The sequence below is a fragment of the Enterobacter cloacae complex sp. P40C2 genome, from assembly GCF_014930695.1.
GTDB lineage: Bacteria > Pseudomonadota > Gammaproteobacteria > Enterobacterales > Enterobacteriaceae > Enterobacter > Enterobacter pasteurii.
Genome location: NZ_JADBRP010000005.1, coordinates 57,672 through 287,446, shown reverse-complemented (window position 1 = coordinate 287,446; position 229,775 = coordinate 57,672). Strand labels below are relative to the sequence as shown.

Below are 229,775 nucleotides of genomic sequence, written 5' to 3'. Positions count from 1 at the left end.
ATGTTGATATTGAGGCAGGAGTTTAGCCATGGCTGAAAAGTATTACAGCATTCTGACCAACCGGGGCAAGGAGCTGGAGGCGCAGTCCTCTGTGACCGGGAAGCCAGTCATTATTAAAGATTTTGTGGTGGGCGACGGGAACGGGCAGGCCGTCATGCCGGATCCGGCACAGACGAAACTGGTACGTGAAGTGTATCGCAACGCGATTTCTGCGCTGCAGGTTTCGCCGGACCAGGCGAATCAGTTTTTTGCTCAGCTGGTTCTGCCTGTTGGCATAGGTGGATTCGTTGTCAGAGAAGTCGGCCTGCTGACCGATGCGGGGGAGTTGTATTCCGTTGCGAACAGTGCCGCTATTGAGAAGCCGGAAAACGGTGTCAGCGTAAATCTGCAATACCGACTTGCGGTATCGGAGACGGCAAATATCGAGCTTAAAGTGGCAACCGGCGATGGCCTGTTTCTGCGGATTGATAAAAATCTTTCTGAGATAGCGGCGAAAGGCGAGGCAGCACAAAAAAGCTCGCGTGAAGCCATTGGCGTTCTGGATGCAACAACCTCACGTAAAGGACTTGTCCAGCTCAGTAGTGTTACCAACAGTTCGTCGGAGGCGCTGGCGGCCACGCCGAAAGCAGTTAAGGAGGCCTACGACCTTGCGAACGGTAAATATACGGCTCAGAACGCCACTACAGCGCAAAAGGGTATCGTCCAGCTAAGTAGCGCTATCGACAGTACCTCTGAGACACTCGCAGCGACACCAAAAGCCGTCAAAGCTGCCAATGACAATGCTAACGGGCGCGTGCCTGCCGGGCGCAAGATTAATGGTCACGCGCTTACAAGTGATACCAACGTTACCTCTCAGGATATCTTCAACGGTCAGGCCTTCGGACTTTCGACAGAGGATCTGGATACGCTAAAAACGCCGGGAATTTATTACCAGCCAGCGAACGCAAATGCGTCAGTCGCAAGGCACTACCCCGAAACTAACGCCGGGACGCTATTGGTTTATAAAAATGCCGGTGTGACGCAGGTGTATCTGGTTTACAACAGTTCTCGTACTTACACGCGTAGCCAGTATTCCACGGGGGCATGGACTGCCTGGGCTAAACAATATGACACCGCCAATAAACCCACTGCGGGTGATGTTGGGGCGTTACCACTAACAGGCGGAACGCTAAACGGCAACTTAACTGTTAAAAATACTATTCAAATCGGCTCTGTGGGTTCTGCTGTATTAAATATTGGTGATAACGACTCAGGTCTTCGTAGCTCTAAAGATGGGCAGGTTGATTTTTGGGCTAATAGCAAAGTGATGGGATACTGGAATGGAACCACATTTTCATTCACTGGCCAGATCATACCTACCAATTACTCAAATTTTGATGGGCGTTACTATACCAAAGCGCAGAGTGACGGCCGTTATCAGCCCAAGGGGAGCTACACTCCGGCAGGGCAGGCTTATACGAAAGCTGAGTCGGATGCACGATTTCAACGGGATACTCGATTGGGGGCTCGAAACTATCAATCAATGACGAGAGGTAAAATGTTTGAAATAGCCGGCAACGTCATCACAGGGCTTCAGATTGAAGGTCAGGTTGATGGTGATGGCGATTACATTGTGATGCGCCCACTACAAAAACAAGTTAACGGAACATGGTATACGGTGGCTCAGGCATGAAAACATTCAATAACTTTACCCCTTATGAGCCTGAAGGAAGCGACTTGCCTTCTAATGTATTATTTTTGCAGTCTGATACAGGGGTTGACTGGTACGAAGCACAGAAGGAATTTAAAAAAGATACTCTAAAGGTGATGTTTGATTCCGCTGGCGTTATCTGCTGTGCTGAAACTGACGTTTCAAGCTTGTGGCCAATAAATTGCTCTGTAGCTGAAGTAAAGCCTGAAGATATTCCTTCAGATTTCTTTATATCAGGTCGGTGGGTTTTCAATGGAATAACTATTGAGCAATATCAATATACGAGAGAAGACCTTATCGCGAAAGCAGAAGAGCAAAAACAATCGCTCATGTCTGCAGCTGCGGATGCAATAGCACCTCTGCAGGATGCGGAGGAACTCGGCATGGCAACTGAGGTTGAATTAACCGCACTTACCCTATGGAAGCATTACCGTGTGATGCTAAACCGCTTGGACATCAGCGCTGCACCAGACATTAAATGGCCTGAGCAACCAACGGGCTAACTATTAGAGCTGTATAAAGGATATCCTGGGCATCCATTCTGGAAACTTAGGTTATAAATAGTGCCCAGCGATTTGAATTTTTGAGCTTCAACCTAAACTGATCGCCATAAGGCGCAAATAAATTTCCTTCTTTTATATGAACTGAGTTTACTCTCTCTTTGCAATAACCTTCTGCTATGCGTGGTTAATATTGCATTCAGCGATCATAAGCGCGCCGTGCTATGGATATTATTCCATTTAGATTTTGGTGCGTCGAAACTGGACTAATTTTGTTCAAACAGGGTGACGTCGCGAAAATTTACAATAGCCATAATTTTAAGTGCAATAGAAGCTTACAAACGAAACGGTTAATCTTTACTCGGTCGTTGGGACTGAGGTGCCTTGCGTGCGTACTCAAACGAAACTACTGTATATAAAAACAGTATTCGAGGTATGCGTAATGGAATTTATCAGGCCTACAGAACTGCGAGAAATTATCGCACTTCCACTATATAGCGATTTGGTGCAATGTGGTTTTCCCAGCCCCGCAGCTGATTATGTAGAGCAGCGTATTGATCTTAATGAGTTGCTTGTTTCCCATCCCAGCTCAACGTATTTCGTTAAAGCCGCAGGGGATTCGATGATAGAAGCGGGGATCAGCGACGGCGATCTGCTGGTGGTGGACAGCGCCAGGACTGCTGAGCACGGTGACATTGTCATCGCCGCGGTAGAAGGGGAGTTCACTGTTAAACGTCTGCAGCTACGCCCAACCGTCCAGCTCATACCCATGAACAGCGCTTACTCGCCGATTGTAGTTGGGAGTGAGGACACGCTCGATGTGTTCGGTGTCGTGACTTTCATCGTTAAATCGGCCAGCTAATATGTTTGCGCTCTGTGATGTGAATTCGTTCTACGCATCATGCGAGACGGTGTTTCGGCCCGATTTGAAAGGGCGGCCAGTGGTTGTTCTGTCGAACAATGACGGCTGTGTAATCGCGCGCAGCGCCGAGGCCAAGGCCGCTGGTATTACCATGGGAGAACCATTCTTCAAGCAAAAGGAGCTTTTCCGGCGGGCTGGCGTTGTTTGCTTCAGCAGCAACTATGAGCTGTATGCTGATATGTCGAACCGGGTAATGACGACGCTTGAGGAAATGAGCCCCCGCGTCGAAATTTACAGCATCGACGAAGCTTTTTGCGACCTGACAGGTGTTCGCAACTGCCGGGACCTGACGGAGTTCGGCAAAGAAATCCGCGCTACGGTTCTGAAGCGTACGCACCTGACTGTCGGGGTTGGCATTGCGCAAACAAAAACACTGGCAAAGCTGGCAAACCACGCCGCCAAGAAATGGCAGCGCCAGACGGGCGGGGTAGTAGACCTGTCCAATATCGATCGCCAGCGCCGGCTCCTTGCCCTGGTACCCGTTGAGGACGTCTGGGGCGTCGGCAGGCGCATCAGTAAGAAGCTGAACGCCATGGGCATCAAAACGGCTCTCGACCTCTCAGAGCAGAGTACGTGGATTATTCGAAAGCACTTCAATGTCGTCCTGGAGCGAACTGTCCGCGAGCTACGCGGCGAACCATGTCTGGAGCTGGAGGAGTTTGCACCAGCTAAGCAGGAAATCGTCTGCAGCCGGTCATTCGGCGAACGCGTTACTGAGTATGAACAGATGCGCCAAGCTATCTGCAGCTATGCCGCCCGTGGTGCTGAAAAACTTCGGGGTGAACATCAGTACTGCCGCTTTATCTCTGCGTTCGTGAAAACCTCTCCCTTTGCGCTTAACGAGCCGTATTACGGTAACAGTGCTTCAATGAAGCTTCTCACCCCTACACAGGATTCCCGCGATATAATCAACGCCGCGGTAAAGTGCCTGGACAAAATCTGGAAAGATGGTCACCGGTACCAGAAAGCCGGAATCATGCTCGGGGATTTTTTCAGCCAGGGTGTGGCCCAGCTCAACCTGTTCGACGAGAACGCGCCACGGGTCGGTAGCGAAAGGTTGATGGAAGTGCTCGATCACCTAAACGCGAAAGACGGGAAAGGAACGCTCTACTTTGCCGGGCAGGGCATTCAACAGCAGTGGCAGATGAAGCGGGAAATGTTGTCTCCACGGTATACTACAAGGTTCACAGATTTACCTATCGTTAGTTGAAATGTTAAAGCTAAATGATATATTTTTAAAGTATTTCAATTGTTTATGTTGAGGTGGGTAATGAATGAGTGGTTGTTAAAGGATGAACTGTGGAAAACTATCGTTGCTGCGTTGCCTGTGATTGCCGCATTGTGGAAAACTTGCGAGTATATTTATCAATTTTTTCGAAGCGGAAAAATACTAAAACTTCGAAATTATTATAAAGAATATGGCGAGCATTTGGAAAGTGAAGATAAAAAATTCATCACTAATCTCTTAAGAAAAAAAATAATGACGCAATTGATTGGCGTATCGAATGATAGCACGAGAAATAAACTGCTATATATCGCAAATAGGTGTGATTTGAATTTGACAAAAAGAAGGTTGGTGAACTTGAGCCGATATTTGAAATTCAACGGGAAATACTTTTACTTTTCAATTGATAAAAGTTATAAGAAAAAGCGTGTTATGGCTTGGGTAGCTTCGGTAGGTTATCTTGCATATGCGCTGGCTCCGGTGAAAATTTATTATGATGGTGCGCTAACTCTACCACAAGTCCTGTTAGTTATTTTCTTCTCGGTTGTTTGTGTTTTTCTGTCATTTTTCTTAATGGGAGCATATCCCAGTGCGAAAACGATTCAAGGACTGAATGGAAAGATGTTAAAAGTTGAGGGTTCAAAATACAGTGATCGATAGTAAGTTCTTTATATAAAATATCTACCGAGCATTTTGATAAATTAACTCACAGCCTTGATTTTATGGATTTCCAACGGCGCGCGACACTGCGTGCCATATAAACTTGTCGGCTGGCAATGAGCCGTCTAAAGCTAATTCTTCCGCTTCTTTCCCGCCTATATCCAGTCGCATCCACTCGCGTGCTGCTTCTGGTGACAGAACCAGAGGCCTGCGGTCGTGGATATCGACCAGTCCTTTGTCCGCTGCCGATGTCACGATGAGAAAACCTTCTGCTTCATCACCGCGTTCGAACGGCGTGCTTCCGATCGCCGCCATGAATATGGGCTTCCCGTCAGTGCGGTGAATGAAGTAAGGCTGTTTTTTGTCGCCTTCTTTCTTCCATTCGAACCAGCCATCTGCAAAACAGATTGCCCGGCCATGCTGCCATAGCGGTTTAAACATTCTGCTGGTGGCCGCCGTCTCGACACGCGCGTTAATGAGTGGCGGTTTATCCCACCACCCCGGCGCGTAGGACCACAGAACCGGATCGAGATGCAGCTGCTCGTCTCGTTCGCTGAGCAGCAGAACTTTTGTTCCGGGCGCGACGTTGTACCGGCCAATAGGTTCAGGGTCGTATGCGATGTCGCGATCGGCTTCATCGGACAGGTAAGCCAGGTATTCTTCACGCGTTTGAGCTTGTGCAAAACGCCCACACATAGAAACCTCCAGCAAGATGTCAGACTTAAAGTATAGGGCAGGCAGAAGAAGGGGGCTAAAGTTAAGGGCAAATTTAGGGGCAAAAATGCGAAATAGGGGCAAAAAAAGGGCAAAAAAAATGTAGTTCAGGGTAGCTTTAGGGAGAAGTTATTATGCTATAACTAATTGAATTAAATGATAAAATAAATTATATCAATGAGTTGACAAAATCAGCGTAGCTTATTCAGGTTGTATTGCTCTTTTTTGTTAATTTCTTGATTCTGTTGCATTTATTACTACCTTCGGAGCCAGTAGGGGCAAAAAATTTAAGCGTGCCAGCTTATCGTTAAGCATCGGCACCTATTCGCCATTCATTTCTTCAATCCACGCACCGTAGACTTTATAGACCATTTGCGCGTTTTCATGCCCCATCTGGCTGGCTATGAAAGACGGGTTAGCGCCGGCAGATAACAGCCAGCAGGCAAAAGTATGCCGCGTATGGTACGGATTCCGGCGACGAATGCCAGCACGTTTTACAGCGGCGTTAGATCCGGCGCCGATGCTCGTTAAAGCGTAACAGGTTTCCAGCACCGGGAGTCACCGAGAAAGCGGCCGAGGCTATCAAAGAAACGCGGTTACCGGTCGTGATTAAAAGTGGCTGGTTCAGATAATTTTGATGACGGTTCCGGCTTCTTTTAACTTTGTGTAAGTAAAACCTACGGCTCCGTAAAAAGAGATGCAAAGGAATATTAAAGCAAAGAGCATTACGTAGAAACTGACATCTCCTTTTACGGAGAATTGATAAATTGCATAAAAGCAAAGTAAGACGAAGGCTGCCAGGGGGGAGAGTGTAATAGAGGAATAAAGAAAAATCATGAGCAGGTCGTCCTGACGTTAACTTATGTCAAACCATTCTATCTTCAGCCAGGCGTAATACCAACCTCCAGCATTGCTACACGCTTCTGAAATATTGCATTTACATCGCGTTAGAGCTGCCTGTTTACCTCCCGTTTAAATGGCACTGCTAAGCGCTAAACTGACCGCAGACACATCGTTACCTTATGTCAGGATGAAAGCAGCATTCCCTTACGCCACGTGAAGTTTGGGGATAACGTATGGAGTGTCTACACTTAAGGTTTATGCGGTAGAAATGGAGGTGAACATGACTGACCGGCCAGTAAATGGCGACCATCCTGATTTTAGCCCCGTCCCGGATAGCCACGATAAGGATGGAAGCAAGCCAAAAGACGACCCTGGCTCAGCGCCCGAATCGGGCGATAAAGAACCAGAGTGATAAGAAGCCGCCTTCGGGCGGTTTTTTTTGCATCGTCCAGGGGCTGCGATCTCATGAGTAGAGACGCGGAGGAATCTAAAACGATGGTCGTTTTTCCAGCATAAACTGACAAGCTTTTAAGGTGTAAGCACCGATTGATGCTTATACCGATGAGGCGATTTTCTCACGAAACCACATATGGGCGCGATCGCGATGGACCCGCTCAGGCCAGAGCATAACCATTTCAAATCCGGGCACCTCAACTGGTGGTTCAACAGTTTGCAGCGCATTGTTTTCACACACCAGCCGCCATGGGGCCATGGCGACCATATCTGAACTCTCCAGCACCGCACAGAGAAGCAGAAAACCTGGCACAGACATTGAGACACGACGCGTCATACCTCGTTCGGCCAATACGGTATCTGTCGCACCATGAAAGCCTCCGCCTTCTGGTGAGACAATGACGTGTTCAAGCTGACAGAATTTCTCAAGCGACAGGGGTTTTTGCAGGTGGGGGTTTCCCGCACGACCAACAAGTACATAGCGCTCAGTGAACAGTGTTCGACTATAAAAATTTTGCGGAGCTTCGGCCCTGGTCATAAAGGCCAGGTCAATTTCTCCCCGATCGGCTTTCCTGGACGCTTGCGAGGGAAGCATATGTACTACTGCAATACGTGTAGCTGGCGCAGCAGCGCGTAATGCTTTCAGGGCTGGACGCAGGATAGTTAAGACACCGTAATCAAAGGCGGCGACGTGCCAGTGTTGAGTTGCCTGCGCTGGGTTGAAGACACCCGTTGGGGAGATTACCTCTTCGAGTGCTGCTAATGCATGTCGAAGTGGTTCACGAAGCTCATCCGCCCGAAGGGTTGGGCGCATCCCCCGTGGACCCGGTATGAGTAACGGATCCTCGAATACCTTCCGAAGTCGGGCGAGTTGCACGCTTACGGTGGGTTGAGAAAGATGTAAACGCTCGGCAGCACGGGTGACATTATGTTCGGTCAGAAGCGCGTTAAGCGTAACCAGCAGGTTTAAATCAAGATTCCTTAAGGTATTAACCATCATAATGCCAGCCATTTTATAAATTCATTTTAACTATATCAGATGCGGAATTAGTGTGTTGCTTCCAACTGATTGGGAGCGAAAAAATGAATGTACTTCTTGTCTACGCCCAGCCCGAAACCACCTCTTTAACACGTCATCTTGTCCACATAGCGACGCAGGTATTAACCGCGCAGGGCCACTGTGTCGTGCATTCGGATCTCCACAAGATGGGATGGAAAGCTGTATTTGATTCCCAGGACTTCCCTGAACGAATTAATCCTGAACGTTTTTCCTATATTCAGGAGTCTGCGCATGCTTTTGCCCATGGACGCCAGACGTCAGATGTTGAACATGAGCAGCGTAAAGTTTTGGCCTCAGATGCGGTTATCTTCCTTTTCCCATTATGGTGGTTCAGTATGCCTGCCATTATGAAAGGCTGGATAGAGCGGGTGTGGGCCTACGGTCTTGCATATGGCTATCAGAATAAGGGCAACGCGTATCGTTATGGTGAAGGCGGTTTTAAAGGCAAGCGGGCATTGCTTGCTGTTTCGATTGGCGGGCCAGAACGTGATTATTCACCCAGAGGCATCAATGGCGATTTAGCGCAATTATTATTTCCGATCACCCATGGCACGCTCTTTTATACCGGAATGGAGGTATTACCCACGTTTGCTGTTTACGGTAGTGGCCAGCTTAACGTTGACGCTATACGTGAACTGGAGACCAGCTGGCGAAGTCGTCTGGAGAATCTCTTTAACGATGCGCCGATCCCTTTTCGTTCACAAAATTCAGGGGAGTACCCGGACCGGCATGTACTGGCGGAACACATTGCACCGGGTATGTCTGGACTTGTCGTTCATCTTGAGGATGACTGACTGGCGAGCCCCAAAGGCAAACCCTATTTTTTTCAGGCAAGTCGAAAATCTCTGACAGTTATGGCATGGATCCCATTAACGATAGCCAGCACGCTTTATTTTACTCCTGCTACTCTTTTGAAGGGTACAAGGGAGCGCTTCAATGAAGAATAAAGACGAACAAACAGGGTTGGTTGGGCTGGCTATTGGCGCCGCCGTTATTGGTCTGGTTTCATCCCAGAAGATCATCAACCGGGAAAGTATTGTCGACGAGCTGGTAAGGCTCGGCAGGCAGAAGGGAGATGGCGTTGAGGATGAAGTCTTTTTGAAAGCTGCTGAATTAGTGAGAAAAGGGGTATAAGCGATGGCTGAAATTCGTCATGCACGGTGCCATTGTGGTGCGGTGCAGTTTACGGTTGAGCTGACGGACGGCCTGAAAACCGCGCGTCGCTGTAGCTGCTCTTTTTGCCGGATGCGGGGTGCGGTGGTGGTCTCTGCACCGTTAACGGGTATTACGGTGACTCAGGGCGAAGACAGGCTCACGGAATACCGCTTCAACACCGGCACGGCGCGCCATTTCTTCTGTGCGGTGTGCGGAATTTATACGTTCCATCAAAGACGTTCCAACCCTAACGAGTATGGCGTGAATGTCGCATGTCTTGAAAACGTCACGCCATTTGATTTCCCGGAAGTGGTGGTGATGGATGGGGTAAATCATCCGATGGACGGTGATAGCGGGGTGTTTGGCTATCTCTCTTTTCGCAAAGAAGAAACTCAACATAAATAAACGTTAGCCCGCAGATTTCTGCGGGCTAATGCCATTAGAACTGGTAAACCAGGCCTAACGCTACGACGTCATCAGTACCGATGCCGTTGTTTTTGTAGAATGCGTCATCTTCATCCAGCAGGTTGATTTTATAATCAACATAGGTGGACATGTTTTTGTTGAAATAGTAGGTAGCACCAACGTCAGCGTATTTAACCAGGTCTTTGTCGTCCTGGCCATTGCCCAGGTCTTTACCTTTGGACTGTAAATAGGAAATAGCCGGACGCAGACCGAAATCGAACTGATATTGTGCGGTCACTTCAAAGTTCTGGGTTTTGTTTGCAATACCGCCGCCATCTTGGCTATCGGTCGAACCATAAGGGGTCATATTGCGGGTTTCGGAATACATTGCCGCCAGGTAAATATTATTAGCGTCATATTTCAGGCCAGCAGTCCATGCATCCGCCTTATCGCCACCTGCATACTGAGATGCTGCGCCAGTCCCAGCACTAACCTGATCGTTGGTACGGTCAGATGACGCATATGCCGCACCCGCGCTGAAGCCCATGCCAAAATCATAGGTCGCAGAAATACCGTAACCGTCGCCGTTCTCATGGCGAATATCGCGGCCGTTGTTGGTGCCTTCCTGATTATTGCTGGCGTCTTCGTTATTACCCTGATACTGAACCGCAAAGTTCAGACCCTGCACCAGACCGTAGAAGTCGGTGTTGCGGTAGGTCGCCACGCCGTTTGCACGACCGGTCATAAAGTTGTCGGCGTAGGTATATGAGTCGCCACCAAATTCAGGCAGCATGTCGGTCCAGCCTTCCACATCGTACAGTACGCCATAGTTGCGGCCGTAATCGAACGAGCCATAGTCGCCCACCTTCACACCGGCGAAGGCCAGACGCGTCCAGGACTGGTTATCAGATCCTTCGGTGTTGTTCGCCTGAATATTGTATTCCCACTGCGCATAGCCGGTCATCATGTCGTTGATTTGGGTTTCACCTTTGAAGCCCAGACGCATGTAGGTTTGATCACCGTCCTTAGACGTATCGTCGGAGAAATAGTGCAGGCCATCTACTTTTCCATATAGATCAAGCTTATTACCATCTTTATTATAAATTTCAGCCGCATGAGTTGCGCCAGCCATTAACAGAGCGGGGATCATCAGTGCCAGTACTTTTCTTTGCATTTTGATTATTCCTGTGTCGTTATTTTTTTAATTGCTTAGTGAACTTTCCGGGCTGGAAAGATGTCCCATGCTAAATCACTCCGATAATGAATAATAAAATATAATTGTTACTGGGTAAGTAAAATCTAAACTAAATGATGCTATTGAAATGGCGATTCACTCCATGAATGCTTTTAGTTGAATAATACAAAATAAAAATTATTAATTGCTGAGTAAACAGGGTAATCTCCACGCCGTTATATGCCTTTAAGATTTCTTTTCCATAATTCACGTGAATATTGTTTAAATCGTATACGCAATTTTCACCGATTGTCTGGATGAGCCCGATGTACCTGCATCGGGCTTTTTTTTAGGCAAAAAAATGCCCGGACAGGCCGGGCAAGTTTATTATTCGCTGGTTGATTTTTCCGCTTTCCCCGCCATCTGCGCCAGGAAGTCATAACGCTTCTGGAGATCTGCTGCCGCATCCTTCCACAGCTGTTCAGCCACCTCTGGCTGTTGAGCGTTCAGCCTGCGGAAGCGCTGCTCCTGGAGCAACGTCTCAGCAAGGGCGTCTGACGGCGGACGTGAATCCAGCGCCAGCGGCAATTTACCTTCATCTGCACGGCGTGGATCAAAGCGGTACAGCGGCCAGAATCCCGTTGCGGTGAGCTGGCGCATCTGGTCATGGCTGAGTGCCAAATCGTAGCCGTGCTCTTCGCATGGGCTGTACGCGATAATCAGCGACGGGCCAGGATAAGCTTCCGCTTCCTGAATGGCTTTTACCGTCTGGTTAAGCTGTGCGCCTAGCGAAATCTGCGCCACGTAAACATGGCCATACATCATCATGCTGACGCCCAGATCCTTACGCGCCTTGCGCTTGCCGTGCTCGCCGAATTTCGTGACGGCACCCAGCGGCGTCGCTTTTGAGGCCTGTCCGCCAGTGTTTGAATAGCACTGGGTGTCGAGCACCAGAATATTGACGTTTTCGGTCAGGCTCAGCACATGATCCAGGCCGCCAAAGCCAATATCGTAGGCCCACCCGTCGCCGCCAATCAGCCAGATCGATTTTTCCACCAGCGCGTCGGCATCGTTCAGCAGCTGTTCTGCCCCCTCAACGCCCTGAAGCGCCTTGCGCAGTTCAGCAACCTGTTCGCGCCGAACCTCAGGCGTGGCCTCCGCATGCAGCGCGTCGTTTAGTTCAGCCGGTATGTTATCGGCAAACTGCGCCAGAAGACGCATTACGCGGGCACGGTGCTGATCGACCGTCAGGCGGAACCCCAGCCCAAATTCGGCGTTATCCTCGAAAAGGGAGTTTGCCCACGCCGGACCGCGACCGTTCGCGTCCGTGGTATAAGGGGTGGACGGCAGGTTCCCCCCGTAGATTGACGAACAGCCGGTCGCGTTGGCTATCAGCATACGGTCGCCGTAAAGCTGCGTGAGCAGTTTGATATACGGTGTTTCACCGCAGCCGGAACACGCTCCGGAGTACTCAAAGAGCGGCGTAATAAGCTGAGAGGTACGAATATCAATGCGCTCCAGCTTGCTGCGATCGATCTCAGGCAGGTTGAGGAAGAAGTCATAGTTCACTTTCTCCTCCTCAACGTGCTCCAGGCGCGACATCATATTGATGGCTTTGATTTCCGGGTTCTGACGATCCTTTGCCGGACACACTTCCACGCACAGGTTACAGCCGGTGCAGTCTTCCGGCGCAACCTGAAGAACATATTTCTGACCACGCATGTCGCGGGATTTTACATCCAGCGAGTGCAGGCTTTCCGGTGCGGCGGACATCGCTTCTGGTGGTACCACCTTGGCGCGAATGGCCGAGTGCGGGCAGGCGGCCACGCAGTGGTTGCACTGCGTGCACAGCTCTTCTTTCCAGATGGGAATCGCTTCGGCGATATTGCGTTTCTCCCAGCGGGTCGTGCCCATCGGCCAGGTGCCGTCCGGCGGCAGCGCGGACACGGGGAGGGCATCGCCGAGCCCCGCGAGCATCGCCGCGGTAACGGTTTTGACGAAGTCCGGCGCGGCGTCTGACACCACCGGCGGCCGGTTCGGGCTGCTGGCGTCGACCGGCTGCAACGGCACCTCGAACAGCGACTCGCGGGCCAGCGCCAGCGCCTGCCAGTTGCGCTCAACCAGCTCCTGGCCTTTACTGCTGTAGCTTTTAGCAATCGCCCCCTGCAGCGCCGTAAGCGCGCTGTCGCTCGGCAAAATATTGGTCAGGTGGAAGAAGGCCATCTGCATTACGGTATTAATACGCGCGGCCAGACCACACTCGCGTGCAATTTTTGCCGCGTTAATCACATACAGACGCGCCTGTTTCTGGTTCAGCACCGCCTGAACCTCCTGCGGCAGACGTCCCCAGACCTCATCGGCGCTGTACGGGGTGTTAATCAGGAAAATACCGCCGGGCTTCAGGCGCTCGGCCATCTGGTATTTATCGATGAACTGAAGCTGGTGGCAGCCAACAAAATCCGCCTGAGAGATAAGGTAGGCCGAGCGAATCGGATGCTCGCTGACGCGCAGGTGGGATACGGTGAGACCGCCCGCTTTTTTGGAGTCGTATACAAAATACCCCTGCGCATACCACGGCGTGGCGTTACCGATAATTTTAATGTTGTTCTTGGTGGCCGAGACGCTGCCGTCACTGCCGAGGCCGTAAAACAGCGCTTCCAGCTTTGCAGTCGAGGGCAGGGTGTTTTCCGGCAACGCAAGGGAGAGGTTGGTCACGTCATCATAAATGCCGACCGTAAAACGCGGCTTCGGTTTTGCTTCGTTCAGTTCAGCAAACACGGCCAGCACGCATTCAGGCCCGAACTCTTTGGAAGACAAACCGTATCGGCCGCCGATTACGCGGGGCAACGTTTCACGCTCGCCGCCGTTAAACGCCTCTGCAAGGGCGGTCATCACATCAAGATAGAGCGGCTCAGCCTGTGCGCCAGGCTCTTTGGTGCGATCGAGTACCGCCACGGCGCGCGCGCTGTCCGGCAGGGCGGAGAGCAGGTGTTTTGCCGAGAACGGACGATAAAGGCGAACTTTTAGCACGCCAACCTTTTCGCCACGCGTCAGCAGCTCATCGACCACCTCTTCGCAGGTGCCGATGGCCGAGCCCATCAGAACGACCACGCGTTCAGCCTGCGGATGTCCGTAATATTCAAACGGCTTATATTCGCGCCCCGTCGCAGCGGCAAAATCGTCCATCGCACGTTCAACGTGGTCATACACCGCGTTGTACCACGGGTTTGTCGCCTCGCGGGACTGGAAATAGGTATCAGGATTCGCAGAGGTACCACGGATCACCGGATGTTCAGGGTTGAGGGCACGGGCGCGATGGGCGTCAATGTCCGCCTGCGGCAGCAGGTTGAGGATGGTGTCATCCGGCAGCGGAACGATTTTATTGATTTCGTGGGAGGTGCGGAAACCGTCAAAGAAATGAATGAACGGCACGCGGCTTTTCAGCGTAGCGATATGGGAAATCAGCGCAAAGTCCTGGGCTTCCTGCACGCTGCTGGCGCAGAGCATGGCGCAGCCGGTTTGACGTACGGCCATCACGTCCGAGTGATCGCCAAAAATTGAGAGGGCGTGAGTGGCTACGGTGCGTGCGGCCACGTGCAGTACAAACGGCGTTAATTGTCCTGCCAGCTTGTAAAGCGTGGGGATCATCAGCAGCAGTCCCTGCGATGACGTAAAGGAGGTCGACAGCGCACCGGTCTGCAGCGCGCCGTGCACGGTGGCAATCGCGCCGGCTTCAGACTGCATCTCCACGACGCGCGGGACATCGCCCCAGACGTTTTTTAATCCATTGCCAGCCCAGGCGTCCGCCTGTTCAGCCATCGTTGAGCTTGGCGTGATGGGATAGATGGCGATAACTTCGCTGGTACGAAACGCAACAGACGCGACTGCACCATTGCCGTCAATAGTTTGCATAGGACAACACCCTTACATTGCGCAAAAAAAGAGGGGCCCGTAAAACGACAACAGACCCTGAATATTATCTGTGTATTTTAGCAAACCCGGGGTTTTACGATTTTCGCTTTTGTGTCCTGGTTATTCGCCGTACCAATGAGTAGATCAAGATTTGGGCTAAAAAATTGCGAGAAATTGTTTCAGAGGCGCATAAATACGCACATCCGCTCTCGACGATGCGGCGCCTGATGCCTATTATGCATAGGTTTCGCTTAAATGATGGGGAGGAAGATATGCGTTCAGCATTTTGGGTAGGGTGTGCCGCGTTACTGTTATCGGCATGCAGCAGTGAACCTGTACAGCAGGCGACAGCGGCACACGTTACGCCGGGTATGAGAGCGGCCATGTCCAGCTCCGGGCAGGCCAACTGCGCCATGATCGGCGGTTCGCTATCCGTCGCCCGCCAGCTCGACGGTTCCGCCATCGGGATGTGCGCGTTGCCTAACGGCAAACGCTGTAGCGAACAGTCGCTTGCCGTTGGTTCGTGCGGAAGCTACTGAGTTATTCTACTCGCTTAAACATCAGTGATTTATCGGCTGTCGCCAGCGTTAGCTGGTCTTCGGTCAGGTCTACCTGCGCGCCTTTACGCAGCATATCGGCGAGGGTCTTATCGAGCTCATTAAGCTGCGGCTCGGTGCAGAGTTTACGGGTCATCGCCAGCGTTTTGACCTTCAGCTCGCCTTCGGACAATTTCCCCTGTCCGTTGAAGCCGTTGCACATGGTGCCGGAGACGACAATGTTGTTAATCAGGCTGATGTTGGGCTGCGCGCTGAAGCGAATTTCAGGCTGCATTTTCCCGACGTTTACCGCTTTGCCATCAACATTTTCCAGCACGAAACGGTGATTCTCTAACCGATCGGCCTGAACGGAGGCTTTGCCGGGATTAACGCATCCAGCCAGTGCAAGGCTGAGTAAACTTATTGCCGCGAGCTTTTTCATTTTTCTTCTCGAACTATCAATGCTGTAAATATTATTCGAGTGTAACGATACCCCCTGCGGCGTTAATGGGTTTTATCTGAAAGTGCGAGAAGGGACCGGGCGGCGGCGTACCCGGTCAGTGAATTAGTGAGATTTAAATCCTGCCGCTGCCATCAGCATTTTGAAGATCATACTTACGCAGGCCAGCGCCAGCACGCTGCCTCCCCAGATGATGGCAAGCCACATCAAACGTTTCCATACAGGTTGTTGCATCAGTGATAACCCTCCCCATGCTGTACTTTTCCGCGAAAAACGTAATAGCTCCAGAAGGTGTAGACCAGAATAACGGGAATGATCAACAGTGCGCCCACCAGCATAAAGCCCTGGCTTTGAGGTGGCGCGGCGGCTTCCCACAGGGTGATGGACGGCGGAATGATATGCGGCCAGATGCTGATCCCAAGCCCGCTGAACCCGAGAAAAACCAGACCTAACGTCGTGATAAACGGCAGATTATGGCTGGCAGGATTATTCAGGCAGCGCCACTGTAGCAGGCTCAGGATCGCAACCAGCGCGGGGACCGGCAGAAGGTAAAACAGGTTTGGCAGCGTGAACCAGCGCGCGGCAATGGCCGGCTGCGCCAGAGGCGTCCAGAGGCTGATCGCAGCAATAAATACCAGAAGGAGGAGCAAAAGCCCTTTTGATATCCGGCGCATCCGCCGTTGCAGGGCATGCTCGCTTTTCATCACCAGCCAGGTGGATCCTAACAGCGCATAAGCCACCACAAGACCCGCGCCGCAGAAGAGATTAAACGGCGTTAACCAGTCAAACGGGCCGCCACCGTAAGCGCGACCGGTTACGCTGAACCCCTGGATAACAGCGCCAACGGTGATGCCCTGGGTGAAGGTCGCGAGAATGGAGCCGCCGATAAAGGCCTTATCCCAGAACGGACGGTGTGCCGGGGTTGCCTTGAAGCGAAATTCAAAGGCGACACCGCGAAATATAAGTCCGATCAGCATTAACGTCAGCGGAATGGTCAGCGCGTCGATGATAACCGCATAGGCGAGGGGAAATGCGCCAAAGAGCGCCGCACCGCCAAGCACCAGCCAGGTTTCGTTTCCGTCCCAGACCGGGGCGACGCTGTTGACCATCACATCGCGATCGTCGGCATTTTGCTTAGCGGGAAACAGGATGCCTATCCCCAGGTCAAAGCCATCCATCACGATATACATCAGCGTGGCGAAAACGATGATAACGAACCAGATAATGGAAAGATCGATACCCATTACGGTTACTCCTTAAATTCAGTGGTGACGGCGGAAAGCGGACGGGCAGGGCGGCCATCGGACTCGGTGGCAAAAGATTCGTGGGGCTGCGGCCCTTTTTTTATCAGACGCACCATATAGCTGTAGCCCACGCCGAACACCGAGGTATAAACCACGAAGAAGGCCAGTAAACTGACGCTCATATGCAGATCTCCATGCGCGGAGACCGCATCCTGCGTGCGCTGTAGCCCGTAGACGACCCACGGCTGACGGCCAACCTCCGTTGTCACCCATCCGGCGAGGATTGCGATCAGCCCCGACGGCCCCATCAGCAGTGCAAACCTCAGGAAAGGACGAGAGGTATACAGGCGTTGCTTATAGCGCAGCCAGACCGCCATCACGCCCAGGAGCAGCATCAACATGCCCAAGCCGGCCATAATGCGAAAAGACCAGAAAACGATAGTGGAGTTGGGACGATCCTCTTTCGCAAAATCTTTTAAGGCCGGTACCTGTTTATCGAGGCTGTGGGTCAGGATCAGGCTACCGAGAGCGGGGATCTCCAGTCCAAAGCGGGTACGCTCCTGCTCCATATCCGGCCAGCCAAACAGCAGCAGCGGAGTGGGTTCACCCGGGGGATTCTCCCAGTGTCCCTCGATGGCGGCTATTTTTGCAGGCTGATGCTTTAAGGTATTCAAACCGTGCATATCGCCCACCAGTGCCTGTACGGGCGCCACAATCAGCGTCATCCACAATGCCATGGAGAACATGGCACGAATGGCGGGGGCGTTGTTTCCACGCAGCAGATGCCAGGCCGCAGACGCGCCGACAAACAGCGCGCTGCTGAGGAAGGCAGCAATCGACATGTGCAGCAGGCGGTAGGGGAAGGAGGGGTTAAAGACAACGCCAAACCAGTCCACCGGAACGACCTGACCGTTAATAATTTCGTATCCCTGGGGCGTCTGCATCCAGCTGTTCGAGGCGAGGATCCAGAAGGTCGAAATGATAGTTCCCAGCGCAACCATGCAGGTTGAGAAAAAGTGCAGACCTGGCCCTACCTTATTCCAGCCAAACAGCATCACGCCGAGGAACCCGGCTTCGAGGAAGAAGGCGGTAAGTACTTCATAGGTCAGCAGGGGGCCGGTAATACTGCCCGCGAACTGCGAAAATCCGCTCCAGTTGGTGCCGAACTGATAAGCCATCACCAGGCCGGAGACCACGCCCATGCCGAAGTTAACGGCGAAGATCTTCGACCAAAAATGGTACAGCGAACGCCAGACGGGATTTTTTGTTTTCAGCCACAGCCCTTCCAGCACGGCAAGATAGCTCGCCAGGCCGATGGTGATGGCCGGAAAAATAATATGAAAGGATACGGTAAAGGCGAACTGTATTCGCGCAAGATGAAACGCATCTAAACCAAACATGCAAAACTCCGCAGTGCAATTAATTCGATGCAATTCTAAGCCGCGCTGGACAGGGGTTGCAGAGACAGAGTGCTGTTATTTATCCATAACAGTTAACATGCCTGCCTTTGCGTAAATACGAGACAGGCGGGAATAGTCCCGCCCATTTAAACGTTCACTTCCGTATCGCCCAAGCGTAAATCAACACGGCATTGAGCAGAAAAGAAAGAATGAAAAGTAAGGTTGTATAGTTTTCGCTCCATTCCAGTTCAGTCACAAATCCAAAATAGCTGGTGTAGAGTTGATAGAGCTTTACATCAGGCATGATGTAACAAAACAGAGAGTAAATAACGAACAGCATTAACGTTTCGACTATCCACGTCAGGACATGCTTTTTTGCATTCATTAATATACCTGTATTGTTCCGAGCGCATTTAATCCAGGAGCTATTTTTACAGTGCCAGACGCCAGCAAACCATGCATCAATATTCTGTAGTGGTCATGATTTGGTAACGTTATGCATCCATTGCTGATACCGGACTGTCCTGCCGGGTGTAAACGAAAAGAGCCACGTTCGACATTGCTGACAAAAGTAGTGTCGTCAATGTGATTATCGTGACGATAAAGGGCAAACCAAAAGTCACGGTTTGATCCGCTTTCAAGGCCTTTGATAGTGTCATGCCAGTGGGTCGCTAAACCACCTCGGGGACGTGTCACAATATAATATAGTCCTGGAGGTAATGGTCCCGCCCCGGGAGTGGCAACGGCATTGGGATTATTTCTGTTATGCCCTGAATTTCCCGAATACGCAGGGAAAAAGCCCAGGCCGGGACAGCTCAACGTTGAAAGTTGTCCCCCATTCAAATGAAAAGAGCACCGAATCATCTGTCTTTCCATTCATCCGAGAAGATGATATTACCGTCGCAATGTTTCCACGCGATCTTTTCGTAGCGAAGCGCAATACTTTCCAGGTGGTTGTGTTTTTCCGTGGCGGGGTTTTTAACGTCATGCATTAGTGGGCAAATGGATACCACTTTTACATTCTCAAGCAACATGTTGAAGTATTCAACTTCCTGCCCTGCATCATTAATACGGTACCACTTAAACTCAGCGCTTTTTAAGGTTTGACCCCTTGCAACCGCTTTGTACAGATAAGGGCTCGAGCTGTCGAACTCCTTCTCAAAATTAAGCGGACTATGTATACGTGTACCGGTAATTTTACCCGTCATGTTATCGGTCGGGAGATGAAGGCCGTGCCCGAAACCCAGTATTTCAATACTTCCTTCACGATCTATCACGTCGACGGAACCGTTAATATTGGCTCCGCCATCATCTTTTAGCCACAGGTAGGCTGGTATTGCCATCTTAAAACTCCTTTTCACTGATTAAATTTTAATAAGTTAATACCTCTTCTGTATTCGCAATGTAGGCAAAAAGTGTTATAGGTAACGGTTATATTTCAATAGGTTATGGGTTTTCTTGCCAGAATTTAACTCTTGAATACTCATTGGTATCGGATTACGTATGCATAAAAAATTTCTTTTTATGATTTTTACGCATTAAACCGCTTGCTTTGTCGTCAGCAACATGCGTTAATGGCCTTCTGGTTTTGCATCCAAATAAATATCTGACGTAGTTTTATAAAGCAGTTCTCATCACGTTGTGCCTCTCCGCAGCCTCTCTTGGGTCTTTATCTACTTTCCGATTCGTTTTGTATCGAACCACTATTGCCCGTTCGGCTCATGTGTAATTTACGTTTTTACGTTTACAGGAGAATCCTATGACTTCTTATATCCATTTTCGCTGCCCTTGCTGTCATGGCTCGCAGTACCGCACCTCAGCTTTTGACGTGTCTGATAAAAATCCTTTCGGCGCGAAGTGCATTTTCTGCAAATCGTCGATGATCACGCTCGACCATCTGGCCGCAGCGCGTTCCGCGCAGAATCACGTTACCGAGTACCGCAAGTAATTATCCGCATTTCCCATAACAGTTAGCAAAATCTTCTCTTTTTCTCCTGCTGATATACACTGTCAGCAATAAGGAGAATCTGATGAAAAAATACCAGCGTCTGGCGCAACAAATTATCTCGCAGATTGAACTTGGCGTATGGTTGCCGGGCGATAAGCTGCCTTCACTGCGAGAGCAGGTGGCAAGCAGCGGCATGAGCTTTATGACCGTTGGCCACGCGTATCAGATGCTGGAAAGTCAGGGGCGCATTGTCGCCAGACCGCAGTCGGGCTACTACGTTGCCGCGCGCCCGACCTCCCACCAGCCTGCACCGCCCGCACAGGTGATGCGCGACGAAGTGGTAGACATTAATACCTACATCTTCGACGTGTTACAGGCCAGCCGCGATCCCTCGGTAGTCCCGTTTGCCTCTGCGTTTCCCGATCCGCGTCTTTTCCCGCTTCAGCAGCTCAACCGATCGCTGGCCAGCGTCAGTAAAACGGCCACCGCCATGAGCGTGATTGAAAACCTGCCGCCGGGTAACGTTGACTTACGCCATGCTATCGCCCGCCGCTACGCCCAGCAGGGGATGAACATCTCCCCGGATGAGATCGTGATCACCGCCGGGGCGCTCGAGGCGCTCAACCTCAGCCTGCAGGCCGTCACCGAGCCGGGAGACTGGGTCATCGTTGAAAACCCCTGTTTTTATGGCGCGCTTCAGGCCCTTGAACGCCTGAAGCTGAAAGCCTTGTCCATCGCCACTGACGTGCGTGAAGGTATCGATCTTAACGCGCTAGAGCAGGCGTTAAGCGATTATCCGGTTAAAGCCTGCTGGCTGATGACTAACAGCCAGAATCCGCTGGGCTTCACCCTGAGCGCAGAAAAGAAGGCCCGGCTGGTGGCCTTATTAACGCGGCATAACGTCACGCTGATTGAAGACGATGTTTACAGCGAACTCTACTTTGGTCGTGAAAAACCTTTGCCTGCGAAGGCCTGGGACAAGCAGGACATGACGCTGCACTGCTCATCCTTCTCCAAGTGCCTGGTGGCCGGTTTTCGCATCGGCTGGGTGGCGGCAGGAAAACATGCCGGGCGTATTCAGCAGCTACAGCTGATGAGTACCTTATCCACCAGCTCCCCTATGCAGCTGGCGCTGGTGGACTATCTGTCCACCAAACGTTACGACGCCCACCTCCGCCGCCTGCGGCGCACGCTCGCCGAGCGCAAGCAGCATGCCTGGCAGACGCTTCTGCGCCATATGCCTGCCGGTGTTAAAATCCATCATAACGACAGCGGCTACTTTTTATGGCTGGAGCTCCCGGAACGGCTCGATGCAGGACGGCTCAGCGAAAAGGCGTTAGCCCATCAAATCAGCATTGCCCCCGGCAAAATGTTTTCCACCTCCGATGCCTGGGCGCCGTTTTTCCGCTTTAACACCTCGTGGGGCTGGGGGGAGCGGGAGGAACAGGCTGTCGCCCGGCTGGGTGAAGTCATTCGCGAAATGATGCTGGCTCCAGTCACACCCTGATGAAAATTCCTGAAGCGGCAGGGTACGCGGTCTACCTTTAGTTAGGGAGCGCCGACTTGATGCGTGACGTTGTCACGCATCAGACCGGCAATACGCGTGCTGACAGCGAAAATAATGTCGACTTCAACAGGACAATGCTATGCAAAATCTACTGCTGATTAATGGTGAACTGGTGGCCGGCGAGGGCGAGGCGCAGGCGGTTTACAATCCTGCCACGGGTGAGGTGTTGCTGGAGATTACTGAAGCGTCGGCCGCTCAGGTGGATGCTGCCGTCCAGGCTGCCGATCGTGCTTTCGCTGAGTGGGGCCAGACGACGCCGAAAACGCGCGCCGAATGCCTGCTGAAGCTGGCGGATGTAATCGAAGCCAATGCCGACGCGTTCGCGCAGCTGGAATCACTTAACTGCGGGAAACCGCTGCATTGTGCCCGGGGGGATGAAATTCCGGCCGTCGTCGATGTGTTTCGCTTCTTTGCCGGGGCCGCCCGCTGCCTGAATGGCCTGGCCGCGGGTGAATACCTTGAGGGACATACCTCAATGATCCGTCGCGATCCGGTAGGCGTTGTCGCCTCCATTGCCCCGTGGAACTATCCGCTGATGATGGCGGCGTGGAAGCTGGCGCCCGCGCTGGCCGCCGGAAACTGCGTGGTGATCAAACCTTCGGAAATCACGCCGCTGACGGCGCTGAAGCTGGCGGAACTGGCGAAGGACATCTTCCCGGCAGGGGTGCTGAACGTGCTGTTTGGTCGCGGTAAAAGCGTGGGAGATCCGCTGACCGGTCACGAAAAAGTGCGCATGGTTTCGCTTACCGGCTCTATCGCCACCGGGGAACATATCATCGGCCATACCGCTTCCTCTATCAAACGGACCCATATGGAGCTGGGCGGCAAAGCGCCGGTCATCGTCTTTGACGATGCGGATCTGGATGCGGTGGTTGAGGGCGTGCGCACGTTTGGCTTCTACAATGCCGGTCAGGATTGTACCGCTGCCTGTCGTATATACGCCCAGAAGGGGATTTACCCCGCGCTGGTCGAAAAGCTGGGCGCCGCCGTCGCCACGCTGAAGATGGGTGCGCCGGAGGATACGTCTACGGAGCTTGGCCCGCTCAGCTCAGCAGCGCATCTTGCGCGCGTGTGTGCCGCGGTGGACGACGCCAAAGCGCTGAGCCATATCCGCGTGGTCACCGGGGGCGGCAAGGGAGAGGGCGCAGGATATTACTTCCAGCCAACGCTGCTGGCCGGGGCGAGGCAGGATGACGCTATCGTCCAGCGGGAGGTGTTCGGGCCGGTGGTCAGCGTGACGGAATTTGAGGATGAAGCGCAGGTGCTGGAATGGGCTAACGATTCCCGGTACGGCCTGGCATCCTCCGTCTGGACAAAAGACACAGGGCGTGCGCATCGGCTCAGCGCGCGGTTGCAGTATGGCTGCACCTGGGTCAATACCCATTTTATGCTGGTGAGCGAAATGCCGCACGGCGGTATGAAGTTATCAGGCTACGGCAAGGATATGTCGGTCTACGGGCTTGAGGACTATACGGTTGTGCGACATGTCATGATAAAGCACTAAGCCGTCTTGCCCGGCGCAAACGCCGGGCAGATCTGCCTACCAGCCACACACCTCGTGCTCATTCTCCGTATCGTAGGCGCGAACGGTATTCACCAGGTCCTTTACCACGTCAGCCGCAACGTCGGGGATTAACAGCTCCATCGGCGCTTCTGTCTCATAATCTACCGACACGCCGTTACTGTTGTTCGTAACGGTCACGGTATAGGTTGCCTTACCCATCACTTACTCCTTATGCGTATTAACTACTTTACCAATGCCCGCACCGCTGAGCGTGACGGCAGGATCGGCGAAAAAGTCGATATTAAAATAGGTATCGTCGGTCAACAGCTCAATGCGGTGCCATTTTTGCGACGGGGAAATCCCGAAGGAACCGGCTTCAATCACCACTTCCAGGTCCGGTTCGGCAGCATCGCTATCGGCGAAGCCATAGTAACGCACCGCGCCCTGCATGACGGACAGACGACCGTAGACGCCAGCTTTCGTGTTGTGATGGGTGAAGAGCGCTTTTGGGGCGGTCTCTTTATTCCAGAACGGCGTCGATCGGGTGTGAACAAAGTTTTCAGGAATACGTAACATAATAGTTTCCTTCATGTTGTCAGGCGATTAAAGGGACTTAAGCACCTCTGGTTCAACAAAGAACTCAATATTGAACAACGTGTCGTCGGTCATCACCTCAATATGGTGCCATCTCTCAGGGGGGAAAACGCCGAAATGACCGGCTTCAATGACGAGTTCGCTGTCAGGCTCGGGCGTGAACTGATCGGCATAGCCCAGATAACGCACCGCGCCACGCATCACCGAGAGGCGAGGGTAAACGCCCGGGCGCGTGCCCGTATCGAGGTGACGCTTAAAAATACCGGCGGGTGCCGTCTCTTTGTTCCAGAAAGGTGTGGAACGGGTGTGAATACAACTCTGCGGAATGCGTAGCATGTTTCCTCCCTTAATAGCCTGCGCTAATTAGAACGCGTTCCGCCGGAGTAAATTTATCAAAAAGTGCATTTTTAATGCATGTTATCACCAATAACCGTTTTGCTTCCCCCCGCGTTGTTACACAAGGTACTCAGTTGTTATTATCCATAATATTTAAGTGGTTATGATGTAACGAAAAAACTTGATCTGCGTCAACATATGCCGCATATTGCGTGCGGTTATTTTTTCGGCTCAGGTAAACAGAATGACGTTGTATCAAAAGATGTTGGTGTTTTACGCAATCATGGCCTTCATCTGCGCATTAATCACCTGGTTCCTGTCAAAAGATCGTAAGCGCATTCGCCTGCTGAGCGCCTTTCTGGTGGGTTCCACCTGGCCGATGAGCTTTCCGGTAGCCTTGCTTATCTCCCTTTTCTGACGCGATATTCACGCATATCACCAACGCAGGCGCTAAAGCCCACATAGCCGTGGGCTGAATAGCATTAACCTGTAATCGCGAGCAGTGCTTTACGCGCAGCAGGCTGCACGTCGTGAGGACACTGGTAATCCACGTTCTCAATGGCGCGGGTGTAGAGCGCAACCAGCCAGTCATACACATAGGCCGTTGCCGCATGAACGGGCTGCTCGCCCAGACGGGTGAGGCGTGGAGAAGCGCAGCTGACCACCGGGGTCACAAAGATTGGCTGTCCTTTGCGGATCCGGCTTGCCGGACGCTCAGAGACCGCGGTCAGATCGTATCCCAGCCAGCCGATGAAATTGCCTGTGGCGGCGTGCAGCTGCGCAGCGCTGCTTTTATCCGTTTCCACAATACGTTGCAGCTGCTGCGGCAGGTTCAGGCGGTAGCTGGTGACGATAAGCACATCGGCAATGTGCTGTAAAACCGCAGGCTCCAGGCCCAGACGGGCCGCTGCCGCGTCGTTGCGGCTCCACTGACGCAGATGGTTAACCCAGACGCTATGCGCCAGCAGCGCCCTGTCTTTGGTCTGAGTCGCACCCGTGCTTTCGTGCGTCTCTTCTGCGAACAGGTCGATAACATCATTAAACAGGCCGTTGACCCGCTCCTCGCGCGGCTGGTGCACCGTCAGCAGGGTTTCAAATGCCTTTAACGGCGGAAGAAGGCCGTCAAGCAGCTCACCGTGGCGGGCAGCGCTGCCTTGCAGCGTTCGCACCATTTTTTCGGCCTGAGAGCGTCTTTGATCCGGCGTCTGCGTAAGAGGCGCGAGGTACGGCTGCATCAGCGCAGACAGCTCCTGTCGCAGCAGCGCTTTCAGCGCATGGAGTCGCTTCTGCCGCTGCGCCGGCAGGGTAGCCTGCGATAGCCATTCAATCACTCTTTGCATGCTGTGGTTATCCAGCGCCTGCAGCGTCCCCCAGCGCAGTCCCGGCTGACCCAGCAGCTGCTGAACGGCTTCGTCAAGATTCTGCTTTGTGGTGAATCGCGCATCGTGAGGGGTAATGGCCCACACCAGGCCCGGCAGCGCGGACTCCTCGCCAGGCTGCGTCTCTTTTACCCAGTTATGCAGGATCCTGGCCGTCTTCGCCGTCTGCTGATGGCGCGCCGTCGCGTTGCAGATAACCAGGACGTCCGGCTGGAGCTGCTGGCGATAATGCTCCAGCAGCCACAGGGATTTAGCCTGGTGCATCAGCGGCGTGTTGTCGTCAGAAATGGCCGGGATATCAATAATATCCACGCCGTCCAGCACGGTACCCTCAACGGGCAGCACCAGTTCGCGGGTGAGAAACGCCAGCACGTCGACAGGAAGGCTGATGGCATTGAGCATCTCGCCATTTTCCAGCGGGTGAAGGAGCGTTTCCTGCGCTTCCGGTGCGCTAAACGCCCCAGGGGTCAGGAATCCTTCACACGGCAGACCGAAGCTGTCCATCAGCAGACTCAACGGCGCAGCAAGCGTGCCGGCATGGCTGGTTTGATGAAGCACATGGGCGAGCTTAAGCCACTGCTGGGTTAGCTCCTGTTGCTCACCCCACAGCAGAGACCAGACGCTGGCGCGGGTGCTGAGATCGAGCGACGGCACGAGCAGCGCAAACTGATACCACAGGGCATCGTCAACGTGCTGTTTTGCACCCGGTACCATGCTCTGCCAGAAACGGGCGACGGCCGCGACGTCCTGCGCCGTCATTCCCGGCACGCTCTGCGGCTGGCGCAGGGCACGCCACTGTTCAAGGCGGGCTTCGATAACGGATTTTTCAACCGGGCGGATCTGCGGGTGCAGGGTGGTTCGCGCAATGAAAAGCTGTACCAGCTCGGCTTCCGTCACCAGTGCGATCCGCAGCGGAAACGCCTCATCGACGATCTCACTGGCCGTTCTGCTGAAACGAACGGCCATATTGGTCGGCGCGTTTCCGGGATTAATATGCGAGAAGTAGTCAAACGTGCGTTGACCCGGCATAACGTTCAGCCGTTCGTTGCCGCTGCCGCACAGGGACGCGAGCAGGTGCGCTTTCGCCGCCTGAGAGTGACCGTATAAGCCCACGGTGCTCTGGCTGATAAGCGCGCGATCGAGCGCCTTCTCACGCGCGCGCGCTGCGTTGAGACGCGCAAGCAGGGCATCGGCTTCGTTATCCAGCATCGGGGCGTGCTGTCGCGTCTCGTTGATCCACCCGATTAAGGCCTGAGTGGTGGCAGTCGTCGCAGTCATTTCAGGTATACGCTCCCGCTGTCGATCCAGTAGTGGCTGCCGCTGTGTCGGCGGTCGGCCAGAGTATTTAGTTTAAAGGTCAGAGCATCCGGCGGCACCGGCGTACCGTCCTGTAGCCAGGCTTCGCTCAGCTCGAAGGATTCCGGACCTTCCTGCCTGTTACCGCCCCGCAGCTTCAGGCGCACGTTCAGCACGCCGTCACCCGCAATGGTTTTCGCCAGCTCGGCCGAGTTAATGCTCAGGGTATAGAGCGGCGTCGCGGGCCAGCGGGCGTTTGCCAGCTGCCGGAAGCCGAGCGTGACGTTGCCGCGCAGCGGGAAGTGCAGGCGGGCATCCAGTTTCGCGCCGGGCTTATCGAGGTCGATATCGTGATACCAGACATTCTCTTCCCGCAGGGTATTAACGCTGTTATCCAGCACCCCCAGATAGCGCACCGTGGAGTACGCGCCGATATCCGCCGCCTTAAAGTTAAAGCGCGGCAGGCGCAGATCCAGCGCAAGGCTACAGAGCATCGCGCCGACGGCGGCAGTCGATTTCGGGTTGCCGATCCGTCCCTGCTGACTGAACGGATACCATTCATGAACCTGATACTTATCCAGCCAGACGATGCGGTTGACCGGCACTGGCTGCAGGTGGCGAATCAGTGCCTGAACGCCCGGCAGGCAGCCCGGACGCCCGGTGATCAGCAAAATATCGCAACCGTAATGCGAGATGGCCTCACATACCGCATGAAGCGGGGCGGCAAGCGTAAACTGGCCCGCCAGCATGGCGTCCTGCATCTCACGGAAGTTGACGTGCAGCGGCACGCTGAACAGGTCGAATGCTTCCGAGCCAGCCGGCAACGCGTGGTCGATGGCCTGCTGGAGATAATTCATCACGTTACGCGTTGGTTTTTGCGTAAGCAGATCACCAAAGGTGGCATGCAGCCCGGCCAGCGGATCGTCAACGTCGCTCGATTCCCACGCCGCAAGGATCGCGTGACCTATCGGCATAAAGAGCTGAAGCGCGGTTTGCTGACGCAGTACCGCCTGAGTATCGATCCGACCGGAGTCACCGAACAGGGATGCCATCAGCAGAGAGGCGTCGGCTAAGCCGGATTTCTGAAGCTGGGTTTGCAAGGCGGGCAGCACGTAGCGCTGGATCACGTCGAGCAGGGTATCGTCACCGGCAACCTTGAACCCTTCGCGGAACAACAGCTGCGGGGTAATTTTGACGTTATTCCCGGAGCCATCGTCCAGCTGATAGTGCGTGATGGCCATATCCGTCGTGCCGCCGCCGATATCAATCGAGGCTACGCGCAGCGCTCGTCCCGGCTGGACCCCCGGCTCTGGCGCGCGGTCCGGACGGGCGAGGGAGGCAAAAAACGCCTCGGTCTGGCCGCCGAAGCGGGAAATGGCTTCGTTATACAGCCACACCAGCTGGCCGCAGCTGGCCTCGTCCCACTCCATCTGGATCTCAGGTACCGGAACCACGCTTTTTTCCTGCTGCCTGCGGCTGGCAAAATCTTCATCCTGCGGATGCCAGCCCATCGCTTTCCAGACGATGGCGATGGCTTCGAACATGCGGCGGCGGAAGATCTCGCGCTCCTGTTTCGGCATCGCCGAAGGCAGGGTAAGGATCAGCGTGCGCAGCTGGCGGGGTGACGCCGGAAAACCGAGCCGCAAACGCGTAGCCACGCTGTTAATCTGCCCCAGCGCCTGAGCCAGCAGCTCGCAGAGCATGTGCGTCATCAGGGTGCTGCGGCTGTACTGCGGCGAGAAGACCGGCAGGCGCTCATCCGGCGGCAGGGTAAAAAGCGGTTCCCCGTCATCGTTCATCAGGTTCATCAGCGGGAACGCGGTGGCCAGCGGTTCGCGCTGGGTTTTGCCGTTCATCTGGCTGAAGCGCCAGTCCTGCACCACCGGGGTCTCATCCCACAGATAACGACGCGGGCTGGAAATTCCGCTGTTGCCTTCGGTGCCCAGACGCTGCATTGCCAGCTTACGCGCCTCATCACCCACGCGGACAATCGACGGCCAGACGAACGCATCCTCCCGGCCGCTTTCCACGGAGAAGTGCTGCTTGCCAAAACGCGCCTCCGAAAATTCGAGGCGGCTGGTAAACAGCGGCTCGTTCAGGAACTGCGGCTCGCTCAGGGAACGTACCTGGAGTTCAGCCGTCTGACGCAGGCCGTCGTTAGCGTCTCCGTGATCTTCAATAATCACGCCGCAGGTATGGGTGTTACCCACGTCGAGGATCAGATCGACAGGAATGGCCGGGGTGCTCAGGGTGTGCGTGACAAACTTCACCTCCGGCACGGTGAGCTGTTCACCGAGCATGGAGAGCAGGTTGAGCCAGTGCGCCTGATACTCGAAGCTGCGCATGGCCTGATGCAGCTCGCGCTCGGCGCGTTTTTCAACCCCGTCAGCATACTGTGTGAAGGCTTCACGCAGCCAGCCGTCAATCCAGGTCTGGTCCAGGAAACTCTCAACTTCACTATCGCGCCAGGCGAGGGCGAAACGCGTGCCGTTCAGGATATCGTTTTCAACCGGCGACAGGGCGGAGGTTGCATGTTCTGCGATCTGGCTGTCGAGCGCGACGGTGACGCGGTGCGTATTGCCTGCGGCATCGGGCGCGGACAGTTTGCGCACCTGCACGCGGGCCCAGTTATCCGGGCCATCTACAAACGTTCTCGGCGGGTTAAAGCGCAGGAAAGGGAGCGGCAGCCAGACGCCGTCCAGCACGGTCAGGGAGTCATGCAGCGGAATCGTGCTTTCAGGCTTAACCACTTCCGGCTGTCCGCCATCGGCGGCGGGCAGGGTGTAACGGCCATTTACCAGATCAAAATTCAGGCGCAGCAGCGGGCCATTTGCCGTTTTACGCACGAACCGCCCGTTGCTGGCGGTGTCCTGCGGGGTCAGGCCAAAATCAAGAAACTGCACGCCGCTGTTAGCGATAAGCGTAACGCTCTGTTTGTAGTCGCAAAGATTAACCAGCATAGGATCAGGCACCTGCTTTCTTAAACGTCAAAGGAACGACGGTGTTGGCGTCATAACGTGCCGTGCATTCCGCCACGTCGCTGGTCCCCGCCTTGCAGGTCACTTCCGGCATCGGATAACGCGAGCCGTCGGTGCAGCGTGCGTTACCGCGCGTTTTGATCAGCAGCTCGCCGTTGCTGTGTAAACCGGAGAAGACCTCTACGCGGCACACGATGTTGTCGCCATGCACCACCCGGGCGAACCCTTTGTTGTTCTGGATCTGGTAGCGCAGCGACGGCGGCTTACCGGTGAGCGGATCCTGCACATCCAGGAACGCGCGCCAGGTGCCGTTCAGGAAGCGCGTTAACCCGGCCTTGACCTGGTTTGCCTCCATTACCATGGCATCTTTCGGGATAGCGGTAATCACCACCGGTTCCGCAGCGGGAGCCGGGGTTTTAACCTTTGGCTCCACCACCTCGGCCTGGTGCAGCGGGAGCGTCAGCTCAAGCGGCTTCACCGTTTTCACGGGCGCTGGCGCAATGGCGACCGGGGCTGGCGCGGGCGCTGCGGTCGGGGCCTGTTTCGGCCAGAGCAGCGGGGCGGCAATGGCCGCGATAGCGACGGCAGCAACCGGAAGCAGCCAGAGGGGGGAGCGACGTTTTTTTTGCGCGAGAGCAGGGGCTGGCTCTGTTGGCTCAACGTTCACGCGGGCAGGCTCTGGCGTATACAGATCATCTTCGGTGATACGTACAGCGGTGGTATGCGCGATAAGCGGCGCATCGGCCTGCTCAAAGGTGACTACCGGCGCAGGCTCGGGTTCCGGCTCCGGCTCCGGTTCCTCGATTATCACCGGTGCAGGTTCAGGGATAAGCGATTCGCGCAGGCAGCCAAGCACGTCGTCTCGGGCGCTCTCGTTGAGGTTCACAAAGCCCCAGAAGCAGATCACCGGCCTGCCGTTCACCAGAAACACGAAGTTTTCACCGGGGAACTGGAAGGCTTTTGAAAGCAGAGAGCCAAACAGCTGCTGGGCGGTTTTAGGCGACTGGAGGCATTTTTTACTCAGCGATTCCACGATGGCGAGCGTATTTTCAAGGTAGCGCAGGGCGCGATAGCGGTCATCTTCGTCCGCCGCCTTCCAGCCTGAGACGGTTCCCTCTATCGGCGAGTACCAGTCAACGCGGTCGCCGCCGTCATTGACCTGCGGGATAGCCAGGCAGTCAACGATGGCCTGCTGTTTGCGTAACCGGAGCGCTTCGCGGATTTGCAGCGCTGATTCAAAAACGGCCTGTCCGCCGCCGCCAACGGCCTGAAAATCATCCAGATTACCGCTGCGTAAAAGTGTTTTTGCCACGATTTGGTCCTGTAGACTTCTTCACGCCGTTACTTTAGCTAAACGGGAAAGCAAACAAACGGCTGAGGAGACGGCAAAAGGGACGATTTCTTGCGGCATTGATCGTGGCGGTTGTGCTTGACGAATAACGAACCTTAAGGCAAATCGCTTTCGTCATGCTGGTGCTAAAACCGGCGAAATGTGCGCCTTTAGAATAACCTGATAGTGATTCGTTATTTGTCAGGTTAAAACGGCTGTGCTGTTATTACGGTTCACTATAATAAAACCGAAAGGGTAATAACTATGTCTACAGGGAAAACATTGCTCGCGCTGGCGCTGAGCGCGCTGCTGCCGGCAAGCGCCGCATGGGCTGCAAATAATGACACCATTATCTACTGCTCCGAGGCGTCGCCGGAGTCGTTTAACCCGCAGATCGCCAGCTCTGGCCCGTCGTTTGTCGCCAGCTCGCAAACGCTTTATAACCGCCTGATAAACTTCGATCCGGTGAAAAATACGCCGGTTCCCTCGCTGGCAGAATCATGGACTATTTCACCTGACGGCAAAATCTATACCTTTACGCTGCGTAAAGGGGTGAAGTTCAACAGCAATAAGTACTTTAAGCCTACGCGTGATTTTAATGCTGATGACGTTATTTTCTCCGTTATGCGTCAGAAGGACCCTAAGCATCCGTATCACAATGTTTCGCAGGGCAATTACGAATACTTTAACGACGTGGGCCTCGACAAGCTGATTCAGGATGTGAAAAAGCTCGATGATTATCACGTCCAGTTCACGCTGAGCGAACCCAATGCGGCTTTCCTGGCCGACTGGGGGATGGACTTCGCCTCGATCCTCTCCGCCGAATACGCGGACGCCATGCTGAAAAAGGGCACGCCTGAAAACGTAGACACCTGGCCAATCGGCACCGGGCCGTACGTGCTTCAGCAATACAAGGTGGACTCGCTGATCCGCTACGTTGCCAACCCGAACTACTGGGACGGTGAGGTGCCGACTAAACACCTTATCTTCTCCATTACCCCTAACGTCGAAACGCGCCTGGCGAAGCTGCAGACTAACGAATGTCAGATTATCCCCGCGCCGTCGCCGGTGCAGTTTGATGTGATTAAGAAAAATAAAGACCTGGCGCTGCACTCGGTGGAGGCGCTGAACGTGGGATACCTGGCGTTTAATACCGGGAAAAAGCCGTTTGATAACGTGCTGGTGCGCCAGGCGCTGAACTACGCGACCGATAAAAAAGCCATCGTCAATGCGGTCTTTATGGGGTCTGGCACGGTAGCCAAATCACCGATCCCGCCGAACATGCTCGGCTTCAATAAAGACCTTCAGGATTACGGCTACGATCCCGAGAAAGCAAAAGCGCTGCTGAAGCAGGCTGGGCTTGAAAAGGGCGCAGAAGTGACCCTGTGGTCCATGCCGGTTCAGCGCCCGTATAACCCAAATTCCCGACGCATTGCGGAGATGATCCAGGCCGACTGGGCGAAGGTGGGGGTGAAGGCAAAAATTGTGTCATACGAGTGGGGGGAATACCTCTCCGGCATGCGTAAAGGCGAGCATGACTCCGCGCTGTTCGGCTGGATGTCTGACAACGGCGATCCGGACAACTTCGCCGACGTGCTGCTGGGCTGCAACAGCATAAAAACCGGATCCAACGCCGCACGCTGGTGTGATAAGGGGTATGATGATCTGGTGCAAAAGGCCAAACTGACGAGCTCCGCGGACGAGCGCGCGAAGCTGTACGGTCAGGCCCAGGAAATTTTCTACCAGCAGGCGCCGTGGATCGCGTTAGCTAACGGCAAAACTTTCTACGCGACCCGCAGCAACGTCACGGGCTACAGCGTGAGCCTGATGGGCAGTGATTTCTCAAAGGCGAAGATAAACTGAGGTCTTGCCCGGTGGCGCTACGCTTGCCGGGCATTAACGGAGGAGTGACAATGTCACATTTAAGCGACGTGATGGCCCGCGTTGATGCTGCCATCGAAGAGAGCGTTATCGCGCACATGAATGAACTGCTGATTGAACTCAGCGACGATACCGCGCTTAGCCGTGAAGAACGTTACACCCAGCAGCAGCGCCTGCGCACCGCAATTGCGCATCATGGCAGGCAGCATAAAGAAGAGGCGGAAGCGCGCCTTGCTCACCTCACGCAGGGCGGTACCATTCTGTAGGGTTAAAACTGGCGCCGCGCCACCAGCCAGGCGCCGACCACCAGCATCACCGCGCCGCACGCCGGGCCAACCAGCGCCCGCAGCGGTACGCCGCTGCTTCTGAGGACGTCCAGCACCAGGCCGCCTATCAGCTGGCTTGCCACCAGCACGGCGATTGTCGTCGCCGCGCCCACGTTCTGGTAGCCGCTAATGCTGGCAAAGACAAAGAACGACCCGAGCAGGCCGGGGATCAGCGTCCACCAGCGCACCGTCGACGCCAGTTCGCTAAACCCCGCCATGCCATTCTTAATCAGCAGAATGCTGACAAACAGCACAATCCCCACCAGCGAGTTAAGCAGCATGGCGATAAGAATGGTGGAGGAGGACTGCGTAATGCGCACCATTAAGGTGTTTTGCACGACCAGCCCGATGCCGGCAGCCACCAGGAACGCCAGGGTAAGCGACTGGTTCATGGGAGCACATCCGGATCGCTGCGCTCGTCGAGCTGAAGCTGCATAAAGGTTAAATCCAGCCAGCGGCCAAATTTGGTGCCTACCTGCGGCATCCTTCCGGTGGTGACGAAGCCCAGGGTTTCATGCAGATGAATCGACGCCTGATTTTGCGCCTCAATACCGGCCACCATCACATGCTTGCCGATCTGACGGGCTTCGTCGATCAGGGCCTTCATCAGCAGCCGCCCAATGCCTTTGCCCTGATGGTCGGGGTGAACGTACACCGAGTGCTCAACCGTATGGCGAAAACCGTCGAACGCCCGCCAGTCGCCGAAAGAGGCATAACCCGTCACCACGCCGTCTTCTTCACTGACCAGCACCGGATAGCCCATCAGCTTGCGCGCTTCGAACCAGGCGATACGGTTATCGGTATCGACGGTCGTATCGTTCCAGATGGCGGCAGTATGCAGCACCGCATGGTTGTAAATCTCTCCGATAGCGGCGCAATCTTCTTTTAGGGCATGACGAACGATCATGGCGGGTCCTCTGGCTGTGTTGTTCACTATAGTAGTATGCATTAATTACAATATTACACATTTACCGGATTGCATCGCCATGGCTAAGTCCCTATTTTTTTGTCATTAAAACTGCACCGGAAAACCATTCATACACTATAGTATGACGTCATGAACACGATGACAGACACTATGAATCAACGGATTAGCGCCCGGCTTCGCATTGAGCGTGAATCGCGAGGCTGGTCTTTGAGCGAGCTGGCCGAGCGGGCAGGTATTTCGCGCGCCATGATCCACAAGATTGAACGGGGCGACAGCAGCCCAACCGCAACACTGCTTGCGCGCTTTTCGGGTGCCTTTGGTATCAGCATGTCGACGCTGATTGCGCGTGCGGAAATGCAGGAGGGGAAACTGCTGCGCCTGGCTAACCAGCCCGTCTGGCGCGATCCGCAAACGCACTATCTGCGCCGGCACGTATCGCCGCGCACCGACCTGCCCATCGATCTCGTTCAGGTGGAGCTGCCCGCGGGCAGCGATGTGCCAATGCCCGCCTCCTCTTATGCCCTGGCGCGCCAGCTTATCTGGCTACAGTCCGGCGAGCTGGTGTTTCAGGAAGGGGATACCCGCCATGAAATGAAGGCCGGAGATTGCCTGGAGCTGGGGCCACCGAATGACTGCCGCTTTATCAACGAAACGGATCGGCCGTGCCTTTACCTGGTCGTACGGCTGAATCAGTCTGCCTCATAATGGTAAGGCGATCCGCAGGATAAAGTGCCAGGCTTGAATGACATTTTCAGCAGTAAGGAGCGATTAATGAGTCAATCTACCACGCAAAACCGACGCTGGGTTCTGGCTTCCCGCCCGCACGGCGCACCGGTCGCCGATAATTTCCGCCTGGAAGAACAGCCGATCCCGACGCCCGCAAACGGGCAGGTATTGTTACGCACGGTATGGCTTTCGCTGGATCCGTACATGCGGGGGCGTATGAGCGATGCGCCGTCCTACTCTCCACCGGTTGAGATTGGCGCGGTGATGGTAGGCGGTACGGTAAGCCGCGTTGAGACGTCCCGTCATCCTGATCATAAAGAGGGTGAATGGGTTCTGGGCTACAGCGGCTGGCAGGAGTATGCGCTGTCCGACGGACAAGGACTGGTGAAGCTGGGCGATAGCCCGTCGCATCCGTCCTGGGCGCTGGGCGTTCTGGGTATGCCTGGCTTTACCGCCTACATGGGGCTGCTCGATATCGGCCAGCCACGTGAGGGGGAAACGCTGGTGGTGGCCGCCGCTACCGGGCCGGTCGGCGCAACGGTCGGGCAAATCGGTAAAATCAAAGGCTGCCGGGTCGTTGGCGTGGCCGGTGGTGAAGAGAAATGCCGTCATGCGGTCGAGGTACTGGGTTTCGACGCCTGTATCGATCACCATGCGGATGATTTTGCTGAACAGCTGGCAAGCGCCTGCCCGCAGGGCATTGACGTCTATTATGAAAACGTCGGCGGCAAGGTTTTTGACGCCGTGCTGCCGCTGCTGAATACCTCCGCACGCGTGCCGGTATGCGGTCTGGTGAGCGGCTACAACGCAACCAACCTGCCGGACGGCCCGGATCGGCTGCCGCTGTTGATGGGCACCATTCTGAAAAAACGCATCCGCATGCAGGGCTTTATCATCGCGCAGGACTACGGCCATCGTATTGACGAGTTCCAGCAGGAGATGGGGCGCTGGGTGAAGGAAGGCAAAATTCACTATCGCGAACAGGTCATCGAAGGGCTGGAAGCGGCTCCGGACGCGCTGATCGGCCTGCTTGAAGGGAAAAACTTCGGCAAGGTCGTGATACGCGTAGCGGCAGACTAAACGGTGCGTCGGTTATGGCGGGCGTGGCCCGCCATAATTATTTGTGAAGATACGATATATTGTCTTTAATTAACCCATAAGCTTTGCGCGCCATCGGCCCAGCTGAGCCAGAAGTGATAAACGCAATTTTAATTGTCCTATTTATATTTTAACGCGCGCCCCTAATACCAGGCATGACGATACAGGATATATCGAACCGGTGCTGTTTTTTTAAACAGGTACTGAGAATGGCATTTTGTTTTGGCTACGGGAATTAAACATGCTTGATTTGGATTATTTAGAAAAAGCACAAAGAATCAGTCTGACTATGCAAGTTGAGATCAGTTTAAAAGGAGCGTTAATCACGGGGTCTTTAAAGCCCGGGGCTCGGCTGATCACCAAAGAGATTGCGGATAAATTAGGTACCAGCATCACACCGGTACGTGAAGCGCTGCTGCGACTGGTTTCTGCAGGAGCGTTGCAGGCCACGCCGGCGCAGGCTTTTCTGGTGCCGGAAGTCACGCTGGAACGCTATAACGAAATTAATGCCATTCGAAAACAGCTTGAACCGATGGCGGTTGCGGCGGCGTGCCAGAATATGACCGAGGCTAAGCTTGACACGCTGCGCGCGCTCTCGGATAACTTCAGCACCGCGATGCATCAGGGTAACGTCCAGAAGGCGCTGCATGCTAACCGCATCTTCCGCTTTACGCTCTATCAGTATGCCGAGATGCCGACCTTAAATTCGCTGATCGAGCAGCTCTGGGTGCGGATTGGCCCGTGCATAAACTATCTGCATGGAGAGATGAAGGAGATGCCGGCTGAGACCTATCATTACGCCGATCTGCTTTTGGCGCTTGAGAACAGGGACGTGGAGGCCAGCCGGGAAGCCATTGACCGGGCAATTGATGAAGCCAACGTCCTGCTGCAACGGCAATACTTTAGTTAAGGATCCCCGCGCGCACTTATTTCTTTATTCGAGCAGTAATATGACAAATAAATTCCCGGCGCATCAGGCAACCGGGAATAGCGTTATTCAGCGCGTTTATTACCGGCAACGCCCGTTGCCGGATAAAGTTTTACTCAAAGCGATAAGAAACTGACAGCCCTACGCCGTAATTACGGCCTGGCGCGGGCTCGTAATAGCGGTCGCGGCTGGCATTAACGATTTCGGACCCCGAGTACGTTTTATCGAACAGGTTATCGACGCGGCCAAAGATATCCATTCCCCATTTGCCATAGTTAAGCTTATAGCCGGTGTTCAGGCCGACCACGGTATAGGAGGGCGCTTTTGCGGTATTGGCATCGTTCGCCATCACATCGCTCATGTAGCGTGCATCCGCGCCGGCATACCAGCCTTCCTCCGGCTCCCAGCCAAGCGACGCGTATCCCATGTTTCGGGCAATGCCCGGCATCCGGTTGCCGCTACAGTCTGCATTGCTACAGACGTTGGTACGGTAGGTCGCGTCAAGGTAGGTCCAGGCCATCTTTAGCTTCCAGTTCTCTGCAAACTGCTGGTCGAGCGCGATCTCCACGCCCTGACGGCGCGTTTTACCGGCGTTTTTATAGCTGGTACGGCCATCATTGTTGGTATCCACCACAATTTCGTTATCGGTATCCGTGCGGAACAGCGCCGCCGTCAGAATACCGTTGCCGATGCGGGTTTTACTGCCAACCTCGTACGTATTGTTGGTTGACGGTTGTAGGTTAATGTTGAGCCCGCCTTTGCCGTCAGGGCGGTAGGAAAGTTCATTGATCGTCGGGGTCTCGAACCCGCGTCCCGCCGCAGCGTACAGATTCCATGCATCGGTCACGGCGTATTTCACCGCACCCGCCGGAAGCCATTTGTGGTAGCTGGCATCGCCGCTGTCATCGCCATTCTGCGGGGTAATGTAGCGATCGTTAGAATCGAACCAGACGGAGCTGTAACGCACGCCTGCCTCCACGGACAGCTTTTGCGTAAGCTGCCACTGGGTTTGCAGGTAAGGATCGAAGTTCCACATCAGGTTACGCTCGTCACGGCGCTTGTCGCCCTTGACGCCGTAGTCCGGCGCGCCGTTGTTCATTACAAAGTTTTCATACCCGCGGCGATTTTCACTCATGTTTTCGTAGTTCAGGCCGGTGGTGAACGTCACCGGCACCAGCAGCTCGCCGCGGTGGGTCCAGCGCGTATCGATGCCCTGATAGTGGCGCTGCATGTCAATTACACCGCCAGAATGTGCACGATTTACAGTTTGCGCGGTATCAGGAATAGACTGGTACTGGGTCATTTCACGCTCGCCGGCGTACATCATTACGCTGAGGTCGTCCTGCGCACTCAGCTGACGGTCGTAGCGGATACCGGCCTGGGTCTGCTTAATGGTTTTACGCGTGTTGTACTGATCCCCGCGCGGGGACTGGCGCGGGTTGTTCTGCCACTCCTGATAGCTCAGCCCGCCCGGATCGTTGGCTTTCATGTCCACGCTGTTAAAAATCAGCGTCAGCTTGCTGACATCATCAATGCGAACGCCTAACTTCGCGTTGGCGAGGTTTTTTCTCGCGCCGCTGTGGTCGCGATAGCCATGGGTGGTGAAGCGGGTGGTGGATACCGCATAGTCAACATCTCCCGCCTGCGTACCGTCGCCGACCGCGCCGGTGGCCTTCATGCCGTAACGCCAGGTGCCGTAGCTGCCGTAATAGCTGCTGGCTTCGACGACGGGCGGCTGTTGGCCGGTCTGGGTATTGATGTTAATCACGCCGCCGGAGGCATTGCCGTACAGGGCGGAGAAGGGACCACGCAGCACGTCGATGCTCTCTACGCTGCTGAGGTCGATGTTTGACGTCTGCCCCTGGCCGTCGGGCATGGTCGCCGGAATGCCGTCCACGTACATGCGGATCCCGCGTACGCCAAAGGTCGAGCGCGCGCCAAAGCCGCGCATCGACAGCTGCAGATCCTGCGCATAGTTCTGGCGGTTCTGGATTTGCAGGCCAGGCACGCTGCCGAGCGATTCAGAGAGATTGATGCGCGGGGCGGCATGGCGCAGATCCTCGCCCCTTACCACGCTGACCGCGGCTGGCGTATCCAGCTCGGAGACGGCCTGCGGCGTAGCGCTGACGATCAGCGTTTGTTCTTCTGCGGCCATCGCGCTCAGCGGGCCAAATACGACGGGAACGAACAGCAGCGGTAGCGATGCCCTGCGGGCAGAAATGATTTTCATGAAGTAACCGATTAAGAAAAGATTCGAACCAAATCAACTGGAACCTGTGTATATATGTTAAATCCTTTGTAAATGTTATGAAAACTATAACCGCACATTTCGTGAATGTAAGGGTCGGAAGGAAAGAAAAACTCCACATTCAACTCATTAATGATTACTATTCTCATTAAAATAACGGCAAAGCGATGACTTTGCCCGCCGGAAGCGATGTCAGCGGTAAATCTCCTCATTTAAAAAGGAATTGTTATGTCTTTACGTCATCTGTGCTCGCCGCGCCTGCGTGGGTCTCTGCTGTTGGGTTCTTTACTGATTGCCGGTACGTTCCAGGCTCATGCTGCTGAAGAGATGCTGCGCAAAGCGGTAGGCAAGGGCGCGTATGAAATGGCCGTCAGCCAGCAGGAAAACGCGCTGTGGGTTGCGACGACTCAAAGCCGCAAAACCGATAAAGGCGGCGTGGTATATCGCCTGGATCCGGTCACGCTGGACGTGACGCAGGCGATTCATAACGATCTCAAGCCGTTTGGCGCAACGATCGATAATGCCACCCAGACGCTGTGGTTTGGAAACACCGTCAACAGCGCGGTAACGGCCATTGACGCCAAAACGGGCGAGGTGAAAGGGCGCCTGGTGCTGGACGATCGCAAGCGTAGCGACACGGTGAAGCCCCTCCAGCCGCGCCAGCTGGTGGCCGATGACGCCACCAATACCGTCTACATTACCGGCATCGGCAAAGAGAGCGTGATTTGGGTGGTTGACGGCGCAACGCTGAAGCTGAAAGACACCATCACAAACACCGGCACGTTCAGTACCGGCCTGGCGCTGGATGCGCAGGCAAAACGCCTGTACACCACCAATGCGGACGGCGAGCTGGTAACCATTGATACCGCAACCAATAAAATCCTCAGCCGTAAGAAGGTGCAGGACGACGGAAAAGAGCACTTCTACCTGAACCTGAGCCTGGACACTGCCGGTCAGCGCGCGTTCCTGACGGATTCTAAACAGCCAGAGGTGCTGGTGGTGAGCCTGAAAGACGGCAGCGTAATCGGCAACGTTTCTGCGCCGGAATCGCTGGCGGTGCTGTTTAATCCGGCACGCAATGAAGCCTACGTGACGCACCGCGAGGCGGGTAAGGTGAGCGTGATTGACGCCAAAACCTACAAAGTGACCAAAACCTACGATACGCCGGTTTATCCGAACAGCCTGGCGCTGTCAGCGGATGGCAAGACGCTGTACGTGACGGTGAAGCAGAAATCTACCCGTCAGCAGGAAGCGACCCAGCCTGACGACGTCATTCGTATCGCGCTGTAATGTCGTAGCGTGAGCGGCAGGCTGCCGTCCTACGATACAAAATAAAAAGGGAAGGCTTAATGCCTTCCCTTTTTTTGACGCCGTATTAGCGCGACGTCTCTTCAACCAGCGGAGCGTCCTTTTTTTCATCGTCAGGATGAACCGGCGCGGTGCTGTGAATTTCATACACGCGTTTACGTACGCCAAACCAGCCGGCAATCAGCAACACCGCCAGCAGCGGAATAGTCGCGATGGTGTAGGTACCGTTCGGGTAGTCAAACGCCATCAGCACCAGCACGCTCAGCAGGAACAGCAGGGTGAGCCAGGAGGTCACCGGCGCGCCCGGCAGCTTAAAGCTGACGTCAGCCGCCTTACCTTCTTTAATCGCTTTGCGCAGACGCATCTGGCACACCACGATGAAGGCCCAGGAGGCGATGATGCCCAGCGCCGCCACGTTCAGTACAATCTCAAACACCTGAGACGGCACCAGATAGTTCAGGAATACCCCGAAGACGTACACCACCAGCGTGGCCAGAATACCCGCGTAAGGTACCTGCTGCTTGCTCATCTTCGACATAAACTTCGGTGCCGAGCCGCCCATGGACATGGAGCGCAGAATACGGCCCGTCGAGTACAGGCCAGAGTTCAGGCTGGAGAGCGCGGCGGTCAATACCACGATGTTCATGATGCTGCCCACGTAAGGCACGCCCAGCTTAGAGAAGAAGGTGACAAACGGGCTTTGACCCGCCTGATAGGCGTTCCACGGCAGCAGCAGCACCAGGAGCACTACGGAGCCCACGTAGAACAGGCCGATACGCCAGATCACGCTGTTAATGGCTTTAGGCACCATGGTCTGCGGATCTTTACATTCACCCGCCGCCGTACCTACCAGTTCGATGGAGGCAAAGGCAAACACCACCCCCTGAACCAGCACCAGCGCTGGCAGCAGGCCGTGCGGGAAGAAGCCGCCGTTATCGGTAATCAGATGGAAGCCCGTCGCATTGCCGTCCAGCGGTTTACCGCTGCCGAGGAAGACGGTACCGACGACCAGGAAGATGACAATGGCCAGCACTTTTACCAGCGCGAACCAGAACTCCATCTCGGCGAACCATTTCACGCCGATCATGTTCATGGTGCCGACGATCGCCAGCGCGCCAAGGGCGAACACCCACTGTGGCACATCGCCAAACGCGCCCCAGTAGTGCATGTACAGCGCGACGGCGGTGATATCAACGATACCGGTCATTGCCCAGTTAACGAAGTACATCCAGCCGGCGACGTAAGCGGCTTTTTCACCGAGAAATTCACGGGCGTAAGAGACAAAGCTGCCGCTGGAGGGACGATGGAGAACCAGCTCGCCCAGGGCACGAAGGATGAAGAAAGAGAAGATCCCGCACACCAGATAGACCAGGGCGAGGGCGGGGCCTGCCATCTGCAGACGCGCGCCTGCACCTAAAAACAGACCAGTACCGATAGCGCCGCCGATGGCGATCATCTGCACCTGACGGTTGCCCATCGCCTTGTGATAGCCCTCTTCGTGAGAGTTCAACCAGCGACGTTTCGCAGCATGATGATCGGCTGCGCTTTTATTGCTTGTTTTCATTGAGTTACCTGTTTGCCTGTCTGAACCATTAACGTGATAGTCCTGCCTGCCCGTCGCCCGACCAAACGATTGCTTCCGGGCAGGCACATGCTGCCTTTCCAGTCATTCTGTGTATGGATAAGGCAAAACATGGCGAGGCATCCTACCCGCAATTGATAAGCGACGCAAAATATAACCGTGCCGAAAGTGATGCGCGTCGAAGGAAATCGTGTGGTCAGAGCAGGCGGGGATCGCAACGCGCTGAATCGTGGCGTTTTTTTAGGCAAAAAGGCCGCCAAATGCCAGTTTATACATCAGGTTTATTTGATAATTACACCCAGGTAGAGATTATGAATGCCAGCAGGGCTGCAATGAGTAATGCAGACGCGGTAGTATGCTGGTGGCGTGGCTGGAGAAGGTCACCGACGAGCAGTATCCGGACGCGTAGCCTGGCGTTTCGTAAACAAACTTTTAACGTTATGATTCGATCCGTTTACTTCAGCATTTGCAGGTGGAACGGTGAAAATCAATATCATAGGCACCAGCGGAAGTGGGAAAAGTACGCTTGGCAGGCGAATCGCTGAGGCGCTGGCCATCCCTTACATTGAGATGGACAGGCTTTACTGGCGAGCGAACTGGCAGGGAACCCCGGATGATGAGTTTCTCGCAACGCTGGAAAAGGCGCTCGCCGCCTCGCCTGACTGGGTCCTGGACGGGAATTACAACCGCACGCGCGACGTAAAGTGGCGCGACGTTGATCTGGTGGTGTGGATAGATCGTGGGTTTAGCCGCACGCTCTGGCAGGCGGTGACGCGCGCGTTCAGACGCGCCTGGCACAAACAGGAGCTCTGGCCCGGCACGGGGAACCGTGAAAGCTTTCGTCGATCGTTCTTCAGCAAGGACTCGATTATCATCTGGACGATCAAAACCTGGCGCAGTAACCGCAAACGCTATGAAGCGGATATGCAAAACCCGCAGTACGCGCACATTCGCTTTCTCCGCATTACCCGACGGCGGGAAGCGGAAGCACTCATTACTTCGCTCCTGTCAGGCCGATGACGGATCGGCTATTCCCGTTTTCCGGCAATTCAAATGTAAATTAATTGTTTCTCAGAGGTGAAATCCGCCTTTAATAATGACGACATGTTAAGTCAAACGAGAACGCAACATGTCATGGCGAATCAGCATTCTGGATAAAAGCCCCGTCGCAGAACACGAAACCGCCGCCGATGCGCTGGCGCGTACCTTAACGCTGGCGCAGCTGGCGGAGACTCTGGGCTACCACCGCTTCTGGATTGCCGAACACCACAATACCCCGGCGCTTGCCAGCCCCTCGCCGGAGCTGCTGATTGCCTGGATCCTCGGGCAAACAAAGCGTATTCGCGTGGGCTCAGGCGGCGTCATGCTGCAACATTACAGCCCCTATAAAGTCGCCGAAAATTTTAACGTACTGGCCGCCCTTGCGCCGGGCCGGGTTGATCTGGGGGTTGGTAAAGCGCCCGGCGGTCTGCCGCTCTCAACCCGCGCCTTGCAGCACGGCCTTAATCCGCAGGAGAAAGGCAGCTTCGCGGAACAACTGACGCAGCTCGAACGGTGGATCCGCCCTGAAAATCAGTCAGCGGAGGAGACGGTTCGCGCCACGCCTCTGCCTCCGGTGCCTGCGCAAGGCTTTCTGCTGGGCGCCAGCACCGAAAGCGCGCTGCTGGCGGCCTCGCTCGACTGGCATTTTGTCTTTGCCGCCCACCTGAACGGTGACCCGGAACTGCTGCGCGAGGTCGTCACGGCCTGGCGTCAACACAGCGTCCGGGAGGTGATGGTGGCCGTGCAGGTCATTGTTGCCCCAACCCAGTCAGAGGCCGACGCTCTGGCGCAGAAGGTTGAAGTGTGGGGCGTGGAGCTGGCAAACGGGCAACGCGTCACCGTGGCCAGCGAAGAACAGGCCTACGCCTTTGCGCGGCAGGCGGGCAGCGAACCGGTGCGCATCGCGCGTCGGGCGCAGTCTCTGCTGGCCGGAACGGCGGCGTCGGTGCTTGAACGGCTCAACGCGCTGCACCAGCAGTGGGGGATTGACGAATTTATCATCGACACGCCGGTAGCTGATGGCGCAACGCGCGTGCAGTCCCTGCGGCTGCTGGCCGAGGCGCGTCTTAACAGGGAGGTTACCGTATGAGCTTTTGCGAACAGCTGATTGCCTGGCGCCGTGAGCTGCACCAGAACCCTGAACTGTCCGGTCAGGAGGTCGAAACAACGGCTCGCCTGCGCGAGTGGCTGACGGCGGCCGGGATTGCCCCGCTGGATTACGATCTTCAGACCGGGCTGGTTGCGGAGATCGGCACGGGCAATGCACTGGTTGCGCTGCGCGCCGATATCGACGCGTTACCCATCGATGAGCGCAGCGGGGTGCCGTTTACCTCCAGGCGTGCGGGAGTGATGCACGCCTGCGGTCACGACGTTCACACCAGCGTGATCCTCGGCGCCGCGTTAAAGCTGAAGGAGCGGGAAACCTCGCTCAACGGCCGCGTGCGGATCCTGTTCCAGCCTGCGGAAGAAAATTTCGGCGGAGCGAAAAGCATGGTGCGTGCCGGGGCATTACGCGACGTGCGCGCAATTTTCGGGATGCATAACGAGCCTTCACTGCCGGTTGGTGAATTTGCCACGCGCGGCGGTCCGTTTTATGCCAACGTCGATCGCTTCGTTATTCATATTACCGGTAAAGGCGCGCATGCCGCTCGCCCCCATGAAGGCAACGACGCCATCGTGCTGGCAAGCCAGCTGGTGACCGCGCTGCAAAGCGTGGCCAGCCGTAACGTCAACACGCTGGATTCGGTCGTACTAAGCGTGACGCGTATCGCCGGCGGGAATACCTGGAACGTGCTGCCGGAAAGCGTTGAGCTGGAGGGCACGTTGCGCACGCACCGCACGGAAGTGCAGCAGAACGTGAAGGCGCGCGTCGGTGAAATCGCCGCCGGATTTGCCAGCGCCTTTAGCGCGCAGATCAACATCACCTGGTACGCCGGGCCAGCCGCGCTGGTTAACGACGAGCGCTGGGCCACGTTTGCCGCCTCGGTCGCGCGCGAGGCGGGGTATGAAACCCGGCATGCTGAACTGCACATGGGTGGAGAAGATTTTGCGGTCTATCTGCAAAACATTCCCGGCGCGTTTGTCAGCATTGGCAGCAACAGCCCGTTTGGTTTACATCACCCGGCATTTAACCCGGACGAAGCACTAATCGAACCCGCTGCCCGCTATTTTGCACAGCTCGCGGAAAAAGCCCTGCAACACGTTTAATTTATTTGAGGTGAATATGTCTGCAAATCGTCAATTGCGGCTGGGTACCATTTTGCATGGTGCATCCGGAAATATGTCGGCCTGGCGTCATCCGGCGGCGGTCGCGGATGCCAGCATTAATTTTGATTTCGTTAAAGAAACGGCATTAAAAGCGGAAGAGGGCAAGCTCGACTTTATTTTTGTGGCCGACGGTCTTTATATTAACGAGAAATCCATTCCGCATTTTTTAAACCGCTTTGAGCCGCTGACGGTTTTGTCCGCCCTGGCAAGCGTTACCTCGCGCCTGGGGCTGGTCGGCACGTTGTCCACCTCCTACAGCGAGCCTTTCACCGTGGCGCGCCAGTTTGCCAGCCTCGATCACCTGAGCAACGGCCGCGCGGGCTGGAACGTTGTGACCTCACCGCTGGAAGGATCAGCGAAAAACTTCTCCCGCGACAAACATCCTGAGCATGCGCTGCGCTACCGCATTGCCGATGAGTATCTCGACGTGGTCAAAGGGTTATGGGATTCCTGGGAAGGGGATGCCTTTATCCGCAATAAGGAGAGCGGACAGTTTTTCGACGCGTCAAAACTGCATACCCTGGATCACCACGGGGATTTCTTCCGGGTTTCCGGCCCGCTGAACATTGGCCGCACGCCGCAGGGGCGTCCGATTGTCTTTCAGGCCGGCGCGTCGGATGACGGTAAAAAGCTGGCGGCGAAACACGCCGACGCCATCTTTACCCACCATGAAACGCTGGAAGACGCCCGGGCCTTTTACCGCGATGTCAAACAGCAGCTGGAAAGTCACGGACGCCGCGCAGAGGATTTACATATATTCCAGGGCGTCAGCGTGATTGTCGGAAAAGACGCCGATGACGCAGAAAACCAGTATCAAACCACGGCGGCGCTGGTCTCCATTCATGATGCGCTGAACTATCTCGGACGTTATTTCGAGCATCACGACTTCAGCCAGTATCCCCTCGACGCGCCGTTCCCGGATATTGGCGATTTAGGCAAAAACAGCTTCCGCAGCACCACCGATGAAATCAAGCGTAACGCCCGTGAGCGCAACTTAACTCTGCGTCAGGTTGCGCTGGAAGCCGCATCGCCGCGCCCGCGTTTTTCCGGCACGCCGGAGCAGGTGGCCGATGGATTACAGGCCTGGTTCGAGGAGAAGGCGGCAGACGGCTTCATTATTCAGGGCGGTACGCCGGATACCTTTGCGCGCTTTGTCGACCAGGTGGTGCCCGTTTTACAGGCGCGCGGCCTTTTCCGCAGCGAGTATCCCGGCACCACGCTGCGCGAAAGTCTGGGCTTAGACGAACCCAAAAATCAGTTCACACAACAATAAAAGAGAAAAACGCTATGCAGAAATCATCGCTTATTCTGGCGCTTGCGCTGGCCTTTACTCCTGCCGTCTGGGCAGAGAACGTCAATATTAACGGCACCGGCGTGAGCATTGAGGTGAATAAAACGCCGATCCATACCGCTAAAAACAGCGATGCGATCGCGCAGTTGCCGAAAGACTACCGCTTTGCCGTGCCGGGGAAATTTACCGTGGCGGTGGCGGGACTGAATCAGCCGCCGCTGACGGTCTTTTCCGACGACAACAAAACTCTGCTTGGGAGTGAGGTCGACATTGCGCGCCTGGTGGCGGACAGCCTCGGGCTCGAGCTCAACGTCGTGCCCACCTCCTGGGAGGACTGGCCGCTGGGGGTTGCATCCGGGAAATACGACGCGGCGATCAGCAATATCACCGTCACCAAAGCGCGCAAGGAGAAGTTCGACTTCGCCACCTACCGCAAGGATTCCCTTGGCTTTTACGTGAAATCCACCAGCCCGATCGCGTCGCTGCAGAAGGCGGAAGATATCGCCGGGCTGCGCATCATCGTCGGCTCCGGCACCAACCAGGAGGCGATCCTGCTGGCGTGGAACGAAGCGAACCTGAAAAAAGGGCTTAAGCCGTTTATCCCGGTCTACACCAAAGACGATGCGGCGCAAACCCTCGCGCTACAGTCAGGCCGCGCTGACGCCTATTTTGGCCCGAACGTGATCGGCGCCTGGAAAGCGGCGCTGAACGGTAAAACCAGGCTGGTCGGCAGCGTCGACGGCGGCTGGCCGAAGGCGGCGCATATCGCGGTGACGCTGAAAAAAGGGAGCGGCCTGGTTGAACCGGTTCAAACGGCGCTTAACGGCGTAATTAAGAACGGAGATTACGACAACGTGCTGAACCGCTGGGGGGAAGGCGTTGAGCGTATCCCCCATTCCGAAGTTAACCCGGCTGGTCTGGGCGATTAAGGAGGCGCTATGCGGGAACAATTTCGTGACGTTTCGCCGGAAGACGCCGATCTTCAGCCCATTATCGTCGGGCTGTTCGGTGAATACGCCGCTCGTTACGGCGACTACTTTTCAAAAGATGCAGAAGTCGAGCTGACGGAGTGGTACCTGGCGCCGCAGGGGCTGTTTATCGTGCTGGAGCGCGATGGCGAAATCATCGCTACCGGCGCTTATAAACCCTTCGACGAACGCACGGCAGAAATCAAGCGTATCTGGACGAATAAAACGCTGCGCCAGCAGGGGCTGGCCGCGCGCGTGGTACAGGAGCTGGAGCGCAGGGCGATACTGGCGGGCTACAGCCACATTTACCTGACTACCGGGTTTCGTCAGCCGGAGGCGGTACGGCTTTATCTGAGTCAGGGGTATCAGCCGCAGTTCGATCTCAACCGCGATCCGGAAGAGTACAGCCAGCCGCCGTTCGATGGTCGGCTGCGCTTCACCAAGACGCTGATCCGCGAAGCGCTCAGCAAAACCGCATAAGGAGCGACGATGAGCAAGGTAGAAACCATAAAAGTGGTCCCGGCACGTTATCCGCTGCGCACGGTCGGCGCTGCGGTGGCGCTGTTTGTGCTGGCGGTCGTGATTCAGTCCGTGGCCTTTAATCCACGCTGGGAGTGGGCGGTATTTGCCCGCTGGTTCTTTGATCCGGTGATCCTTGAAGGTGTCGGTCAGACGCTGCTGCTCACGCTGATAGGCACCGTGCTGAGCGTGGTGATTGGCGGCATGCTGGCGCTGGCGCGGCTCTCGTCATCCTGGCTGTTGGGCAGCCTGGCGTGGGGATATATCTGGCTTTTTCGCTCTCTGCCGCTGATCGTGGTGCTGATCGTTCTTTATAACTTTTCCTATCTCTACGACACGCTCTCTCTCGGCGTGCCTTTTACCGGCATTACCTGGGGCAGCTTTGAAACCATCAACGTTCTCGGGCAATTTTCTACCGCCGTTGTGGGACTGACGCTGGTGCAGAGCGCCTATACCGCGGAAATTATCCGCGGAGGCTTCCTTGGGGTCGATCATGGTCAGTATGAGGCGGCGGCTGCGCTGGGTCTGCCGGCGTGGCGCCGCACCGTGCGGATTATTCTTCCGCAGGCGCTGCGCACCATTTTGCCGTCCGGGTTCAATGAAATCATCAGCCTCGCCAAAGGTACGGCGATGGTTTACGTGCTGGCGATGCCGGAGCTTTTCTACACGATTCAGATGATCTACAACCGAACGCAGGAGGTCATTCCGCTGTTGATGGTGGGTGCCGTCTGGTACCTGGTGATTACCACCGTCCTGTCTGCCATCCAGCACGTCGTTGAGCGCGGGCTCGCCCGCAGCGAGCGCCGCTCCGCCGTAAACCACAACCGGACTGCCAGCCGGACGCGTTCCGTTACCACCTCGCCAGCACAGGAGCCTGTTCATGCAAGCCTCTCCTGAAGGACACATTGCTATTACCGGCGTCAGCAAGTTTTTTGGCCGTCATAAAGCGCTCGATAACGTTACGCTTGAGATCCCGCCGGGTTCCGTCACGGTGATCCTCGGTCCATCCGGCTCGGGAAAATCGACGCTGCTGCGCACCATTAACCATCTGGAACGCGTAGATGAAGGCTTTATTCAGATTGACGGAGAGTACATTGGCTACCGCCGCCAGGGCGACAAACTTTACGAGCTAAAGGAGAAAGAGATCCTCAAACAGCGCGTTAACGTGGGCTACGTGTTTCAGAACTTCAACCTTTTTCCGCATCTCACGGTGCTGGAAAACCTGATTGAGGCGCCCATCGCGCACAAGAAGCTCACCAGAAAGGCGGCTATAGCGCGCGCATACGGCCTGCTGGATGTAGTAGGGCTGCGCGATAAGGCCGATGCCTGGTCGCGTCACCTCTCCGGCGGACAGCAGCAGCGCATTGCCATTGCCCGCGCGCTGGCGTTACGCCCCCGCGTGTTGCTGTTTGATGAGCCCACCTCGGCGCTTGACCCGGAACTGGTTGGCGAAGTGCTGGACGTGATTAAAAAGCTGGCCCGCTCCGGCACTACGCTGGTGGTGGTCACCCATGAGATCGGCTTCGCCCGGGAAGTGGCGGATCAGGTGGTGTTTATGGTCGACGGAAAAATTGTGGAGCAGGGCAGCAGCGACGACGTCTTAAACTGTCCGTCGCATCCGCGAACGCGCCAGTTTCTCTCAAAAGTGCTGTAAGGAGCGCAGATGAAATATGGACTTCTGGCGGGGCTGATCTTTACGACGGCGAGCCATGCCAGCATTGATGTAAAAGCCAATGAACAACCGCTGCCGGTGGCGGTTGATCCGCAGGCGGTGGCGAAAATTCCGGCGAACTATAAATTTGTTGAGCCAGGTACCCTCACGGTGGCAATTTCCGCCCTGAATTCACCGCCGCTGGCGCTGTTGGCCAGCGATAACCGCACCCGTATTGGCAGCGACCCGGATATCGCCCGGTTGCTGGCGGGCAGCCTGGGGCTGAAACTGAAGCTGGTGCCAACGGCGTGGGAAGACTGGCCGCTGGGGATCGCCTCCGGGCGCTATGACGTGGCGTTGGTGAATATCGCCGTCACCGAACAGCGCAAGGAGAAGTTCGATTTTGCTACCTATCGCGTCGATTCGCTGGCTTTTTCGGTGAAATCCACCAGTAACGTACGGTCGATTTCCAGTGCGAAAGATCTGGCCGGTAAAAAGGTGATTGTCGGATCGGGCACCAATCAGGAACGTATTCTGCTCGGCTGGAACGAGGAGAATAAAAAGGCCGGACGCGAGCCTGCATTACCGGTTTATCTGACCGACGATGCCTCAGGCAATCTCTATATTCAGTCCGGCAGGGCGGACGTGTTCTTTGGACCACAATCCGTATCGGCCTACAAGGCGGCGTTAACCGGCAAAACCCGCGTCGTGGGATTAGGGCCGAAGAAAGCCTACGTCGCCACCACCACCAAAAAAGGGACCGGGCTGGTGTACGCGCTGCAGGCTGCGCTGGACGGTGCGATTAAGCGCGGGGACTATCAAAACGTGCTGGCGCGCTGGGGGGAGGCGGGCGAAGCGGTGACCAGCTCGGAGGTTAACCCGCCCGGGATAACCTACTAATGGTGCTCTATACCCTAAATAATTCGAGTTGCAGGAAGGCGGCAAGGGAACGAATCCCCGGGAGCGTACATAAGTACGTGACTGGGGTGAGTGAATGCAGCCAACGCACCTGCAACTTGAAGTATGGCGGGTATACACTTAGGGTTTTCATCCCTGAGGAGGCAACATGATTAAACTCTATGGCGTACCCGGCTGGGGCTCGGCAATCAGTGAAGTGATGCTGACCCTGGCAGACATCCCTTATCAGTTTATCAACGTGGACGGGTTTGACCGGCCCGGCCCGCAGCGCGAGCTGCTGATAAAACTCAACCCGCTGTGCCAGGTGCCGACGCTGGAGCTGGAAAACGGTACGATCGTGACGGAAACCGCGGCGATCGCCCTGATGGTGCTCGACCGATGCCCCGACCTGGCGCCGCCCGTGGGGCAGGCCGAGCGCCAGCAGTTTCAGCGCCTGCTTATCTGGTTTGTTGCCAACGTCTATCCAACGTTTACCTACGCAGATTATCCGGAGCGCTGGGTGCCTGACGCGCCGGAACAGCTGAAGAAAAACTGCATCGAGTACCGCAAATCTCTCTATCTGTGGTTCGACGCTCAGCTCAGCGCCTCGCCCTTTGCCCTTGGCGAACGGCTGACGCTGCTTGACGCGTATATTGCCGTCGCGCGCACCTGGGGGCCGCGTCATGAGTGGTTCGCTGCCAATACGCCCGCTATCACGTCAGTTGCGGATGCGGTCTGTGCGTTACCTCAACTGCACAAGGTGCTAAAAGCTAACGACATTTTCTGATAACGTTGAAAGCTCACATAATATAAGGAAGCCTGCACATGCCACACGTTGATATCAAATGTTTTCCACGCGATCTGAATGACGAACAAAAAACGGCGCTGGCGGCGGATATCGCCGAAGCGATCGCCCGTCATCTGAACAGCAAAGATCGCTCAATCTCCGTGGCGCTTCAGGAAGTTCAGGAAGCTGACTGGAAGGCGCAGGTCTGGGATACCGAGATCGGCCCGAAACTGGATCAACTGATTAAGAAGCCCGGCTATTCTATGTAACTTGCTTGCCGGGCGGTGCAATATCACCCGGCGATACCCGCCTTAATTTTCTATCGCAAAAATCGATAATAAAAACCATAACGATTCCGCTACAATCCCCCACCCGAACAATATCCGTTAAATCAGCAGGTAAGCACTGCAACAGCACTACGATAAGTACATTAGTAAAAGGATAATTTTCACATGACAAAATTACCTGAGTTTTCACTCGCCTTTTTGCATCCTCGTTACTGGCTCAGCTGGGCCGGCATTGCAGCGCTCTGGTGCACGGTACAGCTACCGTATCCGCTACTGTTAAAAACGGGTCACGGACTTGGCCGGCTGGCCATGCGCCTGCTTCCACGCCGCGTGGAGATAGCCAGACGTAATCTGGAGCTTTGCTTTCCGGACATGAACGACGAGGCGCGCGCGCGTTTACTTGAGCGTAATTTTGAATCGGTCGGGATGGGCGTCATCGAAACGGGTATCGCCTGGTTCTGGCCAGATCGGCGCGTGCGCAAATACTTTAGCGTGACCGGCTACGAGCACATGGAACAGGCGAGGGCGCAAGGCAGGGGCGTGGTGCTTATTGGCATGCATTTTCTGACGCTTGAGCTGGGCGCGCGCATTTTTGGCATGCTCAATGCGGGAATTGGTGTATATCGTCCCAACAATAATGCGCTGCTCGACTGGCTACAGACGCGCGGTCGCCTGCGCTCCAATAAAACCATGCTCGACCGCTACGATCTGAAGGGCATGATTCGCGCGCTTAAGCAAAATGAGATCCTGTGGTATGCCCCGGATCACGACTATGGCAAAACCAACAGCGTATTCGTGCCGTTTTTTGCCGTCCCGGACGCCGCGACAACCGCCGGTAGCTATATGCTGGTCAAAAGCGCCAGACCGGCCGTGATCCCGTTCGTACCGCGCAGAAAAGCAGACGGCACAGGGTACGAGCTGATTATTCTGGACGATATCAGCGGTGACTTGCAGGGAGGCGATAAGGCGGCCGTGGCTACGCAGATGAACAGGGCGATTGAGCGTGCGGTGATGATGGCGCCCGAGCAATATATGTGGCTGCACCGTCGCTTCAAAACGCGTCCAGAAGGGCAACCGGACCGGTATGCGCGAAAAAAACAGGTCCAGTCCTCAGCCAGAAACTTCTCTGCCAGCGATATGTCGGATCGGTCGAGCATCCAGCAGTAGCACAGGGGGCGGATACCGTTGCGCTCCGCCCTTTATAAAACCGGCGGCGCTGGATAGAATTACCGCATCCACCTTGTCGGGATGCAAAATATGACCGGAAGAGTCGACTATCACCTTGAAAAATATCTCCTCACCGAAGCGGCAGAGCCGGAGCGTCTGACCCGCCAGTGGGCGGAAGTGATGCGCGAGTGTCGCGAGCAGAAGTCCGGCGCTGAAGAGCGTTTGCGTCTCGCGCTGCTGAATGTGGATTATGTAACCAGCTTTGAGCTTCCCTTCCGGTTACTCCTCACCCGCGCCCCGCAGCTGATTGACGGGATAAGAAATGAGTTTCAGCTCAGCCAAAAAAATGTCCTGTTCAACGGCAAGCGGTTTGGCTGCGTCTACAGCCTTAAAAAAGACCTTGAAGGCGTTCCTGACGAATTTACCTATCACCTGAAAACGCGGATCCAGCGAAGCGATAGCGCAGGCGGAAGTGAGGTGCCTTACCGGCAAATCGCCCAGCAGGTGAAAGCCCCCAGGGAACGACTCAGGCTGGCACTCGAAAATGGGCTATCCGTAACGGCGCTCGACGGGCTTTTCTGGTTTGGCATTCAGCGCATCGCGGCCGACGTGCAGAGGCTAAGGAAAACGGGCGTGAGGATAGTGACGTCGGACACGGAGGTGTTCGATACGCTGACGATGACAACCCGGCGGATCCCGGTCTATAGTCAGACTCCTGCGGAATGAGCCTCAGTCGATGACCCGTCGCGGTCCTCTGAGAAGGCAAAAATAGCGGCAATCTTTTTCTCAGATATACCGTGCTTCAGTAACGCTTTCACTGACATTATGCCCCTAAAAAGAGGGGCGTTTTCATGCGACGACGCTATTCAGCAAATGCCCGCAACGCGTCGCCATCAAGACGATAGCGTACCCATTCGGACTGCGGTACAGCGCCGATGCTCAGATAAAAATCAATGGCAGACTGGTTCCAGTCAAGCACGCTCCACTCCAGGCGGCCGCAGTGACGTTCCACCGCGCATTGCGCGATCTTTTTCAGCAGTGCTTTCCCCGCGCCCCTGCTGCGGTATTCCGGAGAGACGTACAAATCTTCCATATAGATGCCGTTACGGCCAAGCCAGGTGGAATAGCTGGTGAAGAAAACGGCATACCCGACGGCGTGTCCTGCGTCTTCGGCGATCAGCGCTTCGGTTTTACCGTCCGCGCCAAACAGCGTTTTGCGGATCTCGTCCGGCGTGGTGACCACTTCTTCCGGCGCTTTTTCATAGACCGCGAGTTCGTAAATCATATCGTAAATTGCCGCTGCATCTTCAGGTCGCGCCTGACGGATCGTGATGCTCATTGGTGTCCCTTTATCTTTTTATGTGGTTGATGAGGGTAAGCATAAAGGGTAATGTCAGAAGAATTAAGTGCAATGAAATCAACGAATGATGAATATTATGCATCCGGCCTTACGTCGCCTTGATTTAAACCTCCTGCCGGTTTTTGACGCAATTTATCGCCACAGCTCCGTTCGTCTGGCGGCGGATGAGCTGGCGATGAGCACCTCGGCGCTCAGTCATGCCCTGTCACGGCTGCGCGTTTCGCTCAACGATCCGCTGTTCTACCGGGAGGGGCATCGGATGTGTCCCAGCGTCTATGCCACGCAGCTTGCGCCCGTTATTGCCTCGGCCCTGAAATATCTCGACCAGGAGCTGTCGCCGCAGCCGGAGTTTGATCCTGCCGTGAGTACGGCGTGTTTACAGATCGCGATAACGGACTTTACCGCGTTCTGCATCTTCCCTGCGCTTATGAATACACTTCAGCATGCGGCGCCTGGCCTGCGTCTGGAATTACGTTATCTGCCGCACAGCCCGGCGTTGACGGAATTACTGGCAGGAGAGGTGGATCTGGCCCTGGGATTCAGCACCACCGGAGATCTCCGGTATCCGGAGCTGGAAGAGATTAGCTGGTTCGCGGATGAGTATGTCGTGATTAGCAACGCGAGCCGGAGCGCGCTGACGCTGGAGGATTATCTCGCCGCACGGCATCTTGTGGTTACGCCATGGAACGAGAAGCAGGGGGTGCTGGATTTACAGCTTGAACGCATGGGCTATACCCGACACATTGCGATCAAAACCCCGTCCATGCTCAGCGCCCCGTTTGTGATTGCAGAAAGCGATCTGCTGATGGCATTGCCTCGATTCGCCGCTGAAAAGCTGCTGCCAGCGACAAACATCAAGATTTTTCCTTTGCCGTTCCACATCAGCCCGTTTGAAGTGAAGATTTATTCGCACAAGCGCAGCGGTAAGCGAGGCGTCACGAACTGGCTAAAAGCCACGCTGCGCGCGCTGGGCGAAGGACTTCGGTCAGCGCGCTGATGATTCCGACTGTAACAGGATTGCCATCAGCCCCGGAAAGCGGGCATCCAGATCTTCTCTTCGCAGTGAAATCATATTCTCGCGCCCCTGCGGGCGCTGCCAGATCACGCCGCTGTCGCGCAGCACGCGCCAGTGGTGGGTCATGGTGGATTTCACCACATCTTCCGGCCGCAGGGCGTTGCAGCTCAGTTCGCTGCCGTCGGCCAGCCGACGGATAATCGCCAGCCGCAGCGGATTGCCGAGGGCAAACAGCACATTTTCCAGCAGTATTTGTTCAGGTTCGGGGTGGTTTGGAATCATCGTTTTCCTGTGTCTCACGTCAGGTTGAGCTATATCAACAATAGGTCAACCGTTAAAAAATAGTTCGATAATACTCGTACAATGGGACTATTATAACAAACGAACGAACAAGCGACCATCCCGGTCGTCACACATCAGTCATTAAGACTTAAGGAAATATCATGCCCCGACCCATCCCCCTCGAACGTTATCGCAACATCGGTATCTCCGCGCATATCGATGCCGGTAAAACAACCACCACCGAGCGCATCCTGTTTTATACCGGGATGAGCCACAAGCTGGGTGAAGTACACGATGGCGCGGCAACTACCGACTGGATGGCGCAGGAGCAGGAACGCGGGATCACCATTACGTCGGCAGCGGTGAGCTGTTTCTGGCCCGGCATGGACCGGAGCTTTGAGCCGCACCGGATCAATATCATCGACACCCCGGGCCACGTGGATTTCACCATTGAGGTGGAACGTTCCATGCGCGTGCTCGACGGTGCCGTAATGGTGTATGACTCCGTCGGCGGCGTACAGCCGCAGTCGGAAACCGTCTGGCGCCAGGCGAACAAATACCACGTCCCGCGGCTGGCGTTCGTCAATAAAATGGACCGCCCGGGCGCGGATTTCTTCCGCGTGGTGCGGATGATGCAGGAGCGTCTGAAGGCCAACCCGGTCCCGATTGTGATCCCGGTTGGCGCAGAAGAGCATTTCACCGGCGTGGTGGATCTCATCAAGATGCGCACCATCCTCTGGGACGATGCGACGCAGGGGATGGCGTTTAGCTACGCGCCGGTGCCTGACGACCTGCTGAGTACCGCTCAGGAGTGGCGTGAAAAGATGGTTTCTGCCGCAGCGGAAGCAAGCGACGCGCTGATGGACAAGTACCTTGAGACGGGCGATCTGGACGAGGCTGAAATCATCCAGGGGCTGCGTAGCCGTACCATCTCCGGTGAAATTCAGCCGATGCTGTGCGGCAGCGCCTTTAAGAACAAGGGCGTGCAGCGCATGCTCGACGCGGTTATCGAGCTGATGCCGTCCCCGCTGGACGTGCCCGCCATTGATGGCGTTGATGAAAACGGTCAGCATGCTGAGCGTCACCCCAGCGATGATGAACCGTTCTCGGCGCTGGCCTTCAAGCTGATGAGCGATCCGTACGTCGGCCAGCTGACCTTTATCCGCGTCTATTCCGGCATACTGCGCAAAGGCGACGCGGTCTATAACCCGGTGAAGGGCAAGAAAGAGCGTATCGGGCGCATCGTGCTGATGCATGCCAACGATCGCCACGAGGTGGACGAGCTGCGTGCGGGCGATATCGCGGCCTGCGTCGGGCTGAAAGACGTTACCACCGGCGATACGCTCACCGATCCGAATGCGGTAATCACGCTTGAACGCATGGAGTTTCCGGATCCGGTTATTTCGCTGGCGATCGAGCCAAAAACCAAGGCCGACCAGGAGAAAATGGGGATCGCGCTGCAGCGCCTGGCGGCGGAGGATCCGTCGTTCCGCCTGCACACGGACGAGGAGTCCGGCCAGACGATTATCTCCGGGATGGGCGAGCTGCACCTGGAAATCATCGTCGACCGCATGAAGCGGGAGTTTGGCGTAGAGGCAAATATTGGTCGTCCACAGGTCACCTACCGCGAAACCCTGCGTAAGGCGGTGAAGGATATCGAAGGCAAATTTGTCCGGCAGTCCGGCGGTAAAGGGCAGTACGGCCACGTAGTCCTGAGCCTGGAGCCGCTGGACCCCGGAAGCGGTTTTGTTTTTGAAGATGCCACCAAAGGCGGCGTGGTGCCGCGCGAGTATATTCCCTCCGTGGAAAAAGGGCTGCGCGAGGCCATGAATACCGGGGTGCTGGCGGGTTATCCGGTGGTCGACGTGAAGGCGACCCTGACGTTCGGTTCGTACCATGACGTTGACTCGTCGGAAATGGCCTTCCGCATGGCGGCGATCCTCGGCTTTAAGGAAGGCGCACGGCGCGCGGACCCGGTTATTCTTGAGCCGGTCATGCACGTCGAGGTAGAAACGCCGGAAGAGTATGCCGGTAATATTATGGGCGATCTCTCCTCCCGCCGCGGCATGGTGCAGGGGATGGCAGAGCAGTACGGCAGCCAGATTATCCGTGCTGACGTGCCGTTGGCCGAAATGTTTGGTTACGCCACCACGCTGCGCTCGATGTCCCAGGGGCGCGCGACGTATACGATGGAGTTCCATCATTTCGCAGAAGCTCCACGGAACGTAGCGGATGAGATCATTGCGAAGCGTGTGAAGTAACAAAAAAGCCCTCTTCCTCAGGAAGGGGGCTTTTCTCTTTTGAGGTTGCGCTACTCCGGCGCCTTAACCATTTTCCCGCTGGCGACAAACGTTCCGGCGCCAAGATGATGCAGCGTATTCAGCTTATCCCCATCAAACTGCCAGCGTCCGGCAACGAACGCGCGTTCGTCCGCGGCGGCGGAAACGACCTCACCAAACAGGGTGTCATATTTCTCTGCCGCAGAGGTCGCGGGCAATAGCCGGCACTCCATCCACGCCAGACATTTCTCTTCAATGACCGGCAGGCCAAGCTCGGGGCCATGAATAGCCGGGATCCCGTAGCAGTTAAACTTATCCTCGTCGCGGCCGCTGACGCTGCCGACGGCGTAGGTCCAGTTCGCTGCCGCCACGCCGGGTATCACAATGCCGAATTTTCCGCTGCGCTCGATCAGCTCCCGTGACCACGCGCTTTTGTCCACCACTATCGCGATACGCGGGGGTTCAAACTCTACCGGCATAGACCACGCGGCGGCCATGACGTTGCGACGATCGATGACGTCATCCCGGCTGGTGATGAGCACGGTCGGACCGTGATTCAAAAGGCGGCTGGCATGACGTAGTTCAACAGGGCGAAAGTGGCTCATGGTGGCTCCTTGTTTTTAGTGATGAGTATGGCGAAAAAGCACGGAAATCAAAGTGAGTGCGCGAAATTAGTTTATAAACTCAACATCACTCTCAAAGGAAACTGAAGCATGTCCCCATTTCTGACTGCCTACTTCGCCCGCATCGGCTGGAACCTGCCGACGTCTGTTGATATCGACACCCTGCGCGCGCTGCATTTACACCACAACTGTGCGATCCCTTTCGAGAATATCGACGTCGTTTTGCCGCGGGAGATCCATCTGGACGACGGGTGTCTGGTGGACAAACTGGTTACCGCCCGGCGCGGGGGATACTGCTTCGAGCAAAATGGCCTGTTTGAGCGAGTATTACGTGAAGTCGGATTTACGGTACGCAGCGTGCTGGGGCGGGTCGTGCTGGCAAATCCGTCCCAGATGCCGCCGCGCACGCACCGGCTGCTGCTGGTGGAGCTGAACGGCGAGCGCTGGATCGCCGATGTGGGGTTTGGCGGACAAACGCTGACGGCGCCGATTCGGTTACTCGCCAACGAGGAGCAGGAGACCCCGCACGGCATGTACCGCCTGCTGAGCGAGGGCAACGACTGGATGCTGCAGTTCCGCCATCACGAGCACTGGCAGTCGATGTACCACTTTGACCTGACGACCCAGTATTTCAGTGATTACGTGATGGGAAACTTCTGGTCCGCGCACTGGCCGCAGTCGCATTTCCGCCATCATCTGCTCATGTGCCGCCACCTGCCGGACGGGGGCAAGCTCACGCTGACCAACTTCAACTTTACCCACTGGCAGAACGGCCGCGTGGAGGAGCAGATTGCGCTGCCGGATGCACAAGCGCTGTATCAGCTTATGCAGGAGCGCTTTGGGCTGGGCGTTGACGATCCGAAGCACGGTTTTTCCCTGGCAGAGTTGACGGCGGTGATGGCAGGGTTTGATACGCATCCGCAGGCCGGGAAATAGGGATTAGCTTACCGCGCGCTGATGCCTTCACACCGTTCCGCTCACGCGCTGAGGGCGAAAGCAAAAAAACGGCAACCCTGGTTGCCGTTCTGCTTTTATCTCGCCAGCCGAGGTGCTCAGCGGCGCGATCTCACCACCTGATACCGGCGGGTAAAATACTCAAACGGCGCGCTCCACACGTGTACCAGACGGGTGAACGGGAAGAGCAGGAAGATCGTCATCCCCAGCACCAAGTGCACGCGGAAGATAAAGTCCACCCCGTTCAGCATCTCCGAAGAGCCGCCGCGGAAGGTGACGATACCCTGCGCCCAGCCAACCAGCTTCATCATCTCGCTGCCGTCCGGGTAGCGGGCAGAGAAGGGGATCGTGCTCAGGCCAAGGATGCACTGGAACAGCAGGATGCTCATAATAATGATATCCGGCGTGGTCGAGGTGGCGCGCACCCGCTGGTTAAACAGGCGGCGATAGAGCAGCATCGCGCCGCCTACCAGCGTCAATATTCCGCAAACGCCACCGAGCACCATTGCCAGCTGCTGCTTAACGGCGATCGGTAAAAACCAGGCGTACATCCAGTGCGGGGTTAACATGCCGAACAGGTGCCCGAAAAAGATCCCCAGAATCCCAACGTGAAACAGGTTTGAGGCCCAGTTCATTCCGCGCTTGCTGAGCATCTGGCTCGATGAGGCGCGCCATGTGTATTGCCCGTAGTCGTAGCGCAGCCAGCTGCCGAGGAAAAACACGGTGGCGCAGATGTATGGATAAATGTCGTAGAAAAACACGTTCAGGTAATGTGTCATTTTGGGCCTCCGGCGCTGACGTCTACGTACTGCGGCGCAACGTCCTGGCTAAAGCGTCGTTGATATTGCTGCATCGGCGAGCTGTCGCACGATGTCGCGTTGTCTTCGATAAACTTCACCTGTTCCTCTTCCCACACGGCGTCCAGCGCCTGACGGGTATCATCCCGTTTTTCACCGGACACCTGTTTTGCCACGCTGTCGCTGGAAAGCCGCGTTCCCGCCAGCGCCAGCAGGGCGTCAAACAGCTGGTAATGCGCGACGTCGCGCTGCTTGAGGCGCCCACCAATCAGCGCCAGGATCGGCGCGACGTTTTGCAGCCCTTCACGCGCCTCGTCGTCGCTGACCAGGCTGAGATACTCCAGGTAGAGGGGCAGGTAGTCCGGCAGCTCGCGGCAGTCCAGCTCCAGCCCGGCTTTCTCATACTGCCCCATGAGATCGACCATTGCCTGACCGCGATCGCGGGACTCGGCGTGAACATGCTCGAACAGCAGCAGCGAGGTCGCGCGGCCGCGTTCAAACACTTCACACCACTCGGCCTGCTTATCCAGCAGCGGGGCGCTCAGGTGCTGCTGCGCAAACGGCAGCAGCATGGGCGCGTCCTGCTCTATCAGGGATAGCGCTTCTTCGCGGTTTTCCCACAGCAGCTCATCGGGATACTCAATCAGCAGCGCGATGATTTTGAGGATCTGCATTACTCACCCTCCCCATGTTCGCGCACCTCGGTGATGTTGATCGCGTCGATGCGGCTGCTGTTGAAGAGGTTGAATTTGGTGTCGGAGCCGTGGCAGCCGTCGCCAAAGGTGAAGCCGCAGCCGTTTTTCTCCGGGAAGGCGTCGCGCGCCATTTCACGGTGGCTGGTCGGGATCACGAAGCGGTCTTCGTAGTTGGCAATGGCCAGATAGCGGTACATCTCCTCGACCTGCGCTTCGGTCAGGCCCACCTCTTCGATGGCGCGGGTATCGGTTACGCCTTCTACGGTCTGGGAGCGCTTGTAGTGGCGCATCGCCATCATGCGCTTCAGGGCGCGCAGCACCGGGCCGGTATCGCCGGCGCTGAGCATGTTCGCCAGGTACTGCACCGGGATGCGCAGGCTTTCAACCGCAGGCAGAACGCCGTCGCTCTGGGGCAGGCCGCCCGCGTCCGCGTAAGACTGAATCGGCGACAGGGGCGGCACGTACCAGACCATCGGCAGGGTGCGGTATTCCGGGTGCAGCGGCAGGGCGAGCTTCCAGTCCATCGCCATCTTGTAGACCGGAGATCGCTGGGCGGCATCGATTACGTTTTGCGGAATGCCCTGCTTCAGCGCTTCTTCAATCACCGCCGGATCGTTCGGGTTGAGGAACACGTCGCACTGGCGCTCGTACAGATCGGTTTCATGCTCGGTGCTGGCCGCTTCTTCTATACGGTCAGCGTCATACAGAAGCACGCCGAGATAGCGGATGCGCCCGACGCAGGTTTCCGAGCAGACGGTCGGCTGGCCGGACTCGATGCGCGGATAGCAGAAGATGCATTTTTCTGATTTGCCGCTTTTCCAGTTGAAGTAGATTTTCTTGTACGGGCAGCCGCTGATGCACAGACGCCAGCCGCGGCATTTGTCCTGGTCAATCAGCACAATGCCGTCCTCTTCGCGCTTGTATATCGCACCGCTCGGGCAGGTGGCGACGCAGCTCGGGTTCAGGCAGTGCTCGCACAGGCGCGGCAGGTACATCATGAAGGTGTTTTCGAACTGGCCGTACATCTCTTTCTGGATCTTCTGGAAGTTGCGGTCGCGGGCGCGTTTTTCGAACTCGCCGCCCAGCAGCTCCTCCCAGTTTGGACCCCAGACGATCTTGTCCATCCGCTTGCCGTCAATCAGCGAGCGGGGGCGGGCGGTAGGGAGGTGATCCCCCTCCGGCGCGCGGTGCAGATCCTGATAATCAAAGGTAAAGGGTTCATAATAATCATCAATCTGCGGCAGGACCGGGTTAGAAAATATTTTCGACAGCACCCCCATTTTGCCGCCGAGGCGCGGCGTCAGCTTGCCGTGAATGCCGCGGATCCAGCCGCCTTGCCACTCCTCCTGATCTTCCCAGTTTTTGGGATAGCCGATGCCCGGTTTGGTCTCCACGTTGTTAAACCACGCATATTCCATCCCTTCGCGCCCGGTCCAGACGTTCTTGCAGGTGACCGAGCAGGTGTGGCAGCCGATGCATTTATCGAGATTCAGTACCATGCCAACCTGTGAGCGTATTTTCATTTTTTCGCCTCCTGTACCTGATCCCGACCTTCGCCGTCCAGCCAGTTAATGTTTTTCATTTTGCGGATCATGATGAACTCGTCGCGGTTCGAGCCGACGGTGCCGTAATAGTTGAAGCCGTACGCCAGCTGCGCGTAGCCGCCAATCATGTGGGTCGGTTTCGGGCAGACGCGGGTTACCGAGTTGTGGATCCCGCCGCGCCGTCCGGTCACTTCCGAGCCCGGAATGTTCAGAATGCGCTCCTGGGCGTGGTACATCATGGTCATACCCGGCGGCACGCGCTGGCTGACCACCGCGCGGGCGGTGAGGGCGCCGTTGGCGTTGAAGGCTTCGATCCAGTCGTTGTCTTCAATGCCCAGCTCGCGGGCATCGGTTTCGCTGATCCAGACGATTGGCCCTCCGCGCGACAGGGTCTGCATCAGCAGGTTTTCGCTGTAGGTGGAGTGAATGCCCCATTTCTGGTGCGGCGTAAGGAAGTTCAGCGCTTTTTCCGGGAAGCCGTTCGGCGGGATCTCGCGCATATGGGTAACGCTGCGGGTGTCAATCGGCGGACGATAGGCCACAAGGCTCTCCCCGAAGGCGCGCATCCAGGCGTGATCCTGATACAGCTGCTGGCGGCCCGAAATCGTGCGCCACGGGATCAGCTCGTGAACGTTGGTATAGCCCGCGTTATACGACACGTGCTCGCTCTCAAGGCCGGACCACGTCGGGCTGGAGATAATTTTACGCGGCTGCGCCTGGATGTCGCGGAAGCGAATTTTCTCGTCTTCCTTGTTCAGCGCAAGATGGGTGTGATCGCGCCCGGTCATTTCGCCCAGCGCTTCCCACGCTTTTACCGCTACCTGACCGTTGGTTTCCGGCGCGAGGGCGAGGATCACCTCAGAAGCGTCAATGGCGGTTTCAATGCGCGGACGGCCTTTCGCCGGGCCGTCGAGCTTGACGTAATTGAGCTTGCCGAGGAAATCGACCTCCTTCTGGGTGTTCCAGGAAATGCCTTTCCCGCCGTTGCCGAGCTTGTCCAGCAGCGGCCCAAGCGCCGTAAAGCGCTCGTAGGTTTCCGGGTAGTTGCGCTCGACGACCGCAATGGTTGGCGCGGTTTTGCCGGGGATCAAATCGCATTCGCCTTTGCGCCAGTCGAGAATATCGAACGGCTGCGACAGTTCCCCCGGCGAGTCGTGCTGTAGCGGCTGTAGCACCACGTCGGTTTCGGTCCCCAGGTGGCCGACGCAGACCTCGGAGAAGACTTTGGCGATGCCCTTGTAGATCTCCCAGTCGCTGCGGGACTCCCACGCCGGATCAACGGCGGCGGAAAGCGGATGAATAAACGGATGCATGTCCGAGGTGTTCATGTCGTCTTTTTCATACCAGGTGGCGGTCGGCAGCACGATGTCGGAGAACAGGCAGGTGCTGGACATGCGGAAATCGATCGTCACCAGCAGGTCGAGCTTGCCCTCGATGGCGGCGGTCTGCCACTCCACTTCCTCAGGCTTCACGTCGTCCGTTGAGCCTAAATCTTCACCCTGAATACCGCTCTCGGTGCCGAGCAGATATTTCAGCATGTACTCATGGCCTTTACCGGACGAGCCGAGCAGGTTAGAGCGCCAGACGAACAGGTTGCGCGGGTGGTTCTTGCCGCTGTCGGGCTGTTCGCAGGCGAAGCGGATATCGCCCGATTTTAACGCCTGAACGGTGTAATCCTGCGGCGACATCCCGGCGGCGTCGGCGCGCGCCTTCACGTGCAGCGGGTTAAGGTTGAGCTGAGGCGCGGACGGGAGCCAGCCCATGCGCTCGGCGCGAACGTTAAAGTCAATCAGGTGGCCGGTGAACTTCGACGCGTCCGCCAGCGGTGAGAGCAACTCCTGCGCGGTCAGCTTCTCATAGCGCCACTGGCTGGCGTGATTATAAAAGTACGAGGTGCTGTTCATCTGGCGCGGCGGGCGGTTCCAGTCCAGCGCGAAGGCCAGCGGCAGCCAGCCGGTTTGCGGGCGCAGCTTTTCCTGCCCGACATAGTGCGACCAGCCGCCGCCGCTCTGCCCGACGCAGCCGCAGAAGACCAGCATGTTGATCATCCCGCGGTAGTTCATGTCCATGTGGTACCAGTGGTTCACACCGGCACCGAGGATGATCATCGAACGGCCGTGGGTTTTATGCGCGGTGTCGGCAAACTCGCGGGCGATTTTTTCGATGAGGTACGCGGGTACGCCGGTAATCTGCTCGCCCCAGGCTGGAGTGTAGGCTTTAACCTCGGCGTAGCTCGTTGCCGCGTTGCCGTCTTCGAGGCCGCGATCGAGGCCGTAGTTCGCCAGCACCAGATCGTAAACGCTGACCACGCGTTTCTCGCTGCCGTCGGCGAGCGTGAGGGTTTTACTCGGCACGCGGCGCGTCAGCACCGGTTCCTGCTTCACGCTGCGAAAATGCGGGTTCTCGTTGCCGCCAAAGTACGGGAAGGCGACGTCGGCCACGCTGTCGTGGGTGATGAGCAGCGAAAGGGTCAGCTCGGTTTCCTGGCCCGCGGCAAGCGATTCCAGGTTCCATTTGCCTTTTTCGCCCCAGCGGAAGCCAATGGAGCCGTTCGGCACCACCAGATTCCCGGCGACGTCAAAGGCAACGGTTTTCCACTCCGGATTGTTGGCTTCTCCCAGCCCCTCGGCCAGATCCGACGCGCGCAGCATGCGGCCCGGCACCACGCGACCGTCTGCCTGCTCGTCGAGCAGCACCAGCATTGGCATATCGGTATAGCGGCGGCAGTAGTTGAGGAAGTAGTCGCTTGGGTTATCGAGGTGGAACTCTTTGAGGATTACATGGCCCATCGCCATGGCGAGCGCGCTGTCGGTACCCTGTTTCGGTGCCAGCCACTGGTCGCTCAGCTTTGCCACCTCCGAGAAGTCCGGGGTGATGGCGACGGTCTTGGTGCCTTTGTAACGCACCTCGGTGAAGAAATGGGCATCAGGAGTACGCGTCTGCGGCACGTTTGAGCCCCAGGCGATGATGTAGCTTGAGTTATACCAGTCGGCGGATTCCGGCACGTCGGTCTGTTCGCCCCAGGTCATTGGCGACGCGGGCGGCAGGTCACAGTACCAGTCGTAGAAGCTGAGGCAGGTACCGCCGATCAGGGAGAGGTAGCGCGTGCCGGCGGCGTAAGAGACCATCGACATCGCCGGGATAGGCGAGAAGCCGGCCACGCGGTCCGGGCCATAGTGCTTGATGGTCCAGACGTTGGCGGCGGCGATCAGCTGGTTCAGCTCTTTCCAGTTCGAGCGGATAAATCCCCCGCGTCCGCGCGCCTGCCTGTAGCTCTGCGCCTTTTGCGGATCGTTCTGGATGGCATCCCAGGCCAGCACCGGATCGCTATGCTGTGCCAGCGCCTCGCGCCAGAGCTCAATTAGCCTGCGGCGCACCAGCGGGTATTTAAGACGGTTGGCGCTGTACAGATACCACGAGTAGCTCGCGCCACGCGGGCAGCCGCGCGGCTCATGGTTAGGCAGGTCAGGGCGGGTACGCGGATAGTCGGTCTGCTGGGTTTCCCAGGTCACCAGGCCGTTTTTAACGTAAATTTTCCAGCTACAGGAGCCGGTACAGTTAACGCCGTGGGTGGAGCGCACAATTTTGTCGAACTGCCAGCGCTGACGGTAGCTGTCCTCCCAGTCGCGGTTGGTGTGATACACCTGCCCGTGCCCATCGGCGAAACTGTCGCCTTTTGTTTTGAAGTAACGGAAGCGGTCCAACAGTTTGCTCATGACATTTCTCCTGCTTCGATAGCATTGCCGGAGGGCGTGGCGCACGCTCCGGCGAAGATATAGTTATTATTTTTGTGAGGATTTGCGGCCATACACCAGCCAGGTGACGAACACGCAGACGATGTAAAACACGAGGAATACCTTCATGGCGCCCACCGGCGAGCCGGTCATCGCCAGCGACGTGCCAAAGGCTTTAGGAATAAAGAAGCCGCCGACCGCACCGATGGCAGAGATAAAGCCCAGCGCGGCGGCGGTTTCGGTCACCGCCTCATGCTGCGCCTGCTCGTCGGTGCCGCCCTGCTTTTTCACCCGGTCGATGGTGATTTGGCGAAAAATAATCGCGATCATCTGGAAGGTCGACCCGCTGCCGAGACCGGCGGTAAGGAACAGACCCATGAAGACCAGATAGAACGCGATAAAGCTGCCTGAACCCGAGCCGGGAAGCGTCAGGAAAATCAGGGCGCTAAAGACGGCCATAAAGACAAAGTTAAAAAGCGTCACCCGCACGCCGCCCAGTTTGTCCGAGATCATCCCACCCGCCGAACGCGCCAGGGCACCAATCAGCGGGCCGAAGAAGGCGAGGTGCAGGATATTTACGTCCGGGAACTGGGTCTTCGACAGCATGGCAAAGCCCGCCGAGAAACCGATGAACGAGCCGAAGGTGGCGAGATAAAGCAGGCTCAGCAGCCAGAGGTGAAAACGCTTAAGCACCGGAAGCTGGCTGGCAATAGACGCTTTGGAGCTGGCGATATCGTTCATGCCGAAGAAGGCGGCAAGCGTGGCCAGAATCAGCAGCGGCGCCCAGATCCAGGCCGCGTTAGCCAGCCACATTGTCGAGCCGTCCTCCTGCGGTACGCCGTGCACGCCGAGGAAGGTGAACATCGGCAGGAAAATCACCAGCGGCGCGACCAGCTGCATCACGCTGACGCCCAGATTGCCCAGCCCGCCGTTAATGCCCAGCGCGCTGCCCTGCCTGGCCTTCGGGAAGAAGAAGCTGATATTACCCATGCTGGAAGCGAAGTTGGCACCGGCAAAACCGCACAGCAGCGCAATGATGATAAAGACCCAGTATGGGGTAGCGGTGTTTTGAATGGCGATCCCCAGCCAGACGCAGGGCACGACGAGGATAACGGTACTTAACACGGTCCAGTACCGCCCGCCAAATATCGGCACCATAAAAGAGTAGGGGACACGCAATATTGCGCCGGAGAGAGAAGGTAGCGCCGTTAGCATAAAAAGCTGGTCGGTGCTGAAATTAAATCCGACTTTATTAAGATTTACCGCAATAGCGCTAAATAACATCCACACGCAAAACGCCAGCAGCAAACAAGCCACAGAAATCAATAGATTTCTTCGAGCGATATGTTTCCCTTTATTCTCCCAAAATTGCGCGTTTTCCGGTTTCCAGTTACTCAACAAATGTTGATTACTCTTCTCACTTTGATGTGACATATCGCCCTCTTGCTTAACCAAATGGAGAGAAAAAACAAGTAAAAACAGAAGGATGCCTAGTAGCTGCTTGTGAAAATTATTGGATGTTATGGGATACATCTGAAAGGATAGATAAAAAAGCGAATCCCTGAGTTTGGAAAGGGAATCAGGGTTCGCATTATGTGTTACTAATTGTAACTTTTGGAGAGAATTAATACCCCAATGGGAGTATTAAAACAATTCGAGGGAGATCAGTTTATCCAGATGCTTATTAAATGCTGCGTCGTCTATCTCGGGCATATTTAAGACGTAAATTCCGTCCAGCCCGCATACCAGGCCGATTAATCGCCATGCAATATTTTCCGGCAGGTCATTAAGGATAAAGGCATTAGCCTGCGCGCCGGCACGAATAATCGCGACCGTCTCCTGGTGCCACATTTCCATGGTCAGCACGTAAGCGCCTTTGACGTCATTATCCCGGCTGGCAAGAATTTGCGCCTCACGCCACAGGCGAATGTAGGGCTCAAAACCGCCATCATCGCTGCCGAGCATGGCATGCAGCCGCTCCCGCCAGCTGGCATTTTCACCCACCACTTCAGCATCCAGCAAATCGCGGATCAAGCGGACAAACGCCAGCGATTTTAGCTCGCCAGCCGAAGCAAAATGGTGATGAACCTGCCCGGTGGCTACGCCCGCTTCGGTGGCGATGCGGCGAACGGTCATCGCGGCCAGCCCTTCGGTCAGCGCCACGCGCATCGCGGCCTGTAAGATCTCTTCCCGACGCTCGTCCTTGCTCAGATAACGCATAACTTCTCACTCTCAATGGGAACGAAACGAGTGTAACAAAAAGCTGGACAAGTGTTCAACTTTACGTAGGATCGCAATCTGGACATGTGTCCAGTTTTTATCTGATAAGGAAATTTATGTTTCGTCAGTGGTTAGCGTTGGTGATTATCGTGCTGGTGTATATCCCGGTGGCGATTGACGCGACGGTGCTGCACGTGGCCGCACCGACATTGAGCATGACGCTGGGCGCCAGCGGAAATGAATTGCTGTGGATTATCGATATTTATTCGCTGGTCATGGCGGGAATGGTGCTGCCGATGGGCGCGCTGGGCGATCGCATAGGCTTCAAGCGCCTGCTGATGATCGGCAGCACGCTGTTTGGCCTGTCGTCTCTGGCGGCGGCCTTTGCACCGTCTGCAGGCTGGCTGATTGCTGCCCGCGCGTCGCTGGCTATTGGCGCGGCGATGATCATTCCGGCCACGCTTGCCGGGATCCGCACGCTGTTTATCGACGCGCGGCACCGTAATATCGCTCTTGGCGTCTGGGCCGCCGTCGGCTCGGGCGGGGCGGCGTTTGGCCCGCTGATTGGCGGGATACTGCTGGAGCATTTTTACTGGGGATCGGTATTCCTGATCAACGTGCCGATCGTGCTGGTCGTGGTCTCGCTCGCTGCGCGGTTCGTGCCAGCTCAGCAGGGACGGCCTGAACAGCCGCTCAATATCAGCCACGCCATCATGCTGATTGTGGCCATTTTGCTGCTGGTGTATAGCGCCAAAACCGCGCTTAAAGGCGTGCTGTCTCCGTGGCTGGTGCTCGGTACCTTACTCACCGGGGCGGTGATGCTGTTTATCTTCGTCCGCATTCAGCTGCGGGCGCGCGTGCCGATGATCGACATGCGCCTGTTTTGCCACCGCATTATTTTAAGCGGCGTGGTGATGGCGATGACCGCCATGATCGCGCTGGTGGGCTTTGAGCTGCTGATGGCGCAGGAGCTGCAGTTCGTTCATGGCTTTACGCCGTTCGAAGCGGGGATGTTTATGCTGCCGGTGATGGTGGCGAGTGGATTTAGCGGGCCTATCGCCGGGGTGCTGGTCGGTCGCCTGGGGCTGCGCATCGTCGCGGCCGGGGGCATGGGGCTCAGTGCGGTCAGCTTTATCGGCCTGTCGATGCTCGACTTCAGCACGCAACAGTGGCAGGCGTGGAGCCTGATGGTGCTGCTGGGCTTCAGTGCCGCCAGCGCGCTGCTGGCATCCACCTCTGCGATCATGGCCGCGGCGCCGAAAGAGAAGGCCGCTGCCGCAGGGGCGATCGAGACCATGTCCTATGAGCTGGGTGCGGGTCTGGGCATTGCCATTTTCGGACTGCTGCTGACCCGCAGCTTCTCGGCGTCGATTGCGCTGCCGCAGGGGCTGAACGCGTCGCTTGGCGAGAAAGCGTCGTCGTCGATCGGTGAAGCGATGAGCGTCGCGCAGGATCTGACGCCTGCACTGGCCGAGTCGGTGATGTCGGCGGCGAAATCCGCGTTTATCACCTCGCACAGCGTGGCGTTAGGCAGTGCGGGAGGCATGCTGCTGGTTTTGGCGGTGGGGATCTGGTTTAGCCTGGCGAAAGCGCCGCAGCAGTAACAAAAAAGGCCAGCCGCGAGGGCTGGCCTTTCTGCACTAACGCATCTTAGAACTGGTAGGTCAGACCTACAGCCACGATGTTGTCGGTTGCAATTTTTGCATCGCTGGTGAACTTGCTGTCGTCGAGCAGGTTGATTTTGTAATCAACGTAGGTAGACATGTTTTTGTTGAAATAGTAGCTCGCGCCAACGTCAACGTATTCAACCAGGTCCTGGTCGCCGTAAGAGCCGATGTCTTTACCTTTGGATTTCAGGTAAGCGATGGATGGACGCAGGCCGAAGTCGAACTGATACTGAGCAACAACTTCGAAGTTCTGCGCTTTGTTGGCGATGTGGCCGTTACCGAACGCGGTCATGTTGCGGGTTTCAGAGTAGGTGGTTGCCAGGTAGATGTTGTTCGCATCGTACTTCAGGCCGGCAGCCCAGACTTCCGCATTTTCACCGCCTGCGTTCAGGTCGCTTGCAGCATTAACCTGATCATTGGTACGGTCAGATTTTGCGTAAGTTGCGCCCGCCGCGAAACCGTCGAACTCATAGGTAGAGGACAGACCCCAGCCGTCACCGTTAGATTCGGTGATGTCTTTACGGTCGTTTTTACCCTGGTACTGGGCAGCAACGTTCAGGCCGTCAACCAGACCGAAGAAGTCGGTGTTACGGTAGGTTGCAACGCCGGTAGTACGGCCAGTCATGAAGCCGTCGGTCTGGGTCCAGGTATCGCCACCGAATTCTGGCAGAACGTCAGTCCATGCGCCGATGTCGTAAGCAACGCCGTAGTTACGACCGTAGTCGAAAGAACCAAACTCGTTGAATTTCAGGCCAGCAAATGCCAGACGGGTTTTGTTGCCGTCGGCACCCTGATCTTCAGAGCGGTTGCCCTTGAACTCATATTCCCACTGGCCGTAACCGGTCATCTGGTCGTTGATCTGCGTTTCACCTTTGAAACCCAGACGAACGTAAGTTTTGTCGCCGTCGTTATCCGTATCATCGGAGAAATAGTGCAGACCCGTAACTTTGCCGTACAGGTCCAGTTTGTTACCGTCTTTGTTAAAAACTTCAGCTGCGTTAACAACGCCTGCTGCCAACATGGAAGTGACTGCCACTGCAACTAATTTAAGTTTCATCTTAAATAATCCTTATAATTTTATTTAGGTGTTTCCTAAGCCAACTGGACGATTTTTAAACGAGGCAGATCGTCAATGGCAGACTATTTTTGAAATTCCGTAGTCTGGTTTCAATAATAAGTTTCAAAATATTAAATATAATTTCAATTAGTGTGATCATGATCTGAAAAATTGCCGCCGAACCGCCTGATCCGATGAATTAATATACATAAAGCGATTATTAACCAATCAGAATAATATGCACCCAAATAGTTTTTGAGCGTTTATGTTTTTTACGTTAGCGAGTTCGATAGGCGAGCGGAAATAAACATCCCTGAAGGTTTTCTATCGTAGAAACAGATGGTTATGAGGATTTGCTTATGTGGTTGCTTAATTTTCATCAGAAACACCCAGAAATAAACTATTGCACATTGTGCTATTTAGGGGGCAAATATTAAGTCTGCATTAATTTCTCGCGTTGTCAGTTTATGTCAATTCAGTGCCAGAATACGGTTAAGTTTTAGCACTATAAACAGAATGTCCTGCGCGCTCTAATGTTATGAATAATATTCTGATGTGTGATCACATTTTAAATTATTGTTAATTTTTGCCGGGCAACGCGTGTGCCCGGCAAAAGCGTGCAGGGTTATTTACGTGTGGCGTACCAGCACAGCAGTGAACCGGCGCAAACCAGCAGTGCGCCCTGCCAGAACGAGAATGAAAGGGGAGAGCTGAGCAAAATAGCCGCGAGCGCGGCGGAAAGTACCGGCGTAAAATAAGATACTGCCGCAAGCATCGTCACGTTCCCGTGAAGAATGCCTATATTCCAGGCCGCATAGCCGAAGCCGAGCGCAACGCCGCACATTAACAGCTTCACCACCACCGGTACGCTGAACAGCATGTCAGGCTGATCGCTTAAGGCATATTTGACCCACAGGCTTATGGCGGTTAGCAGGACGAAAAGGGTGATGCCGTTTTGCCCCTTCGCGTACTTGCTGGTGACGGTGCAGTAGGCGGCCCAGATAAAGGCGCCTGCAAACGCCAGCCCGTAGCTTAGCGGGCTGGAGACGACGTTGCGCATAATGTCATCCACGTGCAGGCCGCTTTCGCCGCCTAAAACCCAGCACACGCCCAACAGCGAGACGAGAAGCCCAAGCACCACCCACAGGGTAGATTTTTGCCCGTTGAACAGAATGGCGAACACGATCGTCAGGCTCGGCCAGAGGTAGTTGACCATGCCTACCTCAATGGCCTGCGAGCGCGTCGCGGCATAGCCCAGCGACAGGGCAAGGCACATCTCATAGCTGACAAACAGGACGCTGCCCGCTATGAGATAGCGCGTGGAAAAACGCCGCAGATCCGGAAAGCCCACCGTCACCAGGCACAGTAACCCGCTGACGGTGTAGATCATCGCCGCGCCGCCCACCGGGCCGAGCCCCTCACTTACGCTGCGGATAAGTCCTACCATCGTGCTCCACAGCAGTATGGCCGCCAGACCAATCAGCGTTGCTCTTTTTCTGTCCATTACCCAGCCAGTCCCATAAAAATCAAAGGGAAAACTTATAGCATCTATCCGCTTCTTCTGGCGAATTTTCTCAGACCCGGTTAACCCATAAGGGTTAAAAAAACGTACCGGCGGTGACTATTAAGGGGGCGAACTTTGACGACCTTGATTTGACGCAAAAAAAACAGGGGCTTTGCTGTTAGTTTGCGGCGCGAAGTCTTATCAGATAACGAGGACAGCAATGGACGTCAGCCGCAGACAATTCTTTAAAATCTGCGCGGGCGGTATGGCCGGAACAACAGCCGCTATGCTGGGATTCGCTCCCAAAATGGCGCTGGCTCAGGCACGCAACTATAAACTGCTGCGTGCGAAAGAGATCCGTAACACCTGCACATACTGCTCCGTGGGTTGTGGGCTATTGATGTATAGCCTGGGTGATGGCGCGAAGAACGCCAAAGAAGCGATTTATCATATTGAAGGGGATCCGGATCATCCGGTGAGCCGCGGGGCGCTTTGCCCGAAAGGGGCGGGGCTGCTGGACTACGTTCACAGTGAAAACCGCCTGCGCTATCCCGAGTACCGTGCGCCGGGTTCCGACAAGTGGCAGCGCATCTCCTGGGACGACGCATTCTCCCGTATCGCAAAACTGATGAAAGCGGACCGGGACGCCAACTTTATTGAAAAGAACGAGCAGGGCGTCACGGTTAACCGCTGGACCTCCACCGGGATGCTGTGCGCGTCTGCGGCGAGTAATGAAACCGGCATGCTGACGCAAAAATTTGTGCGCTCCCTCGGCATGCTGGCGGTTGATAACCAGGCGCGCGTCTGACACGGACCAACGGTAGCAAGTCTTGCTCCAACATTTGGTCGCGGTGCGATGACCAACCACTGGGTTGATATCAAAAACGCAAACGTCGTGGTGGTGATGGGCGGTAACGCCGCAGAAGCCCATCCGGTGGGCTTCCGCTGGGCGATGGAAGCGAAAAACAACAACGATGCGACGCTGATCGTCGTCGATCCGCGCTTTACGCGTACGGCATCGGTGGCCGATATTTATGCGCCGATCCGCTCCGGTACGGACATTACGTTCCTCTCCGGCGTGCTGTTGTACCTGATCGAAAACAACAAGATTAACGCGGAATACGTTAAGCATTACACCAACGCCGGCCTGCTGGTGCGGGAAGATTTTGCCTTTGAAGATGGCCTGTTCAGCGGCTATGACGCAGAGAAGCGTCAGTACGATAAATCTTCCTGGAACTATCAGTTCGACGAAAACGGCTACGCGAAACGGGACGATACCCTGACCGATCCGCGCTGCGTGTGGAATCTGCTGAAACAGCACGTTTCCCGCTATACGCCGGACGTGGTGGAGAATATTTGCGGTACGCCAAAAGCGGACTTCCTGAAAGTGTGTGAAGTTCTGGCCTCCACCAGTGCCGCCGACAGAACCACCACGTTCCTGTACGCGCTGGGCTGGACGCAGCACACCGTCGGCGCGCAGAACATCCGCACCATGGCAATGATCCAGCTGCTGCTCGGCAACATGGGGATGGCCGGCGGCGGCGTGAACGCGTTGCGCGGCCACTCCAACATTCAGGGCTTAACCGACCTCGGCCTGCTGTCCACCAGCCTGCCAGGCTACCTGACGCTGCCGTCCGAAAAGCAGAGCGACTGGCAAAGCTGGCTTGACGCCAACACGCCAAAAGCAACGCGACCGGACCAGGTGAACTACTGGAGTAACTATCCGAAGTTTGCCGTGAGCCTGATGAAATCTTTCTACGGCGACGCGGCGCAGAAAGAGAATGACTGGGGCTTTGAGTGGTTGCCAAAATGGGACCAGGCGTACGACGTCATCAAGTATTTCAACATGATGGATAAGGGCGACGTCACCGGCTATATCTGCCAGGGCTTTAACCCGGTAGCCTCATTCCCGGATAAAAACAAAGTCGTCCGCAGCCTGAGCAAGCTGAAGTACATGGTGGTTATCGATCCGCTGGTCACCGAAACGTCTACCTTCTGGCAGAACCACGGTGAATCAAACGATGTCGATCCGGCAGCGATTCAGACCGAAGTGTTCCGCCTGCCGTCCACCTGCTTTGCGGAAGAAGATGGCTCCATCGCGAACTCTGGCCGCTGGCTTCAGTGGCACTGGAAAGGCCAGGATGCGCCGGGCGAGGCGCGTAATGACGGTGAAATTCTGGCCGGCATTTACCATCGCCTGCGCGAGCTGTACCGCACCGAAGGCGGTAAGGGCGCTGAACCGTTGCTGAAGATGAGCTGGAACTATAAGCAGCCGGATCGTCCCGAGTCCGAAGAGGTGGCCAAAGAGAATAACGGCGTGGCGCTGGCGGATCTGTACGACGCCAGCGGCAACCTGGTGGCGAAGAAAGGCCAGCTGCTGAACAGCTTTGCGCTGCTGCGCGACGATGGTACCACCGCCTCTTCCTGCTGGATCTACACCGGCAGCTGGACGGAGCAGGGTAACCAGATGGCGAACCGCGATAACGCCGATCCGTCAGGCCTCGGCAACACGCTGGGCTGGGCATGGGCGTGGCCGCTGAACCGTCGCGTGCTGTACAACCGTGCATCCGCAGACGTGAACGGCAAGCCGTGGGATCCGAAGCGCATGCTGATCGAGTGGAACGGCACGAAGTGGACGGGGAACGATATCCCGGACTTCAACACCGCCGCACCGGGCAGCAACACCGGGCCGTTTATCATGCAGCCGGAAGGGCTGGGACGCCTGTTCGCCATCGACAAGCTGGCGGAAGGGCCGTTCCCGGAACACTACGAGCCGATGGAAACGCCGCTCGGCACCAACCCGCTGCACCCGAACGTGGTGTCGAGTCCGGTGGTGCGCATCTATGAAGACGACGTGCTGCGCCTGGGCAAAAAGGACAAGTTCCCGTATGTCGGAACGACCTACCGCCTGACCGAGCATTTCCACACCTGGACCAAGCACGCGCGGCTCAACGCCATCGCGCAGCCGGAACAGTTCGTGGAGATCAGCGAAACGCTGGCGAAAGCGAAAGGGATCGCCAATGGCGATCGCGTGAAGGTGAGCAGCAAGCGCGGCTTTATTCGTGCCGTCGCGGTGGTTACCCGTCGTTTGCAGTCCCTGAACGTTCACGGTCAGCAGGTGGAAACGGTCGGTATTCCGCTGCACTGGGGCTTTGAAGGCGTGGCGCAGAAAGGCTATATCGCCAATACCCTGACGCCAAACGTCGGCGATTCCAACTCGCAAACGCCGGAGTACAAAGCGTTTCTGGTCAACATCGAGAAAGCGTAAGGAGCGATTAAATGGCGATGGAAACACAAGACATTATTAAACGCTCCGCGACCAACCCGATAACCCCCGCGCCTCGCGCGCGGGATTACAAGGCTGAAGTCGCCAAGCTTATCGATGTCTCATCCTGCGTGGGCTGTAAGGCCTGTCAGGTGGCCTGCTCGGAGTGGAACGATATTCGCGACGAGGTGGGGCACTGCGTTGGGGTTTACGATAACCCGGCGGATCTGAGCGCCAAATCCTGGACGGTGATGCGCTTTAGCGAAACCGAACAGAACGGCAAGCTGGAGTGGCTCATCCGTAAAGACGGCTGCATGCACTGTGAAGATCCGGGCTGCCTGAAGGCATGTCCGTCGGCGGGTGCAATTATTCAGTATGCCAACGGGATCGTCGACTTCCAGCAGGATAACTGCATCGGCTGCGGGTACTGCATTGCGGGCTGTCCGTTTAATATCCCGCGCCTCAATAAAGAGGATAACCGGGTATACAAATGCACGCTGTGCGTGGACCGCGTTAGCGTGGGTCAGGAGCCTGCCTGCGTCAAGACCTGTCCAACCGGCGCGATCCACTTCGGCACCAAAAAAGAGATGCTCGAGGTGGCGCAGCAGCGGGTGGACAAGCTGAAAGCGCGCGGCTACGACAAGGCGGGTATTTACAACCCGCAGGGCGTGGGCGGAACCCACGTAATGTATGTCCTGCATCACAATGACCAGCCGGAGCTGTATCACAACCTGCCGAAGGATCCGGCCATCGATACCTCCATCAACCTGTGGAAAGGGGCGCTTAAGCCGCTCTCTGCGGCGGGCTTTATCGCCACCTTTGCCGGGCTGATTTATCACTACATCGGTATTGGGCCGAATAAAGAGGTGGATGACGACGAGGAGGAGCATCATGAGTAAGTCGAAGATGATAGTGCGCACCAAATTTGTCGATCGCGCCTGTCACTGGACGGTGGTCATCTGCTTCTTCCTGGTGGCGGTCTCCGGCATCTCGTTCTTCTTCCCGACGCTGCAGTGGCTGACGGAAACCTTCGGGACACCGCAGATGGGGCGTATTCTTCACCCGTTCTTCGGCGTGCTGATTTTCGTGGTGCTGATGTTTATGTTCGTGCGTTTCGTCCATCACAATATCCCGGATAAGCAGGATATTCCGTGGGTGAAAGGCATCGTTGAAGTTCTGAAAGGCAACGAGCATAAAGTAGCGAAGGTAGGCAAATATAACGCCGGGCAGAAAATGATGTTCTGGACCATCATGAGCATGATTTTTGTGCTGCTGGTAACCGGGGTCATCATCTGGCGACCGTATTTCGCCCACTACTTCCCGATTCAGGTAGTGCGCTACGCGCTGCTGATCCACGCAACGTCGGCCATTATTCTGATCCACGCCATCCTGATCCATATGTATATGGCATTCTGGGTGAAAGGGTCGATTAAGGGCATGATTGAAGGGAAGGTGAGCCGCCGCTGGGCGCAGAAACACCATCCTCGCTGGTATCGGGACGTTGAGCGTCTTGAAGCGCAAAAAGAGAGTTCGGAAGGGTTGAAGTAAGCCTTGCGCCGTCGGCTTTGTCCGGCGGCGCTGCGCTTGCGCGGGCCTGAATTATGTATTTGTAATTAACGCATCGATTCCCGCAATAACTCCGCTTCTTGCGCTACGAAGATTACATACATAATTTTTATTATTTAATTTCTTTGTCTCCACGTGAGTTATGTTTGCTGTGTTCAGAAAAAAAGTCTGAAAATCAATATTCACCAGAGGAGTAGCGGCATGAAAATACCCTTTTAAATGATTATGATAACTTAACGGCACCACAAGCCTTGTCGATAAGTCCTCATAATAATCGTGCTGAATTATCATAAAATAGGGCTGATACTCACGCGTTCTGTCTGATGGGTTACGATAAACGTCAAACTGAAAACACATCAAAGCCCTCCGAAATAAGGGTCATCGGACAGTAATCCGCCTTTAGCCGTTAATTCATTCATGGCTTTAATAAACTCCTTATCCTGTTGTCGTTGCCTCACGCGCTCCGCTGTCGTTAAGGGCGTGCGAGTCCTTGTTCCAGTGAAAGGCTCTCTTTTAGAAATGTTTTTGGATGGGTTCGATTTCATTTTATTCCACCTTGGTTGGTGAGGCCATTATCGGCCGAAGGCAATAAAAAACAATACCGTTTCCCCTGGTAATATAAATTATGCGAGCCGCCTTCCAGTATAATTACCCTCGATCTGCAAGATGCCTGAAGCAAGATTTTTGGTTTATTTTGTCAGCTCTGCGTTTCGATAATTCAACCTTATCTGCATGCCGTCCTTTATATGTACTCTGTGAAATCGTTCGAGAAAGCGGCGCTACCTCTGCGGCACGGCCCGTATCCGGTCGCGGAATCGAGGCCGTGGCCTGAGTGTAATCGGCCTGAATAAATGGATTAATGTGTCAGAAAGCTGGTTTGAACTGGCTCACCATACAAGTTTAATCAATAATGCACCCTGCATATTTTTCAAACGTGGCTGTAGTATGAAAAAGACAATTTTTTCGTTGGCGCTTGGCACCTTTGGCCTGGGGATGGCTGAATTTGGCATCATGGGCGTGCTGACAGAGCTTGCGCATGACACGGGAATTTCTATTCCCTCCGCCGGGAATATGATTTCGTTTTACGCCTTTGGCGTGGTCATCGGCGCGCCGATTGTGGCGCTGTTCTCCGGCAAATTCTCCCTTAAAACAACGCTGCTGTTTCTGATGACGATGTGCGTCGTCGGTAATGCTCTGTTTACTTTCTCAACGTCCTATGTCGGGCTGGCGGCGGGGCGGTTAATCTCTGGCTTCCCGCACGGCGCGATTTTCGGCGTGGGGGCGATCGTCCTGTCGAAGATCGCACCGCCGGGAAAGGTGACGGTTGCCGTCGCCGGGATGATTGCCGGGATGACCGTAGCCAATCTGCTGGGCGTACCGCTGGGAACCTGGCTTGGGCACGAGTTTAGCTGGCGTTACACCTTCTTTTTAATTGCGGTGTTTGACGCGCTGGTGATCCTGTCGGTCCTGCTGTGGGTGCCAGATATACGCGACACGACAGCCACCCGGCTGACGGAACAATTTCGCTTCCTGAAGAAACCGGAGCCGTGGCTCATTTTTGCCGCCACGATGTTCGGCAACGCCGGCGTGTTTGCCTGGTTTAGCTTCGTGAAGCCCTTTATGGTCAACGTATCGGGCTTCTCCGAGGGGCTGATGACCGCGATCATGATGCTGATGGGGCTGGGCATGGTGCTGGGTAATATGCTCAGCGGAAAATTATCCGCGCGCTTTAGCCCCTTGCGCATTGCGGCCACCACCGATCTGGTGATAGTGGCCTCGCTGCTGGCGCTGTTCGCTTTTGGCGAACTGAAAACCGCTTCGCTGGTGATGGGATTCGTCTGCTGCGCCGGGCTGTTCGCGCTCTCTGCGCCGCTGCAAATTCTGCTGCTGCAAAATGCGAAAGGGGGCGAGATGCTGGGGGCGGCAGGCGGGCAGATGGCGTTCAATCTCGGCAGTGCAATTGGCGCGTATTTTGGCGGAATGACGATCGTTCTCGGCTTCAGCTGGAGCTACGTCACGCTTCCGGCGGCGATCTTGTCCTTCTCGGCAATGACCTCGCTGCTGTTGTATGGACATTTATGTGCCAAAAAGCGCCAGGCCAACGCCCGGGCGCTGGCCTGATTTTACCCAGTTGAGATCCCCTCACCCTAGGGTGGGGAGACCAACCCTGATTTACGAGCGTAAATCAATTACCATGCGGCCACGGATCTGGCTCTGTTCCATCTCTTTGAAGATGGCGTTGATATCTTCAAGCGGACGCATCGTGACCTTCGGCACGACCTTGCCTTCCGCCGCAAACTGGAAGGCTTCGAGCAGATCCTGACGGGTACCCACCAGTGAGCCCACCACCTGAATGCCGTCCAGTACCAGACGGGGAATATCCAGGCTCATCGCTTCCGGCGGCAGGCCAACGGCCACCACGCGGCCCCCGGCACGCACCGCATCAACGGCGGAGTTGAAGGCCGCTTTCGCCACTGCCGTTACCACGGCTGCGTGAGCGCCGCCCGTTTTCTCCTGAATCACTTTTGCCGCATCTTCGCTGCGGGAGTTCACGGTTAAATCCGCGCCCATGCTGGCGGCGAGCTTCAGCTGTTCGTCGTTCACATCGATTGCGATGACTTTTGCATTAAAGACATTTTTAGCGTACTGCAGCGCGAGGTTGCCCAGGCCACCCAGTCCGTAAATCGCAATCCACTGTCCGGGTTTGATCTCAGAGACCTTCACGGCCTTGTAGGTGGTTACGCCGGCGCAGGTAATGCTGCTCGCCGCCGCGGAGTCCAGTCCGTCAGGGACTTTTACGGCGTAATCAGCGGTAACGATACACTCTTCAGCCATGCCGCCGTCAACGGAGTAACCCGCGTTTTTCACGTCGCGGCACAGGGTCTCGTTGCCGGTATTACAATATTCACAGTGACCGCAGCCTTCAAAGAACCACGCCACGCTCGCACGGTCGCCCACTTTTAACGACGTTACGCCCGGGCCGATCTCTTTGACGATACCAATCCCTTCGTGGCCGAGGATCACCCCGGTTTTGTCGCCAAAATCGCCGTTCTTAACATGAAGATCGGTGTGACAAACCCCGCAGCACTCCATTTTCAGCAGCGCTTCACCGTGCCTGAGCGAGCGTAAGGTTTTATCCGTGACGTTAACCTGATGATCCTGAGTGACAACAGCAGCCTTCATGTGTTTCTCCTTTTCATGATGAGTATCTGCATAGCAGGTGTAATACCTCCTAAGGATTAATACGTTGGCGCTGTAATGCAAGGCATCCGCAACATAATGTCATTATTTAGTGCAATTTCAGATTAAGAATACGGCGATCCTCTAATAATCGGTAGGGGAAAACGCCGTCTGGAAAAGGGTAAAAATGACCCGGCGTAACGACCGCCGGGTACTGAGTTACAGCCGGGCTTCTATCTCCTCAATCTCTTTTCGCCACTGCGCCTGCAACTGCGGCTTCTGATGTTTTGGCTTCCGCGCCAGGTCCTCTTCCAGCAGCGCTTCAAGCGCAACCAGGCGTTCGAGCAGATCGTCAGGCTGAAAAGGTTGCGCCCTGGACGCGGCCGTCGACGCCGCTTGTGCAGCCGGCTCAGTGCCTTCACGCAGCCGGTCGAACACCGCCTCCGCGTCGTGCCATTCGCTCAGCCTGCCGTCCTCAATCAGCCAGAAACGGTTACAGCTTCGGCTAATCAGATGACGGTCGTGACTTACCAGCAGAACGCCGCCTTCAAACCGTTGCAGGGTTTCGGCCAGAGCGTCTTTGCCTTCCATATCCAGATGGTTTGTTGGCTCATCCAGCATCAGCAGGCTATAGCGGGCAAGCGTCAGGCCGACAAACAGCAGGCGTGAACGCTCGCCACCGCTCAGCGTACTGACTTTCTGCCCGTGACGCGCCCACGGGAAACCGGCGCTGATAAGCGCCATTTTGCGGGTATGCGGATCGGGCGAGAAAGGTTCCAGCGCATCAAGCAGCGCCGCATCGTCCGGCAGCTGGTGCAGCGTCTGGTCGTAGTAGCCGGGCGAGACGCGCGGATGACGCTTAAGCCCGTCATCTGAGATGTCGTCACGAAAATGTCGCCAGATAAGCTTCATCAGCGACGATTTACCGCAGCCGTTACGACCCACAACTGCAACGCGGTCGCCGCTTTTCAGCCGCGCGCTTTCAATCGTAAACAGTTCAGGCAGGCCCGGCGCAGGGGGCACGCCGAGGTTGGTGATTTCAAGCAGGCGGTCGGCCCGCAGCGCGTCCCCGCGCAGGGTTAAGGTCCACTGGCTGCCCTCCGTCAGTTCCGTCTGATTATCCTTCAGCCGTTCGACCTGTTTTTCCATCTGCTTCGCCTTACGGGCGAGATCTTCGTTGTCGTAAACCTTGCCCCAGGTCGCCAGCCGCTTCGCGCTGGCCGTTACGCGGTCGATCTCCTTTTGCTCCGCCTTATGGCGCTGCGCGTCGCTTTCATCTTTTGCTTTAAGCGCCTTGCGTGCCGCCGTGCAGGGAAGGGCAAAGTAGTGCAGCATCTTATCGCGCAGGATCCAGCTGCCGTTGGTCACCGCGTCCAGCAGCTGCCGGTCGTGTGAGACAAGAACAAAGCTGCCGGACCAGTTCTGTAAAAACTGCTCCAGCCAGAGCAGGGTTGGCAGGTCAAGGTGGTTGCTCGGTTCGTCCAGCAGCAGCAGATCCGGATCGCCAATCAGCGCTCGCGCCAGCAGTAAACGCGTGTGCTGGCCGCCGCTCAGCGTAGCGGATTGCAGCGCCGTTTCCTGCGGCGTGAAGCCCATGCCTGCAAGCAGCGTTTCCGCTTTCCAGCGCAGGCTGTCGCGCTCGCCGGTCGGCAGCTGAGCCAGCACAGCATCCAGCATGGTCAGGGGATAAATAGCCTCCGGCAGGTGCTGTTCCACGCGCGCTATCAGACAATAACCCGCACGAGAAACCGTTCCGGCCGCAGGAAGTTGCGTTCCGTCGAGAACTTTGAGCAGCGTGCTTTTGCCGCAGCCGTTATCGCCCAGCAGACCAAGGCGGTCGCCTTTTTTCAGCGTAAAGGAGAGAGAGTCGAAGAGCGTGCCAAACGCTGTATCAACGCGTAGTGAATGTGCAGTGAGTAAAGTGCTCATTGTTGCTTACCCAGGAGTTACAGGCATGGTTATGCCTCGTCAAACATCGCTGACGATAACTCAGTAAGCCCGAGAGAAGGGATTTCAGGGGGTGGTGGCTTCGCTCAAGCAGAAGTTATCGCAGCACGATACCGATAACGCTTGAGCTGATGCGATCGCCAAGAGTATGTGAAAAATTAAAAATTTCACAATACAGCATAATTGGCCTCCTTATATGTTATGAGTTTGTTGGTAACTTTCACTATACAACTTTTTTAAGTGTATACCAAGCAGAGGCCAGCATTGCTGCCCAGGATTATCTTTTTCGTATAAGAAAATACAGGGCTAGTGTGGGATCTGACTCAATACAAGGAGTACCACTTTCATTAATGGGCAATCATACATTTTCATTTTCGCCCCTTCGTCATCATGAACAACAACGATCGTTCCATAAATCACGATAAATAATATTACCTTCCGTATACTTCCAGGTAATCGCTTCATAACGCAGTTCGAGCGTTTCAAGGTGAGTACTGCTTATACCGTTTGGAGACAGGTACGGTGCAACCGTTGTGAACTTGACGTTTTCCAGAATGATATTGAAATACTCTGCCTCAATGCCTGATTCCAGAATACGGTACATTTTAATTGTCGCCTTCTTCATGGTTCGGCCTTCACAGACAGCGCGGTACAAAAGTGGTGTTGTTTGATCAAACTCCTTCACTATTGTGATAGGGCGATGGACACGCGTGCCTGTCAGCTTTCCCCAGCTTGGATCTACTGGGATAGTGACACCGTGAGAGAACGATTTTAACTCGATAGACCCCAGTCGAAGTGGCATAAGGCAACTGCCAACAATCGGCGAACCATTTTCATCTTCAAGCCATAAGTGTGCGGGTGTAGACATAATATTTCCTTATAAATAGGATAGCCTTTGATGGCTACCATTTGACATATCGATAAAAGACAACGATCACGAAAATGCAGAATATGGGAACAGGCCATATCGGTCCATCTGGGAAAAATTGGAAAAATACAACTGCAAATGCAAGTGTCAATAAGGCAGGGCCGTACATCGATATCAATGACCTGAATATCCGCCTGAAAATCCGTTTAATAAGAATCATCATGTTCATCAAATCAGCCTTCTGATGATATCTGCAATTTCATCTTCCGACCCCCATTGTGCTTTAAACGCCCCAGCTCGTTCAAACAATGGTTCTATCAGGAAGTACATCATTTCCAATTCTTGTGCATATAACGCCGAGTAGTAGTTTGGGTAGGTTATATGAAGGCGACTGGCGCTATCTGCCGCTTTCTGCACAACGCCATATATGCCAATAATCCCAACAAATCCGCCTGCACTTCGTCCTGTCAGTACACTAAGTTCAAGACTTAAACTCATGCCCGCGGCAACAAATGAAGCTGTTGCTAAAGCAAATCCTGCGTTTGTAAGTGAACTTGCGGCAATATGAATATTTACTGACATTAGCAAATGTTTGATATGCTCTAGCTGATCGGAAGTTTTGTGCCGGAATACTTCTTCAAAATAGATTTTGAGCATTTCATACACAACATCTGTATGCCATATAATATGATAAACCCCTTTGGTAAATCGGATGTCTTCGGACTTTTGTTTCTGGCATACGTCCTGATATTCATCAGTAAAGCATGACGTATAATAGAGTGCGCGCGTTGCACCGGCGCCGATCGTTTCAATCTGATTTGTTAAGGCTTTTCCTACGCCTGTAAATGCATGGTCGAGTTTTAATGCAAGGATGTTATTCGCCTGCAAATAACGTATTACATGATTGCTGTAGTACATATCAACTCCTTGCTTCCCTCGCGATTTTGCACATAAAAAGTGCTTTTTATGTCTGCGCTTCCTTCACCTTTCAGCCAACAGTATCCCTGGATTGTCATTTCAAAACGCCTTTTATGAGTATTGCAAAACATTACTAAACGCTTAAAAAAAACAGTTTATTAGGCAAAAAGTGTTATGCGTAATTTTTATATTTCACTGGGGTATGAATTATTGCTGGAGTATTAATTTTTTAAATAAAGGGGGAGGGGAAATGCCGAAGTAGCGGGAAGAGAATTAAGAGTAGACGGTGTTCGCTTTCCCTCTCCCTTTTAAGGAGAGGGAACGGTCGGAACGCAGAGTTAAATCGAGGTACGACGATAGCTGCGGTATTCCGGCATCCAGAAGTTATCGTCGATGGCCTGCTGCAGCGCGTCGGCCGAGGTTTTCACCGCAACTCCCTGCTGCTGCGCCATTTTGCCCACCGCGAACGCGATGGCGCGGGACACCTTGTGAATGTCCTTAAGCTCAGGCAGCACCAGTCCTTCACCGTTGTTCACCAGCGGAGAGTGGCCAGCCAGCGTTTCGCTTGCTGACATCAACATTTCGTCGGTGATGCGGGACGCGCCGGAAGCGATAACCCCCAGACCAATTCCCGGGAATATGTAGGAGTTGTTGCACTGGGCGATAGGGTACAGCTTGTCCTTCCACACTACCGGATCAAACGGACTGCCGGTGGCGACCAGCGCGTTGCCTTCGGTCCAGGCGATGATGTCCTGTGGCGTGGCTTCCACGCGTGACGTCGGGTTCGACAGCGGCATCACGATTGGTCGTTCGCAGTGCTTGTGCATCTCGCGAATGATCTCTTCCGTGAAGAGGCCGGTCTGCCCGGACACGCCAATCAGAATATCCGGCTTCACGTTGCGCACCACGTCCAGCAGAGAGAGCACTTCGTTATCGGTATCCCAGTTCTTCAGGTTCTCGCGCTTCTGCACCAGCTTGGTCTGGAACGGCAGCAGGTTCGGCATACCGTCGGTCAGCAGGCCGAAACGGTCAACCATAAAGACGCGGGAGCGGGCCAGCTCTTCACTCAGCCCTTCGCGCTGGGTCTGGGCGATAATTTGTTCGGCGATGCCGCACCCGGCGGAGCCTGCGCCAAGGAAGACAATTTTCTGATAGCTGAGCTGGCTGCCCGCCGCGCGGCTCGCGGCAATTAGCGTACCGACGGTTACCGCCGCGGTGCCCTGAATATCGTCGTTGAACGAGCATATCTCATCGCGGTAGCGGTTCAACAGCGGCATGGCGTTTTTCTGCGCGAAGTCTTCAAACTGGAGCAGCACGTCCGGCCAGCGGTGCTTCACGGCCTGAATAAAATCATCAACAAACTGATAGTACTCGTCGTCGGTAACGCGCGGATGGCGCCAGCCCATGTACAGCGGATCGTTCAGCAGCTGCTGGTTATTGGTCCCCACGTCCAGCACCACCGGCAGGGTGTAGGCCGGGCTGATGCCGCCGCAGGCGGTGTACAGGGAGAGCTTACCGATAGGAATACCCATCCCGCCAATGCCCTGGTCGCCGAGGCCCAGAATACGTTCGCCATCGGTCACCACGATCACCTTGATGTTGTGGTTAGGCACGTTTTGCAGGATGTCGTCCATGTTGTGACGGTTCTGGTAGGAGATGAACACGCCGCGGGAGCGGCGGTAGATTTCAGAGAAACGTTCACACGCCGCGCCGACCGTTGGGGTGTAGATGACGGGCATCATCTCTTCGAGATGGTTCTGCACCAGGCGGTAGAAGAGGGTTTCGTTGGTGTCCTGGATATTGCGCAGGTAGATGTGCTTATCAATTTCGGTTTTGAAGCCCTGATACTGGATCCAGGCACGTTCTGCCTGTTCTTCGATGGTTTCAACGACTTCTGGCAGCAGGCCCAGCAGGTTAAAGCTGCTGCGCTCTTCCATGCTGAAGGCGCTGCCTTTGTTCAGAAGCGGAAACTCCAGTAAAACCGGACCGGCGTAAGGAATATAAAGGGAACGATGTTTTTTCAGTTTGTTATCCATGTCACTCACTCTTTTTAAGAAGAACCGTCCCTGACACTGCTGTTTGTCATCTTTCTGGCGTGCGCTGCGGGCTGCGGTCGGGGGTATTATAAAGGAGCTAAATGTTAATTACCGCAACACATAAACAAAAACACCACCGGGATTACCGATGGTGTCGTGAATGTCGTGCCGGAACTTACTTTCCGGTCTGGCGTTTCCTGCCGGTGGCGTGGGTCACCTGCGTTTCGCTACCCCCTTCAATAACCACCTTGCGCTGGTTAGAGAGTTTGTAGTTCAGTCCCAGAAGATGGCGTGCCTGACGGTTCGATTTCATGTTAACTCCTCAATCCTGTTGATAGTTTTAAGGACAAGTTTGCTTCCGCAAACGAAATGTAACCCCTTAGGTTGCAGATCCAGCTTAGCAGGTTTTTACAATGGTGCCCTTTGCCCGCTGACGACGTAGTTAATAGTTTGCTGGTAGATGTCACTGAGGATGTCATTGTCCGTGGCTTCCACCCACCTGGTCAGTTCCATCAAAATGTCATCTTCAGTTACAACACCGTGCTCGGCGTGAAGACCCTGTGCAATCGCGTTAACGAGTTCAGGTTGTGCTGCTGTGGTATGTGCCGGGTAATAAGTAAACATGCTGCCTCCGTGTCGTTCTCTGTTTAATGTTACGGCGTGCAAAATCTTAATTCACATTCAGAGTGACAAATATTTTTGCCGTTGTGGCTCAGATTCGTCCTGGAAATAAAAATATCACATCCCGTAGCACAGAAATAAAATTTAGGGTTTCCAGCGGCGTAAATTAGTTGTTTTTTCATAAGGCATTGGGGAAGGCCATGAGATCAATTCCACAATGCTGCCCCAGGGCGTTTGGCCATAGCAGAAAGCATTCCCTTCACCCTGTTCATCCGGAAAAGAGAGCGGCTTCGGCTTAGTAAACATCTCACCACCGGCAGCGGTAAATGCCGCTATGGCATGTTCAAAATCATCAACATAAACAGCAAAATGCTGCAAGCCGAAGTCGCTGGCGCGGGCAGGCATGCCCTGTTCTGGGCCGTGCATTTCAAAGAGTTCTATACCGGGCCCGTGGGGCATGGCGAGCATGCGGATGGCGCGGATTTTTGTGCCGGGGAAGAGCCTTAAGGTGTGTTGCTGGGCAGACTGGTCAATATTATCGGTTTCAGCATCGACAGAGTGATATAAAACCCGCGCGCCGAAAGCCTGTTCAAAAAATAAGGTGGCGTTTTCAATGTCGGGCACCGTAATACCAATATGGTCGATGCCCCTTACTGACGATTGCATATATATCTCCTGCTATAAAAAAGTAAATATAGCAGGAGATAATCAGGTTATTACCACTTCATTTCGCCAGTGTTTACTTTGGCGCTCAGCTCCAGCGAGCTCGCTTCAGCCAGCTCCGGCCACTGTTTTTTCATCGTGCTGATTACGCCAGCTGAATCCTTATGTGAGGTGAGGGCCTGTTCAAACTGCTGAAGATAGCGGCGGGTAAAGTCGATAGCGCCCGTTCCCGCAGGCGGTGTTCCCAGGTAGTGGCCCGGGATCACGCGCTCTGGCTTAAGCGCCGCCATGTTATCCAGCGTCTGCTGCCACTGCTGGCGGCTCGCTTTGGTCTGGGTGTCTGCCGTCCAGACGTGAATGCCCCACGAGACGCCGGTACCGCCGAGGATAGTTTTCGCGGACGGGATCCAGACGTACGCCGCGTAGCTTTCAGGCTCTTCAATGTTGACCCGCTCACCGTCAATCATGAAGGTGGTGGACGCAATCACCTGCGGCACGACAAGCCGGGTCGGCGCGCCGTCTTTCATCTGCGGTCCCCAGAAGGCGAGCTTGGCGTCCTTAGTGGCCCTGATGTGGTCCACCACCTGCTGCGTGGCCACCACTTTGGCGTTCGGGAAGGCTTTTACCAGCGGCTGCAGGCCGAAGTAGAAATCCGGATCGCCGGAAGTGATAACGATCTTGTTCAGCGTTTTTCCGCTGCGGCGAATTTTCTCCACCAGCGCCTCGTCGTCCTTTACGCTGAACTGCGCGTCAAACAGTACCGCCTCTTTCGGGCCGGAAACGAGCGTGGAGGAGACGGCAAAAATGCCCTTTTCCTGCGGGTTATAGGTATCGATGGTTAACGGCGCGGCAAACGCAGCCGGAGCGAAAAGGGTGCACAGCATAGCAAGGCGGGCGATCTTCATAGTCTTATCTCTGTTCTTCAGGAAAGTCTCTATTGTACGGATCTCTGCATTTGCCAGAATTCCTGAAACAGGAGATGCTTAGTTTCATAAATCGAGCAAATGGAGATCAGAATGGATCGCGTCATCGCCGCCCAAGTGTACAACCGCATCTGCGAGCTGGGAAGTTTGAGCGCGGCGGCACGGGCTTTGGGGATCTCCCGCCCGATGGTAAGCCGCTACCTTGAACAGATGGAAAAGTGGGCCGGCGCGCGGCTGGTAAACCGCTCCACCCGCAAGCTGACGCTGACGGCGGCGGGGGAAAAGGTGCTCCAGAAAACGCGCACGCTCTCGCAAATTTCCCAGGAAATTGAAGGTCAGTCGGTGAAGGATTCGCCCTCCGGCACGCTGCGTGTCGCCTGCGCGCACTTCACCGCTACCCAGCTTATCGCCCCGATACTGCCTGACCTGCTGCAGCGCTACCCGCAGCTGCGCGTTGAGCTGGACGTGAATAACCATCCCGTGAGCCTGGTGGGGGAGCGGATCGACGTGGCGATCCGCATCACCGATAGCCCCGAGCCGGGCATGATTGCCCGCAGGCTGGGGGAGTGTCGGTCCGTGCTGTGCGCCTCGCCGCGCTACCTTGCAGCCCGGGGCGTCCCCGGGCGGCTGGAGGATCTGGCGCAGCACAACTGCCTGCACTACAGCTTTTTTGCCGGGCAGTCGTGGCGTTTTATTTCGCCTGAAGGCGAGACGATTTCGACGGCCGTCAGCGGCAACCTCAGCGCCAGCATCTCTTCCCTGCTGATGGAGGCGGCGATAAACCACTGCGGCATCGCCATGCTGCCCGAACGTGAGGCCGACGCGGCGCTACGGCAGGGCAGCCTGGTGCCGGTGCTTAGCGCCTATACGCCAAAACCGATCGCTATTTTTGGCATTTATCAGTCGCGTGACTACCAGCCTGCGGCGCAGCGGGTGTTTCTTGACGCGCTGGCGAACGGCCTAAGGTCGCGATCGGACTAGTCTGTCTTCCCTGCAAAACGGATTAGGCGTCCTATACTTAACCCTTTGTAAGCCAAAAGGAGAGCAATAATGACGATTCATAAGCACGGTTCAGCACACTGGTCTGGCGACATTAAGCGCGGGAAAGGCACGGTATCGACGGAAAGCGGCGTCCTTAACCAGCAACCTTACGGCTTTAACACCCGTTTTGAGGGCGAAAAAGGGACAAACCCGGAAGAGCTGATTGGCGCGGCGCACGCGGCCTGTTTCTCAATGGCGCTATCGCTGATGCTGGGCGAAGCGGGCTATACCGCAGACGCCATTGATACCACGGCGGATGTCTCTCTGGATAAAACCGACGGCGGTTTTGCCATCAGCAAGGTCGCGCTGCAAAGCAAGGTGACGGTACCGGGTATCGATCCGCAGCAGTTTGACGGCATCATCCAGAAAGCGAAGGCGGGCTGTCCGGTTTCGCAGCTGCTCAAGGCCGAAATCACCCTGGACTATAAGCTCAACTGACTCGCAGCCGGGCATCCGCCCGGCTCATTTCAACCGTTACGCCAGCAGCGCACGCGCGTGCTCCCCGATGAGGCCAGCAGCGCCTGCGGCTGCTCACATCCCTTTGCCGCCAGCGGGCAGCGGTCCCGGAAATAGCACCCGACGGGCAGATGACGATTGCCGGGCAGATCGGTCTTTCTGAGCGCCAGTGCTTCATCAAGCGGTTCACCGGTGCGGGGAACGGAGTCAAGCAGCAGTTGCGTATAGGGATGGCGGGGATGGTTCAGCACCCTATCCGCCGTACCCAGCTCCACGATTTGCCCCAGATACATCACTGCCACGCGGTCGCTCATGTGCCGGACCACCGAAACGTTATGCGAAATCAGCACAAACGTCAGGTTTCGCTCCCGTTGCAGTGTAACCAGCAAGTTGAGGATCTGCGCCTGAACGGAAATATCCAGCGCGCTGGTGGGTTCATCCAGCACGATAATGTCCGGGTTCGAAGAGAGGGCTCGGGCAATGGCGATGCGCTGGCGCTGTCCGCCGGAAAAGGCGTGCGGGAGGCGGTCAAGGTATTCCGGGCGGATCCCTACCTGCTGCGCCAGCTCCGCGGCCAGCTGGCGACGTTCCCGCTCGCTGCGCCGCTGCTGGATCCACACCGGTTCGGTGATGATGCGCCAGACGGGCAGCCGCGGATCGAGAGACGAAAGCGGATCCTGAAACACCATCTGCATGCCGCCCGCCCCGTTCGCGCGCTGGCAGGCACCGGCGCTCGGTTTGAGCATGCCCATCAGCAGCTGTGCCAGGGTGCTCTTGCCGCAGCCAGATTCCCCCACAATGCCCAGCGTTTCGCCGCGATGGATCTGCAAATCGAGGCCGTTCAGGGCGTGCACCCGTTCCGTCACGCGCCCCAGCCAGTTTTTACGCGCCGGAAAGTTCACGTGCACGTCATCCAGTTCAAGCAGTATTTCAGACATGACCTGACTCCTGTTGTGGATACCAGCAGGCGGCCTGCTGGCCCTCCGCGCCCGTCGACAGCAGGGGCGGCGTTTCGCCGCACTTCGCACCGGCCGCAAAGCAGCGCTCGCGGAAGGCGCATCCTCGCGGCAGGTGGCTGAGGTTCGGCACCGTGCCGGGAATGGCCGGAAGTATTTCACGCGGCTCGCCGTTTTCCGGGGCGCAGCGCAGCAGGCCAATCGAGTAGGGATGAACCGGCCGCTGGATCAGGCTCCGGGTGCTGCCGCTTTCGATAACGCTGCCCGCGTACATGACGTACGTACGGTCGCAAAGCTGAGACACCACCGCCATGTCGTGGCTGATAAACAGCACCGACGTCCCGCTGGCGCGGGCCTTATGCTTCAGCAGGCGCAGCACCTGGAGCTGTACGGTCACGTCCAGCGCGGTGGTCGGTTCATCGGCGATGATAAGCTCCGGCTCGCAGGAAAAGGCGAGGGCGATCATCACCCGCTGGCGCATGCCGCCGGATAGCTCAAACGGATAGCGCTCCATCACCTGCGCCGCATCCGGGATTTGCATCTCGCCCAGCAGGGAGATTGCCTTCTGCTGCGCCTCGCGGCGGGAAAGCGGCTGATGCTGGCGAATAACCTCCACCATCTGCTTGCCGATTCGCCGCGTGGGATTGAGCGCCGTCATCGGCTCCTGGAATATCATCGCCACCTTTGCGCCGCGCCACTGGCGGAGCTGTTTTTCCGACGCGTTCAGCACGTCTTCACCGAGAAGCGTGATGCGTCCGTGGTGTACGCGATAGCTGCCTTCCGGCAGCAGACGCATCGCCAGCATCGCGGTGACCGATTTCCCCGAGCCGGATTCGCCCACCACGCCGACAATTTCGCCCCGGCCAATCTCCAGCGAGACGTGGTTAAGCGCGTGAACCTCACCGCGAAAAATGGGGAAGCTCAGGTGCAAATCTTCAATCGATAATACGGCATCACTCATGACTGCCTCCCTCCTGATTTAGGATCCAGCAGGTCGCGCAGACCGTCGCCGAACAGATTAAACCCGACCGCCGTGATCAGGATTGCCGCCCCCGGAAACGCGCAGTACCACCACTGGTCGAGCACGTAGTTGCGGCCCACGGCCACCATTGCCCCCCATTCGGCGGTAGGCTGCTGCGCGCCCAGCCCAATAAAGCCCAGCGTGGCGGCCATCAGGATTGCGCTGCCGATATCCAGCGAGGCCTGCACGACCAGCGGCGGCAGGGCGTTACGCAGGATATGCCAGGCGATCAGGTGCCAGCGCGATGCGCCAAAGGTGCGTGCGGCCTGCACGTAGGTAAACTGGCGCACCACCAGCGTCTGCCCGCGCGCCAGCCGCACGTAAAACGGAATGCGCACGATCGCAATCGCCAGCATGGCGTTAAACAGGCTTGGGCCGAGCGCGGCGGCCAGCGCCATCGTCAGCACCAGCGAGGGGATCGAGAGCATAACGTCCATGATGCGCATGATAACGGCGTCGCCGCGCCCGCCGAGCACGCCGGACAGGCAGCCGAGCAGGGAGCCAATACCGCCCGCTATCGCCACCACCGCCAGACCCGCCGTGATGGACTGCTGGCTGCCCACCAGCACGCGGCTGAACAGATCCCGGCCCACCTCATCGGTACCAAACCAGTGCTGTGCCGACGGGGCCTGCAGGCGCGCGGTCAGATCCAGCGCGTTCGGATCGTGCGGCACAATCCAGGGCGAGACGACCATCAGCAGCAGCATCAGGATCATAATTACTCCGCCGGCCAGCGTGAGCGGGCTTTTTCGCAACGTCCAGAACAGCTTTGCCCAGCTGACGCGCCGTTTTGCGGCGCTGACGGGGGCGGGCGTTTCCTGAGTTAACATCATTCGGCACCTCCGCGCCCGATTCGCGGGTCGATCCACAGGTACAGCAGATCCACCACCAGATTAACGAAGACATACGCCAGCGATACCACGACCGCGAAGCCCATGACGGCGGGGAAGTCCAGCGCCTGAATGGAGGTCACCACCCAGGCACCCATTCCCGGCCAGGCAAACACGGTTTCGGTAAGCACCGCCCCGTACAGCAGATCGCCCAGCGCCAGGCCAAGTACGGTAATGGAGGGGATCATGGCGTTGGGTAAGGCATAGCGCAGCACGATGTACCAGCCCGGCAGCCCGCTGGCGCGGGCGGTACGAATGTAATCCTCGCTCAGCTGCTCCAGCATCGCGGAGCGCACCTGACGCGCCACAATCCCCAGGTGCACGAAAGCCAGGGTCAGGGAGGGCAAAATCAGGTGCTGAAGGGCATTGAAAAACACCTCGCCGTTGCCTTCCAGCAGGGCGTCCAGCAGATAAAAGCCGGTAACGTGGGCGGGCGGGTCGAGCCAGTCGTCCAGCCTGCCTCCGCCGGGCAGGATCTGCAGCTGGCCGTAGAACAGGACGATAACCCCCAGCCCCAGCCAGAAGGCGGGGGTTGAGATGCCGGTCATCGCCATCAGCCGCACCAGATGATCCAGCCAGCGGTTACGGTATACCGCCGATAAAATGCCCAGCGGTACGCCGGCCATCAGCGCCAGCAGGAGGGAGCAGAAGGCCAGCTCCAGCGTGGCGGGAAAGAAGGCCTTTAAATCTTCCGCAACGGGGCGTCCGGTGCGTATGGACGTGCCTAAATCGCCGTGCGCCAGCGCCTCAACATAGCGGCCAAACTGGATATAAAGCGGCCTGTCCAGCCCCAGCTGCTGGCGGATGCCCTGAACGATGTCGTCGCTGGCGCGATCGCCGGCCAGCAGGCGGGCCGGATCGCCGGGGATCAGGTGTGAAATAATAAAGGTAATAATGCAGACACCGGCCACCACCAGGATTAATCCCCAGCAGCGCTGGCGCACGATGCTCCAGAACGTCATACGCTTCCCCCCGGCGTGGGCCGTTACTTACTCATGGTGGCGATGTTAAAGACCTGCTCAAGCATCGGATTAAAGGTGAAACCTTTGACCTCTTTGTTCATCGCCAGCTGGTAGTTCTTCTGGAACAGATAAACGTAAGCCGCCTCGTCAATGACCACTTTTTGCGCTTGCTGATAGTCTTTGGTGCGTTCGGCCTGATCGGTGGTTTTCAGCGCCGCCTGCAGTAGCGCGTCAACCTCCCTGTTCTCATAGAACGAGCGGTTGCCCGGCAGCCCCTTTTTGTCCGACTCGAACCAGTAGTTCATAAACATGTACGGGTCGGCGAAGTCCGGGCTCCAGTTGCCGATGGCAATGTCATAGTCGCCTTTGCCCACGCGGTCGCGCATGGTGGCGTTGGCCAGTTTCTCCAGCCTGACGTTAATGCCCAGCTTGCCGAGGCTCGCCTGGGTGGAGAGGGCGATGGGCTCCCAGTTCGGGTCGTTATCGGAGTAAAGGAACGTCAGGCTGGCCGGTTTGTCTTTCACCTTTTCCAGCGCCGCCCTGGCTTTGGCTTCGTCAAAGCTGTACTGCATGGCGTTCGCATCGAAGCCCCACATGCCGTCCGGGATCGGGCCGCGCATCTGCTTGCCGTTCCCGCTGAGAATGCCTTTCACCATCCCCTGATAATCGGTCGCCCAGGAGACCGCGCGGCGCAATTCCACCTGATTCATCGGGGCCTTACCGTTGTTAAGATAGAGATAGGTCACGCGCAGGGACGGATACTCCGCCACGGCCACTTTGCCTTCCTGCTTCAGGGCGGCAAGCTGATCCACCGGCAGCGCGTCGGCTATGTCCAGATCGCCACGGGAAAGCTGAAGGCGACGCGACGCGCTTTCGCCAATAATTTTCACCGCTACGCGCTTAAAGTGCGGCTTTTCGCCCGGCCAGTGCGGGTTAGGCACCATCACCAGCTGCTGACCCTTGCGCCAGCTTTTCAGCATAAACGGGCCGGAACCGGCGGTGTTTTGCGCCAGGAAACCGCGAGCATCGTCTGCGGCATTGGCCTTCAGCACCGCCGGGTTGACGATCGACGCGCCGTCGTTGGCCAGCGTATACAGGAACGGGGCAAACGGCTGGCTGAGGGTGAACTTCACGGTGTGCTCATCCACCGCATCCACCTTTAAATCTTTCGGAAACGCCTCGGACGGCCCCTGGCCGATTTTCAGCAGGCGCTCAAACGACAGCTTGACCGCTTCGGCGGTTACCGGCGTGCCGTCGGAAAACCTTGCGTTGTCCGCCAGGGTGAACGTCCACGCCTTCCGATCCTCCGAGGCGTTCCAGCCCGTCGCCAGATCGCCTTCCACCTCCGTGGTGCCCGGCTTGTATTTCACCAGCCGCTGGTAGGAGGGATAGGTCACCGTCCAGTCGTTATTGTCGATAGTTACCGCCGGATCGAGCGTTTGCGGGTCGGCGGCCTTGCCAATCACCAGCATATCTTTTGGCACAGCCGCCAGCGCGAGCGGGGCGCTCAGGGCGAGCGTAGCGGCAATCAGGGTCGTAAGCAGCGTTGTTTTCATGGCCGGGCTCCAGAATTAGAGTGAGTGTGTGGTCGTAAAACAGGCGAACTGGTCATCCAGCAGCGGATAGCCTGCGGCGTTCGGCAGTTCGAAATGCCACCACTCGCTGCTGATGCCCACAAAACCGCCGCCGGACATCACGGCGTTAAGAAGCAGCCGGTTGCGCTGCGCCTCGGGCGGTACGGAAGGGTGCCAGGCGTGGGAACGCTCGTGCATGTCGTCAAAGCCGGCCCCCATATCCAGCACGTTGTCGTGTTCGTCCATGAGCGTGACGTCAACGGCGGTGCCCCGGCTGTGGTTAGATCCAACCGCCACGTCCACCACGTATTCCGGATTCGGGCAGGCATCCCAGAGCTGCGCCTGCGCCTGCTGGGGGCGGTAGGCGTCGTAGACCACCAGCTTCAGTCCGGCCAGCGCGGCGATGCTGATGGCCTTTGCCAGCGCGGTGGCGGCATCCGTATGCAGCAGACACGTGGCCTGCTGGTAGATCGGGCGGCCGGTGATGTTGTCGGCGGTCGCGTATTTTAGATCGATATGCAGCGTGGGAAAGGTTTTCGCCACGTCAATCAGCTGATTCTCTTCGGGCATAGCTCCGCTCCTTTAGCGTTCGAATTGACCAAACTCTTGTTGTAACTGTCGGTTGATTGCCAGACGCTCCGGCAGCGCATCCCCCAGCGCCTCCACCACGCCCGACAGCAGCAGGTTGAACAGGCAGCTCACGGGCGCCAGCGAATCCCAGAAATGGCCGGTATCGGTCTTCACCTGGAGTAAATCAATCGGGTAATCCCGCGCCCACGGGCACCAGATATCGGTGATCAGCGCCATCGGCAGCCCTTTTTCACTCGCCACGCGGCAGTACTGACGGGCAATGGCGGAGTAGGCGCGGGTATCCGTCAGCACGATATACGGGTGCGCAAAGCCGGAGTTAAGCGACTCCACCCAGCTGCCGGAGAGCCCTTCGGAATAGCTCACGCGCGGGCGCAGGTATTCAAGATGGCTGAAGAACGCGTTGGCGATCCCGCGCGTGGACTGGATCCCCAGCACGAAGACGGCGTCAGCATGGGTAAGCCGCTGAACGACCTGTCTGAACGTCTCGCTTTGCGCCAGCTGATAAACGTGGGCAATGGCATCCACCTCCAGCGAGAGGGAGTGCTGAACGCGATCCGACAGCGGCTGCTGCTGCTTCCAGGAGTCGAGGCGCTCGTTAATGCCCCAGGGCTGGCGGGGATCGCGCAGGCTTTTTTTGGCATCGTCCAGGTTGCGGTAGCCCAGCTTGCGCAGAAAGCGTCCGACGGTGATGCCGCTGGTAGCGGTTGCCAGCGCCACGCTCTCTGCCGTTTCAAACGGAATCTGCCCGGCGTGCGCCAGCATCCAGCTCGCCACCCGCTTTTCGCTCGGGGTGAGCTGGCTGAACGTCGCCTCGATACGGCCCAGCACCTCAGGTTTTGTCGTCATACCGCCTCGCTGTTAACCGGCTGTCAAAGCCCCGATGTTTGTTACCTGATTAACAATGCAGGATGCGTGCCATACTCACACTGCGGCGAAAGCGCGCTGTGCTGCAAAGTTAATGCAATATTTAATTAACGAATGAACAACATTTGTGCAGCGTAGTTCACTTTTGGTGCAGCGCAGGATTTGACGGCTATCTATTTAGTGAATACGTCAGTCTCTTCACATTTTTTGGTAAGATGGCGGCACTATGCACAAGAGAGGGAGCCTCACATGGCGAATTTGCCCTGGCGGGTCAGCGTGCGCCTGAAGGCTCTCGCAAAAAAACTGGCGATCGTCGTCGGGATCGTTCTGATCGTGCTGCTTGCGGTGCGCGTATATCTTTCACAGCAGGGGCCGGCGCTGCATTCGTGGCACACCTGGCGGGCAAACGAGATGTCCGTGCGCGAGATGGACAACGCGAGCTTTGCGCAGTACCTCACGCGTGAAAATGCCATCTTCAGCGATCTCGATAGCGAGGTGACGGCGAAAGCAACGGCGGAGGAGCGCACGCCGCTTAACCGCTACTACCGCCAGAGCCTGGTGTGGCCCGGCCAGTTTTCCCCGGATGCCAACCGATCCTTTGTCCTGAAGCCTGACGGAAAACCGCGCGGGGCGGTGGTGCTGCTGCACGGGCTGACGGATTCGCCCTACAGCGTCAGGCATCTGGCCCTGCATTATCAAACGCGCGGCTTCGTGGCCGTGGTCCCTCGCTTGCCCGGTCACGGCACCGCGCCCGGCGCGCTGACGGACGTTGACTGGGAGGCGTGGCTGGCGGCAACGCGTCTGGCGGTCCGCGAGGCGACGCGCCTGGCGGGTAACGATGTTCCCCTGCACCTGGTGGGCTACTCCAACGGCGGGGCGCTGGCGATGAAATATGCCCTCGACTCGCTTGATGCGCCTGAACTGCGCAAGCCTCAGCAGATCGTTTTGCTCTCGCCAATGATTGGCGTCACGGCATTTGCCCGCTTTGCCGGGTTCGCCGGGCTGCCGGCCATGCTGCCGGCGTTTGCCAAAGCCGCGTGGCTCAACGTTTCACCCGAATACAATCCTTACAAATACAACTCGTTTCCGGTGAACGCGGCGCGCCAGTCGTGGCTGTTGACCCAGGCGCTGCATGAGCAGATCGGCCGCGCCGCCCGGGAACACCGGCTGGCGCAGCTGCCGCCGGTTCTCGCGTTCCAGTCGATCATGGATTCAACGGTCAGTACCCGCGCGGTGGTCACCGGGCTGTTTGACCAGCTCCCGGCTAACGGCAGCGAGCTGGTGGTTATTGACATCAACCAGGCCGGGAGCTTTCGCCCGCTGTTTAAGCCCGCTTCCTGGACCGCGCTGGCCGACCTGCTGCCCGAGGCTCGCAGACGTTACAGTGTCACCGTCATTACCAACGCCAGCGCCGACAGTTATCAGACGGTCGCGAAAACGACGCCCGCGGGAAGCACGCGGGAGACGGCGATCCCGCTGCCGGTTACCTATCCGCGCGAGGTCTACTCTCTGTCGCACGTTGCCATTCCGTTCCCTCCCGATGACGATCTTTATGGCCGCCAGCCTGCGATAAAAAATCACTATGGTATTAGCCTCGGGACCATTGCCCTGTGGGGGGAGACCTCGGTGCTGAGCGTCGGCAAAGATGCGCTGATGCGCGTGACGTCAAACCCGTTCTACGACTATATGCAGGCGCGTATCGACAGCCGTATCGGGGATTAGTAGTTCCGGCGCGGAATAGATTAGGTCACGCCGTGGAACTGTGTTAAACAGTACGGTTCAGGCGTATACCTCATATCGGACCCCGTTTCTGTGCTGACAACTCTCATTTATCGAAGCCAGCTGAGCTTAACCTGCACCGTTGCAGAGTTAAGCGCGCTGGTTGAACAGGCCAGGATCCGCAACACGGAGCAGGGCATCTCCGGCATTCTTCTCTCCAGCGGCCGGGACGTTTTGCAAATTCTCGAAGGGACAGAAGAGAACGTGGTCGCGCTTTTTAAGACCATCCGCGAAGACAGCCGACATCACGGTGTGGTGGAGCTGATGCGCGATTACGGTCCGCGCAGGCGTTTCGACAATGTTGGAATGCTGCTGTTTGACATTCAGGCCCGAACCCGGAAGGCGGTTCTGGAGTCGGTACTGCACTACAGCAAGCTGGAAAGCTATCTTACGTCTGACGATCGGGTGTTTAAATTCATCCAGACGTTTATCGTCGGCAAATCCTCTCCTCAACCGACGGCACAGTATGAACCCGAAAAATGGACGCTCTCGCGGGAAGGTACGCCGTTCGGCAACGGGTTAGGCCTGTTGGCGGGTCAGACCTGCCAGTTTGCGCTGCAGCCGATTATCGAGCCGTCCGAGGGCAAAATTAGCTCTCTTGAGGCCCTCATTCGCGGCAACGATGGCGGCAGCCCGGAGCAGTTCTTCCGTACGCTCGACCCCTCGCGGATCTACGAAACCGACCTGCAAACCAAGGCCTGGACCTTCGCGCTGGCAGAAAAGCTGGGCATTGGCAGCCACAAGCTGGCCGTCAACCTGCTGCCGATGTCGCTGGTTAACGTTCCCGGTGCGGTAGCGTTTCTGGTGGCGCAGATAAAAAAGCACGGCCTTCAGCCCGAGCAGGTGGTCATCGAAGTGACGGAAAGCGAAATGATTTCCGGGTTCAACCAGTTTAACAGCGCCATTAAGCAGCTCCGCGCGGAGGGGGTCGGGCTGGCCATAGATGATTTCGGTTCCGGCTATGCCGGGCTGTCGCTGCTTACCCGGTTCCAGCCGGACAAGCTCAAAATCGACAGGGAGATCGTCAGCGATATCCACCTGAGCGGGCCAAAGCAGGCGATTGTTAAGTCGATAGTCAGCTGCTGTACCGATCTGGAAATTACCCTGGTGGCGGAAGGCATCGAGAAGATTGAAGAGTGGTGCTGGCTTGAATCCGCCGGCATTCGCCGCTTTCAGGGCTTTTTGTTCTCACGCCCGCAGCTGAATGGCGTGGGCGACATTTACTGGCCTCACCTGAAGCGATAAGCAAAATTTCCCCACGCTTATTTCCCGGACCTGTCACCTGTGCTTAAATAGCTAAACCGGTTTAACAAAATTTAGCTAAGAAGGTGATATGGATACAATCTGGGTACTTGGCGATGCGGTAGTGGATCTTCTGCCGGACGGCGAGGGTAGACTGTTGCAGTGTCCGGGCGGGGCACCGGCCAACGTCGCGGTGGGCGTCGCCCGTCTGGGCGGGAGGAGCGCATTTATCGGCCGGGTGGGCGACGATCCCTTCGGACGCTTTATGCAGAAGACGCTGGCGGACGAGAAGGTTAATACCCAATGGATGCGTCTCGATCCGCAGCATCGCACCTCCACGGTGGTGGTTGACCTCGACGACCGCGGCGAGCGCTCCTTTACCTTTATGGTTCGCCCGAGCGCTGATTTATTCCTAGAATCCGCCGATCTCCCCGCCTTTCGCGCCGGGGAGTGGCTACACGTCTGCTCCATCGCGCTCAGCGCGGAACCCAGCCGGTCTGCCGCGTTTCAGGCGATGGCGGCCATCAGACAGGCCGGCGGGTTTGTCAGCTTCGATCCCAATATTCGCGCCGATCTGTGGCACGATGAAGTAGACCTGCGCGCGTGCCTTGAGCGGGCACTGGCCTGTGCCGACGTGGTGAAGCTCTCGGTTGAAGAACTGGCGTTTTTAACCGGAAACGCGCAGGTGGACGAGGGGCTGGCGGCGCTGATGCGCGGCTGTCGGGCCCGGCTGGTGCTGGTGACGCAGGGAAAAGAGGGGGTTACCGCCTGGCAGAAAGGCGCGTTGAGGCACTATCCCGCCACCACCGTTGAATGCGTTGATGCCACCGGCGCGGGGGATGCCTTCGTTGCCGGACTGCTGTTCGGGCTGGCGCGCGAGGGATACGCCGACCTCCCGGCCGTTATCGCGATCGCGCAGCGCTGCGGCGCGCTGGCGACCACCGCAAAGGGGGCAATGACCGCGCTGCCGTACCGTCACGAGCTGTAATTTTCTCTCCTGGCCGCCGCCCGGCGGCCTGAACTGTCGCCTCGATCACACTTACTAAATCGGTTTAGCAAAAAACATTGCCGATCCAAAATTGCGCGGTTTAGTATCTTCAGCCTAAACCGGTTTAGCAATTTAGCACTTTCACCGACCTTTTCCAGGAATGCGACAAAATGTATAAAAAACGCACGCTTGCCGTGATGATAGGCATGCTGGCCGGCAGTACCTCTGTCTTTGCCCAGACGAATATGAACAGTATCGAAGCCCGCCTTGCAGCGCTGGAGCAGCGTTTGCAGGAGGCGGAAACCCGCGCGCAGGTTGCTGAAAAGCGCGCCACGGCGGCGGAACAAAAAACGCAGCAGCTGGTGGCGGCCCAGCAGAAAACGCAAACCACCACCCGGGAGGTGGCGCAACGTACCGCGGCACTGGAGAAAAAAGCCGACCGCAGCAGCGGCTTTGAGTTTCACGGCTACGCCCGCTCCGGCCTGCTGATGAACGACGCGGCCTCCGGCAGCAAAAGCGGCCCGTACCTTACTCCCGCCGGAGAAACGGGCGGGGCCATCGGCCGCCTGGGGAACGAAGCGGACACCTACGTTGAGCTGAACGTTGAGCACAACCAGACGCTGGAGAATGGCGCCACGACGCGCTTTAAGGCGATGCTGGCTGACGGTCAGAAAACCTATAACGACTGGTCGGCCGACAGCAGCGACCTGAATATTCGTCAGGCCTTTGCCGAACTGGGCAATCTGCCGGACTTCACCGGCGCGCTGAAGGGCAGCACCTTCTGGGCGGGAAAACGCTTCGATCGCGATAATTTTGACATTCACTGGCTGGATTCCGACGTGGTGTTTCTCGCCGGAACCGGCGGCGGCGTGTACGACGTGAAGTGGAACGACGCGCTGCGCAGCAACTTCTCTCTCTATGGCCGCAACTTCGGCAGCGAGGAGGAGATCGACAACAACGTACAGAACTACATCCTCAGCATGAATCACTTCGCCGGGCCGTTGCAGGTGATGGTCAGCGGCCTGCGGGCAAAAGATAATGACGACCGTAAGGACAGCAACGGCGATGCGATTAAAACCGACGCGGCGAATAACGGCGTGCATGCCCTGGTCGGTCTGCATAACGACAGTTTCTACGGCCTTCGCGAAGGTTCCGCCAAAACGGCGCTGCTCTACGGCCACGGTCTGGGTGCAGAGGTGAAGAGCATCGGCGCTGACGGCGCGCTGCTGTCGGAAGCCGATACGTGGCGCTTTGCAAGTTACGGTGTCACGCCGCTGGGCGGTGGCTGGCACGTTGCGCCCGCCGTGCTGGCGCAGAGCAGCAAGGACCGCTACGTGAAGGGCGACAGCTACGAGTGGGTCACGCTTAACGCCCGCCTCATCAAGGAGGTTACCCAGAATTTCGCCCTCGCGTTTGAGGGCAGCTATCAGTACATGGATTTATCCCCTGAAGGCTACAAGGATCGCAACGCGGTAAACGGCAGCTTCTACAAGCTAACCTTTGCCCCGACGCTAAAGGCGGGCAAGATTGGCGATTTCTTCAGCCGTCCGGAGCTGCGCCTGTTCGCCACGTGGATGGACTGGAGCAGCAGGCTGGATAACTATGCCAGCGATGACGCCTTTGGCAGCAGCGGCTTCAACGCAGGCGGGGAATGGAACTTTGGGGTACAGATGGAAACCTGGTTTTAACCCTGTACGCTCCCGCACCGCGGGGGCGTTTTGAACATCATAAAAAGAGGTCAGGAAGAGGTATCTATGGATTTTAATCAAATTGCCCGCGAGCTTATTCCGCTTCTCGGCGGCAAAGAGAACATCGCCAGCGCGGCGCACTGCGCGACGCGTCTTCGTCTGGTCCTGGTCGATGATGCGCTTGCCGACCAGCAGGCCATCGGCAAGGTTGAAGGCGTAAAGGGCTGTTTTCGTAACGCCGGACAGATGCAGGTGATCTTCGGTACGGGGGTGGTGAATAAAGTTTACGCGGCGTTTATTCAGGCGGCAGGGATTAGCGAATCCAGCAAGTCGGAGGCGGCGGATATAGCGGCACGCAAGCTGAATCCGTTCCAGCGCATCGCCCGTTTGCTCTCTAACATCTTCGTGCCGATTATTCCGGCGATTGTGGCCTCCGGCCTGCTGATGGGCCTGCTCGGGATGGTGAAAACCTACGGCTGGGTGGATCCGGACAACGCGCTTTATATCATGCTGGACATGTGCAGCTCGGCGGCGTTTATCATTCTGCCGATCCTGATTGGCTTCACCGCCGCGCGCGAGTTTGGCGGCAACCCGTATCTGGGGGCAACGCTGGGGGGCATTCTGACGCACCCGGCGCTGACCAACGCCTGGGGCGTGGCGTCCGGCTTCCAGACGATGAACTTTTTCGGCCTTGAAATCGCCATGATTGGCTATCAGGGGACCGTGTTCCCGGTGCTGCTGGCGGTGTGGTTTATGAGCATCGTGGAGAAGCAGCTGCGCCGGGCGATCCCGGACGCGTTAGATCTGATCCTGACGCCGTTCCTGACCGTTATTATCTCCGGCTTTATCGCGCTGTTGATTATCGGCCCGGCGGGACGCGCGCTGGGCGACGGCATCTCCTTCATCCTCAGCACCCTGATTGCGCACGCGGGCTGGCTGGCGGGGCTGCTGTTTGGCGGCCTGTATTCGGTCATCGTCATCACCGGTATTCACCACAGCTTCCACGCCATCGAGGCCGGGCTGCTGGGCAACCCGTCGATAGGCGTTAACTTCCTGCTGCCGATCTGGGCGATGGCGAACGTGGCGCAGGGCGGGGCGTGTCTGGCGGTGTGGTTCAAAACCCGCGATGCCAAAATCAAAGCCATCACGCTACCGTCGGCGTTCTCGGCGATGCTGGGCATTACCGAGGCGGCGATTTTCGGCATCAACCTGCGCTTCGTGAAGCCGTTTATCGCGGCGCTGATTGGCGGCGCGGCGGGCGGCGCCTGGGTGGTGTCGGTGCACGTTTACATGACCGCCGTCGGGCTGACCGCCATACCCGGCATGGCGATCGTACAGGGCAGCTCGCTGCTCAACTATATTATCGGCATGGTGATTGCCTTTGGCGTGGCGTTCACCGTCTCCCTGCTGCTGAAGTATAAAACGGACTCTGAATAATGACCTCTGCTTCCCGCTGGCCTGCCGTGCTGCAGGCCGTGATGAAAGGCCAGCCGCGCGCGCTGGCGGACAGCCACTATCCCCAGTGGCATCCTGCGCCGGTGACGGGGCTAATGAACGATCCGAACGGCTTTATCTGGTTTGCCGGACGTTACCACCTGTTCTATCAGTGGAACCCGCTGGACAGCGATCATCGTTACAAGTGCTGGGGCCACTGGAGTTCAGCGGATATGGTGCACTGGCGGCATGAGCCCATGGCGCTGATGCCCGACGAAGACTATGACCGTAACGGCTGTTACTCCGGCAGCGCCGTGGATGATAACGGCGCGCTGACCCTGTGCTATACCGGCAACGTCAAGTTTGACGATGGCGGCCGCACCGCCTGGCAGTGTCTGGCGGTGCAAAATGACGATGGAACTTTTAGCAAGCTGGGGCCGGTGCTGCCGCTGCCGGAAGGGTATACCGGACACGTCCGGGATCCGAAGGTGTGGCGCCAGAACGGGCTGTGGTACATGGTGCTCGGCGCGCAGGATCTGCAAAAGCGGGGCAAGGTGCTGCTGTACAAATCCGGGGATTTACGCTGCTGGCAGCCCTGCGGTGAAGTTGCCGGACACGGGGTGAACGGGCTTACGGATGCCGGGTATATGTGGGAGTGCCCGGATCTGTTTGCGCTCGACGGCACGCACGTCCTGATCTGCTGCCCGCAGGGGCTGGCGCGCGAGCCGCACCGCTATCTCAACACCTATCCGGCCGTCTGGATGAGCGGGGCGTTTGATGAGGAAACGGCTGCCTTTGCCCACGGCGAGCTGCACGAGCTTGATGCCGGTTTCGAATTTTACGCGCCGCAAACCGCGGTGGCAGAGGACGGCCGACGGATTCTTATCGGCTGGATGGGCGTGCCGGACGGGGAGGAGATGCTCCAGCCGACCCGCGCGCACGGCTGGATCCATCAGATGACCTGTCCACGAGAGCTACGCTTTCGCGACGGTAAGCTCCTGCAAACTCCGGTGCGCGAGCTGGAAACGCTGCGCGAGGAGGAAAATTACTGGCAGGGTCGCGCCGACGATGCGCCGGAACTGGACGGAACGCGCCTGGAGTTCGAGCTGAGCGCCTCGCGCGTGAACGTGGATTTTGCCGGGACGTTGCGGCTCGCTGTCGATGACGAGGGTATACGCCTGGAGCGGGCCAGCCTGAAAACCGGAGAAACGTTAACCCGCTACTGGCGGGGAGAGGTGCACCATCTGCGCGTGCTGTGCGACCGTTCCAGCGTTGAAATTTTCATCAATCACGGTGAAGGGGTCATGAGCAGCCGCTATTTTCCCGACCATCCGGCACGGGTGCGCGTCGAAGGTGCGTCCGACATCACATTACGCTACTGGTCGCTGCGCAGCTGCATGATAGAATAGCGGTTTTGGCAGCCGGAACCAGGTCGTTGTGAGAAAAACAAAACGCGTTACCATTAAAGACATTGCGGAGCTGGCGGGGGTGTCAAAAGCCACCGCCAGCCTGGTGCTGAACGGCCGCAGCAAAGAGCTTCGGGTGGCGGAGGAGACGCGCGAGCGCGTGCTGGCGATTGCCAAAGAACACCATTACCAGCCCAGCATTCACGCCCGTTCGCTGCGGGATAACCGCAGCCACACCATTGGTCTGGTGGTGCCGGAAATCACCAACTACGGTTTTGCCGTCTTTTCTCACGAACTGGAGACCCTGTGCCGCGAGGCGGGCGTTCAGCTGCTGATCTCGTGTAGCGATGAAAATCCGGGCCAGGAGACGGTGGTGGTCAATAACATGGTGGCGCGCCAGGTGGACGGGCTGATCGTCGCCTCCAGCATGCTTATCGACGCGGACTATCAGAAGCTGAGCGAACAGCTGCCGGTGGTGCTCTTTGACCGCCATATGAACGACAGCTCTCTGCCGCTGGTCATCACCGATTCGATTACCCCTACCGCTGAACTGGTGGCCGAAATTGCTCGCCAGCACCCAGATGAGTTCTATTTCCTCGGCGGACAGCCGCGGTTATCCCCGACGCGAGACCGCCTGGAAGGGTTTAAGCAGGGGCTGCGCGACGCCGGCGTTGAGTTACGCCCGGAGTGGATCATTCATGGCAATTACCACCCGAGCTCCGGCTACGAAATGTTTGCTGAACTGTGCGCGCGCCTTGGCCGCCCGCCTGAAGCCCTCTTTACCGCCGCCTGCGGTCTGCTGGAAGGGGTGTTACGCTACATGGGCCAGCATAACCTGCTGCAAAGCGAAATACGCCTGGCCAGCTTTGACGACCACTATCTGTATGATTCTTTAACCCTTCCCGTTGATACCATCCGCCAGGACAATCGCCAGCTCGCCTGGCACTGCTTCGATCTGATTGGCAAACTGATTGAAGGAGAAACGCCGGAGCCGATCCAGCGGAAGCTGGACGCCACGCTGCGGCGGCGATACAGCGGCACGAAATAAAAGCGACTTACGGATACATCAATAACTTTAATTAATTAAAGATCTGATTCAGCCGATAACCAAAGGGAAATTATATCTCTGAGGTGTGTTATGTCGTTGAAAAAATCATCACTGATTGTCCTGTTTTCCCTGCTTTTCTTCTTTGTGGCCAGCACCATTACCAGCGTTGGGCTCATCATAAAAAGTAATAATTCGCTGGATAACGTGAACAAAGAAATTCAGGTCGTGCTGTCCATCATCGACCCCATCAACCACAGCCGGACCCTGCGCGTCAGGGTGATGGAGTATGTGAAAATGGTGGAGGCAGGGGATACCTCGGATCGGTCTGCGAAGCTGGCATCGGTGAAAGAGGCGCTGACCAAAGCCGACGGCGCCTTTTCGGCATTTATGGCCGCGCCGCGTTTGCAGGATGAAGCCTCACTGATTACCGCCTACCGGGACGCGTGGCAAAACTACCGTAACCAGGGGCTGGAGCCGCTGATCGCCGCAGCCGCTTCTCAGGACGTGGCGCGATTCAACGCGCTCATTCCCGTGGTGTCTCAGCTCGATCGCCAGTATGAGATCGTGCTCGACCAGATCCTCTCCGTTCACCAGACGTACGCCAAAAGCCTGAACGAGGATGCGAGCAGCAATTTCGTGTCAGGGCTGGTTATCATCGCCAGCATTGCCCTGCTGTTTGTGGTGGTGATTATCGCCGTCAGCGTCCTGATGAAACGGGTCGTCTTCGCGCCGGTCAACCTGGCGCGCGAGCACTGTAGCCAGATTGCAGCCGGGAAGCTGGACGTTCCGGTACCCGTTAAGCCTCACTCAGACAATGAAATCGAACGCCTGATGGGATCGATGGAGCAGATGCGCCAGGCGCTGCTCGCGACCATTTCTCAGGTGCGCGATGCCAGCCATACCGTAACGCACGCGGCGCAGGAAATTGCCTCGGGCAATATCGACCTGGCCTCGCGCACTGAACAGCAGGCTTCCGCCTTAACCCAGACGGCCGCCAGCATGGAAGAGCTGAGCGCGACGGTGGCGAACAATACTGAAAACGTATTCCAGGCGGGTAAGCTGGTGCAGGACGCGGTGAAAAATGCGCGTACCGGAGAAGCGGTAACCCGCGACGTTATCGAAACGATGAATACCATCGCCTCTAACTCGAAGCGCATTGAGGATATCACCAGCGTGATTAACAGCATTGCGTTCCAGACCAACATTCTGGCGCTGAACGCGGCAGTTGAAGCGGCGCGTGCCGGCACGCAGGGGCGTGGCTTCGCGGTGGTGGCAAGTGAAGTTCGCACCCTGGCGCAGAAAAGCGCGGTGGCAGCGAAGGATATCGAACATCTCATCGCCCAGTCCGTTTCCAGCGTGAAGAGCGGTGCGGAGCTGGTTAACCGCTCGGGAGAGGTAATCGATTCTATTATTTCATCGGTGAATAAAGTTAATAGCCTGATGGAGCAAATTTCGGTCGCCTCCGAGGAGCAGAGCCGCGGGATTGGTCAGGTCGGGCAGGCCGTGACCGAGATGGATGGCGTAACTCAGCAGAACGCGGCGCTGGTGCAGCAGTCCGCCGCCGCCGCGGCCTCGCTGGAGGAGCAGGCGCAGCAGCTGTCGCAGAGTATTTCGAGTTTCAGCCTGCCCAGGACGGCTTGACGGACAGGCGTTGACAGGGCAATAAACTTCGACCACTCTAAAAACAATATCTTAGAGAGGTCGTTATGCTTCAACGGTTTGCAAAGAAAAAGGCGCTGTTACTTTCTGCTCTGCTGGTTTCCGGGCTGGTCAGGGCAGAAGAGTCGCTTCCTGACGTGGTGAAGACATTCAGCGAGCAGCAGGACATCAAAATCATCAAGAAAATTGACGCCCCCGGCGGCGCGCCAGCGTGGCTGGGGCAATATCAGGATATGGGCGTCACCCTCTTTTTGACCCCTGACGGGAAGCATGTGGTGTCGGGCTATCTGTATGATGAGAAGGGAACAAACCTTAGCGAGGCCCTGTTCCAGAAAGAAATTTACGCGCCGATGGGCCGCGAGATGTGGAAAAAGCTTAACGCGGCGCATCCGCTGAAAGAGGGCGCAGATACGGCGCCGCGTAAGGTCTTTGTCTTTGCCGACCCGTTCTGCCCGTACTGCAAGCAGTTCTGGGCTGAAGCGCAGCCGTGGGTGAAGGCCGGCAAGGTCCAGCTCAACACGCTGCTGGTCGCGTTCCTTAACCCGAAAAGCGGGCGTAACGCCTCTGCGATCCTGAATGCCAAAGATCCGGTATCGGCATGGAAAGCGTACGAGCTGTCCGGCGGCAAAAAGTTGCCTAAACCTAACGGGGCGGCATCCCGGGAAACCGTTGAGATCCTGCAAAACCACCAGACGCTAATGGACAGCCTCGGTGCGAACGCGACGCCGGCTATTTATTATCTAAACGAGCAAAACGAACTGCAGCAGGTCGTGGGCATGCCGGACGCAAAACAGCTTGAGGCAATGTTCGGGCCGAAGCCGTAAGCGCGTAAAAGAGAGGCAGAAACGGGGCGTTTCTGCCTGTTCTCCTTCAGCTTCCCCAGCGCCCGCGAAGGTAATTCACCGCCTCCTGGGTCTGGGGCTGGTTAAGATAGTCTTCGCGAAACAGGATCGTGCCCTTTACGTCCGGCAGTGAATCATTAAGATCCAGCTGTTTTTTCAGCTCCGGCACGCCGCCGTTCACCGTCCAGTCCGGTTCATTTCGGGAAGGCGCGCCGACTTTATAAAATGCGATCCCGATATAGAGGCGGGTATGGGTCGGCTTCACCACGTCGGCCCACCATTTTGTCAGCACATCGTAGCGCGCGGCATCCCGGGCGAACGGCCAGTAGATCTGCGGCGCGATGTAGTCCAGTAAGCCCTGCTGTACCCACTTGCGGGTGTCCGCGTAGGATTCATCATAGGCTGCCGCGCCGCGCGTGTCCGAGCCCGCCGGGTCGAACGAGCGGTTGCGCCAGACGCCTGCCGGGCTGACGCCAAATTCAACCTCAGGTTTAGCCTGCTTAATCGCCCGCGAAACCTGCACAATCAGCTCCTGCGTGTTGTGCCGTCGCCAGTCCGCTTTTGACGCAAACCCCTCGCCGTAGCGCCTGAAGGTGTAAGCATCGTTCAGGGTGGAGCCGGGCGTCTCCGTGTAGAAATAATCATCGAACTGTACGCCGTCAATGGCGTAGCGATCCACTACCTCCATCACTACACGGGTTATCCAGTCCCGCACTTCCGGAATGCCCGGATCGAGGACAAAGCGATCCCCTGAGGTGCGTATCCATTCGGGATGCTGCACGTAGACGCTGGAAGGGCGAAGCGACGAGGTCCGGTTAAGCGCGGCGATGGTCGAGGGTCTGGTATTAGTGGAAACGCGATACGGGTTAAACCAGGCGTGAACCTTCATGCCGCGCCGGTGGGCTTCATCCAGCATAAACTGGAGCGGATCGTATCCCGGGTATTCCCCGATAGTCCCCGTCAGGGTATCTGACCACGGCAGTATGTTGGAAGACCACAGCGCCGTACTGTCCGGTTTAACCTGGAAGAAGACGGTGTTGATCCCCAGGCTTTTCAGCTTGTCCAGTTTGTCCGTCAGCGCACGCTGCTGTTGGGCGATACGCTGCTCCGCGCTGCGGCCATTTACCGACGATACCGGCGGCCAGTCGAGGCGGGAGACGGTCGCCAGCCAGATCCCGCGCATGGGCTGGTTTGCCTGCGGTAGAGGTTTATTTGCCTGCGGCAGTGGCGTAACGAGCGACTTCGGCGGCGTGGAGGTGCAGCTTACAAGTAAAAGCGCGCAGCCAAGCAGCGCGCCGGTCCGTTTTACATGTCGCATCATTGGCGTATCAGCTCCTGGGTGTCCGGCTTTCCGTCCAGGGATTAAAGGCCGGTTCGTCCTGTTCTGCGGGACCGTCATCATGAAGGGAGTCAAGATAGAGGGCTTCAACTTCCGCGCGCGCCCACGGGGTGCGGCGCAGGAACTTCAGGCTCGACTTAACGCTCGGGTCTTTTCGAAAACAGTTAATTTTAATGCGGTTGCCCAGCTCGTTCCAGCCGTAGCGCGCGACAAGCGCGTTAACCTGCATCTCGAGCGTTACGCCATGCAAAGGATCGTTGGAAACAGGTGCAGTCATAGGCGTCCGGTAGTCTCATTTATTATGGGGAATGGAATAATCGATGAAAGGTTACAAGAAAGCAGGGGAAGCGGCAATTTAAGCGTGAGGTTCTTCACCCCGCAGGGCTGAGGGTTCCCCACAAATTAATGCGAGCACTAAGCAATCCCCTCGCCCCTCCGGGGAGAGGGTTAGGGTGAGGGGAACATACGGCGGTGGTGGTGATTCCGTTCACTTTATGTTTCTTGCTACTCTGTAAGGACATGACCGGTGAACGTGCCAGGGTGGTTCAGTCGCCACCACCCTGGCGACCCGGGCTCCCGGCGGTAAATCGCCGCTTCGCGGTGCCCTCGGCTTATTCCTTCCGGCTTATCGGGTACGGGCGGATGTAACGTCCCTGTAAAGCCGCCCTCTCGGCGCATCCCTGCGCCTCGCCCCGGCCTGCAGGAAACGCCTCAGCGATTTACAGCCGGACCAGGGCATCGCTGACAGCCCTCAGTCATTCAGAAAGCAACATCATTGCTTCTGCTTAAAAATAACTGGGGAACCCTCAGCCCCGCAGGGGGGGAAGAGAGGAGATTGCAGGGATAACCTTATTTTTTAAATAGCTCTGGGGCCCATGGCGTAGGATCTACCTCCATAAATGGCGCGCGTTCGAAGCGGGACTTCAGCGCCCAGGGCACCGTACAGTCAAAGATGGTTTTGCAGGTGATGCCGTTTCCACGAATGGAGGTGTTGTAGTCCGGGGCCTGAGACGGATCCAGCTGGTGGCCGCGGATCCCCGGCAGGTTGGTGATGCTGACATCTCCCTGCATGCGGGTGGTCATGGCCCACAGGAGGTCATCGCTGTCGAAAATATCCACATCCTCGTCTACGAGAATAATGTTCTTAAGCTCGGAGTAGGTGGCTAACGCGATCAGTGCCGCCTGGCCCTGGCGTCCTTCGTCTGAGTGCTGACGTTTTTTCACCTGCAGCACGCCAAGGAATTTGCCGCCGCCTGCGGTATGCGCATAGACGTTTTGCAGAAAACCGGGGATGGCTTCTTCCACCGCGTTGCGGATGCTGGCTTCGGTCGGTAAGCCCGCGAGCGTGGTATGCTCTTCGCCCGGCCCGACCAGCGTTTGCAGAATCGCCCGATGGCGCATGGTCACGGCTTTGACCTTAATCACCGGTAAGGCGGGGTTGGCCTCGCCGCAGTAGCCGGGGAACTCCGGCATCGCATGGCCGGTATGGGTGTGCTGGTCCTCTTTTACGCGCACGCCCGGCAGCAGCTCGCCTTCAATAACGATCTCCGCCCGGGCAATCGCTTTTTCCCGCACGGCCACGCCCTGAACCAGCTCAACCGGGGACTGACGCAGCGCGCCGGCGACGCCCAGCTCGTTATAGCCGAAGGGCGTGGTAGGGGCCTCAAAGCACGCGCCAATGTAGATAGCAGGATCCAGACCCATATTGATGGTGACCGGTAGAGGTTTCCCGGCCTCTTCAGCTTTTTTGCGGAACACTTCGATATGGCGGCCCGCGGCAAGGAACATGGAGAGTTCGTCGCGCTCCTGAACGCAGAGGCGGTGAATGGTGACGTCGGTGAGCGACGCGTCTTCCGGATCGCTTGCCAGCACCATGCCCAGACAGAAGAACGGGCCCGCGTCTATCGGGGTGTTCGTCGGTGCCGGCAGCAGTTTGCGCAGATCGAAATCAGGATCGTCGGCATAAAACACCTGCTCCTGACACGGGGCCTGCGCCGCCGGAACGACAACCGGCGCTACCGGATTTTTTACCGCATGACCGACGTGCTTCGCCAGCTCAGAAGGTTCGCAGCCCAGCAGCAGCGCCGCACGTTCACGGCTGGCGTGCATCCCCACCAGGATCCGGGAGCCGGGATAGCCTTTCACGCTATTAAACATCATGGCGGGCCCGGTGCGGGTTGGGCGTTTGACCGTGCCGCCGGCACCGATATGCCGGTATACCCCCGCCAGCTCCGCGTTGGGATCGACCGGATGGTTAGTTTCGATGTACTGGCCGTCGTGGCGCTGGAGCAGTTCGATGGCGCTTCTGAGATCGTTGATTGGGTTTTCCATATTTTCCTCCCTCGGATGAATGCGTCCATTGTCGGTGGAAGCAAAACCACCATCAATTGCATCATTCATGCTATTTTGATACGTATTTTCATATCAATTATTGGGGCACGTTATGCAGTTTCGCCTGATGCGCAATTTTATTGTGGTGGCCGAGGAGCTTCACATGCACCGGGCGGCGGAGCGTCTGAATTTGGCGCAGCCGGCGCTGAGCCAGCAGATCAAAACCCTGGAAGAACGTCTGGGCGTGACGCTCTTCAGCCGGGCAAACCGTCGTCTGACCCTGACGCCCGCCGGTGAAGCTTTTCTTAACAAAGCCCGGGTCGCGATAATGATGACCGAGCAGGCCATCCTGGACGCCAGGCAAACCGCCAGAGGCGAGCAGGGGGTATTAAACCTTGGCTGCGTTTCGAGCGCGATGTTCGACAGCAAACTGCCCGCGGCGCTTCGCCAGCTTCACGCGAAATGGCCGGACATCACGCTGTCGGTCATGACCGGGAATGTGCAAACCCTCTACGGCGCCGTACAAAGCAACCAGCTGGATATCGCCATCATCCGCTCGCCGCTTCCGCCGCTGCCTGAGGATCTGCAAAGCCGTCCGTTTACCACAGAGAAAACGGTGCTGGCGCTGCCGGGCCAGCACCCGCTGGCGGATTCGGCAGCGCTTACGCTTTCGTCGCTGAAGGAGGAAAAATGGATTGCCCTGCGCGATCCGGAAGGCATGGGGCTGGAGCAGTACTTCTATGACGCCTGCCGCGGCGCGGGCATCCGGCCCAGCGTCGTGCAAAGCGCCACTGACGTCCCCACGGTGATAAGCCTTGTCTCGGCGGGGTTTGGGATTGCCATGCTGCCCGCCTCGGCAAAGGCTATCCGCATCGAGAACGTGGTCTGCGTGGAGATCCTCGACCGGCTCCGGGAGAGCGAGTTGACGCTGGTATGCCACCGGATCATACGCTCCGAGGTGCTGAAAAAGTTTCTCAGCCTCCTCGATCACACCGGCCGTCCGGCGGCCTGAAGGAGCTGTTCGCGCAGCCAGACGTTAGCCGGATCCTGGCCGTTTTTCGGGTGCCAGTACATGCCTATGACGATCGGCTGGAGAGGCAGCGGCGGCGGAAACAGATCGAGCGTTTGCGCGAAGCGTTGCAGCATGCGCTTTGGCAGGGTACAGAGCAAATCAGTCCCGGCCACAATCGCAGGCGCCACGGCGTAACTTTGCGTGGACATTACCACGCTTCGCTGGCGTCCAAGCCCGGCCAGATTCTGGTCGACAAAGCCTGCGAAAGGATCGCCTTCGGATGACACCACCAGGTGGGAAAGGGCGCAATAGCTGTCCAGATCCAGCTCCCCCGTTCCGCGCGGATGGCCCTTGCGCTGTGCCGTGGCGTACTCATCGTCAAACAGCCTGCGCCTGACCCACGCATCGTGCGCCCCCGCGTCAACGCCAACGTAAATATCCACCTCTCCGCTTTCCATTTGCGCGGGCAGTTTCTGGATTTCAGGCAGCGCAAAGCGCAGGCGAACGCCCGGCGCCAGCGTGCCGATCTGATTCTGTAGCTCAGCCCCAAGCATCAGCGCCGGGTTTTCGTGCAGGGCGATAACGAAGGTGCGGCTGCTGTTTTGCGCATCGAAGGTCGTGGGCTCAAGCATCGCCGAAATGCCCTGCAGCACCGCTGCAACCTGCGGCCTTAACGCCTCGGCGCGCGGCGTAGGCAGCACCCCGCGTCCGTGCGGGGAAGGAACAAACAGCGGCTCACCGAAAAGGGCGCGCAGCCGCGCAAGCCGGGCCGACAGCGCCGGCTGGCTGATGCCCAGCCGCGCGGCCGCATGGGTAATGTTCCTGTCCCGGAGTAAGGCATCCAGCGCCATGATCAGGTCCATATCCATATCGGAGGATGTCATCTTACTTTGCATCACGGTTGGTATAGGTAACGGGAACCCACGCGTAGCCCTCACGCTCGCCCCTGGTGACGTAACCAATACCCGGGAATGGCAGATGCGGAGCCGCAATCAGCGCGCGGTTTTTGACAAACTCCGCGAATGCAGCGTTGCGAACCCGGGAGGCGCCGTCCTGATCCTCATCGTAGGCGATGGTGACATCAGGCTGAGGGAACTGAACCGCGGCGACGTGAATGATATCGCCGACAAAGGTTATTTTTTCGCCCTGGCGCTCAAGCGTATAGAACGCGGAGCCGGGAGTGTGACCCGGGTGAACCGTGCCGCTGATCCCCGGCAGAAGCTGCTCCGTCCCGGAGAATGGCGTCACCTTTCCGGCGTCCAGATAGGGCTTCAGGGTCTTCTGTGCAATATCAAAGTAGTTCTGGTCATAGCCTGATTTTTTCTGATTTTCGTCGTTAAAGAAAAAATCGATGTCCGGCTTGCCGACGTACACCTGCGCATTGGCAAATACGCGCTGGCCGTCCTTCACCAGGCCGCCGGCATGGTCGGAGTGCGCGTGCGTGATCAGGATGTCGGTAATATCCTGCGGCCTGATGCCCTGCGTCGCCAGGCTTTCAATCAGCCGTCCGCCGTTTCCGGGGCCAAAGAGCTGGCCTGAGCCGGTGTCCACCAGGATCCGGTGGCCGGGCAGGGCGATATAGAACGCGTTGATGGACGCTTCAACCGGATTGGCCTGGAAGTTTTTCGCCAGTAGCGCATCGGTATTTTCCGCCGTTGTCCGGCGCAGCAGAGTATGAAGATCCTGCGGAACGCTGCCGTCCGTAAAGGCGGTGACGATCGTGTCACCAACCTGCACGCTGTAGCCGCCAGCCTGCTGTTTAACCACATGCTGCGGGACATTCGCCGCCGCGTGGAACGCCGGAAAGAAAAGCGCAGAACCGGTCAACAGGGTTGATATAGCAAGTTTTTTCACAGTAAACATGATGGGCTCCTCAATAGTAAGTTCATCATAGTTCAACTGCGATTTTTGAGAACGGCCGGGAAGTGAATGTGACCTATCCATGGAATGGATAGGTCTGGGGAAGGGAATTACAGCACGCCCGTACCGCCGTCGGAACACCATACCTGACCGGAAGCGTATGAGCAGGTATCGGAGGCAAACAGCACGTACAGCGGTGCGATTTCAACCGGCTGGCCCGGTCTGCCCAGCGGCGTATCTCCGCCGAACTGCTGTACCTTGGACTGAGGCTGACCGCCGCTGGACTGTAGCGGTGTCCAGTACGGCCCCGGTGCGACAGCGTTCACCCGAATGCCGCGCGGCCCCAGCTGCTTGGCCAGAGACTTGGTAAAGGCCACGTTACAGGCTTTGGTCTGGGCGTAGTCCACGAGGATCCCGCTCGGTTTGTACGCCTGAACGGAAGAGGTGTTGATGATTACCGCCCCTTCCTGCAGGTGGCGCAGCGCCGCTTTGGTGATCCAGAAAGGCGCATACACGTTGGTTTTGAACGTCGCGTCAAAATCGGCCGTGGTGAGGTTATCGATTGACTCGCAGTACTGCTGGCGACCGGCGTTATTCACCAGGATATCCAGGCCGCCCAGTTCGGCAACGGCTTTTTCCACCAGCGTATCGCAGAACGATTCCACGCGAATGTCGCCGGGAATGGCGACCGCTTTACGGCCTTCGGCCTGAATCAGCGCGATAACCGATGCGGCATCGGACTCTTCTTCCGGCAGATAGCCGATGGCAACATCCGCACCTTCGCGGGCGTAGGCGATGGCCACCGCGCGGCCAATACCGGAATCACCGCCGGTAATAAGCGCTTTTTTTCCTGCCAGCTTTCCCGACCCGATATAGCTTGTTTCACCATGATCCGGTAGTGGCTTCATTTCCGATGCCAGCCCGGGGGCCATTTGCGGTTGTTCTGCAAACGGCGGACGAGGGTAATGCAGCGTGTGATTATTTCCTGTAGACATACCGGCCTCCTTAAATAGTGAATTCCAAGATTAGTCGCTAATTAAGCGCAAGCGGGCAAAACTGACAAATTCAGACAAATCTATATTCCATTACCTGCGGTAAATAATTCTTCAGGCCAGCATGTAATACCAGAAAAGCGCGACCTCATCTTTTTCCGGCAGCGCGTTGTAAAGATAGCGATCGTAACCGCCCAGAATAAAACCGTATTGCCGGTAAAACAGGCAGGCTGAAACGTTGACGTTCTGCGTCTCCAGCCGTAATCCGGGCGCGTTGATGCTGCGTGCCCACACGTGCGTGGCGGCCATCAGCTTGTGCGCCGCGCCCGTTCTGCGCTTTGAACGTTCTACCGCAACGTAATCCACGGAAATAAATTTATTCCAGTTGCAGGATGCGGTAATAAATCCGGCTATTTCTCCGTCATCCGTTTCGGCAATCAGAAATATGGCATCGGGATTAACGCAATGATTTTCCAGCGTCTGGAGATCGAGCTCGTAGATTTTAAGATAAGGCTCGGCAAGCGCTTCGATATGCAAATCGCCATGGATAAACGGCTCTCTGGCAATGCGATCGACCGTGAAGGAAAAATCACAACATTCAAGACGGGGGAGGTCCGTACTTAATCCTTTTCGAATCTGCATGGTATTCCTTAAGTAAGAGTTATAAACAGATAATAGACGAAGCGGCATAACCTGCTGGCATAACACTCTGTTCATCCTGGTCTAAGCTTGTATCTCGTTCCGCGTAAAATGTGGTCATTCGAGGACAGTGAATGGAATTCAGAACATGTCGCAGGCACTGGGGTGCTGAATATATTTCCGATGACGTTGTACGTTTTCGCGTCTGGGCTGAAGGGCAAAAAGATCTCACGTTGCGTTTAACCGACACCGACATTCCGATGGCGGCGGTGGGCGACGGCTGGTTTCAGGTTGACGTGCCCGGCGTCACGCACGGTACGACGTATCAGTTTGTCTTACAGGACGGTATGGCGGTGCCGGATCCCGCCTCACGCGCGCAGCAGGGCGACGTCAACGGCCCGTCGGTCGTGATCGACCCGCGTCGCTACACCCCCGCTCAGGGCGAATGGAAAGGGCGCCCGTGGGAAGAGACGGTGATCTACGAGCTGCATATCGGCACCTTTACGGAGGAAGGGACGTTCAGGGCGGCCATCGAAAAACTGCCGTATCTGGCTGAACTCGGCATTACGCAGCTGGAGGTAATGCCCGTGTCCCAGTTCGGCGGATCGCGCGGCTGGGGCTATGACGGGGTGTTGCTGTATGCCCCGCACTCCGCCTACGGCACGCCGGATGACTTTCACGCCTTCATCGATGCCGCCCACGCGCTCGGGCTTTCGGTGGTGCTGGATATTGTGCTCAACCACTTCGGCCCCGAGGGCAACTATCTGCCGCTACTCTCGCCGGCGTTTTTCCATCAGGATCGTATGACCCCGTGGGGCAACGGGATTGCCTACGAGGTTGACGCCGTCCGGCAATACATTACCGAGGCGCCGCTGTACTGGCTGTCGGAGTACCATCTTGATGGCCTGCGCTTTGACGCCATCGACCAGATTAACGACGACGCTGAACCCCATATTCTTCCCTACATTGCGCAGCGGATCCGCGACGCGTTTCCGGATCGCCATATCCATCTCACCACCGAGGACAGCCGCAACGTGATTTTCCTGCATCCGCGCGATGCGAAGGGCAATACGCTGCTGTTTACCGCGGAATGGAATGATGATTTTCATAATGCCGCGCACGTTTTCGCGACCGGGGAATCGCACGCCTATTACCAGGACTTTGCCTTTGAGCCGGAGAAAAAGCTGGCGCGGGCGCTGGCCGAGGGGTTTGTCTATCAGGGGGAGATTTCGCTTCAGACCGGCAGGTCGCGCGGGGTCGAGTGTCGCGAGCAGCCTCCGCAGTTTTTTGTCGATTTTATTCAAAACCACGATCAGATCGGCAACCGTGCGCAGGGAGAAAGGCTCATTACCCTGGCGGGAGAGGATAAAACGCGCGTCCTGTTCGCCGCGCTGCTGCTTTCTCCGCATATTCCGCTGCTGTTTATGGGCGAGGAGTATGGCGAAACCCGTCCGTTCCTCTTTTTCACCGACTTCCACGGGGACCTGGCGAAGGCCGTGCGGGAAGGGCGCGCGAAGGAGTTTACGGGCCATACCGGCCACGATGAAGCCGTTCCTGATCCCAACGACGTCGATACGTTTATCCGCTCGAAGCCCGGCTGGGATAAGGCGCAAACCGAGGAAGGCAGAGCGTGGCTGCAGCTAACGCGCGAGCTGATAGCGCTGCGTCAGCGCCATGTCGTCCCGTTACTGAAACAGCCGGGCGCCGCAGAGGGTAACGTCCTGCAAACGGCGCTCGGCATGGTCGCGGTGAGCTGGCGTTTTCCAGCCGGGACGCTGTCGCTGGCGCTGAATATCGGTAAAAAGCCGCTCGCCTTACCGGACCTGCCGGGAAAAACGATCTTTAGCTGGCCGGAGGCAGAGGAAAACCTGCCGCCGAACAGCATTGTTGTTCGCTTTGCTGATGGAGAAGCAGCGCTATGATCCCGTCCTCAACCTATCGCATTCAGTTTCGCAACGGCATGACCTTCGATCGCGTAGTGGACCTGATACCGTACATGAAAGATCTCGGTATCAGCCATCTCTATGCGTCGCCGGTTTTCACGGCCACCACGGACTCCACTCACGGCTATGACGTGACCGACCCCAATGAAATCGACCCGGCAATTGGCGGGCGCGCAGGGTTCGACCGCATGGCGGCGGCCCTCCGGCAGGCGGGCATGGGGCTGATTCTGGATATCGTTCCTAACCATATGTCGACCTCGCTGGAAAACCGCTGGTGGCGCGACGTTATCGAAAACGGCAAACAGAGCCGCTACGCCGCCTTTTTTGACATCGACTGGTCCCGACCGCTAACGCTGCCGTTTCTTGGCGACACCTTTGAAGCGGAGCTGGAGCGGGGCGCTATCACACTGAAACGTGACAGTGTCACCGAAAAGGCGGCGCTGGTGTATTACGACACCGCCTATCCGCTCAATCCCGGCACGTATAGTGAGGCTAAGAGCATCGCTGAGATCCACGAGGCTCAAAGCTGGCGCCTGATGTCCTGGCGTGAAGCGCCGAAGCAGCTGTCGTGGCGACGCTTTTTTGAAATCACCGGGCTGGTGGGCGTGCGGGTTGAGGATGAAGCGGTATTCGCGGATACCCACCGCCTGATCCTGGAGCTTGTTCACGCCGGGGTGGTTGACGGCCTGCGCATCGACCACGTGGACGGCCTTGCCGATCCGCTGGCGTATCTGCAGCGCCTGCGCGCGGCGACCGGGCCGGACTGCTACATCACGGTTGAGAAGATCCTCGCCAAAGGGGAGCAGCTTCCCCCCGAGTGGCCCGTGTCGGGCACGACGGGCTATGAGTTTATCGCCTCCCTTGCCGAAGTGCTGGTGGACGATAACAACCTCTCGCGGCTGGAGGCCATCCACGCCGAAACGCTGGGCGCGCCCGTGGACACGCATGAAGAGCTGCGCAAGGCCAAAGGCCTGATGACCGATCGTAATTTTGAAGGCGAATTTACCACGCTGCTTGCTATTGCCTGCGAGCTGGCCCGGCACAACGGCGCCGAGGTGCAGCGCGACGATATCCGGCATGCCCTGCGCGAGCTGCTTATCGCCTTTCCGGTGTACCGCACCTACGGCACCGGCGAGGGGCTGACGCCTGCGGACGTGGCGCTGCTCGGCCGCGTGGTCGCCAGCGTTAACGCGTCGGAGCCCGCCCTGAGCCTGATCGTGCGTATTCTCACCGGCGATCTGCCGGAGCAGTATCGCGCGCTTGCCTCGCTTTTCCGCACCCGTTTTCAGCAGCTGACCGGGCCGCTGATGGCGAAATCGGTAGAGGATACGCTGTTCTTCCGCCACAACCTGGAGCTGGCCCTGAACGAAGTCGGGGCTGACCCCGCGCCGCGCGCGTTTTCACTCTCCCGCTTTCACCAGGAGATGCGCATTCGGCTCGCCCGTCAGCCCGACGCGCTGCTGGGCACCTCCACCCACGACACCAAACGCGGCGAGGATGCGCGGGCGCGGCTGTACACGCTGACGGAAGCGCCGGATCTGTGGGGGGAAAGCCTGGCGCGCTGGCGGCAGATGAACCAGACCCAGGTCCGGTTCCTGAATGACGGCACCGCGCCGAACGCCGCCGATACCTGGATGATCTTCCAGGCGCTGGCGGGCGTCTGGCCGGCATCGCTGTCGCCTGACGATCGCGACGGGCTTCAGTCGCTGGAGACGCGCTTCCTCGGCTTTCTTGAGAAAGCGCTGCGCGAGGCCAAGCAGCGCACCGACTGGATCGACAGCAACGAAAGCTACGAGAGCGTGGTGCTGGACTATGCGCGCCATCTGCTCTCCCCGGATAACACCCTGTTCCTGCACGATTTCAGCCAGGCGCTCCAGCCGTTTATTCGCGCCGGACTGATGAACAGCCTGAGCCAGACGGTCATCAAGCTGACCGCGCCCGGCGTGCCGGATATCTATCAGGGCAGCGAAGCGCTGAACTTTAGCCTGGTTGACCCGGACAACCGCCGGGAACCGGATTTCACCGCGCTGGCGGAGAACCTCAGCGCGGCGGATGGACACATCTTTAACGACGAGCAGCGCTGGCGAGACGGCAGCGTGAAGCAGTACGTCACCGCCACGCTGTTACGGCTTCGCCCGCATTACCCCGAGCTTTTCCGCTACGGCGACTGGCTGCCGCTGAAGGTAACCGGCGAGCGCGAGGAGAATCTGATCGCTTATGCCCGCCTGAAAGACGGCGAGGCGCTCATCGTCGCCGTTCCGCGCCTGGCGTTTGGCGTTAACGACAACGAGAAGCTGTGGGTTAATACCACATTGGCCATACCTCAGGAGCTGGCCGGAAAGCGCTACCGGGATCTGTTTACCGGTGAGAGTCGCGTACTGCACGAGACGCTGGATTTAACGTCTGAAAAGGGATGTTTGTTGGTTCTGCTTACCTGCGAATAATCGAGGAGAACAAAAATGCCAAAGGATACAACGTTTGAAATTCGGGCCGGTCACGGCCAGCAGCTGGGCGCAAACTATGACGGCAAGGGGGTTAACTTTGCGCTGTTTTCCGCGCACGCGGAGCGGGTGGAGCTGTGCCTGTTTGACCCTTCCGGGAAAACAGAAATCGCCCGCCTGGAGCTGCCGGAATACACCCATGAGGTGTGGCACGGCTATGTGCCCGACCTGAAGCCGGGGGCGCTGTACGGTTACCGCGTTTACGGGCCATACGATCCGGAGAACGGTCACCGCTTTAACCCGCATAAGCTGCTCATCGACCCGTATGCCCGCGAGCTGGCAGGGGATATCGAGTGGAACGACGCCCACTTCGGCTATGAGCTGGGGCACGACGAGCTCGATCTCAGCTTCGATACGCGAGACAGCGCGCCGTTTACGCCGAAATGCAGGGTCATCGACCCGAACGCCGTCGACTGGCAGGACTCGCGCCGGCCTGACGTTCCGTGGCCGCGTACCGTCGTCTATGAAAGCCACGTGAAGGGCTTTACCCAGCTTAACCCGGCCATTCCGCCCGAGCTGCGCGGTACGTTTGAGGGAATGGGGCATAAAGCCTCCGTGGACTACATCAAAAGCCTGGGCATCACCTCGGTGGAGCTGCTGCCGGTCCACTGGTTCCCGGACGATCGGCACCTGCTCGATCGCGGTCTTAAAAACTTCTGGGGCTATAACTCGCTCGCCTTCTTTGCGCCAGCGTCCCGCTATTACGGCCCGGCGGGGATCCAGGGCTTTCGCGATATGGTGCGCGCGTACCACGACGCGGGCATCGAGGTGATCCTCGACGTGGTCTATAACCACACGGCGGAGGGTAACGAGCTGGGGCCAACCCTGTCGTTTAAGGGGATTGATAACTTCTGCTATTACCGCACCATGCCGGATCAGCACCGGTACTACATTAACGACACCGGCACCGGCAATACCGTCAATACCTCGCATCCGCGCGTATTGCAGATGGTCATGGACTCGCTGCGCTACTGGGCGGAATCGATGCAGATTGACGGCTTCCGCTTCGATCTCGGCACGATTCTCGGGCGCGAGCCGGAAGGGTTCGATCCCCGCGGCGGCTTTTTCGATGCCGTGACCCAGGATCCGGTGCTGTCGAAGCTGAAGCTCATCGGTGAGCCGTGGGATATCGGCCCCGGCGGGTATCAGGTGGGCGGCTTCCCGCCGGGCTGGGGGGAGTGGAACGACAAATACCGCGATACGGTCCGGGAATACTGGAAGGGCGATAACGTCTCCACCGATTTTGCCGCACGCCTGCTTGGCTCCGGTGATTTGTACGATCTGCGCGGGCGTCGCCCGTGGGCCAGCGTTAACTTCATCACCGCGCATGACGGCTTCACGCTCAACGACCTGGTGTCGTACAACGAGAAGCACAATGCCGATAACGGGGAGGATAATAACGACGGCCATAACGATAACCGGTCATACAACTACGGTGAAGAAGGCCCGACGGAAAACCCTGACATCATCGCGACCCGCGAGCGGCAAAAGCGCAACTTCCTCACCACGCTCTTGTTCTCCCACGGCACGCCGATGCTGCTGGCGGGAGATGAGTTTGGCCGCTCGCAGAAGGGCAATAATAACGGATACTGTCAGGACAGCGAGATCTCCTGGATAAACTGGGAAGGGCTTTCTGAAAACGACGATAGGCTGCGCGAATTTACCCGTCGGCTGATTGCCCTGCGCGCGGAGCAGCCGCTGCTGCGGCGTGAAAACTGGCGCGACGGGCTGGAGATCCGCTGGTTTAACGCCGGCGGGGGGCTGCAGCAGTCGGAACAGTGGGACGAAGGCTCCACCCTTGGCCTTGCCATCAGCCGACCGGATCTCGAAAAGGAAGAGGGCGTCTGGCACGACGTGCTGATGCTGTTTAACCCGTTTGAAGGCACGGTCCCGTTCCAGATCCCGCAGTTCGGGGAAGGCGGCTGGGTGCTGGAGCTGTCAACGGCGGATGATGCCCCCACCGGAGAGATCATCACGGAATCCGTCGATTATGAGCTGGCCGGGCGGAGTATCACCCTGTTCCGCCGTCCTTAAAGCGAGGCCGCCGCGCGTGCGGCGGTATCATACAGGGACGAGATCGCGCGAAGCAGCTGCGCGGTCTCGCCAATCGACGTTCCCGGAATGCCGCTTTCCGCATGAATGGCGATCAGGCAGGCCTCCCGCACGTCCCGGTACTTCATGCACAGCGCTTTGCCTTCCTCCGTCGTCGAGAAAAAGAGCTCTTTCCCCGCTTTTTCACTGGTGACGTAACCCGCCTTTACCAGCTTTTTCAGCGCATACGTCACCACGTGGGTATCTTCCACGTTCAGCACAAAGCAGATGTCCGCCAGCTTTTTCTTGCGGTTGCGGTGGTTAACGTGATGCAGAAGCGAGACGTCAAAGGCGCCCATATCCGGCTCGCCCGCCGCCGTCATGCAGCGCACCATCCACTTGTTGAAGGCATTGCTGGTCATGATCAGCGCATATTCCAGCTCCGATAGTTCGGCACACCGCTCTGAAACCAGATGACGGGAGGAGACGATACGCCCGTCCGCAATATCGTCGTGGCCTGGCGCCGTCTTCGTTTTGTCTTTTGTCATACCGATCCTTCTCCCGAAATGTAAACCCGTCGATAAAATAAGAACATTTTATTGATAAATTGTTTACATGTTTTTGACGTTCAGATATAGCTTTTTAGTGCAGGTTCTGTGGAGCCTGACGCAAAACACAATATCGCGCGCCGTAATGCACCGGCTTCGCTCTGCTGCGAAGTATAAAAAATAGCCGTCGGCGCGCAACGCTCACTTTGGATAGGGTAACGTTTATGGACAGTTCTACACTGTTGCCGCTTATCGGGATACCGGTGGTGGTTATTGGTTTTGCACTGCGCTTCAACCCGCTGCTGGTTGTCGTGGTGGCGGGGCTGGCGACGGGCCTGCTGGTTGGCATGGATTTCGGTATGCTGCTGGAAACCTTTGGCGAAAAGTTCGTGAATAGCCGATCGCTTGCCACCTTCATTCTGATCCTGCCGGTTATTGGCCTGCTGGAGTATTACGGGCTGAAGGAGCGGGCCCAGGCCTGGGTGGCGAAGATCGCCAGCGCGACCTCGGCGCGTATCCTGATGCTCTACTTTGTCGCCCGCGAGGGGACGGCGGCGCTGGGGCTGATGTCGCTGGGCGGCCACGCGCAGACGGTGCGCCCGCTGCTGGCGCCGATGGCGGAAGGGGCGGCGCTGAACGAGTACGGCGAGCTGCCGCAGACTATCCGCGACAAAATTAAGGCGCACGCCGCCGCCTGCGACAATATCGCGGTGTTCTTTGGGGAGGATATTTTTATCGCCTTCGGCGCGGTGCTGCTGATTGACGCGTTTCTTAAAGAGAACGGGATCGAGGGGATCGAGCCGCTGCACATCGGCCTGTGGGCCATTCCGACCGCCATCGCAGCCCTGTTTATTCACATGACGCGCCTGCTGCGCCTCGACGCCAGCATTCGTCGCGACGTGATGGCCTGGAAAGCAGAGCAGGGCGCGCAGGAGATCGCATCATGATGACGCTCATCACCATTAACCGCGTGTACTACCTGATTGGCTTTGTTGTGATGCTGCTGGTCGTCATGACCCTTCGCGACCGCGCCAACCCGAAACGTTTTACCACCGCGCTGTTCTGGTTCCTGTTTGGCGGGATCTTCCTGTTTGGCGATCTGATGGTGCAGGAGCTGGGCAAGTCGCTGGCGTATCGCATCATTGGCGGCGCGGTTATCGTGATTGCGCTGCTGGCGGGTTTTGGGCTGGTCGGGAAGGGGCATTATAAAATGTCCACCGAGGAGGAACGCGTCGCCTCGTCGAACCGGCTGAAAAACTGGCTGTTCCTGCCGGCGCTGATGATCCCCGTGGTGACGGTCATCGGGACGCTGTTCCTGAAGGGCGTGTCGATTGGCGGCGTTTATCTGCTCGACCAGAAGCAGCTTACCCTGGCGGCGCTGTGCGTGGCCTGCGTGGCGGCAATCCTCACCGGCTGGTGGCTGACGAAAGGCACGCCGCTGCATGCGGTCCGTCAGTCTCGTCGGCTGGTGGATACCATCGGCTGGGCGGTGATCCTGCCGCAGATGCTCGCCATGCTCGGCGGGGTATTTGTGGTGGCCAATACCGGCGAATCGGTCCAGAAGGTGGTCAGCCTGTTCGTCAACCCGGACAGCCGCTTTATGCTGGTGGTGATTTACTGCGTGGGGATGGCGCTGTTTACCATGATCATGGGCAACGCCTTCGCCGCGTTCCCGGTGCTGAGCGCCGGTATCGCCCTGCCGTTCCTGATTAACGTTCATCACGGCAACCCGGCGCCGCTGCTGGCTATCGGGATGTACGCGGGCTACTGCGGCACGCTGATGACGCCCATGGCCGCCAACTTCAACATCGTGCCCGCCGCGCTGCTGGAGCTAAAGGACAAATATCAGGTTATCAAGATTCAGATCCCGACCGCGTTAACCCTGCTGGTGGTAAACGTGTTCTTAATGTATTTCCTCGTGTTTCGCTAAGGAGCCGCTATGGAATTAACGCAACAACAGGCCGACGCGTTCGCCAGAATGCCGTTGACCTATCTACGTCAGGAATACCCGAACCACATCATGCATCTGCTGAACGATGACGGCGACGTTCTGCCGCCCCGCGAGCTGCACCCGATTTTTTACGGCTGCTTTGACTGGCACTCGGCGGTGCACGGCTACTGGCTCCTGCTGCGCTGCCTGCGCCTGTATCCCGAGCTGCCGTGCCGGGAAGAGATCGTCGCCCTGTTTGAGGAACACCTGACCGACGAGAAGGTGGCGAAAGAGCTGGCCTATTTCAACGCGCCGTTCCGCGCGTCGTTTGAGCGACCTTACGGCTACGGCTGGCTGCTAGCGCTGGCGCAGGAGCTGCAACAGTCCTCGCTGCCGCAGGCGGCGCGCTGGTATCAGACGCTGCAACCGCTCACGCTGGATATTCGTCAGCGGCTGGTGGATTACCTCAGCAAGTTAACCTATCCAATCCGCGTCGGGACGCATTACAACACCGCGTTTGCGCTCGCGCTGGGGCTGGATTACGCCCGTGCGGTGCAGGATAACGCGCTCGAGCAGGCTATCCTGGACGCGGCAACGCGGTTTTATCTCGCGGACACCCGTTATCCCGCGCACTATGAGCCGGGCGGCGACGAGTATATTTCCGGGGCGCTTACCGAAGCCCTGCTGATGAGCAAGGTGACGGACAATTTCCCGGCCTGGTTCGATGCGTTTCTGCCGGACGCGGGCGCCGTGTCGGCGCTGATGTACCCGGCAGAGGTGAGCGACCGCACCGATCCGAAAATTGCGCACCTGGACGGGCTCAACCTAAGCCGCGCCTGGTGCATGAAGCACATTGCACACGCCCTGCCGGAAAGCCATCCGGCGCAGCAGGCACTGCGCGATGCCGCCGCGCGCCATCTGGCGGCAAGCGTGGAGCATGTTGTCGGCAGCCACTACAGCGGCGGGCACTGGCTGGCGAGCTTTGCGCTGCTGGCGCTGGAGTAGCCCAGGCTAGCGCTTATTTTATCAGCCTCAGCGACCGTAACCGGCTTACGCTAACGAATACGGATCCCGCTGAGGCTGCCGTGGCGATCCACAGCGCAGCATGAACCGGTCTTCCATCTGCCGTCAGCATAACCCCCACAACCGCCGCACCGAGACACTGCCCGAACGTCCGCATGATGGACAAAACGCCAGAAGCGAAGCTCGCATGGTCACGGGTAACGTTTGAGAGCATCTCCCGGTTATTGGGGCTCTGGAAGCAGCCAAACCCAATACCGCACACCAGGCACCGCAGGCAGATATCCCACATGGCTGGACTGGCAGGCAGCGTCGCCAGCAGCCCCAGCCCCAGAGCGAAAATCATCAGCCCGAGAGTTGAGATCGGCGGAGCCGATATCGTGTCCGCCCACCGGCCGGCATGGGGAGCAATGAGCACGATCCCCAACGGCCACGGCGTAAACAGCAGGGCAGAGACGAGCGGGCTATAGCCATAGACGCTCTGAAACAGGAACGGCAGGGCAATAAAGGCGATCCCCTGGCTGACGAACGCAGTCATCGACGTAAGGGCCGCGAGGGTAAAACGCGCATTTTTAAACATTGCTGGCGGCAGCAGCGGGTTTTCCGTACGGCGGATCTGCCAGATAAAGGCGATGCCGCTCGTCGCAGCGATCGCCGCCCAGCAGAGGCTGGCGGTGTGATGTGCTGCGCTCTGGAAACTGTTCGCCGCCACGATCGTTGAGCCCAACATCAGCGCCGATAAAATGGCCCCGAGCGAATCGAAGGGCGCCCGAACGCTGATAGACTGGCGCGGCAGCGCTCCGGTTGCCAGCAGCAGGGCCACCGCACCGGGAATAACGTTTACGGCAAACAGCCATTGCCAGCTCAGGATATGAAGAAGGGTGCCGCCCAATACCGGCCCGAGCGCCGAGCTGGAGGCGATGAGCAGGGCGTGTAAACCCAGAACGCGGCCAAGCAATCGGCCGGGAAACACGGACCGCAGTATCGCGGGCGCGATGCTCAGCGTCGCCGCGCCACCGATCCCCTGAAGGATGCGCATTCCGATAAGCATCCCGGGGCCCGTTGCCAGCGCGCAGCCCAGCGATGTCAGGGTAAAGATCATAAGGCCTGCCAGAAATACGGGGCGGTAACCCAGGCGTGCCGCCAGCGCCGCGAATAGCGCCAGCGACATCGCCGCCGCCAGCAGATACCCGTTGGCAAACCAGACGGCGGTACTGGCGTGCACCTGCATCGCCTGCGCCATGGACGGCAGGGCGACGTTAATCATGGTGCCGTCAAACACGCCCATTAGCGTGGTGGTCATTACCGCGGCCAACACCCGGGCGCGCGCCGGGCCCGGCAGGCCGTCATCGCCGGGTTGGCTGGAAAAGAGCGTCATCTTGCTGTCTCCTGAAAAGGATGGTGGATGACGGAACTATAAAGATGGCTTTTACGCGGCGGAAGGCGCACCATTTGCACTTTATCGTTGCATGAAACGCCTTATCTGAATCCTGGGAGATTAGTCATGTCCGATCCCGATTTCAATCTGCTGGTTGCCCTCGACGTATTGCTGAGCGAAGCCAGCGTTGCGGGCGCGGCCCGCCGTTTACGCCTAAGCACCTCGGCCATGAGCCGCACCCTGAGCAGGCTGCGCGACGTAACGGGAGATCCAATCCTGGTGCGCGCCGGACGCAACATGGTACTGACGCCCTGGGCAGAGGCTACCCGGGAGCGCGCCCGGCGCGCGGTGCACGAGGCGAAGGCGGTTTTGCAGCCATCCACCGAAACGTTCAACGTCGAAGATCTTTCGCGCCTTTTCACGATTCGGGCAAACGACGGTTTTGTGGTGGCGTTTGGCCCGGCGCTTATTGCGGCTGTGGCCGATGCCGCACCGGACGTCTGCATACGCTTTGCGCCAAAGCCTGAAAAAACGTCGCGCTACCTGCGGGAAGGTCTGGTCGATCTGGAGATTGGCGTGCAGAGCAATATGGGGCCTGAAATACTTGTGCAAAGACTGTTTGAGGATCGGTTTGTGGGCGTGGTGCGTAAAGGGCATCCGCTGGCTACCCGGGCAGAAAAAAGTCTGGAAGACTATGTCTCCTGGGGCCACGTGGTGGCTTCCCCCGAAGGCACGCTGCACGGCTTCGTCGATGACGTGCTGGCAGAGCGGGGAATGACGCGAAAAATCGCGAGCGTGGTGCCGGGATTTCCGACGGCGCTTTCCGTGGCGCTGGCGTCCGATCTAATCGCCATGATACCCGCACTCTATTTAGCTAATCAGCAGGTTACGGAACAGGTTCACGTTTTTGAGCTGCCGTTCAAAAGCCGGCGCATTACGGTGTCGCAGATGTGGCACCCAAGGATGGAGCGCGACCCGGGTCACCGCTGGCTGAGAGAGAAAATACTTGCGATATGTGGTGAGGACGGGGCTGTAAACGCTTCGGCTTAAAATCAATGCAGGCGTGCAAACGTACACGGTTTTACATACTTTTGAGTATATGCAAAGGTATGTAGACACGCATGATACCGGATGTTGTCCGGATGCATCGTGAAAAATAGCCCGACATTGTCTGTTTTCAGTGATGTGCAATAATAGAAACGTTAACCATGGCTAAAGGGATATTATGCTTTCCAGACTTAAACTGCTTTATGTCGCCGATGATTTGCTTTCGCCTGATGAATTTCCCCGGATAGTAAGCCCATCCATCGCATGTCATGAACTGTCATTCGTCCCGGATAAAGATATCCTGACGCTCTTCTCCGGTTTTCACGGAGGGGACAGAATTCGTCTTGAAGCGGGTGTCACTCATAAGGGGATTAGCACAGATCTGCGAGGGAAAGTCCAAAGTGCGCTGAGAAGAGGGGAAATTGTTGCGGTTGACACTCGTCCCGGGGTGCTGGCGACGATGGGACCGTTTTACGCTGACACGGAAGGTTATCTTAGGCCCCAAGGTTTACTGGAACCAAACTATCCGGTTGATCGGATAATGCGTCGCTATGAGGAAATGGTGAAATCGTGGGGCGGACGCCGGGCTCGTCCCTCAATATTTCCGGCGCAGGTTACAAAAGCAAAACAATCAGTAAAACCACATGAGCCATCACAAGCCAGGGAAACCACCCTGCAAAAGACCGAAGGGCTGCTTACAAAAGCTGAACGCTGGCAAGAACGAAAGTTCCTAATAGGGAAGGGACAGAGAAGTATTTATCCTGACGCGCGCATCGCATCAGAGCGACTGGCAGAGAACAACGTAGCCGTTGAAAAAGCTAAACTCGCCGGGAATGTCTATAAGACAACAAACCCACTCAGGGATACGTTAGGAGTACCAGAAGGATGGAAAGACATTAGCAATGATGAAGGCACACTCAACAAAATAGGGCTTAGTCGGGATATGCTCTTCGACAATAATAAATCACCAGATTTTTTGGCCAGGGTATATCAGCCTGACAGCAGTATTTTTGGTAATGATATGAACCCGACTGTTGTATTCAGAGGTTCAAGAGCACCAGAGTTAACATCAGGAATAGGTGATACTGCAAAAAAAATTCTGCTTGATGGAGACTTGTCAGGAATCAAAAATATAAATGACTGGACAAATAATGCTGCGCAGGGAATAGGCATAGATTCAGATTATTATAAAAAAGCAGTCGAGATAGGAAATTCATTAAGGGGCGATGTTGACATATCTGGTCATTCCTTAGGAGGGGGGATGGCATCGGCAGCAGCTATGTCCAGCGGGCATCCAGCCTGGACTTTCAATGCTGCCGGGCTAAATTCGGGAACAGTTGAAAAATACGGCGGCAAAGTTATCGGAAGCGCAGGAAGTATACAATCTTATAGGGTGGATGGCGAATTATTGACGTCCTTACAGGAAGTTCATAACGAAAAGGATTATGAGCTTATCAAAAGTGCACTTCCTGAATCGCTGCAAAAACCATGGGGAGTTGCTTTGCCTTTTACTCTAAAGGAATGGGGATCACTCGCCGCACCCGATGCTGTAGGTACACAACACACACTTTTTGGGGGCACTGGAACGCTTCTTGATAAACATGGCATCGACCAAACAATCAAGCTCATAGAAGATCAAAAGGATGATGATATTGCCACTATCAGGAGTAGAACATGAACAAAATGATAATGGCGCTTACGCTTTTATTTATCATACTCATTGTGCAAGGGTGTAAAGAGAATATGCAATATGAACCACAAGATTTTTTTGATGGCCAACAGCTGAAAATTGCTCAGATTATTTATGACGGTAACGAAGAACAACTTAGCCAAAAACTGATGACCGTCAGTAAAGACGAGTTGAATCGTCCAGCGAAAGCCGAAATGACGTTGCTATTCTGGTCAGTGCTCAACTCAACCTGGGATGATACCGCTCCGGCAAGGTTAAAAATAATAACAGATCTGGTTAAGGCCGGAGCAGATCCGTTGCAACCCAGATCGGAAGGTGGGAGCAGTCCCGCTGAGTTTGTTCTTCAGGGAGACAAAGGGATCTGGATAAAAGCTATGCTGGACGGTGGACTTTCTCCGGACGCCAGGGATACGACTTTTGATAAGCCAATAATATTCGAAACATTAAAAGCAAAAAATACTGAGACCTTAAAAGTCATGCTTGAATCGGGAGCAGATATCAATGCGAGAGGAGCAATGGAACGCACTTTACTAATTAATGCCTTGTATGCCGGAAAAATCGACCATATTAAGCTTTTATTAGATAAAGGAGCGAATCCGCAGCTCAGTGATTCATTTGACGAGGACTTCATATTTTTAATTAATAAAGAAATATCGCGAAAAGACAATAATAATGAGTATGTGAAAAGTTTGATTAATATTCGCGATACAATGTTACCCAACAGTCCAGAATGACGTCAGGCTGTACATATCAACGGGAGTAAAGAAATCCCGCCGGTAGCGGCGGGATTTTTATGGCATGAATGTTTAGCGCGTCTGGCTGATAAGCTTGCGCCAGACTCTGTTATGCAACGTAAATAGCAGCATCTTATAGAAAGCGGTAGAAAGTATACAGCTGCCGCTAAGCCCCAGCATGACAATACTCACCAGCGCCGCGGTCAGGCTGACGCCCGGAGAAGAACTACCGCTCAGCGCGGCCAGCAGATAGGCTGCCGTTAATACCAGACTTAGCACCGCCAGCGCAAGATGTAACCGCACGGCGCGCATGCTACCTTTGCCAATCATAAACATCGTTACTCCGTTGATGCCAGCGAAGAGCAGGGCGATCAGCACAACCCACACGAATACGCGCTCTGATGGCTGGCCAACTGCGGCGATTACGCCATACCCCAGCCACAGTTGAGGAATGGCGAAACTGACAATCACCCCGAGCGTACTCATCACCACAGGTGATTTAACATAATATACATTATGCGCACTTAGGTTGTAACGGCAAAGTTGTAATGTCCGTTCTGGGCTAAGTTAAGATGTCCGTCACGTAGATTCACCATCGAGGGATTCTGATGACGGCACACTCCGCGGAGTTTTTCACTTTGGACGAAGTTAACCGATTCAAAATCATTCAGGACGTTGTCGACCGGCGTCTGACCACACTGATGGCCGCGCAGCGCCTTGGTATTTCCGATCGTCAGTGCCGACGCCTTCTGTCGCGTTACCGTGAATATGGCCCACTGGGTATGGCTAGCCGTCGTCGTGGAAAACCCAGCAATAACCAACTACCTGATGGTCTTGCCCAGTACGCACTCAATATTATCCGCGAACGCTATACCGACTTTGGGCCTACGCTTGCGTGCGAGAAACTCGCAGAACTGCACGATATTCACCTGTCCACCTATTTTGAAGCCACCAGGGGCTATCTGGAAAAGCATGGCAAACCACTGGCATTGTATAGCGACAAAGCCAGCGTCTTCAGAATCAACAATAAAAATGCCACCGGCGGCGATGGTTATACCAGTTTGGCCGTGCGATGCACGAACTGAACATCCAGACTATCTGCGCCAATACCAGCTCAGCCAAAGGCCGCGTGGAGCGCGCCCATCTGACGCTTCAGGATCGCCTCGTAAAGGAACTCAGGCTCAGGGGCATTTCTTCAGTTGATGCAGCCAATCATTTTGCTGATGAGTTTATGACTGATTACAACCGGCGTTTTGCGAAAGCGCCCCGGCATGACTTTGATGTGCATCGACCACTTGAGAATGACGATGATCTGGCCGCATTTTTCACATGGCGGGAACTGCGCCGTGTTTCAAAATCCCTGACGGTGCAGTATGACAAAGTACTCTATCTGATTGAAGATAATGAGTTAAGCCGCAGATCTATTGGGAAGTACATTGAGGTCTGGCATTACCCGGATGGCCGGAAAGAACTCCGGCTAAACGGAGTCGTCCTTCCCTACTCCACTTATGATCGTCTTCAGGAAATTGACCAGGGTGCTATCGTGGACAACAAGCGCCTCGGGCGGACACTTGAGTTTATTAAGCTGGTTCAGGACAAACGCGACAATAACCGGTCTCAGGCTCTCCCTGCCGGAGATGGCCCCTCGCGGCGGCGCAGAAAACCCACGCAGAAGAAATCCCAGCGTTCCCTGAATGGTGACGATATGCTGGAAGCATTGAAGACATTACAGCCCCGTTCTGAAGAAATTTTCGGTACAAGGAAATAACAAATCTCTGAAGGCAAACATAATCCCACCCTTCATAGAACTGAAATGCCAGAGAGCTTAATGTCCGCTTTGAGCGAAGAGCGGACATTATGACCTTATCACTCTCTGCAAAAGTTGAACTTATCATTCATGACATAAGTCTCTTCAGCGAAGACTTTAAAGCATCTAGAAAGACAGTAACGCGGCATGGCAGGTAGCGCTTTGTCGGAAACAGCGCCCATATTGCCAGCATGTGGCATTCCGCATCACTAAGTGTTATTTCGACGAGTTCTCCGGTTGCAAGTTCAGAGTAAATATCTGCTTTTGTTAGTTGTGCCAGGCCCGCTCCGGCCTTACACATACTTCGGACACCTTCTACATTGTTACAAATGAACCGTGGCTCAAATAAATGACTGAGTAGGTTCCCATCTTTCACAAATGTCCACTGAGACACCATTGCCGTTCTCAAACACAGATGATTGGTCAGTTCTGCCAGAGTGGTGGGAATCCCGTGCCGGGAAAGATAAGCAGGTGAGGCACAGAGGACCCGGGGGTTGCTGCTGAGTCTGTGGGCAATCAGGTTCGAATCCCTGAGCGGGGCAACCCTGATGGCCACATCGTATCCCTGACCCACGATATCCACTACGTCATCGCTAAGGTTGAGGTCGATTTTCATCTTCGGATTCCGTTCCATGAGTTCAGGCAGCAGGGGAAGTATATAACGGCGGCCGATGCCGGAGGGTGCCGTGATCCTCAAGAGGCCTGTTGCCCCGCCAGCGTCCTCGCTGAACATAATCCGCGCGCCCTGCTCTGCTTCCATCATGGTTCTGGCATAGGGAAGAAATTCTTCGCCCTCGCTGGTCAGTGAGACCGCGCGGGTCGTACGCTGAAACAGGCGCGCCCCTAAATCCTTTTCCAGCTGGGCGAGATGTCGCGACACGCTCATCGCGCTCATGCCAAGTCTGCGTGCGGCCTGAGAAAGATTGCAGGTTTCCGCAAGTACGGTGAACAGTTCGACGTCCCGAAGATTCATTATATCTATTTCCGTTATACAGTGATGCATTTCTTATCAGTATAACGTTCTGTATAACGGCATTATAATTATTTTTATTATAATTGTTACCGGGGAGTCACCATGCACTACGCATCCTTATATGAAGCCAAATCCATTAACCGCACCCTGTTCCGCAATCGCATTATGGTTGCCCCTATGACGCGTATCTCCGCGTCTGAAACCGGCGTACCGGGTAAAAAAATGCAGGATTATTACTCCCGGTTTGCCCGGGGAGGTTTTGGTGCCATCATCACCGAAGGTATCTATATTGACCAGGCGTGGTCGCAGACCTATGCGTTTCAGCCAGGCATCGTGAATGAAGAACAGCTCTCCGGCTGGAAAAATATTGTCGAAAAAGCGCATCAGAACGGTGCACGCGTTATAGCCCAGCTCATTCATGCCGGTGCGTTGTCTCAGAAAAATATCTACCGTCCGGACTCTGCCGGTCCTTCCGCCGTAAAACCTAAAGGGCAGCAGCTTGAGTTCTATCATGGTTCCGGTGAATACCGTACACCCCAGGCACTCAGTGAAGAGCAGATCCACGACATCATCTCCAGTTTTGCTGACAGCGCTGAGCGTGCCGTCAGTGATGCAAAATTTGACGGGGTTGAGATCCATGCGGCGAACGGGTACCTGCTTGATCAGTTCCTGACAGACTATACCAACCAGCGTACTGATGGATGGGGTGGTTCCCTGGAAAACCGGCTGGCCATTACGTTGGAAGTTATCCGTGCTGTACGCAGCGAAATTGGCGCAGAAAAGACGCTGGGCGTCAGGATTTCGCAGGGAAAAGTAAACGATTTTCATCATAAATGGAAAGAAGGTGAGGCAGAGGCCAGGACAATATTTGGCCTGCTCGCCGATGCCGGCGTGGACTATATCCATGTGACCGAATATAAAGCTTGGCTGCCTGCATTCGAGAATGGCGATAAGAGCCTTGTTGAGCTTGCCCGTGAAGCCGCTCCTGAGACCGTCATCATTGCTAACGGCGGGCTGGATGACGGTGAAACGGCAGAAAAGCTTCTGCGTATGGGGGCTGACTTTGTTTCCATTGGCAAAGCTGCGCTTGCCAATTCTGACTGGCCACGAAAGGTCAGCAGCGGTCTGCCACTCCACGATCTGCCTGGCGATATTCTTTCACCGGTTGCGGACATTAAGGAAAAAGAGCGTTTTTAATTGTTATCACCAGCTGTACTGAAACCAGGGAGTTAACATGACTGACAAGTCGAAAAGAACCATCAGGATCTTATTTCCACAGTGGCAGGGTGGCAACCAGGAGCTCTACGGGTTTGGTGCCCGGCTGCTGCACTGGCTCTCTCCGGAGTCACGCTCCCCTCTGCATACTATCAGCGTGCCGGAGTTTAACCCGGACACGCCTGAGCCTGAACAGGGGCTGCTTTATCGCCGGCAGTTACTCAGCCAGCATGATGAGGCCTGGGCAGTGCTGGAAAAAGAAGAACCGGATCATATCGTGGTGTTTGGAGGTGACTGCCTTGTAGACCAGGCCCCCTTTGCCTGGATGAACGAGAGGCACAATGGCGAAATGGGCGTACTGTGGATCGATTCACACCCGGATGTGAAGACCCCGCGCGATTTTACCAACGGCCATACCATGGTGCTGGGTAATCTTTTAGGCGGCGGCGATCCGGAGTTTGCTTCAAAAGTGAAGATCCCTGTATCCCCCTCGCGCGTCATGTATGCCGGCCTGATTGAAGAAGGGCTGACGGAGCAGGAAACGGCCGTTATCAGCGATCTTGGTCTGCAGGTCGCACGACCGGAAGAGCTTTATGAAAACAGTGACAGGATCACACGCTGGATAAAAGAACAGAACATCTGCAAACTTGCCGTGCATCTGGACCTGGATGTCCTCAATCCGGACGTCTGTCTTCCGTTCGCTGCTGTTCGCGGAGCCTGAACCTGAGTTTGACTGGCAGGCGGTGTATCCGGTAGGGAAACTGAACCTTACGCAGACGCTTAGGATTATCCGTGATGTCTCTGCCGAGACAGAAATTGTGATTATAGGTATTACCGAACATCTGCCATGGGATGCCTGGAATCTTAAAGAGTTTCTTAAAAAGCTTCCTATAATGAACGAGTAAGAGCCAGATCTAATTTTGTCAGCACGTCATCTTGAGGATATACGGACTTCTGACATAACCTATTGGCAGTACTGATACTTTTCCTGTCACATCGTCCGCTTCTGGCACAGAGCGGACATTTGAGCTTTGCCCTGCCTCGGACATCTGAACTTAGCTTTGACATACTAGCGAAATAATGACATGCGCCTCCAGTCCAATCTCCCCAATCATGTCACTACTCCTTTCCGCTTTTCCGGCATAAATCCAGCGTCATAAACCGACTGTTTGGATCAGGCTGATAATCAGCGAACGGTTCGCAGTCAACAAAACCGTGTTTGCTATAAAGTTGATGACATGCGGTAAATCCTGGCTGCGTCCCCGTTTCTAAGCTCAGACGCTTCAGGCCTTTGGCACGCGCAACCTGTAAGATATGCAGCAGAAACAGATTTGCTACACCGCGGCGCAAATAATCAGGTGCGGTACGCATTGATTTCAGCTCGCCATGGTCCTCATTGAGCACTTTCAGCGCGCCAATTCCCGCAAGCTGCTCCCCGTCCCATGCTGACCAAAATATGACTGCCGGATCGCGTAGCTTTTGGACATCCAGCGCATGGCTGCTTTCCGGCGGGGATTGTTCCAGCATGCCGGAGATATGATAGGCAACTAATGCCTGCACGGCTGGATGCGAGAGATCGTCCGTTTTGATAGTAAACATGAATTATTCCAGATGGTTGGCTACAGTTTGTTAACATACAAACAAGCGCCGCCCTCAATGTCTAATACATATTTCTTATGTGGCTAACCCTGCATGTCGAAGCCGGATTTTTGAAAATCCCGGTAGACTTCCGGATTGTTAAAGGCCGGGAATGTGGCTTTCCGGGCGGCTGATTTTATCGCTTCACAATAGGCTTTATTGCCGTTGCTGGTTGATATGCTTAGCGCCGTGCCGTCCCGGGAAAACTCCATGTGCAGCCGGCATTTCTTCCCTTTCCATTTCTGTGGCTCATCAAGCTTATCGTTAATGGCCGCCCTGATTGCCCGCGCTTGCGCACCCCATTCATCCGGATCGTCCCAGCGTCCTGAACTGCAACTGCCCGTGGCCGTGGTCTTGTGGCAGCCGGAAGGATGTAACGGCGCGCATCCCGCGGCCAGGCTGACCACAACGGCCAGCATAACGAATTTCTTAACGGTGTCTGACGATGCCACTTTTTGTTCCTCAATCCATTGTGCACAGGCGCTTATTATTGCCCTTCATCTTCCTTACCGTAGTAAAGTTTACCGAGTTTGATGAGCGGCCTGCCCTGCGATTTACGGTGCATATTCGTATCGCGCAGTGAATAAACGCAGCCACAATACTCCTGCTGGTAGAACTGTTCGCGCTTGCTTATCTCAATCATGCGCGACGATCCTCCCTGCTTACGCCAGTTGTAATCCCAGTACACCATTCCCGGATAATGCGCGGCAGCCCGCTGTCCGCAGTCGTTAATCTGCTGCATGTTCTTCCAGCGGGAAATTCCGAGCGAGCTGCTGATCACGCTGAACCCATTTTCAGCGGCATACAGCGCCGTGCGCTCAAAGCGCATATCAAAGCACATGGTGCAGCGAACGCCGCGCTCGGGCTCCCACTCCATGCCTTTCGCGCGCTCAAACCAGTTATCGGTGTCGTAATCTGCGTCGACGAAGGGCACGCCATGTTTCTCAGCGAAACGAATATTCTCCTCCTTGCGGATGAGATACTCTTTCTGGGGATGAATATTCGGATTGTAAAAGAAGATGGTGTAATCAATGCCCGACGCCTGAATGGCCTCCATGACCTCACCGGAACAGGGGGCGCAACAGGAGTGCAGCAACAGCTTATCTGCGCCGTTTGGAAGCTGTAGTTTCGGACGTTCAAAATTAGTCATAGCCATCAGTCATTTAATTCAGGAAAATTATGGTTGCGGACAGTGTAGCACTTATAAGATTACTGTAAAAAATGCGATAAGCCTCGTGCCCTCAACGCTCATAGACGTCATTGCTGTCCCGCGTCAACGTCCTTGCCGTGACATGGACATCATTAAAGCGCAGCCCGTCAACGCCCGAAATCTTGCCGAACTCGGTGGCATCAATCGTAATACCGTCAAGCGTTAGCCCGCTCACGGGACGTTCCGGATACCCTTCGATGAAAAATGCCCGCGAGAAGCATTGGTCGTCCGAGCGCCGCGCCGTGATATTTTTAATCGTCAGGCCGCTGACTTCGGTGAGACCGGCTTCTCCCTCGACGCCCTCGGCCAGCTTGCGCCAGTGTTCTGGTTTATCAGAGAGATTATCCTGGCTGCCGTAGCTGTACTGCGGGAACCAGTTCAGCTGGATCAGCACCGGAAAACGCACGTCAGTTAGCTGCAAATTCTGAACGGTGATGTCCCGTATAAATCCGCCCCGGTTGCGGGCAGACTTTATGCGAAACCCGACGCCTGTCCCGTTAAACGTATTATTTTCGATCAGGACGCGCTCGATGCCGCCTGAGGTTTCGCTGCCCAGCGCGATCCCGGAACCCTTGTTCAGCGTGCAGCCGCGAATAACGATACCCCTCGCGGCGCGCGCGTTTTGCGCCGCCTCGCGTCCTCGTCCAGATTTGATGCAGATATTGTCGTCATTACAGGAGACGATGCAGCGCTCAACCCGAACCTGTTCGCAGGAGTCTATGTCTATTCCGTCGGTGCTTGGCCCTGCGGAATTAGTAATTTTCACATCCTCAACCGCAATATAGCGCGAATAGCACAGATGCAGATTCCAGAAACCGGATTCCCGGCTGGTGAACTCGCGAAGCGTAACATTCTGGCTCTCAAAGACCAGAACGTTGCGCGGACGCTGGCAGTCATAATCAACGACCCAGCGCAATCCTCTGGCACCGTAGTCCCCGACCATTCCGCTGCGCTCGTCATCGCCCCAGAAGCGTCGCCACCATATCTCACCCTGCCCGTCTATCGTGCCCGTGCCGGTAATGCTGACGTCTTCACAATCGATAATATTAATGATGCCTGCCGGCCAGCGCATGTCGATACCGGCCACGCGGGTAGTAATAAGCGGATAGTCAGCCAGATCCTGACTTCCCGCGAGCCGGGCGCCATCGTCCAGGCGAAGCGAAACGCCGCTTTTCAGAAACAGCGCTCCGCTCAGATAGCGGCCTTGCGGGATGACAATGACGTCGCCGCGGTGAGCCGAGTTTATCGCCTGCTGAATGGCGGAGGTTGATGGGCGTTGCGCGGCGGGATCCGCGCCAAACGCCAGAACAGAGATCTCTGTCATGGGCGATCCTTAAGCTGATAAAAGCTTCAGTCTAAGGATCGGCATGGCGGATAACCTTTCTCTCGTTGACAGCCGCGCGGTCTGGCTGGCAAAAAAGCGGATATTTACCGGCTGGCGATCACCGCAACGCCCTTTTCTTTCATAGCGTTGACCCAGCGTTCATCCGTCGTGTCCTCAACGACCAGAGTATTCACTAACGACAAATCGCCGATCGCAAACGCAGAGGCGGAGTTGATCTTTTCCGGTGAAGCCAGCACCACCGTTTCCGCCGCCCTGCCGGAAAATGCGCGTTTGATGCACGCTTCTTCATAATCCCCGGTGGTTAGCCCTGCGTCAGGATGAACGCCGGTAACGCCCATGAAGAACAGATCCGCATGAATAGCGTTGATACCTTCAATAGCGGCCGCGCCGACCGTGACGATGGAGTGTTTATACAGGCGTCCGCCAATCAGGATCACCTCAATACAGGGATGGTCGACCAGACCCAGCGCGATGCCGGGGCTGTGCGTCACCACGGTAATGCGCAGATCTGGCGGCAGGAAGGTAATGAGTTCAGAGGTTGTCGTCCCGCCATCGATGATAACGACCTGCCCCGGTGAAATAAGCTGCGCGCCCCGGCGGGCCACGCGTTTTTTGGCATCCATCTTTACGGACTGACGTTCAGCGAACGGGGCAATTGCGGAGGATGCCGGAAGCGCGCCGCCGTGAACGCGCTGTAGACGCCCTTCTGCCGCCAGCTCGCGTAAATCACGACGGATAGTGTCTTCCGACACCGAAAAATAGTGGCTGAGCGCCGTGGACTGAACCTGGCCTTCCGCCTCCAGCTTTTCAAGTATTAATTGTTTACGCTGACTGGTAAGCATTTTCTTTCCTGAAGCTGCACGATAATTCTTGAATGTGCGTGAAGTTGCTGTTTATGATGCTTACTCTACGAGAGGAGGATGAAACGTGCAATCAAAACGTGCAGATATACGCATCATCAGCAGTGAAACCTTGTCCGATAACTGGTACATCCTGAAAAAATACACGTTTGATCTTCAGCGCAGCGATGGCGAATGGCAGCGACAGGAGCGTGAAGTGTATGACCGCGGCAATGGCGCGACGATCCTGCTCTACAATCGCGACAAAAGGACGGTCATTCTTACCCGCCAGTTCCGCTTTCCGGTCTTTGTAAACGGTCACGAAGAGGATCTCATTGAGGCAGCCGCGGGGCTGCTCGACAACCTCGATCCGGAAAGCCGCATCAGGGCCGAAGCGGAAGAAGAAACCGGGTTCAGGGTGTCCCGCGTGGAGAAGATTTTTGAGGCGTATATGAGCCCGGGCTCCGTAACCGAAAAGCTCTACTTCTATCTTGCGGAATATCACCCGCAGGACCGGACCGGCGCGGGCGGCGGCGTCAAATCAGAGGGCGAAGATATCAAGGTGCTTGAAATGACGCTCGACGACGCGCTTCGGGGCATTGAGAACGGCCAGATCGTGGACGGAAAAACTATCATGCTGCTTTATCACGTGGCCCTGAAGGGGATTATGTGATCCGGCAGAAACCAGATACCTGCCCCGGTGCAGGTATCTCCCTGTGCTATCCTTGCTGAACACCTCAACGCGGAGATGCGAAAATGGCAGACTGGGATCCCTCTCTTTATCTACAGTACAGCGCAGAGCGCACGCGACCCGCAGCCGATCTGCTTGCCCGGGTGCCGCTTGCTGACGTGACGTCTGCCGTTGATCTGGGCTGTGGTCCCGGCAACAGCACGGCGCTGCTGCGACAGCGCTGGCCTTCAGCCCAGATTACGGGAGTGGATAACTCTCCGGCGATGCTCGAGGAAGCCCGAAACGCCCTGCCGGACTGCCAGTTTGTGGAAGCGGATATCCGCCACTACAGGCCGGTGCAGCCTGTGAACCTCGTCTATGCCAACGCCTCCCTTCAGTGGATCCCGGACCATTACCATCTTCTGCCGCATCTGGTATCGCTGCTCCAGCTAAACGGCGTGCTGGCGGTGCAAATGCCGGATAACTGGCTTGAGCCAACGCACGCCTTAATGCGCGAAGTCGCCCTGGAACAGGGCTACCCGGATCGGGGCCGCGAGCCGCTGCCGGGCATCCATGCCTTTTACGATATTCTGACGGAAGCGGGATGCGACGTGGATATCTGGCGCACCACCTACTTCCATCAGATGAGTTCGCATCAGGCCATCGTAGACTGGGTAAGCGCGACGGGATTACGTCCGTGGATACAGGACCTCAGCGAGAACGAGCAAAAAAAATTCCTGGAACGCTACCATGAGCTTTTGCAGGGGCAGTATCCGCTTCAGGAAAACGGGCAGATACTGCTGGCCTTTCCCCGCCTGTTTATCGTTGCTCAGCGGGTGCCGTAGGGCGATTCAGGAACGCGCCTCCTTGAGAAGCTGCTGAATAACGGCCTCCTGCCTGTCGTAGTTGCCTTCGCCAAACGAGGTGTAGCGCAGCTGCCCTTTCGCATCGAAATAGTAATGCGCGGGCCAGTACTGATTGCCGAACGCGGTCCAGATCTTATAGCCGTTGTCCGTCACCACCCGATACGGCAGCTGCCACTTGTTCACCGCGTTTTTCACCGACGATAGCGGTTTTTCCCACGGGTATTCCGGCGTGTGTACGCCAATCACCACCAGGCCTTGAGACTGATACTTCCTGGCCCAGTCGCGCACGTGCGGGAGCGCGTGCTGGCAGTTAATACAGCCCCAGGTCCAGAAGTCGATAAGGACAACCTTACCCCGTAAGGATTCAGACGTGACAGGGTCACCGTTTATCCAGCCCGTTCCGCCGCTCAGCGACGGCAGCTGGCTGCTGGGGGCCGTTTCCACTGCCGGCTGCAGCTTCACCTGCGACGGTGCCGGTTTCGCCAGGTTCAGGAGCGCGTTTTCCAGCCGGTCGGCAATGCCGTTGGCCCCCTTCAGCGCCGACGTCATTCCGGAAGCATTAAAGGCAACGGCGGCTAACATCATCACTCCCGCCCCCTGGCGCAGACGCGCCATCAGCGCGGATTTGGATCGTAACGGCGCGATCAGCTTTCGACCACCTGCTGCCAGCAGCCCCAGCATCAGCGCGCATCCTCCGCCGTAAGCGGCCAACAGCGCGCCGGTGGCGACGGGCGAGTGTCCCGCAATATTGATGCTGAAGATCGCCCCGAGAATCGGCCCGGCACAGGGAGACCACAGCAGTCCTACGGCAAGCCCTGCCAGAAACGCCGACAGCATGCCGCGCGTCTGCGCGCTGCGGGTGTTCAGCACGTTCCCGGCGCTGACCGCCGGGCTGGCAATGCGCTGGGCGAGCTGCGGGAAAATGAGGGCCAGTGCGGCGATGCCCAGCACCAGAAGCGCAATCCAGCGGCCGATAGCGGTGGCGTCAGCGATCCACTCGCTGGCAGCCGTCACCACCATCGCCACCAGGGTGAACATTACAATCATGCCCGCCAGAAGCGCCAGAATGTGCTTGCGCTGCCCCTGAAATCCGGCGAACAGCAGAGGAATGACGGGAAGCGTGCACGGGCTGAGCAGGCTAATCATGCCGCCCAAAAAAGCGATTATCAGAAACATAAGGACCTCACGATACCGTTGCTGCGAAGGTGCAGTGAGGTCATTTCACCGTACGAATGTGTTCGGGCCGTGTGCAAAAAGCGTAATTTTGTCTGCCAGCGTATCGGCGCCGTAACCGGATACAGACGCGTACAATTAGCCGCGCGGCAGCGTCACGCTCACCATCAGCCCGCCCTCCTCACGGTTGGCAAGATGCAGTTTGCCGCTGAGCCGGGCGGTGAGCTGCGCTGCAATGGCAAGGCCTAACCCCGTACCGCCAGTTTCGCGGTTGCGCGACGTTTCAACCCGGTAGAACGGCTGTAAAACCGCGTCCAGCTCGGCATCCGGGATGCCCGGTCCGTTATCCATGATGCGGATCGCTACCTGTCGTTCGTCCTCATCAATCTCGATCGTCGCGCTATCGCCAAACTTCAGCGCGTTATCCAGCAGGTTGGTCATTACCCGACGCAATGCCTGCGGGCGCGTAACGATCGGCAGGCGGATATCGCGTGCATGAAACTGCACGTTTTTACCAATATCCTGATAATCGCTGGCGATGCTGTTGATCCACGCATTCAGCTCCAGCTTCAGCGTCGTCTCCTCAAGCGATTCTGATGACCGGGCATAGGCAATCCCCTCCCGTACCAGACGCGACATATTGTCGAGGTCGCTCAGCAGCTTATCGCGGAGCGCCGGCTGCTCCGTCATTTCGACCCGCAGCTTCATGCGCGTGATGGGGGTCTGAAGGTCGTGAGAAATGGACGCCAGGATCTGGGCGCGCTCGCGCAGGTGCGCCTGTATCCGGGATTGCATCTCATTGAAGGCATGCGCCGCCTGGCGGACTTCGACCGGCCCTTTTTCCGCCATCGGGGAATGTGCCGCCGGGTCAAGCGAGTCGACCGCGCGCGTGAACTGCATGAAGGGCCGGACGACCTGGCGGACTGCGATCCATGCGCATAGCGCGACCAGTAACAGCTGAAGTATCAGCACCGCGGGCAGCCAGCTGGCGACGGGCGGCATGCGTGGGATCAGATCGATAGTCAGCGGCGCGCCGTCGCTAAGCGTAAGATGGGCCTGGATATGGGATACGGGCCCCGGAACCGCCGTAAACGTGAGCGGGTAGCGTTCAGCCAGCGTCGCTTTGAGGGTACGGACCGCATCCTGCGAGCGCTTATCCGCTGGCGCGGCGCCTGACTCGCCGGGGCCAAGGATATACCGGTAATTGCCGCGATTGAGTTGTTCCAGCCACCCGGGCCGCTCGCTGGCCGGAAGCCGGTCGAGAATGGCCACGCTGGTCGCGACGTCGTTCTCAAGGTTGCCCAGCATCACGGCGCGGGCGCTGCGCATTCGCTCAACCATGACCAGCGTCAGGCTGAGCGAGTTGGCCAGCAGGAGCCCAAGCAGCACAACGATCAGCAGCCGGGCCAGGAGCGTGCGCGGCCACAGCGTCATTCATTGGCCTCGACGATGGTCACCGGCATGGTAAACACGTAGCCTTCACTGCGCACGGTTTTGATATAGGCTGGCGTGCGCGCATCTTCATTCAGGCGCTGACGCACGCGGCTTACCAGAAGATCTATCGAGCGTTCAAACAGCTCGGCATCGCGTCCCTGCGTCAGGTTCAGCAGCTGGTCCCGCGTCAGCACCCGTTGAGGATGATCGAGAAACACGCGCAGAAGACGGTATTCTGCCCCGCTTAGCGCCACAATCATCCCCTCGTTATCAATCAAGTGACGCGCCACCGTATCCAGCTGCCATTCTCCGAATACCACCAGGCGCCCTGCTTCGGTCACCCGAAGATTGGGCGGCATGGCGCGAAAACGACGCAGGATGGCTTTGATACGCGCCAGCAGTTCGCGGGCCACAAACGGCTTCACCACGTAATCGTCTGCACCCATCTCCAGCCCCAGGATCCGGTCGGTGTCTTCGTTCCGGGCGGTGAGCATCAGGATCGGCAGATCCTTATGCCTGCTGCTGCGCAGCTGTCGGCACAGCGTCAGGCCGTCGTCGCCGGGCATCATCACGTCCAGCACCACCAGGTCGATATGCTGTTTGTCGAGCACCGCGCGCATCTCTTTGCCGTTGGCCGCGCCGGAGGCGTGATAGCCCGACTTCACGAGATAATCGACAACCAGTTCACGAATATCCCTGTCGTCATCGACGACAAGGATGCGATCAATATGCTCCACCGCAGGCTCCTGAATAAGGGGTAACGGATTGAAAATAGCACATCTCAGAGCTTGTCCGCGTCAACAACCGCCTTAACGAAGTCCTGCGGATCTTCCTGCGGCGGGTTGTGGCCAACGGTAGCACCGAAGGTACGGTGCTCATATTTCCCGGTAAATTTTCCGGCATAGGCAGCGGGCGCAGGATGAGGCGCCCCGTTGTTACCGCCCTCGATGGTTATCGTCGGAACCGTGATATTCGGCAGCGTCGCCAGCTTTTGCTCATAGGCGTCATATTTTTTCTCTCCTCTTTCCAGCCCCAGACGCCAGCGGTAATTACTGAGCGTGACGGCAACGTGGTCCGGGTTATCGAGGGATTTAGCGCTGGCTTCAAAGGTGGCATCGCTGAATTTCCAGTCTGGCGAGGCCTGCGACCAGATCAGGCGAGCAAAATCGTGCGTATTTTTGGCATAGCCTTCCGCACCGCGCGGCGTGGCGAAGTAGAACTGATACCACCACTGCACCTCCGCCTTCGGCGGTAAGGGTTGCTTACCAATCGCCTGGCTGCTAATCAGGTAGCCGCTCACCGAGACCAGCGATTTCACGCGCTCTGGCCACAGCGCGGCGACGATATCCGCCGTGCGCGCGCCCCAGTCATACCCTGCAAACACCGCCTGCCGGATGTTGAGCGCATCCATCAGGTTAACAATGTCTTTTGCCATTGCAGAAGGCTGGCCGTTACGCGGTGTTTTATCAGAAATAAACCGCGTGGTGCCGTAACCGCGAAGGGACGGCACAATGACACGGTACCCTTTCGCGGCCAGCGCCGGGGCAACCTCGGCGTAACTGTGAATGTCGTACGGCCAGCCATGCAGCAGGATCACCGGTTGCCCGTCTTTCGGCCCGATATCGACATAACCGACGTTAAGATCGCCGGCGTTAATTTGTTTTACCTGCGTAAAGGCAGACGAATAATCGTTGCCGGTCGCTTCTGCCTGACAGGACATCACGGTACCAAGCGAAACGCTCAGCGCGACGGCGGAAAAGGCGAGTTTGTTAAGCATGATGTTATCTCCGGGTAAGTTCAGTTGACGGGGATATAACACCATGCGTTTGTATAGCGAACGTGTGCGAAAGCCGTTTTATTGCATACCTGTGTACGTATCTCACTCACAGATACAGTGTGATACAAACTCGTGACGATCGGCTAAAGCGACAGGCGGTAACGAACGTAATCGTCGGCTTCGGCGTATTTGTCATACAGCTTACGCGCCGGATTGTTCTCGCGGGTGACCCAGTAGAGTTTTGACCAGCCTTCCCGCTTGCCTTCATCGATCAGGGCGTCGATAAGCGCCTTACCTGCGCCTGCGCAACGTTCCGCTGCATCAACAAACAGATCCTCCAGATAGCAAATGGGCGCGGTTGACCTGGTGCCTTCATGCAGGATACACATGGCGAAGCCGATGACCTTGCCGTCCTTCTCCGCGACCCGGCAAAACAGGGATGATGAGCCTGAAAGCGCCCTTTCCCACGTTGCTGCGGTAACGGATTCCTCAAGGTAACACTCATAGAAATGGGTATAACCGTCCCACAGCGGTCGCCACTGCGGGTAATCTTCGGGGCGTAAAGGACGTACGGTTAGCGTCATGGGAGTTTGGCCTTTGATGGCAATGAATAAAAAAAGCATCACCAAACGCAATGTGATATTGATGAAAATACCAGAAGCCAGACAAAAGCATAACGCTTAAATATGGAGGTTGCCGGATGACGATACCCACGCTAACGACAGCTCGCTTGCTGCTTAAACCCCTTGTGGCTGAAGATGCCGCCCAGATACAGAAGCGTTATCCGCACTGGGAAATCGTTCGCTATATGGTGGCCTCCGTTCCCTGGCCCTATCCCGATGACGGGGCTGAAAGCTACGTGAACCAGGTTGCGCTGCCCGATATGGCTAAAGGGATTGCGTGGTTCTGGACCATTCGCCGCCGCGAAGCGCCGGACGAACTGATGGGGCTGATTTGCCTGTATGACGTGGAGGATAACAACCGGGGCTTCTGGCTGGCGCCGGAGTTTCAGGGCCAGGGATATATGCGGGAAGCGAGCATTGCGGCAACGGATTACTGGTTTAATACCCTTAACAAACCGGTATTGCGCGCGCCGAAAGCGGCCGCCAACAGCCGCTCCCGCCGTATTTCCGACAGCAGCGGCATGCGGCTCATCAGGACGGAAAAGAAAGCGTACGTGAGCGGCGTGCTGGACTCCGAACTGTGGGAAATCACCCGCGAGGAGTGGAACGCCCGTCAGGTCAGCTGATAATGCTTGTCCGGCATAAGCCTTTCAGGGATGTTCTCTTCATCGTTCATCTGCAGCAGGTCGCGTTCCATCATGTTGCAGATGGCGTCCAGCGGCAGATCGTTATCTTCCGTACCAAACGGATCTTCAAGCTCTTCCGCCAGCGTGTCCAGAGAGATAAAGGTGTAAGAAATCAGCGCAGAGACGAACGGCGTCATGTAGTGCAGGTCAACAACCAGCGCAAACGGCAGCATGATGCAGAACAGATATACCGTCCGGTGCAGGATCAGCGTATAGGCAAACGGCACCGGCGTGTTGGCAATGCGTTCGCAGCCAGCCAGCACGATGGACATATCGTTCAGGCGGTTGTTCAGGCTGTGAAACAGGATGTCCGAAAGGTGTCCGCTGCGCCGCCGGACGGCGAGCCACTCCCCCATTATCAGCAGGATACGGTTCGCCGGGGAATTGGCATTCATTACTTTGCGCAGGTCGTCAGGGGCCAGATAGCGAGACAGCTGCTCGGCGTTGATTTCTTTGCGCAGGGTCATGCGCAGACAGTTTGCAAAGGCAATTTGCAGGCGAACAAACTCTCCAAGCTGCTTATCTTCCGGTAAGGTATTTTTTACCTCGCGAAACAGCGAGCGCGCCGCTATCATCAACTGCCCCCACAGCAGGCGAGCCTCAACGTAGCGTGAGTAGCAGGCGTTGTTGCGAAAACCCAGGAAGATGGCGATAGCCACGCCGAGAATGCTAAACGGCGCAACGGTGAAGCGGATGCCCAGCGAGGTGTACCACGGCAGCATCACGATGACGGCGATAGAAAGCAGGAAGTTCAGCAGCAGTCGGGTATAAATTTTAGGAAGTACCGAACCGTGCCAGACGAAAATCAGTTGTAGCCAGTGCTGTTGAGGACGAACAATCATAATCAGCTTCAGAAAAGTAAAGAGCGCGGCTATTAAACGTGATCGCCCTCACAGTTGCAAGCATGTTAATGATTCATTGCATTTTCTGACCTGTTTAGCCTAACGCGCACGGTGCTGCATAGCCTTTTTAAAAAAGGAGCATATAGTATGTTGTAACTAATGAGATCGTATTTAAAACCCGGCAAACGCCGGGCGAAGATATCAGCAGAGCGGTTTTACCGCCTCGCGCATCCCTTTATGGAGAATCGCATCCAGATCCTGCGCAACCTGTTCTACCAGTCCGCTCACCTGGGTCAGGTCCTGCTCCCAGTGCTCGCGCACGCTTAGCACCGCGGCTACCAGCTGGCAGGTGTTCAGCTGCTTGTCATGGTATTGCGTCCACAGCTGCTGATAACGTTCCAGCCAGTGCGCGTCATCCTGCACCGGATAGGCTTCACCGCTACGTTCGCCGCGGTAAAAGGCAATCAGCGCCGCCAGCGCAAAGGTCAGACGAGCGGGCAGTTTACCGGTCGCCTTCTGCCCTGACAGCAGCTGCGGCAGAATACGGGTGCGGTATTTGGTCATCCCGTTTAGCGCAATCGACAGCAGCTGGTGCTTAATGTACGGGTTACGGAAACGCCCCGTTACGGCACTGGCAAAGGAGTGCAGTTCGTCCCGCGGCAGATCCAGCACCGGAATAATCTCCTCATAGATAGCCTTTTCAACGAACGCGCAAACTTCCGCGTCGTTCATCGCTTCCCCTACCGTATCCAGCCCGGCCTGAAACGCGACCGGCACCAGCGCGGTGTGCGCGCCGTTCAGGATCGCCACCTTACGCTCTTTATACGGCCTGATATCGTCCACAATCCGCACGTTGAGCGGGTATTTATCAAGGCGCAGCTCCGCTGAAAGGGATTTTGGCCCCTGAATAACAAACAGGTAGAAATGCTCGGCCGTGTCCAGGAAGCTGTCGCGATAGCCCAGTCCGGCTTCCAGCTCCGCCACCTCATCACGGGGATAGCCGGTAACGATGCGGTCAACGAGCGTCGAGCAGAAGGTATTCGCTTCGTCCAGCCACGTAATAAATGCCGCCGGCAGCGCCCACTCCTGCGCATAGCGCAGCACCAGCTCGCGCAGCGCTTCGCCGTTGTAGTCGATAAGTTCGCAAGGAATGACGATCCAGCCCTTATCCGCCGCGCCGTCGAAGTGGCTGAAGCGCTCAAACAGGAGTCGCGTCAGTTTTGCTGGATAGCTGACGGCTGGCGCATCTTCAAATCTGTCGCCCGCGTGATAGCTGATGCCCGCTTCCGTCGTGTTGGAGAAAACAAACCGCATATCCGGATTATGGGCGAGCCTGAGAAATTCATCGTACTGGTTGTAGACGCTGATTTCGCGGTTCACGGAGCGAATAAGGCGCGCGTCGCTTACCGCTTCCCCCTGCTCGTTCAGACCGCGAATAATGGTGGTGTAGAGCCCGTCCTGGGTGCTCAGCGACGGCGGGAAATCGCTCTGGATCGGGCGAACTATCACCACGCCGGAATTGAGATCCGTATGCTCGTTTAACAGGTCAATTTGCCAGTCAACGAACGCGCGAAGGAAGTTACCTTCGCCAAACTGGATGATACGTTCGGGATAGCGCGCACCGGGGAAATCACGACGGTTGAGTGTGTTCACAATGGAGGTCCTTTATGATTAGTCATACAGCCTGATAAGATTGGTGTAATAACTTATCAAAACTTAACAACCAGAACCCCTGTCTGGATCAACTCATACCGCTATTGTGAAAATTAATCACAAACACGGATAAAACACCGGCGTAGAGATCACTTCTCCACCCGGTGTTATGCTATTTATCGCCGTGGTGCTGTTTCTTCATGGCGTACATCGCCTCATCGGCCTGTTTTAACCACGCCTGCATATCGTTCCGGGTATGATCGAACTCGCTCAGTCCCCAGGAGAACTGCAGCGACCACGGATGCAGCTGGCGCGCGTTATAGCTTTCAGTTTGCTCAACGAGGTACTGCATGGCAATCCACGCCCCGGGCTCATCGGTATCCGCGAACAGTACCGCGAACTCGTCCCCGCCGTAGCGCACCAGCAGATCGGCCTCGCGGAAGGAGGAACGCATCAGGGCGGCCATCGCTTTCAGCGCCTTGTCGCCCTCCTGGTGCCCGAAGCGATCGTTGATCGCCTTGAACTGGTCCAGATCCAGCCAGCCCAGCGTTAAGGGTTCCGCCCGACGCCGCGCCACGGATAATGCAAAGCGCGCAAACTGGTTAAACCCGCGACGGTTAAACAGCCCCGTCAGCTCATCGGTTGTGGACGCGCTTACTGCCGCAAACTCGTCTTCTGCCAGCGCGCTGAGATCGGCCAGCGCGGCGGAATCGCCTGCCGTAAATTCGCGGGGCGCGTAATCAATCAGGCACAGCGAACCGACGCTCGAACCGTCACGCAGGCGGAGCGGGAAACCGGCATAAAAGCGCACGCCTGGCTCTCCCGTCACCTGCGGGTTATCCGCAAAGCGCTCGTCAAGCCGCGCATCCTCAACCACCAGCGGTGCTTCGCTCAGGATGGTATGGCCGCAAAAGGAGAGCTCCCGTGGCTGGCTGCCGGATACCTGGCCGTCAGCCGATTTCACGACCACGGAACGATCGTCCACCAGGGTGATCATCGCCAGCGGCACCTTGAAAAAGCGTTTTGCCAGCCGCGTGAGCCTGTCGAACGCGGGATAACCGTCGAGTTCAAGCAGGCCGGACTCGCGCAGAGCGTTCAGACGCTCGGTTTCATTAACAGGTATTGCAGGTGCTTTCATAACGTCTCCTGACGCTGAGCATTAGTAAAAGCGTAGCTTAAACAGAGACATTGTCAGTTCATCAGGCACGATTTACCTCGATGACCAGCCAATGATGAATAACGTTAACGATATACTGCTGTTGCTGCGCATTAAGCGGCACGCCCTGCGGGATGGCATGCCATTTGGCCAGACAGCCCCGACAGCAGGTTGCCGTGGCGTGCTGGGCGATAAAGACCGGATGGCCGCGCATCGGCGTCTGCTTGCCGTCATTCAACGGGTGTGCAGGCGCCAGCCGCTTTGCGACAAAATCGGCGGCATGCCGATCGATAGTTTCCACGCCTTTATCCCAGCAGTATTGCCGCTCTTTCGGACCTAAACGAAAGCGCGAGCGGAACGTGGAGCGGGCCAGGCGCGCGAATAAAGGATCTAACGTTGACATCAGTATACGGAACGTCCCAGACGTTTGGTGAGCTGCTCCAGCGCCGCCACGCCTGCCAGTGAATTTCCCGTCTCATCCAGCTCCGGGCTCCAGACGGCAATGGCCATCTCGTGCGGTACGATGGCCACAACCCCGCCGCCTACGCCGGATTTAGCCGGAAGCCCCACGCGCCAGGCAAATTCCCCGGCATTCTGATACATCCCGCTGGTCGCCATCAGGGCGTTAATCTGCCGGGCCTGCATCGGAGAGACAACGTCCTCGGCCAGGTGCGGGGCGTAGCCCTGATGCGCGAGGAACAGGAAGGTCTGCGCCAGCTCAACGCAGTTCATCTTCAGCGCGCAGTAGTGGAAATAGTTTTGCAGAACCGTGGCGACATCGTTATGAAAATTGCCGAAAGACTTCATCAGCCAGGCAATGGCGGCGTTACGCGCGGAGTGTTCAAACTCAGAGCGCGCCACCACCGGATCGTAGGCGATGTCCTGCACCCCGGAAAGCTGACGCACAATTTCGAGCATCCGCTGGCGCGGCGCGCTCAGGCGGCTTTGCAGCATATCGCACACCACCAGCGCTCCGGCATTAATAAAGGGGTTTCGCGGCTTGCCCTGCTCAATTTCGAGCTGAAGAAGGGAGTTAAACGGCTGGCCGGAGGGATCTTTGCCTACCCGCTGCCAGATCTCCTGCTCGTCATACTGGCGCATGGCGGCAACCAGGCTAAGCACCTTTGAGATCGACTGAATGGAAAAACGCTCCAGCGCGTCTCCCGCCTGGAAACGCTGACCGTCTATCGTACAAATGGCGATGCCGAGCTTGTTACCGCTGACCGAGGCCAGCGCGGGAATGTAATCGGCAACCTTACCCTGCCCCAGTAATGGACGAACCTGCGCCAGAATATCGTCCAGCATCTCATTATGAATGACCGCAGCCACACTTTGCTCCTTGCCCTCAGGCTAAAACGGGCTGCGAGTATAACAGAGGCTTATATGTCGCGTCAGGCAGGGAGGCGAAAACGCGAGACGGCCTGCAGCAAAAGATCCGACTCCTGATGCAGGCGTTCCGATGCCCGTGACGCTTCAGCCACCAGCATATCCGTCTGACGCGAAACCTGGTTCAGCCCCTGGAGCTGACGCGTCATCTGATGAATGCTTTCCCCCTGATTCAGGGTAGCCATAGAAATATCATTCAGCAGGCTGCTCAGGTTCGCCACCAGGCCGGTAACCTGCTGCAGGTTATCCTCCAGACGATTCACGACCTTAGAGCCCTCCTCAATGCCCTGCAGCGAGTGGTTAATCAGCGCCTGAATGGTTTGCGTGGAATGGCTGCTTTTTCTGGCAAGCAGCCCTACCTCCCGCGCCACCACCGCAAACCCGCGCCCCTGCTCCCCCGCATGGGCGGCTTCAATGGCCGCGTTGAGGGCCAGGATGTTGGTCTGAAACGCCACGCTGTCGATCATCGCGACGATCCCGCGCATCTCGGCGGATCGGTCGACGATCGTCTGCATAGACCCATTCACGGCAGACATCATTTGCTCTCCGCCGGCGGCGGCCTGTCGGGCATCATCGGCGCGCGTGCTGGCGAGTTTTGCATAGCCCGTATTCCCCTCAACGTGGGTTTCAAGATCGGCAATATGCGCGGTGACGTCCTCCAGCTCTTTGGCCTGCCGCGCCGACTGCTGATAAAGCTTCTGATTCCCCTGCGCAAGCGATCCGATATTTTCCACCATGGCGGTGGTGGCCTCGCTGACCTGCGTCACCAGCTGCTGAAGCCCGTACTGCATGGCGGTAATACTGTCGCTGAGCTGGCCAATCTCCCGGTTGAAGCGCACCACGTCGGGCGGGGTGCCCGACAGGTCCCCTGCCGCAAGCAGATTAATATGCGCAATCAGGCGGCGCAGCGGGGTTATCACCCACTTCGCCATCCCGAACCAGACGGCGATGGCAATACCCAGCAGCACCAGCGGGGCAAACAGGAACAGCCGTTGCAGACCCGAAAGCTGGTCCATGAGCGACTGACGGCCCTGTGCCGCCCGCGTCTCGCTCTGAAGCTGGTAGCGGGCATAATTGTCGTTAAAATCGGTCTGAAAGGCCTGGGCTGGCACGGCGAAAAAGAGATCGATGCTGTTCGTTTTTACAAGTCCTTCCGCCTGCTCGCTTATCGCGCCGTAGAACAGCTGGTAGCTATTCACCAGCGCCTCGTCCCGGGGCGGATTAAGCGCGAGCCAGGCTTTCCACGCCAGCTGAGAAGCCGCCAGCGATTTTTGCGCCTCGTCCATCAGGCTATGCCAGCTCCCTTCCGAGCCGGTCTCTTTATCCTGCATGAAGTACACGCCGGAGCGGTTAAGCAGATCGCTTGCCGCCAGCAGGGTGACGCGCGCCTGATCCAGCTTCCCCTGCTGCTGCAATGCCAGCTGATTGCGCTGTTCGTTACGCTGGGCCTGATTCAGGGAGGCGGTAAGCAGAATGGAGGACGAGAGCTGCAGGGCGGAGAAAAGGCCAATAATACAAAAGATGCCGGTCAGCAGGCCAAACTGACGGGGAATAATGCGCGGCGCAACACGGCGAAAAATTTGCGTTAGGTTCATCATTTTCTTCTATAACAATACGTTAGACGCGAGCGAGTCTACGAAACGAAAATGACAGAACCATTGCAGAAAAATGACAGGGGTTGTTAAGCGCCGGGGGGCAGCCCTGCCACACCCGGCCTGAAAACTAGACGCGATCCTTCCACACCGTCTGCACGTTACAAAACTCATGCAGGCCAAAATGAGAAAGCTCCCGCCCGAAGCCGCTCTTCTTCACGCCGCCAAACGCCACGCGCGCATCGCTGGCGCTGTAGCCGTTGATAAACACCCCGCCGCACTCCAGCTCGCGGGAGAACGTCTCGGCCAGCGCCTCGTTCGCGGTAAAGACCGTCGCGGATAAGCCAAAGTCGCTGTCGTTTGCCAGATGCAGGGCGTGGGCAGGGTCCTTCGCCACGGTAATAGCGGCCACCGGACCAAACAGCTCCTGGCGGAAGGCCGTCATCTCCGGCGTGACGTCGCCGAGCACCGTTGGCGCATAATAGTTACCTGCGCCGGCAACCTTCTCCCCGCCAAGCAGCAGCGTTGCCCCTTCCGCCAGCGTCGCCTGCACCTGCTGGTGAAGTTCGTCGCGCAGGTCGAACCGCGCCATCGGGCCGAGGTAGGTCTGTTCCTCATCCGGCGCGCCCATTTTGAGCGCCGCTACCGCCTCAACGAAGCGACGGGTAAACTCTTGCGCAACACCTGCTTCCACAATAAAGCGTTTCGCCGCGGCGCAAACCTGCCCGGTATTCTGATAACGTCCGGCCACGGCAGCGTTAACGGCCAGATCCAGATCGGCATCGTTGAGGACGATAAACGGATCGGAGCCGCCAAGCTCAAGCACGCATTTCTTCAGCGCCGCGCCTGCCTGAGCGCCAATTGCCGCCCCTGCCCGCACGCTGCCGGTGACCGTCACCGCGGCGATACGGCGATCGTTAATCGCCTGGCTTACCCCGTCATTGGTGGCGTTCACCCAGCCAAAGACGCCCTCAGGGAAACCGGCATCCGCGAACAGCTGCCCAATCAGCGCCGCCGAGCCGAGCACGTTCGGGGCATGTTTAAGCAGATAGCTATTTCCCGCCAGCAGGACCGGCACCGCGCCGCGCAGCACCTGCCAGAGCGGAAAGTTCCAGGGCATCACCGCCAGAATCGGCCCCAGCGGACGATATTCAATGACGGCGTTTTCGACCTGGGTAGATTCAGGGCTCAGCATCGCCGGGCCGTGTTCTGCATACCAGTCACAAAGGCTGGCGGACTTGGCGACCTCCGCACGCGCCTGGGCAATCGGCTTGCCCATCTCCCGGGAGATGGTCTGGGCCATCTCCTCCGCGCGGTTACGCAGCGCCGCGCCGAGGTCGCGCAGCTTCTGCGCCCGGTGCGCCGCGCTCTCGCGTCGCCACTCGCGAAAAGCGGTATCCGCTTGGGCAATCGCGTTATCAACCTCCTGAGCCGTTGCCCACGGACGGGCTGCCAGCGTTTCTCCGGTCGCCGGGTTTACAGAGAGGGCATGGGTTGCGGGTGAATAGTTCATGATGTTCTCCACGTAATAACGGTTGATTCATTGTGGCCCACTCTGCTATTTCTTAAAAATGAATAATATTTACCACCCTGTTCACGAATCGAGAATGGCATGGACCTAACACAGCTTGAGATGTTTAACGCCGTCGCGCTAACGGGCAGCATTACCCAGGCGGCGCAGAAGGTGCATCGCGTACCGTCAAACCTGACCACCCGCATTCGTCAGCTTGAAGCGGACCTCGGCGTGGCGCTGTTCATCCGCGAGAATCAGCGGCTGCGGCTTTCGCCCGCCGGGCACAACTTCTTGCGCTACAGCAAACAGATCCTGGCCCTGGTGGACGAGGCGCGCATGGTGGTCGCCGGCGATGAACCGCAGGGGCTGTTCTCTCTCGGCGCGCTGGAAAGTACCGCCGCCGTGCGCATTCCTGAAACGCTGGCGCGGTTTAACCAGCGCTATCCGCGCATACAGTTTGCGCTGTCCACCGGCCCCTCCGGGACGATGATTGACGGCGTGCTGGAAGGGACGCTCAGCGCCGCGTTTGTCGACGGGCCGCTCTCGCATCCGGAGCTGGAGGGCATGCCGGTTTACCGGGAAGAGATGATGCTGGTTACGCCTGCGGGACACGCGGAAGTGTCAAAAGCCACGCAGGTGAGCGGCTGCGACGTTTACGCCTTTCGCGCCAACTGCTCTTATCGTCGGCATCTCGAAAGCTGGTTTCATGCCGACCGCGTAACGCCGGGGCGTATTCACGAGATGGAGTCATACCACGGGATGCTTGCCTGCGTGATTGCCGGAGCCGGCATTGCGCTGATGCCCCGCTCGATGCTGGAGAGCATGCCGGGGCACCATCAGGTGGCGGCGTGGCCGCTGGCGGAAAACTGGCGCTGGCTTACCACCTGGCTGGTGTGGCGTCGGGGGGCGATGACCCGCCAGCTTGAGGCGTTTATCGCGCTGCTGAACGAACGTCAGCCATCCGCGCCTTCTTCATAAACAGGCTCGCGGGTCAGGAGGCCAGCGTCAGCCGGGTATTCAGCTCTCCCAGCCGCGCGCGGGTCTCGTCGTCCAGCCGGTTGTCGGTGACGATATCGGTCAGGGTGTGCAGGTGCGCCACGTTAAACAGTGACCAGGCACCGTATTTGGAGCTGTCCGCCAGCAGCACGCGACGCTTAGCGTTGGCGATCAGATCGCGCTTCAGCGCCGCCTTCTCTTCCGTCGGGGAGGTGATTCCGCGGGTAATATCCCACCCGTTACAGCTGACGAAGGCCACGTCCGGCCAGACGTTTTGCAACAGCCGGCGGCCATGTTCACCGATACAGGACTGGCTGGAATCATCGATCCGTCCGCCGATAATCGTGACTTCAATCTGCTTAAATTCGGAGAGAAACAGCGCGATGTGCAGGTCGCTGGTGATGACGCGCAGCGGCAGGTGCGTGAGCTGGCGCGCGAGTTCAATCATCGTGGTGCCTGCGTCCAGCACGACGGCATCCCCCGCCTTGACGAAACTTGCCGCCGCGCTGGCGATGGCATGCTTCTCCGCCAGGCTGCGCTGCATTTTTTCATGGGTCGTGGGCTGGGAAGGAATAAACCGGTTAAGGGTTACGCCGCCGTGGGTGCGGCTTATAACGCCCTCCTGGTCGAGCTTAATCAGATCCCGGCGGATCGTCGCCGGCGAGGCGTCGGTGATCGCCACCAGCTGATCGACCGTCACCAGATTATGCCCTTTAAGGTAATCCATTATCTGCTCTAACCGGTTATATCCCTTCATCTTATTCCCGTGTGATTTGCATAGCTAACTGGATAGATACCGTCATGCTCTCGGACTTCGCCTTCCCAGTCCATGCGATATCGAACGCGGTACCGTGGTCTGCGGAGGTGCGGATAAACGGCAGCCCGGCGGTGATATTCACCCCATCATAAAAGCCGAGTAATTTTAACGGAATATGCCCCTGATCGTGATACATCGCAACGACCATGTCGTACATTCCTTCGTGGCATTGCATAAATACCGTATCCGGCGGACAAGGACCGGTAACGTTCAGCCCCTGCGCCTTCATCGCCTCGACGGCAGGCCCAACTATCCCGATCTCTTCATCGCCAAACAGGCCGTTTTCACCCGCATGGGGGTTAACCCCTGCCACCGCAATGCGCGGCTGCGCAAACCCCACGCGCCTGAGGAAGGTATCGGCAATGCCGATCACGGTTTTTACCCGATCCTCACTGAGCGTATCAAGGAATTTACGCAGCGCAATGTGGGTGGTGATGTGTATGACCTTAAGTTTATCGGTGTATAGCACCATGGCGAAATCTTTACTGTTGGTCAGATGCGCCAGCAGCTCCGTGTGTCCCGGATAGTGATGCCCGGCCAGGTGCAGCGCCTCTTTGTTCAGCGGCGCTGTCGCGATGGCCTTTACCTCGCCCGCCATCGCCAGCGCGGTGGCGCGCCTGACGCAGCGATAAGCCAGGTCCCCCGCCTGGGCCTGCACAACGCCCGGCCTTAACCCGTCAGGATCGTCGAGCGGCTCGTCCAGCACGTTAATCACTCCCGGCGCAAACTGCGCATCGCTGACCTCACGGATAACGCGCATATCGGCATGGCCGGCAATACCCTGCTCAAGCACCCGCCGTAGCGTGCGGGCGCAGCCCACCACGACGACGGGCGCTCCCGAGAGTTCGTCCCCGGTGAGGGATTTGATAATGATTTCCGGGCCAATGCCTGCCGGGTCACCCATGGTTACAGCAATAATATTAGTCACTCAGTCTCTCCTCGATAAAATGCAAAACCTCACGCAGCGTCTCTTCCCTTCCGAAGCCCCCTGCTTTGGTCATTACCGGCCGGTGCCAGGCGCACCCCAAAAACCTGCCGTAGGGGACGCAACGTGCAATGCACCCCGTAATCTCAAATCCCTCTGCCCCGAGCGCGCTGGCCGCGGCCATTGCCACGTCGCCGCCCGAAACGTACAGCGCGTCCGGCGCCTGCGCGTTCAGCACGTCGCGGGTCAGCGCGCCCAGATACGCGCAAATCGTCTCCCCGAGCGCCGCGCGGGTCACGCCGTGTTCGCGACAGAGCAATTCCACCTGATGCCGGGCCTCCTGGCCCGGACAGGTATGAACGATGCAGTGATGGCCCGCCCGAAGCGCCTGCGTTATCTGCGTGATGTAGCCTGACGCCGTGCCGGCCATAATGTCGTTCACGTCGATGAATACTGACGACACGCCGGGCGCTTTCAGAGCACAGGCGATCTGCTGCTGCGCGATTTCGCTCATCGAGCCCACTACCGCCAGAAGCTGCTTGCGCCGTACGGGTGCGAGATGGCGGGCCAGCGCATCACACAGCCCGGCAGACCCCACCAGCAGCGGCGTCTGTTCACACGCCAGCGCGGCAGCGATAATGGCGTCCAGCTCGCCATCACTTTCCGCATCAACGACCAGTAACCCGTCTCCCTGCGCCAGCGCAGAGGTCAGGCTGTCTACCGTTACGGTTTTAACCGCCCGTCCGGGAAACAGATCGGCGACGCTTGCCGACGGGACCGGCGTTTTCGGATCGCTGGCAAATTCGGTTTCATTCACCGGAATACCGTTGATCAGACACCTGCCGTGGCGCGTGATGCGCCCGGCGGCGGGATACGCCGGGGCCACAATGACCTGCCGCTTGCCGCTCAACGCCATCAGGGCCAGCGTTTCTGCCGCCACGTTTCCGCGCAGCGTGGAATCCATCTTCTTAATCAGCCACGCTGCATCCACCGTTTCCGCGCCAAGCTGCGCGATCTTTTCCGCCGCCTCTGAGGCCCGTAGCGCCCGGGATTCAGTATTGATCGCCAGCGCCGCGGCGGGTGCGGTAAACGGGGTATGAAACGCCACGCACACTTTTTTTCCGCCAAGCGCCAGGCTGACCCCGGCATCGTTCGCCCCCGTAAAGTCATCCGCAACGACGACCACCTCTCTGTACAGGTTGTTCTCTTTCATCCCCACTCCGGGTTCATTCGTCCTATTAATGATTATATTCAATCATGATTGATTATATGTGAGCAAGATCAAGTTAATCAGTTTGTGAATAAATTATAAATTTAGCCACACAATGACCATTCACCCTCTGATTTGAGCGAAATCAATCAAGCGTGGCAGGACAGGAGAACCATGTGGTAACGATCAACAGCACCATCATCAGTGGCGCAGACGCCATTCCGGCCCTCAGGCCGCTGCTTGGCGATAAGCAACGCCTTTTACTGGTCACAGACCATAATATTGCGCGCCTGGAGGCGGCAAAGCAGATTGAAGCGATGCTTGAGGAGAACCACCGCAGCGTGACGATCGTCGACGGCGTACCGCCGGAGCCTTCGCATCATGACGTTAGCCAGCTGCTGAGCGGGTTAACCGGGGGATCGTTCGACCTGGTCATCGGCCTCGGCGGCGGCAGCGTACTGGACGTTGCCAAGCTGCTTTCTGTGCTTTGTCATCCGCACTCTCCGGGGCTGGAGGCGCTGCTGGCGGGCACTAAACCTGCGGTGCGCATCCCCTCCTTGCTGATCCCGGCCACGGCTGGAACCGGATCGGAGGCGACGCCGAACGCAATCCTCGCCATACCGGAGCAAAACACGAAGGTCGGAATTATCTCCCCGGTGCTGCTGCCCGATTACGTCGCCCTGTTCCCGGAGCTGACCACCAGCATGCCGGCGCATATCGCCTCGTCGACGGGCATAGACGCGCTGTGTCATCTGATTGAGTGCTTCACCTCTACGGTGGCGAACCCGGTGAGCGACAACGCCGCGCTGATCGGCCTGCACAAGCTGCTGAACCATATCGAAACCGCCTGCGCGGCGCCGGGAAATCTGCTGGCAAAGCTGGAGATGCTGTGGGCCTCGTATTACGGCGGGGTAGCCATTGCCCATGCCGGCACGCACCTGGTGCATGCGCTTTCCTATCCTCTCGGCGGGAAATATCACCTGCCGCACGGCGTGGCTAACGCCATTCTGCTGGCACCCTGCATGCGCGTGGTTCGCCCCCATTCGGTGGCGAAGTTTGCCCGGGTCTGGGATCTCGTTCCCGGTGCGGATACCGGACTGTCGGACGAGGACAAATCCCACGCGCTTGTGGATTACTTCGCGGCGCTGGTACGCAGACTCGACCTGCCGGATAACCTGGAGACGCTCGGGGTACCGCGGGACGATATCGCCTCCCTCAGCGACGCGGCCCTCAACGTGAAGCGCTTAATGAATAACGCCCCTTGTCAGGTAGATCGCGACGAGGTGCAGGCCATTTACCGGACACTGTTTCCCCAACATTGACTTCGAAGGAGTGAAAAATGCGTAACAAGATAAAGGGCGTGCTGACGGCCATCGTCACCCCCTTTGACGCTGACGGCGATCTTAATCTGCCGGGATTAAAACGGCAGATCGCGCGCCAGCTGAATGCCGGTAACGGTATCTTTTGCGGCGGTACCAACGGCGAGTTTTTCGTGCTGAATGAAGAAGAGAAAGTCGCCGTGACCCGCACCTGCGTCGACGCCGTTGCGGGGCGCGCACCGGTTGTGGCCCATATTGGCGAAATCTCAACCTGCGAGACCATTCGGCTCGGGAAACGGATTGCCTCCCTCGGCGTCGATGCCGTGTCGGTTATCACCCCTTACTTCGTGCCGCTGAAGCAGGACGAGCTGGTGGACCATTACACGGCTATCGCCGACGCGCTGAGCGTACCGATCTTTCTCTACAACATCCCGGCGCGCACCGGAAACACCATTGAACCTGAAACCGCCCGGACGCTTGCCGCACACCCCAACGTCATCGGCATCAAAGACAGTGCCGGAAGCCACGAAAGCCTGAGCGGATTTCTGAATGCGGTGAAAGACGTCGACGGATTCGACGTGCTGAACGGGCCAGACTCGCTGATCCATCAGGGCTTTGTAGAAGGCTGCTCCGCCTGTATTTCCGGGCTGGCGAACGTGGCCCCTGAGGCCATTAACGCCATCTGGTCGCGCTTCAGCGCGGGTGATATAGAGGGATCCCGCCTGGCACAGGAGCAAGTGACCCGCCTTCGCACCGGTTTGTACAGCGTCGCCTTCTCGCCCGCGGCGGTTAAGAAAGCGCTTCAGGTTATGGGAGAGGATGTCGGTGAGAGCCGCTACGCCGTGGCGTTTAACGAACAACAGCTTAATCAGATACGCCGGCTGGTGACAACGTCACTTAACTAACCGGCTAACGTTTCGTCAATAAGAATACCGGGTGCCGCAGGTGCCCAGGATTCACTCGCCCTGAAGAGAGGCAAAGATGAATAATTTTACCGCTGAAGATACCCTCATTATCGTCGGGATTGTAGTTGCCTACATCCTGTTCACCACCTGGCTCACCTTCCGGATCCGCAGTAAAAACTCCGGAGACTTTATGGAAGGCTCCCGCGCGATGCCGGCGTTTATCGTCGGGATCCTGCTGATGTCCGAATATATCGGCGCAAAATCCACTATCGGTACGGCACAGGCGGCGTTCGAAGACGGGTTTGCCGCCTCCTGGTCGGTAATTGGGGCGGCTATAGGCTTTCCGCTATTTGGCCTGCTGCTCGTTAAGCGCATCTATAACACCGGGAAAATCACCATCTCGGGTGCCATTGCCGAAAAGTACGGTAACAGCACCAAAAACATTATCTCCATCATCATGATTTACGCCCTGCTGCTGGTTAACGTGGGGAACTACGTTAGCGGCGCAGCGGCTATCTCCACCGTGCTGAAGGTTAACCTGCCCGTGGCGGCGTTTATTACCGCTATCGTCAGTACCTTCTATTTTGCCTTTGGCGGCATGAAGGGAGTGGCCTGGGTGACCGTGCTGCACAGCGCTCTGAAGTACTTCGGCATTCTGGCCATCATGGGCTTTGCCCTGTCGAAAACCGGCGGCTTCACGCCCATGATCGAAAACATGCCGGACTTCTACTGGACGTGGGATGGCAATATTGGCGCGTCAACCATCTTCGCCTGGCTTATCGGCACCATCGGTTCAATCTTCTGCACGCAGTTTGTGATCCAGGCTATCTCATCCACCAAAGATGTTAAAACGGCCCGGCGCTCCACCTGGGTCGCCTTCTTCTTCTGCCTGCCAATCGCGCTGGCGATTGCGGTTATCGGCGTGGCGGCAAAATACCTGCACCCGGAGATCGACAGCCTGTATGCGATGCCCGTCTTCCTTCAGGACATGAATCCGTGGCTCGCCGGTCTGGTGACTACCTCCCTGGTGGCCTCTATCTTCGTCAGCGTCAGTACCGTTGCGCTGGCCATTGCCTCTCTGGTGGTGAAAGACTTTTACGTGCCGATGCGCCACCCCACGCCCGAACAGGAGTTTAAGGCCACGCGCTGGATCTCCCTGCTGATTGGCTTCCTGCCGCTGATCTTCGTTCTGCTGGTGCCGGAAGTGCTTAAGCTCTCCTTCTTCACCCGAGCGATACGTCTGTCGATTTCCGTTGTGGCCGTTATCGCCTTTTACGCCCCGTTCTTCCGCAGCGCCCGCGGCGCTAACGCCGGCCTGATTGGCGCCTGCGTGGTGACGTCGGTCTGGTATCTGCTGGGCGATCCGTTTGGCATTAACAATATGTATATCGCCCTGCTGACCCCGGCGGTCATTATGGTGATTGAACGTCTTATTCCGGGAAAAGCGAACGATAAAGCGCCCGCCCCCGTGCAAAATAATGGAGTCTGATATGTCTGTAACCGTAACCCGCGACGGCATCGTCCGATCGCAGCCACAGGATGTTCGTATGGAGACGGCCATGCTGCCTTCCTCGTGCCCACAAAACCATGCGGCAAACCTGCTGCCGCTGCCGGATGGGTCGCTGATGTGCGTCTGGTTCGGCGGCACCCAGGAGGGCATCGCAGATATCTCCGTGTGGGGATCCCGGCTGGCGCCGGGCAGCCAGCGGTGGAGCGATGCGGTAAAACTCTCGGACGACCCGACGCGCTCCGAGCAAAACCCCGTCCTGTTCCTCGCGCCGGATAACGTGCTGTGGCTGCTGTGGACCGCTCAGATTTCCGGCAATCAGGACACGGCTATCGTGCGCTATCGCCGGTCAACGGATCTGGGCCAAACCTGGGGCGACATCGCTACCCTGCTCGACAAACCGGGCACCTTTATCCGCCAGCCGATCGTGGTGCTGGACAACGGGAACTGGCTGCTGCCGGTGTTTTACTGCCGCACGCGGCCGGGGGAAAAATGGGTCGGGAATGATGATGTCAGCGCGGTGAAAATCTCTGAGGACCGGGGGAAAACCTGGCGCGACGTTGAGGTACCGGGCAGCCTGGGCTGCGTGCACATGAACATCAGCCCGCTGCGCAACGGTACGCTGGTCGCCCTGTTCCGCAGCCGGTGGGCGGACAATATCTATTACAGCCAGTCGACCGACAGCGGCGAAAGCTGGTCGGTACCGGAGCCAACGACGCTGCCGAATAACAATTCATCGATTCAGGTGACGACCCTTGCCAGCGGTGAACTGGCGCTGGTGTTTAATCACATGAGCGCCGCCGGGGCGCTGGAGCGTCGGGCATCGTTGTACGATGAAATCGACGACGGTGATGGACGCAAAGAGCCCGAGGCGACGGGCGGGCGCACGGCGTTCTGGGGCGCGCCGCGCGCGCCGATGACGGTAGCCCTCTCCCCGGACGGCGGCAGAAGCTGGCCGTGGCAGCGTAATCTGGACGAGGGCGACGGCTACTGTATGACCAATAACTCGCTGGAAAAACTGAACCGTGAATATTCCTATCCGAGCATCAAACAGGGCCCGGATGGAGCGTTGCATATTGCCTACACCTTTTTCCGTCAGGCCATTAAGTACGTCCGGGTTACCCCGGAGTGGGTTAAGGAGACAGCATGATTATCGGACATCTTAGCGCCCTGCCGCTGGCAGGGCTTCCGCCCGTGCTGCATGCCCTGCTGTCCCGTCCGGACTGCTCGCTACAGGCGCTGACGGCGCGGGATGACGGACGCTGGCAGCCGCAGGACGCCGCGTGGTTTTGCCATATCGGGCCCGTGCAAACGCAGCCGCGGGCCGGGAGGCACACGGAGTACCATCGTCAGTGGGCTGATATTCAGGTTGTGCTGGCGGGCGAAGAGCGTATATACGCCGGAACTCTCCCCGTCGGGCAACCGGGTGATGAAGAGCGAAAGCTGGATCTTTTCATCGCTGGGTCGGCTGAGCACGGCGTGGCGATCCGCCTCGGCGCGGGCGACTTTGCGGTTTTTTATCCCGGGGAGCCGCACCAGGCGCTGTGCGCCGTGACGATGCCAGAGACCGTTCGTAAAGCGGTATTCAAAGTTCCGCGCGCGATGCTGGAGGGGTGATATGCGTCATGCTGTGGTTACCGGAGCCAGCTCCGGCATTGGGGAAGCCATCGTGAAACGGCTGCTGGCGGAAGGATGGCGGGTGACCGGATTAAGCCGGCGATCCGTAGCGCTGGACGCGCCTCATTTCACCAGCCTGAGCGTTGATATCAGCAAGCCCGATCGGCTTATTGCGGCATTACAGCCTCTCGCCCCGCCTCAGGCGGTGATCCACGCCGCGGGGATGATGGCGGCTGCGCCGCTTGGGCAGCTGGACAGCGACACCGGCTGCGCGCTCTGGCGGCTCAACGTACAGGCCTGTGAAGTGCTGTTTAACCATTTTGCCCCCGGCATGTCGTCCGGCGGTCGGTTTGTGGCGATTGGCAGCAGAACCTCGCGCGGTGCGGCGGGTCGTTCCCAGTACGTTGCCACCAAAGCGGCGCTGGTGGGGACGATCAGAAGCTGGGCGGCGGAGCTGGCCCCGCGCGGCATCACCGCCAACGTGGTCGCCCCGGGAGCCACCGAAACGCCGATGCTCACGGCGCCCGGGCGGGAAACATCACCGGCAAAATGCCCCCCGATTGGCAGGCTTATCGCGCCCGGAGAAGTTGCCGGGCTGGTGAACTTTCTGCTGAGCGACGAGGCCGCCGCCATCACCGGACAGGAGATAGCGATCTGCGGCGGCGCTTCGCTGAGCTAGCGCAGGAAGACCCGCCCCTTCATATACAGCGTGGCCTGGCCGCCAATCAGCACGCGGTCGCCCTTCAGCTCACAGCGCAGATCCCCGCCACGGGAGGAGACCTGGCGGGCCAACATCTGCGTTTTGCCAAGCTTTTCGCTCCAGTACGGGATCAGCATGCTGTGGGTTGACCCCGTTACCGGATCTTCCGGCACCCCTTCGCCCGGGCAGAAGAAGCGGCTAACGAAATCATAGTCGTCTCCCGGGGCCGTCACGCAGACCATTTTGCCCAGCGGAAGCATCGCCGGGATATCCGGCGTAAGGGACTCAACCTGCTGCTGGCTTTCAAGCACCACCATGTAATCGCGCCCTGCACGCACCTCTTTTGCCCCGCTAATGCCCAGCGCGCTGAACAGCGCCGCCGGTGGACGATCAACAACGTCGGCTGACCACGCCGGGAAATTCAGCGTCAGCCAGTCGCCGCTGCGTTTTACCGTCAGCTCACCGACAAAGCGCGTAGTAAACACGATCTCCGTGTGCGGATAATCCAGGTATTCGAATATCACATGGGAGGCCGCCAGGGTGGCATGTCCGCAGAGGTTTATCTCATCCTGCGTGGTAAACCAGCGCAGCTCAAAGCCCTCATCCGTGCGCACGAAAAACGCCGTTTCCGACTGATTGTGCTGCTTTGCCATCTTCAGCAGCGTCTCATCAGGAAGCCACGCTTCCAGCGGGCAGACAGCCGCCGCATTGCCGCCGAACGCCCTGTCGCTAAAGGCGTCTACCAGATAAAAGTCAATTTCCTGCATCGTCTTACCTCTCTTATTCGTTTTCAGCGCAGAAATACGGTGCCCTTCAGATACAGGGACGCCTGCCCGCCCATCAGCACCCGGTCGCCCCTTAGCGTGCAGCGTACGTCTCCCCCACGGGCGGAAACCTGACGCGCAAACAGCTGCGTTTTACCGAGCCTCTCGCTCCAGTAGGGTATAAGCATGGTGTGCGCGGAGCCGGTGACGGGATCTTCCGGTACGGCAACGCCCGGCGAGAAGAAGCGGCTGACAAAGTCATATTCCCCCTCGCCCCGCGCGGTGACGGCCACCTTGTGCTCGCCCGGGATCATGGCTGAGAAATCCGGCGTAACGGCTTCAACCTGCTCGCGGTTTTCCAGAACCAGCACCCAGGCCCGCCCTTTCCGGGCATCGACGCAGCGGCTGATGCCGAGCGCGGAGAGCATCTCCGACGGCGGCGTCTGCGCCCGCGTCGGGCAGGCCGGGAAATCCAGCGTCATCCAGTCGCCCTCACGGCTGACGGTGAGGCGCCCGGAGGCGGTATCAAAATGAATGCGTGAGTCCGGGTAATCCAGCTCGTTAAACAGTACGTACGCCGCGGCAAGCGTCGCGTGCCCGCAGAGACTGACCTCGGCGAGCGTGGTAAACCAGCGCAGCTCAATTCCCCCTTTCGTGCACACGAAAAACGCGGTTTCCGACTGGTTATGCTGCTGCGCCATTTGCAGCAGGGTCTCGTCCGGCAGCCACGCGTCAAGCGGACAGACCGCCGCCGGGTTGCCGCCAAAGGAGGACTCGCTGAAGGCATCCACCAGATAAAAATCAATCTCCTGCATTGTCCTGCCGCCTGTTTTTGCTGTGTATCCTTTATCTTCAGGGAAAACACCCGCCTTCGCTACCGCTGCATGAAGGTAAATTTTGTGATTTGCATCACATAACGGTTGAGTTTTCGCCGTTTAAGGCCTTAAGATCGTCTCCTCATCTTTCAGGCAACGAATCCCAGATATCCCTATGACAACACACACGGTTTCCCGCAGGGTCGCGTGGCTGCGCGTGGTCACGCTCGCCATCGCGGCGTTCATTTTCAACACTACGGAATTTGTTCCGGTTGGGCTGCTGTCCGACATTGCAGCCAGCTTCAACATGGAAACGGCGCAGGTGGGCATTATGTTAACCATCTACGCCTGGGTAGTGGCGCTGATGTCTCTGCCGTTTATGCTGCTGACCAGCCAGATGGAACGGCGCAGGCTGCTGATTGGGCTGTTTGTGGTGTTTATTGCCAGCCACGTGCTGTCGTATATGGCCTGGAACTTTACGGTGCTGGTTATTAGCCGCGTGGGCATTGCGTTTGCCCATGCCATTTTCTGGTCGATCACCGCGTCGCTCGCCATTCGTCTGGCCCCGGCGGGGAAACGCGCCCAGGCGCTGAGCCTGATCGCCACCGGCACGGCGCTGGCGATGGTGCTGGGCCTGCCGATAGGACGCATCGTGGGGCAGTATTTCGGCTGGCGCACCACCTTCTTTGCCATCGGCATGGGGGCGCTGGTTACGCTGGTGTGCCTCATTAAGCTGCTGCCCGCGCTGCCGAGCGAACACTCCGGCTCGCTAAAAAGCCTGCCGCTGCTGGTTCGTCGCCCGGCCCTGATGAGCATCTATCTGCTGACCGTCATCGTGGTGACCGCCCATTACACGGCTTACAGCTATATCGAACCGTTCGTACAGGTTGTAGCGGGCTTTAGCGCGAATTTCGCCACCGTTCTCCTGCTGCTGCTGGGCGGCGCGGGCATTATCGGCAGCATCCTGTTCGGCAAGCTCGGCAACCAGCACGCTTCTGCCCTGGTGAGCAGCGCGATTGGCCTGCTGCTGGCGTGTCTGCTGCTGCTGATGCCTGCGGCGGGCAGCGAAAGTCATCTGGCGATCCTCAGCCTGTTCTGGGGCGTGGCGATCATGATTATCGGGCTGGGGATGCAGGTGAAGGTGCTGGCGCTGGCGCCGGACGCAACGGACGTGGCGATGTCGCTGTTCTCGGGAATTTTTAATCTGGGAATTGGTGCCGGTGCGCTGGTGGGGAATCAGATCAGCCTGCACGTGTCGATGTCGGCCATTGGCTACCTTGGCGCCATCCCGGCGCTGATTGCGCTCGTCTGGTCGGTGCTTATCTTCCGTAAATGGCCGGTCGCGATGGAAGAACAGACCGGCCACGGTTAAGTTTGACGTGCCGGGTGGCGGCTTCGCCTTACCCGGCAACAGCATCAGTGATAGGTCTTAATAATCTCCAGCACGCCGTTAATAATAAACTGCACGCCCATACACACCAGCAGGAAGCCCATCAGGCGGGAGATGGCCTCAATACCGCCCTTGCCTACCCAGCGCATAATGGCCCCGGAGCTGCGCAGCGATCCCCAGACGATAACCGCGATCAGTGCGAAAATGATCGGCGGTGCAACGGTGATAACCCAGTCCGGGAAGGTTGAGCCGTCGCGCACCGTTGAGGCGGAGCTGATGATCATCGCAATCGTCCCCGGGCCAGCCGTGCTCGGCATGGCTAACGGCACAAAGGCGATGTTGGCGCTCGGTTCGCTTTCAAGCTCCTCGGATTTACTCCTGGCTTCCGGCGATTCATGCGCTTTTTGCGCCGGGAACAGCATCCGGAAACCGATAAAGGCCACAATCAGCCCACCCGCTATCCGCAACCCGGGGATGGAAATACCAAAGGTATTCATGACCAGCTGCCCGGCGTAATAGGCCACCATCATGATGGCAAAAACGTACACGGCCGCCATCCTCGACTGCTGGTTGCGCTCCGCGCTGTTCATGTTCCCCGCCAGGCCCAGAAAGAGCGCCACCGTGGTTAACGGGTTTGCCAGCGGCAGCAATACCACCAGCCCAAGACCAATTGCTTTAATCAAATCCAACATAATGCATCGCTGCCCTTATCCTTAATCAACTCCGCAATTATAGGGGGAAAACCTCGTCCTGAGCTATTCGCACGACGTAACCATTGTTTTCCCGCGCAACCAATAACCACAGGCTATATATATGATTTAAAAGCGCACAGAAAAAGTGCCCGAAGCGTTTTAGCAATTCGTGGCATCGGGCAATCCATTCAGTTGACTTATACTTGCCTGAGCAATAATATCTGCCGTGACTAAACTACTTGCCAGGGCAACCATTGTGAAAAGCACCAGTGATCTCTTTAACGACATAATCCCACTGGGTCGTCTTATTCATATGGTTAATCAGAAAAAAGATCGCCTGCTCAATGACTACCTGTCACCGCTGGATATCACCGCAACACAGTTCAAAGTGCTGTGTTCCATTCGCTGCGAAGTGTGTATCACGCCGGTTGAGCTGAAAAAGGTGCTCTCTGTGGATCTGGGTGCGTTAACCCGCATGCTGGATCGGCTCGTCTGCAAAGGATGGGTCGAACGAAGCCCTAACCCGAATGACAAACGCGGTGTGCTGGTGAAACTGACCAGCGACGGCGCGGCCATGTGTGAGCAATGTCATCAGCTAGTAGGACAAACACTGCACCAGGAACTGACAAAAAACTTAACGGCAGATGAAGTGGCAACGCTTGAGCTTTTACTCAAGAAAATACTGCCGTAAACAAAAAAAAAGAGGTATGACGATGTCCAGACGCAATACTGACGCTATCACCATTCATAGCATTTTGGACTGGATCGAAGATAACCTGGAATCCCCGCTCTCCCTTGAAAAGGTGTCCGAGCGTTCAGGTTACTCAAAATGGCACCTGCAACGGATGTTCAAAAAAGAGACCGGTCATTCATTAGGTCAATATATTCGCAGCCGCAAGCTGACGGAAATTGCCCAGAAACTGAAAGAAAGCAATGAGCCGATCCTTTATCTGGCGGAACGTTATGGCTTTGAATCGCAGCAAACCCTGACGCGTACGTTCAAGAACTACTTCGACGTGCCGCCTCATAAGTACCGTATTACCAGCATGCCGGGTGAGTCCCGTTATCTGTATCCGCTAAAACATTGCAGTTAATTTTCGCCTGTAAAGACGTAACCGAGGAAATCATGAAATTCATCGCCTCCGCCGCCCTCACCCTGCTGGTGCTGGTCTCCGGCCAGAGCTTCGCGGAGCAAACCCCCAGTGCGGCGCAGCAAAATAATCGAGACACGCTGATTATGCCGTCCGCACAAGGCCAGTCACCCTATGACTTTAACCACATGGGCGCTGGCAGCGACAAATCCGACGAACTGGGCGTGCCGTATTACAACCACGACCTGTGATTCGTTTTTGCCCCGCCGATGCGGGGCTTTTTTTTGCCTTAGCCCCGCACCCGCGAAGCCCGACGCACCCGCAGACCAAAAACGTTGATATACAGCCCGGCCATAATCAGCCCCGCACCCGCCAGCTGCAGCCCGCTGAGCGTTTCATCCAGCAAAAGCGCGGCGCTGGCAAGCCCGACTACCGGTACCAGCAGCGATAACGGCGCCACGCGCCAGGTTTCATAGCGGCCAAGCAGCGCCCCCCAGATGCCGTAGCCGATGATGGAGGCGACAAACGCCAGATAGACCAGCGATAAAATGGTCGTCAGGTCGATCTCCAGCAGGCTTTTCAGCATCGTCTCTGGCCCGTCCAGGATAAACGACGCGGCCATAAACGGCACAATCGGGATGAGCGCGCTCCAGACCACCAGCGACATCACCCCCGGGCGCGCCTCGTGCTGCATGATCAGCTTGTTGAAGATATTGCCGCACGCCCAGCTCAGCCCCGCCGCCAGGGTCAGCATAAAGCCCAGCAGGGCCACGTGCTGGCCGTTAAGGCTGGCCTCAATCAGCACCAGCACGCCAAACACCGCCAGGCTAATGCCCGCCAGCTGCTTACCCTGCAGGCGTTCGCCAAAGACAAACGCGCCGAGGATGATGGTAAAAAACGCCTGCGCCTGGAGCACCAGCGAGGCCAGGCCCGCAGGCATGCCGAATTTAATGGCGCAGAAAAGGAACGCAAACTGACCGAAGCTGATGGTGAGGCCGTAACCCAGCAGAAGCCTGAGCGGGATTTTCGGGCGGGCAACGAACAGCAGCGCCGGAAACGCCACCAGCAGAAAGCGCAGGCCGGCAAGCATCAGCGGCGGCATATTGTGCAGCCCCATTTTGATGACCACAAAATTGAGTCCCCACACCACCACAACCAGCAACGCCAACAGCCCGTCTTTGCGCGTCATCATCCGCCCCTGAAATATTAAATTTTTGTAAACACTTCAAGGTAACAGAAAAAATAGCGCAGCGAAAAGACGTTAATTCTGGTACCGGCAAGAAGCACTTGCGGATAAATTGGGTGCTATACAAGCTCCCAATCCCGTGATAATCCTGTCAGAACACAACAATAAAAGCATAAGCATTTGTCGGGCAGGAAAATGAAACCATCAATCAGGCGCTCAACCGCAGCGCTGCTGGCATCGTCATTGTTATTAACAATTGGCCGCGGGGCAACGTTGCCCTTTATGACCATTTACCTCACGCGCGTGTACGGCATGAGCGTGGAGAATATTGGCTATGCCCTTACCGTGGCGTTGACCATTGGCGTGGTGTTCAGCCTGGGATTTGGCATCCTGGCCGACAGGTTCGACAAAAAGCGCTACATGCTGATCGCCATCGTGGCCTTTATCGCCGGATTTGTGGCCATTCCGCTGGTGAATAACGTCACGCTGGTGGTGCTGTTCTTTGCCCTGATTAACTGCGCCTATTCCGTGTTCTCTACGGTGCTGAAGGCGTGGTTTGCTGACGTGCTGACGTCGAGCGAAAAGGCGCGCGTATTCTCGCTCAACTACAGCTTCCTGAATATCGGCTGGACCATCGGGCCGCCGGTTGGCACCCTGCTGGTGATGTACAGCCTGCACCTGCCGTTCTGGCTGGCGGCGTTTTGCGCTGCGCTGCCGCTCGGGTTTATCCATTTCTTCGTGCAGAAAAGCGTGGCGTCAGACAGCGTGGAGGAAAAGGCGCCGTGGCAGCCGTCGGTGCTGCTGAAAGACCGGGCGCTGCTCTGGTATACCCTCTCCGGCCTGCTGGCCTCCTACGTCGGCGGCTCCTTCGCCAGCTGTATTTCGCAGTATGTTCTGGCCGCGCACGCGGACGGCGATTTTGCCGAAAAGGTGGTAGCCGTAGTGCTGCCCGTCAACGCAGCGGTGGTGGTGACCCTGCAATACGCGCTTGGGCGCAGGATCACCGCCAGCAACATTCGTCCGTTAATGACTGTCGCAACGCTCTTTTTTATCCTCGGGCTGGGCGGGTTTATGCTCTCCGGGGAGAACCTGATCTACTGGGGTATCGCCGCGGCTATCTTTACGCTGGGTGAAGTTATCTACGCGCCGGGCGAATATATGCTGATCGACAATATCGCCCCGCCGGGCATGAAGGCGAGCTACTTCTCCGCGCAGGCGCTGGGCTGGCTGGGCGCGGCGGCGAACCCGATGATTACCGGGATTATCCTCACCCGTCTGCCGCACTGGTCGCTGTTTGTCATAATGATGGCCGCCATTATCGCGGCATGGCTGATGATTTTGCGCGGGATGCGCGTCGGGGCGTGGTGCGAAGCGCCCAGGGTCGCGTAGGCGCGGCAGGCCGGGTAAGGCATAGCCGCTACCCGGCACTCGCGGTTAGTGGTGTAACATCTCCTCCACCACCTGCTCTTTGTACATCTCGTTCGGGTAGTAGGTCGGCCAGTTATCCATCTCTTTCAGCAGCGCCTCGTGAGAGGTATTGCCCATAAAGATATGGAAGTGTGAAGAGGGTTTCGGCCCGATGATATGGTCGCTGAACTGCACGAACTTCGGGGCCTGGCTCGCCTTATCCTTGCACTCAAACAGGTAGCGCACGCCTTTTTTGCCGGAGGCGTAGGTCAGAATTTTGTAGCCGCTGTAGTCGTAGCGGCAGCTGCTCACCGTGCTGCCCCTATGAAACTCCATCACGTTGTTTTCAATGCCGATGGAGTCCACGTCCGTGGCGTAGCCCGTGCGGTAGTAGGCTTTTATCTCATCAGCGGACTTCTCGCCCTTCCGGGCTTTCTTTTTGAAAACCGGATCCAGCGAGCCGTCGAGCAGGAACGGATAAACCGACTGCCAGGTCCCGTCCCAGTCAGACAGCTTTCTGTCCCTGACGTCTTTATCCTCAAAGACGCCGTTTGCCGCCTTCTGTTCCGCCTCGGTCATCTGATGACCGTGCGAGTGGGCAAAAAGCGAGCCGCTGACCAGCAGCGTTCCCAGAGCCAGCGCAATTTTTCCAGCATGTGCAGCCAAAGCAAAACCCTCATTCCGTGTTATAAGAATGAGGATGTTATAGTATAACATTTCAGATCGCAACCAGTCCGCGAACGCCCTCAAGCTCCATATTTTCCCCGCGCCCGTGCTGGACGATACTGCCGCGCGACATCACCAGATAGCTGTCGGCCAGCTCCGCGGCAAAATCGTAAAACTGCTCGACCAGCAGGATCGCCATATCTCCCCGGCTGGCGAGGCTGCGGATCACCTGCCCAATCTCCTTAATCACCGATGGCTGAATGCCCTCGGTGGGTTCATCCAGAATCAGCAGCCGCGGTCGGCTTGCCAGCGCGCGCCCAATCGCCAGCTGCTGCTGCTGGCCGCCGGAAAGATCGCCGCCGCGACGGTGCTTCATCTCCTTCAGCACCGGGAAAAGCTGCCAGATCTCCTCCGGCACGCCTTTCGCGTTACGCGCGGAAAAGCGCGACAGCCCCATCAGCAGGTTTTCCTCAACGGTCAGACGCGGGAAAATCTCGCGCCCCTGCGGAACATACGCCACGCCGGACTGCACCCGCTGGTGCGGCTTACTGTGGGTGATGGTTTTCCCCTGCCAGACCACCTCCCCGGTTTTCACCGGGATCAGCCCCATCAGACACTTCAGCAGCGTGGTTTTACCCACCCCGTTGCGCCCCAGCAGACAGGTGATTTCCCCGGTCACGGCCTCAAAGCTCACCCCGCGCAGAATATGGCTTCCACCGTAGTACTGATTCAGTTCGTTAACCTGCAACATGACCTCTCCTTAGCGTCCCAGATAGACGTCAATCACCTGCTCGTTGGCCTGCACTTCGCGAAGCGAACCTTCCGCCAGCACGCGTCCCTGATGCAGCACCGTGACGCGATCGGCGATGGTTTCGACAAACCCCATATCGTGCTCAACCACCATCAGGGAATGCCTGCCTGCCAGGGTACGGAACAGCTCGGCGGTGTATTCCGTTTCCGCATCGGTCATCCCCGCGGCGGGCTCGTCCAGCAGCAGCAGATGCGGATCCTGCACCAGCAGCATGCCGATCTCCAGAAACTGCTTCTGCCCGTGGGAAAGCAGCCCGGCGCGACGGTCGCGCTCGCTGCCAAGCCGCAGCAATACCAGCATCTCGTCAATGCGGTCGCGCTGCTCGCCGCTGAGGGTGGCCCGCAGGCTCGCCCAGACGGACCGGTCGGCCTTCATGGCGATTTCAAGATTTTCCCATACCGTCAGCGCCTCAAAGACCGTCGGTTTTTGAAACTTACGGCCAATTCCCCGGCGGGCAATGGCCGCTGGCTCAAGCGCGGTCAGGTCAACAGACTGATCGTAAATGGCTTTTCCGCTTTTTGGCCGCGTTTTGCCGGTAATCACGTCCATCAGCGTGGTTTTGCCCGCGCCGTTAGGCCCAATCACGCAGCGTAACTCGCCCACGCCGATGTTCAGCGAGAGGTCGGTCAGCGCCTGAAAGCCGTCGAAGCTGACGCTGATGGCCTCGAGCTGCAATACCGGATCGGTCTGCTCGCGGTAACGATCCCCGGGTAGCTGACGGGTAAAAAGCCCTTCTGAAGGCTGCATTATTTCTCCCCCTTACGAAACAGGCCGTATACGCCGCGCGGCAAGAACAGCGTGACGGCGATGAAAATCAGCCCCAGAAACAGCTGCCAGTACTCCGGCATCGCCACGGTAAAGACGCTCTTCGCGCCGTTAACCAGCGCCGCGCCAATCACCGGGCCCACCAGCGTGCCGCGCCCGCCCAGCGCCACCCAGATGGCCGCTTCAATCGAGTTCGTTGGCGACATTTCTCCCGGGTTGATAATGCCCACCTGCGGAACGTACAGCGCCCCCGCCAGGCCGCACAGCACGGCAGAGAGCGTCCATACCAGCAGCCTGAACCCGCGCGGATCGTAGCCGCAAAAGGTCAGACGGTTTTCCGCATCGCGCACCGCGGTCAGGATGCGGCCAAATTTGCTCTTCGCCAGCGCATAGCCTGTGCCCAGCGCCAGCATCAGCAGCAATACCGTCGCGAGGAACAGCGCGATCCGCGTGGTGGTCGCCGTAACGGAAAACCCGAGCAGCGTGGTAAAGCCGGTAAAGCCGTTGTTGCCGCCAAAGCCGGTTTCGTTGCGAAAGAACAGCAGCATGCCCGCATAGGTCAGCGCCTGGGTCATGATGGAGAAATAGACCCCTTTGATCTTCGAGCGGAAGGCAAACCAGCCGAAGACCAGCGCCAGCAGGCCGGGGACCGTCACGATCAGGACCAGCGCCCAGGCAAAATGCTGCGTTCCCCACCAGAACCAGGGCAGCTCGCTCCAGGAGAGAAACGACATAAACGCGGGCAGACCGTCCCCTGCCGCCTGACGCATCAGGTACATCCCCATCGCATAGCCGCCCAGCGCGAAAAATAAGCCGTGCCCCAGCGAGAGCATCCCGGCATAGCCCCACACCAGGTCGAGCGCCACGGCAACCACCGCGTAGCAGAGGATCTTGCCGATGAGGGTCAGCATCCACGTGGAGATCGCCAGCGGATGCGCGGCGGGCAGCAGCGCGAGAAACGGCAGCACCAGCAGCGCCGCAGCCAGCAGGCTGCCGACGATTTGAGTGGTACGCGGCGCGCGGCGCGCCAGCGTTAAGGTCAGCGGCTGGCTCATCAGTCTGTCACCCTCCCTTTAAGCGCGAATAACCCCTGCGGACGTTTCTGGATAAACAGAATAATCGCCACCAGAATCACGATTTTGCCCAGCACCGCACCCATCTGCGGCTCAAGAATTTTATTGAAGATCCCAAGGCCAAAGGCCGCCGCCACGCTACCGGCCAGCTGGCCGACGCCGCCCAGCACCACCACCAGGAACGAATCGATGATGTACCCCTGGCCCAGCTCAGGCCCCACGTTCCCCAGCTGGGATAACGCCACGCCGCCCAGCCCGGCAATGCCGGAGCCAAGGCCAAAGGCCAGCATATCCACACGCCCGGTCGGCACGCCGCAGCAGGCCGCCATGCTGCGGTTTTGCGTCACGGCCCGCACGTTCAGGCCAAGACGCGTTTTGTTCAGAATCAGCCAGGTGAAGAACAGCACCAGCAGCACAAAGCCGAGCACCACAATGCGGTTCCACGGCAGCGTCAGGTTGGCAAAAACCTGCACGCCGCCGGAAAGCCAGGCCGGGTTTGCCACCTCGAGGTTTTGTGCGCCAAAGGTCATGCGCACCAGCTGGATGAGCATCAGGCTGATCCCCCAGGTGGCGAGCAGGGTTTCCAGCGGGCGGCCATACAGGTGGCGGATCACCGTGCGCTCCAGCACCATCCCGATACCGGCCGTCAGGAAAAACGCCACCGGCAGCGCCACCAGCGGATACATCGGCAGATACTGTGGCATCCACTGCGCCATCAGCTGCTGCACCATCCAGGTGGCATACGCCCCGAGCATCAGCATCTCGCCGTGCGCCATGTTGATCACGCCCAGCAGGCCATAGGTGATGGCAAGCCCGAGCGCCGCCAGCAGCAGCACCGACCCCAACGACAGGCCCATAAACGCCTGCCCCAGCAGCTCGCCCCACATCAGGCGGTGCTGAATACGCTCCAGGCTCCCGGCAGCCGCGGCGCGCACCCGCGCATCCGGCTCGGCTTGCGCCTGGGTAAACGGCGCCAGCGCGGCCTGCACGTCCGGATCGTCGGACTCGCCCAGCAGCTCAACCGCCCTCAGCCTCGTTTCAGCCTGCGGACTCGCCAGCTGGAGATTCGCCAGGGCCAGCCTCAGCGACTGCCGGGTAACTTCGTCCGTTTCGCTGCTGGCCCGCCGTTGCAGAAAATCGAGCATGTCCGGCTGCGCGCCGCGCTGGAGCTGCCTCGCGGCCGCGCGCCTTTCCGTGACGCTGTCACTTACAAGCTGATGCGTCGCCAGCGCCGTAGCGGCTAACAATCGCAGCCTGTTGGTCAGGCGCACGGCTTTGGTGGCCCCTTCGGCGGTTTGTGATGCCCCAAGCCCTGTCAGCTCGCCGTCGATGCGCGCAAAGGCATGCTTTCGGCTGTCGGTGAACAGGTTCTCTTTTTGCAGCGCCGCAAGCAGCGGCAAACGGGCAGGTTCCGGCGCGGTTGCCCACCGGGCGAGCATGGCGGCCTGCTGGCTGCGGTTTGCGGCAACGAAATCATCGGCATCCGTTGCCGCAGCCATCCCTGGCAGCAGTCCGGCAAGCCACACTATCGCTATCATCATGCGCATCGCGTTCATGGCATTTCTCCCTGGCGCACCGGCTTAGTTGCTGGCGGTTTTCATCGGCTGGTCTGGCTTTTTGTCATTCCCGGCGATGAAGGGGCTCCAGGGCTGAGCGCGGACCGGCTGTTCGGTCTGCCAGACGACGTTAAACTGGCCGTTGCCTTCGATTTCGCCAATCATCACCGGCTTGTGCAGGTGGTGGTTAGTGGCATCCATGGTCAACGTGAAGCCGGACGGCGCGCTGAACGTCTGGCCCGCCATGGCCGCTCGCACCTTGTCCACGTCGGTCGTTCCCGCTTTCTCAACCGCCTGCGCCCACATGTGAAGCCCTACGTAGGTCGCTTCCATCGGATCGTTAGTGACGACGGTATCGGCATTCGGCAGCTTATGGGCTTTCGCGTAGGCCCTGTAGGCCGCCACGAAAGTCTGGTTGGTCGGGTTGTCTACGGACTCAAAGTAGTTCCACGCCGCCAGGTTACCCACCAGCGGTTTGGTATCAATGCCGCGCAGCTCCTCCTCGCCCACCGAGAAGGCCACCACCGGCACGTCCGTCGCCTTCAGCCCCTGGTTGGCCAGCTCCTTATAGAACGGCACGTTGGAATCGCCGTTGATGGTTGAAACCACCGCCGTTTTCCCGCCCGCGGAGAATTTCTTGATGCTGGCAACGATGGTCTGGTAGTCGCTGTGGCCGAACGGGGTGTAGACCTCTTCAATGTCCTTATCCTCCACGCCCTTCGAGTGCAGGAAGGCGCGCAGGATCTTATTGGTGGTGCGCGGATAAACGTAGTCCGTCCCCAGCAGGTAGAAGCGTTTCGCGCCGCCGCCGTCTTCGCTCATCAGGTACTCCACCGCCGGGATCGCCTGCTGGTTAGGCGCCGCGCCGGTATAGAAGACGTTAGGTGACATCTCTTCACCTTCGTACTGCACCGGATAAAACAGCAGCCCGTTCAGCTCCTCAAACACCGGCAGAACCGACTTACGCGACACGGACGTCCAGCAGCCAAGCACCACGGCGACCTTATCCTGGCTCAAAAGCTGGCGGGCTTTCTCGGCAAACAGCGGCCAGTTAGACGCCGGGTCAACCACCACCGGCTCCAGCTTTTTCCCGAGCACGCCGCCCTTAGCGTTGATTTCGTCGATGGTCATCAGGGCGACATCCTTCAGGGGCGTTTCTGAAATGGCCATCGTGCCGGACAGGGAGTGCATAATCCCGACTTTAATGGTCTCTGCGGCCCGTACGCCAAAACTCATTCCCATGGCGACGACGGACGCGGACAAGGCAAAAGTTTTTATAAAGGTACGACGGTGCATATTGTCACTCCTGAAAAGAAAGCTGTGCGAAGACGTCCGTTACCGCATGGACGCAGAAAAAAGTAACGTCAGCTTCAGGAGAGCAAAAAGAGTGCCAGGTTGCAGAGGCCGGATTTTACGGAGAGCGCAGAGAAGAGATGTGGGGAACGACTCAGAATGGAACAGCGCTGCACCGGAATAATGCAGCGCCGTGAACGGCGTTACCAGACGTCGCTGGCGATTTTCGTAACCAGGCGAACTTTATCCCACTGCTGGGCTTCGCTCAGGCTGTTACCTTCCTCCGTGGAGGCAAAACCGCACTGCGGGCTGAGGCAAATCTGCTCTTTCGCCACGTACCGCGCGGCCTCTTCCAGGCGCGCCTTCACCCCTTCCGGGTTCTCCAGCTCGCCGTGCTTGGTGGTGATCAGCCCCAGAACCACCTGCTGTTTACCCGGGCGCACAAAGCGCAGCGGCGCGAAATCTCCGCTGCGGTCGTTGTCGTACTCCAGGAAGAAGGCATCGACGTTAACCGTGCCGAACAGCACCTCCGCCACCGGCTCGTAGCCGCCCTCAGAAATCCAGGTGGAGCGGAAGTTGCCGCGGCAGACGTGCAGCCCGACGGTGAGGTCGTCCGGCTTGCCTTCCAGCGCTTTGTTCAGCACGCGGGCGTAGGTTTTTGCCAGCTCGTCCGCATCGTCGCCCCGCTCGCGGATCTGACGTCGCTGCTCTTCCGAGCACAGGTAGGCCCAGACGGTATCATCCAGCTGCAGGTAGCGGCAGCCCGCGTCGTAAAACGCGCGGATGGCGTCGCGCCAGGTGGCTGCCAGATCGTCAAAATAAACGTCCAGATCCGGGTAGACCGTGGCATCGATGTCCTTGCGGCCGCCGCGGAAGTGCAGCACGCTCGGGCTTGGAATGGTCATCTTCGGCTGCGCGTCACCGCTGATGCTCTTCAGGTAGCGAAAATCCTCCAGCATAGGGTGATCGCCGAAGCCCAGCTTGCCCGTGACGCGCACGCCGTGAGCTTTAGTCTGAACCCCGTTGAACTGGATCCCCTGCTGCGAATCGTAACGCTCTACGCCCTGCAGCCCGTCAAAAAAGTCAAAGTGCCACCAGGCGCGGCGGAACTCCCCGTCGGTCACCACGTGCAGGCCGCAGGCGCACTGCTGCTCGACGACCTGGCGAATAGCCTCGTCCTCGACGGCGCGAAGCTGGCCGGCATCAATTTCACCGCTGGCAAACTTCAGTCGTGCTTGCTTGATGGTGTCCGGGCGTAAAAAACTGCCGACTACATCGGCGCGGTACGGGGCGTGGTGTCGCTGCATGGAAATCTCCTCTGTCTGCCGGCGTTAATTGCCAACAGTGATAATTCATCTCTTGAAGCTTTAGACTTCTGGATGTCTAAACGTCCTGAAAAGATGTCATACCGGCTCCCTGCCGACAAACGAGAAAATTTCATCTGTGTTGAAAAAAATTCACGATCGCTGCGCGGGCGATGAGGATCCTGCAAACGCGAACCGCTCGTCCTCCCAGCCGGTAATGCCTCCGAGCATAATCTTGACCGGCAGGCCGAGGCGCGCAAGCTTCAGCGCCGCCCTGTCCGCCCCGTTGCAGTGCGGCCCGGCACAGTACACGACAAACAGCGTTCCCTCCGGCCACGCCTTCATCCGCCCGGCGTCGATCTGGCTCCACGGCAAATGCAGCGCGCCGGGCAGATGGCGCCTGGCAAACTGCTCGGGCGTTCCGACGACGTGGAGCAGAACAAAGTCCTGTTCACCGCTGGACAGGGCGTGATGCACGTCGGCGCAGTCCGTCTCAACGCTCAGACGGCGCAGAAAATGTCCTGCGGCTTCCTGCGGCTCTGCCGCCGGAAATTCAGTAACGTAGCTCATGAATCTTCCTCATTTGTGGCGTTTGTGTTAACACTACTCTATTCGTAAATTCAGCCCGTGAATGCGCCCGCCTATGCCAGAAAACAGCAAAAAGATGACAAACTTAAGACACGCGCGCCCGCGCGCGGTGGTGCTGGCGTACGACGGTTTATGTACCTTCGAGTTTGGCGTGGCGGTAGAAATCTTCGGCCTGCCGCGCCCGGAGATGGGCGAAGCGTGGTATCGGTTCGCCGTAGCGGGCGTGGATGAAGGTGAACTTCGGGCAACCGGCGGGATCCGTATGCTTGCCGATGGCGATCTGCGTTTGCTGGAGACGGCAGATTTAATAGTCGTGCCCGGCTGGCGCGGGATGGACGAGCCTGTGCCCGAGGCGCTCCGCCAGGCGTTGCGCGAGGCGCACGGCCGCGGCTGTCGGCTGCTCTCCATCTGCTCTGGCGTGTTTGTTCTGGCGGCCTCGGGCCTGCTGAACGGGCGGAAGGCCACCACCCACTGGCGCTACACGGAGGCGCTTAAAACACGCTATCCCGCCATCACCGTGGTGGAGGATGTGCTGTATCAGGACGAGGGCGATATTCTGACCTCCGCGGGCAGCGCAGCCGGAATCGACCTGTGCCTGCACGTGGTGCGCCGGGACTATGGCATCGAGGCGGCAAACCGCGTGGCGCGCAGGCTGGTGATCCCGCCCCATCGGGACGGCTCGCAAACCCAGCAGCTCAGCCGACCGGTGGCGCAGCTGCGCGAAAGCCAGCGGCTGGGCCAGCTGTTTGATTATCTGCACCAGCATCTGGCCGTTGGGCATACCGTCGAGTCCCTGTCCCGGCGGGTGGGCATGAGCCAGCGCACCTTTTTGCGCCGTTTTCAGGATGCCACCGGCACAACGCCCGCGCGCTGGCTGTTGAACGCCCGGCTGCAGCGCGCGCGAGATTATCTGGAAAATAGCCGGCTCGGCATCGACGCCATTGCTGAACAAACGGGTTTTGGCCAGGGCGCCACGCTGCGTCACCATTTCCGCCAGCAATACGCTCTTTCTCCGGCGCAATATCGTAAGCAGTTTTTACAGCCGACCCGATAACAGGGCAAAAAAAAACCGCCATATTCTGGCGGTAAATGCTTGCATGGATAGATTTGTATTTTGGTATCTACGCACCGGTATTCCATACCGGATGTGGATCGCCTGTAATCTACCACGCTGAGTTTCAACAAAGCATAAACGGACCGATTAACCCGCTTTGGTATTAATTTGTAGATAACGCATCAGCCCCTGCTCTGCGCTCTGTCGGGCATCGTCATTAATGGCTTCGAGATAAAATGCGCGTGAGACACCGTACGGCGCCTGCTCGGATGGATAAACCGCAAACTGGAAGGTCTTACCCCTCGCCTTATTGATGCAGCCCAGCTCCCAGCGGCCTTCACCAACCTGCGTGCTATTACATTCGACGCGTCCGTAATCGCTGGTTAAATACGAACCTACACGGCTTTTTGCTGACTGAATATATTCAGGTTCATCGTTTGAATAGAGGCTGGCGGCAGCACCCACTGCAACCACTACGCCCAGAAGTGATAGCACAATTATTTTTTTCATTTATTAGATCCGATCCTTAGCCAGAAAAATCTTATTGTAAATGATTTCTCATTAAATCTAGCTTCTCTTTTGATACCAGAAATGGGAGTTTACAACGGCAATATTGCTTTTAAGATTAATCTTAAACCGATTTTATTACAGCCACACTTTTTGACAGCCCGTTTTCTCAAATTTGAAAATCCGAATAATTACTTGATGAAATTATCTTTACGATGGCCGAATCGTATTTTCGGGAGATGTGGGATGTTCAAAAAAGGGTTGGGCATGGCGATGGTGATCTGCGCCCTGTTCTCGGGGCAGCTGATGGCCGGGCATAAAGGGCATGAATTTTTGTACGTGAAAAGCGCCGACCATCAGCTTCGTCACGAAGCCGACAGCGACGAGTTACGCAGCGCGGCAGAAGAGTCTGCGGAGGGTTTGCGCGAACGCCATTCCTGGCTGAAGTCGCGCAAACCGGACACCCACTTTCCGGGCTAGCTGCCTTTACGCTTCGGCAGGGTTTTCAGCAAATCGTCCGGGCTCACGGACGCCACGATGCTGCCCGGCGGCGGCATTTTGAAGATGTGGTTCTTCATCTTACCGATAACGTGCATTTCGCACGGGCGGCAGTCGAACTTCAGCGTCAGCACCTCATCGCCGTTAACCAGCTGCATCGGCGTTGCTTTCCAGCTTTTAATATTGCCTTTCGCCTGCTTCGGACAGAGGTTAAAGGCAAAACGCAGGCAGTGCTTGGTGATCATCACCGGCACATCGCCCTTCTCTTCATGGGCCTCATAGGCGGCATCGATCAGCTGGACGCCGTGACGGTGATAAAACGCGCGCGCCTTGTGGTTGTAAACGTTCGCCAGGAAGGATAAATGCGTATCCGGATAGACCGGCGCGGGCACCGCTTCGGCCTTACGCGTGCCGCGAGCATAGTTTGCCAGGCGCGCTTCATCCAGCATCTCAGCGGTTTCACGGCGGAACTGGTTCAGCAGGCTGTTCGGGACAAACAGCGCGTCCGGCAGATTAACCTCAACGTTACGCGCGTAGTAGATGGTCTGGCCGAGCTTCGCCACGCCGTCCTTCAGGTTGTTAATCGCCTTTTCCGCGTTGTTCGCCACCTCGAACATGCCGTCCAGGGTGTGCGTCACGCTGATGCCGTCTTCACAGGCCATGGTCAGGATCAGCTGCTCTTCCCAGCCCCCCAGCGCAATATCAACCGCAATGCGGCGCTCGCTGGACGTTTTCAGCAGCGCCTGCTGCCAGTTGTGATCCAGATTACGGTTAAGGGCCGCATTCGGGCGGGCCTTATAGAGATCGGCAGGCATTTCGTTCGGCCATACGCGGTAGCGGTTCTCGCCGGTTTTCTCCACCGTATTGGCGCGGAAGCCGACCACCTCACGCTTGATCATCACGTTCAGGCCATCGCCGTTTGCCAGCGGTTCCGTAACCTCAACGTCCAGATGATCTTTTGCGACTTTCAGCACTTCCCCTACCGGCAGACCGATAAATTTCGGTGAATCAAAGGCGCCGATGTCCCCCTTGCGCGCGTTGACGAAGTAATCCGTGCTGCCGCGGTGGAAGGTTTTATCCGTAGACGGAACGAAGAAATGCTCGGTACGTCCTGCGGACGCCCGCGCCAGGTCACCGCGATCCTCAATGATGGCATCCAGCATCTGACGATAGTGCGCGGTGATGTTTTTCACGTAGCTCATGTCCTTGTAGCGCCCTTCAATCTTGAAGGAGCGCACCCCGGCATCGATCAGCGCGCCGAGGTTAGCCGTCTGATCGTTGTCCTTCATGGAGAGCAGGTGCTTTTCGAACGCCACCACCCGGCCCCGATCGTCTTTGAGTGTATACGGCAGGCGGCAGGCCTGGGAGCAGTCACCGCGGTTGGCGCTGCGGCCCGTCTGGGCGTGAGAGATATTGCACTGCCCGGAATAGGCCACGCACAGCGCGCCGTGGATGAAAAATTCGATGGTGGCGTCGGTGGCCTGATGGATATCGCGGATCTGATTCAGGTTCAGCTCGCGCGCCAGAACGATCTGGGTAAACCCGACGTCCGCGAGAAACTTCGCCTTCTCAACGGTGCGGATATCGCACTGGGTGCTGGCGTGCAGCTCGATGGGCGGGATATCCAGCTCCAGAACACCCATATCCTGAACGATCAGGGCGTCGACGCCGGTCTGGTAGAGATCGGCGATCAGACGCTGCGCGGGCTCCAGCTCATCATCATGAAGTATGGTGTTCAGGGTTACGAACACCTTCGCCCCAAAGCGGTGGGCGAACGGTACCAGCTCGGCAATATCGCGCAGGCTGTTGCTGGCGTTATGGCGGGCACCGAAGCCCGGGCCGCCAATGTAAACGGCATCCGCACCGTGAAGAATGGCTTCACGGGCAATGGCGGCGTCGCGGGCCGGGCTTAACAGTTCAAGATGATGGGAGTGCAGGCGCATACGTCGTCGTTATCCGTTATGGTCAAAATGGCGACTATTGTAGTCAGAAGTCTGTGTCAGTGAAACCGTTTTGCAACGCTTTAGCGGGGATAATGGATCAGTGAGTGAAAATGGACCGTCCGGGCGCTGCTGTTGCGGTACGCGTGCGGTTTATCACCGGCAAAACGCACGCCGGAATCGGCGTAAATCGTGCGCCAGATATCGTCGATTTGCATCTCCAGCTCGCCGCTAATCACCACGACGTGCTCAATCACCCCGGCCTCGTGCGGGGCGGACTCGCTCAGCGCGCCCGGCGACAGGGTGATGGAGAAATGGTCGAACCGGAGCTGGTCATCCCAGGGGAACAGCGGCTTCACCACCATCGCCTGCTGCTGCGGATCGAACACCGCCTGCGGATCGCTTTCGGGGGTGATAAACGCCGAAAAGGGCACGTTCAGCCCGGTGGCGATTTTCCACAGCGTGGAGACCGTCGGGCTGGACTCGTTGCGCTCGATTTGCCCGAGCATCGCTTTCGACACGCCGGTCTCGTCGGCCAGCTTAGACAGGCTCCAGCCCCGCGCCTGTCGCAGCGCTTTCAGCGTGGTGGCAAGGTGTTGAGTAATATCCATGGTTCCTCCCGTTGCGGGAAAGCATACCACTTGTACGCTATAACGCACAGTGATACCTTACTGCGGACGTTATAACGCACGACGGGGTTTCCATGCGATCGACAACTCATCTTTTTCCTGCCGTCCTTGCCGGTTTTGTCGCCGTCCTGGTGGGCTACGCCAGCTCGGCCGCCATTATCTGGCAGGCCGCCGCCGCGGCCGGCGCCAGCGCGCAGCAAATCGCCGGGTGGATGACCGCCCTGGGGCTGGGCATGGGGATCAGCACCCTGGCGCTGTCCTGGTGGTACAAGGCCCCGGTGCTTACCGCCTGGTCGACGCCCGGCGCGGCGCTGCTCGCCACCAGCCTGCACGGCATCACCCTGGCTGAAACCATCGGCGTCTTTATTTTTGCCAATGCGCTTATTCTGCTGTGCGGCGTAACCGGCCTGTTCGCCCGGCTGATGAAGCTGATCCCGCACTCTCTTGCCGCCGCTATGCTGGCCGGGGTGCTGCTGCAGTTTGGCCTTAAGGCCTTCAGCAACCTTGAAGATAACTGGGTTCTTTGCGGCACTATGCTGGCGGCCTGGCTGGTGGCCAAAGCAGTGGCTCCCCGGTACGCCATCGTCGCCACGCTGCTGGCAGGCGTCGTCGCGGCATGGATGGGAGGTGACGTTGTCACTAACAGGCTGATGCTGTCCGTGGTGATGCCGGAATTTATTGCCCCGTCGTTCACGCTCTCCAGCCTGATCGGCATCGGGCTGCCCTTCTTTCTGGTGACGATGGCGTCGCAGAACGCGCCCGGCTTCGCCACCATGCAGGCGTCGGGATATCCGCTGGCGGCCTCACCGCTGATGATTGCGACCGGCGGGCTGGCGCTGCTGCTATCCCCCTTCGGCGTCTATTCCATCTGCATCGCCGCTATCACTGCCGCCATCTGCCAGAGCCCGGACGCCCATCCGGATGCCGGTAAACGCTGGCTGGCGGCGGCTGCCGCAGGCGGGTTTTATCTGCTGGCGGGGGTGTTCGGCGGTTCGATTTCCGGGCTGATGGCCGCCCTGCCGCCAGGCTGGATCCAGACGCTGGCCGGGCTGGCCCTGCTCGGCACCATCAGCGGCAGTTTGTATCAGGCGCTGAATCACGAGGCGGAACGCGACGCGGCGATCGTCACCTTCCTGATGACCGCCAGCGGGGTGACGATCCTGGGAATTGGTTCCGCCTTCTGGGGGCTGGTGCTGGGCGGGATCTGTTACGCGGTCTTCTCACGCCTTCGCCGCACGTAGCTGCGAGGGCGTTACCCCCGTCATGCTGCGAAAGCGGTTGCTGAAGTGGCTGGCGGAGCTAAACCCGCAGGCCAGCGCGATGTCGGTGAGCGGCGTGGTGGTGTGCTGCACCAGCGCTTTGGCTTTCTCCATGCGCCGCTGCATGACGTACTGATGCGGCGCCAGCCCCATCGACTGGCGGAACATCCTTGCGAAGTGATACTCGCTGAGCGCCGCCTGCCCGGCCAGCTCCGCCAGCGTCAGGGGCTGCGCAAGATTTTCTTCGATAAACGCCAGCACGTTGCGCAGCACAAACGGCGACAGCCCCCCGGTGACCGCCGGCAGCTTCCACTGCACGCTGGAGTAGTGCTGAACCAGGTGCGTCAGCAATAAGGTCGAGGCGGTGCTCAGGGTGAGCTGATTGGCGTTCTGCTGCCAGTCGCAGCCAAGCAGGAACTGGCGATACAGCGCGGTGATTTTCGGATCGCTGCCAAAGATCTTTTCATCCAGCGTCAGCGACAGCGGGCGTTTATCCCAGATTTTCTCTCCCACGTCCCGCAGGTGCGCGTCGGTACAGTAGAGATGGACGAACGACAGGTCGTCACGAATATCCCACGTGGATTCACTCTCTTCAGGCATCAGGCAAAAACGATCCGGGCCGCCGCCGTTTTTCCAGCCGCCCGGCGTTTTTTGATAGCTTTCATAGCCGTCCGCCACGTACAGGCTGAGGGTGTGGTGGTTGCTTTTAACGGTGATCGTATCGTGCTTGTTGTACCAGGCCGCCAGTTGAATGCCAGAGTTGAGCGCGACGGTTTCCCGCAGCACCGCATTTTGCTGGCGTAACGTTTCAAAGGTGTCGTAAACGAGAGACATGGCCGTAAACAGGTGATTAATCAGATCGTCAGTCTAAGAAGTGTTGCAGCCTGTTACCAGCGTTCGGACGAGAAAAAAGCGCAAGAATTTGCAAGTCCGGCGCAAGCCGGTGAAAGCCGCGCGCCCTCTTCTTCGCCACACTGGCATTTTCGCGGTATGAGAAGAGAGAAACCATGAACGCATTACTCTACGGGCTGGTCGTCGTGATTTGGGGGACGACCTGGATCGCCATATTCCTGCAGCAGGGGCCGGTGGCGGCACCGGTATCCATTTTCTGGCGCTTCGCAGTGGCCTGCGCCACGATGATGATCGTCTTAATCGCCCTTCGCCGCCTGCGCAGGCTGGCGCTGCGGGATCACCTTTACTGTATGCTCCAGGGCTGCTGCGTGTTCTGCTTTAACTTCTGGTGTTTTTACGCCGCCGCGGCGCATATCAATACCGGGCTGGAGTCGGTGATTTTCTCGATGGCGGTGCTCTATAACGCCATCAACAGCTTTATTTTCTTCGGGCAGCGCCCTCCGGCTCGCTTCTGGACGGCGGCCGCGCTGGGGCTTATCGGGATCGTTACCCTGTTCTGGAACGATCTGCTCGCCAGCGGCTGGAGCGCGTCGTTGCTCACCGGCATCGGCCTTTCCGCCCTCGGCACCTACGGCTTCTCGCTGGGGAACATGATCAGCATGCGCCATCAGCGAAACGGGCTCGAAACCATGACCACCAACGCCTGGGCGATGCTCTACGGGACGGCGATCATGGGCGTCATCGCCCTCGCCAGAGGCGACAGCTTCATGCCGGAATGGACGGTGAGCTATATGGGCGCACTGCTTTACCTGGCCCTGTTCGGATCGGTGATTGCCTTCGGGGCCTATTTCACGCTGGTTGGCCGCATTGGCCCCGGCAAAGCCGCCTACAGCACCCTGCTTTTCCCGCTGGTGGCGCTGTCGATTTCGAAGGTGTACGAGGGTTACGAGTGGCACCTCAACGGCATCGTGGGCCTGCTGCTGATACTGGGAGGGAATATGGTGATGTTTACTAAGCCGGAAACCTGGTTCAGACGCCTGCGGACGGCATAAAAAACGGCCTGCGTGATGCAGGCCATTTTCGTTATTTCGCTGTCTGATGCACGTCAAACATGGTGGCGTCCGTCGCCATGTCATCCACAACCTGCTTCAGCGTGGCAAAGGTCATAGGTGAATTTTCGTTATTCAGCTCTTTACCTTCCCCTTTACGAACCACCTTCACCACCGGTTTATTGGTCGCCGCGTCAATCAGTTCACCCTCGAAGAACAGGTGGGTATCCATGGTGCGGTGACCGGTTGCCATCTGCGTACCTGCTACCACCAGCGCGACGGGCACCACTTCATAGAACTGGAGGCCTTCCTTCTGCGAACTCACGCCGGTGATGGCGCCGCGGAAAATCAGGCTACGCTTACCCGGCGTTGTGACGACAGGCTTACGGGTACCAATCGCCGTTTTCAGCTTCGTGTTGGTATAATTTAGCAGTTCATCAAGGGTTCTTTCCCCAATCTGGGTAGTCGGTTTAGGCGTAGGGTAATACGTAATCGGCGTCCAGATTATGCTGTCGTAATTGGCTTCGTTATACGAAGGATCAACCCAGCGTAACGTCGGTTTACCCGTTGCAGACGTTGTCTGCTGCAAGCCTGAATAGTCTTTTAAAAAGCCGGAGTACTGTTCGGGAGCGGCGACCTTAGATGAACAGCCAGCCAGCGCTAACAGACCAGAAAGCACTGCAACTTTAAAAAGAGTGTGAGTACGCATGATAGTATTCCAGGTTATCTGCAAGTATGCACTTGAAGTTATAGCAAAAAAGGGAGATAGCCGTTGTAGCAAAAAATGACGAAGACAGCACAAATCGTAAAAAAGTAGCCCGGACAGAAGCCGGGCCATGAACGTTACTCTTTAATGTCTACCTGCCAGAAAAGGTGCTTGCCGAAGGGGTCGATTTCATAGCCGCTCACCTCTTTACGCACTGGCTCAAAAATGGTCGAGTGGGCAATCATCACCGCAGGCATCTGGTCGTGCATCATCTGCTGCGCCTGTTTGTACAGCACCACCCGTTCATCTCGATCGGTTATCGATTTTGCTTTCGCAATCAGGTCATCGAAGGGCTTGTAACACCATTTGGCCGAATTCGATCCGCCGTTGGCAGAGGTACAGGTAAAGAGCGGCCCGAAGAAGTTATCCGGATCGCCCGTGGCGGTTGTCCAGCCCATCAGCGCGGCCTGATGTTCCCCTCCCTTCACGCGCTTCAGGTATTCGCCCCATTCGTAGGTGACGATTTTGGTCTGCACGCCAATGCTCGCCCAGTCCGCCTGAATCATCTCCGCCATCCGCTTCGCGTTCGGGTTATACGGCCTTTGCACCGGCATCGCCCACAGGTCAACGCTTACGCCGTTAGCAAAACCGGCGTCCTTCAGCAGGGCTTTGGCTTTTTCTGGATCGTAGTCGTAGTCTTTCAGCTCGCCGTCGGCGCTCCAGACGCCCGGCGGCAGCAGGTTCTTCGCCGCCGTGCCGGTGCCGTGGAAAACCGCGTCAATTATCGCGGGTTTGTTAATTGCCATAGCCAGCGCCTGTCGCACCTTTACGTTATCCAGCGGCGGCTTTTGCGTATTGAACGCCAGGAAACCGGTATTCAGCCCGGCCTTGCTCATCAGATTGATGTCTTTGTTGGCCTTCATGCGCGGCAGGTCCGCCGGATTGGGGAACGGCATAACCTGGCATTCGTTTTTCTCAACCTTCGCAAAACGTACCGAGGCGTCCGGGGTAATGGTAAACACCAGACGATCCAGCTTCGATTTCCCCTGCCAGTAGTCCGGGAAGGCGGTAAAGAGTATACGTGAGTCCTTCTGGTATTGCGCAAGCTTAAACGGACCGGTGCCAATGGGCTGCATATCGACCTTTTCCGGCGTGCCCGCCTTAAGCATGGCGTCGGCATATTCCGCCGAAAGAATTGAGGCAAAATACCACGCCAGGTCGGCGACAAACGGCGCTTCCGGGTGCGCGAGGGTAAAGCGCACGGTGCGGTCGTCAATTTTATCAATGGCGACGATCAGGCTGCCAAACTCCAGGCTTTCGAAGTTGGAGTAACTGCCGTTAGAGACGTTATGGTAAGGATGATTTACATCCTTCTGGCGCATAAACGAGAAAATCACGTCGTCGGCGTTGAAGTCGCGCGTCGGCGTGAACGCTTTGTTGCTGTGGAACTTCACCCCTTTACGCAGGTGGAAGGTGTAAACCTTGCCATCGTCGCTCACCTCCCAGCTTTCGGCCAGGCTCGGCACCAGCTCGGTGGTGCCGGGTTTAAAATCGACCAGACGGTTATACACCGGCACGGCGCTGGCATCCACGCTGGTTCCCGAGGTATACAGCTGTGGATTGAAGTTTTCCGGCGATCCTTCGGAGCAGTACACCAGCGTTTTTGCCGCGACGGTGGAACTGGCCGTCAGCGCAGCAAGCGCCAGCGCTATCATTGTGAATGTGCTTTTCATCATTTATTCCTGTCTTTTTAATTCGACGGCTAATTACTTCTTTTGCCATTCCATAAATAACATTAAAGTGATGGCGCAAACACATGAAAAATAAATACAGAAGGAATCACTATGGCCTCCGAACTCTCCAGACAATTAACCCAACGTTTTTTTCGCTATCTTGCCATTACCAGCCAGAGCGACCCGAAAGTAAAAACGCTGCCCTCCACGCCGGGCCAGCATGAGATGGCGCGGGAACTGGCGAACGAGCTGGAAAAGCTGGGCTTAGACGATATTGTGATTGATGAGTTCGCCACCGTAACCGCCGTTAAAAAAGGGAATATCCCCGGCGCGCCGCGGATAGGTTTTATTACCCATATCGACACGGTAGACGTCGGTTTATCACCGGATATTCATCCACAAATATTAACGTTTACGGGCGATGATCTCTGCCTGAATAAAGAGAAAGGGATCTGGCTGCGCGTAAAAGAACACCCGGAAATTCTGGCTTATCCCAATGAGGAGATTATTTTCAGCGACGGAACCAGCGTATTAGGCGCAGATAATAAAGCGGCGGTGACCGTGGTGATGACGGTGCTGGAAAACCTGACCGTAGAGCATAAGCACGGCGATATTGTGGTGGCGTTTGTTCCCGACGAGGAGATTGGCCTGTGCGGCGCCAAAGCGCTGGATCTGAAACGCTTCGACGTGGATTTTGCCTGGACCATCGACTGCTGCGAGCTGGGGGAGATCGTTTACGAGAACTTCAACGCGGCGGCGGCTGAAATTCGCTTTACCGGCGTAACGGCCCACCCCATGTCAGCCAAAGGGGTGCTGGTGAATCCGCTTCTGATGGCTACAGATTACATCAGCCATTTCGATCGCCGGCAAACCCCGGAATGCACCGAGGGCCGCGAGGGGTACGTCTGGTTTAACGGCATACAGGCCGGACAAAACGAGGCGATCCTGAAGGCCAACATCCGCGATTTTGATAAAGACGGTTTTGCCGCCCGCAAGCAGCAGATCGCCGACGTGGCGGCGCAGATTGCCGCACGATACCCCACGGCAGGCGTGGAGTATAGCATCGAGGATACCTACAGCAATATCAGCAATGCCATTGGGGAAGACCGCCGCGCCATCGACTTGATGTTCGAGGCGATGGCGTCGCTCGGGATCGCGCCTAAGCCGACCCCCATGCGCGGCGGCACCGATGGCGCAGCCCTGTCGGCCAAAGGCTTGCTCACCCCGAACTTCTTCACCGGTGCCCATAACTTCCACTCGAAGTTTGAGTTTTTACCGCTGTCGTCGTTCGAGGCGTCCTATCGCACTGCCCTGCAACTCTGCCTGCTGGCGGCGCGTTAGGCGGGCTTGCGCGCCAGCATAGTGGCGAAGCGCAGCTTGATACGGTTGCCGTTGGCGTCGGTGCGGTGAAGCTCACCCACCTCTTCGTTGTACCTGAGCAACTCCCAGCCTTCGTAGTAGTGGCTCAGCTCACCGGCTTTGAACGCAAACGGGAAGCCAACGGTACAGGGATAATCTTCCGTATCCATCGCGGCAACAATCAGGTTGTAGCCGCCCGGCTTAGTGCAGCGCTGCATGTTGGCGATCAGGCCCGGGATGGTTTTCGCCTCAAGGAACATCAGCACAACGGTGGAAAGGATAAAATCGTACTCGCCCTCAAAGCTCAGGCTGTTCAGATCCCTGATAGCCGTTTGCAGGTTCGCGATCCCCTCCGCCGCCCTGATGCGCTCGATGTTATCGATGCTCATCGGGTTTTTATCCCACGCCGTTACGTCATAACCGTTCGCGGCCAGGTACAGGCTGTTGCGCCCATTACCGCACCCCAGATCGAGCGTTTTACCCGGCTTAACGATTTCCGCGCTGTAAAGCACCTCCGAGTGCGTGCGGGTCAGACCATACTTCTCGGTAAAGTAGTTTTCATCGACAGTCATTATTTTTCCTCAGGTTGCATAAGCAGTGCTTTATCAGCGCGCACCAGAAGTTTGCCCTGCATCAGCAAGATAAATGTACGGACCAGCAGCATCGCGATGATGCAGTTGGTGAAAATAAACAGCGGAACGGCAATGGCATGGAAGAACCCCGACGGGCTGCTCTGCCCCAGGTGTAAGCCGGTGGTCGCCAGCGCCGACACGCCGAACGAGAAGCTCCAGAACGAGGCGTTAAACGGCTGCGACAGGTACCACGGCATCAGACGCAGCATAAACAGCAGCTGCAGCAGGCCATACCCGAACAGCATTTTCGCAAAGGTATCCGCTTCGCCGCCGTTAACGCTAAGCCAGGCGCTACAGGCCACCAGCGCGGGCGCAAGCTGGATCCCGAGGGAAGTACGAAGCGCAGCGGGCAGTTCTCCTGCGCTGCGCAGGCGCTGCAGGATGACCGGCTCCAGGCTCAGCCACGAAAACACCCCGGCGCCGAGAAACACCAGCCCCGCATCATGAAAACCCAGCGCGCCGCAGGCCATCGCGCTAATAAAATTGTTCGCCACGGTCGGCAGATACAATCCGGGCGTGGTGGCCTCCTGCGGATGCTTTCCGCGCCACAGCCCGGCGCTTTGCCAGGCGGCATACGAAAGCTGGATCGCCACCCCCATGCCAAACAGCCCCAGCGACACCGGGCGGTACCAGGGTACAAAGCCGATGGCCACCAGCATCGTTGTGGCGGGAAACAGGCTGACAAAACTGCTCATCACCGGATGGCGCATCTCCGCCAGCACGCTCTTCGGAAACCGTACCGCGCGGGCGATAAACGCTACGCTCAGCAGGAACCAGATCGTCACCGCCAGCGCGACCAGGATCTCCCCCGGCCACCGCGTAACCGGCCAGAGGGTACTGGCGTAACGCCATGCGAACCCCATGCCAATGGTGCCCAGCACCATACCGAAATAGCCCGCGGGTAAGTTAAGAACGCGTTGGTTTTCATTATGCATTTTTTTTAAAGTTTAAAATGTATTTGAAATGCCATTTTAAGAGGTTTCGTTCAAAGACGCCAGCATTTCGAAAAGCCAAAAGTTTGCTACGTTTAGTGAAGGGCTTCTCAGGGATACTACCATGACAAAATACCGGCTCAGCGACGACACCCGGCTCTGGCACTGGCTGGACGGTGCGACGCCGCGCACCACCACCCTCAGACAAATCGTTGCCGTGTGCGATTTTAGCGATGTTGCCAGCGGGACAAAAGGCGGATGGGTCGAAGACGAGCGCGCGCTCGCGCAGGACGGCGCGTGCTGGATTTACGATGAAAACAGCGTAGCGTTCGCCGGCGCCCAAATAACCGGTAACGCCCGCCTCACACGGCCCTGCACCGTCAGCCACCGCGCGCAGGTTGGCGGCAACAGCTGGCTGGATGCCGCAGAGGTGAGCCACGGCGCGGTGATAAGTGACAACGTCACGATTCAGCAGTCTACGGTCCGCGGCGAGTGCCATATCGCTGGCGACGCGCGGGTACTGCATAACAGTACGATCGTCGCAGCCAAAGGGCTAACCCCGGACCATGACCAGATCCTCAAAATTTACGACAGGGCCACGGTCAGCCAGTCGCGGATTGTCCATCAGGCGCAAATCTACGGCGATGCCATGGTGACGCACGCCTTCGTTGAGCACCGTGCCGAGGTGTTCGATCGCGCCATTCTTGAGGGCAACGAGATAAATAACGTCTGGGTCTGCGACTGCGCCAAAGTGTACGGCAACGCCCGCCTGCTGGCTGGCCTGGACGACGATGCTATCCCCACCGTGCGCTACAGTTCACAAATAGCGGAAAACGCCCTCGTAGAGGGCAACTGCGTCATTAAGCATCATGTGTTAATTGGCGGCGAGGCGCGGCTACGGGGCGGCCCGATCCTGATTGACGACAGGGTCGTGATCCAGGGGCGCGCGCGCATCGTCGGCGATGTGCTTATCGAGCATCAGGTGGAGATAAGAGACGATGCGGTTATCGAAGCGTTTGAGGGCGAGAGCATTCACGTTCGGGGAGTAAAGGCAATCAACGGCAGCGCGCGGATCACCCGAACGCCCCTGCTGGGGGCGCTATAGGGGAAAAATTCTGGCGTAGAGGTTTACGTCATCGTAGCGGCCGTTAAGCATTTCGGCCTCCCGCAGACACCCTTCCAGCGCAAAACCGTTGCGCTGGGCCACGCGGTTACTGCTCAGGTTATCTACCCGGCACTTGATGACAAAGCGGCGGATCTCGCCGCGCCCGACGTAATAGCGCATAAACGCCCGTAGCGCCTGAGAGAGAATGCCCTTCCCCTGTTGCCCTTCGTCGAGCCAGTAGCCGATGTACCCGGCTTTGTTCGCAGGCTCAATCGCATTGAACGACAGCACGCCGGCCAGCTCGTCTTTAAAGAAAATCAGGAACATTTTGGCGTAGCCGCGCTGGTGCAGCATCTGGTTGCTCTGCACGTTGCGGCGGGTATCTTCTTCGGAGCCCACGTGCTGCGCCCAGTCGAAGGCGGTTTGCAGCCAGATTTTATTTTTGACAACGAGGCCGTGCAGGTCGGCGGTATACCGCTCTTCGACGGCGCGAAGCTCGATATCCTGGTTCACGGGGATAATTTCTGAAGACATAGGCCTCTCACTTGCCGGGTAAGCGTGGCGCCACCCGGCACGGTTTCACAAAGCTAGCGCATGATCCGGTCGTCAACGTAGTTACGCTTGTCCGGCGCTGGCGGGAAGTACTGATACAGCCAGGTTTCGCTGATGGCGTCGCCCTGACAGCGCAGGAACAGGCGCATATCTACCGGCTCGGTAGCGTCAGAGGTTGGATACCAGTCAAACAGAATGCGATACCCGTCGAACGGCTCGACGTAGAGGATCTCCACCTGCTTCGCTTCACCGCTGGAAAGGGTAATCACCGGCTCAATGCCCTTCGGCGCGGCGGCCTTCAGATCGCCACCGACGAAATCAATGGCAAAGCGGCGCGCCCACACTTTCGGGTAGTGCTCGCCCGGCGCCCAGCCTTCCGGGAAGCCGCCCATGCCGGTGCGGGTCGCGTAGACGTTCGCCAGCGGCGAGCGCACCGGAGGCTGCGCGCTCCAGGTAAGACGGTATTTGTAGTTCAGCTCATCTCCCGCTTCTACCGCTTTTTCCGGCTGCCAGAAGCAGACCACGTTATCCAGCGTTTCACCGGTGGTCGGGATCTCCATCAGCGCGATGGAGCCTTTGCCCCAGCTATTGCGCGGCTCCACCCACAGGCTCGGGCGCTTGTTGTACCAGCCCATCACGTCCTGATAGTGGGAGAAGTCGCGGTCAAGCTGCAGCAGGCCAAAGCCTTTCGGGTTTTTATCCTGGAAGGCGTTGAACTGCAGTTTTTGCGGGTTGTTCAGCGGACGGCAGATCCACTCGCCGTTGCCGCGCCACATCGCCAGACGATCCGAGTCATGGATCTGCGGATGGATGGTGTCGCACATGCGGCGTTCGTTGTTGCCGCAGCTAAACATGCTGGTCATCGGCGCGATGCCGAGCTGCTTGATGTCTTTGCGCGCGTAAAGATGGTTTTCCACGTCCATAATCACCTGGCTCTTCTCGCAGTGGATCACGAACTTATAGGCACCGGTAATGCTCGGGCTGTCCAGCAGCGCGTAAACGGTAAAGGTCGTATCCCCCGGCTTGACGGTTTCAAACCAGAAGGAGGTGAAGTCCGGGAACTCTTCCGGCGTGTCGGTAAAGGTATCTACCGCCAGACCGCGCGCGGAAAGGCCGTACTGGTAGGTATCATCTACCGCGCGGAAGTAGCTTGCGCCCAGGAACGAAACGATGTCGCGCCGCGCCAGCTCGGGCGCTTTAAAGACGCGGAATCCGGCAAACCCGAGATCGCTCTGCCCTTCAAGCTGTTTAGTGTCCACGCCCGTATTGCCGTAGCTGAACAGCTCGGGACGGAAATGGATCTCACGCGCCAGTGAGGTGCTTTGATCCAGCGAGAACATGCGCACGCGGCGACGGAACCCCATCCCCATATGGAAGAACTGGGCGTCCAGCTGACGGCCTTCAATATTATTCCACAGGGACTGCTTCTCATCGTAACGGATGGCGTTGTACGCCTGCGGCGTCATGGTCGCCAGCGTTTCCGGCAGCGGACTCGGCGCACCGCCCCACGGGGTTTTCGCCAGATCGTGCGCCATGGATTGCAGGACGGTGAAGTCAAAGCGATGGCTCTGACCGTCCGCAATGTCGGAATCAGCAGCATACGCCGCCTGGGAAAACAGAGAAGCAAGGCCAGAAGTGCCGCTCAGGGCAGCCATTGCCAGGGAACCTTTGAGAAAACGTCTGCGATTCATGCCTGAGAAAACGTCCTTATGGTCGTGTGAGTGCGTTTCGCGCGCGGCGAAATGACGGCAAGAAAGAACGCACAGCCTAAACAAAAACGGTTAAGAATCCAATTGTTGGCGGGTGATTATCTGAACAAACTGAGAAATATTTTCTGTCGACCAGAACGGCCTGAAAGTGGTGTAAAAAACAGTAAATACGCAAAATCATTCATGCTGGATCAAGGCGACAGGTCTGTGGATCATCAGGAGCTTACTTTAGAAAGTGACTGGGGTGAGCAGACGAAGGCAGCACAGAGGCAGCATGAAGGATGAAGCGTATTAAAAGTGTCCCGGCTGGACATCGACAGCCGGGACAAACGAGGCGGTTATTTTACGCTGACATCGATACCCGGAAAGTACTTATCAGCCAGTTTAGCGATCGTGCCGTCGGCACGTACTTTATCAATTGCGGCGTCAAGCTGCTTTTTGGTGGCCTCATCCCCCTTACGCAGCCCAAAGCCGATACCACTGCCGAGGATGGTGTCGTCCGACACCGGTTTGCCGATAAAGCCAAACCCTTTACCCTGCGGCTTGCTGAGGAAACCTGCCTGCCCGGCCGCGGACATCACCAGCGAGGCATCGATGCGGCCATTCAGCAGATCGCCCCACGCCATGTTCTGATCTTTATAAGACACCACGGTGACACCGTGCTTTTCCCAGTGCTCTTTGGCGTACGTTTCCTGAATGGAACCCTGAAGAACGCCGATGGTTTTGCCCTTCAGACCTTCCGGCGTGGCCTCTACCGCCGAGCCGGCTTTGCCTACCAGCTGGGAGGGAATGCGGTAGATTGGCTGGGTGAAATCAATACTCTTGCGGCGCTGCCCGGTGATGTTCATCGCCGAGTTGATGGCGTCGAACTTTTTCGCCACCAGGCCCGGGATCAGCGCATCAAACGAGGTTTCCACCCAGCTGCACTTCAGCGCGGCGGCTTTACAGATGGCGTTTCCCAGCTCTACGTCAAACCCTTCCAGCTCGCCTGAGGCATTGCGGCTTTCAAACGGCGGATATTCCGCCTCCAGCCCGTAACGCAGCTCGGTGGCCGCGAAGGACGAAAACGAACACAGCAGTCCCATGCCGATAACTAACGCGCGTAATTTCATCTCAAACTCCTCAGATCCTGATGGGATAGGCTCAACGTGGTTTAACCCGGCACAGAGCCCTGGCACCAGCCCGTAACGTCGCCTCATCTTTCGCAAAAGAGAGACGAATCAACTTATTGTCCGTGCCGTCGGCGTAAAACGCCGACAGCGGAATCGTGGCAACGCCGCACTCGACGATCAGCCGTTGCACCATGTCGCTGTCCCGCTCGCTGCTGAAGGCGCTGTAATCCGCCAGCAGGAAGAACGATCCTTTGCTGGGCAGCAGCGTAAAGGGAGACTCGGCCAGTAAACTTTGCAGCAGATCGCGTTTGCGCTGATAAAACGCCGCCAGAGACAGCCAGGTTTGCGGATCGGTCATGTGCTCTGCAAAGGCGTGCTGCATTGGCGTATCGGCAGAGAACATCAAAAACTGATGGACTTTGCATATCTCATCCATCAGCGCCGCGGGTGCCACACAATAACCCACCCGCCAGCCGGTCACGTGATAGGTTTTTCCGAAAGAAGAGATAATGACGCTGCGCTCCGCCAGCTGCGGGTGCGTAGCCATCCCGTGGTGCGGAACGCCGTCAAAAACGACGTGCTCATACACTTCGTCAGACAAAATGATGATGTCGGTATTGCGCGTAAGCGCCGCGAGCTGGTGCAGGTCCTGTGCCGAGAACACCTGTCCGCTCGGGTTATGCGGCGTATTAACGACGATCATCCGCGTCCGCGGGGTGATCGCCGCGCGAACCTCATCCCAGTTCACGGCAAAATCCGGCACCGTGAGCTTAATGGCGACGGGCGTCGCCCCCTGCAGCCGGACAATCGGCGCGTAGCTGTCAAAGGACGGTTCGAAATAGATCACCTCATCGCCCGGATGAACCAGCCCGCTGATGGCCGAATAGAGCCCTTCGCTGGCGCTGGCGGTCACCAGCACCTCACTGGAGGGGTCATAGCGCGTGCCGTAAAGCGCGGCAATTTTATCCGCGATACGCTCCCTGAGCGGTTGCAGACCGGTCATGGAGGCGTACTGGTTATGCCCGGCCTCCATGGCGCGGGTCACGCCGGCGATGAGCTTAGGGTCGCAGGAAAAATTCGGCGCGCCCTGAGAAAGGTTGATGGCGTTATGCTGGGCAGAAAGCTGGCCGATAACGGTAAAAATGGTGGTCCCCACATCTGGCAGTTTGGAACGTGTCTGCACCGGCGTTTGTAAACTCATCCTCTGTCCCTTCTCATGGTTAATGCATAACTATTCAAACAACAACTGCGCTGTCGGGACAACCGAATTGTTGTCATAATAGCCATGACTAAAACGCATAGCTAAGGTGAGGTATGTCGCGTCGTTCGTTTCCGCTCAATGCCGTAGAGGCTTTCCTGGTGACCGCGCGTCACCTGAACCTGACCCACGCCGCGAAGGAGCTTTGCCTTACGCAGGGGGCGGTAAGCCGTAAAATCGCCGCGCTGGAGGGCTGGTTTGGGTTCCCGCTTTTTGAACGCCATGCGCGCGGCCTGCGCCTCTCCTCCCAGGGAAGCGCCCTGCTGCCGGAGCTACAGTCCGCGTTTGAGCAGCTGCTGAACGTGGCCGAGCAAGCTCGGGCGCATCAGACCGTCATTCGCCTGAAGGCCCCAACCTGCGCCATGCGCTGGCTGGTTCCTCGCCTGCTGAAGGTGGAGCGCGAGCAGCCGGACCTGCAAATTGCGCTTACTACCACCAACGATCATAACGTCAACTTCAAAACCGAATCCTACGATGCGGCGATTGTGTTTGGCACGCACATGAGCGCGGGCGATCTGCTGTTCGAGGAGGCGTTGACCCCGGTAATGAGCCCGCTGCGGGCCGGTTCGGCGCTGGAAACGCTCACATTCCTTCACCCGACGCGGGACAAAACGGACTGGTCGCTATGGCTGGCGAAACAGCCGCGCCCGGCGCAAGCCATGCTTAAAAATCAACACTTCGATACCATGGATCTGGCGATTACGGCCGCCATTCAGGGGCTGGGCGTCGCCATTGCGGATGAAACGCTGGTGGAAGAGGACGTGCGCGCCGGGCGGCTGATGCGGCCTTACGATACGAGCATTAAGACCGGCGCGAGCTACCGGCTGGTACTGCGTGAAGCACCCGGCCCGGAGAACGGGCTGGATGCGTTTCGTGACTGTCTGCTCAGTCGAGGCTGACGTGGTGTTTCATCACCCGCCTGAAGAGGCTCATGCGCGCGCGCATAAAGCGGTTTTCAAGCCTGAACCCTGCATGTTTATTCACGCCGATGCGTAACAGTACATCCCGCCCCTTGCGGCAGGCCGGCCAGCGCGTCGGTCCTGCCAGGCTGTCACGTTTCCCCGCGTCCCGCGCGAAGCTCACCCAGTAGTCCGCCACCTGAGCGGCGAAGGCCAGATCGCGTTCGTTCACGTAATGACGCGAGGGCTCAACCTGCCCGAGGGTGTCGAACACGTAAGGCACCTCGTTGCCGTGCCAGGCGCCGTTAACGTACGTCGCGTGTTCCGCTTCGGCCACATAATCAAACCAGTAGCGCCAGCACAGGCCCCCCGCCCGCTGCTGCGCCTGCATCACCACGTATCCCATGGTGGTAAAGGCCATATCGCGGCACACCTGCCTGCCCAACTCCTCGTCGCCCCTGACGCCCGGATAGAGCAGCTTTATCAGCCCGAGGCCAAAGCGCCGCTCGCGGCGGAGCTTCTGGATTTGCCCGGCCAGATCGACGCCAAACACCGACATCACGCTGGCTTCGTCGCTGTTCGACCCCACCATCACCGGGACCGGATGCTGACGGGCCGCGAAAAAGACGTCGAGCATGGCTTCCGGCAGCACGCAGTCACCCACGATGGGCGCGGGGGCGATATTCAGCGGCGCGGTAAGCGGCCAGAACGCCTCAGGAGGGATCGCGCGAAGCTGCTCTGCGGTGGCGTTTTCAAAGCCGAAATGGGCGGCAATGGCTTCGCCTTTTCGCATCGCCTGCTCACGCGGCGTGTCCGGCAGGGTATACCCGCTTTGCACAATTGCCTTATGGAACAGCCCTTCCGCCAGCGGAGAAGCCAGCAGCGACAGCACGCTGCGCGCGCCGGCGGACTCGCCGAACAGGGTGATGTTGTCGGGGTCGCCGCCGAACGCGGCGATGTTATCCCGCACCCACTTCAGGGCTTCGATCTGATCGAGCAGGGCAAAATTATGCACCACGCGCTCTTCTTCCCCCTCCAGCGCCGGATGGGCAAAAAAGCCGAGGTGTCCGAGGCGGTAGTTGATGGTCACAACCACCGCGCCGCGCCTCGCCAGCGCCCTGCCGTTATAGGGAGGAAGCCCGCCCGCGCCGAGGGTAAACCCGCCGCCGTGCAGCCAGACCATCACCGGCAGCGGAGCGGTACGCGACGCGGGCGACCAGACGTTGAGATACAGGCAGTCTTCAGAGAACTGGCCGGGATCGCCGCCGCCCAGCTCCTGGCACCCTTCGCTGCTCTGCCAGCTGGAGGAGGAGAACGCCGTCGCCTGGCGCACGCCGTCCCAGCGCGGAGCGGGTCGCGGGGAGCGCCAGCGCCACGGGCCAACCGGCGGTGCCGCATACGGAATGCCGCACCACGCGTGGGTATCGTCTTCAGTAAAACCAATCAGTGCGCCCAGGCGCGTTTCAACTACAGGGGCGGAGGGATTTTCCATATCAACCTTCTTTTTCCAACACACCCCAGCAGAGTAACGTTTTCAGAGCAAACCGCAACGCTGTTTACTGCGCTGTTCCGCCTCCTGGTAAAGCGAAAACTCGTCATACACCGCACAGCCCAGCGCCGCTTCGAAGGCGTTGCGGCTGGCATTGCCGTGGCTGCGCGCCTGCGTTTCGTTGCCGAGATTCGACTGGAATATCCCCGCCGCGCTGACCGGCAGAAAATCCTCATAGGTGATAGGCTGCGCCACGACCCAGCCGCGTTCGATCAGCGGCTGCGGATCGTCGCCTGCACGAAACGCGTGGCGATGCGCCTCGCCTGTCGGGGTCAGACGATAGCGGAAGTAGGCCAGCCCCTGGCGGCGCAGGAACATTTCGCTGTCCGGGAAGGCGCTGAATACCTCGCGCAGGTGAAGCTGATGGGTCAGGTTGTCTTTGCCGGTCCCCGCCTGATTCAACAGGCTATCGTACAGCTCGCGGCCTTTCGGCGTTAGCGCCACGCCGCGCTGCTCAATTTCACCGAAACGCGCGGTATGGGTTCCCTTATGTTCACCCGCAAAAAGTACCGGCTCTTCCAGCGCCTTAAAGCTGGTCTGGCGCAGGAGGATCGGCACCTCTCGACGCGGCGGCCCTTCAATCAGGATTTTCGGCTCAATACCGTATTTCGGCATCAGCTCCTGCACCCGGTCGATATCCAGCGTGCGCGGCGTGAGATGGTTAATATGGCAACCCGGGAAGCAGACCACGTCGGCGATCAGGCGGTGTTCGTTGCTCAGCGCCAGGTAGGTTTCCCTGTCGACCGTCGCGTGGCGGTGCCAGCGGAAGGTTTCCAGCGCCTCCTGCACAAACTCCCGCGCCTGCGCCGCGGTAAAGTGTCCCTGCGCGTCATGCAGGTCGAGTAGCTCAAGGCAGCGCGGCGTAAAGATGTTGCGGCGGGAGAGGATCGCCGCCGCCCTTTCGCGCAGCTCAGCGTTCCCGATTAACTCCAGGCGCAGCAGCGAGGTGAAAATGCGAAACGGATTGCGGCACAGCGCGGCATCCTCAACCGGACGAAACGCCGTCGAGTGGACGGGAACGCCCGCCTGGGAGAGATCGTAATAGCTGACCGGGTACATGCCCATAATGGCGAAGATCCGGCGCAGGGTGGAAAGCTCCTGCGCGGTACCGACGCGGATCGCACCGTGACGTTCAACATTCAGGCGTGCCAGCTCGTCCGCATTTGCCAGTTGTTCATGTAAAAGTGGGTTATTTTCCAGAACCGCCAGGTTAACGTCCGCCACCAGTTCCAGCAGCGTGCCGTACTGCGGAACTTCCTGCTGGTACATCGCCGACATAGCCTGCGAAAAGTGTTCCCGAATATCATCAGCCGTGATGGTGTTCGCCATGATGTCATGCCTCCAGTGAATACTACCTGGAGTGTAGAGAAGCCCGTTCCTTTCGTCGGGAAGAATTTACGAATTGTGATCCAGACAGACGAGTGGTCAAAGCATGGGCATTTTCGAAAAACGGTTGTAACTCAAATAGATCAAATGTTAAAAATATTTTGCTATCAGGTTATCAAATTCAAACATCTTAACTTGTCACTCGCGTCGCTCTGTTTTTAACATCGCCTATGGAAAAAAATGCTCTTTTCAGTCAGCGCATACGCTTGCGCCATTTGCATACTTTTGTAGCCGTCGCTCAACAGGGAACGCTGGGGCGAGCGGCTGAAACCCTTAACCTCAGCCAGCCCGCGCTTTCAAAAACCCTGAACGAACTGGAACAGCTTACCGGAACCCGGCTGTTCGATCGCGGTCGCCTGGGCGCGCAGCTTACGCTTATGGGCGAACAGTTTCTGACGCATGCCGTTAAGGTTCTGGATGCCCTCAACACCGCCGGTCAGGCGCTGAACCGCAAAGAAGAGCCTGCCAGCGACATCGTGCGCGTGGGGGCACTTCCCACCGCGGCGCTGGGCATTCTTCCCGCCGCCATTGGCCAGTTCCACAGGCAGCAAAAGCACGCCACGCTCCAGGTGGCGACCATGAATAACACCATGCTGCTGGCTGGGCTGAAGTCGGGCGAGCTTGACTTGGGTATCGGCCGGATGTCCGACCCGGAGCTGATGAGCGGCCTTAACTACGAGCTGCTGTTCCTGGAATCACTGAAGCTGGTGGTGCGTCCAAACCATCCGCTGCTGCAGGATACCGTGACCCTGAGCCGCGTCATGGAGTGGCCGGTGGTGGTCTCACCAAAAGGGACCGTTCCGCGCCAGAATGCGGAAGCGCTGCTGCAAATGCAGGGCTGCACGCTTCCTTCAGGGTGTATTGAAACGCTTTCGGCGTCGCTGTCGCGCCAGCTCACGGTGGATTATGACTACGTGTGGTTTGTGCCGTCCGGCGCGGTGAAGGACGATTTGCGTCGCGGCGTGCTTACGGCGCTGCCGGTCACGTCGCCCGGAGCGGGAGAACCGATCGGGATCCTGACGCGGGTAGACGCCCCGCTTTCCGACGGCGCCCAAACGCTGCTAAGCGCCATTCGAAAATCAATGCCTCTCTGACGCGATGCTCAGAACCCGCCGCGAGGGCGGGTTTTTTTGACCTAAAACGTTTCCCAGTTATCCCCTGAAACGGCAGCCGCCGGAGCCAGCGGCGCGGGTTTTACCGCCGGGGCAGCGGTCGCGGGCCGTCCTGCGCGCGAGCCGGCGAGACGAAACGCCCCGACGGCTTCGGTCAGACGTGCGCCCTGCTCTTCAAGCGATGCCGCCGCCGCGGAGGCTTCCTCCACCAGCGAGGCGTTCTGCTGCGTCACTTTATCCATCTCGGAAATCGCCTGGCTCACCTGAACGATGCCGCGGCTCTGCTCGTCGGACGCCGCCGCAATCTCCAGCATGATATCGGTGACGCGCTTAACCGCCTCCACGATCTCATTCATGGTATTGCCCGCGGCAACCACCTCCCCGGATCCCTGATCGATAAGCGACACCGATTCATTAATCAGGCTTTCAATCTCCTTCGCGGCGTTCGCGCTGCGGCTGGCCAGCGTACGGACTTCGCTCGCCACCACCGCAAAGCCGCGCCCCTGCTCACCCGCACGCGCCGCTTCTACCGCCGCGTTGAGCGCCAGAATATTGGTCTGGAAAGCGATGCTGTTAATCACGGCGGTAATTTCAGAGATCTTCTTCGAGCTGGTGGAGATGTTGCCCATGGTTTTCACCACGCCGGAAACCATCTGTCCCCCGCGGCTGGCCTTACCGGAGGCATCTTCCGCGAGTTTGCTCGCATGATGCGCGTTATCGGCGTTCTGCTTCACCGTCGCGGTGAGCTGTTCCATGCTGGCGGCCGTCTGTTCGATGGCCGCCGCCTGCTGCTCGGTGCGGGAAGAGAGATCGGTATTTCCGGCAGAAATCTCGCTGGTACCCCGGTAGATCTCCTCCGCCCCCTGCCGCACGGTGCCCACGGTGGTGACCAGCGCGTGCTGCATGGTTTGCAGATCGTGCGTCAGGCGGCCGATTTCGCTGCGCCCGGTCGGTTCGTCCGGCAGGGTTAAATCACCCTTCGCGATATTCCCGATGCGCGTCGCGGCTCGCTGCAGCGGGTTAATCACCGTGCGGCGCAGCACCACAAAGGTAATCACCGCCAGCGCCAGCGCCAGCCCAAAGGCGCCGAACATGAAGATCAGACCTAACCGGGTACGGCTATGTGCCTGCGCCGTCAGGGCGTTAGCGCGGTCGGTGCGAATTTTTATCGCCTTCAGCAACACCGCGTTATAGGCATCGTCCAGCGGGCGCGCGGTTTCGTTCTCATGGTTGATGATGGCTTCAAACATGCCGTTTTTGGCGTATTTAAGCATCGGCTGCATGCCGGCAATGTAGGCGTCGTAGCGGGCTTTCAGATCGCCATCCAGCGCTTCATCCGCCGGAGTGCGAACGGTGCGCTTCATGTAGGCGGCAAATCCATCCTGCGATTGCTTCAGGCGGGTTTCGGCCTCGGCGATGTTTTGCTTCATCGCCTCCATTTCCGCAATACGGCTCGCCGCCCCGGCGTGGATCATGTTGATGCGGGCGGTGCGTAAATGGTTAGAGCTGTTCGATAAGCCGGTACGCACCTGGATTTCTGCCGTGACGTCCTGCTGATCGTTGTCGGCCTGAAGCAGGAAATAGCCCGCCAGGCCCGAGCTCAATGCAAACAGGAGAATAATGCCACCGAGAATGGAGGAAAACAGCGGAACCAGCCGGATGTGATGCAGAAAGCTCAGCCTGTGCTGCGCCTGCATTGATGTTGTGTTGTCCATGACCGTCGACTCTCTTATAGGTAAGATGCGTAAAAACACGCCTGTAAAATAGTCATCGGCACGGCCGGGGATTAGATTACGCCTAAAAGCGCCAGACAGGTCACACTTTAGAGAAGTTCAGGGAAGAAAGGCCAGCGGCAAAAACCGCTGGCAGAATAATTAGTTGTCGCCGAAGTGAATAACGGTACGAATGGATTTACCTTCGTGCATCAGATCGAACGCTTCGTTGATCCGATCCAGCGGCAGGCGGTGGGTGATGAACGGATCGAGCTGAATTTTGCCCGCCATGGCATCTTCAACCATTCCCGGCAGCTGCGTACGGCCCTTCACGCCGCCAAATGCCGAGCCGCGCCAGACGCGCCCGGTCACCAGCTGGAACGGACGGGTTTTGATCTCCTGACCAGCCCCAGCCACGCCGATGATAATGCTCTCGCCCCAGCCCTTATGGCAGCACTCCAGCGCCGAGCGCATCACGTTGACGTTGCCGATACATTCAAAGCTGAAGTCCACGCCGCCGTCGGTCAGCTCAACAATTACCTCCTGAACCGGCCTGTCGTAGTCTTTCGGGTTAACAAAGTCGGTCGCGCCCATTTCACCCGCCAGCCTGAACTTCTCCGGGTTGGTATCAACGGCAATGATACGGCCCGCCTTCGCCTGTACCGCGCCCTGGATAACCGCCAGGCCGATGCCGCCGAGGCCGAACACCGCCACGGTGTCGCCCTCTTTTACCTTCGCCGTGTTATGCACCGCGCCGATACCGGTGGTTACACCGCAGCCGAGCAGGCAGACTTTATCCAGCGGCGCCTGCGGGTTGACTTTCGCCAGCGAGATCTCGGCGCAGACCGTATATTCGCTGAAGGTGCTGGTGCCCATGTAGTGATAGATTGGCTCACCGTTGTAGGAGAAACGGGTGGTGCCGTCCGGCATCAGGCCTTTGCCCTGGGTGGCGCGCACGGCCTGACAGAGGTTGGTTTTGCCGGATTTACAGAACTTACACTCGCCGCACTCTGCGGTGTACAGCGGGATCACGTGGTCGCCGGGCTTAAGGCTGGTCACGCCTTCACCCACTTCCACCACCACGCCGCCCCCTTCGTGCCCCAGCACCGCCGGGAACACCCCTTCCGGATCCTCACCGGACAGGGTAAACGCATCGGTATGGCAGACGCCCGTATGGGTGATTTTGATCAGCACTTCGCCTTTTTTTGGCGGCGCCACATCAATTTCAACAATCTTCAACGGCTGGCCTGGGCCAAACGCGACAGCTGCGCGAGATTTCATAATGTCTTTCCCCTGTTGTGTGGTGTGTGGGTTTATTTTAGATAAGAGCGCAGCAAATGGCCGATTTCTGCCATACGCGCGGCCCGCTGATCCGGGGTTGTCTCTCCCGTCACCAGCTCATCTTTGAGGTGAATTTCGACCATCTCCCCCATCAGGCCATTCGCCGCACCGCGCACGGCCGCGATCTGCTGGAGGATAGCCAGGCAGGGCTCGCCCGATTCCAGGGCGCGTTCGAGGGCATCGACCTGGCCCCGAATACGGCGCACTCGCGTGAGGATACGTTTTTTGTCTTCAGGTGAATGTGGCATATGCCCTCCATATACTATAGGGGGGTATACTACCTTGCATGTTGCTCACCTGTAAACAATAAGAAAGATATTTGAATTGAGCGTAACCCTTCCAAACGGTACAGACGATATTTACGGCATATGTTCTCCACCGCTGAGGCTATTTAGCTCGTAATGTTAAAAATTTGCACTTATAACGCACGATGTGAACAGAAATAACATTTTCGTCACCTAACATAGTCGCGATAAACAAAATGGTGGTGTTAATGATTGTACTAAAAAGCTTTTTATTCTTCGCTGGCGCAGCGGCCGCCTGCGCACTTGGCGTACTTTGCCTTTGGGTGGACATGCACTTTTTTGGTCATGACATCCCTGAATTATCAATGACCGAAATCATGCAGGAAACGGTATTAGCGGCCATCGTGTTTCTCCATTTTCGGCTCGCAAAGCTGTATGTTCCCATGCGCTACTGCAATATTCTCGTGGGAGGTTTTTTCCTGAGCATGTTAATTCGCGAGCTGGATGCCCTTTTCGATCTTATTTCTCACGGCAGCTGGGTGTGGTTCGCCCTTATTACCGCGCTGGCGGCGCTTATTCGCCCATTAATGCATTATCGTGAAACGCTGGACCAGCTGGCAAAATATACACAATCGCCGTGGTACGGCATTCTGCTGAGCGGCCTGCTGTGCGTGCTGGTCTTCTCCCGCCTGTTCGGCATGCAGGAGCTATGGCACGCCATCCTGGAGCATGGCTATATTCGCGTAGTGAAAAACGCCGTTGAGGAAGGTAGCGAAACGTTCGGCTATATGCTGTGCCTGAGCGCTTCCCTTGGCTATTACGCTACCTTTCGCCAACGCGAGGGTCGGAAATAATCCGCTTTCCCGCTGCGTATGGAGTCGTTATTTCGCGCTCGCGGCCGGCCTATATCCCGGCGCCCCTTTAAGACATTAACTTTTGTTAATTAAGGATACGGGTTTATTTCGTAGAAGGTTAGAGAGTGAAAGGTAGACATATCCTAAAAATGCGCAATCTGCTGCCGATTTCAGCGGTTTATCTCTCATTTCCGCCATCAGCGACTATCCTTAATCTACCAACAAAAGGAGGCAGGAATGTCTGATATCGACGCTGATAAAAACGCACAATACGCTGGCGATAAAGCCAAAAACAAACTTGATGAATTGTCCGGCTCTGCGCAGCAGCAGTTTGGCGAGTTCGTTGATTCCCCTAAGCACCAGGTGAAGGGGGCGGCGAAAAAATACGCGGCCCAGGCCAGCGATGCCGTTTCGGACGTCACTGAAGCCGTCAGAAACAACCCGCTAACCGGCTTAATCGCCGCAGGTGCGGTTGGTATCGTCCTGGGGCTTTTGCTGGGACGTAAATAACATCAGGCCCTCCGGGGCCTTTTTCTTTCTCCCTCTCCTTTCCTCCCCCCTAATTCTGATAGTTCTGGGGTCAAATGTACGCTCTGTACAACAAACTTGTACAATTTCTATGTACAGATTTGACTAAATAGTATAAATTCCATTCCAGTGATGTTACACAATTGTTTGTTAACGGTGGAAAATTATGCGTCGCAACCATGCTCCCTCTACAGCAGAAAGCGCTATCACGTTGTATTTCAACAAAGATAACGTGCCAACACAGCAGGAAACGCTCGGCGCCATTGTCAGTGAAATCATTAAAGAAAATGTACAACTGAGCAGAATGACAATTTGTACAAAGCTCTTACGCCGGATTGAGGAGTCAAATTCGGACGTCGAGAAAGCACACTATAACGGTCTGATCGCCCTTTTCTTCGAGCGTTAACCTGAACACTGTTTTTTAACTTACTAAGTTAGGCACGCTGAGCGAGAATAGCTATATCGAACGCGATGACTAACCCCATGCTACAGCCTGCCGCGTGTAGCAGAGTGAGATTGAAGCTATGCATAGAACTAAATTTGAACGACTCAAAGATGACCTGATTGGTGAGGCCGTTTTATCAATCCTGAAAGAGAACGGGCCGATTACCTTTGCGTCTCTTGCCAGTCGCCTCCGGGCAATGGCTACCGTTGAATCAAATGACGAACGTAAAAATGCATTGGTTGCTGCTGAAGATGAAGTGCGCCAGCGCGTAACCGGCGTATCGCAGGATCGAGGAAGGGTCATAGGGGATTATGACATTGGCCGCATGCGCTCTCTCTTCAGCAAAACCACGCTTCTGGCCCCAGACAAGAAACACTAATATTAACCGACACGGTGACCACCATGAGTAAAGCGCTTAGGCAGCAGACGTACAACTTTGAAGCACTGCACGATAAAGGACTGGCAGAACATTTCCTGAATGCGGGAACGCATCTCAGCGGTGAGGTTGAAGTATTAGGCTCTGCCATCCGCTGCATTATGCTGACCGGCGATAATCTTTCTAATAAAGAGATCATCCTGCAACTTATTCACGCTCTTGAAATTACGCCAGAGCCTGATGCCTGTGACGTTATTCGCAACACGCTTGAAATTGTGGTCGGTTTTACTCGTGATGATATCTGAGAACGATCTGTATCAACGGTGAGTCTCCGTTTTAAATGCTGGTGGTTAACTAAAAGCCTGCTTTTATTGTTCCACCAGCATACCGCTAGCTAAATAATCGCACCATACGATCTAACTCTTCTTCTTTTACCGCCCGGGAAAAATAGTATCCCTGGAAGCGCTTAACGCCTAATGCGACAAGCTTTTCAAATTTTTCCTCGCTGTCCACCCCTTCCGCAACGCATTCCCCGCCCGTCAGATCGCTATAAATCTGTATTGCCTTAATAATATTATATTCATTATCGTTAGCGACAAACGCCTCGACGATATCCCGGTCGAGCTTAAGACCGTCAAAGTGAACCTGTCTGACGGGAAACATCGCGTGATCTCGTGAAAAACAATCATCCAGAAACAAACGACAGCCAGCGCTGCGTAAGCGCTGAAGCGTTTCGGGTATATTTTTATCCTTCGTGACGTCAACGGTTTCCGCTAATTCAAAGACAAGCTTTTCGGCCCATTGAGCCTTAAGTAACATCTCAACGGCCTTTTTCGCCATGCCCGGCAGCGCGTTTCCGGACGCCAGCTGGGGCGGTATATTCACCGAAAAATAATATTTACCGTTGTATTTATTAATGCCGGATACGGCAGCGTGGATCGCCAGCGCCGTCAGCTTTAGCCATATTTCAGCGTTTTTTATACCGCTAAGAAACTGGCCCGGCTTAATAATTTCTCCGTTTTTATTCCAGCGCAGCAAAATTTCAAACCCTACCCCTTTTTTATCACCGTCGGTAATAATCTGATATGCCGCAAATATTTCCCGCTTGTGCAGCGCCTGTAATACCGACACTTCCGCTTCTGAAAAGGCCTGCTGATTATCAGGCGCAATATAAACTTCATCCCTGAATACGCGCGAATCGTTAAACCACAGCCGAATAAGATGCAGCTTGGTTAAACCCACCTTACGATGGCTATAGACGGTTTTATCCGACACGCCCAGCTTCACGCATAACGCCTTAATTGAAACCCCACGATAAAAGTTCAGCAATACGTCCAGCTCACGCTTCGTTAAGCCATGCACATTTTCTTTTTCTCCATTATCGGGAACGTCACGCAACAGGCGTGACGAACGTGCCTGGCCGTTTGAATTATTCGTTAACTTATCTATGACCTCTGAAATATTCGCTATGCGGATCCTGGAGAGCATTTTTTTATTACTGACGAGGCTTTTCAGCGTGGCGTAGAGCCACCTTTCAGGCACTGCGCCATACAGCGTGACGCCGGAAACATCAGGCAGCGCATTAAGCACGGATACCAGCCGCTTCAGGCTTTCAAGAAAGGCGGCAACGTCGCGACCAAGAAAAACAGAAATGGTAACTGATTGATTATATGCCATTTTACTCACATCAGCCGAACACACCTCATCCTCTTCAAAACGGAGGCGCGTGACGTTTACGCCACGGGCCTGAAGGAGCTGGCTGTACCCCTGGAAGGTAAAGGCGCAGGATGAAATAACAAATCGTTGCTCAGAACACGCGTCGTTCAGTGAAGATAAATGTTGAGGCATAACCTGCTCCTGAGAATGAAGATGTCATTCCCGCTGGGGATAAAAATCAATAATTCGCGTTGCACAACATTATTTTACCGCACCCCCTAAGGTTAATAAACCGTTATCAATGTTAAGCACCGGAACATCTTTGGGTTAATCAACCGGCGCATCCATAAGCCGTATAAATATAACTTTCTTTTCATATAACGTAAGTATCCGGGACTTTCTCAAGGTATAATGAAAATTCCGAAAAAGAAGAGCGGACACTTCATCTTATCGGCTCATACAAAAAGAGAAAATGCTATGGATAATCATATCTCATCCAGGGCCTTGTTACATCGACGGGATGTCATTAAGCACAACCCGCGATTTAGCGAAGCCATAAAAGAGCACTACAGAATTAATGACGCCATCTATAAAAAACAGCCCCTGTTCTACAAGACGATGCTTCAGGAATCACGCTTCAATATAATACTGTCTATGTGTTGTTTTGTTTTTGGCAATCAGGCCGAGTCAGTTTCAGAAATTAAGGAATTGTGCTCCCGCTATAATATCGCCAGCCCTAACAGCGTTATCGCGATCATCACAATACTGAAAACCACCGGGCGAATTAAGACCTGGCGCTGCACCGAAGATCGACGAAAGACAAAAATCGCCCCTACGGATAAGGGACTCGATGAGCTTAAGCGCTATATGTCCGGGGCATTTACGCCCGTGAGCATTCTTTATCCGGCATTCAATATAAACGTTAACCTGCTGGATAATGACATTTTACGACACAACTTTTTCCGGCGGGCTGCGGAATATCTTTTCCGGGGATTAACGTTCAGAAAAGTGCTTCCTGAGGTTGGGTTATTTATTGATAAAGATGGCGGCCGCATGATTATGCTGTATCTCTACTTACAGGCCATTGATAATAAAACCGCACACGGCGCGACCATTGCGTATTCAGCCAGCACGCTGGCAAAAGAATTTTTTGTGTCGCGTATTCACGTTAACCGGATTATCAAGTCGGCACAGGAGGCGGGTTATCTAAAAGATCGCGGCGACGGCCGGATGTCGGTCTACCCGGCATTTATTGAGCTTGTCGAAAATTATGCCGGGCTCTATTTCGCCTATGTCACCCATTACATCAACGTGGTGCCAAAAGAACGACGCCATGCCCCCAGCATGACGTCCGCATACTAATCTCCCCGGCGTTCGGCTTGCTGAACGCCTTTTTTATCGCTCGCGCAGCGCCTCTTTTGCCTTATTGAGCGGCTTCAGCAGATAATCAATAATCGATTTACTGCCGGTTTTGATATCGACGGTGGCTATCATGCCCGGAAACACCGGAAATGCTTTACCCTGCCTGTTCGTCAGGTGGTTACTCTCCGTACGGATATAAACGCGATAGTAATAGACGTCCCTTTTCACCTCGTCCTGGAGTGTATCCGGGGAGATCATCGTCACCTCGCCCTTCAGCCCGCCGTAGATGGAGTAGTCATAGGCGGTAATTTTCACCAGCGCTTTTTGCCCCGGATGGATAAACGCCACGTCGCGCGGGGAGATTTTCGCCTCGATAACCATCTGGTCGTCCAGCGGGACCAGGCTCATCAGCTTGCCGTTTGGCGGGATCACCCCGCCTACCGTCGTCACGTCAATATCCTTTACGATGCCGCGCACCGGCGCATTGAAGGTCAGACGAGTCAGCGAATCTTCGCGCCCTTTCATGACGGAACGCTGCGCTTCGATCTCCGCGTTGGCCTTCGCCAGCTCTTCACGCGCGCGAACGTAGTACTGGTTCTTCATCTCGGTGATTTTATTCTCAAGCTCATTCTTCTGGCGCTCAAGACGCAGCACTTCGACCTTGCTGGCCGCGCCCTGCACAACCAGCGGACGGGTTAGCGCCAGCTCGCGCTGCACCAGCGCCGCTCCCTGACGCAGCCCGGCCAGCCCTTTTTCCAGGCTCTCGCGGCGTGACTGATAAAGCGCCGTTTCCTGCTTAACCAGCTCGACGTCATCGTCCAGCTCCGCCGGGAAAGCCAGCGCCGTATCGTTTACCTCGGCCTTCAGGCGCGCGGCGGTTGCCAGCGCGGCATTCAGGCGGGATTCACTCTCCAGCACGCTGGATTCCGTTTTGGTGCGGTCGAGCTGCGCCAGCTGCTGGCCCCGCTCGACGATATCGCCTTCGCGCACCAGCAGGCTGTGAATAATCCCCCCTTCCAGGGACTGGATCACCTGTTCGTGGGACGAGGGGATCACCTTGCCGCTGCCGGTCGTCACCTCATCGAGCTGGAACAGGCTGGCCCAGATGATAAAGACCGCCAGCAGGGCAAACAGAGACCAGGCCACCAGCGTGGAGCGCGGCAGGCGCGGCTCCTTCAGCCGGCTGTTAAAACGGGAGAAATCATTCATGCCACGCCCTCCGCTTTCAGTTTGACGGTACGCTGGGGCGCCTGCTGCGGCGCCATGCCGTGCTGGCGCAGGATGGCATCGCGCGGGCCGTCCATCACCACTTTACCGTTTTCCAGCACGATGATGCGGTCCACCAGCTCCAGAATCGGCAGACGATGGGTAGCGACCACCAGCGTCCGGCGCTTGCCCAGCCACTGCCTGAGGTGCTGAATAAACTGCTTTTCGCTCACCTCATCCAGCCAGGCGGTAGGCTCGTCCAGCAGCAGAATATTCGGCGACGTGATCAGCGCGCGGGCCAGCAGCAGTGCCTGACGCTGGCCGCCTGAAAGCCCCGCGCCTCCTTCATTGATGATGTAGTTCAGCCCCATTTTCTGCTTACGCACAAACTCCAGCGCGCCGCTGTTGACCAGCGCCTGGTGGATCTCGTCGTCCGTCGCCAGCGGGTTACCCATCAGGATGTTGTCCCGCACGGAGCCAAAGAACAGCCGCGCCTGCTGGCTCAGCAGCTGCATGTCGCGGCGCACGTCGGCCGGGTCCAGTTGATTGAGCGCGATATCGTCCAACAGAATGCTGCCCTGCTGCGGCTCCTGCATGCCCGCCAGCAGCTGTAGCAAGGTGCTTTTCCCGGAGCCGTTGCGCCCGAGTACCGCCACGCGCTCCCCGGCGCGAATGCGCAGCTTGCTGATGCTCAGCACGGTAAGCTTCTCTTCTTCGTCATAGTAAAAGCCCACGTCGTCGAGGGCGTAGTCGCCCCGCAGGTGCGCTTTGTGCACCTTTTTGCCCTGCTGAGGATCGTCAATCGGGCGCTGCATCAGGTCGTCCAGGCCCTTTCTCGCCACCTTCGCCGACTGCCAGCGGGAAAGCACGCCGGAAATCTGCGACAGCGGCGCAATGGTGCGCGAGGCCAGAATCGAGGTCCCCACCAGCGCGCCGGTGGTCATGTCGCCGGCGATCACCAGGTAACAGCCCACCAGCAGCACCACGGCATACACGATGGACTGCACTTCCTGCGTCCACGTCAGCAGCAGCCCGGTCAGCCAGCGCTGCTTCATGCCGACGCTGGCAGCCACGTCGTTGGTGTTGTTCCACTGGTTCTGAAAGCGCTGTTCGGCGCGCATGAGCTTAATGTCCTCGATGCCCTGCACCGCCTCCACCAGCGTGGCGTTACGGATGGCCGATTCGCGCATCCCCTCGGTGGACAGCTTCCCGAGCGGGCGCTGTACCAGCAGGCCGGGGATCAGCAGCAGCGGAACGGCCAGCAGCACCACCAGCACCAGCGGGCCGCCAATCATCCACAGGATGAAGACAAACAGCAGGAAGAACGGCAGATCGGAGATGGCCGCAATGGTGGTTGAGGTGATCAGCTCGCGCACCGACTCCAGCTCGCGGATCTGGGCGATAAACGAGCCGGTCGACCTTGAGCGAGCGCCGTTTTTGATCCGCAGGGCGTGGGCGAACACGCGTTCAGAAATGCGCAGATCCGCACGTTTCCCCACCACGTCCGAAATATGCACCCGCAGCATGCGCATGATGAACTCGAACACAATGGCAATCATTACCCCGCCGAACAGGACCCACAGCGTGGCCTCCGACTGCGACGGCACCACCCTGTCGTACACCTGCATGGAAAAGACCATCCCGGAGAGCGCCAGCACGTTAGCGACCAGCGCCACCAGCATGATGTCGCCGTAGCGCCGCCAGTCCTTCAGCGCCAGCTGCCAGAACCAGTTCTTCTCGTACGGTTTGATGTACTCGTCTACGCGGGCATCCGGCGTGGACTCCAGCGGGCGCAGCACCATCAGCCCCTTCAGGCGTGGCCCCAGCTCTTCGCGGGTGAGCGTCGTCTCAAGGCCGCCGTCGCCGCTAAACTGCAGGCTGACGTTGCCGTCGCTGTCCATACGGTTAATCACCGCAATCTGCCCGCCGGTAAATTCCGCCAGCAGGGGCAAACGCCACGGATCGAGCGAGACCGCTTCCGCCGCCGCCATACGCATCCCCAGCCCCAGCTGGCGCGCCATCTCCTCCAGCACCAGCTGGCGCGGCGACTGACTTTCGTGGTTAATCGTTACCCGAACATGCTCAGCCGAAAAGTCCAGCCGATAGTGCTTCGCGATGATGAGCATGCCCTGCAGCCAGGGTTCGTACTGTGGATGTGTCTTCATAATGCTACGTCCTGTTCAGGGCGATAATTTCGCACTGAAATGATACCTTTGCGGGACGATAAGTAATGGAACGATCCCTAAACGAACCCGCAAAATAATCTTGTGAAATATAGGGTTATGGCTATTCGTGTAAAGAAACGCAAAAGGCCGCGAGGATCGCTCCCCGCGGCAGGTTTTTACGCAATTAACAGCTGATGATTAGCCAGCAGCGTGGCCAGATCCGTCTGCACGCCGTTCAGCGTCACCAGGGTGGTCGGCGTGAACTGCCCGCCCGCCCCGTCCAGATCAACCTGGATCTCGGTGTTGCTGCCGTTCTGCACCACGCGGATGTAATCGGCGATGTTGCCCGCGCTGCTGTCCAGCGTGGCGACGCCGTTGACATAGCTCGCCGAGCCGCTGCCGGTATAGCCGCTGTCGGACAGCAGGTCGCGCAGGTCAATGCGATCCGTATCCGCCGTCCCCTCCCAGGTACCGACGGTGAAGCCGTTGACCACATCGCTGCCGTTCCCGCCGGTAGCGTCAGAGGCGCTGATCAGCTTATAGAGCAACGTGTCGTGACCGCCGCTGCCGATGTTGAAGGTGTCGTTACCGCCGCGACCTTCGAACTGGTTATCACCACTGTTGCCGGTAATGACGTCGTCGTAGTCAGAGCCGTTGATCCCTTCAATATTGAGCAGTCGTGACGTACCGAACCCGGTGTCCTGCGCGGTTGAGAGGCGCAAATCGACGGTTACGCCGGACGTGGCGTTGCGGTAATCCACCACGTCCATTCCGCCGGTGTTGCTCCAGGTGTCATAGTCGGAATGGGTATTCCAGCCGCCGGAGCCGTTGTAGGTATAGGTGCCATCCTCCGCGATAAAGGTGTCGTTATACCCGGTACCGGTAATCGTTCCGCTGTGGCCGCCGGTGGCCGCTTCGGCGGTGAGCACGTAGCCCTCTTTGCCGTTGCCCGCCTCCAGGCCGCTCCAGGTGACGTTATCCGACGCGCCGTTGGTGATTTTCACGATCTCTGCCGAGTAGGTCTCGTTCGGATCCAGGCCGTAGAAGCTCACCAGCGCGGAGGTATCGTTCGAACCAATACCGGACTGGGCGTTGATGATCTGCGAGGCCACCAGCACGCCCGCGGCGTTGTACAGGTTGACCGTATTGCCGTAGTAGGCGTTGATGCCTTCGCTGTCGACAATATGCAGATGCATCGCGGTACCGTCCGCAATGGTCTTGCTGTTTTGCACCAGCACCACCTTGCCGTTTTGCTGCGAGACCAGCAGGTCCTTCGCGCCGTCCCAGTTGTAGTCCACTGCGGCCACGCCGGTAACGTTAGCAAGCCCTGACGCCAGCTGGCTGGAGGTCCAGCTTGAGCCGTAGCCGTTGTTGGTGAACAGCGTCGCGGTCTGCGAGCCGCCGTAGGTGCTGAGCTTAACGATGTCCATCTGCCCGTCACCGTTCCAGTCTACCGCCACCGACAGATAGCCCGCGGAGGCGTTAGAGGCCTCAACCGCGCTCTTGGTGGTGGACAACTGTCCTGCACCGTTGTTGTAGTAAATCACCCCACCGGTGTTGTTGTAGCTGCTGCCCAGGTACAGATCCATGTAGCCATCACCGTTGAAGTCCGCCCACGTCATGGACGCCGCCGTGGTGGTATTCGCCGCGTTCACCACAAACACGTTGGTCATGTTCTGGCCGATGGACAGCGTACCGTTGCCGTTGTTGTTAATCACGGTAAGCGAGTACGCGCCGCTGCGGTTGGTGTGCTGCACAATATCCACCGTGCCGTCGTTGTTCAGGTCGACGCCGGAAATCTCGCGCCCGGAATCAAACTGACCGTAGAACCCGCCCTCACCGCCGGTGCCATCCGGCGACAGAACGCCGTTGTTGTTCACCAGGTAGGTCAGGGAGTCCATACCGGCATCGCCGTAGGCCAGGTCCAGATAGCCATCCCCGGTTTTATCGTACGCCATCACCCCGCCGTACCAGATGGTGGTTCCCATCGCCAGCTGGCTGGCGTTATAGGTGCTGCCATCGTAGGTCCACATCACCTGCGTGGAGCCGGCGTAGGTGTTCTCCGTCGCGAAGATATCCTGCGTGCCGTTACGGTCGAAGTCGGCGGCGGTCTGGCTCACCACGTAGTAACCGCGGGTATTGCTCAGCGTATTTCCGGCATAGGTCGAGCTATCGCTGCTGGAGTAAGACTGGCTGTTAGCGATGATGCTCCACAGGCCGCTGCTGTTCGTGCCGACGGTCATGGTCGAGTTGTTGCTGTTCCCCGCCGTGGTCGCCCAGTCGGTATTCACCGTGGTGGTATCGATCACCAGGCTGCCGGTCGCCGTGCCGGTGGTATTGCCGTTGCCCGCGCTGCTCTTGACCTGCGCCGTGACGTCGTAGCTCGCCACGCTAAGGGCATCGCCGTCCGGGATCTGCAGATACCAGGTGTTGTGATCCGGATCGACGACGACCGCGCCGCCGGTCTGCGAGGTATAGGTTTTACCGTTCACCGTCACCACCAGATATTCACCGTTCACCAGGTCTGCGGATACCGTACCGCTGACAATCGGCGTGGTATCGGAGGTGGTCTGGGCGGTAATCGCCGCCGTGGTGGTCGGTACGCTGGTATCGACGTTCAGCACAAACCCGTCCGATTCCGTGTAGTTACCGGCTTTATCGGTGACGCGCACAATGTAGGTGTGGTTGCCATCGCTCAGGCCGTTGTCCTGGAAGGACCAGCTGGCGCTGCCGTTCATGGTCACCTGACCAAGCAGGATCCCGTCACGGTAAAGCTGCACAATTTCACCGTCCTCCGGGGCGCGGTTGAGGGTACCGTTAATCAGCGGCGAGGTATCATCCGTCGCGACTGACGCGCCGTAGGTGCCCTGACGTTCGCCTTCCCCGTCGGTGTAGCTGACCACCGTTCCCACCGTGTCAGGCGGCGTGGTATCCACCGTCACGATCTGAGAAGCGGTCGAGCCAACGTTGCCCGCCTGGTCAACAATCCGCACCTGATAAGCGTAATCCCCGTCAGGCAGATCGCGGGTATCGGTGTAGCTCCAGCGCTGGTTCGTCACCGAAGCGTCAATCCACGTATTGCCGCCGTCGAGGCTGATCTGCACCCGCTCGTCGCCTGCAAGCGCGCTGCCGAGCGAGCCGTTGAGGGTCAGGGTGGTGTCCATGGTGATGAAATCACTGCCGGACTGCCCGGTGTCGTCGCTGATGCTGTCGATGGTGATGCCGTACTGCGGCGCCTGCGTGTCCACCGTTACCGCCTGCGACGTGGTAGCGCCGACGTTCCCCGCCTGGTCGACGACTCTCACCTGGTAACTGTAGCTACCGTCGGTCAGCGTGCGCGTGTCGCTATAGCGCCACTGCGTGCCGCTCACGGTGGCGTATACCCAGGTGGTGCCGCCGTCCATGCTTACCTGCACGTACTCTCCCGCCCCCAGCTCCGCCCCGAGCGTGCCGTTGAGGGTGTACGAGGTCGAGCTGGTCAGGAAATCGTTGTTATCGAAGCCGGTATCCACGGTGATGTTATCCACGGTCACCGTAATCGCGGCATCTGGCGCCACCGTATCGACGGTCACCTGCTGATGCGCGCTGGCGCCCACGTTGCCCGCCGCATCGACCACCCGCACGTAGTAGTCATAGGTCTGGTTACCCAGCGTGCGTCCGTCCACGTAGTACCAGCTGTTGCCGGTGACGATAACGTTCTGCCAGGTTACGCCGCCGTCGATGCTGATCTGGGCATATTCGCCGTCAGCCAGCGTCGCGCCCAGCGATCCGCGCAGCGTCAGCGAGGTATCGTTGGTGATAAAGTCGCTGCTGCTCAGACCGGTATCGTCGCTGATGCTGTCGATAGCGATCGTTTTGCTGGCGTCCGGCGCTACGGTATCAATCGTGACAACCTGGCTGGTCATCGCGCTGACGTTCCCCGCGTCGTCAATCACCCGCAGCTGGTAGTTGTAGTCGCCGTCGGCAAGCGTGCGGCCGTCCACATACGTCCAGCTCAGCCCGCTCACGCTCACGTCGGTCCAGGTCACGCCGCCGTCGAGGCTGATCTGCGCGTGGTCGCCGCTGCCGAGCGCCGCCCCGAGCGTGCCCTTCAGGCTGATTTGGGTGTCGCTGGTGATAAAGTCGCTGCCGGACAGGCCGGTATCCTGCGAAACGGCATCCACGGTTATGGTCGTTGCCGCAGGCTTCGTCAGGTCAATCACCACGTCCTGGCTGTCCGTTGCCCCCACGTTCCCCGCGTTATCAATTACCCGCACCTGGTACGCGTAGGTACCGTCGGTCAGCGTGCGACCATCCGCGTAACGCCAGCTGGTCCCGGTGACGGTCAGGTCAGTCCAGGTCGCGCCGCCGTCGAGGCTGATCTGCGCCTTCTCGTTATTGCCGAGCGCCGCCGTCAGCGAGCCGTTGACCACCACCTGGCCGTCGTTAGTGATGAAATCACTCGCGCTCAGGCCGGTGTCGTTTTGCAGGGAATCAATGCTGATGCCCATTGACGGCGCGGTCAGATCCACGGTGACGGTGTGGCTGTCGCTGGCGGCGTTGCCGATGGCATTGCTCACCTGAGCGTTGATAACGTACGAGCCGCCGTCCGCCAGCGCGGTCACGTCCGCGCTACCGAGCGTATAGCACCAGCTGCCGTCCGCCTGCACGGTGGCGGTATAGGTTTTGCCGTTCAGCGTGATGGTCACCGTCTGGCCAGCAGGCGCGTCGGTGGTCCCGCTGATAACCAGCGGCGTGCCGTGCTCGGCGGCGTTAACGATGTCGTCCTGCGCAAATGTGTTGATGCCGATCGTCGGCACGTCGCCGTTCAGCGTCACGTCGCGCGATGCGCTGCCGGGGTTCCCCGCCTTATCGCTCACCGAGGCGGTAATGGTGTACTCCCCGTCGGTCAGGCCGAGGAAGTCGCGGCCCGGCACGAAGACCGACCACGCCCCGTCCGCCGCGACGGTCGCCTGGTAGCTGTGCCCGTTGAAGGAGACGGTGACCGTCTGCCCCTGCTCCGCCGTGGTGGTGCCGCTGATGGTCTGGCCCGCCAGCTGCTCGGCGTTGTTCACAATATCGTCATCGGCGACGGTGCTGATGGTCACGGTTGGCGCCGTGGTGTCTACCGTTAAGGTATGCGTGGTCTGGCCGTTATTCCCGGCTTTGTCGTTAACCGAGGCGGTCACCGTCAGCGCGCCGTCGCTCAGGGCAGCCAGGTCGGCGGCAGGAACGTCGAGCGCCCAGGTGCCGTCGTTTGCCACAGTGGCGGTATAGGTTTTCCCACCCAGCGTAACGGTGACGGTCTGGCCCGCCTCCGCGCTGGAGGAGCCGCGAACGGTCAGCGGCTGCTGCGCTTCCGCCGCGTTCAGCACGTCATCCCCTGACAGCGCTGCAATGCTCACCACCGGCGCGGTGGTATCCACGCTGATGCCGTGCGTGGCCGAAGCGCCGTTGCCCGCGCTGTCGTGCGCCGATACAGAAACCTGATAACGCGCGCCGTCCGCCAGCGCGCCGACGTCCGCAGCCGGAACGGTGGTAGTCCACGAGCCGTCGCTCTGGATGGTGGCCGTATAGCTCTTGCCGTTGAGGGTCACGGTAACCTGCGTACCGCTGGCAAACTGCGCGCTCGACCCGCTAATCACCAGCGCGTTGCCCGCTTCCGCGGCGTTAATAACGTCATCGCCGCCGATAGCGTTCACCGTCAGCGCGACGGAGGCCGTGTTCACGATGACGTCGTGGGTCCGGGTGCTGCTGTTGCCCGCGCTGTCGGTGATGGTCGCGCTGAGGGTCACGGTGCCGTCGTTGAGCGCAGAAATCACGCTGGCCGGAACGCCCACGCTCCAGTTACCGCTGGCGTCAACGGTGGTGGTGTACTGGCTCGTACCTAAGGTGATGACCACCTTATCGCCGACGTTCGCGCCGGTTGCCGTGCCGCTGACGATCTGCGCCTGCGCGTGCTCCACGCTGTTAATAACGTCATCGCCCGCCACGACGTTAAAGCTGACGGTCGGCGGCGTGGTGTCCAGCGTAATCGCCTTGCTCGCGCTGCCCGGGTTCCCCGCGGAATCGCTGACGCTCGCCTGGATCGTATAGCCGCTGTCGGCCAGTGCGAAAAGATCTGCGGATGGCACGATGACGCTCCAGGTGCCGCCCTGCTGAACCTGCGCGGTATAGCTGTTGCCGCCGAGCGTCACGGTCACCGTTTGCCCGACTTCGGCCGTTGTCGTACCGGAAACCGTCACACCGGCTTCGGCTTCAGCGCCGTTGATCACGTTATCGCCCGCAACCGTATCAATAGTCACGGCTGGCGCGGTGGCATCCACGCTGTACTCGCGGCCCGCGGACGCGCTGTTGCCGTGCGCGTTGGTGACGCTCACCTGCACGCTGGCGTCGCCGTCCTTCAGGCCCGCCAGATCCGCAGAAGGCACGGTTGCCGTCCAGTTACCGTCAGCATCCACTTTCGCGGTATATGTCTTGCCGCCGAAGATAATGGTGACGGTCTGGTTTTCTTCCACGTTAGTCGTGGCACCAGAAAGCACCAGATCCGCCCCTTTCTCCGCCGCGTTAATCACGTCGTCAGCGGCAATGGCATCGATGCTTATAGCCACTGCTGACAGATCGACGGTCACGTCGTGGCTGATGGAGACCGGGTTGCCCGCGCTGCTCTGTCCCGCCACGGTGACGGTGACCGTACCTGCGGCCAGGGCGCCTACGTCTGCCGCGGGGATTGCCGCGCTCCATGTGCCGTCTGCCAGTACGGACGCCGCGTAGGTTTTGCCGTTGAGGGTCACGGTGAGCGTAGTGCCCGCCGCCAGCCCGTCGCTGGAGCCGGTGACGATCAGGTTTTGAGTATGTTCAATGCTGTTGATCACATCGTCGCCCGCCACTACGTCGACGCGCAGTCCCGGCAGGCTGGCGTCAATGACGATCTCGCGCTCGCCCGTGCCGGTGTTGCCGTGGCCGTTGGTGACGGAGGCTGACACGGTCAAATCGCCGTTGCCGAGCGCCGTCAGGACGGACTCCGGCACGCTTACCGACCAGGTGAGATCGCGCTGTACCGTGGCGGTATACGTGTTACCGCCCACGGATACGGTCACGGTATTACCCGCTTCGGCGTTTGCCACGGTGCCGCTGATGGTCTGGCCGGTAGCCACTTCTGCGGCGTTGATGACGTTGTCGCCCGCCACGGTGTTGATGGTGACGGCCGGCAGCGCGGTGTCCACCAGCAGGTTCGCGGTGTTGCTTACGCTGTTGCCCACGCCGTTAGTCGCGGTCGCGCTCAGGGTGTAATTGGCCTGGCCCAGGCCCGCCAGATCCGCCGCCGGGACCGTCAGGCTCCAGGTGCCGTCCGCCGCCGTCGTCGCCGTGTAGTTTTTCCCGTTCAGGGTCACGGTGACCGTGGTGCCTTGCGCCAGGTTAGCGCTGGTGCCGCTCACGCTCAGGTCCTGACCTTTTTCCATCGCGTTCAGCACATTATCGCCGCTGATGGCGCCAAAGTTAACGGACGGCAGGCCGGTGTCGACGGTCACGCTGTGGGTGCCGGTGCCGGTGTTGCCCGCCGCGTCGGTGACGGACGCCGTGACGGTCACGGTGCCGTCGCTTAGGCCGGAAATGACGCTGGCCGGAACGCCCACGCTCCATTTACCCGCCGCGTCCAGCACGGTGGTGTAGGTCTGGCCGCCAATGGTGACGGTGACCTTGTCGCCCGCCGCCGCACCGGTAGCGGTGCCGCTGACGATCTGCGCCTGAGCGTGCTCGGTGACGTTAATGACGTCATCGCCTGCAACGGCGTTGATGGTCACCGCCGGAACGGTCACGTCCACCGTCAGGTTGTGGTCAACGGAGGCCGGGTTACCGGCTTTATCGCTCACGGAGGCCGTCACGGTCACGCTGCCGTCCGTTAAGCCAGCAAGGTCGGCCGCCGGAACGTTCAGCGTCCAGCTGCCGTCTGAGCCTACCGCTGCGGTGTAGTCCTTGCCGTTCAGGCTCACGGTCACCGTCTGGCCCGCTTCGGCGGTGCTGGTGCCGGAGATCGCCAGATCAGACTGCGCTTCCGCGGCGTTCAGGATATCGTCAGCCGCAATCGTGCTGATGGTTACTGACGGCGCGGTTGCATCCACGCTGTACTCGCGTCCCGCCGAGGCGCTGTTGCCGTTGACGTTGGTCACGCTCGCCTGCACGCTGGCGTCGCCGTCCTTCAGTCCCGCCAGATCCGCAGACGGCACGGTATAGGTCCAGTTGCCGCTGTCATCGACGGTGGTGGTGTAGATTTTACCGTTCAGGCTCAGGGTGACGGTCTGCCCGGCCTCCACGTTGGTGGTAGCGCCAGAGAGCACCAGATCCGCCCCTTTCTCCGCCGCGTTAATCACGTCGTCGGCGGCAATGGCGTTGATGCTGATGGCAACGGCCGCGAGATCCACGGTGACGTCGTGGCTGATGGTAATCGGATTCCCCGCCGCGCTGTCGCCGGTAACGCTGATTTTGACGGTGCCTTCCGGCCACGCGCTCACGTCCGCGGCCGGAACCGCCGCGCGCCAGGTGCCGTCTGCCAGCACCGTTGCGGAATAGTCTTTGCCGTTGACGGTCACGGTGAGCGCGGTGCCCGGGGCCAGGCCGTCGCTGGAGCCGGTGACGATCAGGTTCTGGTTATGCTCGATGGTGTTGATCACGTCATCGCCCGCCACGGTGTCCACGCGCAGGCCCGGCAGATTTGCGTCGATAGCGATCTCGCGCTCGCCCGCGCCGGTGTTGCCGTGGCCGTTGGTAACGGCTGCGGTTACGCTCAGGCTGCCGTTGCCCAGCGCGGTCAGAACGTCAGACGGCACGCTTACCGACCAGCTGAGATCGCTCTGCACCGTGGCGGTATACGTGTTGCCGCCAATCGTCACGGTCACCGTATTGCCCGCTTCGGCGTTCGCCACGGTGCCGCTGATGGTCTGGCCTGCCGCCACTTCCGCGGCGTTGATGACGTTGTCGCCCGCCACGGTGTTGATGGTGACGGTCGGCAGCGCGGTGTCCACCAGCAGGTTCGCGGTGTTGCTCACGCTGTTGCCCACGCCGTTAGTCGCGGTCGCATTCAGGGTGTAGTTCGCCTGGCCCAGTCCCGCCAGATCGGCGGCCGGAACCGTCAGGCTCCAGGTACCGTCTGCCGCCGTGGTGGCCGTATAGTTTTTCCCGTTCAGGGTCACGGTGACCGTGGTGCCTTGCGCCAGGTTAGCGCTGGTGCCGCTCACGCTCAGATCCTGACCTTTCTCCACCGCGTTCAGCACGTTATCGCCGCTGATGGCGCCGAAGTTAACGGAAGGCAGGCCGGTGTCGACGGTCACGCTATGGGAGCCGGTGCCGGTGTTGCCCGCCGCATCGGTGACGGACGCCGTGACGGTCACGGTGCCGTCGCTGAGGCCGGAAATGACGCTGGCCGGAACGCCCACGCTCCAGTTACCCGCCGCATCCAGCACGGTGGTGTAGGTCTGGCCGTCAATGGTGACGGTGACCTTGTCGCCCGCCGCCGCGCCGGTGGCGGAACCGCTGACGATCTGCGCCTGGCCGTGTTCCGCCACGTTAATCACGTCATCGCCCGCAATAACGTTAATGGTTACCGCCGGAACGGTCACGTCCACCGTCAGGTTGTGGTCAACCGAGGCCGGGTTACCGGCTTTATCGCTCACGGAGGCCGTCACGGTCACGCTGCCGTCCGTTAAGCCTGCAAGATCGGCCGCCGGAACGTTCAGCGTCCAGCTGCCGTCTGAGCCTACCGCTGCGGTGTAGTCCTTGCCGTTCAGGCTCACGGTCACCGTTTGCCCCGCTTGCGCGGTGCTGGTGCCGGAGATCGCCAGGTCAGACTGCGCTTCGGTGGCGTTCAGGATGTCGTCTGCCGCAATCGTACTGATGGTCACGGACGGCGCGGTAGCGTCCACGCTGTACTCGCGGCCCGCCGAGGCGCTGTTGCCGTTGACGTTGGTCACGCTCACCTGCACGCTGGCATCCCCGTCCTTCAGTCCTGCCAGATCGGCGGACGGCACGGTGGTGGTCCATTTGCCCTGCGCGTCAACGGTTGCGGTATAGGTTTTTCCGCCAAAGCGTATCGTGACGGTCTGATTTTCTTCCACGTTACTGGTGGTGCCGGACAGCACCAGATCCGCGCCTTTCTCCGCCGCGTTAATCACGTCGTCGGTGGCGACGGCGTCGATGCCGATCGCCACGGCCGCCAGATCCACCTTCACGTTATGGTCGATGGAAACCGGGTTGCCCGCGCTGCTCTGGCCCGCCACGGTCACGGTCACCGTGCCTGCTGCCAGGTCGGCCACGTCCGCCGCCGGGATCGCCGCGCGCCAGGTGCCGTCTGCCAGCACGGTGGCCGCATAGGTTTTACCGTTCAGGGTGACCGTCAGCGCGGCGCCCGCGGCCAGGCCATCGCTGGAGCCCGTCACGATCAGGTTCTGCCCGTGCTCGATGCTGTTGATCACGTCATCGCCCGCCACGGTGTCCACGCGCAGGCCCGGCAGATTTGCGTCTATAACGATTTCGCGCTCGCCGGAACCGGTGTTGCCCACGCCGTTGGTGACGCTGGCTGACACCGTTAAATCGCCGTTGCCCAGCGCCTTCAGCACCGCTTCGGGCACGTCGACGGACCAGGTCAGGTCGCTCTGCACCGTTGTGGTCCAGGTGTTGCCGCCAGCGGTGACCGTCACGGTATTGCCCGCCTCGGCATTTACCACCGTTCCGCTGAGGGTCTGGCCTGCGGCCAGCTCGGCGGCGTTAATCACATCGTCGCCCGCCACGGCGTTAATGGTGACGCCGGGCAGGACCGACTCCACGCTAATCCCGTGCGAGGTGCTGGCGCTGTTGCCCACGCTGTCCGTGGCTGATGCAGTGACGGTGTAAAGGGCTTCACCCAGCTGGCCCACTTCGCTCGCCGGAACCGTGGTCGTCCATTTTCCGCTGTTATCAACCGTGGCGCTGTAGGCTTTGCCGTTCAGCACTACGGTCACCGCTGCACCCGCCGCCAGGCCGGTTGCGCTGCCGGAGATCGCCAGATCCTGCGCTTTTTCGGCGCTGTTGACGACGTCATCGTCGGAAACGGTGTCGATGGTCAGCACCGGCGCGGTGAGGTTGACCTCAACGTCGCGGGTAGCGCTGCCGCTGTTTCCGGCTTTGTCGGTCAGCGCCGCGGTGATAGCGTGATCCCCGGCGGCCAGAGCGCTAACGTCTGCCGCAGGCACGCCCACGCTCCAGCTGCCGGAGGCATCCAGGGTGGCGGTGTAGGATTTGTTATTGAGGGTGACGGTAACCACATCGCCCGCTGCCGCGCCGGTGACGGAGCCTGTCACAATCAGCGCCTGCGCATGCTCAACGCTGTTGATGACGTCATCATCCGAAACGGCATGAATGGTCAGCTGCGGCACCGTGGTGTCGACCAGCACATCGCGGTCTGCCGAGGCCGGGTTACCCGCCTTATCAGACACGCTGGCGCTGAGAGCGTAGCTGCCGTCGGAAATCGCACCCAGATCCGCGGACGGTACGGTGACGCTCCAGGTGCCGCCTGCCTGCACGGCGGTGGTGTAGCTTACGCCGTTCAGGGTGACGGTGACGGTCTGGCCCGCTTCGGCGTTAGTGACGCCGTTAACGACCAGATCCTGCTGCGCTTCTGCGGCGTTGATAATGTTGTTGCCGCTGACGATCTCAATGGAGAGGGTTGGCGCGGTGGCGTCCACGCTGTATTCACGCCCCGCCGAGGCGCTGTTGCCGTTCACGTTGGTGACGCTCACCTGCACGCTGGCATCCCCGTCCTTCAGGCTGCCGAGGTCGGCTGACGGCACGGTCGCCGTCCAGTGGCCGCTCGCGTCCACGGTGGCGGTGTATGACCTGCCGCCAAAGGTGATGTGGACGGTCTGGTTTTCTTCCACGTTGGTGGTGGTGCCGGACAGCACCAGATC

The 229,775-nt window shown here is 57.4% G+C and carries 206 protein-coding genes and 4 pseudogenes (2 of these 210 cut by a window edge); 95 read left to right on the top strand and 115 right to left on the bottom strand.

What is annotated here, in order from left to right; all coding sequences use genetic code 11:
- From IM304_RS12295 to IM304_RS12270, 6 genes are all read left to right on the top strand, one after another.
- Positions 1-26, top strand: partial view of a phage tail protein I gene (locus IM304_RS12295; RefSeq protein WP_193355218.1) — the final stretch only. The gene continues 526 nt to the left of window position 1, outside the view; 26 of the gene's 552 nt are visible here — the last part of the coding sequence; the start codon falls outside the window, past its left edge; its stop codon occupies positions 24-26.
- Positions 27-28: 2 nt separating this feature from the next.
- The gene (locus IM304_RS12290) at positions 29-1,672 is read left to right on the top strand and encodes a tail fiber protein (protein WP_193355217.1); all 1,644 of its coding nucleotides are present in this window, start codon (positions 29-31) and stop codon (positions 1,670-1,672) included.
- Positions 1,669-2,193 carry a tail fiber assembly protein gene (locus IM304_RS12285; RefSeq protein ID WP_193355216.1) on the top strand — a complete coding sequence of 175 codons (525 nt, stop codon included), beginning with the start codon at positions 1,669-1,671 and terminating at the stop codon, positions 2,191-2,193. The genes IM304_RS12290 and IM304_RS12285 overlap by 4 nt, the downstream gene beginning before the upstream one ends.
- Positions 2,194-2,632: 439 nt before the next feature.
- Complete coding sequence (locus IM304_RS12280) at positions 2,633-3,052, top strand: translesion error-prone DNA polymerase V autoproteolytic subunit (RefSeq protein WP_193355215.1); 420 nt, start codon at positions 2,633-2,635, stop codon at positions 3,050-3,052.
- A 1-nt stretch (position 3,053) separates the two neighbouring features.
- Positions 3,054-4,322, top strand: a complete 1,269-nt coding sequence (locus IM304_RS12275; RefSeq protein WP_193355214.1) for a Y-family DNA polymerase — start codon at positions 3,054-3,056, stop codon at positions 4,320-4,322.
- Positions 4,323-4,382: 60 nt separating this feature from the next.
- Positions 4,383-4,997, top strand: a complete 615-nt coding sequence (locus IM304_RS12270; RefSeq protein ID WP_193355213.1) for a hypothetical protein — start codon at positions 4,383-4,385, stop codon at positions 4,995-4,997.
- A gap of 60 nt (positions 4,998-5,057) precedes the next feature.
- On the opposite strand, the gene IM304_RS12265 is transcribed toward IM304_RS12270, so the two are convergent.
- Positions 5,058-5,693, bottom strand: coding sequence for an SOS response-associated peptidase (locus IM304_RS12265; protein WP_193355212.1), 636 nt, complete (start codon positions 5,691-5,693; stop codon positions 5,058-5,060).
- A gap of 339 nt (positions 5,694-6,032) precedes the next feature.
- Positions 6,033-6,248: pseudogene (locus IM304_RS12260) on the bottom strand (tyrosine-type recombinase/integrase); the annotation flags it as partial.
- A 586-nt stretch (positions 6,249-6,834) separates the two neighbouring features.
- Between IM304_RS12260 and IM304_RS22380 the strand changes: the two are divergent.
- On the top strand, positions 6,835-6,966 hold the full coding sequence (locus tag IM304_RS22380; protein ID WP_255517716.1) for a hypothetical protein: 132 nt from the start codon (positions 6,835-6,837) through the stop codon (positions 6,964-6,966).
- Positions 6,967-7,107: 141 nt separating this feature from the next.
- Here IM304_RS22380 and IM304_RS12255 read toward each other — a convergent pair whose 3' ends face one another.
- Positions 7,108-8,004 (bottom strand): LysR family transcriptional regulator, encoded by an 897-nt coding sequence (locus IM304_RS12255; RefSeq protein WP_193355323.1) that lies wholly within the window; start codon positions 8,002-8,004, stop codon positions 7,108-7,110.
- A gap of 86 nt (positions 8,005-8,090) precedes the next feature.
- Between IM304_RS12255 and IM304_RS12250 the strand changes: the two genes are divergently transcribed.
- From IM304_RS12250 to IM304_RS12240, 3 genes are all read left to right on the top strand, one after another.
- Complete coding sequence (locus IM304_RS12250; protein ID WP_193355211.1) at positions 8,091-8,861, top strand: NAD(P)H-dependent oxidoreductase; 771 nt, start codon at positions 8,091-8,093, stop codon at positions 8,859-8,861.
- 142 nt (positions 8,862-9,003) lie between these two features.
- Positions 9,004-9,201, top strand: a complete 198-nt coding sequence (locus tag IM304_RS12245; protein WP_003856931.1) for a hypothetical protein — start codon at positions 9,004-9,006, stop codon at positions 9,199-9,201.
- Positions 9,202-9,204: 3 nt separating this feature from the next.
- A complete protein-coding gene (locus IM304_RS12240) occupies positions 9,205-9,627 on the top strand; it encodes a GFA family protein (RefSeq protein ID WP_176610230.1) in 423 nt (140 codons plus the stop codon).
- A 34-nt stretch (positions 9,628-9,661) separates the two neighbouring features.
- On the opposite strand, the gene ompC (IM304_RS12235) is transcribed toward IM304_RS12240, so the two are convergent.
- Both ompC (IM304_RS12235) and nifJ read right to left on the bottom strand, forming a co-directional pair.
- Positions 9,662-10,801 carry a porin OmpC gene (gene ompC, locus IM304_RS12235; protein WP_193355210.1) on the bottom strand — a complete coding sequence of 380 codons (1,140 nt, stop codon included), beginning with the start codon at positions 10,799-10,801 and terminating at the stop codon, positions 9,662-9,664.
- 387 nt (positions 10,802-11,188) lie between these two features.
- Entirely contained in the window at positions 11,189-14,713 is a 3,525-nt protein-coding gene (gene nifJ / locus IM304_RS12230) for a pyruvate:ferredoxin (flavodoxin) oxidoreductase (RefSeq protein ID WP_193355209.1), read from the bottom strand.
- A gap of 272 nt (positions 14,714-14,985) precedes the next feature.
- Here nifJ and IM304_RS12225 point away from each other — a divergent pair, with 272 nt between their 5' ends.
- Positions 14,986-15,252 (top strand): DUF333 domain-containing protein, encoded by a 267-nt coding sequence (locus tag IM304_RS12225; RefSeq protein ID WP_148419747.1) that lies wholly within the window; start codon positions 14,986-14,988, stop codon positions 15,250-15,252.
- 1 nt (position 15,253) lies between these two features.
- Here IM304_RS12225 and hslJ read toward each other — a convergent pair whose 3' ends face one another.
- The 6 genes from hslJ to IM304_RS12195 all read right to left on the bottom strand — a co-directional run bounded on the left by hslJ (position 15,254) and on the right by IM304_RS12195 (position 19,696).
- Positions 15,254-15,691: a heat shock protein HslJ gene (gene hslJ / locus IM304_RS12220; RefSeq protein WP_193355208.1), complete on the bottom strand. Its 438-nt coding sequence runs from the start codon at positions 15,689-15,691 to the stop codon at positions 15,254-15,256.
- A gap of 123 nt (positions 15,692-15,814) precedes the next feature.
- Positions 15,815-15,943 (bottom strand): DUF2474 domain-containing protein, encoded by a 129-nt coding sequence (locus IM304_RS12215; RefSeq protein WP_165464233.1) that lies wholly within the window; start codon positions 15,941-15,943, stop codon positions 15,815-15,817.
- Positions 15,943-16,953, bottom strand: coding sequence for a cytochrome d ubiquinol oxidase subunit II (gene cydB, locus IM304_RS12210; RefSeq protein WP_193355207.1), 1,011 nt, complete (start codon positions 16,951-16,953; stop codon positions 15,943-15,945). Before cydB ends, IM304_RS12215 begins: the two co-directional genes overlap by 1 nt.
- A gap of 5 nt (positions 16,954-16,958) precedes the next feature.
- Positions 16,959-18,353 carry a cytochrome ubiquinol oxidase subunit I gene (locus tag IM304_RS12205; protein ID WP_193355206.1) on the bottom strand — a complete coding sequence of 465 codons (1,395 nt, stop codon included), beginning with the start codon at positions 18,351-18,353 and terminating at the stop codon, positions 16,959-16,961.
- A gap of 384 nt (positions 18,354-18,737) precedes the next feature.
- The gene (locus tag IM304_RS12200; protein ID WP_193355205.1) at positions 18,738-19,217 is read right to left on the bottom strand and encodes a DUF2778 domain-containing protein; all 480 of its coding nucleotides are present in this window, start codon (positions 19,215-19,217) and stop codon (positions 18,738-18,740) included.
- Entirely contained in the window at positions 19,214-19,696 is a 483-nt protein-coding gene (locus tag IM304_RS12195) for an Hcp family type VI secretion system effector (protein WP_193355204.1), read from the bottom strand. Before IM304_RS12195 ends, IM304_RS12200 begins: the two co-directional genes overlap by 4 nt.
- Positions 19,697-20,112: 416 nt before the next feature.
- Here IM304_RS12195 and IM304_RS12190 point away from each other — a divergent pair, with 416 nt between their 5' ends.
- From IM304_RS12190 to patD, 3 genes are all read left to right on the top strand, one after another.
- Positions 20,113-20,301 (top strand): cold-shock protein, encoded by a 189-nt coding sequence (locus IM304_RS12190; protein ID WP_148419751.1) that lies wholly within the window; start codon positions 20,113-20,115, stop codon positions 20,299-20,301.
- 82 nt (positions 20,302-20,383) lie between these two features.
- Positions 20,384-21,808, top strand: coding sequence for a PLP-dependent aminotransferase family protein (locus tag IM304_RS12185; protein ID WP_193355203.1), 1,425 nt, complete (start codon positions 20,384-20,386; stop codon positions 21,806-21,808).
- 139 nt (positions 21,809-21,947) lie between these two features.
- Entirely contained in the window at positions 21,948-23,372 is a 1,425-nt protein-coding gene (gene patD / locus IM304_RS12180; protein WP_193355202.1) for an aminobutyraldehyde dehydrogenase, read from the top strand.
- A 36-nt stretch (positions 23,373-23,408) separates the two neighbouring features.
- Here patD and IM304_RS12175 read toward each other — a convergent pair whose 3' ends face one another.
- From IM304_RS12175 to IM304_RS12165, 3 genes are read right to left on the bottom strand one after another with little or no spacing between them, the layout of a single operon-like run.
- Entirely contained in the window at positions 23,409-23,591 is a 183-nt protein-coding gene (locus IM304_RS12175) for a DUF1869 domain-containing protein (protein ID WP_003856955.1), read from the bottom strand.
- A gap of 3 nt (positions 23,592-23,594) precedes the next feature.
- On the bottom strand, positions 23,595-23,948 hold the full coding sequence (locus IM304_RS12170; RefSeq protein ID WP_193355201.1) for a DUF1971 domain-containing protein: 354 nt from the start codon (positions 23,946-23,948) through the stop codon (positions 23,595-23,597).
- Between the two features lie 27 nt (positions 23,949-23,975).
- Entirely contained in the window at positions 23,976-24,302 is a 327-nt protein-coding gene (locus IM304_RS12165) for a DUF1971 domain-containing protein (protein WP_148419755.1), read from the bottom strand.
- Positions 24,303-24,546: 244 nt separating this feature from the next.
- Here IM304_RS12165 and IM304_RS12160 point away from each other — a divergent pair, with 244 nt between their 5' ends.
- Positions 24,547-24,720: a GhoT/OrtT family toxin gene (locus tag IM304_RS12160; RefSeq protein ID WP_148419756.1), complete on the top strand. Its 174-nt coding sequence runs from the start codon at positions 24,547-24,549 to the stop codon at positions 24,718-24,720.
- A gap of 64 nt (positions 24,721-24,784) precedes the next feature.
- Here the strand turns inward: IM304_RS12160 and IM304_RS12155 are convergent, their stop codons facing one another.
- The 3 genes from IM304_RS12155 to IM304_RS12145 are packed head-to-tail and all read right to left on the bottom strand — an operon-like array spanning position 24,785 to position 31,267.
- Positions 24,785-26,959 (bottom strand): virulence factor SrfC family protein, encoded by a 2,175-nt coding sequence (locus IM304_RS12155; protein WP_193355200.1) that lies wholly within the window; start codon positions 26,957-26,959, stop codon positions 24,785-24,787.
- Positions 26,956-29,937 (bottom strand): virulence factor SrfB, encoded by a 2,982-nt coding sequence (locus tag IM304_RS12150; protein ID WP_193355199.1) that lies wholly within the window; start codon positions 29,935-29,937, stop codon positions 26,956-26,958. Before IM304_RS12150 ends, IM304_RS12155 begins: the two co-directional genes overlap by 4 nt.
- Before the next feature lie 4 nt (positions 29,938-29,941).
- Positions 29,942-31,267 carry an SrfA family protein gene (locus tag IM304_RS12145; protein WP_193355198.1) on the bottom strand — a complete coding sequence of 442 codons (1,326 nt, stop codon included), beginning with the start codon at positions 31,265-31,267 and terminating at the stop codon, positions 29,942-29,944.
- A 282-nt stretch (positions 31,268-31,549) separates the two neighbouring features.
- Between IM304_RS12145 and IM304_RS12140 the strand changes: the two genes are divergently transcribed.
- Complete coding sequence (locus IM304_RS12140; RefSeq protein WP_193355197.1) at positions 31,550-33,148, top strand: ABC transporter substrate-binding protein; 1,599 nt, start codon at positions 31,550-31,552, stop codon at positions 33,146-33,148.
- Between the two features lie 50 nt (positions 33,149-33,198).
- Positions 33,199-33,432 carry a YdcY family protein gene (locus IM304_RS12135; protein ID WP_148419761.1) on the top strand — a complete coding sequence of 78 codons (234 nt, stop codon included), beginning with the start codon at positions 33,199-33,201 and terminating at the stop codon, positions 33,430-33,432.
- 2 nt (positions 33,433-33,434) lie between these two features.
- On the opposite strand, the gene IM304_RS12130 is transcribed toward IM304_RS12135, so the two are convergent.
- Positions 33,435-33,884: a DMT family transporter gene (locus IM304_RS12130; RefSeq protein ID WP_148419762.1), complete on the bottom strand. Its 450-nt coding sequence runs from the start codon at positions 33,882-33,884 to the stop codon at positions 33,435-33,437.
- On the bottom strand, positions 33,881-34,399 hold the full coding sequence (locus tag IM304_RS12125) for a GNAT family N-acetyltransferase (RefSeq protein WP_148419763.1): 519 nt from the start codon (positions 34,397-34,399) through the stop codon (positions 33,881-33,883). The genes IM304_RS12130 and IM304_RS12125 overlap by 4 nt, the downstream gene beginning before the upstream one ends.
- Positions 34,400-34,549: 150 nt before the next feature.
- Here IM304_RS12125 and IM304_RS12120 point away from each other — a divergent pair, with 150 nt between their 5' ends.
- The 3 genes from IM304_RS12120 (at position 34,550) to IM304_RS12110 (ending at position 37,154) form a co-directional block, all read left to right on the top strand.
- Complete coding sequence (locus tag IM304_RS12120) at positions 34,550-35,125, top strand: helix-turn-helix domain-containing protein (protein WP_148419764.1); 576 nt, start codon at positions 34,550-34,552, stop codon at positions 35,123-35,125.
- Between the two features lie 66 nt (positions 35,126-35,191).
- A complete protein-coding gene (locus IM304_RS12115) occupies positions 35,192-36,226 on the top strand; it encodes an NADP-dependent oxidoreductase (RefSeq protein WP_193355196.1) in 1,035 nt (344 codons plus the stop codon).
- A gap of 259 nt (positions 36,227-36,485) precedes the next feature.
- Positions 36,486-37,154, top strand: a complete 669-nt coding sequence (locus tag IM304_RS12110; protein WP_193355195.1) for a GntR family transcriptional regulator — start codon at positions 36,486-36,488, stop codon at positions 37,152-37,154.
- A gap of 130 nt (positions 37,155-37,284) precedes the next feature.
- On the opposite strand, the gene pqqU is transcribed toward IM304_RS12110, so the two are convergent.
- Positions 37,285-39,402, bottom strand: coding sequence for a TonB-dependent receptor PqqU (pqqU, locus tag IM304_RS12105; RefSeq protein WP_193355194.1), 2,118 nt, complete (start codon positions 39,400-39,402; stop codon positions 37,285-37,287).
- Between the two features lie 246 nt (positions 39,403-39,648).
- On the opposite strand from pqqU, the gene IM304_RS12100 reads away from it, so the two are divergent.
- Positions 39,649-40,710: a YncE family protein gene (locus IM304_RS12100; protein WP_193355193.1), complete on the top strand. Its 1,062-nt coding sequence runs from the start codon at positions 39,649-39,651 to the stop codon at positions 40,708-40,710.
- An 85-nt stretch (positions 40,711-40,795) separates the two neighbouring features.
- On the opposite strand, the gene ansP is transcribed toward IM304_RS12100, so the two are convergent.
- Positions 40,796-42,292 (bottom strand): L-asparagine permease, encoded by a 1,497-nt coding sequence (gene ansP, locus IM304_RS12095; protein WP_148419769.1) that lies wholly within the window; start codon positions 42,290-42,292, stop codon positions 40,796-40,798.
- Positions 42,293-42,790: 498 nt separating this feature from the next.
- Between ansP and IM304_RS12090 the strand changes: the two genes are divergently transcribed.
- The 12 genes and pseudogenes from IM304_RS12090 (at position 42,791) to IM304_RS12030 (ending at position 53,912) form a co-directional block, all read left to right on the top strand.
- Positions 42,791-43,330, top strand: a complete 540-nt coding sequence (locus IM304_RS12090) for a shikimate kinase (protein WP_193355192.1) — start codon at positions 42,791-42,793, stop codon at positions 43,328-43,330.
- Between the two features lie 109 nt (positions 43,331-43,439).
- A complete protein-coding gene (locus tag IM304_RS12085) occupies positions 43,440-44,441 on the top strand; it encodes an LLM class flavin-dependent oxidoreductase (RefSeq protein ID WP_193355191.1) in 1,002 nt (333 codons plus the stop codon).
- Positions 44,438-45,559, top strand: a complete 1,122-nt coding sequence (locus IM304_RS12080) for an amidohydrolase (protein ID WP_193355190.1) — start codon at positions 44,438-44,440, stop codon at positions 45,557-45,559. Before IM304_RS12085 ends, IM304_RS12080 begins: the two co-directional genes overlap by 4 nt.
- 16 nt (positions 45,560-45,575) lie before the next feature.
- A pseudogene (locus tag IM304_RS22260) lies at positions 45,576-47,839 on the top strand (NtaA/DmoA family FMN-dependent monooxygenase).
- Between the two features lie 9 nt (positions 47,840-47,848).
- The gene (locus IM304_RS12065) at positions 47,849-48,358 is read left to right on the top strand and encodes a GNAT family N-acetyltransferase (RefSeq protein ID WP_148419777.1); all 510 of its coding nucleotides are present in this window, start codon (positions 47,849-47,851) and stop codon (positions 48,356-48,358) included.
- 9 nt (positions 48,359-48,367) lie between these two features.
- Complete coding sequence (locus IM304_RS12060; protein WP_193355187.1) at positions 48,368-49,294, top strand: amino acid ABC transporter permease; 927 nt, start codon at positions 48,368-48,370, stop codon at positions 49,292-49,294.
- Positions 49,278-50,051, top strand: a complete 774-nt coding sequence (locus IM304_RS12055) for an amino acid ABC transporter ATP-binding protein (RefSeq protein ID WP_193355186.1) — start codon at positions 49,278-49,280, stop codon at positions 50,049-50,051. The genes IM304_RS12060 and IM304_RS12055 overlap by 17 nt, the downstream gene beginning before the upstream one ends.
- Before the next feature lie 9 nt (positions 50,052-50,060).
- Positions 50,061-50,948 (top strand): transporter substrate-binding domain-containing protein, encoded by an 888-nt coding sequence (locus IM304_RS12050; RefSeq protein WP_193355185.1) that lies wholly within the window; start codon positions 50,061-50,063, stop codon positions 50,946-50,948.
- A gap of 166 nt (positions 50,949-51,114) precedes the next feature.
- The gene (locus tag IM304_RS12045) at positions 51,115-51,732 is read left to right on the top strand and encodes a glutathione S-transferase family protein (RefSeq protein ID WP_193355184.1); all 618 of its coding nucleotides are present in this window, start codon (positions 51,115-51,117) and stop codon (positions 51,730-51,732) included.
- A 38-nt stretch (positions 51,733-51,770) separates the two neighbouring features.
- A complete protein-coding gene (pptA, locus tag IM304_RS12040) occupies positions 51,771-52,001 on the top strand; it encodes a tautomerase PptA (RefSeq protein ID WP_148419782.1) in 231 nt (76 codons plus the stop codon).
- A gap of 183 nt (positions 52,002-52,184) precedes the next feature.
- Entirely contained in the window at positions 52,185-53,186 is a 1,002-nt protein-coding gene (locus tag IM304_RS12035; RefSeq protein ID WP_193355183.1) for a Kdo(2)-lipid IV(A) acyltransferase, read from the top strand.
- A 90-nt stretch (positions 53,187-53,276) separates the two neighbouring features.
- Positions 53,277-53,912 carry a helix-turn-helix domain-containing protein gene (locus tag IM304_RS12030; protein ID WP_193355182.1) on the top strand — a complete coding sequence of 212 codons (636 nt, stop codon included), beginning with the start codon at positions 53,277-53,279 and terminating at the stop codon, positions 53,910-53,912.
- Between the two features lie 136 nt (positions 53,913-54,048).
- Here the strand turns inward: IM304_RS12030 and IM304_RS12025 are convergent, their stop codons facing one another.
- A complete protein-coding gene (locus IM304_RS12025) occupies positions 54,049-54,525 on the bottom strand; it encodes a GNAT family N-acetyltransferase (RefSeq protein ID WP_193355181.1) in 477 nt (158 codons plus the stop codon).
- Positions 54,526-54,610: 85 nt separating this feature from the next.
- Between IM304_RS12025 and IM304_RS12020 the strand changes: the two genes are divergently transcribed.
- Positions 54,611-55,543 carry a LysR family transcriptional regulator gene (locus IM304_RS12020; RefSeq protein ID WP_176610260.1) on the top strand — a complete coding sequence of 311 codons (933 nt, stop codon included), beginning with the start codon at positions 54,611-54,613 and terminating at the stop codon, positions 55,541-55,543.
- Here the strand turns inward: IM304_RS12020 and IM304_RS12015 are convergent.
- The gene (locus IM304_RS12015) at positions 55,532-55,843 is read right to left on the bottom strand and encodes a helix-turn-helix transcriptional regulator (protein WP_193355180.1); all 312 of its coding nucleotides are present in this window, start codon (positions 55,841-55,843) and stop codon (positions 55,532-55,534) included. The genes IM304_RS12020 and IM304_RS12015 overlap by 12 nt on opposite strands.
- Before the next feature lie 161 nt (positions 55,844-56,004).
- On the opposite strand from IM304_RS12015, the gene fusA reads away from it, so the two are divergent.
- Positions 56,005-58,104: an elongation factor G gene (gene fusA / locus IM304_RS12010; RefSeq protein WP_193355179.1), complete on the top strand. Its 2,100-nt coding sequence runs from the start codon at positions 56,005-56,007 to the stop codon at positions 58,102-58,104.
- A gap of 50 nt (positions 58,105-58,154) precedes the next feature.
- On the opposite strand, the gene IM304_RS12005 is transcribed toward fusA, so the two are convergent.
- On the bottom strand, positions 58,155-58,727 hold the full coding sequence (locus tag IM304_RS12005; RefSeq protein ID WP_193355178.1) for a flavin reductase family protein: 573 nt from the start codon (positions 58,725-58,727) through the stop codon (positions 58,155-58,157).
- Positions 58,728-58,835: 108 nt separating this feature from the next.
- Between IM304_RS12005 and nhoA the strand changes: the two genes are divergently transcribed.
- A complete protein-coding gene (gene nhoA, locus IM304_RS12000) occupies positions 58,836-59,681 on the top strand; it encodes an N-hydroxyarylamine O-acetyltransferase (protein ID WP_193355177.1) in 846 nt (281 codons plus the stop codon).
- A 116-nt stretch (positions 59,682-59,797) separates the two neighbouring features.
- On the opposite strand, the gene narI is transcribed toward nhoA, so the two are convergent.
- The 6 genes from narI to IM304_RS11970 all read right to left on the bottom strand — a co-directional run bounded on the left by narI (position 59,798) and on the right by IM304_RS11970 (position 68,689).
- Positions 59,798-60,478 carry a respiratory nitrate reductase subunit gamma gene (gene narI, locus IM304_RS11995; protein WP_148419791.1) on the bottom strand — a complete coding sequence of 227 codons (681 nt, stop codon included), beginning with the start codon at positions 60,476-60,478 and terminating at the stop codon, positions 59,798-59,800.
- Positions 60,475-61,170 carry a nitrate reductase molybdenum cofactor assembly chaperone gene (gene narW, locus IM304_RS11990; protein WP_148419792.1) on the bottom strand — a complete coding sequence of 232 codons (696 nt, stop codon included), beginning with the start codon at positions 61,168-61,170 and terminating at the stop codon, positions 60,475-60,477. Before narW ends, narI begins: the two co-directional genes overlap by 4 nt.
- Entirely contained in the window at positions 61,170-62,714 is a 1,545-nt protein-coding gene (gene narH, locus IM304_RS11985; RefSeq protein ID WP_193355176.1) for a nitrate reductase subunit beta, read from the bottom strand. The genes narW and narH overlap by 1 nt, the downstream gene beginning before the upstream one ends.
- Positions 62,711-66,451, bottom strand: a complete 3,741-nt coding sequence (locus IM304_RS11980; protein ID WP_193355175.1) for a nitrate reductase subunit alpha — start codon at positions 66,449-66,451, stop codon at positions 62,711-62,713. Before IM304_RS11980 ends, narH begins: the two co-directional genes overlap by 4 nt.
- Before the next feature lie 66 nt (positions 66,452-66,517).
- On the bottom strand, positions 66,518-67,903 hold the full coding sequence (locus tag IM304_RS11975; RefSeq protein ID WP_193355174.1) for a NarK family nitrate/nitrite MFS transporter: 1,386 nt from the start codon (positions 67,901-67,903) through the stop codon (positions 66,518-66,520).
- A gap of 210 nt (positions 67,904-68,113) precedes the next feature.
- Positions 68,114-68,689: a TetR family transcriptional regulator gene (locus IM304_RS11970; RefSeq protein ID WP_148419796.1), complete on the bottom strand. Its 576-nt coding sequence runs from the start codon at positions 68,687-68,689 to the stop codon at positions 68,114-68,116.
- A gap of 116 nt (positions 68,690-68,805) precedes the next feature.
- Here IM304_RS11970 and IM304_RS11965 point away from each other — a divergent pair, with 116 nt between their 5' ends.
- The gene (locus IM304_RS11965; RefSeq protein WP_193355173.1) at positions 68,806-70,293 is read left to right on the top strand and encodes an MFS transporter; all 1,488 of its coding nucleotides are present in this window, start codon (positions 68,806-68,808) and stop codon (positions 70,291-70,293) included.
- Between the two features lie 46 nt (positions 70,294-70,339).
- Here IM304_RS11965 and ompC (IM304_RS11960) read toward each other — a convergent pair whose 3' ends face one another.
- Both ompC (IM304_RS11960) and yddG read right to left on the bottom strand, forming a co-directional pair.
- Entirely contained in the window at positions 70,340-71,413 is a 1,074-nt protein-coding gene (gene ompC / locus IM304_RS11960; RefSeq protein ID WP_193355172.1) for a porin OmpC, read from the bottom strand.
- 625 nt (positions 71,414-72,038) lie between these two features.
- Positions 72,039-72,917, bottom strand: coding sequence for an aromatic amino acid DMT transporter YddG (gene yddG, locus IM304_RS11955; protein ID WP_193355171.1), 879 nt, complete (start codon positions 72,915-72,917; stop codon positions 72,039-72,041).
- A gap of 220 nt (positions 72,918-73,137) precedes the next feature.
- Here yddG and fdnG point away from each other — a divergent pair, with 220 nt between their 5' ends.
- Genes fdnG through fdnI form a run of 3 tightly spaced genes read left to right on the top strand, consistent with a single transcriptional unit; the run spans position 73,138 to position 77,730 of the window.
- The gene (gene fdnG / locus IM304_RS11950; protein WP_193355170.1) at positions 73,138-76,185 is read left to right on the top strand and encodes a formate dehydrogenase-N subunit alpha; all 3,048 of its coding nucleotides are present in this window, start codon (positions 73,138-73,140) and stop codon (positions 76,183-76,185) included.
- 11 nt (positions 76,186-76,196) lie between these two features.
- Positions 76,197-77,081, top strand: a complete 885-nt coding sequence (fdxH, locus tag IM304_RS11945) for a formate dehydrogenase subunit beta (RefSeq protein WP_148419801.1) — start codon at positions 76,197-76,199, stop codon at positions 77,079-77,081.
- Complete coding sequence (fdnI, locus tag IM304_RS11940) at positions 77,074-77,730, top strand: formate dehydrogenase-N subunit gamma (protein WP_176610272.1); 657 nt, start codon at positions 77,074-77,076, stop codon at positions 77,728-77,730. Before fdxH ends, fdnI begins: the two co-directional genes overlap by 8 nt.
- A 51-nt stretch (positions 77,731-77,781) precedes the next feature.
- Here the strand turns inward: fdnI and IM304_RS11935 are convergent, their stop codons facing one another.
- Positions 77,782-78,105: a CcdB family protein gene (locus tag IM304_RS11935; protein WP_193355169.1), complete on the bottom strand. Its 324-nt coding sequence runs from the start codon at positions 78,103-78,105 to the stop codon at positions 77,782-77,784.
- 588 nt (positions 78,106-78,693) lie between these two features.
- On the opposite strand from IM304_RS11935, the gene araJ reads away from it, so the two are divergent.
- Complete coding sequence (araJ, locus tag IM304_RS11930) at positions 78,694-79,869, top strand: MFS transporter AraJ (protein WP_193355168.1); 1,176 nt, start codon at positions 78,694-78,696, stop codon at positions 79,867-79,869.
- A 51-nt stretch (positions 79,870-79,920) separates the two neighbouring features.
- On the opposite strand, the gene adhP is transcribed toward araJ, so the two are convergent.
- From adhP to IM304_RS11885, 10 genes are all read right to left on the bottom strand, one after another.
- The gene (gene adhP / locus IM304_RS11925) at positions 79,921-80,931 is read right to left on the bottom strand and encodes an alcohol dehydrogenase AdhP (protein ID WP_193355167.1); all 1,011 of its coding nucleotides are present in this window, start codon (positions 80,929-80,931) and stop codon (positions 79,921-79,923) included.
- Between the two features lie 216 nt (positions 80,932-81,147).
- Positions 81,148-82,857: an ABC-F family ATP-binding cassette domain-containing protein gene (locus IM304_RS11920; RefSeq protein WP_193355166.1), complete on the bottom strand. Its 1,710-nt coding sequence runs from the start codon at positions 82,855-82,857 to the stop codon at positions 81,148-81,150.
- Between the two features lie 406 nt (positions 82,858-83,263).
- On the bottom strand, positions 83,264-83,743 hold the full coding sequence (locus IM304_RS11915; RefSeq protein WP_193355165.1) for a type VI secretion system tube protein TssD: 480 nt from the start codon (positions 83,741-83,743) through the stop codon (positions 83,264-83,266).
- A 34-nt stretch (positions 83,744-83,777) separates the two neighbouring features.
- Entirely contained in the window at positions 83,778-83,966 is a 189-nt protein-coding gene (locus IM304_RS22255) for a hypothetical protein (RefSeq protein WP_120158352.1), read from the bottom strand.
- Between the two features lie 5 nt (positions 83,967-83,971).
- Positions 83,972-84,661 carry a hypothetical protein gene (locus IM304_RS11910; RefSeq protein WP_193355164.1) on the bottom strand — a complete coding sequence of 230 codons (690 nt, stop codon included), beginning with the start codon at positions 84,659-84,661 and terminating at the stop codon, positions 83,972-83,974.
- 338 nt (positions 84,662-84,999) lie between these two features.
- Complete coding sequence (locus IM304_RS11905; RefSeq protein WP_148419806.1) at positions 85,000-86,697, bottom strand: NAD-dependent malic enzyme; 1,698 nt, start codon at positions 86,695-86,697, stop codon at positions 85,000-85,002.
- Positions 86,698-86,872: 175 nt separating this feature from the next.
- A complete protein-coding gene (gene sra / locus IM304_RS11900; RefSeq protein WP_148419807.1) occupies positions 86,873-87,010 on the bottom strand; it encodes a stationary-phase-induced ribosome-associated protein in 138 nt (45 codons plus the stop codon).
- Positions 87,011-87,105: 95 nt separating this feature from the next.
- Entirely contained in the window at positions 87,106-87,321 is a 216-nt protein-coding gene (gene bdm, locus IM304_RS11895; protein ID WP_148419808.1) for a biofilm-dependent modulation protein, read from the bottom strand.
- Positions 87,322-87,462: 141 nt separating this feature from the next.
- A complete protein-coding gene (locus IM304_RS11890; protein ID WP_193355163.1) occupies positions 87,463-87,984 on the bottom strand; it encodes a VOC family protein in 522 nt (173 codons plus the stop codon).
- Between the two features lie 50 nt (positions 87,985-88,034).
- Complete coding sequence (locus IM304_RS11885; protein ID WP_193355162.1) at positions 88,035-88,886, bottom strand: Vmh family MBL fold metallo-hydrolase; 852 nt, start codon at positions 88,884-88,886, stop codon at positions 88,035-88,037.
- 111 nt (positions 88,887-88,997) lie between these two features.
- Between IM304_RS11885 and IM304_RS11880 the strand changes: the two genes are divergently transcribed.
- Positions 88,998-89,885, top strand: coding sequence for a LysR family transcriptional regulator (locus IM304_RS11880; RefSeq protein WP_255517712.1), 888 nt, complete (start codon positions 88,998-89,000; stop codon positions 89,883-89,885).
- A 69-nt stretch (positions 89,886-89,954) separates the two neighbouring features.
- Complete coding sequence (locus IM304_RS11875; RefSeq protein WP_193355160.1) at positions 89,955-90,383, top strand: OsmC family protein; 429 nt, start codon at positions 89,955-89,957, stop codon at positions 90,381-90,383.
- Positions 90,384-90,412: 29 nt separating this feature from the next.
- Here the strand turns inward: IM304_RS11875 and IM304_RS11870 are convergent, their stop codons facing one another.
- The 7 genes from IM304_RS11870 to IM304_RS11840 are packed head-to-tail and all read right to left on the bottom strand — an operon-like array spanning position 90,413 to position 97,241.
- Positions 90,413-91,339: an ABC transporter ATP-binding protein gene (locus IM304_RS11870; RefSeq protein WP_148419812.1), complete on the bottom strand. Its 927-nt coding sequence runs from the start codon at positions 91,337-91,339 to the stop codon at positions 90,413-90,415.
- On the bottom strand, positions 91,332-92,318 hold the full coding sequence (locus IM304_RS11865) for an ABC transporter ATP-binding protein (protein ID WP_193355159.1): 987 nt from the start codon (positions 92,316-92,318) through the stop codon (positions 91,332-91,334). Before IM304_RS11865 ends, IM304_RS11870 begins: the two co-directional genes overlap by 8 nt.
- Positions 92,315-93,211 carry a D,D-dipeptide ABC transporter permease gene (gene ddpC / locus IM304_RS11860; protein ID WP_193355158.1) on the bottom strand — a complete coding sequence of 299 codons (897 nt, stop codon included), beginning with the start codon at positions 93,209-93,211 and terminating at the stop codon, positions 92,315-92,317. The genes IM304_RS11865 and ddpC overlap by 4 nt, the downstream gene beginning before the upstream one ends.
- Positions 93,208-94,230: an ABC transporter permease gene (locus IM304_RS11855; RefSeq protein WP_148419815.1), complete on the bottom strand. Its 1,023-nt coding sequence runs from the start codon at positions 94,228-94,230 to the stop codon at positions 93,208-93,210. Before IM304_RS11855 ends, ddpC begins: the two co-directional genes overlap by 4 nt.
- 23 nt (positions 94,231-94,253) lie before the next feature.
- Entirely contained in the window at positions 94,254-95,786 is a 1,533-nt protein-coding gene (locus IM304_RS11850; RefSeq protein WP_193355157.1) for an ABC transporter substrate-binding protein, read from the bottom strand.
- Positions 95,787-95,801: 15 nt separating this feature from the next.
- Positions 95,802-96,374, bottom strand: coding sequence for a D-alanyl-D-alanine dipeptidase (gene ddpX, locus IM304_RS11845; RefSeq protein WP_148419817.1), 573 nt, complete (start codon positions 96,372-96,374; stop codon positions 95,802-95,804).
- Positions 96,375-96,386: 12 nt separating this feature from the next.
- The gene (locus tag IM304_RS11840; protein ID WP_148419818.1) at positions 96,387-97,241 is read right to left on the bottom strand and encodes a MurR/RpiR family transcriptional regulator; all 855 of its coding nucleotides are present in this window, start codon (positions 97,239-97,241) and stop codon (positions 96,387-96,389) included.
- 267 nt (positions 97,242-97,508) lie between these two features.
- Here IM304_RS11840 and IM304_RS11835 point away from each other — a divergent pair, with 267 nt between their 5' ends.
- The 9 genes from IM304_RS11835 to dsbG all read left to right on the top strand — a co-directional run bounded on the left by IM304_RS11835 (position 97,509) and on the right by dsbG (position 109,327).
- Positions 97,509-98,981 (top strand): carboxylesterase, encoded by a 1,473-nt coding sequence (locus IM304_RS11835; protein WP_193355156.1) that lies wholly within the window; start codon positions 97,509-97,511, stop codon positions 98,979-98,981.
- Positions 98,982-99,071: 90 nt separating this feature from the next.
- Positions 99,072-100,283 (top strand): diguanylate phosphodiesterase, encoded by a 1,212-nt coding sequence (locus IM304_RS11830; RefSeq protein WP_193355155.1) that lies wholly within the window; start codon positions 99,072-99,074, stop codon positions 100,281-100,283.
- A gap of 88 nt (positions 100,284-100,371) precedes the next feature.
- Complete coding sequence (locus IM304_RS11825) at positions 100,372-101,268, top strand: aminoimidazole riboside kinase (protein ID WP_193355154.1); 897 nt, start codon at positions 100,372-100,374, stop codon at positions 101,266-101,268.
- A 170-nt stretch (positions 101,269-101,438) separates the two neighbouring features.
- Entirely contained in the window at positions 101,439-102,956 is a 1,518-nt protein-coding gene (locus IM304_RS11820) for a carbohydrate porin (RefSeq protein ID WP_193355153.1), read from the top strand.
- 66 nt (positions 102,957-103,022) lie between these two features.
- The gene (locus IM304_RS11815) at positions 103,023-104,393 is read left to right on the top strand and encodes a sucrose-specific PTS transporter subunit IIBC (RefSeq protein ID WP_148419823.1); all 1,371 of its coding nucleotides are present in this window, start codon (positions 103,023-103,025) and stop codon (positions 104,391-104,393) included.
- Positions 104,393-105,799 (top strand): sucrose-6-phosphate hydrolase, encoded by a 1,407-nt coding sequence (locus tag IM304_RS11810; protein ID WP_193355152.1) that lies wholly within the window; start codon positions 104,393-104,395, stop codon positions 105,797-105,799. The genes IM304_RS11815 and IM304_RS11810 overlap by 1 nt, the downstream gene beginning before the upstream one ends.
- A gap of 28 nt (positions 105,800-105,827) precedes the next feature.
- The gene (locus IM304_RS11805; protein ID WP_193355151.1) at positions 105,828-106,844 is read left to right on the top strand and encodes a LacI family DNA-binding transcriptional regulator; all 1,017 of its coding nucleotides are present in this window, start codon (positions 105,828-105,830) and stop codon (positions 106,842-106,844) included.
- Between the two features lie 90 nt (positions 106,845-106,934).
- Positions 106,935-108,485, top strand: a complete 1,551-nt coding sequence (locus IM304_RS11800; protein ID WP_193355150.1) for a methyl-accepting chemotaxis protein — start codon at positions 106,935-106,937, stop codon at positions 108,483-108,485.
- A gap of 65 nt (positions 108,486-108,550) precedes the next feature.
- Positions 108,551-109,327 (top strand): thiol:disulfide interchange protein DsbG, encoded by a 777-nt coding sequence (gene dsbG, locus IM304_RS11795; RefSeq protein WP_193355149.1) that lies wholly within the window; start codon positions 108,551-108,553, stop codon positions 109,325-109,327.
- 46 nt (positions 109,328-109,373) lie between these two features.
- On the opposite strand, the gene IM304_RS11790 is transcribed toward dsbG, so the two are convergent.
- The 3 genes from IM304_RS11790 to IM304_RS11780 form a co-directional block, all read right to left on the bottom strand.
- A complete protein-coding gene (locus IM304_RS11790; RefSeq protein ID WP_193355148.1) occupies positions 109,374-110,666 on the bottom strand; it encodes a glycoside hydrolase family 10 protein in 1,293 nt (430 codons plus the stop codon).
- A gap of 7 nt (positions 110,667-110,673) precedes the next feature.
- On the bottom strand, positions 110,674-110,961 hold the full coding sequence (locus IM304_RS11785; protein ID WP_148419829.1) for a VF530 family DNA-binding protein: 288 nt from the start codon (positions 110,959-110,961) through the stop codon (positions 110,674-110,676).
- Positions 110,962-111,533: 572 nt separating this feature from the next.
- Positions 111,534-113,015, bottom strand: a complete 1,482-nt coding sequence (locus tag IM304_RS11780; protein WP_193355147.1) for a UbiD family decarboxylase — start codon at positions 113,013-113,015, stop codon at positions 111,534-111,536.
- Positions 113,016-113,127: 112 nt separating this feature from the next.
- On the opposite strand from IM304_RS11780, the gene IM304_RS11775 reads away from it, so the two are divergent.
- Complete coding sequence (locus tag IM304_RS11775) at positions 113,128-114,027, top strand: LysR substrate-binding domain-containing protein (RefSeq protein WP_193355146.1); 900 nt, start codon at positions 113,128-113,130, stop codon at positions 114,025-114,027.
- On the opposite strand, the gene IM304_RS11770 is transcribed toward IM304_RS11775, so the two are convergent.
- From IM304_RS11770 to IM304_RS11755, 4 genes are all read right to left on the bottom strand, one after another.
- On the bottom strand, positions 114,003-114,911 hold the full coding sequence (locus IM304_RS11770; RefSeq protein ID WP_193355145.1) for a LysR family transcriptional regulator: 909 nt from the start codon (positions 114,909-114,911) through the stop codon (positions 114,003-114,005). The two genes, IM304_RS11775 and IM304_RS11770, sit on opposite strands and share 25 nt — an antisense overlap.
- Before the next feature lies 1 nt (position 114,912).
- Positions 114,913-115,890 (bottom strand): MBL fold metallo-hydrolase, encoded by a 978-nt coding sequence (locus tag IM304_RS11765; protein WP_193355144.1) that lies wholly within the window; start codon positions 115,888-115,890, stop codon positions 114,913-114,915.
- 107 nt (positions 115,891-115,997) lie between these two features.
- Positions 115,998-116,882, bottom strand: coding sequence for an SDR family oxidoreductase (locus tag IM304_RS11760; protein WP_148422675.1), 885 nt, complete (start codon positions 116,880-116,882; stop codon positions 115,998-116,000).
- 111 nt (positions 116,883-116,993) lie between these two features.
- The gene (locus IM304_RS11755; protein WP_176610303.1) at positions 116,994-117,521 is read right to left on the bottom strand and encodes a GNAT family N-acetyltransferase; all 528 of its coding nucleotides are present in this window, start codon (positions 117,519-117,521) and stop codon (positions 116,994-116,996) included.
- Between the two features lie 131 nt (positions 117,522-117,652).
- Between IM304_RS11755 and treZ the strand changes: the two genes are divergently transcribed.
- From treZ to glgX, 3 genes are read left to right on the top strand one after another with little or no spacing between them, the layout of a single operon-like run.
- On the top strand, positions 117,653-119,440 hold the full coding sequence (treZ, locus tag IM304_RS11750) for a malto-oligosyltrehalose trehalohydrolase (protein ID WP_193355143.1): 1,788 nt from the start codon (positions 117,653-117,655) through the stop codon (positions 119,438-119,440).
- Positions 119,437-121,905, top strand: coding sequence for a malto-oligosyltrehalose synthase (treY, locus tag IM304_RS11745; RefSeq protein WP_193355142.1), 2,469 nt, complete (start codon positions 119,437-119,439; stop codon positions 121,903-121,905). Before treZ ends, treY begins: the two co-directional genes overlap by 4 nt.
- A 15-nt stretch (positions 121,906-121,920) precedes the next feature.
- On the top strand, positions 121,921-123,996 hold the full coding sequence (gene glgX, locus IM304_RS11740) for a glycogen debranching protein GlgX (protein ID WP_193355141.1): 2,076 nt from the start codon (positions 121,921-121,923) through the stop codon (positions 123,994-123,996).
- Here glgX and IM304_RS11735 read toward each other — a convergent pair.
- Positions 123,993-124,541, bottom strand: coding sequence for a winged helix DNA-binding protein (locus IM304_RS11735; RefSeq protein WP_148422680.1), 549 nt, complete (start codon positions 124,539-124,541; stop codon positions 123,993-123,995). The two genes, glgX and IM304_RS11735, sit on opposite strands and share 4 nt — an antisense overlap.
- Before the next feature lie 224 nt (positions 124,542-124,765).
- On the opposite strand from IM304_RS11735, the gene IM304_RS11730 reads away from it, so the two are divergent.
- From IM304_RS11730 to IM304_RS11720, 3 genes are read left to right on the top strand one after another with little or no spacing between them, the layout of a single operon-like run.
- Positions 124,766-125,488, top strand: a complete 723-nt coding sequence (locus IM304_RS11730; RefSeq protein WP_193355140.1) for a DUF969 domain-containing protein — start codon at positions 124,766-124,768, stop codon at positions 125,486-125,488.
- Positions 125,485-126,471 carry a DUF979 domain-containing protein gene (locus tag IM304_RS11725; RefSeq protein WP_047354811.1) on the top strand — a complete coding sequence of 329 codons (987 nt, stop codon included), beginning with the start codon at positions 125,485-125,487 and terminating at the stop codon, positions 126,469-126,471. The genes IM304_RS11730 and IM304_RS11725 overlap by 4 nt, the downstream gene beginning before the upstream one ends.
- Before the next feature lie 9 nt (positions 126,472-126,480).
- On the top strand, positions 126,481-127,476 hold the full coding sequence (locus IM304_RS11720; RefSeq protein WP_193355139.1) for a DUF2891 domain-containing protein: 996 nt from the start codon (positions 126,481-126,483) through the stop codon (positions 127,474-127,476).
- A 13-nt stretch (positions 127,477-127,489) separates the two neighbouring features.
- Here IM304_RS11720 and IM304_RS11715 read toward each other — a convergent pair whose 3' ends face one another.
- The gene (locus IM304_RS11715; protein WP_193355138.1) at positions 127,490-128,869 is read right to left on the bottom strand and encodes an MFS transporter; all 1,380 of its coding nucleotides are present in this window, start codon (positions 128,867-128,869) and stop codon (positions 127,490-127,492) included.
- Between the two features lie 126 nt (positions 128,870-128,995).
- Between IM304_RS11715 and IM304_RS11710 the strand changes: the two genes are divergently transcribed.
- The 3 genes from IM304_RS11710 to IM304_RS11700 all read left to right on the top strand — a co-directional run bounded on the left by IM304_RS11710 (position 128,996) and on the right by IM304_RS11700 (position 132,340).
- Entirely contained in the window at positions 128,996-129,919 is a 924-nt protein-coding gene (locus IM304_RS11710) for a LysR family transcriptional regulator (protein WP_193355137.1), read from the top strand.
- A 175-nt stretch (positions 129,920-130,094) separates the two neighbouring features.
- Complete coding sequence (locus IM304_RS11705; RefSeq protein WP_193355136.1) at positions 130,095-131,594, top strand: phospholipase; 1,500 nt, start codon at positions 130,095-130,097, stop codon at positions 131,592-131,594.
- Positions 131,591-132,340, top strand: coding sequence for an ankyrin repeat domain-containing protein (locus IM304_RS11700; protein WP_193355135.1), 750 nt, complete (start codon positions 131,591-131,593; stop codon positions 132,338-132,340). Before IM304_RS11705 ends, IM304_RS11700 begins: the two co-directional genes overlap by 4 nt.
- Positions 132,341-132,412: 72 nt before the next feature.
- Here IM304_RS11700 and IM304_RS11695 read toward each other — a convergent pair whose 3' ends face one another.
- Both IM304_RS11695 and IM304_RS22250 read right to left on the bottom strand, forming a co-directional pair.
- Entirely contained in the window at positions 132,413-132,826 is a 414-nt protein-coding gene (locus IM304_RS11695) for a hypothetical protein (RefSeq protein ID WP_193355134.1), read from the bottom strand.
- 146 nt (positions 132,827-132,972) lie between these two features.
- A pseudogene (locus tag IM304_RS22250) lies at positions 132,973-133,077 on the bottom strand (hypothetical protein); the annotation flags it as partial.
- Between IM304_RS22250 and IM304_RS11690 the strand changes: the two are divergent.
- A pseudogene (locus IM304_RS11690) lies at positions 133,030-134,108 on the top strand (helix-turn-helix domain-containing protein). The pseudogenes IM304_RS22250 and IM304_RS11690 sit on opposite strands and share 48 nt — an antisense overlap.
- Before the next feature lie 127 nt (positions 134,109-134,235).
- Here the strand turns inward: IM304_RS11690 and IM304_RS11685 are convergent.
- Entirely contained in the window at positions 134,236-135,120 is an 885-nt protein-coding gene (locus IM304_RS11685; RefSeq protein ID WP_193355133.1) for a LysR family transcriptional regulator, read from the bottom strand.
- A gap of 102 nt (positions 135,121-135,222) precedes the next feature.
- On the opposite strand from IM304_RS11685, the gene IM304_RS11680 reads away from it, so the two are divergent.
- Complete coding sequence (locus IM304_RS11680; protein WP_193355132.1) at positions 135,223-136,317, top strand: NADH:flavin oxidoreductase; 1,095 nt, start codon at positions 135,223-135,225, stop codon at positions 136,315-136,317.
- A gap of 37 nt (positions 136,318-136,354) precedes the next feature.
- Positions 136,355-137,056 (top strand): arginase family protein, encoded by a 702-nt coding sequence (locus tag IM304_RS11675; RefSeq protein WP_227009574.1) that lies wholly within the window; start codon positions 136,355-136,357, stop codon positions 137,054-137,056.
- A gap of 398 nt (positions 137,057-137,454) precedes the next feature.
- Here the strand turns inward: IM304_RS11675 and IM304_RS11670 are convergent, their stop codons facing one another.
- The 5 genes from IM304_RS11670 to IM304_RS11650 form a co-directional block, all read right to left on the bottom strand.
- Positions 137,455-137,934, bottom strand: a complete 480-nt coding sequence (locus IM304_RS11670; protein ID WP_193355131.1) for a GNAT family N-acetyltransferase — start codon at positions 137,932-137,934, stop codon at positions 137,455-137,457.
- A gap of 83 nt (positions 137,935-138,017) precedes the next feature.
- A complete protein-coding gene (locus IM304_RS11665; protein ID WP_227009587.1) occupies positions 138,018-138,392 on the bottom strand; it encodes a cell envelope integrity TolA C-terminal domain-containing protein in 375 nt (124 codons plus the stop codon).
- Positions 138,393-138,460: 68 nt separating this feature from the next.
- The gene (locus IM304_RS11660) at positions 138,461-139,123 is read right to left on the bottom strand and encodes an epoxyqueuosine reductase QueH (protein ID WP_369750619.1); all 663 of its coding nucleotides are present in this window, start codon (positions 139,121-139,123) and stop codon (positions 138,461-138,463) included.
- 91 nt (positions 139,124-139,214) lie between these two features.
- Entirely contained in the window at positions 139,215-140,507 is a 1,293-nt protein-coding gene (locus IM304_RS11655; protein WP_193355130.1) for a glycoside hydrolase family 28 protein, read from the bottom strand.
- A 104-nt stretch (positions 140,508-140,611) separates the two neighbouring features.
- Positions 140,612-141,370, bottom strand: a complete 759-nt coding sequence (locus tag IM304_RS11650) for a DeoR/GlpR family DNA-binding transcription regulator (protein WP_193355129.1) — start codon at positions 141,368-141,370, stop codon at positions 140,612-140,614.
- 85 nt (positions 141,371-141,455) lie between these two features.
- Between IM304_RS11650 and IM304_RS11645 the strand changes: the two genes are divergently transcribed.
- Both IM304_RS11645 and tam read left to right on the top strand, forming a co-directional pair.
- Positions 141,456-142,040, top strand: coding sequence for an NUDIX domain-containing protein (locus IM304_RS11645; RefSeq protein ID WP_176610327.1), 585 nt, complete (start codon positions 141,456-141,458; stop codon positions 142,038-142,040).
- A gap of 83 nt (positions 142,041-142,123) precedes the next feature.
- Positions 142,124-142,882 carry a trans-aconitate 2-methyltransferase gene (gene tam, locus IM304_RS11640; protein WP_193355128.1) on the top strand — a complete coding sequence of 253 codons (759 nt, stop codon included), beginning with the start codon at positions 142,124-142,126 and terminating at the stop codon, positions 142,880-142,882.
- A 6-nt stretch (positions 142,883-142,888) separates the two neighbouring features.
- On the opposite strand, the gene IM304_RS11635 is transcribed toward tam, so the two are convergent.
- The 5 genes from IM304_RS11635 to IM304_RS11615 all read right to left on the bottom strand — a co-directional run bounded on the left by IM304_RS11635 (position 142,889) and on the right by IM304_RS11615 (position 147,871).
- A complete protein-coding gene (locus IM304_RS11635; RefSeq protein WP_193355127.1) occupies positions 142,889-144,079 on the bottom strand; it encodes a cytochrome c biogenesis protein/redoxin in 1,191 nt (396 codons plus the stop codon).
- Positions 144,080-144,214: 135 nt separating this feature from the next.
- On the bottom strand, positions 144,215-145,510 hold the full coding sequence (locus IM304_RS11630; protein WP_193355126.1) for an ATP-binding protein: 1,296 nt from the start codon (positions 145,508-145,510) through the stop codon (positions 144,215-144,217).
- A complete protein-coding gene (locus IM304_RS11625) occupies positions 145,507-146,247 on the bottom strand; it encodes a response regulator (protein WP_193355125.1) in 741 nt (246 codons plus the stop codon). The genes IM304_RS11630 and IM304_RS11625 overlap by 4 nt, the downstream gene beginning before the upstream one ends.
- 44 nt (positions 146,248-146,291) lie before the next feature.
- Positions 146,292-147,287, bottom strand: coding sequence for an alpha/beta fold hydrolase (locus IM304_RS11620; protein WP_148419539.1), 996 nt, complete (start codon positions 147,285-147,287; stop codon positions 146,292-146,294).
- Positions 147,288-147,430: 143 nt separating this feature from the next.
- Positions 147,431-147,871, bottom strand: a complete 441-nt coding sequence (locus tag IM304_RS11615; protein ID WP_193355124.1) for a GNAT family N-acetyltransferase — start codon at positions 147,869-147,871, stop codon at positions 147,431-147,433.
- Positions 147,872-147,987: 116 nt separating this feature from the next.
- Here IM304_RS11615 and IM304_RS11610 point away from each other — a divergent pair, with 116 nt between their 5' ends.
- Entirely contained in the window at positions 147,988-148,536 is a 549-nt protein-coding gene (locus IM304_RS11610) for a GNAT family N-acetyltransferase (RefSeq protein ID WP_193355123.1), read from the top strand.
- Here the strand turns inward: IM304_RS11610 and IM304_RS11605 are convergent.
- The 7 genes from IM304_RS11605 to sad all read right to left on the bottom strand — a co-directional run bounded on the left by IM304_RS11605 (position 148,524) and on the right by sad (position 156,738).
- Complete coding sequence (locus IM304_RS11605) at positions 148,524-149,438, bottom strand: bestrophin family protein (protein WP_193355122.1); 915 nt, start codon at positions 149,436-149,438, stop codon at positions 148,524-148,526. The two genes, IM304_RS11610 and IM304_RS11605, sit on opposite strands and share 13 nt — an antisense overlap.
- Before the next feature lie 201 nt (positions 149,439-149,639).
- Positions 149,640-151,091, bottom strand: coding sequence for a tagaturonate reductase (locus tag IM304_RS11600; protein WP_193355121.1), 1,452 nt, complete (start codon positions 151,089-151,091; stop codon positions 149,640-149,642).
- A 172-nt stretch (positions 151,092-151,263) separates the two neighbouring features.
- The gene (locus IM304_RS11595; RefSeq protein ID WP_148419533.1) at positions 151,264-152,229 is read right to left on the bottom strand and encodes a sensor domain-containing diguanylate cyclase; all 966 of its coding nucleotides are present in this window, start codon (positions 152,227-152,229) and stop codon (positions 151,264-151,266) included.
- A 61-nt stretch (positions 152,230-152,290) separates the two neighbouring features.
- Positions 152,291-152,650: a DUF4186 domain-containing protein gene (locus IM304_RS11590; RefSeq protein WP_193355120.1), complete on the bottom strand. Its 360-nt coding sequence runs from the start codon at positions 152,648-152,650 to the stop codon at positions 152,291-152,293.
- A complete protein-coding gene (gene glsB / locus IM304_RS11585) occupies positions 152,650-153,576 on the bottom strand; it encodes a glutaminase B (RefSeq protein ID WP_193355119.1) in 927 nt (308 codons plus the stop codon). The genes IM304_RS11590 and glsB overlap by 1 nt, the downstream gene beginning before the upstream one ends.
- A gap of 62 nt (positions 153,577-153,638) precedes the next feature.
- Positions 153,639-155,228, bottom strand: a complete 1,590-nt coding sequence (locus IM304_RS11580) for a methyl-accepting chemotaxis protein (RefSeq protein WP_148419562.1) — start codon at positions 155,226-155,228, stop codon at positions 153,639-153,641.
- A gap of 127 nt (positions 155,229-155,355) precedes the next feature.
- Positions 155,356-156,738 (bottom strand): succinate-semialdehyde dehydrogenase, encoded by a 1,383-nt coding sequence (gene sad, locus IM304_RS11575; RefSeq protein ID WP_193355118.1) that lies wholly within the window; start codon positions 156,736-156,738, stop codon positions 155,356-155,358.
- 99 nt (positions 156,739-156,837) lie between these two features.
- Here sad and IM304_RS11570 point away from each other — a divergent pair, with 99 nt between their 5' ends.
- The gene (locus IM304_RS11570) at positions 156,838-157,716 is read left to right on the top strand and encodes a LysR family transcriptional regulator (RefSeq protein WP_193355117.1); all 879 of its coding nucleotides are present in this window, start codon (positions 156,838-156,840) and stop codon (positions 157,714-157,716) included.
- Positions 157,717-157,729: 13 nt separating this feature from the next.
- On the opposite strand, the gene IM304_RS11565 is transcribed toward IM304_RS11570, so the two are convergent.
- The 3 genes from IM304_RS11565 to IM304_RS11555 are packed head-to-tail and all read right to left on the bottom strand — an operon-like array spanning position 157,730 to position 160,689.
- A complete protein-coding gene (locus IM304_RS11565) occupies positions 157,730-158,491 on the bottom strand; it encodes a DeoR/GlpR family DNA-binding transcription regulator (RefSeq protein WP_193355116.1) in 762 nt (253 codons plus the stop codon).
- 1 nt (position 158,492) lies between these two features.
- Positions 158,493-159,479, bottom strand: a complete 987-nt coding sequence (locus IM304_RS11560; RefSeq protein ID WP_193355115.1) for a D-threonate 4-phosphate dehydrogenase — start codon at positions 159,477-159,479, stop codon at positions 158,493-158,495.
- The gene (locus tag IM304_RS11555) at positions 159,472-160,689 is read right to left on the bottom strand and encodes a four-carbon acid sugar kinase family protein (protein ID WP_193355114.1); all 1,218 of its coding nucleotides are present in this window, start codon (positions 160,687-160,689) and stop codon (positions 159,472-159,474) included. Before IM304_RS11555 ends, IM304_RS11560 begins: the two co-directional genes overlap by 8 nt.
- Positions 160,690-160,862: 173 nt before the next feature.
- Here IM304_RS11555 and IM304_RS11550 point away from each other — a divergent pair, with 173 nt between their 5' ends.
- The 6 genes from IM304_RS11550 (at position 160,863) to IM304_RS11525 (ending at position 166,713) form a co-directional block, all read left to right on the top strand.
- A complete protein-coding gene (locus IM304_RS11550; RefSeq protein WP_193355113.1) occupies positions 160,863-162,008 on the top strand; it encodes an iron-containing alcohol dehydrogenase in 1,146 nt (381 codons plus the stop codon).
- A gap of 17 nt (positions 162,009-162,025) precedes the next feature.
- Entirely contained in the window at positions 162,026-162,910 is an 885-nt protein-coding gene (locus tag IM304_RS11545; RefSeq protein WP_193355112.1) for a dihydrodipicolinate synthase family protein, read from the top strand.
- 76 nt (positions 162,911-162,986) lie between these two features.
- On the top strand, positions 162,987-164,399 hold the full coding sequence (locus IM304_RS11540) for a sodium:solute symporter family protein (protein ID WP_193355111.1): 1,413 nt from the start codon (positions 162,987-162,989) through the stop codon (positions 164,397-164,399).
- A 1-nt stretch (position 164,400) separates the two neighbouring features.
- On the top strand, positions 164,401-165,567 hold the full coding sequence (locus IM304_RS11535; RefSeq protein ID WP_193355110.1) for an exo-alpha-sialidase: 1,167 nt from the start codon (positions 164,401-164,403) through the stop codon (positions 165,565-165,567).
- Positions 165,564-166,034, top strand: a complete 471-nt coding sequence (locus IM304_RS11530) for a YhcH/YjgK/YiaL family protein (RefSeq protein WP_193355109.1) — start codon at positions 165,564-165,566, stop codon at positions 166,032-166,034. Before IM304_RS11535 ends, IM304_RS11530 begins: the two co-directional genes overlap by 4 nt.
- A 1-nt stretch (position 166,035) precedes the next feature.
- Complete coding sequence (locus IM304_RS11525) at positions 166,036-166,713, top strand: SDR family NAD(P)-dependent oxidoreductase (protein ID WP_193355108.1); 678 nt, start codon at positions 166,036-166,038, stop codon at positions 166,711-166,713.
- Here the strand turns inward: IM304_RS11525 and IM304_RS11520 are convergent.
- Positions 166,710-167,501 carry a PhzF family phenazine biosynthesis protein gene (locus IM304_RS11520; protein ID WP_193355107.1) on the bottom strand — a complete coding sequence of 264 codons (792 nt, stop codon included), beginning with the start codon at positions 167,499-167,501 and terminating at the stop codon, positions 166,710-166,712. The two genes, IM304_RS11525 and IM304_RS11520, sit on opposite strands and share 4 nt — an antisense overlap.
- Before the next feature lie 23 nt (positions 167,502-167,524).
- On the bottom strand, positions 167,525-168,313 hold the full coding sequence (locus IM304_RS11515; RefSeq protein ID WP_193355106.1) for a PhzF family phenazine biosynthesis protein: 789 nt from the start codon (positions 168,311-168,313) through the stop codon (positions 167,525-167,527).
- Between the two features lie 175 nt (positions 168,314-168,488).
- On the opposite strand from IM304_RS11515, the gene IM304_RS11510 reads away from it, so the two are divergent.
- Positions 168,489-169,685 (top strand): sugar transporter, encoded by a 1,197-nt coding sequence (locus IM304_RS11510; RefSeq protein WP_193355105.1) that lies wholly within the window; start codon positions 168,489-168,491, stop codon positions 169,683-169,685.
- A 44-nt stretch (positions 169,686-169,729) separates the two neighbouring features.
- Here the strand turns inward: IM304_RS11510 and IM304_RS11505 are convergent, their stop codons facing one another.
- Positions 169,730-170,395, bottom strand: coding sequence for a MarC family NAAT transporter (locus IM304_RS11505; RefSeq protein ID WP_193355104.1), 666 nt, complete (start codon positions 170,393-170,395; stop codon positions 169,730-169,732).
- A 256-nt stretch (positions 170,396-170,651) separates the two neighbouring features.
- Between IM304_RS11505 and marR the strand changes: the two genes are divergently transcribed.
- Genes marR through marB form a run of 3 tightly spaced genes read left to right on the top strand, consistent with a single transcriptional unit; the run spans position 170,652 to position 171,737 of the window.
- Positions 170,652-171,086 carry a multiple antibiotic resistance transcriptional regulator MarR gene (gene marR / locus IM304_RS11500; protein ID WP_003857182.1) on the top strand — a complete coding sequence of 145 codons (435 nt, stop codon included), beginning with the start codon at positions 170,652-170,654 and terminating at the stop codon, positions 171,084-171,086.
- 22 nt (positions 171,087-171,108) lie between these two features.
- Positions 171,109-171,489: an MDR efflux pump AcrAB transcriptional activator MarA gene (marA, locus tag IM304_RS11495; protein WP_001303241.1), complete on the top strand. Its 381-nt coding sequence runs from the start codon at positions 171,109-171,111 to the stop codon at positions 171,487-171,489.
- 32 nt (positions 171,490-171,521) lie between these two features.
- Positions 171,522-171,737: a multiple antibiotic resistance protein MarB gene (gene marB / locus IM304_RS11490; protein WP_148419524.1), complete on the top strand. Its 216-nt coding sequence runs from the start codon at positions 171,522-171,524 to the stop codon at positions 171,735-171,737.
- 38 nt (positions 171,738-171,775) lie between these two features.
- Here marB and eamA read toward each other — a convergent pair whose 3' ends face one another.
- Entirely contained in the window at positions 171,776-172,675 is a 900-nt protein-coding gene (gene eamA, locus IM304_RS11485; protein WP_148419523.1) for an O-acetylserine/cysteine exporter, read from the bottom strand.
- 192 nt (positions 172,676-172,867) lie between these two features.
- Here eamA and ydeE point away from each other — a divergent pair, with 192 nt between their 5' ends.
- Positions 172,868-174,061 carry an efflux MFS transporter YdeE gene (ydeE, locus tag IM304_RS11480; RefSeq protein WP_193355103.1) on the top strand — a complete coding sequence of 398 codons (1,194 nt, stop codon included), beginning with the start codon at positions 172,868-172,870 and terminating at the stop codon, positions 174,059-174,061.
- 45 nt (positions 174,062-174,106) lie between these two features.
- Here the strand turns inward: ydeE and zinT are convergent, their stop codons facing one another.
- From zinT to IM304_RS11440, 8 genes are all read right to left on the bottom strand, one after another.
- Positions 174,107-174,745: a metal-binding protein ZinT gene (gene zinT, locus IM304_RS11475; protein ID WP_193355102.1), complete on the bottom strand. Its 639-nt coding sequence runs from the start codon at positions 174,743-174,745 to the stop codon at positions 174,107-174,109.
- Positions 174,746-174,797: 52 nt separating this feature from the next.
- A complete protein-coding gene (gene urtE / locus IM304_RS11470) occupies positions 174,798-175,496 on the bottom strand; it encodes an urea ABC transporter ATP-binding subunit UrtE (protein ID WP_193355101.1) in 699 nt (232 codons plus the stop codon).
- A gap of 9 nt (positions 175,497-175,505) precedes the next feature.
- Positions 175,506-176,303, bottom strand: coding sequence for an urea ABC transporter ATP-binding protein UrtD (gene urtD, locus IM304_RS11465; RefSeq protein ID WP_193355100.1), 798 nt, complete (start codon positions 176,301-176,303; stop codon positions 175,506-175,508).
- Positions 176,303-177,376, bottom strand: coding sequence for an urea ABC transporter permease subunit UrtC (gene urtC, locus IM304_RS11460; RefSeq protein ID WP_193355099.1), 1,074 nt, complete (start codon positions 177,374-177,376; stop codon positions 176,303-176,305). Before urtC ends, urtD begins: the two co-directional genes overlap by 1 nt.
- A complete protein-coding gene (gene urtB / locus IM304_RS11455) occupies positions 177,376-178,950 on the bottom strand; it encodes an urea ABC transporter permease subunit UrtB (RefSeq protein WP_193355098.1) in 1,575 nt (524 codons plus the stop codon). The genes urtC and urtB overlap by 1 nt, the downstream gene beginning before the upstream one ends.
- Positions 178,951-178,974: 24 nt before the next feature.
- Positions 178,975-180,246 carry an urea ABC transporter substrate-binding protein gene (urtA, locus tag IM304_RS11450; RefSeq protein ID WP_193355097.1) on the bottom strand — a complete coding sequence of 424 codons (1,272 nt, stop codon included), beginning with the start codon at positions 180,244-180,246 and terminating at the stop codon, positions 178,975-178,977.
- A 200-nt stretch (positions 180,247-180,446) separates the two neighbouring features.
- Positions 180,447-181,550, bottom strand: coding sequence for a cobalamin-independent methionine synthase II family protein (locus IM304_RS11445; RefSeq protein WP_193355096.1), 1,104 nt, complete (start codon positions 181,548-181,550; stop codon positions 180,447-180,449).
- A 150-nt stretch (positions 181,551-181,700) separates the two neighbouring features.
- On the bottom strand, positions 181,701-182,117 hold the full coding sequence (locus tag IM304_RS11440) for a rhodanese-like domain-containing protein (protein WP_193355095.1): 417 nt from the start codon (positions 182,115-182,117) through the stop codon (positions 181,701-181,703).
- A 73-nt stretch (positions 182,118-182,190) separates the two neighbouring features.
- Between IM304_RS11440 and ftrA the strand changes: the two genes are divergently transcribed.
- Positions 182,191-183,189 (top strand): transcriptional regulator FtrA, encoded by a 999-nt coding sequence (ftrA, locus tag IM304_RS11435; RefSeq protein ID WP_193355094.1) that lies wholly within the window; start codon positions 182,191-182,193, stop codon positions 183,187-183,189.
- A gap of 147 nt (positions 183,190-183,336) precedes the next feature.
- Here the strand turns inward: ftrA and IM304_RS11430 are convergent, their stop codons facing one another.
- On the bottom strand, positions 183,337-183,699 hold the full coding sequence (locus IM304_RS11430) for a hypothetical protein (protein ID WP_148419512.1): 363 nt from the start codon (positions 183,697-183,699) through the stop codon (positions 183,337-183,339).
- A gap of 243 nt (positions 183,700-183,942) precedes the next feature.
- Between IM304_RS11430 and IM304_RS11425 the strand changes: the two genes are divergently transcribed.
- Complete coding sequence (locus IM304_RS11425) at positions 183,943-184,176, top strand: DUF2554 family protein (protein ID WP_193355093.1); 234 nt, start codon at positions 183,943-183,945, stop codon at positions 184,174-184,176.
- Here the strand turns inward: IM304_RS11425 and IM304_RS11420 are convergent.
- Positions 184,173-186,137 (bottom strand): U32 family peptidase, encoded by a 1,965-nt coding sequence (locus IM304_RS11420; RefSeq protein WP_193355092.1) that lies wholly within the window; start codon positions 186,135-186,137, stop codon positions 184,173-184,175. The genes IM304_RS11425 and IM304_RS11420 overlap by 4 nt on opposite strands.
- Before the next feature lie 80 nt (positions 186,138-186,217).
- Positions 186,218-186,745 carry a helix-turn-helix domain-containing protein gene (locus tag IM304_RS11415; protein WP_193355091.1) on the bottom strand — a complete coding sequence of 176 codons (528 nt, stop codon included), beginning with the start codon at positions 186,743-186,745 and terminating at the stop codon, positions 186,218-186,220.
- Positions 186,746-186,816: 71 nt separating this feature from the next.
- Between IM304_RS11415 and IM304_RS11410 the strand changes: the two genes are divergently transcribed.
- Positions 186,817-188,004 carry a benzoate/H(+) symporter BenE family transporter gene (locus tag IM304_RS11410; protein ID WP_322091055.1) on the top strand — a complete coding sequence of 396 codons (1,188 nt, stop codon included), beginning with the start codon at positions 186,817-186,819 and terminating at the stop codon, positions 188,002-188,004.
- On the opposite strand, the gene IM304_RS11405 is transcribed toward IM304_RS11410, so the two are convergent.
- Positions 187,984-188,856, bottom strand: coding sequence for a helix-turn-helix domain-containing protein (locus IM304_RS11405; RefSeq protein ID WP_148419507.1), 873 nt, complete (start codon positions 188,854-188,856; stop codon positions 187,984-187,986). The genes IM304_RS11410 and IM304_RS11405 overlap by 21 nt on opposite strands.
- Before the next feature lie 173 nt (positions 188,857-189,029).
- Here IM304_RS11405 and IM304_RS11400 point away from each other — a divergent pair, with 173 nt between their 5' ends.
- The gene (locus tag IM304_RS11400) at positions 189,030-189,926 is read left to right on the top strand and encodes a DMT family transporter (RefSeq protein ID WP_193355089.1); all 897 of its coding nucleotides are present in this window, start codon (positions 189,030-189,032) and stop codon (positions 189,924-189,926) included.
- 31 nt (positions 189,927-189,957) lie between these two features.
- Here the strand turns inward: IM304_RS11400 and IM304_RS11395 are convergent, their stop codons facing one another.
- Positions 189,958-190,632: a DUF3313 domain-containing protein gene (locus IM304_RS11395; RefSeq protein ID WP_176610354.1), complete on the bottom strand. Its 675-nt coding sequence runs from the start codon at positions 190,630-190,632 to the stop codon at positions 189,958-189,960.
- Between the two features lie 134 nt (positions 190,633-190,766).
- Positions 190,767-192,362, bottom strand: coding sequence for an ABC transporter substrate-binding protein (locus IM304_RS11390; RefSeq protein WP_148419561.1), 1,596 nt, complete (start codon positions 192,360-192,362; stop codon positions 190,767-190,769).
- 111 nt (positions 192,363-192,473) lie between these two features.
- On the opposite strand from IM304_RS11390, the gene pepT reads away from it, so the two are divergent.
- The gene (gene pepT, locus IM304_RS11385) at positions 192,474-193,703 is read left to right on the top strand and encodes a peptidase T (RefSeq protein WP_193355088.1); all 1,230 of its coding nucleotides are present in this window, start codon (positions 192,474-192,476) and stop codon (positions 193,701-193,703) included.
- On the opposite strand, the gene tehB is transcribed toward pepT, so the two are convergent.
- Positions 193,700-194,293: a tellurite resistance methyltransferase TehB gene (gene tehB / locus IM304_RS11380; RefSeq protein WP_193355087.1), complete on the bottom strand. Its 594-nt coding sequence runs from the start codon at positions 194,291-194,293 to the stop codon at positions 193,700-193,702. The genes pepT and tehB overlap by 4 nt on opposite strands.
- A complete protein-coding gene (gene tehA, locus IM304_RS11375; protein WP_193355086.1) occupies positions 194,293-195,288 on the bottom strand; it encodes a dicarboxylate transporter/tellurite-resistance protein TehA in 996 nt (331 codons plus the stop codon). The genes tehB and tehA overlap by 1 nt, the downstream gene beginning before the upstream one ends.
- Positions 195,289-195,409: 121 nt before the next feature.
- On the opposite strand from tehA, the gene ydcK reads away from it, so the two are divergent.
- Positions 195,410-196,390 carry a YdcK family protein gene (gene ydcK, locus IM304_RS11370; RefSeq protein ID WP_193355085.1) on the top strand — a complete coding sequence of 327 codons (981 nt, stop codon included), beginning with the start codon at positions 195,410-195,412 and terminating at the stop codon, positions 196,388-196,390.
- Here ydcK and rimL read toward each other — a convergent pair.
- Positions 196,385-196,924, bottom strand: a complete 540-nt coding sequence (gene rimL, locus IM304_RS11365) for a 50S ribosomal protein L7/L12-serine acetyltransferase (protein WP_176610359.1) — start codon at positions 196,922-196,924, stop codon at positions 196,385-196,387. The genes ydcK and rimL overlap by 6 nt on opposite strands.
- Before the next feature lie 53 nt (positions 196,925-196,977).
- The gene (locus IM304_RS11360) at positions 196,978-198,633 is read right to left on the bottom strand and encodes a glucan biosynthesis protein D (protein WP_193355084.1); all 1,656 of its coding nucleotides are present in this window, start codon (positions 198,631-198,633) and stop codon (positions 196,978-196,980) included.
- 30 nt (positions 198,634-198,663) lie between these two features.
- Between IM304_RS11360 and IM304_RS11355 the strand changes: the two genes are divergently transcribed.
- Positions 198,664-198,936 (top strand): hypothetical protein, encoded by a 273-nt coding sequence (locus IM304_RS11355; RefSeq protein ID WP_193355083.1) that lies wholly within the window; start codon positions 198,664-198,666, stop codon positions 198,934-198,936.
- A gap of 53 nt (positions 198,937-198,989) precedes the next feature.
- Here the strand turns inward: IM304_RS11355 and IM304_RS11350 are convergent, their stop codons facing one another.
- Both IM304_RS11350 and IM304_RS11345 read right to left on the bottom strand, forming a co-directional pair.
- Complete coding sequence (locus IM304_RS11350) at positions 198,990-199,763, bottom strand: transporter substrate-binding domain-containing protein (protein ID WP_148419497.1); 774 nt, start codon at positions 199,761-199,763, stop codon at positions 198,990-198,992.
- A 31-nt stretch (positions 199,764-199,794) separates the two neighbouring features.
- Positions 199,795-200,964, bottom strand: a complete 1,170-nt coding sequence (locus IM304_RS11345; protein WP_193355082.1) for a pyridoxal phosphate-dependent aminotransferase — start codon at positions 200,962-200,964, stop codon at positions 199,795-199,797.
- A 113-nt stretch (positions 200,965-201,077) separates the two neighbouring features.
- Between IM304_RS11345 and IM304_RS11340 the strand changes: the two genes are divergently transcribed.
- Positions 201,078-201,920 (top strand): LysR family transcriptional regulator, encoded by an 843-nt coding sequence (locus IM304_RS11340; protein WP_193355081.1) that lies wholly within the window; start codon positions 201,078-201,080, stop codon positions 201,918-201,920.
- On the opposite strand, the gene IM304_RS11335 is transcribed toward IM304_RS11340, so the two are convergent.
- Both IM304_RS11335 and IM304_RS11330 read right to left on the bottom strand, forming a co-directional pair.
- Positions 201,907-203,412, bottom strand: coding sequence for a carboxylesterase/lipase family protein (locus tag IM304_RS11335; protein ID WP_193355080.1), 1,506 nt, complete (start codon positions 203,410-203,412; stop codon positions 201,907-201,909). The genes IM304_RS11340 and IM304_RS11335 overlap by 14 nt on opposite strands.
- A gap of 42 nt (positions 203,413-203,454) precedes the next feature.
- Positions 203,455-204,798 carry a VOC family protein gene (locus IM304_RS11330; RefSeq protein ID WP_193355079.1) on the bottom strand — a complete coding sequence of 448 codons (1,344 nt, stop codon included), beginning with the start codon at positions 204,796-204,798 and terminating at the stop codon, positions 203,455-203,457.
- A gap of 227 nt (positions 204,799-205,025) precedes the next feature.
- Here IM304_RS11330 and IM304_RS11325 point away from each other — a divergent pair, with 227 nt between their 5' ends.
- A complete protein-coding gene (locus IM304_RS11325) occupies positions 205,026-205,949 on the top strand; it encodes a LysR substrate-binding domain-containing protein (RefSeq protein WP_148419492.1) in 924 nt (307 codons plus the stop codon).
- A gap of 41 nt (positions 205,950-205,990) precedes the next feature.
- Here the strand turns inward: IM304_RS11325 and IM304_RS11320 are convergent, their stop codons facing one another.
- The 3 genes from IM304_RS11320 to IM304_RS11310 form a co-directional block, all read right to left on the bottom strand.
- Complete coding sequence (locus IM304_RS11320; protein ID WP_193355078.1) at positions 205,991-207,682, bottom strand: methyl-accepting chemotaxis protein; 1,692 nt, start codon at positions 207,680-207,682, stop codon at positions 205,991-205,993.
- A 159-nt stretch (positions 207,683-207,841) separates the two neighbouring features.
- Positions 207,842-208,960, bottom strand: a complete 1,119-nt coding sequence (locus IM304_RS11315) for an S-(hydroxymethyl)glutathione dehydrogenase/class III alcohol dehydrogenase (RefSeq protein ID WP_148419490.1) — start codon at positions 208,958-208,960, stop codon at positions 207,842-207,844.
- 32 nt (positions 208,961-208,992) lie between these two features.
- Positions 208,993-209,268 (bottom strand): metal/formaldehyde-sensitive transcriptional repressor, encoded by a 276-nt coding sequence (locus IM304_RS11310; RefSeq protein ID WP_193355077.1) that lies wholly within the window; start codon positions 209,266-209,268, stop codon positions 208,993-208,995.
- Positions 209,269-209,513: 245 nt separating this feature from the next.
- Between IM304_RS11310 and IM304_RS11305 the strand changes: the two genes are divergently transcribed.
- From IM304_RS11305 to IM304_RS11285, 5 genes are all read left to right on the top strand, one after another.
- Entirely contained in the window at positions 209,514-210,119 is a 606-nt protein-coding gene (locus tag IM304_RS11305) for a transporter (RefSeq protein ID WP_193355076.1), read from the top strand.
- Between the two features lie 237 nt (positions 210,120-210,356).
- Complete coding sequence (locus tag IM304_RS11300; protein ID WP_148419487.1) at positions 210,357-210,629, top strand: YqjD family protein; 273 nt, start codon at positions 210,357-210,359, stop codon at positions 210,627-210,629.
- 184 nt (positions 210,630-210,813) lie between these two features.
- Positions 210,814-211,053 (top strand): regulatory protein YcgZ, encoded by a 240-nt coding sequence (gene ycgZ, locus IM304_RS11295; RefSeq protein ID WP_193355075.1) that lies wholly within the window; start codon positions 210,814-210,816, stop codon positions 211,051-211,053.
- Positions 211,054-211,171: 118 nt separating this feature from the next.
- Positions 211,172-211,471: a hypothetical protein gene (locus IM304_RS11290; RefSeq protein WP_148419485.1), complete on the top strand. Its 300-nt coding sequence runs from the start codon at positions 211,172-211,174 to the stop codon at positions 211,469-211,471.
- A 23-nt stretch (positions 211,472-211,494) separates the two neighbouring features.
- A complete protein-coding gene (locus IM304_RS11285) occupies positions 211,495-211,773 on the top strand; it encodes a biofilm development regulator YmgB/AriR family protein (protein WP_148419484.1) in 279 nt (92 codons plus the stop codon).
- A gap of 85 nt (positions 211,774-211,858) precedes the next feature.
- On the opposite strand, the gene IM304_RS11280 is transcribed toward IM304_RS11285, so the two are convergent.
- Positions 211,859-213,316: an EAL domain-containing protein gene (locus IM304_RS11280; RefSeq protein WP_193355074.1), complete on the bottom strand. Its 1,458-nt coding sequence runs from the start codon at positions 213,314-213,316 to the stop codon at positions 211,859-211,861.
- 285 nt (positions 213,317-213,601) lie between these two features.
- On the opposite strand from IM304_RS11280, the gene IM304_RS11275 reads away from it, so the two are divergent.
- Complete coding sequence (locus tag IM304_RS11275; protein ID WP_176611220.1) at positions 213,602-214,486, top strand: MarR family transcriptional regulator; 885 nt, start codon at positions 213,602-213,604, stop codon at positions 214,484-214,486.
- Between the two features lie 33 nt (positions 214,487-214,519).
- Here IM304_RS11275 and IM304_RS11270 read toward each other — a convergent pair whose 3' ends face one another.
- From IM304_RS11270 to IM304_RS11260, 3 genes are all read right to left on the bottom strand, one after another.
- Positions 214,520-215,695, bottom strand: coding sequence for an HlyD family type I secretion periplasmic adaptor subunit (locus IM304_RS11270; protein WP_148419482.1), 1,176 nt, complete (start codon positions 215,693-215,695; stop codon positions 214,520-214,522).
- Positions 215,692-217,857, bottom strand: coding sequence for a type I secretion system permease/ATPase (locus IM304_RS11265; protein ID WP_193355073.1), 2,166 nt, complete (start codon positions 217,855-217,857; stop codon positions 215,692-215,694). The genes IM304_RS11270 and IM304_RS11265 overlap by 4 nt, the downstream gene beginning before the upstream one ends.
- Before the next feature lie 176 nt (positions 217,858-218,033).
- Positions 218,034-229,775 carry the 3' portion of an Ig-like domain-containing protein gene (locus tag IM304_RS11260; protein WP_193361503.1) on the bottom strand. The gene runs 6,264 nt beyond the window's last position, so only the last 11,742 of its 18,006 coding nucleotides appear in the window; its start codon lies beyond the right edge, outside the window; it ends in the stop codon at positions 218,034-218,036.

Excerpts from the sequence above, each read along its gene's own strand:
- IM304_RS12290 (WP_193355217.1), top strand. The coding sequence starts at position 29 with ATGGCTGAAAAGTATTACAGCATTCTGACCAACCGGGGCAAGGAGCTG.
- IM304_RS12285 (WP_193355216.1), top strand. The coding sequence starts at position 1,669 with ATGAAAACATTCAATAACTTTACCCCTTATGAGCCTGAAGGAAGCGAC.
- IM304_RS12280 (WP_193355215.1), top strand. The coding sequence starts at position 2,633 with ATGGAATTTATCAGGCCTACAGAACTGCGAGAAATTATCGCACTTCCA.
- IM304_RS12275 (WP_193355214.1), top strand. The coding sequence starts at position 3,054 with ATGTTTGCGCTCTGTGATGTGAATTCGTTCTACGCATCATGCGAGACG.
- IM304_RS12270 (WP_193355213.1), top strand. The coding sequence starts at position 4,383 with ATGAATGAGTGGTTGTTAAAGGATGAACTGTGGAAAACTATCGTTGCT.
- IM304_RS12265 (WP_193355212.1), bottom strand. The coding sequence starts at position 5,693 with ATGTGTGGGCGTTTTGCACAAGCTCAAACGCGTGAAGAATACCTGGCT.
- IM304_RS22380 (WP_255517716.1), top strand. The coding sequence starts at position 6,835 with ATGACTGACCGGCCAGTAAATGGCGACCATCCTGATTTTAGCCCCGTC.
- IM304_RS12255 (WP_193355323.1), bottom strand. The coding sequence starts at position 8,004 with ATGGTTAATACCTTAAGGAATCTTGATTTAAACCTGCTGGTTACGCTT.
- IM304_RS12250 (WP_193355211.1), top strand. The coding sequence starts at position 8,091 with ATGAATGTACTTCTTGTCTACGCCCAGCCCGAAACCACCTCTTTAACA.
- IM304_RS12245 (WP_003856931.1), top strand. The coding sequence starts at position 9,004 with ATGAAGAATAAAGACGAACAAACAGGGTTGGTTGGGCTGGCTATTGGC.
- IM304_RS12240 (WP_176610230.1), top strand. The coding sequence starts at position 9,205 with ATGGCTGAAATTCGTCATGCACGGTGCCATTGTGGTGCGGTGCAGTTT.
- ompC (WP_193355210.1), bottom strand. The coding sequence starts at position 10,801 with ATGCAAAGAAAAGTACTGGCACTGATGATCCCCGCTCTGTTAATGGCT.
- nifJ (WP_193355209.1), bottom strand. The coding sequence starts at position 14,713 with ATGCAAACTATTGACGGCAATGGTGCAGTCGCGTCTGTTGCGTTTCGT.
- IM304_RS12225 (WP_148419747.1), top strand. The coding sequence starts at position 14,986 with ATGCGTTCAGCATTTTGGGTAGGGTGTGCCGCGTTACTGTTATCGGCA.
- hslJ (WP_193355208.1), bottom strand. The coding sequence starts at position 15,691 with ATGAAAAAGCTCGCGGCAATAAGTTTACTCAGCCTTGCACTGGCTGGA.
- IM304_RS12215 (WP_165464233.1), bottom strand. The coding sequence starts at position 15,943 with ATGCAACAACCTGTATGGAAACGTTTGATGTGGCTTGCCATCATCTGG.
- cydB (WP_193355207.1), bottom strand. The coding sequence starts at position 16,953 with ATGGGTATCGATCTTTCCATTATCTGGTTCGTTATCATCGTTTTCGCC.
- IM304_RS12205 (WP_193355206.1), bottom strand. The coding sequence starts at position 18,353 with ATGTTTGGTTTAGATGCGTTTCATCTTGCGCGAATACAGTTCGCCTTT.
- IM304_RS12200 (WP_193355205.1), bottom strand. The coding sequence starts at position 19,217 with ATGATTCGGTGCTCTTTTCATTTGAATGGGGGACAACTTTCAACGTTG.
- IM304_RS12195 (WP_193355204.1), bottom strand. The coding sequence starts at position 19,696 with ATGGCAATACCAGCCTACCTGTGGCTAAAAGATGATGGCGGAGCCAAT.
- IM304_RS12190 (WP_148419751.1), top strand. The coding sequence starts at position 20,113 with ATGACTTCTTATATCCATTTTCGCTGCCCTTGCTGTCATGGCTCGCAG.
- IM304_RS12185 (WP_193355203.1), top strand. The coding sequence starts at position 20,384 with ATGAAAAAATACCAGCGTCTGGCGCAACAAATTATCTCGCAGATTGAA.
- patD (WP_193355202.1), top strand. The coding sequence starts at position 21,948 with ATGCAAAATCTACTGCTGATTAATGGTGAACTGGTGGCCGGCGAGGGC.
- IM304_RS12175 (WP_003856955.1), bottom strand. The coding sequence starts at position 23,591 with ATGGGTAAGGCAACCTATACCGTGACCGTTACGAACAACAGTAACGGC.
- IM304_RS12170 (WP_193355201.1), bottom strand. The coding sequence starts at position 23,948 with ATGTTACGTATTCCTGAAAACTTTGTTCACACCCGATCGACGCCGTTC.
- IM304_RS12165 (WP_148419755.1), bottom strand. The coding sequence starts at position 24,302 with ATGCTACGCATTCCGCAGAGTTGTATTCACACCCGTTCCACACCTTTC.
- IM304_RS12160 (WP_148419756.1), top strand. The coding sequence starts at position 24,547 with ATGACGTTGTATCAAAAGATGTTGGTGTTTTACGCAATCATGGCCTTC.
- IM304_RS12155 (WP_193355200.1), bottom strand. The coding sequence starts at position 26,959 with ATGACTGCGACGACTGCCACCACTCAGGCCTTAATCGGGTGGATCAAC.
- IM304_RS12150 (WP_193355199.1), bottom strand. The coding sequence starts at position 29,937 with ATGCTGGTTAATCTTTGCGACTACAAACAGAGCGTTACGCTTATCGCT.
- IM304_RS12140 (WP_193355197.1), top strand. The coding sequence starts at position 31,550 with ATGTCTACAGGGAAAACATTGCTCGCGCTGGCGCTGAGCGCGCTGCTG.
- IM304_RS12135 (WP_148419761.1), top strand. The coding sequence starts at position 33,199 with ATGTCACATTTAAGCGACGTGATGGCCCGCGTTGATGCTGCCATCGAA.
- IM304_RS12130 (WP_148419762.1), bottom strand. The coding sequence starts at position 33,884 with ATGAACCAGTCGCTTACCCTGGCGTTCCTGGTGGCTGCCGGCATCGGG.
- IM304_RS12125 (WP_148419763.1), bottom strand. The coding sequence starts at position 34,399 with ATGATCGTTCGTCATGCCCTAAAAGAAGATTGCGCCGCTATCGGAGAG.
- IM304_RS12120 (WP_148419764.1), top strand. The coding sequence starts at position 34,550 with ATGAACACGATGACAGACACTATGAATCAACGGATTAGCGCCCGGCTT.
- IM304_RS12115 (WP_193355196.1), top strand. The coding sequence starts at position 35,192 with ATGAGTCAATCTACCACGCAAAACCGACGCTGGGTTCTGGCTTCCCGC.
- IM304_RS12110 (WP_193355195.1), top strand. The coding sequence starts at position 36,486 with ATGCTTGATTTGGATTATTTAGAAAAAGCACAAAGAATCAGTCTGACT.
- pqqU (WP_193355194.1), bottom strand. The coding sequence starts at position 39,402 with ATGAAAATCATTTCTGCCCGCAGGGCATCGCTACCGCTGCTGTTCGTT.
- IM304_RS12100 (WP_193355193.1), top strand. The coding sequence starts at position 39,649 with ATGTCTTTACGTCATCTGTGCTCGCCGCGCCTGCGTGGGTCTCTGCTG.
- ansP (WP_148419769.1), bottom strand. The coding sequence starts at position 42,292 with ATGAAAACAAGCAATAAAAGCGCAGCCGATCATCATGCTGCGAAACGT.
- IM304_RS12085 (WP_193355191.1), top strand. The coding sequence starts at position 43,440 with ATGTCATGGCGAATCAGCATTCTGGATAAAAGCCCCGTCGCAGAACAC.
- IM304_RS12080 (WP_193355190.1), top strand. The coding sequence starts at position 44,438 with ATGAGCTTTTGCGAACAGCTGATTGCCTGGCGCCGTGAGCTGCACCAG.
- IM304_RS12065 (WP_148419777.1), top strand. The coding sequence starts at position 47,849 with ATGCGGGAACAATTTCGTGACGTTTCGCCGGAAGACGCCGATCTTCAG.
- IM304_RS12060 (WP_193355187.1), top strand. The coding sequence starts at position 48,368 with ATGAGCAAGGTAGAAACCATAAAAGTGGTCCCGGCACGTTATCCGCTG.
- IM304_RS12055 (WP_193355186.1), top strand. The coding sequence starts at position 49,278 with ATGCAAGCCTCTCCTGAAGGACACATTGCTATTACCGGCGTCAGCAAG.
- IM304_RS12050 (WP_193355185.1), top strand. The coding sequence starts at position 50,061 with ATGAAATATGGACTTCTGGCGGGGCTGATCTTTACGACGGCGAGCCAT.
- IM304_RS12045 (WP_193355184.1), top strand. The coding sequence starts at position 51,115 with ATGATTAAACTCTATGGCGTACCCGGCTGGGGCTCGGCAATCAGTGAA.
- pptA (WP_148419782.1), top strand. The coding sequence starts at position 51,771 with ATGCCACACGTTGATATCAAATGTTTTCCACGCGATCTGAATGACGAA.
- IM304_RS12035 (WP_193355183.1), top strand. The coding sequence starts at position 52,185 with ATGACAAAATTACCTGAGTTTTCACTCGCCTTTTTGCATCCTCGTTAC.
- IM304_RS12030 (WP_193355182.1), top strand. The coding sequence starts at position 53,277 with ATGACCGGAAGAGTCGACTATCACCTTGAAAAATATCTCCTCACCGAA.
- IM304_RS12025 (WP_193355181.1), bottom strand. The coding sequence starts at position 54,525 with ATGAGCATCACGATCCGTCAGGCGCGACCTGAAGATGCAGCGGCAATT.
- IM304_RS12020 (WP_176610260.1), top strand. The coding sequence starts at position 54,611 with ATGATGAATATTATGCATCCGGCCTTACGTCGCCTTGATTTAAACCTC.
- IM304_RS12015 (WP_193355180.1), bottom strand. The coding sequence starts at position 55,843 with ATGATTCCAAACCACCCCGAACCTGAACAAATACTGCTGGAAAATGTG.
- fusA (WP_193355179.1), top strand. The coding sequence starts at position 56,005 with ATGCCCCGACCCATCCCCCTCGAACGTTATCGCAACATCGGTATCTCC.
- IM304_RS12005 (WP_193355178.1), bottom strand. The coding sequence starts at position 58,727 with ATGAGCCACTTTCGCCCTGTTGAACTACGTCATGCCAGCCGCCTTTTG.
- nhoA (WP_193355177.1), top strand. The coding sequence starts at position 58,836 with ATGTCCCCATTTCTGACTGCCTACTTCGCCCGCATCGGCTGGAACCTG.
- narI (WP_148419791.1), bottom strand. The coding sequence starts at position 60,478 with ATGACACATTACCTGAACGTGTTTTTCTACGACATTTATCCATACATC.
- narW (WP_148419792.1), bottom strand. The coding sequence starts at position 61,170 with ATGCAGATCCTCAAAATCATCGCGCTGCTGATTGAGTATCCCGATGAG.
- narH (WP_193355176.1), bottom strand. The coding sequence starts at position 62,714 with ATGAAAATACGCTCACAGGTTGGCATGGTACTGAATCTCGATAAATGC.
- IM304_RS11980 (WP_193355175.1), bottom strand. The coding sequence starts at position 66,451 with ATGAGCAAACTGTTGGACCGCTTCCGTTACTTCAAAACAAAAGGCGAC.
- IM304_RS11975 (WP_193355174.1), bottom strand. The coding sequence starts at position 67,903 with ATGTCACATCAAAGTGAGAAGAGTAATCAACATTTGTTGAGTAACTGG.
- IM304_RS11970 (WP_148419796.1), bottom strand. The coding sequence starts at position 68,689 with ATGCGTTATCTGAGCAAGGACGAGCGTCGGGAAGAGATCTTACAGGCC.
- IM304_RS11965 (WP_193355173.1), top strand. The coding sequence starts at position 68,806 with ATGTTTCGTCAGTGGTTAGCGTTGGTGATTATCGTGCTGGTGTATATC.
- ompC (WP_193355172.1), bottom strand. The coding sequence starts at position 71,413 with ATGAAACTTAAATTAGTTGCAGTGGCAGTCACTTCCATGTTGGCAGCA.
- yddG (WP_193355171.1), bottom strand. The coding sequence starts at position 72,917 with ATGGACAGAAAAAGAGCAACGCTGATTGGTCTGGCGGCCATACTGCTG.
- fdxH (WP_148419801.1), top strand. The coding sequence starts at position 76,197 with ATGGCGATGGAAACACAAGACATTATTAAACGCTCCGCGACCAACCCG.
- fdnI (WP_176610272.1), top strand. The coding sequence starts at position 77,074 with ATGAGTAAGTCGAAGATGATAGTGCGCACCAAATTTGTCGATCGCGCC.
- IM304_RS11935 (WP_193355169.1), bottom strand. The coding sequence starts at position 78,105 with ATGTGTTTTCAGTTTGACGTTTATCGTAACCCATCAGACAGAACGCGT.
- araJ (WP_193355168.1), top strand. The coding sequence starts at position 78,694 with ATGAAAAAGACAATTTTTTCGTTGGCGCTTGGCACCTTTGGCCTGGGG.
- adhP (WP_193355167.1), bottom strand. The coding sequence starts at position 80,931 with ATGAAGGCTGCTGTTGTCACTCAGGATCATCAGGTTAACGTCACGGAT.
- IM304_RS11920 (WP_193355166.1), bottom strand. The coding sequence starts at position 82,857 with ATGAGCACTTTACTCACTGCACATTCACTACGCGTTGATACAGCGTTT.
- IM304_RS11915 (WP_193355165.1), bottom strand. The coding sequence starts at position 83,743 with ATGTCTACACCCGCACACTTATGGCTTGAAGATGAAAATGGTTCGCCG.
- IM304_RS22255 (WP_120158352.1), bottom strand. The coding sequence starts at position 83,966 with ATGATGATTCTTATTAAACGGATTTTCAGGCGGATATTCAGGTCATTG.
- IM304_RS11910 (WP_193355164.1), bottom strand. The coding sequence starts at position 84,661 with ATGTACTACAGCAATCATGTAATACGTTATTTGCAGGCGAATAACATC.
- IM304_RS11905 (WP_148419806.1), bottom strand. The coding sequence starts at position 86,697 with ATGGATAACAAACTGAAAAAACATCGTTCCCTTTATATTCCTTACGCC.
- sra (WP_148419807.1), bottom strand. The coding sequence starts at position 87,010 with ATGAAATCGAACCGTCAGGCACGCCATCTTCTGGGACTGAACTACAAA.
- bdm (WP_148419808.1), bottom strand. The coding sequence starts at position 87,321 with ATGTTTACTTATTACCCGGCACATACCACAGCAGCACAACCTGAACTC.
- IM304_RS11890 (WP_193355163.1), bottom strand. The coding sequence starts at position 87,984 with ATGCAATCGTCAGTAAGGGGCATCGACCATATTGGTATTACGGTGCCC.
- IM304_RS11885 (WP_193355162.1), bottom strand. The coding sequence starts at position 88,886 with ATGAAGATCGCCCGCCTTGCTATGCTGTGCACCCTTTTCGCTCCGGCT.
- IM304_RS11880 (WP_255517712.1), top strand. The coding sequence starts at position 88,998 with ATGGATCGCGTCATCGCCGCCCAAGTGTACAACCGCATCTGCGAGCTG.
- IM304_RS11875 (WP_193355160.1), top strand. The coding sequence starts at position 89,955 with ATGACGATTCATAAGCACGGTTCAGCACACTGGTCTGGCGACATTAAG.
- IM304_RS11870 (WP_148419812.1), bottom strand. The coding sequence starts at position 91,339 with ATGTCTGAAATACTGCTTGAACTGGATGACGTGCACGTGAACTTTCCG.
- IM304_RS11865 (WP_193355159.1), bottom strand. The coding sequence starts at position 92,318 with ATGAGTGATGCCGTATTATCGATTGAAGATTTGCACCTGAGCTTCCCC.
- ddpC (WP_193355158.1), bottom strand. The coding sequence starts at position 93,211 with ATGATGTTAACTCAGGAAACGCCCGCCCCCGTCAGCGCCGCAAAACGG.
- IM304_RS11855 (WP_148419815.1), bottom strand. The coding sequence starts at position 94,230 with ATGACGTTCTGGAGCATCGTGCGCCAGCGCTGCTGGGGATTAATCCTG.
- IM304_RS11850 (WP_193355157.1), bottom strand. The coding sequence starts at position 95,786 with ATGAAAACAACGCTGCTTACGACCCTGATTGCCGCTACGCTCGCCCTG.
- ddpX (WP_148419817.1), bottom strand. The coding sequence starts at position 96,374 with ATGCCCGAAGAGAATCAGCTGATTGACGTGGCGAAAACCTTTCCCACG.
- IM304_RS11840 (WP_148419818.1), bottom strand. The coding sequence starts at position 97,241 with ATGACGACAAAACCTGAGGTGCTGGGCCGTATCGAGGCGACGTTCAGC.
- IM304_RS11835 (WP_193355156.1), top strand. The coding sequence starts at position 97,509 with ATGGCGAATTTGCCCTGGCGGGTCAGCGTGCGCCTGAAGGCTCTCGCA.
- IM304_RS11825 (WP_193355154.1), top strand. The coding sequence starts at position 100,372 with ATGGATACAATCTGGGTACTTGGCGATGCGGTAGTGGATCTTCTGCCG.
- IM304_RS11820 (WP_193355153.1), top strand. The coding sequence starts at position 101,439 with ATGTATAAAAAACGCACGCTTGCCGTGATGATAGGCATGCTGGCCGGC.
- IM304_RS11815 (WP_148419823.1), top strand. The coding sequence starts at position 103,023 with ATGGATTTTAATCAAATTGCCCGCGAGCTTATTCCGCTTCTCGGCGGC.
- IM304_RS11810 (WP_193355152.1), top strand. The coding sequence starts at position 104,393 with ATGACCTCTGCTTCCCGCTGGCCTGCCGTGCTGCAGGCCGTGATGAAA.
- IM304_RS11800 (WP_193355150.1), top strand. The coding sequence starts at position 106,935 with ATGTCGTTGAAAAAATCATCACTGATTGTCCTGTTTTCCCTGCTTTTC.
- dsbG (WP_193355149.1), top strand. The coding sequence starts at position 108,551 with ATGCTTCAACGGTTTGCAAAGAAAAAGGCGCTGTTACTTTCTGCTCTG.
- IM304_RS11790 (WP_193355148.1), bottom strand. The coding sequence starts at position 110,666 with ATGATGCGACATGTAAAACGGACCGGCGCGCTGCTTGGCTGCGCGCTT.
- IM304_RS11785 (WP_148419829.1), bottom strand. The coding sequence starts at position 110,961 with ATGACTGCACCTGTTTCCAACGATCCTTTGCATGGCGTAACGCTCGAG.
- IM304_RS11780 (WP_193355147.1), bottom strand. The coding sequence starts at position 113,015 with ATGGAAAACCCAATCAACGATCTCAGAAGCGCCATCGAACTGCTCCAG.
- IM304_RS11775 (WP_193355146.1), top strand. The coding sequence starts at position 113,128 with ATGCAGTTTCGCCTGATGCGCAATTTTATTGTGGTGGCCGAGGAGCTT.
- IM304_RS11770 (WP_193355145.1), bottom strand. The coding sequence starts at position 114,911 with ATGACATCCTCCGATATGGATATGGACCTGATCATGGCGCTGGATGCC.
- IM304_RS11765 (WP_193355144.1), bottom strand. The coding sequence starts at position 115,890 with ATGTTTACTGTGAAAAAACTTGCTATATCAACCCTGTTGACCGGTTCT.
- IM304_RS11760 (WP_148422675.1), bottom strand. The coding sequence starts at position 116,882 with ATGTCTACAGGAAATAATCACACGCTGCATTACCCTCGTCCGCCGTTT.
- IM304_RS11755 (WP_176610303.1), bottom strand. The coding sequence starts at position 117,521 with ATGCAGATTCGAAAAGGATTAAGTACGGACCTCCCCCGTCTTGAATGT.
- treZ (WP_193355143.1), top strand. The coding sequence starts at position 117,653 with ATGGAATTCAGAACATGTCGCAGGCACTGGGGTGCTGAATATATTTCC.
- treY (WP_193355142.1), top strand. The coding sequence starts at position 119,437 with ATGATCCCGTCCTCAACCTATCGCATTCAGTTTCGCAACGGCATGACC.
- glgX (WP_193355141.1), top strand. The coding sequence starts at position 121,921 with ATGCCAAAGGATACAACGTTTGAAATTCGGGCCGGTCACGGCCAGCAG.
- IM304_RS11735 (WP_148422680.1), bottom strand. The coding sequence starts at position 124,541 with ATGACAAAAGACAAAACGAAGACGGCGCCAGGCCACGACGATATTGCG.
- IM304_RS11730 (WP_193355140.1), top strand. The coding sequence starts at position 124,766 with ATGGACAGTTCTACACTGTTGCCGCTTATCGGGATACCGGTGGTGGTT.
- IM304_RS11725 (WP_047354811.1), top strand. The coding sequence starts at position 125,485 with ATGATGACGCTCATCACCATTAACCGCGTGTACTACCTGATTGGCTTT.
- IM304_RS11720 (WP_193355139.1), top strand. The coding sequence starts at position 126,481 with ATGGAATTAACGCAACAACAGGCCGACGCGTTCGCCAGAATGCCGTTG.
- IM304_RS11715 (WP_193355138.1), bottom strand. The coding sequence starts at position 128,869 with ATGACGCTCTTTTCCAGCCAACCCGGCGATGACGGCCTGCCGGGCCCG.
- IM304_RS11710 (WP_193355137.1), top strand. The coding sequence starts at position 128,996 with ATGTCCGATCCCGATTTCAATCTGCTGGTTGCCCTCGACGTATTGCTG.
- IM304_RS11705 (WP_193355136.1), top strand. The coding sequence starts at position 130,095 with ATGCTTTCCAGACTTAAACTGCTTTATGTCGCCGATGATTTGCTTTCG.
- IM304_RS11700 (WP_193355135.1), top strand. The coding sequence starts at position 131,591 with ATGAACAAAATGATAATGGCGCTTACGCTTTTATTTATCATACTCATT.
- IM304_RS11695 (WP_193355134.1), bottom strand. The coding sequence starts at position 132,826 with ATGAGTACGCTCGGGGTGATTGTCAGTTTCGCCATTCCTCAACTGTGG.
- IM304_RS11685 (WP_193355133.1), bottom strand. The coding sequence starts at position 135,120 with ATGAATCTTCGGGACGTCGAACTGTTCACCGTACTTGCGGAAACCTGC.
- IM304_RS11680 (WP_193355132.1), top strand. The coding sequence starts at position 135,223 with ATGCACTACGCATCCTTATATGAAGCCAAATCCATTAACCGCACCCTG.
- IM304_RS11675 (WP_227009574.1), top strand. The coding sequence starts at position 136,355 with ATGACTGACAAGTCGAAAAGAACCATCAGGATCTTATTTCCACAGTGG.
- IM304_RS11670 (WP_193355131.1), bottom strand. The coding sequence starts at position 137,934 with ATGTTTACTATCAAAACGGACGATCTCTCGCATCCAGCCGTGCAGGCA.
- IM304_RS11665 (WP_227009587.1), bottom strand. The coding sequence starts at position 138,392 with ATGCTGGCCGTTGTGGTCAGCCTGGCCGCGGGATGCGCGCCGTTACAT.
- IM304_RS11660 (WP_369750619.1), bottom strand. The coding sequence starts at position 139,123 with ATGACTAATTTTGAACGTCCGAAACTACAGCTTCCAAACGGCGCAGAT.
- IM304_RS11655 (WP_193355130.1), bottom strand. The coding sequence starts at position 140,507 with ATGACAGAGATCTCTGTTCTGGCGTTTGGCGCGGATCCCGCCGCGCAA.
- IM304_RS11650 (WP_193355129.1), bottom strand. The coding sequence starts at position 141,370 with ATGCTTACCAGTCAGCGTAAACAATTAATACTTGAAAAGCTGGAGGCG.
- tam (WP_193355128.1), top strand. The coding sequence starts at position 142,124 with ATGGCAGACTGGGATCCCTCTCTTTATCTACAGTACAGCGCAGAGCGC.
- IM304_RS11635 (WP_193355127.1), bottom strand. The coding sequence starts at position 144,079 with ATGTTTCTGATAATCGCTTTTTTGGGCGGCATGATTAGCCTGCTCAGC.
- IM304_RS11630 (WP_193355126.1), bottom strand. The coding sequence starts at position 145,510 with ATGACGCTGTGGCCGCGCACGCTCCTGGCCCGGCTGCTGATCGTTGTG.
- IM304_RS11620 (WP_148419539.1), bottom strand. The coding sequence starts at position 147,287 with ATGCTTAACAAACTCGCCTTTTCCGCCGTCGCGCTGAGCGTTTCGCTT.
- IM304_RS11615 (WP_193355124.1), bottom strand. The coding sequence starts at position 147,871 with ATGACGCTAACCGTACGTCCTTTACGCCCCGAAGATTACCCGCAGTGG.
- IM304_RS11610 (WP_193355123.1), top strand. The coding sequence starts at position 147,988 with ATGACGATACCCACGCTAACGACAGCTCGCTTGCTGCTTAAACCCCTT.
- IM304_RS11605 (WP_193355122.1), bottom strand. The coding sequence starts at position 149,438 with ATGATTGTTCGTCCTCAACAGCACTGGCTACAACTGATTTTCGTCTGG.
- IM304_RS11595 (WP_148419533.1), bottom strand. The coding sequence starts at position 152,229 with ATGAAAGCACCTGCAATACCTGTTAATGAAACCGAGCGTCTGAACGCT.
- IM304_RS11590 (WP_193355120.1), bottom strand. The coding sequence starts at position 152,650 with ATGTCAACGTTAGATCCTTTATTCGCGCGCCTGGCCCGCTCCACGTTC.
- IM304_RS11580 (WP_148419562.1), bottom strand. The coding sequence starts at position 155,228 with ATGAACCTAACGCAAATTTTTCGCCGTGTTGCGCCGCGCATTATTCCC.
- sad (WP_193355118.1), bottom strand. The coding sequence starts at position 156,738 with ATGAACTATTCACCCGCAACCCATGCCCTCTCTGTAAACCCGGCGACC.
- IM304_RS11570 (WP_193355117.1), top strand. The coding sequence starts at position 156,838 with ATGGACCTAACACAGCTTGAGATGTTTAACGCCGTCGCGCTAACGGGC.
- IM304_RS11565 (WP_193355116.1), bottom strand. The coding sequence starts at position 158,491 with ATGAAGGGATATAACCGGTTAGAGCAGATAATGGATTACCTTAAAGGG.
- IM304_RS11555 (WP_193355114.1), bottom strand. The coding sequence starts at position 160,689 with ATGAAAGAGAACAACCTGTACAGAGAGGTGGTCGTCGTTGCGGATGAC.
- IM304_RS11545 (WP_193355112.1), top strand. The coding sequence starts at position 162,026 with ATGCGTAACAAGATAAAGGGCGTGCTGACGGCCATCGTCACCCCCTTT.
- IM304_RS11540 (WP_193355111.1), top strand. The coding sequence starts at position 162,987 with ATGAATAATTTTACCGCTGAAGATACCCTCATTATCGTCGGGATTGTA.
- IM304_RS11535 (WP_193355110.1), top strand. The coding sequence starts at position 164,401 with ATGTCTGTAACCGTAACCCGCGACGGCATCGTCCGATCGCAGCCACAG.
- IM304_RS11530 (WP_193355109.1), top strand. The coding sequence starts at position 165,564 with ATGATTATCGGACATCTTAGCGCCCTGCCGCTGGCAGGGCTTCCGCCC.
- IM304_RS11525 (WP_193355108.1), top strand. The coding sequence starts at position 166,036 with ATGCGTCATGCTGTGGTTACCGGAGCCAGCTCCGGCATTGGGGAAGCC.
- IM304_RS11520 (WP_193355107.1), bottom strand. The coding sequence starts at position 167,501 with ATGCAGGAAATTGACTTTTATCTGGTAGACGCCTTTAGCGACAGGGCG.
- IM304_RS11515 (WP_193355106.1), bottom strand. The coding sequence starts at position 168,313 with ATGCAGGAGATTGATTTTTATCTGGTGGATGCCTTCAGCGAGTCCTCC.
- IM304_RS11510 (WP_193355105.1), top strand. The coding sequence starts at position 168,489 with ATGACAACACACACGGTTTCCCGCAGGGTCGCGTGGCTGCGCGTGGTC.
- IM304_RS11505 (WP_193355104.1), bottom strand. The coding sequence starts at position 170,395 with ATGTTGGATTTGATTAAAGCAATTGGTCTTGGGCTGGTGGTATTGCTG.
- marA (WP_001303241.1), top strand. The coding sequence starts at position 171,109 with ATGTCCAGACGCAATACTGACGCTATCACCATTCATAGCATTTTGGAC.
- marB (WP_148419524.1), top strand. The coding sequence starts at position 171,522 with ATGAAATTCATCGCCTCCGCCGCCCTCACCCTGCTGGTGCTGGTCTCC.
- eamA (WP_148419523.1), bottom strand. The coding sequence starts at position 172,675 with ATGACGCGCAAAGACGGGCTGTTGGCGTTGCTGGTTGTGGTGGTGTGG.
- ydeE (WP_193355103.1), top strand. The coding sequence starts at position 172,868 with ATGAAACCATCAATCAGGCGCTCAACCGCAGCGCTGCTGGCATCGTCA.
- urtE (WP_193355101.1), bottom strand. The coding sequence starts at position 175,496 with ATGTTGCAGGTTAACGAACTGAATCAGTACTACGGTGGAAGCCATATT.
- urtD (WP_193355100.1), bottom strand. The coding sequence starts at position 176,303 with ATGCAGCCTTCAGAAGGGCTTTTTACCCGTCAGCTACCCGGGGATCGT.
- urtC (WP_193355099.1), bottom strand. The coding sequence starts at position 177,376 with ATGAGCCAGCCGCTGACCTTAACGCTGGCGCGCCGCGCGCCGCGTACC.
- urtB (WP_193355098.1), bottom strand. The coding sequence starts at position 178,950 with ATGAACGCGATGCGCATGATGATAGCGATAGTGTGGCTTGCCGGACTG.
- urtA (WP_193355097.1), bottom strand. The coding sequence starts at position 180,246 with ATGCACCGTCGTACCTTTATAAAAACTTTTGCCTTGTCCGCGTCCGTC.
- IM304_RS11445 (WP_193355096.1), bottom strand. The coding sequence starts at position 181,550 with ATGCAGCGACACCACGCCCCGTACCGCGCCGATGTAGTCGGCAGTTTT.
- IM304_RS11440 (WP_193355095.1), bottom strand. The coding sequence starts at position 182,117 with ATGAGCTACGTTACTGAATTTCCGGCGGCAGAGCCGCAGGAAGCCGCA.
- ftrA (WP_193355094.1), top strand. The coding sequence starts at position 182,191 with ATGCCAGAAAACAGCAAAAAGATGACAAACTTAAGACACGCGCGCCCG.
- IM304_RS11430 (WP_148419512.1), bottom strand. The coding sequence starts at position 183,699 with ATGAAAAAAATAATTGTGCTATCACTTCTGGGCGTAGTGGTTGCAGTG.
- IM304_RS11425 (WP_193355093.1), top strand. The coding sequence starts at position 183,943 with ATGTTCAAAAAAGGGTTGGGCATGGCGATGGTGATCTGCGCCCTGTTC.
- IM304_RS11420 (WP_193355092.1), bottom strand. The coding sequence starts at position 186,137 with ATGCGCCTGCACTCCCATCATCTTGAACTGTTAAGCCCGGCCCGCGAC.
- IM304_RS11415 (WP_193355091.1), bottom strand. The coding sequence starts at position 186,745 with ATGGATATTACTCAACACCTTGCCACCACGCTGAAAGCGCTGCGACAG.
- IM304_RS11405 (WP_148419507.1), bottom strand. The coding sequence starts at position 188,856 with ATGTCTCTCGTTTACGACACCTTTGAAACGTTACGCCAGCAAAATGCG.
- IM304_RS11400 (WP_193355089.1), top strand. The coding sequence starts at position 189,030 with ATGAACGCATTACTCTACGGGCTGGTCGTCGTGATTTGGGGGACGACC.
- IM304_RS11395 (WP_176610354.1), bottom strand. The coding sequence starts at position 190,632 with ATGCGTACTCACACTCTTTTTAAAGTTGCAGTGCTTTCTGGTCTGTTA.
- IM304_RS11390 (WP_148419561.1), bottom strand. The coding sequence starts at position 192,362 with ATGAAAAGCACATTCACAATGATAGCGCTGGCGCTTGCTGCGCTGACG.
- pepT (WP_193355088.1), top strand. The coding sequence starts at position 192,474 with ATGGCCTCCGAACTCTCCAGACAATTAACCCAACGTTTTTTTCGCTAT.
- tehB (WP_193355087.1), bottom strand. The coding sequence starts at position 194,293 with ATGACTGTCGATGAAAACTACTTTACCGAGAAGTATGGTCTGACCCGC.
- tehA (WP_193355086.1), bottom strand. The coding sequence starts at position 195,288 with ATGCATAATGAAAACCAACGCGTTCTTAACTTACCCGCGGGCTATTTC.
- ydcK (WP_193355085.1), top strand. The coding sequence starts at position 195,410 with ATGACAAAATACCGGCTCAGCGACGACACCCGGCTCTGGCACTGGCTG.
- rimL (WP_176610359.1), bottom strand. The coding sequence starts at position 196,924 with ATGTCTTCAGAAATTATCCCCGTGAACCAGGATATCGAGCTTCGCGCC.
- IM304_RS11360 (WP_193355084.1), bottom strand. The coding sequence starts at position 198,633 with ATGAATCGCAGACGTTTTCTCAAAGGTTCCCTGGCAATGGCTGCCCTG.
- IM304_RS11350 (WP_148419497.1), bottom strand. The coding sequence starts at position 199,763 with ATGAAATTACGCGCGTTAGTTATCGGCATGGGACTGCTGTGTTCGTTT.
- IM304_RS11345 (WP_193355082.1), bottom strand. The coding sequence starts at position 200,964 with ATGAGTTTACAAACGCCGGTGCAGACACGTTCCAAACTGCCAGATGTG.
- IM304_RS11340 (WP_193355081.1), top strand. The coding sequence starts at position 201,078 with ATGTCGCGTCGTTCGTTTCCGCTCAATGCCGTAGAGGCTTTCCTGGTG.
- IM304_RS11335 (WP_193355080.1), bottom strand. The coding sequence starts at position 203,412 with ATGGAAAATCCCTCCGCCCCTGTAGTTGAAACGCGCCTGGGCGCACTG.
- IM304_RS11330 (WP_193355079.1), bottom strand. The coding sequence starts at position 204,798 with ATGGCGAACACCATCACGGCTGATGATATTCGGGAACACTTTTCGCAG.
- IM304_RS11325 (WP_148419492.1), top strand. The coding sequence starts at position 205,026 with ATGGAAAAAAATGCTCTTTTCAGTCAGCGCATACGCTTGCGCCATTTG.
- IM304_RS11320 (WP_193355078.1), bottom strand. The coding sequence starts at position 207,682 with ATGGACAACACAACATCAATGCAGGCGCAGCACAGGCTGAGCTTTCTG.
- IM304_RS11315 (WP_148419490.1), bottom strand. The coding sequence starts at position 208,960 with ATGAAATCTCGCGCAGCTGTCGCGTTTGGCCCAGGCCAGCCGTTGAAG.
- IM304_RS11310 (WP_193355077.1), bottom strand. The coding sequence starts at position 209,268 with ATGCCACATTCACCTGAAGACAAAAAACGTATCCTCACGCGAGTGCGC.
- IM304_RS11305 (WP_193355076.1), top strand. The coding sequence starts at position 209,514 with ATGATTGTACTAAAAAGCTTTTTATTCTTCGCTGGCGCAGCGGCCGCC.
- IM304_RS11300 (WP_148419487.1), top strand. The coding sequence starts at position 210,357 with ATGTCTGATATCGACGCTGATAAAAACGCACAATACGCTGGCGATAAA.
- ycgZ (WP_193355075.1), top strand. The coding sequence starts at position 210,814 with ATGCGTCGCAACCATGCTCCCTCTACAGCAGAAAGCGCTATCACGTTG.
- IM304_RS11290 (WP_148419485.1), top strand. The coding sequence starts at position 211,172 with ATGCATAGAACTAAATTTGAACGACTCAAAGATGACCTGATTGGTGAG.
- IM304_RS11285 (WP_148419484.1), top strand. The coding sequence starts at position 211,495 with ATGAGTAAAGCGCTTAGGCAGCAGACGTACAACTTTGAAGCACTGCAC.
- IM304_RS11280 (WP_193355074.1), bottom strand. The coding sequence starts at position 213,316 with ATGCCTCAACATTTATCTTCACTGAACGACGCGTGTTCTGAGCAACGA.
- IM304_RS11275 (WP_176611220.1), top strand. The coding sequence starts at position 213,602 with ATGGATAATCATATCTCATCCAGGGCCTTGTTACATCGACGGGATGTC.
- IM304_RS11270 (WP_148419482.1), bottom strand. The coding sequence starts at position 215,695 with ATGAATGATTTCTCCCGTTTTAACAGCCGGCTGAAGGAGCCGCGCCTG.
- IM304_RS11265 (WP_193355073.1), bottom strand. The coding sequence starts at position 217,857 with ATGAAGACACATCCACAGTACGAACCCTGGCTGCAGGGCATGCTCATC.